This is a genomic window from Aeromonas sp. A04 (genome assembly GCF_047780465.1).
Classification (GTDB): Bacteria; Pseudomonadota; Gammaproteobacteria; order Enterobacterales; family Aeromonadaceae; genus Aeromonas; species Aeromonas bestiarum.
The window spans coordinates 55,265-282,305 of sequence record NZ_JBLNHP010000004.1 but is presented as its reverse complement, the minus strand read 5'-3'; the positions used below and the strand labels follow the sequence as shown (position 1 = coordinate 282,305).

General features: G+C 60.2%; 209 protein-coding genes, 18 tRNA genes, 3 pseudogenes and 1 riboswitch (1 of these 231 only partly in view). Of the genes and pseudogenes, 106 read left to right on the top strand and 124 right to left on the bottom strand.

The window, feature by feature from the left end:
• The first annotated feature begins 73 nt into the window (after positions 1-73).
• From ACM3N8_RS14905 to ACM3N8_RS14885, 5 genes and pseudogenes are all read left to right on the top strand, one after another.
• Positions 74-628, top strand: coding sequence for a fimbrial protein (locus tag ACM3N8_RS14905; protein ID WP_416016264.1), 555 nt, complete (start codon positions 74-76; stop codon positions 626-628).
• 97 nt (positions 629-725) lie between these two features.
• The gene (locus ACM3N8_RS14900; protein WP_416016263.1) at positions 726-1,256 is read left to right on the top strand and encodes a fimbrial protein; all 531 of its coding nucleotides are present in this window, start codon (positions 726-728) and stop codon (positions 1,254-1,256) included.
• A gap of 26 nt (positions 1,257-1,282) precedes the next feature.
• Positions 1,283-2,242, top strand: coding sequence for a reverse transcriptase domain-containing protein (locus ACM3N8_RS14895; RefSeq protein ID WP_416016262.1), 960 nt, complete (start codon positions 1,283-1,285; stop codon positions 2,240-2,242).
• 1,956 nt (positions 2,243-4,198) lie between these two features.
• Positions 4,199-4,360 (top strand): annotated as a pseudogene (locus ACM3N8_RS14890) (linear amide C-N hydrolase); the annotation flags it as partial.
• Positions 4,361-4,917: 557 nt separating this feature from the next.
• Positions 4,918-5,987 (top strand): annotated as a pseudogene (locus ACM3N8_RS14885) (IS3 family transposase).
• 90 nt (positions 5,988-6,077) lie between these two features.
• Here ACM3N8_RS14885 and ACM3N8_RS14880 read toward each other — a convergent pair.
• Complete coding sequence (locus ACM3N8_RS14880; RefSeq protein WP_416016261.1) at positions 6,078-7,100, bottom strand: OmpA family protein; 1,023 nt, start codon at positions 7,098-7,100, stop codon at positions 6,078-6,080.
• 60 nt (positions 7,101-7,160) lie between these two features.
• Positions 7,161-7,877 carry an EAL domain-containing protein gene (locus tag ACM3N8_RS14875; protein ID WP_416016260.1) on the bottom strand — a complete coding sequence of 239 codons (717 nt, stop codon included), beginning with the start codon at positions 7,875-7,877 and terminating at the stop codon, positions 7,161-7,163.
• A gap of 732 nt (positions 7,878-8,609) precedes the next feature.
• Here ACM3N8_RS14875 and ACM3N8_RS14870 point away from each other — a divergent pair.
• The gene (locus ACM3N8_RS14870; RefSeq protein ID WP_416016259.1) at positions 8,610-10,064 is read left to right on the top strand and encodes a winged helix-turn-helix domain-containing protein; all 1,455 of its coding nucleotides are present in this window, start codon (positions 8,610-8,612) and stop codon (positions 10,062-10,064) included.
• Positions 10,065-10,309: 245 nt separating this feature from the next.
• On the opposite strand, the pseudogene ACM3N8_RS14865 reads toward ACM3N8_RS14870, so the two are convergent.
• Together ACM3N8_RS14865 and ACM3N8_RS14860 are read right to left on the bottom strand one after the other, a co-directional pair.
• A pseudogene (locus ACM3N8_RS14865) lies at positions 10,310-10,751 on the bottom strand (transposase); the annotation flags it as partial.
• A gap of 46 nt (positions 10,752-10,797) precedes the next feature.
• A complete protein-coding gene (locus ACM3N8_RS14860) occupies positions 10,798-11,910 on the bottom strand; it encodes a site-specific integrase (protein WP_416016258.1) in 1,113 nt (370 codons plus the stop codon).
• 88 nt (positions 11,911-11,998) lie between these two features.
• Here ACM3N8_RS14860 and dusA point away from each other — a divergent pair, with 88 nt between their 5' ends.
• Positions 11,999-13,051, top strand: a complete 1,053-nt coding sequence (dusA, locus tag ACM3N8_RS14855; RefSeq protein ID WP_416016257.1) for a tRNA dihydrouridine(20/20a) synthase DusA — start codon at positions 11,999-12,001, stop codon at positions 13,049-13,051.
• A gap of 2 nt (positions 13,052-13,053) precedes the next feature.
• Positions 13,054-13,203 carry a hypothetical protein gene (locus ACM3N8_RS14850; protein ID WP_290018589.1) on the top strand — a complete coding sequence of 50 codons (150 nt, stop codon included), beginning with the start codon at positions 13,054-13,056 and terminating at the stop codon, positions 13,201-13,203.
• Between the two features lie 82 nt (positions 13,204-13,285).
• Here the strand turns inward: ACM3N8_RS14850 and ACM3N8_RS14845 are convergent, their stop codons facing one another.
• The gene (locus tag ACM3N8_RS14845; RefSeq protein ID WP_005320448.1) at positions 13,286-13,711 is read right to left on the bottom strand and encodes a hypothetical protein; all 426 of its coding nucleotides are present in this window, start codon (positions 13,709-13,711) and stop codon (positions 13,286-13,288) included.
• A 101-nt stretch (positions 13,712-13,812) separates the two neighbouring features.
• On the bottom strand, positions 13,813-14,085 hold the full coding sequence (gene hupA / locus ACM3N8_RS14840; RefSeq protein ID WP_005305063.1) for a nucleoid-associated protein HU-alpha: 273 nt from the start codon (positions 14,083-14,085) through the stop codon (positions 13,813-13,815).
• A 341-nt stretch (positions 14,086-14,426) separates the two neighbouring features.
• Between hupA and rsd the strand changes: the two genes are divergently transcribed.
• Together rsd and ACM3N8_RS14830 are read left to right on the top strand one after the other, a co-directional pair.
• The gene (gene rsd / locus ACM3N8_RS14835) at positions 14,427-14,909 is read left to right on the top strand and encodes a sigma D regulator (protein ID WP_098982284.1); all 483 of its coding nucleotides are present in this window, start codon (positions 14,427-14,429) and stop codon (positions 14,907-14,909) included.
• A 101-nt stretch (positions 14,910-15,010) separates the two neighbouring features.
• Positions 15,011-15,391: a PilZ domain-containing protein gene (locus ACM3N8_RS14830; protein ID WP_043142420.1), complete on the top strand. Its 381-nt coding sequence runs from the start codon at positions 15,011-15,013 to the stop codon at positions 15,389-15,391.
• A gap of 111 nt (positions 15,392-15,502) precedes the next feature.
• Here ACM3N8_RS14830 and radA read toward each other — a convergent pair whose 3' ends face one another.
• Positions 15,503-16,867, bottom strand: a complete 1,365-nt coding sequence (gene radA / locus ACM3N8_RS14825; protein WP_043142423.1) for a DNA repair protein RadA — start codon at positions 16,865-16,867, stop codon at positions 15,503-15,505.
• A 100-nt stretch (positions 16,868-16,967) separates the two neighbouring features.
• Here radA and ACM3N8_RS14820 point away from each other — a divergent pair, with 100 nt between their 5' ends.
• On the top strand, positions 16,968-19,346 hold the full coding sequence (locus tag ACM3N8_RS14820) for a PilZ domain-containing protein (protein WP_416016256.1): 2,379 nt from the start codon (positions 16,968-16,970) through the stop codon (positions 19,344-19,346).
• 150 nt (positions 19,347-19,496) lie between these two features.
• Here the strand turns inward: ACM3N8_RS14820 and ACM3N8_RS14815 are convergent, their stop codons facing one another.
• Positions 19,497-20,402 (bottom strand): alpha/beta fold hydrolase, encoded by a 906-nt coding sequence (locus ACM3N8_RS14815; protein WP_043554503.1) that lies wholly within the window; start codon positions 20,400-20,402, stop codon positions 19,497-19,499.
• 37 nt (positions 20,403-20,439) lie between these two features.
• Entirely contained in the window at positions 20,440-21,456 is a 1,017-nt protein-coding gene (serB, locus tag ACM3N8_RS14810) for a phosphoserine phosphatase SerB (protein ID WP_416016255.1), read from the bottom strand.
• A gap of 120 nt (positions 21,457-21,576) precedes the next feature.
• Between serB and ACM3N8_RS14805 the strand changes: the two genes are divergently transcribed.
• Positions 21,577-22,194 (top strand): AhpA/YtjB family protein, encoded by a 618-nt coding sequence (locus ACM3N8_RS14805; protein WP_290065875.1) that lies wholly within the window; start codon positions 21,577-21,579, stop codon positions 22,192-22,194.
• Positions 22,195-22,287: 93 nt separating this feature from the next.
• Here the strand turns inward: ACM3N8_RS14805 and deoD are convergent, their stop codons facing one another.
• From deoD to ACM3N8_RS14770, 7 genes are all read right to left on the bottom strand, one after another.
• Positions 22,288-23,001, bottom strand: a complete 714-nt coding sequence (gene deoD / locus ACM3N8_RS14800) for a purine-nucleoside phosphorylase (RefSeq protein ID WP_043139789.1) — start codon at positions 22,999-23,001, stop codon at positions 22,288-22,290.
• Between the two features lie 154 nt (positions 23,002-23,155).
• Positions 23,156-24,364 carry a phosphopentomutase gene (locus ACM3N8_RS14795; RefSeq protein ID WP_241326615.1) on the bottom strand — a complete coding sequence of 403 codons (1,209 nt, stop codon included), beginning with the start codon at positions 24,362-24,364 and terminating at the stop codon, positions 23,156-23,158.
• Between the two features lie 14 nt (positions 24,365-24,378).
• On the bottom strand, positions 24,379-25,710 hold the full coding sequence (deoA, locus tag ACM3N8_RS14790) for a thymidine phosphorylase (protein ID WP_416016254.1): 1,332 nt from the start codon (positions 25,708-25,710) through the stop codon (positions 24,379-24,381).
• A 106-nt stretch (positions 25,711-25,816) separates the two neighbouring features.
• Positions 25,817-26,590 carry a deoxyribose-phosphate aldolase gene (deoC, locus tag ACM3N8_RS14785; protein ID WP_043139795.1) on the bottom strand — a complete coding sequence of 258 codons (774 nt, stop codon included), beginning with the start codon at positions 26,588-26,590 and terminating at the stop codon, positions 25,817-25,819.
• Positions 26,591-26,982: 392 nt separating this feature from the next.
• A complete protein-coding gene (locus tag ACM3N8_RS14780) occupies positions 26,983-27,153 on the bottom strand; it encodes a XapX domain-containing protein (RefSeq protein ID WP_005305103.1) in 171 nt (56 codons plus the stop codon).
• 123 nt (positions 27,154-27,276) lie between these two features.
• The gene (locus tag ACM3N8_RS14775) at positions 27,277-28,551 is read right to left on the bottom strand and encodes a NupC/NupG family nucleoside CNT transporter (protein WP_043139798.1); all 1,275 of its coding nucleotides are present in this window, start codon (positions 28,549-28,551) and stop codon (positions 27,277-27,279) included.
• 213 nt (positions 28,552-28,764) lie between these two features.
• Positions 28,765-29,553, bottom strand: coding sequence for a TatD family hydrolase (locus tag ACM3N8_RS14770; protein WP_043139800.1), 789 nt, complete (start codon positions 29,551-29,553; stop codon positions 28,765-28,767).
• A 40-nt stretch (positions 29,554-29,593) separates the two neighbouring features.
• Here ACM3N8_RS14770 and tppF point away from each other — a divergent pair, with 40 nt between their 5' ends.
• On the top strand, positions 29,594-30,211 hold the full coding sequence (gene tppF, locus ACM3N8_RS14765; RefSeq protein ID WP_241326626.1) for a type IVa pilus pseudopilin TppF: 618 nt from the start codon (positions 29,594-29,596) through the stop codon (positions 30,209-30,211).
• 318 nt (positions 30,212-30,529) lie between these two features.
• Here tppF and rlmD read toward each other — a convergent pair whose 3' ends face one another.
• From rlmD to ACM3N8_RS14750, 3 genes are all read right to left on the bottom strand, one after another.
• Positions 30,530-31,882, bottom strand: a complete 1,353-nt coding sequence (gene rlmD / locus ACM3N8_RS14760) for a 23S rRNA (uracil(1939)-C(5))-methyltransferase RlmD (RefSeq protein WP_043554495.1) — start codon at positions 31,880-31,882, stop codon at positions 30,530-30,532.
• A 189-nt stretch (positions 31,883-32,071) separates the two neighbouring features.
• Positions 32,072-33,514 (bottom strand): ammonium transporter, encoded by a 1,443-nt coding sequence (gene amt, locus ACM3N8_RS14755; protein ID WP_290018570.1) that lies wholly within the window; start codon positions 33,512-33,514, stop codon positions 32,072-32,074.
• A 530-nt stretch (positions 33,515-34,044) separates the two neighbouring features.
• Positions 34,045-34,130: transfer RNA gene (locus ACM3N8_RS14750), tRNA-Leu, on the bottom strand.
• 143 nt (positions 34,131-34,273) lie between these two features.
• Here ACM3N8_RS14750 and ACM3N8_RS14745 point away from each other — a divergent pair.
• The gene (locus tag ACM3N8_RS14745; RefSeq protein WP_416016253.1) at positions 34,274-34,795 is read left to right on the top strand and encodes an RDD family protein; all 522 of its coding nucleotides are present in this window, start codon (positions 34,274-34,276) and stop codon (positions 34,793-34,795) included.
• Positions 34,796-34,862: 67 nt separating this feature from the next.
• Here the strand turns inward: ACM3N8_RS14745 and lptG are convergent, their stop codons facing one another.
• Entirely contained in the window at positions 34,863-35,933 is a 1,071-nt protein-coding gene (gene lptG / locus ACM3N8_RS14740; protein ID WP_103473041.1) for an LPS export ABC transporter permease LptG, read from the bottom strand.
• Positions 35,934-36,074: 141 nt separating this feature from the next.
• Positions 36,075-37,187, bottom strand: a complete 1,113-nt coding sequence (lptF, locus tag ACM3N8_RS14735; RefSeq protein ID WP_043139858.1) for an LPS export ABC transporter permease LptF — start codon at positions 37,185-37,187, stop codon at positions 36,075-36,077.
• Between the two features lie 172 nt (positions 37,188-37,359).
• Here lptF and pepA point away from each other — a divergent pair, with 172 nt between their 5' ends.
• The 6 genes from pepA to pbpG all read left to right on the top strand — a co-directional run bounded on the left by pepA (position 37,360) and on the right by pbpG (position 45,536).
• Positions 37,360-38,868, top strand: coding sequence for a leucyl aminopeptidase (gene pepA, locus ACM3N8_RS14730; RefSeq protein WP_042866538.1), 1,509 nt, complete (start codon positions 37,360-37,362; stop codon positions 38,866-38,868).
• 163 nt (positions 38,869-39,031) lie between these two features.
• On the top strand, positions 39,032-39,487 hold the full coding sequence (locus ACM3N8_RS14725) for a DNA polymerase III subunit chi (RefSeq protein WP_043139863.1): 456 nt from the start codon (positions 39,032-39,034) through the stop codon (positions 39,485-39,487).
• Between the two features lie 65 nt (positions 39,488-39,552).
• Positions 39,553-42,405, top strand: a complete 2,853-nt coding sequence (locus ACM3N8_RS14720; protein ID WP_416016252.1) for a valine--tRNA ligase — start codon at positions 39,553-39,555, stop codon at positions 42,403-42,405.
• Positions 42,406-42,591: 186 nt separating this feature from the next.
• Positions 42,592-43,884 (top strand): hemolysin family protein, encoded by a 1,293-nt coding sequence (locus ACM3N8_RS14715; protein WP_043139868.1) that lies wholly within the window; start codon positions 42,592-42,594, stop codon positions 43,882-43,884.
• 20 nt (positions 43,885-43,904) lie between these two features.
• A complete protein-coding gene (locus ACM3N8_RS14710) occupies positions 43,905-44,570 on the top strand; it encodes a DedA family protein (RefSeq protein WP_043139871.1) in 666 nt (221 codons plus the stop codon).
• 138 nt (positions 44,571-44,708) lie between these two features.
• Positions 44,709-45,536 (top strand): D-alanyl-D-alanine endopeptidase, encoded by an 828-nt coding sequence (gene pbpG / locus ACM3N8_RS14705; protein WP_098982142.1) that lies wholly within the window; start codon positions 44,709-44,711, stop codon positions 45,534-45,536.
• Between the two features lie 320 nt (positions 45,537-45,856).
• Here the strand turns inward: pbpG and ACM3N8_RS14700 are convergent.
• The 14 genes from ACM3N8_RS14700 to pncC form a co-directional block, all read right to left on the bottom strand.
• Positions 45,857-45,933, bottom strand: a tRNA-Arg gene (locus tag ACM3N8_RS14700).
• Between the two features lie 25 nt (positions 45,934-45,958).
• Positions 45,959-46,035, bottom strand: a tRNA-Arg gene (locus ACM3N8_RS14695).
• 25 nt (positions 46,036-46,060) lie between these two features.
• Positions 46,061-46,137: transfer RNA gene (locus ACM3N8_RS14690), tRNA-Arg, on the bottom strand.
• Positions 46,138-46,163: 26 nt separating this feature from the next.
• Positions 46,164-46,240 (bottom strand) — tRNA-Arg (locus tag ACM3N8_RS14685).
• A gap of 26 nt (positions 46,241-46,266) precedes the next feature.
• Positions 46,267-46,343: transfer RNA gene (locus tag ACM3N8_RS14680), tRNA-Arg, on the bottom strand.
• 26 nt (positions 46,344-46,369) lie between these two features.
• Positions 46,370-46,446: transfer RNA gene (locus ACM3N8_RS14675), tRNA-Arg, on the bottom strand.
• Between the two features lie 100 nt (positions 46,447-46,546).
• Positions 46,547-46,623 (bottom strand) — tRNA-Arg (locus tag ACM3N8_RS14670).
• A gap of 3 nt (positions 46,624-46,626) precedes the next feature.
• Positions 46,627-46,719, bottom strand: a tRNA-Ser gene (locus ACM3N8_RS14665).
• A gap of 212 nt (positions 46,720-46,931) precedes the next feature.
• Positions 46,932-47,120, bottom strand: a complete 189-nt coding sequence (csrA, locus tag ACM3N8_RS14660) for a carbon storage regulator CsrA (protein WP_005315760.1) — start codon at positions 47,118-47,120, stop codon at positions 46,932-46,934.
• Positions 47,121-47,213: 93 nt separating this feature from the next.
• Positions 47,214-48,461 carry an aspartate kinase gene (locus ACM3N8_RS14655; RefSeq protein WP_378081223.1) on the bottom strand — a complete coding sequence of 416 codons (1,248 nt, stop codon included), beginning with the start codon at positions 48,459-48,461 and terminating at the stop codon, positions 47,214-47,216.
• A gap of 16 nt (positions 48,462-48,477) precedes the next feature.
• A complete protein-coding gene (alaS, locus tag ACM3N8_RS14650) occupies positions 48,478-51,102 on the bottom strand; it encodes an alanine--tRNA ligase (protein WP_098982140.1) in 2,625 nt (874 codons plus the stop codon).
• 528 nt (positions 51,103-51,630) lie between these two features.
• The gene (locus tag ACM3N8_RS14645) at positions 51,631-52,152 is read right to left on the bottom strand and encodes a regulatory protein RecX (RefSeq protein ID WP_274453407.1); all 522 of its coding nucleotides are present in this window, start codon (positions 52,150-52,152) and stop codon (positions 51,631-51,633) included.
• A 35-nt stretch (positions 52,153-52,187) separates the two neighbouring features.
• Positions 52,188-53,249: a recombinase RecA gene (gene recA, locus ACM3N8_RS14640; protein WP_043139881.1), complete on the bottom strand. Its 1,062-nt coding sequence runs from the start codon at positions 53,247-53,249 to the stop codon at positions 52,188-52,190.
• Positions 53,250-53,329: 80 nt separating this feature from the next.
• A complete protein-coding gene (gene pncC / locus ACM3N8_RS14635) occupies positions 53,330-53,821 on the bottom strand; it encodes a nicotinamide-nucleotide amidase (RefSeq protein WP_416016251.1) in 492 nt (163 codons plus the stop codon).
• Positions 53,822-54,113: 292 nt separating this feature from the next.
• On the opposite strand from pncC, the gene mutS reads away from it, so the two are divergent.
• Positions 54,114-56,684 carry a DNA mismatch repair protein MutS gene (gene mutS, locus ACM3N8_RS14630; RefSeq protein ID WP_416016250.1) on the top strand — a complete coding sequence of 857 codons (2,571 nt, stop codon included), beginning with the start codon at positions 54,114-54,116 and terminating at the stop codon, positions 56,682-56,684.
• Between the two features lie 84 nt (positions 56,685-56,768).
• On the opposite strand, the gene ACM3N8_RS14625 is transcribed toward mutS, so the two are convergent.
• Positions 56,769-58,367: a BCCT family transporter gene (locus ACM3N8_RS14625; protein WP_103473051.1), complete on the bottom strand. Its 1,599-nt coding sequence runs from the start codon at positions 58,365-58,367 to the stop codon at positions 56,769-56,771.
• A gap of 9 nt (positions 58,368-58,376) precedes the next feature.
• Positions 58,377-58,904 carry a hypothetical protein gene (locus tag ACM3N8_RS14620; RefSeq protein WP_043141064.1) on the bottom strand — a complete coding sequence of 176 codons (528 nt, stop codon included), beginning with the start codon at positions 58,902-58,904 and terminating at the stop codon, positions 58,377-58,379.
• Between the two features lie 164 nt (positions 58,905-59,068).
• On the opposite strand from ACM3N8_RS14620, the gene ACM3N8_RS14615 reads away from it, so the two are divergent.
• On the top strand, positions 59,069-59,548 hold the full coding sequence (locus tag ACM3N8_RS14615) for a MarR family winged helix-turn-helix transcriptional regulator (RefSeq protein WP_042866558.1): 480 nt from the start codon (positions 59,069-59,071) through the stop codon (positions 59,546-59,548).
• A 78-nt stretch (positions 59,549-59,626) separates the two neighbouring features.
• On the opposite strand, the gene ACM3N8_RS14610 is transcribed toward ACM3N8_RS14615, so the two are convergent.
• A complete protein-coding gene (locus ACM3N8_RS14610; RefSeq protein WP_241325525.1) occupies positions 59,627-60,208 on the bottom strand; it encodes a YjaG family protein in 582 nt (193 codons plus the stop codon).
• A 163-nt stretch (positions 60,209-60,371) separates the two neighbouring features.
• On the opposite strand from ACM3N8_RS14610, the gene ACM3N8_RS14605 reads away from it, so the two are divergent.
• Positions 60,372-61,316 (top strand): D-2-hydroxyacid dehydrogenase, encoded by a 945-nt coding sequence (locus ACM3N8_RS14605; protein WP_241325526.1) that lies wholly within the window; start codon positions 60,372-60,374, stop codon positions 61,314-61,316.
• A 72-nt stretch (positions 61,317-61,388) separates the two neighbouring features.
• Here ACM3N8_RS14605 and mepM read toward each other — a convergent pair whose 3' ends face one another.
• On the bottom strand, positions 61,389-62,726 hold the full coding sequence (mepM, locus tag ACM3N8_RS14600) for a murein DD-endopeptidase MepM (protein WP_098982128.1): 1,338 nt from the start codon (positions 62,724-62,726) through the stop codon (positions 61,389-61,391).
• Between the two features lie 260 nt (positions 62,727-62,986).
• Here mepM and ACM3N8_RS14595 point away from each other — a divergent pair, with 260 nt between their 5' ends.
• Positions 62,987-64,285, top strand: a complete 1,299-nt coding sequence (locus ACM3N8_RS14595; RefSeq protein ID WP_290018560.1) for a LapD/MoxY N-terminal periplasmic domain-containing protein — start codon at positions 62,987-62,989, stop codon at positions 64,283-64,285.
• Entirely contained in the window at positions 64,282-65,223 is a 942-nt protein-coding gene (locus ACM3N8_RS14590) for a TAXI family TRAP transporter solute-binding subunit (protein ID WP_416016249.1), read from the top strand. The genes ACM3N8_RS14595 and ACM3N8_RS14590 overlap by 4 nt, the downstream gene beginning before the upstream one ends.
• On the opposite strand, the gene ACM3N8_RS14585 is transcribed toward ACM3N8_RS14590, so the two are convergent.
• On the bottom strand, positions 65,218-65,892 hold the full coding sequence (locus ACM3N8_RS14585) for a transglutaminase-like cysteine peptidase (protein WP_378081218.1): 675 nt from the start codon (positions 65,890-65,892) through the stop codon (positions 65,218-65,220). The two genes, ACM3N8_RS14590 and ACM3N8_RS14585, sit on opposite strands and share 6 nt — an antisense overlap.
• A 76-nt stretch (positions 65,893-65,968) precedes the next feature.
• On the bottom strand, positions 65,969-66,874 hold the full coding sequence (gene znuA, locus ACM3N8_RS14580) for a zinc ABC transporter substrate-binding protein ZnuA (RefSeq protein ID WP_290018555.1): 906 nt from the start codon (positions 66,872-66,874) through the stop codon (positions 65,969-65,971).
• Between the two features lie 94 nt (positions 66,875-66,968).
• Here znuA and znuC point away from each other — a divergent pair, with 94 nt between their 5' ends.
• Together znuC and znuB are read left to right on the top strand one after the other, a co-directional pair.
• Positions 66,969-67,733 (top strand): zinc ABC transporter ATP-binding protein ZnuC, encoded by a 765-nt coding sequence (znuC, locus tag ACM3N8_RS14575; RefSeq protein WP_042868263.1) that lies wholly within the window; start codon positions 66,969-66,971, stop codon positions 67,731-67,733.
• 20 nt (positions 67,734-67,753) lie between these two features.
• A complete protein-coding gene (znuB, locus tag ACM3N8_RS14570) occupies positions 67,754-68,533 on the top strand; it encodes a zinc ABC transporter permease subunit ZnuB (RefSeq protein WP_098982118.1) in 780 nt (259 codons plus the stop codon).
• Positions 68,534-68,545: 12 nt separating this feature from the next.
• Here znuB and ACM3N8_RS14565 read toward each other — a convergent pair whose 3' ends face one another.
• Entirely contained in the window at positions 68,546-69,436 is an 891-nt protein-coding gene (locus ACM3N8_RS14565; protein WP_043140387.1) for a LysR substrate-binding domain-containing protein, read from the bottom strand.
• 91 nt (positions 69,437-69,527) lie between these two features.
• Here ACM3N8_RS14565 and ACM3N8_RS14560 point away from each other — a divergent pair, with 91 nt between their 5' ends.
• On the top strand, positions 69,528-70,385 hold the full coding sequence (locus ACM3N8_RS14560) for a DMT family transporter (protein WP_043140389.1): 858 nt from the start codon (positions 69,528-69,530) through the stop codon (positions 70,383-70,385).
• 14 nt (positions 70,386-70,399) lie between these two features.
• Here ACM3N8_RS14560 and ACM3N8_RS14555 read toward each other — a convergent pair whose 3' ends face one another.
• Positions 70,400-70,987, bottom strand: coding sequence for a uracil-DNA glycosylase family protein (locus tag ACM3N8_RS14555; RefSeq protein WP_043140392.1), 588 nt, complete (start codon positions 70,985-70,987; stop codon positions 70,400-70,402).
• A gap of 102 nt (positions 70,988-71,089) precedes the next feature.
• On the opposite strand from ACM3N8_RS14555, the gene rarD reads away from it, so the two are divergent.
• Positions 71,090-71,992 carry an EamA family transporter RarD gene (gene rarD, locus ACM3N8_RS14550; protein WP_043554465.1) on the top strand — a complete coding sequence of 301 codons (903 nt, stop codon included), beginning with the start codon at positions 71,090-71,092 and terminating at the stop codon, positions 71,990-71,992.
• Here rarD and ACM3N8_RS14545 read toward each other — a convergent pair.
• Entirely contained in the window at positions 71,974-72,705 is a 732-nt protein-coding gene (locus tag ACM3N8_RS14545) for a substrate-binding periplasmic protein (protein ID WP_290018554.1), read from the bottom strand. The two genes, rarD and ACM3N8_RS14545, sit on opposite strands and share 19 nt — an antisense overlap.
• A gap of 44 nt (positions 72,706-72,749) precedes the next feature.
• Between ACM3N8_RS14545 and ACM3N8_RS14540 the strand changes: the two genes are divergently transcribed.
• Entirely contained in the window at positions 72,750-73,160 is a 411-nt protein-coding gene (locus tag ACM3N8_RS14540) for a GIY-YIG nuclease family protein (RefSeq protein WP_043554462.1), read from the top strand.
• Here ACM3N8_RS14540 and pspG read toward each other — a convergent pair.
• The 4 genes from pspG to ACM3N8_RS14520 form a co-directional block, all read right to left on the bottom strand.
• Complete coding sequence (pspG, locus tag ACM3N8_RS14535) at positions 73,157-73,375, bottom strand: envelope stress response protein PspG (RefSeq protein WP_043140399.1); 219 nt, start codon at positions 73,373-73,375, stop codon at positions 73,157-73,159. The genes ACM3N8_RS14540 and pspG overlap by 4 nt on opposite strands.
• A 46-nt stretch (positions 73,376-73,421) precedes the next feature.
• On the bottom strand, positions 73,422-73,628 hold the full coding sequence (locus ACM3N8_RS14530) for a PspC domain-containing protein (protein WP_290018551.1): 207 nt from the start codon (positions 73,626-73,628) through the stop codon (positions 73,422-73,424).
• Positions 73,629-73,630: 2 nt separating this feature from the next.
• Entirely contained in the window at positions 73,631-74,293 is a 663-nt protein-coding gene (gene pspA, locus ACM3N8_RS14525; RefSeq protein WP_290018550.1) for a phage shock protein PspA, read from the bottom strand.
• A gap of 210 nt (positions 74,294-74,503) precedes the next feature.
• Positions 74,504-75,232 carry a 1-acylglycerol-3-phosphate O-acyltransferase gene (locus ACM3N8_RS14520; RefSeq protein ID WP_043554460.1) on the bottom strand — a complete coding sequence of 243 codons (729 nt, stop codon included), beginning with the start codon at positions 75,230-75,232 and terminating at the stop codon, positions 74,504-74,506.
• A 175-nt stretch (positions 75,233-75,407) separates the two neighbouring features.
• Here ACM3N8_RS14520 and ACM3N8_RS14515 point away from each other — a divergent pair, with 175 nt between their 5' ends.
• The 10 genes from ACM3N8_RS14515 to ACM3N8_RS14470 all read left to right on the top strand — a co-directional run bounded on the left by ACM3N8_RS14515 (position 75,408) and on the right by ACM3N8_RS14470 (position 82,911).
• The gene (locus ACM3N8_RS14515) at positions 75,408-75,785 is read left to right on the top strand and encodes a hypothetical protein (protein ID WP_290018548.1); all 378 of its coding nucleotides are present in this window, start codon (positions 75,408-75,410) and stop codon (positions 75,783-75,785) included.
• Between the two features lie 50 nt (positions 75,786-75,835).
• Positions 75,836-77,878 (top strand): protein-disulfide reductase DsbD family protein, encoded by a 2,043-nt coding sequence (locus tag ACM3N8_RS14510; protein ID WP_290018547.1) that lies wholly within the window; start codon positions 75,836-75,838, stop codon positions 77,876-77,878.
• Positions 77,875-78,618, top strand: a complete 744-nt coding sequence (locus ACM3N8_RS14505) for a DsbA family protein (RefSeq protein ID WP_290018546.1) — start codon at positions 77,875-77,877, stop codon at positions 78,616-78,618. The genes ACM3N8_RS14510 and ACM3N8_RS14505 overlap by 4 nt, the downstream gene beginning before the upstream one ends.
• Before the next feature lie 3 nt (positions 78,619-78,621).
• Complete coding sequence (locus tag ACM3N8_RS14500; protein ID WP_290018545.1) at positions 78,622-79,146, top strand: protein disulfide oxidoreductase; 525 nt, start codon at positions 78,622-78,624, stop codon at positions 79,144-79,146.
• A 249-nt stretch (positions 79,147-79,395) separates the two neighbouring features.
• Positions 79,396-79,680, top strand: a complete 285-nt coding sequence (locus tag ACM3N8_RS14495; protein ID WP_096119877.1) for a J domain-containing protein — start codon at positions 79,396-79,398, stop codon at positions 79,678-79,680.
• Positions 79,681-79,686: 6 nt separating this feature from the next.
• Positions 79,687-80,217 (top strand): cold adaptation protein AtcA, encoded by a 531-nt coding sequence (gene atcA, locus ACM3N8_RS14490; RefSeq protein ID WP_103472164.1) that lies wholly within the window; start codon positions 79,687-79,689, stop codon positions 80,215-80,217.
• A 13-nt stretch (positions 80,218-80,230) separates the two neighbouring features.
• Complete coding sequence (gene atcB / locus ACM3N8_RS14485) at positions 80,231-80,992, top strand: cold adaptation protein AtcB (protein ID WP_290018544.1); 762 nt, start codon at positions 80,231-80,233, stop codon at positions 80,990-80,992.
• Positions 80,993-81,003: 11 nt separating this feature from the next.
• Complete coding sequence (atcC, locus tag ACM3N8_RS14480; RefSeq protein WP_290018543.1) at positions 81,004-81,909, top strand: cold adaptation protein AtcC; 906 nt, start codon at positions 81,004-81,006, stop codon at positions 81,907-81,909.
• Positions 81,910-82,102: 193 nt separating this feature from the next.
• On the top strand, positions 82,103-82,354 hold the full coding sequence (locus ACM3N8_RS14475; RefSeq protein WP_277604567.1) for a hypothetical protein: 252 nt from the start codon (positions 82,103-82,105) through the stop codon (positions 82,352-82,354).
• A gap of 182 nt (positions 82,355-82,536) precedes the next feature.
• Positions 82,537-82,911: a hypothetical protein gene (locus ACM3N8_RS14470; protein ID WP_290018542.1), complete on the top strand. Its 375-nt coding sequence runs from the start codon at positions 82,537-82,539 to the stop codon at positions 82,909-82,911.
• Between the two features lie 342 nt (positions 82,912-83,253).
• Here ACM3N8_RS14470 and ACM3N8_RS14465 read toward each other — a convergent pair whose 3' ends face one another.
• A complete protein-coding gene (locus ACM3N8_RS14465; protein ID WP_416016248.1) occupies positions 83,254-84,498 on the bottom strand; it encodes an MFS transporter in 1,245 nt (414 codons plus the stop codon).
• A gap of 87 nt (positions 84,499-84,585) precedes the next feature.
• Here ACM3N8_RS14465 and ACM3N8_RS14460 point away from each other — a divergent pair, with 87 nt between their 5' ends.
• Positions 84,586-85,494 (top strand): LysR family transcriptional regulator, encoded by a 909-nt coding sequence (locus tag ACM3N8_RS14460; RefSeq protein ID WP_290018538.1) that lies wholly within the window; start codon positions 84,586-84,588, stop codon positions 85,492-85,494.
• A 105-nt stretch (positions 85,495-85,599) separates the two neighbouring features.
• Here the strand turns inward: ACM3N8_RS14460 and ACM3N8_RS14455 are convergent, their stop codons facing one another.
• From ACM3N8_RS14455 to nudF, 12 genes are all read right to left on the bottom strand, one after another.
• Positions 85,600-86,604 carry an alpha/beta hydrolase family protein gene (locus ACM3N8_RS14455; RefSeq protein ID WP_290018537.1) on the bottom strand — a complete coding sequence of 335 codons (1,005 nt, stop codon included), beginning with the start codon at positions 86,602-86,604 and terminating at the stop codon, positions 85,600-85,602.
• A gap of 123 nt (positions 86,605-86,727) precedes the next feature.
• The gene (parC, locus tag ACM3N8_RS14450) at positions 86,728-89,022 is read right to left on the bottom strand and encodes a DNA topoisomerase IV subunit A (protein WP_290018536.1); all 2,295 of its coding nucleotides are present in this window, start codon (positions 89,020-89,022) and stop codon (positions 86,728-86,730) included.
• Positions 89,023-89,170: 148 nt separating this feature from the next.
• Positions 89,171-91,066: a DNA topoisomerase IV subunit B gene (parE, locus tag ACM3N8_RS14445; protein ID WP_043554448.1), complete on the bottom strand. Its 1,896-nt coding sequence runs from the start codon at positions 91,064-91,066 to the stop codon at positions 89,171-89,173.
• Between the two features lie 116 nt (positions 91,067-91,182).
• On the bottom strand, positions 91,183-93,198 hold the full coding sequence (locus ACM3N8_RS14440; protein WP_274453384.1) for an FUSC family protein: 2,016 nt from the start codon (positions 93,196-93,198) through the stop codon (positions 91,183-91,185).
• Between the two features lies 1 nt (position 93,199).
• Entirely contained in the window at positions 93,200-94,066 is an 867-nt protein-coding gene (locus ACM3N8_RS14435) for an HlyD family secretion protein (protein WP_290018533.1), read from the bottom strand.
• Complete coding sequence (locus tag ACM3N8_RS14430; RefSeq protein WP_043137108.1) at positions 94,059-94,301, bottom strand: DUF1656 domain-containing protein; 243 nt, start codon at positions 94,299-94,301, stop codon at positions 94,059-94,061. The genes ACM3N8_RS14435 and ACM3N8_RS14430 overlap by 8 nt, the downstream gene beginning before the upstream one ends.
• A 199-nt stretch (positions 94,302-94,500) precedes the next feature.
• The gene (locus ACM3N8_RS14425) at positions 94,501-94,905 is read right to left on the bottom strand and encodes a GFA family protein (protein WP_043137111.1); all 405 of its coding nucleotides are present in this window, start codon (positions 94,903-94,905) and stop codon (positions 94,501-94,503) included.
• A 37-nt stretch (positions 94,906-94,942) separates the two neighbouring features.
• A complete protein-coding gene (locus ACM3N8_RS14420) occupies positions 94,943-95,566 on the bottom strand; it encodes an NUDIX hydrolase (RefSeq protein WP_290018531.1) in 624 nt (207 codons plus the stop codon).
• 2 nt (positions 95,567-95,568) lie between these two features.
• Entirely contained in the window at positions 95,569-96,156 is a 588-nt protein-coding gene (locus ACM3N8_RS14415) for a YqiA/YcfP family alpha/beta fold hydrolase (protein WP_290018529.1), read from the bottom strand.
• A 13-nt stretch (positions 96,157-96,169) separates the two neighbouring features.
• Positions 96,170-96,988 carry a 3',5'-cyclic-AMP phosphodiesterase gene (gene cpdA / locus ACM3N8_RS14410; RefSeq protein ID WP_241325549.1) on the bottom strand — a complete coding sequence of 273 codons (819 nt, stop codon included), beginning with the start codon at positions 96,986-96,988 and terminating at the stop codon, positions 96,170-96,172.
• Between the two features lie 26 nt (positions 96,989-97,014).
• Positions 97,015-97,461, bottom strand: coding sequence for a DUF1249 domain-containing protein (locus ACM3N8_RS14405; protein ID WP_043137119.1), 447 nt, complete (start codon positions 97,459-97,461; stop codon positions 97,015-97,017).
• A gap of 1 nt (position 97,462) precedes the next feature.
• Positions 97,463-98,104 (bottom strand): ADP-ribose diphosphatase, encoded by a 642-nt coding sequence (nudF, locus tag ACM3N8_RS14400; protein ID WP_241325550.1) that lies wholly within the window; start codon positions 98,102-98,104, stop codon positions 97,463-97,465.
• Positions 98,105-98,410: 306 nt separating this feature from the next.
• Here nudF and tolC point away from each other — a divergent pair, with 306 nt between their 5' ends.
• A complete protein-coding gene (gene tolC / locus ACM3N8_RS14395; protein WP_098982054.1) occupies positions 98,411-99,736 on the top strand; it encodes an outer membrane channel protein TolC in 1,326 nt (441 codons plus the stop codon).
• 174 nt (positions 99,737-99,910) lie between these two features.
• Here the strand turns inward: tolC and hldE are convergent, their stop codons facing one another.
• Complete coding sequence (hldE, locus tag ACM3N8_RS14390; protein ID WP_103472152.1) at positions 99,911-101,338, bottom strand: bifunctional D-glycero-beta-D-manno-heptose-7-phosphate kinase/D-glycero-beta-D-manno-heptose 1-phosphate adenylyltransferase HldE; 1,428 nt, start codon at positions 101,336-101,338, stop codon at positions 99,911-99,913.
• 308 nt (positions 101,339-101,646) lie between these two features.
• Here hldE and lpxL point away from each other — a divergent pair, with 308 nt between their 5' ends.
• Positions 101,647-102,570, top strand: a complete 924-nt coding sequence (gene lpxL, locus ACM3N8_RS14385; protein ID WP_290018527.1) for an LpxL/LpxP family Kdo(2)-lipid IV(A) lauroyl/palmitoleoyl acyltransferase — start codon at positions 101,647-101,649, stop codon at positions 102,568-102,570.
• 155 nt (positions 102,571-102,725) lie between these two features.
• Positions 102,726-103,193 carry an energy transducer TonB gene (locus tag ACM3N8_RS14380; protein WP_043137134.1) on the top strand — a complete coding sequence of 156 codons (468 nt, stop codon included), beginning with the start codon at positions 102,726-102,728 and terminating at the stop codon, positions 103,191-103,193.
• A gap of 107 nt (positions 103,194-103,300) precedes the next feature.
• Here ACM3N8_RS14380 and ACM3N8_RS14375 read toward each other — a convergent pair whose 3' ends face one another.
• Positions 103,301-104,266: an inorganic triphosphatase gene (locus tag ACM3N8_RS14375; RefSeq protein WP_274453379.1), complete on the bottom strand. Its 966-nt coding sequence runs from the start codon at positions 104,264-104,266 to the stop codon at positions 103,301-103,303.
• A gap of 169 nt (positions 104,267-104,435) precedes the next feature.
• Between ACM3N8_RS14375 and ACM3N8_RS14370 the strand changes: the two genes are divergently transcribed.
• From ACM3N8_RS14370 to ybaK, 3 genes are all read left to right on the top strand, one after another.
• On the top strand, positions 104,436-105,116 hold the full coding sequence (locus tag ACM3N8_RS14370) for a TIGR00153 family protein (protein ID WP_042653142.1): 681 nt from the start codon (positions 104,436-104,438) through the stop codon (positions 105,114-105,116).
• Between the two features lie 25 nt (positions 105,117-105,141).
• Positions 105,142-106,407 carry an inorganic phosphate transporter gene (locus tag ACM3N8_RS14365; RefSeq protein ID WP_042868184.1) on the top strand — a complete coding sequence of 422 codons (1,266 nt, stop codon included), beginning with the start codon at positions 105,142-105,144 and terminating at the stop codon, positions 106,405-106,407.
• Between the two features lie 220 nt (positions 106,408-106,627).
• A complete protein-coding gene (gene ybaK, locus ACM3N8_RS14360) occupies positions 106,628-107,098 on the top strand; it encodes a Cys-tRNA(Pro) deacylase (protein WP_042868183.1) in 471 nt (156 codons plus the stop codon).
• 51 nt (positions 107,099-107,149) lie between these two features.
• Here the strand turns inward: ybaK and ACM3N8_RS14355 are convergent, their stop codons facing one another.
• The 3 genes from ACM3N8_RS14355 to ACM3N8_RS14345 all read right to left on the bottom strand — a co-directional run bounded on the left by ACM3N8_RS14355 (position 107,150) and on the right by ACM3N8_RS14345 (position 108,879).
• On the bottom strand, positions 107,150-107,878 hold the full coding sequence (locus tag ACM3N8_RS14355; RefSeq protein WP_416016247.1) for a GNAT family N-acetyltransferase: 729 nt from the start codon (positions 107,876-107,878) through the stop codon (positions 107,150-107,152).
• Positions 107,868-108,305 (bottom strand): rhodanese-like domain-containing protein, encoded by a 438-nt coding sequence (locus tag ACM3N8_RS14350; protein ID WP_043554430.1) that lies wholly within the window; start codon positions 108,303-108,305, stop codon positions 107,868-107,870. Before ACM3N8_RS14350 ends, ACM3N8_RS14355 begins: the two co-directional genes overlap by 11 nt.
• Before the next feature lie 91 nt (positions 108,306-108,396).
• Positions 108,397-108,879, bottom strand: coding sequence for an OsmC family protein (locus ACM3N8_RS14345; RefSeq protein ID WP_416016246.1), 483 nt, complete (start codon positions 108,877-108,879; stop codon positions 108,397-108,399).
• Positions 108,880-109,007: 128 nt separating this feature from the next.
• Here ACM3N8_RS14345 and ACM3N8_RS14340 point away from each other — a divergent pair, with 128 nt between their 5' ends.
• The 3 genes from ACM3N8_RS14340 (at position 109,008) to ACM3N8_RS14330 (ending at position 112,501) form a co-directional block, all read left to right on the top strand.
• Positions 109,008-110,435 (top strand): PLP-dependent aminotransferase family protein, encoded by a 1,428-nt coding sequence (locus tag ACM3N8_RS14340; protein WP_416016245.1) that lies wholly within the window; start codon positions 109,008-109,010, stop codon positions 110,433-110,435.
• A 100-nt stretch (positions 110,436-110,535) separates the two neighbouring features.
• On the top strand, positions 110,536-111,420 hold the full coding sequence (locus ACM3N8_RS14335) for a hypothetical protein (RefSeq protein WP_416016244.1): 885 nt from the start codon (positions 110,536-110,538) through the stop codon (positions 111,418-111,420).
• Between the two features lie 220 nt (positions 111,421-111,640).
• Positions 111,641-112,501, top strand: a complete 861-nt coding sequence (locus ACM3N8_RS14330) for a hypothetical protein (RefSeq protein ID WP_348686949.1) — start codon at positions 111,641-111,643, stop codon at positions 112,499-112,501.
• A gap of 6 nt (positions 112,502-112,507) precedes the next feature.
• On the opposite strand, the gene ACM3N8_RS14325 is transcribed toward ACM3N8_RS14330, so the two are convergent.
• On the bottom strand, positions 112,508-113,383 hold the full coding sequence (locus tag ACM3N8_RS14325; RefSeq protein ID WP_043137158.1) for a LysR family transcriptional regulator: 876 nt from the start codon (positions 113,381-113,383) through the stop codon (positions 112,508-112,510).
• Between the two features lie 126 nt (positions 113,384-113,509).
• On the opposite strand from ACM3N8_RS14325, the gene ACM3N8_RS14320 reads away from it, so the two are divergent.
• The 4 genes from ACM3N8_RS14320 to ACM3N8_RS14305 all read left to right on the top strand — a co-directional run bounded on the left by ACM3N8_RS14320 (position 113,510) and on the right by ACM3N8_RS14305 (position 116,571).
• Positions 113,510-113,911, top strand: coding sequence for a CidA/LrgA family protein (locus ACM3N8_RS14320; RefSeq protein WP_017412989.1), 402 nt, complete (start codon positions 113,510-113,512; stop codon positions 113,909-113,911).
• Entirely contained in the window at positions 113,904-114,593 is a 690-nt protein-coding gene (locus tag ACM3N8_RS14315; RefSeq protein ID WP_103472145.1) for an LrgB family protein, read from the top strand. The genes ACM3N8_RS14320 and ACM3N8_RS14315 overlap by 8 nt, the downstream gene beginning before the upstream one ends.
• 100 nt (positions 114,594-114,693) lie before the next feature.
• Complete coding sequence (locus ACM3N8_RS14310; RefSeq protein ID WP_416016243.1) at positions 114,694-115,632, top strand: hypothetical protein; 939 nt, start codon at positions 114,694-114,696, stop codon at positions 115,630-115,632.
• 54 nt (positions 115,633-115,686) lie between these two features.
• A complete protein-coding gene (locus ACM3N8_RS14305; protein ID WP_103472144.1) occupies positions 115,687-116,571 on the top strand; it encodes a hypothetical protein in 885 nt (294 codons plus the stop codon).
• Between the two features lie 130 nt (positions 116,572-116,701).
• Here ACM3N8_RS14305 and ACM3N8_RS14300 read toward each other — a convergent pair whose 3' ends face one another.
• Positions 116,702-117,940: a multifunctional CCA addition/repair protein gene (locus ACM3N8_RS14300; protein ID WP_416016242.1), complete on the bottom strand. Its 1,239-nt coding sequence runs from the start codon at positions 117,938-117,940 to the stop codon at positions 116,702-116,704.
• A gap of 273 nt (positions 117,941-118,213) precedes the next feature.
• Between ACM3N8_RS14300 and ACM3N8_RS14295 the strand changes: the two genes are divergently transcribed.
• From ACM3N8_RS14295 to mltC, 5 genes are all read left to right on the top strand, one after another.
• The gene (locus tag ACM3N8_RS14295; protein ID WP_416016241.1) at positions 118,214-119,857 is read left to right on the top strand and encodes an ExeA family protein; all 1,644 of its coding nucleotides are present in this window, start codon (positions 118,214-118,216) and stop codon (positions 119,855-119,857) included.
• Positions 119,857-120,537, top strand: coding sequence for a GspB family T2SS assembly factor variant ExeB (gene exeB / locus ACM3N8_RS14290; RefSeq protein ID WP_098982031.1), 681 nt, complete (start codon positions 119,857-119,859; stop codon positions 120,535-120,537). Before ACM3N8_RS14295 ends, exeB begins: the two co-directional genes overlap by 1 nt.
• Positions 120,538-120,638: 101 nt before the next feature.
• Positions 120,639-121,700, top strand: a complete 1,062-nt coding sequence (gene mutY / locus ACM3N8_RS14285; RefSeq protein WP_098982029.1) for an A/G-specific adenine glycosylase — start codon at positions 120,639-120,641, stop codon at positions 121,698-121,700.
• 8 nt (positions 121,701-121,708) lie between these two features.
• Positions 121,709-121,981, top strand: a complete 273-nt coding sequence (locus ACM3N8_RS14280) for an oxidative damage protection protein (protein ID WP_005313967.1) — start codon at positions 121,709-121,711, stop codon at positions 121,979-121,981.
• A gap of 168 nt (positions 121,982-122,149) precedes the next feature.
• On the top strand, positions 122,150-123,250 hold the full coding sequence (mltC, locus tag ACM3N8_RS14275; protein WP_043137185.1) for a membrane-bound lytic murein transglycosylase MltC: 1,101 nt from the start codon (positions 122,150-122,152) through the stop codon (positions 123,248-123,250).
• 69 nt (positions 123,251-123,319) lie between these two features.
• On the opposite strand, the gene ACM3N8_RS14270 is transcribed toward mltC, so the two are convergent.
• A complete protein-coding gene (locus tag ACM3N8_RS14270; RefSeq protein ID WP_043137188.1) occupies positions 123,320-123,700 on the bottom strand; it encodes a YgiW/YdeI family stress tolerance OB fold protein in 381 nt (126 codons plus the stop codon).
• A gap of 238 nt (positions 123,701-123,938) precedes the next feature.
• On the opposite strand from ACM3N8_RS14270, the gene ACM3N8_RS14265 reads away from it, so the two are divergent.
• On the top strand, positions 123,939-124,946 hold the full coding sequence (locus ACM3N8_RS14265; protein ID WP_043137347.1) for an SGNH/GDSL hydrolase family protein: 1,008 nt from the start codon (positions 123,939-123,941) through the stop codon (positions 124,944-124,946).
• A 56-nt stretch (positions 124,947-125,002) separates the two neighbouring features.
• Here the strand turns inward: ACM3N8_RS14265 and ACM3N8_RS14260 are convergent, their stop codons facing one another.
• Positions 125,003-125,737: a substrate-binding periplasmic protein gene (locus tag ACM3N8_RS14260; RefSeq protein WP_043137191.1), complete on the bottom strand. Its 735-nt coding sequence runs from the start codon at positions 125,735-125,737 to the stop codon at positions 125,003-125,005.
• 232 nt (positions 125,738-125,969) lie between these two features.
• Here ACM3N8_RS14260 and ompA point away from each other — a divergent pair, with 232 nt between their 5' ends.
• Positions 125,970-127,028 (top strand): porin OmpA, encoded by a 1,059-nt coding sequence (ompA, locus tag ACM3N8_RS14255; protein ID WP_098985030.1) that lies wholly within the window; start codon positions 125,970-125,972, stop codon positions 127,026-127,028.
• Between the two features lie 84 nt (positions 127,029-127,112).
• Here ompA and ACM3N8_RS14250 read toward each other — a convergent pair whose 3' ends face one another.
• From ACM3N8_RS14250 to ACM3N8_RS14240, 3 genes are read right to left on the bottom strand one after another with little or no spacing between them, the layout of a single operon-like run.
• Positions 127,113-127,682, bottom strand: a complete 570-nt coding sequence (locus ACM3N8_RS14250) for a membrane integrity-associated transporter subunit PqiC (RefSeq protein WP_098985029.1) — start codon at positions 127,680-127,682, stop codon at positions 127,113-127,115.
• Positions 127,682-129,328 carry an intermembrane transport protein PqiB gene (pqiB, locus tag ACM3N8_RS14245; RefSeq protein ID WP_016352115.1) on the bottom strand — a complete coding sequence of 549 codons (1,647 nt, stop codon included), beginning with the start codon at positions 129,326-129,328 and terminating at the stop codon, positions 127,682-127,684. Before pqiB ends, ACM3N8_RS14250 begins: the two co-directional genes overlap by 1 nt.
• Positions 129,321-130,598, bottom strand: a complete 1,278-nt coding sequence (locus ACM3N8_RS14240; protein ID WP_043137196.1) for a paraquat-inducible protein A — start codon at positions 130,596-130,598, stop codon at positions 129,321-129,323. The genes pqiB and ACM3N8_RS14240 overlap by 8 nt, the downstream gene beginning before the upstream one ends.
• Positions 130,599-130,774: 176 nt before the next feature.
• On the opposite strand from ACM3N8_RS14240, the gene hfq reads away from it, so the two are divergent.
• On the top strand, positions 130,775-131,137 hold the full coding sequence (hfq, locus tag ACM3N8_RS14235; protein WP_011707507.1) for an RNA chaperone Hfq: 363 nt from the start codon (positions 130,775-130,777) through the stop codon (positions 131,135-131,137).
• Positions 131,138-131,276: 139 nt separating this feature from the next.
• Here hfq and ACM3N8_RS14230 read toward each other — a convergent pair whose 3' ends face one another.
• The 4 genes from ACM3N8_RS14230 to dapA all read right to left on the bottom strand — a co-directional run bounded on the left by ACM3N8_RS14230 (position 131,277) and on the right by dapA (position 135,648).
• A complete protein-coding gene (locus ACM3N8_RS14230; RefSeq protein ID WP_290018504.1) occupies positions 131,277-131,867 on the bottom strand; it encodes an HAD family hydrolase in 591 nt (196 codons plus the stop codon).
• 65 nt (positions 131,868-131,932) lie between these two features.
• Positions 131,933-133,036 carry an EAL and HDOD domain-containing protein gene (locus ACM3N8_RS14225; RefSeq protein ID WP_043137203.1) on the bottom strand — a complete coding sequence of 368 codons (1,104 nt, stop codon included), beginning with the start codon at positions 133,034-133,036 and terminating at the stop codon, positions 131,933-131,935.
• A gap of 4 nt (positions 133,037-133,040) precedes the next feature.
• The gene (locus ACM3N8_RS14220; RefSeq protein WP_098982022.1) at positions 133,041-134,681 is read right to left on the bottom strand and encodes a sensor domain-containing diguanylate cyclase; all 1,641 of its coding nucleotides are present in this window, start codon (positions 134,679-134,681) and stop codon (positions 133,041-133,043) included.
• Between the two features lie 94 nt (positions 134,682-134,775).
• Positions 134,776-135,648, bottom strand: a complete 873-nt coding sequence (gene dapA / locus ACM3N8_RS14215) for a 4-hydroxy-tetrahydrodipicolinate synthase (protein ID WP_290018503.1) — start codon at positions 135,646-135,648, stop codon at positions 134,776-134,778.
• A 278-nt stretch (positions 135,649-135,926) separates the two neighbouring features.
• Between dapA and rsmC the strand changes: the two genes are divergently transcribed.
• The 9 genes from rsmC (at position 135,927) to ACM3N8_RS14170 (ending at position 140,936) form a co-directional block, all read left to right on the top strand.
• The gene (gene rsmC / locus ACM3N8_RS14210; RefSeq protein WP_290018502.1) at positions 135,927-136,955 is read left to right on the top strand and encodes a 16S rRNA (guanine(1207)-N(2))-methyltransferase RsmC; all 1,029 of its coding nucleotides are present in this window, start codon (positions 135,927-135,929) and stop codon (positions 136,953-136,955) included.
• 107 nt (positions 136,956-137,062) lie between these two features.
• A complete protein-coding gene (gene glgC / locus ACM3N8_RS14205) occupies positions 137,063-138,322 on the top strand; it encodes a glucose-1-phosphate adenylyltransferase (RefSeq protein ID WP_274454401.1) in 1,260 nt (419 codons plus the stop codon).
• Positions 138,312-139,772 carry a glycogen synthase GlgA gene (gene glgA / locus ACM3N8_RS14200; RefSeq protein WP_043137217.1) on the top strand — a complete coding sequence of 487 codons (1,461 nt, stop codon included), beginning with the start codon at positions 138,312-138,314 and terminating at the stop codon, positions 139,770-139,772. Before glgC ends, glgA begins: the two co-directional genes overlap by 11 nt.
• A gap of 116 nt (positions 139,773-139,888) precedes the next feature.
• Positions 139,889-139,974 (top strand) — tRNA-Leu (locus tag ACM3N8_RS14195).
• A 44-nt stretch (positions 139,975-140,018) separates the two neighbouring features.
• A tRNA-Leu gene (locus tag ACM3N8_RS14190) sits at positions 140,019-140,104 on the top strand.
• A 56-nt stretch (positions 140,105-140,160) separates the two neighbouring features.
• Positions 140,161-140,246: transfer RNA gene (locus ACM3N8_RS14185), tRNA-Leu, on the top strand.
• Positions 140,247-140,317: 71 nt separating this feature from the next.
• A tRNA-Leu gene (locus tag ACM3N8_RS14180) sits at positions 140,318-140,403 on the top strand.
• Positions 140,404-140,474: 71 nt separating this feature from the next.
• Positions 140,475-140,560 (top strand) — tRNA-Leu (locus ACM3N8_RS14175).
• Between the two features lie 109 nt (positions 140,561-140,669).
• On the top strand, positions 140,670-140,936 hold the full coding sequence (locus ACM3N8_RS14170) for a late competence development ComFB family protein (protein ID WP_290018501.1): 267 nt from the start codon (positions 140,670-140,672) through the stop codon (positions 140,934-140,936).
• Positions 140,937-140,939: 3 nt separating this feature from the next.
• On the opposite strand, the gene ACM3N8_RS14165 is transcribed toward ACM3N8_RS14170, so the two are convergent.
• Entirely contained in the window at positions 140,940-141,146 is a 207-nt protein-coding gene (locus tag ACM3N8_RS14165) for a hypothetical protein (RefSeq protein ID WP_021141290.1), read from the bottom strand.
• Positions 141,147-141,448: 302 nt separating this feature from the next.
• Between ACM3N8_RS14165 and nhaC the strand changes: the two genes are divergently transcribed.
• The 7 genes from nhaC (at position 141,449) to ACM3N8_RS14130 (ending at position 149,684) form a co-directional block, all read left to right on the top strand.
• Entirely contained in the window at positions 141,449-142,858 is a 1,410-nt protein-coding gene (gene nhaC / locus ACM3N8_RS14160; protein ID WP_274452787.1) for a Na+/H+ antiporter NhaC, read from the top strand.
• 105 nt (positions 142,859-142,963) lie between these two features.
• The gene (locus ACM3N8_RS14155) at positions 142,964-143,887 is read left to right on the top strand and encodes a LysR family transcriptional regulator (RefSeq protein ID WP_290018499.1); all 924 of its coding nucleotides are present in this window, start codon (positions 142,964-142,966) and stop codon (positions 143,885-143,887) included.
• 200 nt (positions 143,888-144,087) lie between these two features.
• The gene (locus tag ACM3N8_RS14150) at positions 144,088-145,233 is read left to right on the top strand and encodes an ABC transporter substrate-binding protein (RefSeq protein WP_274452789.1); all 1,146 of its coding nucleotides are present in this window, start codon (positions 144,088-144,090) and stop codon (positions 145,231-145,233) included.
• Between the two features lie 190 nt (positions 145,234-145,423).
• A complete protein-coding gene (locus ACM3N8_RS14145; RefSeq protein WP_290018497.1) occupies positions 145,424-146,437 on the top strand; it encodes an ABC transporter ATP-binding protein in 1,014 nt (337 codons plus the stop codon).
• Positions 146,434-147,402, top strand: coding sequence for an ABC transporter permease (locus tag ACM3N8_RS14140; protein WP_290018496.1), 969 nt, complete (start codon positions 146,434-146,436; stop codon positions 147,400-147,402). Before ACM3N8_RS14145 ends, ACM3N8_RS14140 begins: the two co-directional genes overlap by 4 nt.
• The gene (locus ACM3N8_RS14135; RefSeq protein WP_290018494.1) at positions 147,392-148,225 is read left to right on the top strand and encodes an ABC transporter permease; all 834 of its coding nucleotides are present in this window, start codon (positions 147,392-147,394) and stop codon (positions 148,223-148,225) included. The genes ACM3N8_RS14140 and ACM3N8_RS14135 overlap by 11 nt, the downstream gene beginning before the upstream one ends.
• A gap of 28 nt (positions 148,226-148,253) precedes the next feature.
• Positions 148,254-149,684 (top strand): gamma-aminobutyraldehyde dehydrogenase, encoded by a 1,431-nt coding sequence (locus ACM3N8_RS14130; RefSeq protein ID WP_416016240.1) that lies wholly within the window; start codon positions 148,254-148,256, stop codon positions 149,682-149,684.
• A 113-nt stretch (positions 149,685-149,797) separates the two neighbouring features.
• Here the strand turns inward: ACM3N8_RS14130 and cyoE are convergent, their stop codons facing one another.
• The 4 genes from cyoE to ACM3N8_RS14110 are packed head-to-tail and all read right to left on the bottom strand — an operon-like array spanning position 149,798 to position 152,904.
• Entirely contained in the window at positions 149,798-150,703 is a 906-nt protein-coding gene (gene cyoE, locus ACM3N8_RS14125; RefSeq protein WP_290018490.1) for a heme o synthase, read from the bottom strand.
• On the bottom strand, positions 150,700-151,719 hold the full coding sequence (locus tag ACM3N8_RS14120) for a COX15/CtaA family protein (RefSeq protein ID WP_290018488.1): 1,020 nt from the start codon (positions 151,717-151,719) through the stop codon (positions 150,700-150,702). The genes cyoE and ACM3N8_RS14120 overlap by 4 nt, the downstream gene beginning before the upstream one ends.
• Positions 151,716-152,195 (bottom strand): hypothetical protein, encoded by a 480-nt coding sequence (locus ACM3N8_RS14115; protein ID WP_290018487.1) that lies wholly within the window; start codon positions 152,193-152,195, stop codon positions 151,716-151,718. The genes ACM3N8_RS14120 and ACM3N8_RS14115 overlap by 4 nt, the downstream gene beginning before the upstream one ends.
• Positions 152,188-152,904, bottom strand: coding sequence for an SURF1 family protein (locus ACM3N8_RS14110; RefSeq protein WP_290018486.1), 717 nt, complete (start codon positions 152,902-152,904; stop codon positions 152,188-152,190). Before ACM3N8_RS14110 ends, ACM3N8_RS14115 begins: the two co-directional genes overlap by 8 nt.
• Before the next feature lie 27 nt (positions 152,905-152,931).
• Between ACM3N8_RS14110 and ACM3N8_RS14105 the strand changes: the two genes are divergently transcribed.
• Positions 152,932-153,141 carry a DUF2909 family protein gene (locus tag ACM3N8_RS14105; protein WP_290018484.1) on the top strand — a complete coding sequence of 70 codons (210 nt, stop codon included), beginning with the start codon at positions 152,932-152,934 and terminating at the stop codon, positions 153,139-153,141.
• 7 nt (positions 153,142-153,148) lie between these two features.
• On the opposite strand, the gene ACM3N8_RS14100 is transcribed toward ACM3N8_RS14105, so the two are convergent.
• The 4 genes from ACM3N8_RS14100 to coxB are packed head-to-tail and all read right to left on the bottom strand — an operon-like array spanning position 153,149 to position 157,305.
• Positions 153,149-154,030 carry a cytochrome c oxidase subunit 3 gene (locus ACM3N8_RS14100; protein WP_043554395.1) on the bottom strand — a complete coding sequence of 294 codons (882 nt, stop codon included), beginning with the start codon at positions 154,028-154,030 and terminating at the stop codon, positions 153,149-153,151.
• Positions 154,031-154,032: 2 nt separating this feature from the next.
• Positions 154,033-154,587 (bottom strand): cytochrome c oxidase assembly protein, encoded by a 555-nt coding sequence (locus ACM3N8_RS14095; RefSeq protein ID WP_274452847.1) that lies wholly within the window; start codon positions 154,585-154,587, stop codon positions 154,033-154,035.
• A 9-nt stretch (positions 154,588-154,596) separates the two neighbouring features.
• Positions 154,597-156,183, bottom strand: coding sequence for a cytochrome c oxidase subunit I (ctaD, locus tag ACM3N8_RS14090; RefSeq protein WP_290018483.1), 1,587 nt, complete (start codon positions 156,181-156,183; stop codon positions 154,597-154,599).
• 9 nt (positions 156,184-156,192) lie between these two features.
• On the bottom strand, positions 156,193-157,305 hold the full coding sequence (gene coxB / locus ACM3N8_RS14085; protein ID WP_290018481.1) for a cytochrome c oxidase subunit II: 1,113 nt from the start codon (positions 157,303-157,305) through the stop codon (positions 156,193-156,195).
• Between the two features lie 408 nt (positions 157,306-157,713).
• Between coxB and ACM3N8_RS14080 the strand changes: the two genes are divergently transcribed.
• Entirely contained in the window at positions 157,714-158,313 is a 600-nt protein-coding gene (locus ACM3N8_RS14080) for a Yip1 family protein (RefSeq protein WP_290018480.1), read from the top strand.
• Between the two features lie 202 nt (positions 158,314-158,515).
• Here the strand turns inward: ACM3N8_RS14080 and ACM3N8_RS14075 are convergent, their stop codons facing one another.
• The 5 genes from ACM3N8_RS14075 to treR all read right to left on the bottom strand — a co-directional run bounded on the left by ACM3N8_RS14075 (position 158,516) and on the right by treR (position 164,115).
• Positions 158,516-158,848: a hypothetical protein gene (locus ACM3N8_RS14075; RefSeq protein ID WP_241325577.1), complete on the bottom strand. Its 333-nt coding sequence runs from the start codon at positions 158,846-158,848 to the stop codon at positions 158,516-158,518.
• Positions 158,849-159,190: 342 nt separating this feature from the next.
• Positions 159,191-159,814, bottom strand: coding sequence for a sugar O-acetyltransferase (locus ACM3N8_RS14070; RefSeq protein WP_416016239.1), 624 nt, complete (start codon positions 159,812-159,814; stop codon positions 159,191-159,193).
• A gap of 3 nt (positions 159,815-159,817) precedes the next feature.
• Positions 159,818-161,479, bottom strand: a complete 1,662-nt coding sequence (gene treC, locus ACM3N8_RS14065) for an alpha,alpha-phosphotrehalase (protein ID WP_416016238.1) — start codon at positions 161,477-161,479, stop codon at positions 159,818-159,820.
• A 66-nt stretch (positions 161,480-161,545) separates the two neighbouring features.
• Positions 161,546-162,976, bottom strand: coding sequence for a PTS trehalose transporter subunit IIBC (gene treB / locus ACM3N8_RS14060; RefSeq protein ID WP_416016237.1), 1,431 nt, complete (start codon positions 162,974-162,976; stop codon positions 161,546-161,548).
• A 191-nt stretch (positions 162,977-163,167) separates the two neighbouring features.
• Positions 163,168-164,115 carry a trehalose operon repressor TreR gene (gene treR / locus ACM3N8_RS14055; RefSeq protein WP_416016236.1) on the bottom strand — a complete coding sequence of 316 codons (948 nt, stop codon included), beginning with the start codon at positions 164,113-164,115 and terminating at the stop codon, positions 163,168-163,170.
• A 282-nt stretch (positions 164,116-164,397) separates the two neighbouring features.
• On the opposite strand from treR, the gene ACM3N8_RS14050 reads away from it, so the two are divergent.
• The 3 genes from ACM3N8_RS14050 to ansB all read left to right on the top strand — a co-directional run bounded on the left by ACM3N8_RS14050 (position 164,398) and on the right by ansB (position 166,833).
• Complete coding sequence (locus ACM3N8_RS14050; RefSeq protein ID WP_378081177.1) at positions 164,398-165,348, top strand: AEC family transporter; 951 nt, start codon at positions 164,398-164,400, stop codon at positions 165,346-165,348.
• 100 nt (positions 165,349-165,448) lie between these two features.
• Positions 165,449-165,643 carry a heavy-metal-associated domain-containing protein gene (locus ACM3N8_RS14045; RefSeq protein ID WP_043137256.1) on the top strand — a complete coding sequence of 65 codons (195 nt, stop codon included), beginning with the start codon at positions 165,449-165,451 and terminating at the stop codon, positions 165,641-165,643.
• 131 nt (positions 165,644-165,774) lie between these two features.
• Positions 165,775-166,833, top strand: coding sequence for an L-asparaginase 2 (ansB, locus tag ACM3N8_RS14040; protein WP_290018475.1), 1,059 nt, complete (start codon positions 165,775-165,777; stop codon positions 166,831-166,833).
• A gap of 95 nt (positions 166,834-166,928) precedes the next feature.
• On the opposite strand, the gene ACM3N8_RS14035 is transcribed toward ansB, so the two are convergent.
• Complete coding sequence (locus tag ACM3N8_RS14035; RefSeq protein WP_253852836.1) at positions 166,929-167,915, bottom strand: sodium:calcium antiporter; 987 nt, start codon at positions 167,913-167,915, stop codon at positions 166,929-166,931.
• Positions 167,916-168,004: 89 nt separating this feature from the next.
• A riboswitch (yybP-ykoY riboswitch) is annotated at positions 168,005-168,111 on the bottom strand.
• A 204-nt stretch (positions 168,112-168,315) separates the two neighbouring features.
• Here ACM3N8_RS14035 and ACM3N8_RS14030 point away from each other — a divergent pair.
• Positions 168,316-168,903, top strand: coding sequence for a superinfection exclusion B family protein (locus ACM3N8_RS14030; protein WP_042868087.1), 588 nt, complete (start codon positions 168,316-168,318; stop codon positions 168,901-168,903).
• Between the two features lie 263 nt (positions 168,904-169,166).
• On the opposite strand, the gene ACM3N8_RS14025 is transcribed toward ACM3N8_RS14030, so the two are convergent.
• The 4 genes from ACM3N8_RS14025 to ACM3N8_RS14010 all read right to left on the bottom strand — a co-directional run bounded on the left by ACM3N8_RS14025 (position 169,167) and on the right by ACM3N8_RS14010 (position 172,853).
• On the bottom strand, positions 169,167-169,625 hold the full coding sequence (locus tag ACM3N8_RS14025) for a methylglyoxal synthase (protein WP_043554384.1): 459 nt from the start codon (positions 169,623-169,625) through the stop codon (positions 169,167-169,169).
• A gap of 88 nt (positions 169,626-169,713) precedes the next feature.
• Entirely contained in the window at positions 169,714-171,819 is a 2,106-nt protein-coding gene (locus tag ACM3N8_RS14020; protein ID WP_290018474.1) for a DUF885 domain-containing protein, read from the bottom strand.
• A gap of 202 nt (positions 171,820-172,021) precedes the next feature.
• Positions 172,022-172,501 carry a bacterioferritin gene (gene bfr, locus ACM3N8_RS14015; protein WP_005314068.1) on the bottom strand — a complete coding sequence of 160 codons (480 nt, stop codon included), beginning with the start codon at positions 172,499-172,501 and terminating at the stop codon, positions 172,022-172,024.
• Positions 172,502-172,646: 145 nt separating this feature from the next.
• Positions 172,647-172,853, bottom strand: a complete 207-nt coding sequence (locus ACM3N8_RS14010) for a bacterioferritin-associated ferredoxin (RefSeq protein WP_172955265.1) — start codon at positions 172,851-172,853, stop codon at positions 172,647-172,649.
• Positions 172,854-172,990: 137 nt separating this feature from the next.
• Between ACM3N8_RS14010 and ACM3N8_RS14005 the strand changes: the two genes are divergently transcribed.
• Both ACM3N8_RS14005 and ACM3N8_RS14000 read left to right on the top strand, forming a co-directional pair.
• The gene (locus tag ACM3N8_RS14005; RefSeq protein ID WP_290018473.1) at positions 172,991-173,305 is read left to right on the top strand and encodes an HlyU family transcriptional regulator; all 315 of its coding nucleotides are present in this window, start codon (positions 172,991-172,993) and stop codon (positions 173,303-173,305) included.
• Complete coding sequence (locus tag ACM3N8_RS14000) at positions 173,302-175,365, top strand: tRNA(Met) cytidine acetyltransferase TmcA (protein WP_290018472.1); 2,064 nt, start codon at positions 173,302-173,304, stop codon at positions 175,363-175,365. Before ACM3N8_RS14005 ends, ACM3N8_RS14000 begins: the two co-directional genes overlap by 4 nt.
• Here the strand turns inward: ACM3N8_RS14000 and ACM3N8_RS13995 are convergent.
• Complete coding sequence (locus ACM3N8_RS13995; RefSeq protein ID WP_290018471.1) at positions 175,352-176,071, bottom strand: SDR family NAD(P)-dependent oxidoreductase; 720 nt, start codon at positions 176,069-176,071, stop codon at positions 175,352-175,354. The two genes, ACM3N8_RS14000 and ACM3N8_RS13995, sit on opposite strands and share 14 nt — an antisense overlap.
• Before the next feature lie 208 nt (positions 176,072-176,279).
• Between ACM3N8_RS13995 and ACM3N8_RS13990 the strand changes: the two genes are divergently transcribed.
• Positions 176,280-177,293 carry a chemotaxis protein gene (locus ACM3N8_RS13990; protein ID WP_043554378.1) on the top strand — a complete coding sequence of 338 codons (1,014 nt, stop codon included), beginning with the start codon at positions 176,280-176,282 and terminating at the stop codon, positions 177,291-177,293.
• Positions 177,294-177,627: 334 nt separating this feature from the next.
• Entirely contained in the window at positions 177,628-178,320 is a 693-nt protein-coding gene (locus ACM3N8_RS13985) for a B3/4 domain-containing protein (protein ID WP_416016235.1), read from the top strand.
• Positions 178,321-178,417: 97 nt separating this feature from the next.
• On the opposite strand, the gene ACM3N8_RS13980 is transcribed toward ACM3N8_RS13985, so the two are convergent.
• Entirely contained in the window at positions 178,418-179,590 is a 1,173-nt protein-coding gene (locus tag ACM3N8_RS13980; RefSeq protein WP_416016234.1) for a hypothetical protein, read from the bottom strand.
• A gap of 331 nt (positions 179,591-179,921) precedes the next feature.
• Positions 179,922-180,437 (bottom strand): ClbS/DfsB family four-helix bundle protein, encoded by a 516-nt coding sequence (locus ACM3N8_RS13975; protein WP_290018468.1) that lies wholly within the window; start codon positions 180,435-180,437, stop codon positions 179,922-179,924.
• Positions 180,438-180,567: 130 nt separating this feature from the next.
• Here ACM3N8_RS13975 and ACM3N8_RS13970 point away from each other — a divergent pair, with 130 nt between their 5' ends.
• Positions 180,568-180,900 carry a hypothetical protein gene (locus ACM3N8_RS13970; protein WP_290018466.1) on the top strand — a complete coding sequence of 111 codons (333 nt, stop codon included), beginning with the start codon at positions 180,568-180,570 and terminating at the stop codon, positions 180,898-180,900.
• A 122-nt stretch (positions 180,901-181,022) separates the two neighbouring features.
• Here ACM3N8_RS13970 and ACM3N8_RS13965 read toward each other — a convergent pair whose 3' ends face one another.
• The 6 genes from ACM3N8_RS13965 to plsY all read right to left on the bottom strand — a co-directional run bounded on the left by ACM3N8_RS13965 (position 181,023) and on the right by plsY (position 183,740).
• Entirely contained in the window at positions 181,023-182,366 is a 1,344-nt protein-coding gene (locus ACM3N8_RS13965) for a potassium channel family protein (RefSeq protein WP_290018464.1), read from the bottom strand.
• Positions 182,367-182,656: 290 nt separating this feature from the next.
• Positions 182,657-182,732: transfer RNA gene (locus ACM3N8_RS13960), tRNA-Asn, on the bottom strand.
• Between the two features lie 8 nt (positions 182,733-182,740).
• Positions 182,741-182,816 (bottom strand) — tRNA-Phe (locus ACM3N8_RS13955).
• A 10-nt stretch (positions 182,817-182,826) separates the two neighbouring features.
• Positions 182,827-182,902 (bottom strand) — tRNA-Thr (locus ACM3N8_RS13950).
• 52 nt (positions 182,903-182,954) lie between these two features.
• Positions 182,955-183,030: transfer RNA gene (locus ACM3N8_RS13945), tRNA-Phe, on the bottom strand.
• A 47-nt stretch (positions 183,031-183,077) separates the two neighbouring features.
• Positions 183,078-183,740 carry a glycerol-3-phosphate 1-O-acyltransferase PlsY gene (plsY, locus tag ACM3N8_RS13940; protein ID WP_157774602.1) on the bottom strand — a complete coding sequence of 221 codons (663 nt, stop codon included), beginning with the start codon at positions 183,738-183,740 and terminating at the stop codon, positions 183,078-183,080.
• 169 nt (positions 183,741-183,909) lie between these two features.
• Between plsY and folB the strand changes: the two genes are divergently transcribed.
• The 3 genes from folB to ACM3N8_RS13925 all read left to right on the top strand — a co-directional run bounded on the left by folB (position 183,910) and on the right by ACM3N8_RS13925 (position 185,402).
• Positions 183,910-184,281, top strand: coding sequence for a dihydroneopterin aldolase (gene folB / locus ACM3N8_RS13935; RefSeq protein WP_274452866.1), 372 nt, complete (start codon positions 183,910-183,912; stop codon positions 184,279-184,281).
• Positions 184,281-184,790: a 2-amino-4-hydroxy-6-hydroxymethyldihydropteridine diphosphokinase gene (folK, locus tag ACM3N8_RS13930; RefSeq protein ID WP_043137291.1), complete on the top strand. Its 510-nt coding sequence runs from the start codon at positions 184,281-184,283 to the stop codon at positions 184,788-184,790. The genes folB and folK overlap by 1 nt, the downstream gene beginning before the upstream one ends.
• 123 nt (positions 184,791-184,913) lie before the next feature.
• Positions 184,914-185,402, top strand: a complete 489-nt coding sequence (locus ACM3N8_RS13925) for a YbaK/EbsC family protein (protein WP_290018463.1) — start codon at positions 184,914-184,916, stop codon at positions 185,400-185,402.
• 21 nt (positions 185,403-185,423) lie between these two features.
• Here the strand turns inward: ACM3N8_RS13925 and mdtD are convergent, their stop codons facing one another.
• The 4 genes from mdtD to ACM3N8_RS13905 all read right to left on the bottom strand — a co-directional run bounded on the left by mdtD (position 185,424) and on the right by ACM3N8_RS13905 (position 190,202).
• Complete coding sequence (mdtD, locus tag ACM3N8_RS13920) at positions 185,424-186,812, bottom strand: multidrug transporter subunit MdtD (RefSeq protein ID WP_043137293.1); 1,389 nt, start codon at positions 186,810-186,812, stop codon at positions 185,424-185,426.
• Between the two features lie 61 nt (positions 186,813-186,873).
• Positions 186,874-188,001 carry a CobW family GTP-binding protein gene (locus ACM3N8_RS13915; protein ID WP_274452871.1) on the bottom strand — a complete coding sequence of 376 codons (1,128 nt, stop codon included), beginning with the start codon at positions 187,999-188,001 and terminating at the stop codon, positions 186,874-186,876.
• Between the two features lie 71 nt (positions 188,002-188,072).
• Positions 188,073-189,467 carry a D-arabinono-1,4-lactone oxidase gene (locus ACM3N8_RS13910; RefSeq protein WP_290018460.1) on the bottom strand — a complete coding sequence of 465 codons (1,395 nt, stop codon included), beginning with the start codon at positions 189,465-189,467 and terminating at the stop codon, positions 188,073-188,075.
• A 117-nt stretch (positions 189,468-189,584) separates the two neighbouring features.
• Positions 189,585-190,202: a LysE family transporter gene (locus ACM3N8_RS13905; protein ID WP_290018459.1), complete on the bottom strand. Its 618-nt coding sequence runs from the start codon at positions 190,200-190,202 to the stop codon at positions 189,585-189,587.
• Positions 190,203-190,278: 76 nt separating this feature from the next.
• Between ACM3N8_RS13905 and ACM3N8_RS13900 the strand changes: the two genes are divergently transcribed.
• The gene (locus ACM3N8_RS13900) at positions 190,279-191,190 is read left to right on the top strand and encodes a LysR family transcriptional regulator (RefSeq protein WP_290018456.1); all 912 of its coding nucleotides are present in this window, start codon (positions 190,279-190,281) and stop codon (positions 191,188-191,190) included.
• A 71-nt stretch (positions 191,191-191,261) separates the two neighbouring features.
• Here ACM3N8_RS13900 and ACM3N8_RS13895 read toward each other — a convergent pair whose 3' ends face one another.
• Positions 191,262-192,185, bottom strand: a complete 924-nt coding sequence (locus ACM3N8_RS13895) for a LysR family transcriptional regulator (protein ID WP_290018455.1) — start codon at positions 192,183-192,185, stop codon at positions 191,262-191,264.
• Positions 192,186-192,361: 176 nt separating this feature from the next.
• On the opposite strand from ACM3N8_RS13895, the gene ACM3N8_RS13890 reads away from it, so the two are divergent.
• Positions 192,362-193,111, top strand: coding sequence for a 3-oxoacyl-ACP reductase family protein (locus ACM3N8_RS13890; RefSeq protein WP_290018454.1), 750 nt, complete (start codon positions 192,362-192,364; stop codon positions 193,109-193,111).
• An 84-nt stretch (positions 193,112-193,195) separates the two neighbouring features.
• On the opposite strand, the gene acnB is transcribed toward ACM3N8_RS13890, so the two are convergent.
• Together acnB and ACM3N8_RS13880 are read right to left on the bottom strand one after the other, a co-directional pair.
• Entirely contained in the window at positions 193,196-195,793 is a 2,598-nt protein-coding gene (gene acnB / locus ACM3N8_RS13885; RefSeq protein WP_290018453.1) for a bifunctional aconitate hydratase 2/2-methylisocitrate dehydratase, read from the bottom strand.
• Between the two features lie 228 nt (positions 195,794-196,021).
• Positions 196,022-198,280: a patatin-like phospholipase family protein gene (locus ACM3N8_RS13880; RefSeq protein WP_241279581.1), complete on the bottom strand. Its 2,259-nt coding sequence runs from the start codon at positions 198,278-198,280 to the stop codon at positions 196,022-196,024.
• Between the two features lie 250 nt (positions 198,281-198,530).
• Between ACM3N8_RS13880 and ACM3N8_RS13875 the strand changes: the two genes are divergently transcribed.
• The 3 genes from ACM3N8_RS13875 to ACM3N8_RS13865 all read left to right on the top strand — a co-directional run bounded on the left by ACM3N8_RS13875 (position 198,531) and on the right by ACM3N8_RS13865 (position 202,569).
• Positions 198,531-200,441 (top strand): methyl-accepting chemotaxis protein, encoded by a 1,911-nt coding sequence (locus tag ACM3N8_RS13875; protein ID WP_416016233.1) that lies wholly within the window; start codon positions 198,531-198,533, stop codon positions 200,439-200,441.
• A 154-nt stretch (positions 200,442-200,595) separates the two neighbouring features.
• Entirely contained in the window at positions 200,596-202,242 is a 1,647-nt protein-coding gene (locus tag ACM3N8_RS13870) for a methyl-accepting chemotaxis protein (RefSeq protein WP_274452880.1), read from the top strand.
• A 144-nt stretch (positions 202,243-202,386) separates the two neighbouring features.
• Positions 202,387-202,569: a hypothetical protein gene (locus ACM3N8_RS13865; protein ID WP_043137314.1), complete on the top strand. Its 183-nt coding sequence runs from the start codon at positions 202,387-202,389 to the stop codon at positions 202,567-202,569.
• On the opposite strand, the gene ACM3N8_RS13860 is transcribed toward ACM3N8_RS13865, so the two are convergent.
• The 6 genes from ACM3N8_RS13860 to ampD all read right to left on the bottom strand — a co-directional run bounded on the left by ACM3N8_RS13860 (position 202,566) and on the right by ampD (position 211,553).
• On the bottom strand, positions 202,566-203,522 hold the full coding sequence (locus ACM3N8_RS13860; protein WP_378081165.1) for a sensor domain-containing diguanylate cyclase: 957 nt from the start codon (positions 203,520-203,522) through the stop codon (positions 202,566-202,568). The genes ACM3N8_RS13865 and ACM3N8_RS13860 overlap by 4 nt on opposite strands.
• A gap of 122 nt (positions 203,523-203,644) precedes the next feature.
• Positions 203,645-205,072, bottom strand: a complete 1,428-nt coding sequence (gene lpdA / locus ACM3N8_RS13855; protein WP_043554353.1) for a dihydrolipoyl dehydrogenase — start codon at positions 205,070-205,072, stop codon at positions 203,645-203,647.
• Between the two features lie 160 nt (positions 205,073-205,232).
• Entirely contained in the window at positions 205,233-207,125 is a 1,893-nt protein-coding gene (gene aceF, locus ACM3N8_RS13850; RefSeq protein WP_290065780.1) for a pyruvate dehydrogenase complex dihydrolipoyllysine-residue acetyltransferase, read from the bottom strand.
• A gap of 85 nt (positions 207,126-207,210) precedes the next feature.
• Positions 207,211-209,871, bottom strand: coding sequence for a pyruvate dehydrogenase (acetyl-transferring), homodimeric type (gene aceE / locus ACM3N8_RS13845; protein WP_042868032.1), 2,661 nt, complete (start codon positions 209,869-209,871; stop codon positions 207,211-207,213).
• Between the two features lie 68 nt (positions 209,872-209,939).
• Positions 209,940-210,704, bottom strand: a complete 765-nt coding sequence (gene pdhR, locus ACM3N8_RS13840) for a pyruvate dehydrogenase complex transcriptional repressor PdhR (protein WP_042039018.1) — start codon at positions 210,702-210,704, stop codon at positions 209,940-209,942.
• Between the two features lie 276 nt (positions 210,705-210,980).
• Complete coding sequence (ampD, locus tag ACM3N8_RS13835) at positions 210,981-211,553, bottom strand: 1,6-anhydro-N-acetylmuramyl-L-alanine amidase AmpD (protein ID WP_290018447.1); 573 nt, start codon at positions 211,551-211,553, stop codon at positions 210,981-210,983.
• Positions 211,554-211,692: 139 nt separating this feature from the next.
• On the opposite strand from ampD, the gene ACM3N8_RS13830 reads away from it, so the two are divergent.
• From ACM3N8_RS13830 to yacG, 9 genes are all read left to right on the top strand, one after another.
• Positions 211,693-212,163: a TIGR02281 family clan AA aspartic protease gene (locus tag ACM3N8_RS13830; protein ID WP_290018446.1), complete on the top strand. Its 471-nt coding sequence runs from the start codon at positions 211,693-211,695 to the stop codon at positions 212,161-212,163.
• Between the two features lie 5 nt (positions 212,164-212,168).
• A complete protein-coding gene (nadC, locus tag ACM3N8_RS13825) occupies positions 212,169-213,026 on the top strand; it encodes a carboxylating nicotinate-nucleotide diphosphorylase (protein ID WP_241325616.1) in 858 nt (285 codons plus the stop codon).
• Positions 213,027-213,347: 321 nt separating this feature from the next.
• Entirely contained in the window at positions 213,348-213,764 is a 417-nt protein-coding gene (gene tapA / locus ACM3N8_RS13820) for a type IVa pilus major pilin TapA (RefSeq protein ID WP_098985023.1), read from the top strand.
• Positions 213,765-213,770: 6 nt separating this feature from the next.
• The gene (gene tapB / locus ACM3N8_RS13815) at positions 213,771-215,477 is read left to right on the top strand and encodes a PilB family type IVa pilus assembly ATPase TapB (RefSeq protein WP_103472093.1); all 1,707 of its coding nucleotides are present in this window, start codon (positions 213,771-213,773) and stop codon (positions 215,475-215,477) included.
• A 132-nt stretch (positions 215,478-215,609) separates the two neighbouring features.
• On the top strand, positions 215,610-216,851 hold the full coding sequence (locus ACM3N8_RS13810) for a type II secretion system F family protein (protein WP_103472092.1): 1,242 nt from the start codon (positions 215,610-215,612) through the stop codon (positions 216,849-216,851).
• Between the two features lie 94 nt (positions 216,852-216,945).
• Complete coding sequence (gene tapD / locus ACM3N8_RS13805) at positions 216,946-217,746, top strand: type IVa prepilin peptidase/methyltransferase TapD (RefSeq protein WP_290018623.1); 801 nt, start codon at positions 216,946-216,948, stop codon at positions 217,744-217,746.
• 18 nt (positions 217,747-217,764) lie between these two features.
• Positions 217,765-218,379, top strand: a complete 615-nt coding sequence (coaE, locus tag ACM3N8_RS13800) for a dephospho-CoA kinase (RefSeq protein WP_290018445.1) — start codon at positions 217,765-217,767, stop codon at positions 218,377-218,379.
• Between the two features lie 37 nt (positions 218,380-218,416).
• Entirely contained in the window at positions 218,417-219,139 is a 723-nt protein-coding gene (gene zapD, locus ACM3N8_RS13795) for a cell division protein ZapD (protein ID WP_241325618.1), read from the top strand.
• A gap of 9 nt (positions 219,140-219,148) precedes the next feature.
• On the top strand, positions 219,149-219,343 hold the full coding sequence (gene yacG / locus ACM3N8_RS13790) for a DNA gyrase inhibitor YacG (RefSeq protein ID WP_043139929.1): 195 nt from the start codon (positions 219,149-219,151) through the stop codon (positions 219,341-219,343).
• Between the two features lie 89 nt (positions 219,344-219,432).
• Here yacG and mutT read toward each other — a convergent pair whose 3' ends face one another.
• The 6 genes from mutT to ftsZ all read right to left on the bottom strand — a co-directional run.
• On the bottom strand, positions 219,433-219,840 hold the full coding sequence (gene mutT, locus ACM3N8_RS13785) for an 8-oxo-dGTP diphosphatase MutT (protein WP_098981871.1): 408 nt from the start codon (positions 219,838-219,840) through the stop codon (positions 219,433-219,435).
• An 8-nt stretch (positions 219,841-219,848) separates the two neighbouring features.
• Positions 219,849-221,033: a tetratricopeptide repeat protein gene (locus tag ACM3N8_RS13780; protein WP_416016232.1), complete on the bottom strand. Its 1,185-nt coding sequence runs from the start codon at positions 221,031-221,033 to the stop codon at positions 219,849-219,851.
• Positions 221,034-221,106: 73 nt separating this feature from the next.
• Entirely contained in the window at positions 221,107-223,827 is a 2,721-nt protein-coding gene (gene secA / locus ACM3N8_RS13775; protein ID WP_043139934.1) for a preprotein translocase subunit SecA, read from the bottom strand.
• Positions 223,828-223,886: 59 nt separating this feature from the next.
• Complete coding sequence (locus ACM3N8_RS13770; protein WP_042868002.1) at positions 223,887-224,792, bottom strand: M23 family metallopeptidase; 906 nt, start codon at positions 224,790-224,792, stop codon at positions 223,887-223,889.
• A gap of 140 nt (positions 224,793-224,932) precedes the next feature.
• Positions 224,933-225,856, bottom strand: coding sequence for a UDP-3-O-acyl-N-acetylglucosamine deacetylase (gene lpxC / locus ACM3N8_RS13765; RefSeq protein ID WP_043139938.1), 924 nt, complete (start codon positions 225,854-225,856; stop codon positions 224,933-224,935).
• A 101-nt stretch (positions 225,857-225,957) separates the two neighbouring features.
• Positions 225,958-227,041: the 3' portion of a cell division protein FtsZ gene (gene ftsZ / locus ACM3N8_RS13760; protein WP_005305686.1), read on the bottom strand. The gene runs 68 nt beyond the window's last position; 1,084 of the gene's 1,152 nt are visible here — the last part of the coding sequence; its start codon lies off the right edge, out of view — the gene reads right to left on this strand; the stop codon is at positions 225,958-225,960.

Below are 227,041 nucleotides of genomic sequence, written 5' to 3'. Positions count from 1 at the left end.
TTAACTGGCCAACATTGAGTCGGCCATCTTCAGGGATGGCAGTTAAGAGCAAGCTCTCCCCAGGAGTAACAAGATGAAAAAACAGTATGATCCGGGCATCAAACGCTCACCCTTGTGGCATCGTCCTCTGTTGTTGGCCATGTTGCTTGCCGGTCATGGGGCCAACGCTGCAGATACAGTGACGCTCAACATCAGTGGCACCTTACGCAAACCTACTTGTCAAATTGTGCCAGAGGACCAGAGCATTGATATCAATTTTCAAAGCATTATCTTGAAGGATCTGGCCCAAGGCACCCCCACACCAGCCAAGCAGTTTATGGTGCGCCTGCAAAACTGTGATCTTCAGGCAAACGAGGCCAAAGTCACCATCAATGGCACAGGGGCCGCAGGCAACAGCAAGCAGTTGGCGCTGGATCCCGCCAGCACGGCAGGCGGCATCGCGATTGGTTTCAAGCAAGGGAAGGCGATGACCGCAGATTTGCCACTCAATGCCCAGTCAAATGGGCAAGCATTGAATGCGGGGAACAGCAGCCTCTACTTTGGTACCTATGTTCAGATGTTGCCGGGAGCCACCCTTAAAGAAGGGGAGTTTCGCGCGACGGCGACCCTGAATATTGAATACCTCTAATCCCCAGAGAGAACCGGCGATCTCGGTCGTTGATAATATCCAGTGCATCGACATATAAGGTCGGTGAGCGAGAGGAATAACCACCATGAAGGGTGTGATGAAACAAACAGGGGCAAGGTTCGGTCCATTACCATCTCGCACTCTGCTGACGGGGCTGTTATTGGCCTTGCCTGCCCTGTTCCCGGCCGCGGCTGACCCCTTGAACTTTACCGTCACCGCCACTGTGGTGGAGCCGACCTGCTCTGTGGTACCAGAGAGTGTCAACCAGACTATTGTCATGCCGGATATCGACGGGTCCGAACTTGACAGGGTGGGGCAGACCAGCCCCACCCTGTTCAGCATCAAGCTGGAGAAGTGCAGTGGCGTTACCCGCGCCAAGCTCATGTTCAGCAGCAATACCGCCGATGGACTGGGGAAATTCTATCCCAATGGGGAACGACGCGGCTTTTTGCTGACATTTACCGCTAAAGGCGGCGAGCGTATCGAGCTGGATAATGAAGTGGTCATGCCGTTGCAACAGGGCAACAATACCCTGCAATTCGGCGTGCAGGCGACCCGTGATGACAGTCAGGCACTGGTGCCCGGCGATTTTACCGCCCAGGCCACGGCCACCATCGCCTATTTGTAACCACAGCAAGCACGTGAAGGCCAGGTATGCACACCAATCAGGGCTTGCCACGCATAACGGCAGAAGAGGCCTGGCAACAAGCCTGGCACTGGCTGTGCCAGCGCCGCCGCCACCATCCGGCTAATGCCGATATCTGGCATCTGCGCTTTCACTGGCCACGGCTCGGCCCGTTGTTGTGGCAGCAGTTGCAGGCCGGGACTTACCGACTGCAGCCGATGCAGCGGCTCGGCCAGTACGCGGTTTGGTCGGCACCAGATGCCCTGGTGCTCAAGTGGGTTGCATTGATGGCGGGGCCGCAATTGCCCTGGCACCCACGCTGCGAACATGGCGCCGGTATGGGTGTGGCCGCCTCCCGCCGCCGGCTGGCTGACGCGATTGGCGAGGGGGAGCTTCAGTTTGTCATGCGCACCGACATTCGCGGGTACTACCAGCATATCGGGCGTACCGATGTCGAGCGCGAGGTGATAGCTCACTTAAACTGCCCGCTGCTGCGGGATCTGATAGGCCAGTATCTGAGCTATAGCGTGGAGGCGGGCGGCGAGTTTTATACGCCGGTTCGCGGCATTCCTCGTGGCTGTGCCCTGAGCCCGCTGATTGGCGCCAGCCTGCTCTATCGGCTCGATGTCGCTCTGGGTGAAGGGCGGTGCGACTATTACGCCCGCTATATGGATGATTTTATGATTCTTGCGAGGCAGCGCTGGCCGCTGCGTCGCGCCATCGCTCATTTGCGCGCCATCCTAGCGGCAATGGGCTTCGAGCTCCACCCGGATAAGACACGCATCGGCCGCCTGGCTCGCGGCGTCGACTGGCTGGGTGGCTGGTTTAACCAACAGGGGCGGGTGGGGATTGCGCCCCGCGCCCTGCAACAATACCGAACCCGATCGCTGCGGCTTTATGAGCAGACATGGCGTGACACCCAAAATATAGCGGCGTGTGATAGCCGTGTGCGGTTATATCGGGAGAGGTGGGGAAGGTGTTTTAGATGAATAACTGCAGACCTGGGATCGAACCCGCAATTGCTGGTACTGACGGGGGGGGCCAGCGTCACCGGCTAGCCTCATGGTCGCCGAACAGCCTTGGGGGGCGATGGCGACTGGCGGTTCCGAATACTGCCGGGGTCGCAAAGGGCATCAGAACCGCTGTGGCTCTCGCGGCGATCGCTGCGACGCCACCCGCGCTGTCTTCCATAGCTGTAGACCATGACGCGATGTATCTGCTGGTAGGGGTGTCGCCAGACCCCTCTAATTCAGAGTTCCGCCTACTGACATACCGCGCTTCGAGACTGACCGACGAACAGAAGGCCTGGCTTGAGTCGACTTCGCAACCCCTCTTCGTGTGGCAAAAGTACGCTACCAAACCTGGGGGCGCGGCCCAACTAGTGTATTATACGGACCCCTTCTGGGACGGGGGTAATGTTACGGGGTGGAATGAGGGCGTCTCCGGGTTGCCACGCCCTGACGTTGGGGCGATGCTGACCAAACGGTCTGAATACGAATATGAGGAGCCTGGGCGTTACGGAGTGGAGTCTTGCGTTGGGACGGCGGCCGGCGACATGTCGGGGGTGCAGTCCCTGAGGGTGATGCCGGGGACGACGTGTTTCGCGACTCCGCCTGGCACGGTGACCTGCAGCCTGCGTGTCACGGACGTTATTGACCTTGGGTCCCTGGCTCCCGGGGAGACAGGGGGGGGAAATGGCATGATCACGGCTTCGTGCTCACTTGGTCAGGCCGTGTCCCTGAGTCTCGGTCCCGTCTATCTGACCAACGATGACTCCAGCCTACACGGGCTGCTAGGGGACCAATACTGTGGGAACCTGCAGCCGACCGCGTCCATTGAGGTTCCTGCGGGCTCCTCGTCCTCTATCTGTCTCCACGTGGAAGGTTCCTTTGGCACGCCCGGGGCGAAGCGTATTCCTGGGGTGGTGATAGCATCCTATAAGTGAGCCGCGGCCGACCGAGGGGGGCCATGGCCCTCGACGTGGACGGTCCTGGGATCACGGGCCCCTAATAGGGGCCGACCCCAGCCGACCCCGACACGCCGAAGAAACGTACACCACTCTTGCGGGGCCGCGAGGCTGGCTGGCTCCCGACAATAACATCCCGGTGGTTCTGGTAAAGCCGCCAGTGGTCAGCGCCCTCGCTGGCGGTGCTTTCCCCGGCTGTCTTTCAAACAGGATGACTCGGCTCGCGCCAACCGCGACGGACCAATATGCCGCTCCATACGTGGCGACGGCTAAGGTCCCGGGGTCTGTAAGAAGCCGTCATATTCCCTGGGACCTAACGAATAAACGTAGCCGTTATGCCCCACGCCACCAACCCCTCGCGCGGACCACGCACATCGGGACGCAGCCCTCCACGAAATACCCTGGGATCGGGTCAGCTTGCCCATTACAACATGTCGGCGGACGACTCCGGCGACTCCCCCACCCTGCAGGACGATGGAGCTGGCCGTCGACCTGCCCTGTGTGGGCGTCTTCCTTCCCCTGCTGGTACGAGCTTCTCATTCCGAGCCGGTCCGCGTACTGGCCTAACATTCGGAGGCGAAACATGCCATTTTGTCGACCACAATACCTGACCCTCTCGCCAAAGAGCTCCAGGTATGAGGGTCGGAACGTCCAGGGCCTTAGCTCAGTATGGGATGCCCTTCCCGAGCCCTCAGGGACCCAACGGTATGTTGGACAAGACGCAGAAGATATTGTCTGCGAACTTGGTAGCTGGGCGTTGTCACAGCTCAAGACTGTCTGCGAGACCAAAGTGGCACCGCGTGGGACCAGATCGCGGAACTCCGCGTTAATGCCGCTGGGGCTGATGACATTCACCGTTTCACTACGCGCTACATAACGTCAATGGTGATTCCATCGTCATTGAGTTTGCCAATGGACCTGCAGCATATCTACGATAGTCCACCGGGTGTCATGACCACCGGGGCTTGAATTTCCCTGGCATTTAACTAATCTCGACAACTGCAACTCCGATTACACGGCTGATAACCCCAAGCCTAGGCTTGGTGGTGTTGAGTTCACACAGCCTGACTCTGGAATAGCAACCACAGGACTGCCAGCGTCAAGTACTTCGGTGGGCCGCTTCGTGCGAGCTGTTTACTAATCCCAGTTTGCGGAGAAGGCCAAAACACCCGATGAAGCGGTCACAACCCTGGCGCACATTATGAACAATTTTGATCGCCACGAGGTATCACAATGGACAGTCGCTCTGCGGACCCGGCTCAGGACAAGATTGTCCCGGGTGTGGCTGCCATGCCATGTATGCGTCTGAATATACAACCTGGACTACCTTGTCTGACCTCAAACGACTGAGGTTGAACGTTCGCCTTTATAACAGCTTGAACTATGTGACCTTCGATCTGGGCGCTCTGCGGAACAATTCGAGCACGGCGGTGGTACCGCTGAGCCAGTTCGCTGACGGGTCATGGAATGGTACCCAAGCGCTCATGCCCGCTCGTTGTGTAAGCAACCTATGAGCCCTTCTCTGCCATCTATGGTGCCTATGCCTATGCCTATGTTCACACGCTGTCGGCATCGTCCTAGCGGTGGTAATCATAGCCGGCGCAGTGGGATCGGGATGGTATTACCCGGTAATTTCCCCGAAAAACTGGGGTGCTCATAAGTAGAATTTTCTCGTACCTTGAACGCTGGAGGTTCTATATGAAAACATCACGCTTTAGCGATACCCAAATCGTCGCCACCCTCAAACAAACAGAGGCAGGCTTACCCGTCCCAGAACTCTGCCGCGAGCATGGCATCAGCACGACCACCTTCTACAAGTGGCGCTCCAAATTTGGCTGGATGGATGCTTCCCTCATGGCCCGCCTCAAGGAATTGGAGGACGAAAACCGCCGTCTCAAGAAGATGTATGCCGAGGCGTGCCTCAAGGTAGAAAGCATCTCTGAGACCACGGCAAAAAAGTGTTGACATCATCTACTCGCCGGGAGATTCGACCAAGGCCGTGGCCCATTACGCCATATCTATCCGCCTGGCTTGTCAGGTATTCAAGGTCAGCGAGGGCTGCTATCGATATCAGCCCGAGCAGACCGATGACAATCAGAAGATTGCCGACTGGTTACTGCGCCTCACCGCCAGTCAGCGTAACTGGAAATTTGGGCTTTGCTTTCTTCACTTGCGCAACGTCAAAGGCTTTCGCTGGAACCACAAACGAGGGATTCGGTTCTCTGTCGGGTGCTTTAGCTAAATCTGCAGTTAAAGCTCAGGAAGCGGCTGGTGCAGGCCAAACCGGAGCAATTGGCAGTGCCCGACCCGCCCTATCTCTGCTGGTCGGTGGGTTTCACGCTTGACCAGCTCAGCGATGGTCGCTCGGTACGGTTATTTAATGTGTTCGATGACTTCAACCGCGAAGCGCTTTGTATCGAGGTGGATTTTTCCTTGCCTGCCTCACGGGCCAAACGGGCACTGGAGCAAACGATCGCATGGCGAGGCAAACCCGTAGTGACAATGGCCCGGAATAGATCAGTGAAGAGCTGGACTGAGAAGCAGGAGATCCGACTGGGGCGCATTCAACTGAGCAATCCACAGCAGAATGCATACCTCGAGCGGTTTAACCGCACGGTGCGCTATGACTGGCTGGTCTATTACCTGTTTGAGTCACTCAATGATGTACAGGTGTTTGCCACGAACTGGCTGTGGGTTTATAACCATGAGCGGCCGAACTGGCGCTGGGTGGTTACACGCCAGAACAGCGCTTGGCACAGGTTGCATAACCTCTACTTTTGAGCGCCCCTAAAAATGGGGGAATACCATAGAATTGACCTGCTTTATAAAATTTATGGAGGTGGATCCTTTCCACTTGATTATCTAGTCACAGTTTTTACTGCAACCAATCTTACTTCCACGCGGCGGTCTGGTGCCAGACAGTTAATCTGCTCTTGCTTGCTGCTACTACCTTTACAGCGAGTAGCTGTAATAGAGTTTGCACTACCTCGTCCCTCAATTGTGACTTTGCTGGCAGGCACTCCTTTATAGATCAAGTAGTAAGCGATGGATTGTGCCCGTTGTTCTGACAGTTTCTGGTTTACATTTGCAGCTCCGATCCGGTCTGTATAGCCAACAATCAATGCATGGCCATCTTTCGGGTTTTCAGAAAGCAGCTTTTGATAAAGCTCATCCAGGGCAACTTTACCTTCGGTTTGGAGCGTTGCTTTTCCAAATGCAAACAGGACATCTGAAACTAATTCAAAAGTCATGTCTTGGGTGACTGGTTCCCCAGCAGCAGGATTGTCGATTACAGGAGGAGGAGTTACCGGTGTAGTAGCTCCCTGGAAAGGATGGTAAACAACTTCAATAGTCATTGTATTCTGGTTAGGCTTTAGTCTGATTTCTGAGCTAGGATTATTCAAGTCAGCAACGTTCTGGATATAACGCCAACGGCTTTGAATATCCAATGAGTCATTGATAGGATAAGTAAGACCAGCACCAAAAAGAGATGATACTTTGGTATCTTTAGTTTTTAAGCCATCCGTGTGTGCCCAATAGCCACCAACTTCACCAAAGAGTGACAGATCGCCGTATACAGGGACTCGACCGATAACAGAAAGTGTGCCTCCTTGATTTTCAAAACTGTTTCCATCAGTCTTACCGCGGCCAGAGTAATTATATCCCAACTCCGCCCCCAAAAACTCATTAATGTTGTAACCAACAAATGCAGATGCTGTCGCTGCATCTTCAGTACCATCCTTAACTCCATCCACTTTATTTAGGCCATGAAAGTGGGTAAAGCCAGCACCTGCACCAATATATAAATCGTTGCTGGCATTCGCTTGACTAGCTGTCGCCAAAATGATAGAGGTTACAATTACATTCATATTGGAATTCATAATTTACCTCATATTTTTATTGTACTAAATGTTGTGGCTGCTTAAGCAACCGCTATCGAACTACATGTGAATGTCCTCCCAATAAAATCCTTGACCAAAATTTGCACCACTTGACTTGCTGACATTGAATTGATGAAATGTTTCAATTCCTTCTATAATCGTTCCCCCGGCAAAAACTGAGCAAAGATCAATTACTCTGTTAAATTCTTCAATCCCTTTTGAAGATAAGGTCCACAATATTGACTTATCCAGCTTTATTCCATCCCAATCAATTTTAGTAAGAAGGTGCTGCGCATGTTGGCTAAAAAGGCCATCGAAATCATCTAGCCATATCTGATATTCATGTCTCTTAAGTAGCTTCAATTTTTTTTCTAAAGATTGAATTTCTTCAAAGTTAAAATTGGCTGCTTGTATATCTCGATAGTCAATTTCAAAGGCAAGTTTCTTTTCACTATACATTACAAGCCATTCGACTAGTTCATTACTAAGGCACGCTAATCTTATATTAATGAAAATTCGACCCTTTACTAAGCTTCTATTTAATTGCAGTATTTGTTGCTTGAGCAGATAAAGGAGTCGCTCGTCAGAAATATTACGAAAGAACTGCTCCATATCATTATTAGGCTGACCTTGAATACGAGATAATATTTCATAGTCAGAGATTGCATCATCCTTAAAGCTAAAAATTGGCTGCAGCCTAAATGACAACGTAATACCATCGCCAAGATAGACCGAGTTTTTGTAAGAATGATGGTGGGTGTTATAGACCTCAGACATAGTAAATACCTTACATAAAGAATTATGGTTATGCGTATTCTTCAGGCTATTAGAGAACTTTGCCCCTGCAGATCCCTATCGAGTCTCATTATTCGCATAACCACGTGGTGATTACCATTATTCACAAAGGACATAATCACCAATGCAAGATGAAAAACGTTAATTAATTTACCTTGTTGCTTGTGCAAAAATAAAGAAATATAAAATTTATCACTTTTTATTTTAATATATTTTTTCATTTCTTTTTGGGGGTTTTAGATTTGGGGTAAGATCGAGGTATACCGTATAAGTACACATAGCTTCATTCAATCTCCCTTATAGTCTTTTAACTGCACTGACCACTGTGGTTAACCTTTGGCTTTATGAAGCTCTCAGTTTGATAATTAATTTTAATAATCATTTAAGTTCTGCAGAATGTTAAATGTGATAGTGAAGGATAGGGGAAGCCAGAGCCCCCTATGTAACAATTCAAGATTATACGAGTTGCATTAAAATACATATTTCTCGAGAGCTTAACTGATATATAGCTGATGTGGTGGTTATGTATAAGCTTATTATCTGCTTATAGTTTCCATTATATATTGTTACATATATTGCATTGACATGCTGAACCTTAATGACTTAGGTGTAATCTATTTCGCTGTAGTAAATTGGGTTTGATTGAGGCCACACACTGAGGCAAAGTTAGCACAAGACGTTGATTTTTAAGTCTTTACGACTAATGAGTTTAGCGTGTTTGATTATAGAGGGTTAATGCCACAATCAAATAATGTTATAATCAAAATATCTTGGCAGATATGCTGCCAGTTATGTTTGCGGAGGAGTGTTTTAGTGGCTTGCTATATGATTAATGGGAAGGTTCGTTTTGATACATCTCTGTATAGTATCATTAGAGATGATGGGGTTGAAATAAGACTAAGTAAAATGGAAGTTGAAGTCTTCTCTATTCTTTGCGAACATGCCAAACAAACTGTTACAAGGCAGTTTCTTTTTGAGCATGCATGGCCAAATGACACTGGTAGCGATGGTCATTTGAATCGCGTTGTACTTTTATTGCGTAGAAAATTTGACTCTCTCGGATTATTTGACGTAATAAAAACAGTACCTAAAGTTGGTTACATAGTTGGTGATGCTGATAGCTGTACTAATGTATTTAATGAGGTTATAGAGTTAACCAATGGATCTAATGATGTTCTTGTTGAAGATGTTAAAGCTACAGATAGTTATAAATCAGATGTAACTATTGATTCAGAAAGTGAATCTAATTTCTTAGTAAATCGAGGCAATAGGCCCCCAAGAGAAATAGAAAAAAACAATAGCTTTATAAACTTACGAAATATTATATTGGTAGGGGGAGGAATCATTTTATTGTCTCTCGCGTTATATTTTAAGATGAGCAGTTTTGGGGCCGGAGGCTCTTCATTGGTCGGAGAGATAGAAAATGAGCCAACGAGATTTCGAGTTTATAAATTTTACTCAAATGATTTCATTTCATTGTATTCGACAATGAAGTTAAATTCTGATGTTCAAGATAAAATAGGGAGGTGGGTTAGTACCAACTTGCATAACGGGGGCGGTCACTACTATATAAACATCTCCAAGAAAGCTATTTCTGTACTTCATATGAGTAATGAGAATCGTTCTTTAGATAGGAGAATTTATCTGAGGGGGCGCCGAGGTCTTGTTGAAGAGTTGGGGTGCATTCTGAATATTAGCAACAACGAAGTTAATGTTGATAATATTGCATCCGTGCGTGTGGGGGAAAATTCAACCACAAGACAATTCATATCATCGGTTAGCCCATCATGTCCTATTGATCATAAGCGGACAGTCGAGATTAATACATCAACAACAGTTTCAAATGAAACTCACGAGGGTACTAATAAGGATCGAAATCGTTTTTTTTATATGTCCATGATTGGCTCTTCATATGATAGTGAGCAATTGTTTTCAGTCTCAACTTCTGGGTATGTTGAGTACTATGTGGATGGTGGCGTCACATATGAAAAGTGGAATGTAAAGGCAAAAAATGTTAATGCTTTGAGTCAAAAGCTCAACGGTGAGCCTGCAATCATTAAATTCATTGATGACATTGCCAACCGAGAAACACCATTCATCACAAGACGCATAACAGATGGTATCTATATATCTGATATTTTTGGCGGAGTGATAATGTCAAGCACATAATATCGTTGTGCATAGTAATTTCTCATTGATTTTAGTTATAAATATATAGCGTGACATTGAAATGTTTCTTGCGTATTTTCATTATCGTTTTTTGTTGCTATATATTATCAATATCTAGTGCACTCCTATGACTGTTAGTAACGACCATCTGGCTGTTACGGGTTAAGCCAACACCATTATTATGGTGTTGGCTTTTTTATTTTTTATTAAGTCGTTTCGATGTTTTTTTGGTGGAGTTGGTGACCATCAATGACGGTGGCATCGAACAGCGTGCCTTGCTTCATCATAATACCAGTATCAGAGAGACACAGGTTTACAGAGTCGAAGAGTTGACGTGCCAGCTGGTGCAGCTCCAACAAATGACGGAAGTCCATGATGACGGTGCGGTCAGGGATGGCCTGGTCCGGGGAAAGCTTGGCAAACAGACTCATAGAGGCAATCTCGTAGAGTGCGTCTTCCATGGTACCGCCGCTGAGGTTATACCACTTCTGAATGCACTGAATGCACTGAATGCGAAGCATGCTGTAGAGGGGATAGGGACGACGCACGTTGCCCCCTTTAGGGTAGACAGATTCAATGACACCGAGCATTCTGGCCCATGGGGGACAAAGTGCCCACGCGGGTCAAGAATATCTCTTTTCATGTTTTGCGGCGTTTACCATTGAACTCACTATCAGCGAAGGTGAGCTACTAACTCATGCTGCACCTCATAAATCACCCAAGACAGATCCATTCAGCTCACACTCGGTGCTTCTCCACACCTTCCCTTGGCCTGTTGTAGCCGTTCAAACTTGGCGTGTACCCGGTTGGGGTAGAGGTCGGTGTAGATCTGCCAGAGGATGTTGATGTTTCTATGGCCGGTGACCTGGGCGACCTCGTCGATGACAAAGCCAGCTTCAAACAGACGGCAGGCTCCTTCGCGGCGTAGGTCGTGCCAGCGTAAGTCTTCAATACCAAGCTCTGTTCTGACTCGCTGAAAACCGGCGGTGACGCTCTTGCCGTTGTAGGGGAAGATGCGATCGTCGGTTCTGGGTTGACGCTTGAGGATCTCCCAAGCCTCACCCAGAAGAGGAACCAGCATATGGTTCCCTATCTTTTTTCTAGGGTCTTTGCGGTCTTCAACCAGTACGGCCCGGTTCTTCTCATCCACGCCAGACCACTTGATCTTGCACACTTCGCTTATCCGCATGCAACTCAGGATGGCGAAGTTGAGAAGGTCTGTGTAGGGGATCTTGGCCATGCCGTGACTCTGCCGTTTTTCCAGTCCTTGGATGATCCGTTCAAGTTCATTGCTTACCGGACGGCGTGTGCGCTTCTGGGCTTTTCCCACCAGTTTCAGGTTGTTGAGAGTCTTACGGGCTTCTTGAATGAGCTTGCTGTCGACAGGGATATTGAAGACTGGGTTGGCGGCAGCAAAGACTGAACCAAGGTAGCTGATGTCGTGGGCAATAGTGGCAGGAGACGCCCCCGCATCTCTTCTGGCTTGGCAGTGATCGACCAGGTCCTTGATGCTGAGCTCGTCGGCATTGAGCTTGGCAATATCGCAATCGGCAACCAGGTCGAGGCAATAAGCTTTGGTTCTGCCTATGGTAGGGCTGATAGCTGGATGGGCACGGTAGAGCGAAATGAGTTCACGGATGGTGGGGACGGGTTGTACCTGTCCCGGCAAACCATCGCGCTCGATCATTGCAACTATCTGCATTCCCCAGCTCTTGGCGTCGGACTGTCTGCCAAAGGTTCGGGATTCTCGGTATACTACCTCTTCGCCTTTATGTTCCCTGACGGTACAGCGATAGCGTAACTCGCCTTTGCTGGTCTTACGTTTTTCTATTGTGTAGCCGGCCATATATACCTCGTGGAGTACACCTGCCCCATGAAATGGTGGGGCAGATATGGGGCAGGATCAATCAACAAATGTCTGGAAACACCCGCAAATGACTCAGAAAAAAATCAGTGAAAACCCCGTGAAATCAGGCTCTGAGGCAATATCTGGCAAGCCTGCCCACCACCAGACATTTTCGATTGCCCCCATGCTGGACTGGACCGATCGGCATTGCCGTTATTTCCACCGTCTGATGACCCGCCAGACCTTGCTCTATACCGAGATGGTAACCACGGGCGCCATCATCCATGGCAAAGGGGATTATCTGGGCTACAGCGAGCAGGAGCATCCAATCTCGCTGCAACTGGGCGGCAGCAACCCGGCGGATCTGGCCCACTGCGCCAGACTGGCACAGGCGCGCGGCTATGACGAGATCAACCTCAACGTGGGTTGCCCGTCGGATCGGGTCCAGAATGGCCGCTTCGGTGCCTGCCTGATGGGCGAACCCGCGCTGGTGGCCGACTGCGTCGAGGCGATGCGCGATGTGGTGGACATCCCGGTCACAGTCAAGACCCGGATCGGTATCGATGATCAAGACTCCTACGAATTCTTGCAGGCCTTCATCGAGCAGGTGCGCGACGCCGGTTGCGATACCTTCATCGTCCACGCCCGCAAGGCGTGGCTGAGTGGCCTGAGCCCCAAGGAAAACCGCGAGATACCGCCGCTCGACTATCCGCGGGTCTATCGGGTCAAGCAGGATTATCCCGAACTGACCATAGCCCTCAACGGCGGCGTCACCTCCATCGAGCAGACCCTGGAGCACCTGCAACACCTGGATGGCGTTATGATGGGGCGCGAAGCCTATCAGAATCCCTATCTCCTGGCGCAAGTGGACAATCAGCTGTTCGGCCTGGCGGGCGAGGTTCCCAGCCGTCACGAGGTGGTGCGGATGATGCTGCCCTACATGGAGCAGGAGCTGGCCAAGGGCAACTACCTATCCCACATGACCCGCCACATGCTGGGCCTGTTCCAGAACATGCAGGGTGCCCGCGCCTGGCGTCGCCACCTGAGCGAGAACGCCTGCAAGCCGGGCGCCGGCATTCAGGTCGTGCTGGATGCCATGGCCAAGGTGCCGGAATTCGCCAGCGCCGAGTCGGTGGAGTAATCATGTATCGCTTCACTGGTTCATGGCTGCACAAGGCGCTGGTCCGGCTCTGCGCCGGCCTGCTCGCCATCCTCAGCCTCAAGCTCAGCGCCTTCTACTTTCTCGGGTTGCTGATCGTGCTGGGCCTGCACAGGGAGCAGTTGCTGGGCTGATCCTCATCGCCTTCAGCACCAATGAAAAAGCCGGTAACACCAGGTGTTGCCGGCTTTTCTATGCGTGGCCAGCACGCTGACGCTATTCCCCCTTGTCCACAAACTGCAGTTCGGGTGCAAATGACGTCAGCACATCGGCACAGTAGTCCCAGGTCGAGATGCGATAATGCTGCAGATCCTCGTCCAGATGAAGCCCCTCCGATTCCTGATGGAACCAGCTGGCAAAACGGGACGGGGTGATGAGCTGGATCTGCTCCTCGATGGCATGGCTCTCCTTGCCTTCCGACAGATCGCAATCTTCCATGACCCGCACGGCGAAGATATGACGAAAGTAGACCCGGCACAGGATCTGGGGTGGCAGATCTATGCTGCGCGCCCGACCCAGCATGACGGTCAGGGAGTCACTCCAGATATCCTGATGAAGTTCGGCCACAACCAGGCCTGGGGGGAGTTGGCGGGACGGAGCCCAAGGTACGGCAACCTGCCGAATGGCATTTTTCTGTTCCATCATCCACCTCACTACGGCGCACGCCATATCTTGAGTGTATCTGAAACAAATTCCGCTGACGATGGCAATAAAAAACCCGGCTGGCGCCGGGTTTTACACGATTACTTGACGGCGTCTTTGAGCGCCTTGCCTGCCACAAAGGACGGCACATTCGCGGCTGCAATCTGGATTTCTTTACCAGTTTGCGGGTTACGGCCGGTACGGCCCGCGCGATGGTTCACCTTGAAGGTACCAAAACCCACCAACTGCACAGCATCGCCTTCTTTCAGGCTCTGGGTAATACCATTGATGATCTCTTCCAGAGCAACTTTGGCCTGAGCTTTGCTCAGATCGGCTTTGGCGGCAATTGCATCGACAAGTTGAGCTTTGTTCATAACATTTCCTTTATGATCGGGCATTTAGCACCGGGCCACTCTATTCAAAAAAAAACACTCAGGCAAAGGCTTTATCAGCCAGATTGGCTTGAATGCTGGGGTTTTCATCAAGATCTGCGGAAATAGTCACATATCTCGCCCCTTCGTTATCGCGATGGATTGGAAGAGGAGAGCAAATGATGGGGTCTTGTAGCCAAAACACCATCTGATGTAACAATATCCCCATGCACCTATTGACGGTCAACAGGATTTTCCCTAGTTATAGGGAGTGTCGTCAGTCAATAAGAAAGGCCGGAGGCCTGTAGCGATAGCACTCCATGCCTATGCCCCACGGAGGGATTATGTTAACTGAACTGGAACAAACCAAGCGCGCATTGGCAGGAAAACACCGGGCTATCGATGACTGGCTGGATGCCAGGCAGGCTCTGCTGGTCGAATACATGCGGCTCGCCGGGCTGACGCCCGCCCGCACCAAGCAACGTTCACTCCCCGGCCATGTCGAGCTGCAGCGTTTCTGTGAACAGCTGGTCGATTACGTCAGCGCCGGTCACTTCGAGATCTACAACCATGTGGTCACCGCCTTCGAAAAAGCCAGCGGCGACAAACTCGAGCTCGCCAAGCGCATCTACCCCAATATTCGGGCATGCACCGAATTCGCACTGGAATTCAACGACAAGTACAGCAACGCAGATGAGGCTCAGTTGCTGCTGCTGGATGAAGACCTGAATCAACTCGGCCCCGTGCTGGAGGATCGCTTCAAACAGGAGGATCGGCTGGTCAAGGCGTTGCAAGTGGTAGAGTCACTCAGCACCCAACAGGTTTGATATCCAATTTCGGAGCCAGTTCAAGATCCTGATGCGCAAGGTGCATTACACTCTATGTCATGACCTTTAGCACCAAACCCTATTGCTGACAGGAGATGAGAATGTCCGAGCGTCGCCGTTTTTCACGGATCCTCTACTTGACCATGGCCGACCTCGTCCAGGGCGATAAGAAATGGCGGACCCAGCTGGTGGATATCTCCCTGCAGGGCGCGCTCTTGATCCGGCCCGATGACTGGGAAAGCCACGACAACAAAGAGTATTCACTCAGCTTCGTGCTGAGCGGCAGCGACATCGAGATCAAGATGCAGGTCGAGCTGACCCATGAGGCCAGCAAGAAGCTGGGATTCTACTGCCACCATATCGACATCGACAGCGCGACCCACCTCAAGCGGATGGTAGAGCTCAACGTCGGGGATGAAGAGCTGCTCCACCGTGAACTGGAGCAACTGCTGAACGAGCATCTGGAACACCCCCACCCCTGAGGAGCCCTCCAGAGGCCATAAAAAGGAGCGCCGATGGCGCTCTTTTTTATGGCCGAGATTTATTGCCTAGACCAGCTAAATCCATGTTTTGGAACACAGCTGCGTCAATGACTACAAGGCTTCCAGCGCGTCGGCCAGTTTTTTCACCGGCACCACTTCCATTCCCTCTATGGGGTGCTTGGGCGCATTGGCGTGAGGCACTATGGCGCGGCGGAAACCGTGCTTGGCCGCCTCCTGCAACCGCTCCTGACCGGACGGCACGGGCCGGATTTCGCCGGAGAGGCCCACTTCGCCAAACACCACCAGATCCTTGGGCAGGGCCTGATCTCTGAAGCTGGAAACCATGGCCAGCAACAGGGCCAGATCCGCACTGGTCTCTTCAACCTTGACGCCCCCCACCACGTTGATGAAGACATCCTGATCCGCCATCTGCAGCCCGCCGTGACGATGCAATACCGCCAGCAGCATGGCTAGGCGGTTGTGGTCCATCCCCACGGCCACCCGCCGCGGGTTGGAGAGCTGGGAGTAGTCCACCAGCGCCTGCAGCTCCACCAGCAGCGGCCGGGTACCCTCCCAGATCACCATGACGATGGAACCGGGAGCCTGCTCCTCACCCCGACTGAGGAAGATGGCAGAGGGGTTGCTCACCTCTCGCATGCCTTGCCCCGTCATGGCGAACACGCCGAGTTCGTTGACGGCACCGAAGCGGTTCTTGTGGGAGCGCAGGGTACGAAAACGCGAATCGTTGGCGCCATCCAGCAATACCGAACAGTCGACACAGTGCTCCAGCACCTTGGGACCCGCCAGGGTGCCATCCTTGGTCACATGGCCCACCATGAAGATGGCGACATGATTCTGCTTGGCGTAACGGGTCAACAGGGCTGCGGCCTCCCGCACCTGGGAGACGGAACCGGGAGATGACTGCACATCCGCCACGTGCATCACCTGGATGGAGTCGATGACCATGATCTGCGGCTGCTCCTGCTGCGCTATGATGCAGATCTGCTCGACACTGGTCTCCGACAGCATGCGCAGCTTGTCGGTAGGCAGCCCCAGCCGGCCGGCACGCATCGCCACCTGCTGCAGCGACTCCTCCCCCGTGACATAGAGGGTCTTCATCCGCTCGGCCAGACCACACATGGTCTGCAGCAGCAGGGTAGACTTGCCCGCCCCCGGATTGCCGCCAATCAGAATGGCCGAACCCGGCACAACACCGCCGCCGAGCACCCGATCCAGCTCCTTGAAGCCGGAGGAAAAGCGCGGGATCTCTGTGGTGGCGATCTCCGCCAGCGTCTGGACCTGGCTGCCGATGGCGCCGGCGTAGCCGGTGTAGCGGGCATTTTTGCCCGGCGTCACCGAGCCAAGACGCACCTCGGTGATGGTGTTCCACTCCTTGCATTCGCCGCACTGGCCTTGCCAGCGTGTGAAGTCGGCACCACATTCGGTACAAACATAGGCAGTTTTATTTTTGGCCATGGATAACTCGGGGACAGGATGAATTCCTGCTTGATATACTTGTTTGCGACCGACAGATCAAACCCAGAATCGGAAAAGTGACTTTCCGTGGCAGGAACACATGGATTCAGAACAACAACAGCACCTGATTGAACAGCTCATTCCTCTGCTCAGAGAAAAAGATTTTGATGACATCTTCAATCGCCTGACGCAGGACGAGAACAGCAACAGCCGTTTCCTGATCAAGATGGAGATAAAGCGCAAATGCACCCCCTGCCGGCGGGTCATCGACATGCGCGACGAGCTGGGCGAGGAGTGCCTGGTCCATGAGTTTGAAGGGGTCACCCACTTCATGCCGGCCGAGGCCATAGGCCTGTTCCAGTCCCAGTGCTATCTCTACCGGGATGCCTACACCCTGGGTGTCAACGAGGCGCTGCAATATTGGCAGAAACACCACCAGAGCAAGGGTAACGGTCCCCTGCTGCCCCCTGCCAGTCCGTTTCGCCAATACGATGTTAATCCCATCCCCTTCGCCAGCTACTACGGCCGGCGTCAGGAGCGGATGCACTTCAGCTCTCCCGTGCTCATCAAGTTTGCCGACGGCGACAAGCTGTTTGCCAAAAGCTCGGATCTTTCCCTCGGCGGGATCCGGGTCTCGGTGCCCTATCTGCCCAACTATCAGACCGGAGCCCAGGTCGAAGTCTTCTTCACCGGGCTGGAGCGGGACCACCCCAACCCCATATTGCACCACTCGGTCAGCTATCAAATCCTGGGCGAAGAGAGCAAGGAGGGGAAGTACTGGCTGCGGCTGATCAAAACCGGCGAGCACACCGGCTTTGACCGCTTCCTGAGCGATTTCATCGAGAGCAACAAGAGCCGCTATCGGGTCAGCGTCGACTACCTGCTCTCCGCCGCCATCATCAAGGGGTACGAGCAGTTCTACCTGCCACGCATGACCGGCATGCCGCTGTTTTTCGGCTCGGGAGACAGCCCCAGCCTGGAGATAGCCCTGCGTACCGAGAACAATCAGCACATCCTCGAATACTGGCGCGATGCCAAGAACCGCGACATGCTCGCCAGCCTGTTCTCGGCGGCCCGCATGCAATCCCTGCTGCCGGCCCCGGGCTCCCTGCGGGAGACCCTGATCTACTGCTTCACCCATTCGGTGCGCAGCCACCTCTACTTTTTCTCCGCCACCCGGGAGGAGTTGCAACAGAGCGGCCTTATGTCCCTCTTCTTCCAGGTCGGTGCCCGCCGCCCCAGCTGGCGCGTGTACAAGTTCAGCCTGGAGCGCTGCGATCTGTACGAGGCCGATCTCGCCAGCCAGCAGAGCCAGGACAGCCCCCAGTTGCAGGACATGCTGCTGCAGGAGCGGCTCAGGCAGATAAACTACGTCGGCCTACTGCAAGATATCGGCCTCGACAGCCAACGGGAAGAGTTTCACTACGACGCCAGCGTGCAGCACAACGCCAACGAGCTGCAGCGCTTCGGCCATGATCTCGGGGCCGCGCCCTTCGAGATAGAAACGCTGCATTATGTGCAGCTGCGCAAAGAGGCGCGCTACATCCACAAGACGGCCGTCGCCATCAAGCACAACGGGCGGGCCTGGCTTGGCTGGACCCGCGACATCTCGGCCCACGGCATGCAAATAGAGCTGGAAGAGGCGTTCGAGGGGGAGAAGGATGACATAGTCACCCTGGCCCTGCCCCGCCTGCAGGAGCTCTCCAAGAGCATGGATCTGCAACGCCTCCCCTACCGGCTGGTCAGCATCAACCTGACCCGGACAGTGCTGCATCTGTGTATCGAGGGGGATCCTGAGCGCCACACCGGCCGCCAGTTCTTCAGCCTGCTGATCGAGAGCAACCAGAACAAGCTCAAGGCGGCGCAGGAGCAGCGTCGTTATCGCGGCATGGCCAGGGCGCTGCGCAACATCTACACCCACCATATCTTCAGCACTCCCGTCTACATCAACAAGCTGAAGGGCGCGCCCAAGCCAGCCTCGGTCGGTCATGCCCCGCAGGATCGCAGCCTGTCACGCCTGTTGCGGGCCTGTGCCGAGCAGGGGGATCAGGACAACCTCTATCCCCTGTTCCAGGGGGATCTGCTCAAGCAGCTGATTATGAACCCGCTGCGCGCCATCGAACGGGAAGACAAGCCGCAGGAAGAGGAGGTCTACATCGCCAGTCTGCACACGCCGGCCGGCCTGCCCGTCTTCTCCAGCCGGCTGGCCAGCAGTTTTCAGGACATGGCGGAAAAGCGCAGCTTCATCGAGCTGGCACTGCGTCAGGGGGAGTTCTATTCGATACTGGTCGGCATCTCTCGCACCGGCCGACCCGATACCAACTTCATCGCCAACGAACTGGATTACATCGCCAAGTTCGCCATCCACAAGGCCAAGAAGCTGGAAGAGGAGCTGTGGAGCGTGGTGGGAGTAGGCGAGCTGACTGATACCAGTCAGGCCACCCTGTTCCGGCTCGGCATCACCCCGCCCATCAATTGAGCGGCGCCGCATGCCAGCAAGCCTGCTCAAGCGCGGATATCGGCCTGGCAAACCAGCAAGAAAATAATGGCGGGCCACGGGCCCGCCATTATTTTTATCCCTATATCAGCACATCAGGATAACGGCCAGCGCCCGCCAGCCTTGTCTCCATCACGCCGCCTGCGGGTCGAGCAGCCACGCGAGGATCTGCGGGAAGTGATCCTCCTGTGCCTGTGGCGCCGTCAGCATGTTGATGTGATCGTAATCGAGCCGGTTGCCGTTATCCTTGCCAAGCCGGGTGTGGCGCGTGGCAGACCCCATCTCGGCGCTGAAGCGGCGCACGTCGGTCGGGTGCCCCAATACCTTGTCAGCCTTGGCTGAAATCATCCAGAGCGGCGGCCAGTTGACCCTGGCCGCCGCTTCGTCATAGGCAAAGCCGTCGTACGGATCTTGCCAGGGGCCGCACTTGACCCAGGGAATCGTCTCCTGCAAGTAGCGCAGCGGCTCGTCATCCGCCCCCATCTTCAGGCTGCGGGCCGCCAGAAAACCGCTGCGCCGTGCCAGCCAGGGCGCCAGCCGATTCCAGATGAGATCCACCTTCAACCAGCGCTCCGGGTTCTGCACCGAGACGCCACGCTTGGTACCAAAGAACACCAGGCTGGCGATCTGCCCGGCCAATTCCGGAAAACGCACCAAGGTCGAGGCCATGATGACACCGCCCCAGGAGTGAGCCATCCAGTGCAGCTTGAAGCCGGCATGGCGCGCCGCAATCCAGCGGTGCAAGGCCGGCAGATCCTCGGTGATCAGCTCATGCTGGCCATGCTCGGCTTGCACTGCGATGGCCGGGGTGCTCAGACCCCGGCCGCGCAGGTCGGCCACATAGACTTGATAGCCATGGCGCGCCAGGAAACAGGCAAGTCCCTTGCCCGATTCGGTATAGAAGATGCGGCCATTCTCGATGGCGCCGTGCACCATCAGGATCGGCTCTGCATGCACGGCGACCCGTGGCTGGATGTGGCGCACATGCAGCTGGTGCTCACCACAGGGAATAAACAGGGATTGCTGTAACAGTTCCATTGCTATGCAAGGTCCTCCATGACGTGGGGTGGGTAACTCAGGATCCGTGACGATCCCACCGACGATCGCGACAGGCAAGGGCGCCGAGCAGGCAGATCACCCCTTCCAGATCATGATGGTTGAGGGTGGCGGCCGCCTGGGCCCGCACCAGCGGCTTGGCGTGGATGGCGATGCCAAGAGCGGCCACCGCCATCATCTTGAGATCATTGGCACCATCGCCGATGGCCACTGTCTGGCCAGCGGCGATACCAAAGTCACTCGCCAGCTGTTGCAGCACCTCGGCCTTGACGGCGGCATCGACGATGCGTCCTCTCACCTTGCCGGTCAGCCGCCCCCCCTCGACCGCCAGCTCGTTGGCGAAGATGGCATCCAGCCCCAGCGCCTGCTGCAGTTCGCCGGCGAAACGGGTGAAGCCCCCCGAGGCGATCGCCACCTTCCAGCCCGCCTGCTTGAGGGTATCGACCATCAATTGCAGGCCCGGCATCCAGGGCATCTGGGCCGCCACCTCGTCGAGAATGGTGACAGGTGCCCCCGCCAGCAGGGCGACCCGATTGCGCAGGCTGTCGGAAAACTCCAGCTTGCCCTGCATGGCCGCGGCCGTCACGGCGGCCACCTGCTCGCCCACTCCCGCCAGACGGGCGATCTCGTCGATGCACTCGATCTGGATGGCGGTGGAGTCCATGTCCATCACCAGCAAGCCGGGCTCGCTCAGGGTCGGCAGCGCGGGCAGATGACAGATGTCGATGTCCCACTCCTCGGCCTTGAGCCACTGCACCAGCTCGGGGGAGAACCTGTCCGTTCCCAACAACAGCAAGGGCACCCCGGCCGGGCTGCTCGGCGGATAGAGCTGGGCCTGCATATCCTGCGCGGCCAGCGACTCGGCCAGGCGCGCCAGATGGCGGGCAGCAAGGGGCTTGCCAAACAGTACCAGCCAGGCGCTATCCAGCGGTTTGGCAACGGGCAGCAGCGCCTGCGGCGTCAATTGCCACCAGGGGGCACTGGGCAGGCACTCTGGCCACTCGGACAAGGCAGCGGGTAATTGGGACAACAGCATAGAGATAGAGCCTTCCTTGGTGATCATGGGGTTAACAAAGCTGGCCCAGAGTAGCGTATTGCTTTTTGTACAGGCAAGCGCCAAGATCCCGCCACCGCTCGTCGTCAGGAGGTTCAACGCTTGCGTCATCTTCCCATCAAACGTGTTCTCAGTCTGGGTGCCGGTATCTTGCTCGGCCTCTGGGTGCTCGGTGTGCTCATCCATATGCAGGGCGAGAGCCAGGCCTCTCTGCACAGCGAGGCACGCAACCGTGCCCAGGCGCTGGTCGCCTATGCAGCCCGCGACATGAAGCGCTGGATCAAGGAGGACAAGAACAGCGAGCTGGAACGGCTGGCCCAGGATCTGGCCGCCGAGCCCGAGATCCTCGATGCCACCCTCTATGATGCCCGTGGCATCCCCCTCGCCCAATCGGACGCCGCCGTGCCGCTGGACAGCCTGCTGCCCATCGGCGACAACAACAAATCGCTGCCGGAGCAGGGCAAGGGCCGCATCCAGTTTGTGCAGGAGATCCTGGATGGGGAGCAAACCATTGGCTACCTGCGCATCACACTGGAAGAGCAGCAACTGCTGGCGGACAAGGACACCCGGCTCAAGGTGATACAGGAGAAACAGCGGCTGATGCTGCTGGTGGCGCTGCTGGCCGGCCTGCTCATCTCCTACGGTGTGCGCCGCAACTACATGCGGGTGCGCAAGCACAAGAAGAAGAGCCCACCCTCATCGGGTGCACCGAGCGTCTGATCCCATAGGCTTCAAGGCCCGGCGCTGCGGCCACGAACCATAAAAAAACGGCGACCCTGGGGTCGCCGTTTTGCATGGAGTCTAGGCTGCGGATCAGTCGCCCAGCAGCACTGAATCCAGTGCGATTTCGATCATGTCGTTGAAGGTCAGCTGACGCTCTTCGGAGGTGGTCTGCTCACCGGTACGGATATGGTCGGAGACGGTGCAGATGGTCAGTGCCTTGGCACCGTACTCTGCGGCCACGCCGTAGATACCGGCGGCTTCCATCTCGACACCCAAGATGCCGTACTTTTCCATGACGTCGAACATGGAAGGGTCCGGGGTGTAGAACAGGTCGGCGGAGAAGATGTTGCCGACGCGCACGGCAACGCCCTTGTTCTTGGCGGCTTGCACGGCATTGGCAACCAGGCCGAAGTCGGCGATGGCGGCGAAGTCGTGATCCTTGAAGCGCAGACGGTTGACCTTGGAATCGGTGCAGGCACCCATGCCGATCACCACGTCGCGCAGTTTCACGTCTTCACGCACGGCGCCACAGGAGCCCACGCGGATCAGGGTCTTCACACCGTAGTCAGTGATCAGCTCTTTGGCATAGATGGAGCAGGACGGGATGCCCATGCCGTGACCCATGACGGAGATGCGACGGCCCTTGTAGGTACCGGTGAAGCCGAGCATGCTGCGCACGTCGCACACCTGCTCGACGTTCTCCAGGAAGGTTTCGGCGATGTACTTGGCGCGCAGGGGGTCGCCCGGCATCAGCACTGTATCAGCAAAGGCGCCATCTTTCGCATTGATATGAGGAGTTGCCATTCTCTTGATTCCTTCACACTAGGTTGAGTTTTATTGTCTTTATTGGTTGCCCGCCACCGAGGTGACGGGCGGGTAAATTACAGGAGGCGAGTGCCGCACTGCAACCTGGGCAGGCCCTGCAGAATCGACCGCAGGGCGCCACCCGAAATCGGCCTTACAGGAAGCTGGTACCGTATTGCAGCTTGGGCAGACCGTGGTACGCCGCTATGCTCTGGCCTATGTCGGCAAAGGTCTCGCGACGACCGACGGAACCGGCCTTGACCGGTTTGCCGAAGAAGAGCACAGGGATGTATTCACGGGTGTGATCGGTACCGTTCCAGGTCGGATCGCAGCCGTGGTCGGCGGTCAGCACCACTACGTCGCCATCTTGCAGTATCTCGAACAGCTCCGGCAGACGGGAGTCGAAATACTCCAGTGCATCGGCGTAGCCTTTCACGTCACGACGGTGACCGTAGGAGGAGTCGAAGTCCACGAAGTTGGTGAAGACGATGGTGTTGTCACCGGCTGCTTTCACCTCTTCCAGAGTGCGATCCCACAGCTCGGTCAGACCCGTGCCCTTCACCTGCTTGGTGATGCCCTGGTTGGCATAGATGTCGGCGATCTTGCCGATGGAGACCACCTGGCCACCCGCGTCCTTCATGTAGTCCAGCACGGTCGGCGCCGGCGGCAGCACAGAGTAGTCGTGACGGTTGCCGGTACGCTTGAAGTTGCCCTTGCCGCTGCCCACGAACGGACGCGCGATAACCCGGCCTATGTTGTAGGGCTCCAGCAGCTCGCGCACTATGTGGCACAGCTCATAGAGCTTCTCGAGGCCGTAGGTCTCTTCGTGACAGGCGATCTGGAACACGGAGTCGGCAGAGGTGTAGAGGATCGGCTTGCCGGTACGCATGTGCTCTTCGCCCAGATCATCCAGCACCTGGGTGCCGGAGGCGTGGCAGTTGCCGAGGTAACCAGACAGACCGGCCTTCTCGACGATGGCGTCCAGCAGCTCTTGCGGGAAGCTGTTGTGGTGATCGGTGAAGTAACCCCACTCGAACAGCACGGGCACGCCTGCGATCTCCCAGTGGCCGGACGGGGTGTCCTTGCCGGAGGAGAGCTCCTGGGCGAAACCGTAGGCACCGACCACCTCGATATCCTTCTTCAAGCCTGCCGGGAAGTAACCGGAAGCCAGCTCACCGGCATGGCCCAGACCCAGTTTGTTCAGGTTTGGCAGATTGAGGGCGCCACGGCCTTCAATCTCACCGGCGGCACAGGCCTTGGCGATATGGCCAAGGGTGTTGGCGCCCACATCTCCGAACTTGTCGGCATCGGCGGCGGCGCCAATACCGAAAGAGTCCATCATCAGAATAAAGGTACGTTTCATGGGACTTCCCCTTGTTACAAATCAGCCAGACCGATGCGACGGTAGACCTCAGGCAGGGCCTGGGGTTGAGTGTCACCGATCTTGACAGCCGCCTGCACCATGCTGGCAGCCTGAGCAAATTGCTCTTCGGTTTGAGCGTGGATCAGGGCAATCGGCTTGTCAGCATCGACGCTCTGGCCCAGGCGGATAAAGTCGGTCAGACCGACGGCGTAATCGAGTTTGTCACCGGCGGCGCGACGCCCCCCCCCCCTGGCGACCACGGCCAGACCCAGCTCCCGGGTATCCATGGCCGTCACGAAGCCGGCATTGGCCGCATACACAGGACGCACAATAGCAGCCTTGGGCAGGTGACTATCATAACGTTCCATGAAGTCGGACGGACCGCCGAGGCCGGTCACCATGCGACCGAAGATCTCGGCCGCCTTGCCGTTGTCGAGCACGGCCTGCAGCTTGCGGCGGGCATCGGCATCGTCGCTGGCCAGATGGGCGGAGATCAGCATCTCGGCGCACAGGCTCATGGTGACTTCGTGGATGCGCGGGTTGCGGTACTCACCTATCAGGTAGCGCACGGCTTCGCGCACTTCCACCCCGTTGCCAGCGCTGGAGGCCAGCACCTGGTTCATGTCGGTCAGCAGGGCCGAGGTGCGACAACCGGCACCGTTGGCCACGGCGACTATGCTCTTGGCCAGCTCCTCAGATGCTTCAAACGTCGGCATAAAGGCACCCGAACCGACTTTCACATCCATCACCAGGGCTTCCAGCCCGGAGGCGAGTTTCTTGGAGAGGATGGAGCCGGTGATCATGGCGATGGATTCGACGGTGGCCGTGATGTCGCGCACCGCATAGATGCGCTTGTCGGCCGGGGCGAGATCACCGGTCTGGCCGATAATGGCGACACCCGCCTCTTTCACCACTTTCAGGAAAAGATCGTTGTCGACCGAGGTCTGGTAGCCGGGGATGGCATCCAGCTTGTCCAGGGTGCCGCCGGTGTGACCCAGGCCACGACCGGAGATCATGGGCACGAAGCCACCGCAGGCGGCGACCATGGGGCCCAGCATCAGGGAGACTACGTCACCCACGCCACCGGTGGAGTGCTTGTCGACGATGGGGCCACCCAGATTGAGGTGATCCCAGTTCAATACCATGCCGGAGTCGCGCATGGCGCAGGTCAGGGCAACCCGCTCATCCATGGTCATGTCTTTGAAGTAGACAGCCATCGCCAGTGCCGCAATCTGGCCCTCGCCTATGGTGTTGTTGGTAATGCCCTGAACGAAGAATTGAATCTCTTGGGTACTGAGCGCTTCACCGTTGCGCTTCTTTCGAATAATTTCTTGAGGCAAAAACATCTTTCATTCCCTCCACCATTGCTGGCGTCACATAAGCCGTTATCCCTGCCCGCGCGCCGTCTGGCGGGGGCATAACAGGGCGAGCCACGCTCGCCCTCTCATCAACTTAGTAACCGCTGGTGTTGGCAGGCTTGTCGCCATGCCCCAGCGTGGCCAGCAGGCTGGCCAACAGGCTGGATGCACCAAAGCGGAAGGTGCGGGCGGATACCCAGTCCTTGCCCAGGATATCTTCTGCCATGGCCAGGTATTGACCGGCCACGGCGGCATCTTTCACGCCACCGGCCGGCTTGAAGCCGACTTTCGGGTTCTTGGCCTTGATCACTTCCATCATGATGCGGGCCGCTTCCGGGGTCGCATTGACCGGCACCTTGCCGGTGGAGGTCTTGATGAAGTCGGCACCGGCGTCGATGGAGATCTCGGAGGCACGACGGATCAGCGCCTCTTCTTTCAGTTCACCTGTCTCGATGATCACTTTCAGCAGCGCTTGCGTGCCGCAGGCTTCCTTACAAGCTTTGACCAGATCGAAGCCAACCTGTTCATTGCCAGCCATGAAGGCGCGGTACGGGAACACCACGTCCACTTCATCGGCACCGTAAGCCACGGCGGCACGGGTCTCGGCCACGGCGATCTCGATGTCGTCGTTGCCATGGGGGAAGTTGGTCACGGTGGCGATGCGCACGTCGGCGGCGCCGATCTCACGCAGTGTCTTGCGCGCTATGGGGATGAAGCGGGGATAGATGCAGACGGCAGCGGTCAGACCGGCCGGAGACTTGGCCTTGCGGCACAGGTCGATGACCTTCTGATCGGTGTCATCATCGTTCAGAGTGGTCAGGTCCATCAGGTTCAGGGCGCGTTGGGCGGCCAGTTTCAGATCAGTCATTCTGTTCTCCAAAGTCTCGATTTAATCCTGCTTCCAGGGGCGAGCGCCTGCTTGTCGCAACGCAACCAGCAAGACACGACTCCCAAGGATACGGGAATGGAATTACAGCGCGCATGCACAGGCAATACGGCTGTAAATAAGGCAAGAGCCCTGTCACTTTCTTACAAAAGTGCGGACTTGGTTCCATGAAGACTTGAGAAAGGCCGACAACTGCTGACCCGACTTCCCAATCAATTCCATTTGACCGCCAACACCCGATTTGATCGGGCATTAGTCAATGCCAGCACCCTGCTGGCAATGCCTATTTCAGCCGAGATACCCCGTGTTTGCAAGCCGGATTTGCCAATTTCAGAGGTACCTCACATCTGGCAAATCCGGTACTGAAAAGTGCGTTAAGAGAAGAAGCGTGTGAGTATCCAGGAGTACGCCAGCCCCCCCAGATAGACCCCGACTATCCCCATTACCCCGGACAGTACGGGTGGGGCCGGGATCGGCAATTTGAGGAAAGAAAACAACAAGCCAACGATAAAGCCGGCCGCCATCGCCAGTAGCACTTCATTCATATAACCTCCGATTTGACTCATTTTATTATTAGTTTAGAAAGGAAAACGGTTGTCACCGCTCCAAACGCGAACGCCACAGCTTTTCGCTGTGGCGTTCGTCTTTACCTGAGTATCAGGCAAATATTACATGGCTGTCAGTGCCAGGAAGAAGCCTGCGATGGTGGCAGACATCAGGTTGGACAGAGAGCCGGCCAGTACGGCCTTCAAACCAAATTTGGCAATGGTGCCGCGACGGTTTGGTGCCATGGAGCCCAGACCACCCAGCAGGATGGCAACGGAGGACAGGTTGGCAAAGCCGCACAGGGCGAAGGAGATGATGGCCTTGGTGTGCTCGGACATGGCCACTCCGTTGATCAGCACTTCATCCTTCAGATAAGGGGCAAAGTTCAGGTAAGCCACGAACTCGTTCACCACCAGCTTCTGGCCGATGAAGGAACCGGCCACCACGGCCTCGCTCCAGGGTACACCGATCAGGAAGGCCAGCGGGGAGAACAACCAGCCCAGCAGCAGTTCCAGGGAGAGCTGCGGATAACCGAACCAGCCACCCACACCGGCGAAGATGCCGTTGATCATGGCGATCAGGCCGATGAAGGCCAGCAGCATGGCACCCACGTTCAGGGCCAGTTGCAGACCGGCGGAGGCACCGGCGGCGGCGGCATCGATCACGTTGGCAGGCTTGTCTTCCAGATCGCCATCGGCATTGTTTTCGTCATAATTGGGGGTCTCGGTTTCCGGTACCAGCAACTTGGCGAACAGCAGACCACCCGGGGCAGCCATGAAGGAGGCGGCGATCAGGTATTCCATCTTGACGCCCATGGAGGCATAACCGGCCAGAACGGAACCGGCGACGGAAGCCAGACCACCACACATGACGGCGAACAGCTCGGAGTCAGTCATCTTGGAGATGAAGGGACGCACCACCAGCGGGGCTTCGGTCTGACCGACGAAGATGTTGGCCGTGGCAGAGAGGGATTCGGTACGGGACGTGCCCAGTACTTTTTGCAGGCCACCACCCAGCAGCTTGATTACCCACTGCATGATGCCCAGATAATAGAGAACCGCGATCAGGGAGGAGAAGAAGATGATGACGGGCAGCACGCGGAAGGCAAAGATAAAGCCGCCGCCGCCGAACACTTCAAACATCTTGTTGCTGACCAGACCACCGAACAGGAATTCGATACCGTTTTGACCATAACCGATGACGCTGGAAACGGCATCGGATACACCCACCAGAATATCTCGGCCAACCGGGACGTACAGCACGAATGCACCCAGTCCAGCTTGAATTGCAAAGGCACCGGCTACGGTGCGAATTTTTATTGCTTTGCGATTACTGGAGAACAGCACCGCGATAAGGATGAGTGTTGCCATCCCTACCAGACCCATAATCAAATTCATTATTAACACTTCCTCTTTAGTAGCACCTTCCAGCTTGTTAACAACTTGTATCTCAAAGCCATCAATCAAGGGTGCGCATTATACTAATTACGGTGCGACAAAGTAGAATGCTGGTCACATTTTATAAGCATGAAATGCGCTAGAGGTCGTCAAATTAGACCGCAAACGATTTTTACTCGCCCCGTTTTTTATCATGATGCTATCAAGAGTTAATCAGGTGTTAATTTCAGAGTGTCCGAGCGGGAAAGTGTGAAAAGTGGATTCATGTAACACCGCGACAACATGACTCAAGGGCTGTTGCCGCAATTCGGCCAAGAGTTGCGCAATCTTCGGCAAGTTGGCGGGGGTATTCGGAATGCCCTGCTGACCCTGCAACGGCATGTCGGGCGCATCGGTTTCCAGCAGCAGAGCCTCCAGCGGCATGTCGCGGATCGCCTCCCGGGTCTTGTTGGCCCGCTCGTAGCTGATGACGCCGCCGATCCCCAGTCTGAATCCAAGCTGCCAGAACACCTCGGCCTGATGCAGAGAGCCGCTGAAGGCGTGGATCACGCCGCCAGAGGCCGGCTTGAAGCGGCGCAAAATTTTGGCAACCGTGTCGTTGGCCCGCACCGAATGGACTATCAGTGGCAGCTCATGCTCCATGGCCAGCCTGATCTGCGCCTCGAACCAGGCCAGCTGCCCCTCCTGCGGCACCTGGCTGCGCAGATCCAGCCCGCACTCCCCGACCGCCACCAGACCAGGGGGCCGGGCAGCCAACAACGCCTGCAATCGCGTCAGTGCACCCTGGGTCTGGGTGCCCACATACCAGGGGTGAATGCCCAGCCCGTAGGTGATCCCCGGGTACTGCTCCGCCAGCGCCATCACGCGAGCCCAGTTTTCCTCTCCCACGGCGGGGATGATATACTCGCCCACCCCCAACTGCCGGCACTCGGCCAGCAACGCCGCCCGGTCTGGATCGAAGACGGGAAAATCGAGATGGCAATGGGTGTCGATCAGTTGCATGTCGCTTTCACCTGTTTGTCGTACTTGATGGGTCTACTCAATAATGAAACGCTCGAACCATGGCTTTACCCTGATAGAACTGGTGATGGTCATCATAGTGCTTGGGGTCCTGGCCGTAACGGCAATGCCCCGCTTTATCAATATCAAGGATGATGCCCTCAAGAGCACGGTTGCCGCCACCGCCGGCAGCTTCGCCAGCGCGGTGCAGCTTGCCCATGCAGGCTGGGCGGTCAAGGCGCAGGGCCAGGCACTCTACAATCTGGGCAGCATGGGTCAACGCAACCTCGACATCAACCGTTATGGCTGGCCCGCCGGTACGGACGAGGATCAGGGCCGCAAGGGGATCAATGAGCCTTACGTTCCGGGTCAGGGAGACTACATCTCGGTCAGCAACCAGTCAGACTGCCGCCTGCTGTTTCAGGGGCTGCTGGACAGCAGCGATATTGTCGCCTCGGTCGATCAGGATCCCGAGATCCAGGTCAAAGCCGACTATCTGTCCAGCGAGCAACCCGGCAACCATATAGATGAAGATGGCGAGCCTCACAGGAACTGCCGCTATACCCTGCGCGACTCCATCGCCCGCTTCCCGGCTTACCCGGATGGATTGAGCTTTGACTACAACAGCGTTACCGGGGCCGTGACGCGCAATTTTGATTGAGTGACGAGGCGTCGCCCTCCGACGCCGGCTCCTCCTGCTCATCTTCGTCATAACGTACCGGCGCGCAGCAGCGCCGGTTCTCCGGGGTGAGTCCCCACTCCTGACACCAGCCATCGTAGCGAGCCAACCAGCGTAGCAAGATACCTTTCATGGTCTGCACCTCATACTGTCACCCCTTCTATTTCCCGCCCCTCTGCCCAAATCCAAGTCCGATACCATGGCTCGGCACCTGAATGACAGACATAAAAAACGACTCCATTTGGAGTCGTTTTTAACAGAGCCATCTGGCTAATTCAATCGCTGTGGCTCGAGTGCCTGTCAGCCCTTGGCAGGCAGGCTCAGGCGGGCGACCGCTTCCACATGCATGGAATGCGGGAACATGTCCACCGGCTGCACTTCATCCAGCACGAAGCCCTGCTTGACCAGCCAGGCGAGATCGCGGGCCAGGGTCTGCGGGTTGCAGGAGACATAGACCAGACGGCGCGGCGCCATGGCGACCAGGGTCTGCAATACCGCCTTGTCACAACCCTTGCGGGGCGGATCCAGCACCACCACGTCGGCGGTCACGCCCTGGGCGTGCAGCTCGGGCATCAGCTGCTCGGCCTTGCCCACGTGGAATTCGGTGTGCTCTATGCCGTTGAGGGCCGCGTTGCGACGGGCGTCGCTGATGGCGCTCTCCACCGATTCTATCCCCACCACCTTGGCGGCCTTGCCAGCCAGGAACAGGGAGATGGTACCGATACCGCAATAGATGTCGAACACAGTCTCGTTGCCGGTCAGCTCGGCATATTCAAGGGCGCTGGAGTAGAGCACATCGGTCTGGGTCGGGTTGTTCTGGAAGAAGGAGAGCGGCGAGATCTCGAACTCGAGTTCATGGATCTTGTCGCGGATCACCCCTTCACCCAGCAGCACCCGGTTGCTCGCACCAAGAATGCGGTTGGTGCGCTCATCGTTGATGTTCTGCACCAGGGTGGTGATGGGCAGATCGCTCAAGCTCGCCAGCAGCTCGGCTTCGAACGGCAGTGTTTCACCCAGGGTCACCAGCACCACCATCAGCTCGCCGCTCTTGAAGCCCTTTCGGGTCATCAGGTTGCGCACGCAGCCGGTGTGATTCACTTCGTCATAGGCGGCGATGTCATGCTCGCGCATCCAGCCACGTACCCGGGCGTTGAGCTCCACATGCAGCGAGTCCTGCACGGCGCAATCGTCCGCTGTGATGAGATCGTGGGAGTGCTTGCGATAAAAACCAATCTCGGCGCCGGCCTCACAACCACGCACCGCATATTGCGCCTTGTTGCGATAGGCGAACGGGCTCTCCATGCCGAGGATGGGGTTGACTGTGGTGTCACCCAGCCCGACCTGTTCCAGTGCGCTCTGCACCAGTGCCTGCTTGAGCTTGAGCTGGGCCGGGTAGGCCAGCGGGCGCACCTGGCAGCCACCGCACTCTGTGTTGGGGCAGAAATCGGCGACCCGATCGGCAGACGGCTGGAGCAGCTCGGTCAGCTTGCCATGCAGATAGTTCGGCTTGACCTCGGTCAGCTCAACCAGCGCCTGCTCACCGGGCAGCAGACCCTCGACAAACAGGGGGCGATCGAACAGGCGTCCCTTGCCATCCCCTTTGTCGGTCAGTTCCAGGATCTCGATCTGGTGTTGATGTCCCACTAACGGCATGAGCGGCTCCAAAGGCGTAGAAAATGATGGGGAAAATGGGGCAAGCCCATTCAAGGGTGGCAGAGTTTAGCGGAGATCCTGTCAAATTGCAGGCATAAAAGCTGGGGCAAGACGCACTTCACTTTTGCAGACATAAAAAAGCCGCCAGCATAACCGGCGGCGATCCTGTCAGCAAGTGACCCAGCGCGGTTACAGGCTATAGGCTTTCTCACCGTGGGTGGTGACATCCAGCCCTTCCCGCTCCGCATCTTCCTTCACTCGCAGGCCGATCAGCAGATCCACCAGCTTGTAGGCTACGACCGAGACGGCCCCGGACCAGAGGATGGTGACCCCGACCCCGATGGCCTGGATCTTGACCTGGGCCAGGATGGAGTAGCCTTCCGCAACCTGGTTGGTGACATAGTCCCACACCCCGGTGCCGCCCAGCTCCGGGCTGGCAAAGACGCCGGTCAGCAGGGCACCGAGAATGCCGCACACACCGTGCACGCCAAACACATCCAGGCTGTCATCGGCTCCCAGCAGGCGCTTGAGGCCGTGAACCCCCCACAAACCGGCCACGCCACTGATGAGACCCATCACCAGGCCACCGCCAACTCCGACGAAACCGGCCGCCGGGGTGATCACCACCAGACCGGAGACGGCGCCGGAGGCCGCACCCAGCAGGGAGGGACGCCCCTTCATCACCCACTCGGCCAAAGTCCAGGAGAGCGCCGCCGCCGCCGGTGCCACCCAGGTGTTGATGAAGGCCAGTGCGGCTATGCCGTTGGCTTCCAGCGCGGAGCCGGCATTGAAACCGAACCAGCCGAACCAGAGCAGGGAGGCCCCTATCATTGTCATGGTGAGACTGTGCGGTGTCATGGGATCACGTCCGTAACCCAGACGCTTGCCTACCAGATAGGCCCCCACCAGACCCGCCACGGCGGCGTTGATATGCACCACTGTGCCGCCCGCAAAATCCAGTGCACCATGCTGGAACAGATAACCGGCCGTCGCCGTCGCGGTCGCCGCCGCCTCGGCCGTGGTATAGGCATCCGGGCCTGCCCAGTACCACACCATGTGGGCCAGCGGTATGTAGGCGAAGGTGAACCAGATCACCGAGAACAGCAGCACGGCGGCGAACTTGATGCGCTCGGCGAAGGCACCCACTATCAGGCCGCAGGTGATGGCCGCAAAGGCCCCCTGGAACACCACGTAGATGAACTCGCTGATGCCGACGCCCTTGCTGAAGGTCGCCGCAATGGAGTCAGGCGTGACCCCCTTGAGCAGCGCCTTGCTGAAGGAGCCGTAGACACTGTTGCCCTCGGTGAAGGCCAGCGAATAACCGTAGAGGATCCACAACACGCAGATGAGCGAGAACAGGGTGAACACCTGCATCAACACGCTCAGCATGTTCTTGCTGCGCACCAGGCCGCCATAGAACAGGGCCAGTCCCGGAATGGACATCAGGATCACCAGTGCCGCCGACAGCAACATCCAGCTGTTGTCCCCCTTGTTGATGGTCACAGCGGCTGCGACTGGCGCCGCGGCCTGCACGACCTCGGCCGATGCGGCCACCACCTCTTCAGCCCAACTGGGGGCGGCCAGCAAGGCGGCAAGCGCCAACAGGCCAGTCATCACGAGTCTCTTGAGCATACAGCCATCTCCTTCCCTGTCGTCCCGGCACCTGTCCGGGTCCATTTCCTGATATGAACATCGAATCCGACAATCCACACAAACTCACACTCAGCACACACTTGCCACTGCCCTGGTCATGCTTCCTTCATCGGGCAGCGTCATGGCGACATGATTGCTTTAAAGCATAAAGCAGGCCAACTCACTAAGTTGATTATAATCAACACCTTAATATCAAGTAGGTTGACCAATGCACCAGATTGGATCACAAGCTGCGCCAACCTGAGCAAGCGCGCACTTCTGCTGTGCAGCGCAACCAGCACGCACCGAAATAGAGCAGATCATAAGCCGGAACAGATTGCAGAGCGGTGACGGACACACAGCCGAATGCGGCAGAAACAAGCCACCCAGCATACGAACGATGAGAGTGCTCATGGACAAAGGGATAAAGGGATAAAGGGATAAAGGGATAAAGAAGGGAACACCAAGCGGAAAGGAGGCAGAAAAACAAAAGGCCATCATTGCTGATGGCCTTTTGTCACTGAATCTGATGGTGCCCGGGGTCGGACTCGAACCGACACGATTATTCATCGGCGGATTTTGAATCCGCTGCGTCTACCGATTTCGCCACCCGGGCAACTGCGAGGGATTATACGAATGGCGCGATGCCATGCAAGGTGTTTTTCGCGTGCGCACACTCGTTTGCTCATTTATTCAACGCCTTGCCGATGCGGGGTCAGTTACATAGAATGCCCGCATCATATTAATGGAATAAGAACGATGGCCAAGCGTAAACCAGTCCAACCCACATCCACCTCTCCCACCGCCCCCCACTACCCTTCGGCGGGCCTGTTGCGCCGACTCGGCGCCCTGCTCTATGACTATCTGGTAGTCATCTCCTTGCTGATCATCGCCGGCTTCATCGGTATGGGGGTGGCACACTTGCTGCTGGCAACCGGCGCCGCCACTCTTCCCGAAGGCAAAGATGCCTCCTGGCTGCTGACCAGCCCGATTTACAGTGCCTGGCTCGCCTTCGTCATCTGTGGTTTTTACACCTGGTTCTGGACCCGTGCCGGTCAGACCATAGGCATGCGCGCCTGGCGCCTGCGCATCCAGAATGCGGATGGCAGCAACATCCGCATCACTCAGGCCCTGATCCGGCTGGCGACGGCGGCCTTCGGCCTCGGCAACCTGATGTGCCTGTTCAACCGCAAGGCACCGCGCGCCTTTCAGGACATCTGGTCCGAATGTGAAGTCGTGGTGCTCGGCAAACAGGAAAATCTGGAGATGCTGAACAAGTAATTGCAGGTCAATGCAGCAACGAAAAAGGGCACCAACAGGTGCCCTTTTTGCATTACCGCACAGCGTATTACTGCTTGCGACTGAGGATATAGAAGGAGATACCGCCAAACAGCAGGCTGGGGGCGATGGCGGCAAGGATAGGCGGCACAGCGTACACCAGGCTGATGGGGCCGAACACCCGATCGCTCACGTAGACGGCAAAGCCGGTCATGATCCCCATCAGCATCCGCGCGCCCATGCTCACCGAACGCAGCGGGCCGAAGATGAAGGAGGAGGCCAGCAGTATCATGGCCACCACCGACAGCGGCGACAGCAGCTTGCGCCACATCTCCAGCTTGTACCGCCCGGCATCCTGCTTGTTGGCATCCAGATAGCCGATGTAGTCGAGCAGCCCGGCCACCGGCAGGTTTTCAGGATCGATACTCACCACTCCCAGCTGCTTGGGGGTGAGCTCAGAGGTCCACTCCATCTGGGCCTGCGTCTCGCTCTGGATCTGCTTGGGATCGTCGAAGCGGGTGACCAGGATCTGCTTGAGCAGCCAGTGGTGCTGTTCAAACACCCCCTCCTGCGCCTGCAGGATATCGATCAACTTGCGCTCCGGGGTGAAGCGATAGAGGGTGATGCCGGTCAGGGCGCCATCGTTGCGCACCCCGTTGATATTGACGAAGTTGTTGCCATCGCGCGCCCAGACTCCGTAAGCCGAGACCGTCAGCCGCCCTTCCGACAGGGCCCCCGCCTTGACGTCATCCGCCATCCGCTTGGCGATGGGCGCCACATACTCACCCATCAGGCCCACCAGTATCATCAAGGGGATGGCCGTCTTGAGTGCCGCCATGACGATGCTGATCTTGGAGCGACCCGCCGCCTGCATCACCACCAGCTCCGAGCTGGTCGCCAGCTGGCCCAGCCCTATGAGCCCGCCCAGCAGGGCAGCCAGCGGGAAGAACTGAACCGCCTCCTTGGGCATGGAGAGCAGGACGTAATAGAGCGCATTGATCATGTCGTAGTTGCCTTCCCCCACGGATCTGAGCTGCTCAACATACTTGATGAGCGCAGCCAGCCCGACCAGGGTCAGTTCGCACAACAGGACCGACATGAAAATAACCCGGCCGATATATCTATCGAGAATGCCAAACATCAGCAGAAACTCCCCGGTTGCAGCATCATGCTGATTTTTTCCTCAAATACAGACGTATAGAGAGGAAGCGACATCAAAATGATCCGGTCGCCATGTCTATCGAGAATGCCAAACATCAGTAGAGACTCCCAGATGGCAACATCATGCCGATTTTCTCTTGAAATAGAGGGTCTTGATCCCGTTCCACCAGCTGGTGCCCTGCAGGTTGAGCGGCAGACCGATCAACAGCAGATAGGCCAGCGGCACCAAGAACATCCCAGGCCAGTGGGGCAGGCGTCCGCTGTCGATGGCCGAGCGCGCCGCGCTGAGCAACAGGAAGTAGGAAAGATAGAGCAAGATGGCCGGCAGCAGCTTGGCGTAACGTCCCTGGCGGGGGTTGACCCTGGCCAGCGGCACCACCAGGAAGGTGAGCACCAGGATGGAGAGCGGCAACGACAGGCGCCACTGCAACTCGGCCATCATGCCGTTGTCCTGCGTTCCCAGCAGCTCCAGAGTCGGCTTGGCGGCCGCCTTGCGGCTGGAGCGCTCCATCTCCTGCTGGCGGATCACCAGGCTGTACTCGTCAAATTCGGAGATCTGGAACTGCTTACTGCTGAAGTGACCCTCGTAACGGGAGCCATCCTTCAGAGTCAGCCACTGCAGGCCGTTCTCATCGACCGTCACCACCCCTTCGGTCGCCACTACCACGGAAGGCGGCTTGCCCTCCTGGGAACGCTGCAGCACGAAGATCTTCTGCAGCCGGGAGCCCTTGTCATTCAGCTCCTGGATGTAGGCAACGAGGCGCCCCTTGTCGAGCTCCATGAAACGGCCGGCCTGCAGGAAGGAGATACCCGGATCGGCCTTGAACTCGTCGATCACCTGATACTCGCGCTCCTTGGCCTGCGGGGCGATCCAGCCGGTATTGAAGGCGGCGACGGCCGCGGTCAGCAAGGCCAGCACCATGGCGCTGCGCATCACGAAGCGGTGGCTGAAGCCCACCGCATGCATCACAGTCATCTCACTTTCGGCATACAGGCGACCGTGAGCAAACAAAATGGCTAAAAACAGGCTGATAGGCAGCATCAACAAGGCCATATTGGGCAGGTTGAGCAGCAACAGGGTGGAGACCAGGCGCGTTGGCACCTCGCCATCGGCGGCATCACCGATGATCTGGATAAATTGTTGGCTGACAAAGATAAGCAGCAGCACGAACAACACTGCCAGCTGGGTTTTCAGGGTTTCCCTGAACAAATATCGGAAAACGATCACAGTCATTCCCAAGTAAACTTGTGTTTTTAGTCGAATGCCTGAAAAATAGGGCCGTATATTGGATTTTTACCAGTTTGAACTGCGGAGCCTATGGCTGTTCGCTCCGCCTCTGATACCCCAACAAGCACCGCATTATTCAATAAAAGGTGCCTTTTGTCTTTAGGATGTAGGAGATTCCATGGAGTTCAGTGTAAAGAGTGGCAGTCCTGAGAAGCAACGCAGTGCCTGCGTCGTGGTCGGCGTATTCGAGCCGCGTCGCCTCTCTCCGGTTGCCGAACAACTGGACAAGATCAGCGATGGCTATATCAGTTCGCTGCTGCGCCGTGGCGACCTGGAAGGGAAACCAGGCCAGATGCTGTTGCTGCATCAAGTACCGGGCGTGCTCAGCGAGCGCGTACTGCTGGTCGGTTGCGGCAAGGAGCGGGAACTCGACGAACGCCAGTACAAGCAGATCATCAACAAGACCATCACCACCCTCAACGAGACGGGTTCCATGGAAGCGGTCTGCTTCCTGACCGAACTGCACGTCAAGGGTCGGGATACCTATTGGAAGGTGCGCCAGGCGGTGGAAACCACCAAGGCAGGCCTCTACAGCTTCGATCAGTTCAAGACCAACAAGGCAGAGCCGCGCCGTCCGCTGCGCAAGCTGGTGTTCAACGTGCCGACGCGTCGGGAACTGACCATTGGTGAGAAAGCCATCTCCCACGGTCTGGCCGTGGCGAAAGGGGTGCGGGTCTGTCGCGACGTGGCCAACATGCCGCCCAACGTCTGCAACCCGGCCTATCTGGCCTCCCAGGCTCGTCGTCTGGCCGATGCCTTCGACAACATCACCACCAAGGTGATCGGTGAGCAGGAGATGGCCGAGCTCGGCATGAACTCCTATCTGGCGGTGGCCCGCGGCTCCGAGAATGAAGCCATGATGGCCATCATCGAATACAAGGGCAACGCCGATGCCAAGCCCATAGTGCTGGTCGGCAAGGGTCTGACCTTCGATTCCGGCGGCATCTCCATCAAGCCGGCCGAAGGCATGGACGAGATGAAGTACGACATGGGTGGCGCCGCCTCCGTGCTCGGCACCATGCACGCCCTGGCCCAGTTGCAGCTGCCCATCAACGTCATAGGCGTGCTGGCCGGTTGCGAGAACATGCCGGGTGGCAACGCCTATCGCCCGGGTGACATCCTCACCTCCATGTCCGGCCAGACCATAGAAGTGCTGAACACGGATGCAGAAGGCCGCCTGGTGCTGTGCGATGCCCTCACCTACGTGGATCGTTACGATCCCGAGACCGTCATCGACGTGGCGACCCTGACCGGTGCCTGCATCATAGCGCTGGGCCACCACACCACGGGTCTGCTGGCCAACCACAATCCGCTGGCCCACGAGCTGCTCAACGCCTCCGAACAGGCCGGCGATCGCGCCTGGCGCCTGCCGCTGTTCGATGAGTATCAGGAACAGCTGGAGAGCCCGTTTGCCGATATGGCCAACATAGGCGGTCGTCCGGCCGGCACCATTACCGCTGCCGCCTTCCTGTCGCGCTTCACCAAGAAGTACAACTGGGCCCACCTGGATATCGCCGGGACCGCCTGGAAGAGTGGCAAGGATAAAGGCTCCACCGGTCGTCCGGTGCCCCTGCTGACCCAGTTCCTGCTCAACCGGGCCGGCGTGGATATCGAAGAGAAGGAGTAACTCCCCTGCCCCTTCCGGTGAATGCATCGGAAGCGCGGGAGTTGCCCAGTACCACAAGGAAGAGGCCCGCCTCTTCCTTGTTTCATTGAGTGCTGGCAGGAAAACACCCCTGCCAACCCTCACTGGCGGTCAATAGTCCGTCACCGCAAACGGGATCAACCTGATGAGCCAAGTGACCTTTTACCTGATGAGCGAGCCGGATGACGCGCAGGCCACCGCCGTCGAGCGGCTCGCCTGCCAGCTCGTAGCCGATGGCTGGAGTGCGGGCCATCTCTACCTGCTGTGCGATGACGAGGCCCAGGCCATGCGCCTGGACGAGCTGTTGTGGCAATTGCCACCTGAGCGTTTCGTGCCGCACCAGCTGCAGGGCGAGAGCGGTCAGGCGCCGGTGGAGATAGGCCATCAGCCGCCGAAGCGGCGCTATGCCCGCCTCATCAATCTGGCCAGACAGACACCTTTGTTTGCAGGACACTTCGCTCAAGTGGTAGATTTTGTCCCCACTGACGAAACGCAAAAGCAGCAAGCCCGCGAGCGCTACAAGCACTATCGCCAGGCAGGCCATGCCCTCGAGATGAGGGATCAGCCCGTCCTTGCCGCACCGGATCCGGCGCAGCCCTGACTGCACCACCCTCGATCCACGACGAATCAACACCAGACTCCATCCATCCAGAATACGGCGAGACCATGGAAAAGACTTTTAATCACAACGCCATCGAACAGGCGCTCTATCAGCACTGGGAAGCCCAGGGTTACTTCAAGCCCCACGGCGACACCAGCAAAGACTCCTTCTGCATCATGATCCCGCCGCCGAACGTCACCGGCAGCCTGCACATGGGTCACGCCTTCCAGCAAACCCTGATGGATACCCTGATCCGCTACAACCGCATGCAGGGCAAGAACACCCTGTGGCAGGCGGGCACAGACCACGCCGGTATCGCCACCCAGATGGTGGTGGAGCGCAAGATCGCCGCCGAAGAGGGCAAGACCCGTCACGACTACGGCCGTGATGCCTTCATCGACAAGATCTGGCAGTGGAAGGAAGAGTCCGGCGGCACCATCACCCGTCAGATGCGTCGTCTGGGCGACTCGGTGGACTGGGAGCGCGAGCGCTTCACCATGGATGAGGGTCTCTCGAGCGCCGTGCAGGAAGTGTTCGTCCGTCTCTACGAAGATGGCCTGATGTACCGCGGCAAGCGTCTGGTGAACTGGGATCCCAAGCTCAACACCGCCATCTCCGATCTGGAAGTGGAAAACCGCGAGATCAAGGGCCACATGTGGCACCTTCGCTACCCGCTGGCCAACGGAGCCAAGACCGCTGAAGGTCAGGATCACCTGATCGTCGCCACCACTCGTCCGGAAACCATGCTGGGCGATACCGCCGTGGCAGTGAACCCGGAAGATCCCCGTTACAAGGCGCTGATCGGCCAGCATATCATGCTGCCGCTGGTGAACCGTCTGATCCCCATAGTCGCCGACGAGCACGCCGACATGGAGAAGGGCACCGGTTGCGTGAAGATTACCCCGGCCCACGACTTCAACGATAACGAAGTGGGCAAGCGCCACAACCTGCCGATGATCAACATCTTCACCCTGGACGCCCACGTGCGCGCCGAGGCCGAAGTGGTCGACACCAACGGCAACCCCAGCACAGCCTACGACGCCGCCCTGCCGAGCGAGTTCGCCGGTATGGAGCGCTTCGCCGCCCGCAAGGCCATCGTGGCCAAGCTGGACGAGCTGGGCCTCTTGGCCGAAATCAAGGATCACGTGCTGCAGCAGCCCTACGGCGATCGCGGTGGCGTGCCCATCGAGCCCATGCTGACCGACCAGTGGTACGTGCGCGTGGCGCCCATGGCCAAGACCGCCATCGAGGCAGTGGAAGATGGCCGCATCCAGTTCGTGCCCAAGCAGTACGAGAACATGTACTTCTCCTGGATGCGCGACATTCAGGACTGGTGCGTCTCCCGTCAGCTGTGGTGGGGTCACCGCATCCCGGCCTGGTATGACGATGCCGGCAATGTCTACGTGGGTCGTGACGAGGCGGAAGTGCGTGCCAAGCACAGCATACCGTCCGTGACCGTGCTGCGTCAGGACGAAGACGTGCTCGACACCTGGTTCAGCTCCGCCCTGTGGACCTTCTCCACCCTGGGCTGGCCGAACAACACAGAGGCGCTCAAGACCTTCCACCCGACCGACGTGCTGATGAGCGGCTTCGACATCATCTTCTTCTGGATCGCCCGGATGATCATGATGACCATGCACTTCATCAAGGACGAAAACGGCCAGCCGCAAGTCCCGTTCAAGACCGTCTACATCACGGGTCTCATCCGTGACGAAGAAGGCCAGAAGATGTCCAAGTCCAAGGGCAACGTGCTGGATCCGCTCGACATGATCGACGGCATCTCGCTGGAAGACCTGATGGAGAAGCGCACCGGCAACATGATGCAGCCGCAGATGGCCGAGAAGATCGGCAAGCGTACCGCCAAGCAGTTCCCGGAAGGGATCGAGGCCCACGGCACCGACGCCCTGCGCTTCACCCTGGCGGCGCTGGCCTCTACAGGTCGTGACATCAACTGGGACATGAAGCGCCTGGATGGCTACAACAACTTCTGCAACAAGCTGTGGAACGCCTCCCGCTACGTACTGATGAACACCGAAGATCAGGATTGTGGCTTTGGCGGTGGTGAGATGGCGTTCAGTCTGGCGGATCGCTGGATCCAGTCCCAGCTGCAAGTTGCCATCCGCGACTTCCGCACCGCGCTCGATACCTACCGCTTCGACATCGCGGCCGGCGTGCTGTACGAGTTTATCTGGAACCAGTTCTGCGACTGGTATCTGGAGCTGACCAAGCCGGTGCTGGGCAAGGGTTCCGAAGCCGAGCAGCGTGCCACCCGTCACACGCTCGTCAGCGTCCTTGAAACCCTGCTGCGTCTGGCGCACCCCATCATCCCCTTCATCACCGAAACCATCTGGAAATCGGTGGCGCCGCTGACCGGTGTGCACGCCGACACCATCATGCTGCAAGCCTTCCCTGAGTTCGATGCCGCCAAGGTAGACGAATCCGCCATGGCGGATCAGGAGTGGGTGAAGGAGTTCATCGTCAGCATTCGCAACATCCGCGCCGAGATGAACGTGGCGCCGAGCGTGGGCCTGAACGTACTGCTGAAATGCGATGCCAAGGACGCCCGCCGCGCCGGTGACAACGAGGCCTTCCTCAAGTCGCTGGCCCGTCTGGAATCCATCCGCGTGCTGGCGGACGGCGAAGTGGCTCCCCTGTCGGTGAAGAAGCTGATCGGTGCCACCGAGCTGATGATCCCGATGGCCGGTCTCATCGACAAGGATGCCGAACTGGCCCGTCTGGCCAAAGAAGTAGCCAAGCTGGTCGGCGAGTGTGGCCGCATCGAAGGCAAGCTCGGCAACGAAGCCTTCGTGGCCAAGGCGCCGGAAGCCGTCATCGCCAAGGAGCGCGAGAAGCTGGAAGAGTATCGCGCCCAGCTGGTGACCCTCGAGACCCAGCAGGCCGAAATCGCCGCCCTGTAAGGCAGTTTCACGCCTGAAAAAGCCCCCTCCAGCAGGGGGCTTTTTGTTGCCATAAATCCCTTCTCACGGCCTTTCTGCGCCCCTCTGTACAAAATTAGCGAGCCAAATCACCTGCTTTCACAAGCGCATCGCCCCCAAATTCATTACACTGCCAGCGATCTTTTCTACTCGGAGTGCTGTTGCAGTATGGAAATATTGATCCTGTTTGGATTGATTTTGCTTAATGGCGTCTTTGCCATGTCGGAAATCGCCATCGTTACCGCACGCAAGGCTCGCCTCAGCAAGATGGCGAGCGAAGGCAGCCGCTCAGCCGCCATTGCCCTCAAACTGAGCGAAGATCCGACCCATTTCCTCTCCGCCGTCCAGATCGGCATCACCAGTATCGGTCTGCTCAACGGTATCTACGGCGAATCCCTGCTGGCCCAACCGCTGGCCCTCTGGCTGCAGGAGTGGGGCATGGCCGCCAAGAGCAGCAGCCTGCTCGCCACCGTGCTGGTCATAGTCGTGGTCACCTACCTCTCCATCGTCGTCGGCGAACTGGTGCCCAAGCGCCTCGGCCAGCTCAGCGCCGAGCGCATCGCCTGTCTGGTGGCCCGCCCCATGCTGTGGCTGGCGGCCATCACCCGCCCCTTCGTCTGGTTGTTGTCAGCCTCCACCAAGGCCAGCCTGCGCATTCTGCGCGTCAGGCAGGATGGCGGGGCCAACGTGACTCAGGAGGAGATCCACGCCATGCTGGTGGAGGGCTCCGAAGCCGGGATCATCGAAGACCACGAACACACTATGTTACGGAATGTGTTCCGGCTCGACGAGCGCAGCCTCTCCTCGCTGATGGTACCACGCAGCGACATCCGCTATCTGGATCTCGCCCTGCCGCTGGAGGTGAACCTGCAACGGCTGGTGGAGTATCGCCACAGCTTCTTCCCGGTTTGCGATGGCAGCCTCTCGGATCTGGTGGGCATACTCAACGTCAACAAGGTGCTGCACGCCTACATCAAGGGGGAGCCCATCGATCTGGCGGCCCTGACCCAGGATGGCAGCCTGTTGCCGGAGACCCTCAATGGCCTGGAGCTGCTCAATCACTTCCGCGCCCACTCCGAGCACATGGTGCTGGTAGTGGACGAATACGGCGAGCTGCAGGGACTGGTCACCCAGCAGGATCTGCTGGAGACGCTGGCGGGTGACTTCCAGCAGGATAACAGCGATGACAACTGGGCCTTCCAGCGCACCGACGGCAGCTGGCTGCTCGACGGCCTCATTCCCCTGCCGGAGTTGAAGGACTGCCTGGGACTGGTTCGGCTACCGGAAGAAGAAAAACATCACTATCACACCCTCGGAGGGCTTATCATGCTGCTCCTTGGCCGTGTTCCTCAGACCGGAGATCTGGTGACTCTGGAGCAGTGGCAACTGGAAATTGTCGACATGGATGGTCTGCGCATCGACAAGGTGCTTGCCATGCCCTTGATCGATCAACCCAGCTAATTTAAGCGGAGCTTGTGAGTATGGAGCAGTTTTACCAACTGGCTCACGCCTTTATGCATCAGGATCTGGCGATGCTGTCGGATCCCAAGATGGCCTTCATGGTCTGCGGCGTGTTGCTAACTTTTCTTGTGCTGGAGAACGGGTTCATCCCCACCGCCTTCCTGCCCGGCGATAGCCTGCTCATCCTGACGGGTGTGCTCATCTATCAGGACGTGCTCCCCCTTGGCATAGTGCCACTGCTGATCCTGGCCACCTTCGTCGGTACCTGGTTCGGCTATATGCAGGGGCGCTTCCTGGGTCATACCCGCATGTACCATCGCCTGATGTCCCACATGGACGACAAGCACAAGGAGAAGGTGTTCTACCTGCTCAACAAGTACGGCATCCTGACCCTGATCACCGCCCGCTACATCGCCTTCGTGCGCACCGTCTATCCCTACATAGTCGGGGCGACCGAGATCCCGCAGGGGCGCTTCCTCATCGTCAATCTGGTCAGCTCCATCATGTGGGTCACCCCGCTGGTGAGCCTGGGTTACTACCTGAGCCACACCAAGCTGGCGGCCCAGTACGAATCACAGTTCCTCAGCATCATTCTCTACCTGCCGCTGGTGCTGCTGGTCGGTGGTGTTGTCGCCCTCATCTGGCGCTGGCTGAGCAAACGCAAAGCCGTCACCCCACGGGATTGAGACAAATGGAAAGGGCCATCGCAGGATGGCCCTTTTTTTATCGAAATAATGGCGAATTACTCTCTGGTGCTCTTGTAAAGCAGGGGTAAAAATGAGTGAATCTAGCGCCTTTTTTTCGACGTGAACGGAGTCGGTAGTATGCGGTGTCGGGTTAGCGCAATGGCGCTGGTATATGCATTGGTTGGACTGCTGGGCTTGCCAGCAGCATTGGCTGCCCCCAACCCGGCCAAACTGCAGTTGCAATCGAGCAGCGCCCTGGTGATGGACGTCAATACGGGCAAGACCCTGTATCAGAAGAATGCCACCCGGGTCCGACCGATCGCCTCGATCACCAAGCTGATGACGGCACTGGTGGTGCTGGATGCTCGCCAGGATCTAAAGCAGACCCTGACCATAGATCAGAATGACAGGGATGCCATCAAGCACACCTATTCCCGGGTGCGCATGGGCACGAAAGTTACACGCCGCGATGCGCTGCACCTGGCACTGATGTCCTCCGAGAACCGGATGGCCTCGGCCCTGGCGCGCCACTATCCCGGTGGACGCCCCGCCTTCGTGCGCGCCATGAACAACAAGGCCAAGCAACTTGGCATGCGCAACAGCCGTTTCTACGACTCCACCGGCCTGTCGACGCGCAACGTCTCCACCGCCCAGGATCTGGCCAGGCTCATCTCTGCCGCCTATCGCCAGCCGCTGATCCGTGAGTTCACCCAGGACACCAACAAGGAGATGCGTTTCAGCACCCCCGCCTACAGCCTGATGTTCAACAACACCAACCCGCTGGTGAAGAACCCGGACTGGGATGTGCGCCTCTCCAAGACGGGTTTCACCGACGAGGCGGGCCGTTGCCTGCTGATGCGCGCCAAGCCGGACAGCCGCGAGCTGGCCATAGTGCTGCTCAACTCGGTGGGCAAGCGCACCCCGATCGGCGATGCCAACCGCATTCGCAAGTGGCTGAAAAGCTGAGTTTCCAACCCGGAATTGAAAAAGGATGCTGCGGCATCCTTTTTTATTGCCCGCAGATCCGCACCTCGTCTCCACCCGCCTCACTATGTGCCGTCAGCGCCCCTCAGGACGCAGCAGGGAGCCGGAACCTACCGGGATTGCTGCCGGGCAAAGGAACGCCGCATGGTGCGATAGAGCAAGGAATTCAGAGGGATAGCGGGAGAAGAACAGAGGAACAAGGGAGGCAATACCTGACGGAGCCCTGCGGCAGCGTATTGACCTTCACCCGCCGGATCCGGCCCATAAAAAAACAGCCCCGACCTGAGTCGAGGCTGTCTATATGGTGCGCCCGGGAGGATTCGAACCTCCGACCACCTGGTTCGTAGCCAGGTACTCTATCCAGCTGAGCTACGGGCGCTCATCAACTTTTGGTACTGCTAAAATGGTGCGCCCGGGAGGATTCGAACCTCCGACCACCTGGTTCGTAGCCAGGTACTCTATCCAGCTGAGCTACGGGCGCTCATCAACTTTTGGTACTGCTAAAATGGTGCGCCCGGGAGGATTCGAACCTCCGACCACCTGGTTCGTAGCCAGGTACTCTATCCAGCTGAGCTACGGGCGCTCACAAACTTTTGGTACTGCTCAAAATGGTGCGCCCGGGAGGATTCGAACCTCCGACCACCTGGTTCGTAGCCAGGTACTCTATCCAGCTGAGCTACGGGCGCTCACAAACTTTTGGTACTGCTCAAAATGGTGCGCCCGGGAGGATTCGAACCTCCGACCACCTGGTTCGTAGCCAGGTACTCTATCCAGCTGAGCTACGGGCGCTCATAAACTTGTATTGTTGCTTTAAATGGTGCGCCCGGGAGGATTCGAACCTCCGACCACCTGGTTCGTAGCCAGGTACTCTATCCAGCTGAGCTACGGGCGCCCTGATTTAAAACGATAAAAAAAGCTTACTTATCAGTAAGCCTTTTCCAAAGTGTCGACTTGCTGATGGTCAACACATGACTCTTGCTTGAGTCGTAATATGGTGCGCCCGGGAGGATTCGAACCTCCGACCACCTGGTTCGTAGCCAGGTACTCTATCCAGCTGAGCTACGGGCGCAAATGGCGGAGAAGGGGGGATTCGAACCCCCGATGCGGGTATAAGCCGCATACTCCCTTAGCAGGGGAGCGCCTTCAGCCTCTCGGCCACCTCTCCGTTTGCGGGGCTGATAATACTTCACAGGGATTTTTAGTCAAACACTTTTTTGGAGAAAAAAGCGTGTTCGCTCAGCATTTGGTCAAAGCGTGGAATATTCAAACAATATCAGTACTTATCCCGCAGTTTAGTGCCTTGCAGGGCGATTTCCGGGGCACGGAAAAACAAAAGGCGACACAGAGGTGTCGCCTTCAAGCAGCTATCGATGCGGCTTAGAAATTCGGTTGGCCCGGAACTTTCTCGGCCTGTATCCGCATGTAGATCTCTTCGCGGTGCACGGAGACCTCTTTCGGTGCGTTCACACCGATACGAACCTGATTGCCTTTAACGCCCAGTACGGTGACAGTCACTTCGTCACCAATCATCAGGGTTTCCCCTACACGACGAGTCAAAATAAGCATTCGCTTGCTCCTGTATCCTGTTTTGTATTTATATCGATATGCGACATTATCTTACAAAGATACCGATATGGTAAATGGTTGAAACTAAATCAATCAGGGATTGTTCCCCAAGGGCTGCTCATGAGGCTCATTATCCAGCCCGAAAGCGGCGTGCAACGCGCGCACCGCCAGCTCCAGGTACTTCTCGTCAATCACCACGGATATTTTGATTTCAGAGGTGGAAATCAACTGCATGTTGATCCCCTCCTCGCCCAATACCTTGAACATGGTGCGGGCGACGCCAGGATGATTCCACATGCCGACGCCGACGATGGACACCTTGGCTATCTCGCCGTTGCCCTGCACGCAGGCGGCCCCCAGCTCGCTGGCAGTCTCCTCCAGCAGGGCACGCGCCCGGCGATAGTCATCGCGATTCACCGTGAAGGTGAAATCGGCGGTGCCATCGCCCAGGGTGTTCTGCACTATCATGTCGACATCAATGTTGGCATCGCTGATCGGATTCAGGATCTGCGCCGCCACCGTGGGCCGGTCCGGCACACCCAGAATAGTCAGGCTCGCCTCGTTGCGATTGAACGCAATCCCGGATACCAGGGGAGCTTCCATCCTCTCACCTCCATATGTGATTAAGGTTCCCTCTCCATCGACAAAGCTCGACAGCACCCTTAGTGGCACGCGGTACTTGCCCGCGAACTCCACCGAACGGATCTGCAACACCTTGGCCCCCAGGCTCGCCATCTCCAGCATCTCCTCGAAGGTGATGGTGGAGAGACGACGGGCCTTGGGCTCGATGCGCGGATCCGTGGTATAGACCCCATCCACATCGGTAAAGATCTGGCATTCATCGGCCTTGATGGCAGCCGCCACCGCCACTGCCGTGGTATCCGACCCACCGCGCCCCAGCGTTGTGATGGCGTTGTGCGCATCACGGCCCTGGAAGCCGGCGATCACCACCACCTTGCCCGCGCCCAGTTCAGCCTGAACCTGCTCGGTGTCTATGTGGCTGATGCGCGCCTTGCCATAGGCGGAGTCGGTATGAATGCGTACCTGATCGCCGGTCATCGAGACTGCGGGACAACCGCGTTTGTTCAACGCGATCGCCAGCAGCGCTATGGTGACCTGCTCACCGGTGGAAACCAGCACATCCATCTCGCGCCGGTTGGCATCCGGATCCAGCTGCTGGGCCATGCTCAGCAACCGGTTGGTTTCGCCCGACATGGCGGAGACAACCACCACCACATCGTGTCCCTGGGCGCGGGTCAGTTGAACCCGCTCAGCCACCGCCTCGATCCGCTCCAGCGTGCCGACCGAGGTGCCGCCGTACTTCTGTACATAGAGTGCCACAGATCACCTCGCCCGATTACAGGCGCTCTTCCAGCCAGGAGTGAACAGATTGCAGCGCCGCAGGCACGGCTTCCGGCTGGGTACCACCCGCCTGCGCCATGTCGGGACGACCACCGCCCTTGCCGCCCACCTGCTGGGCCACCAGATTGACCAGCTCACCGGCTTTGACCTTGCCGGTCAAATCGCTGGTCACGCCGGCGATCAGGTTGACCTTGTCATCGCTGCTGGTTGCCAGCAGCACGACACCGGACTTCATCTGGTTCTTCAGCTCGTCCAGCATGCCGCGCAGTGACTTGGGATCGGCCCCTTCCAGCGCCGCGATCAGCACCTTCCGGCCATTGATCTCGATCACCTGACTCAGCAGGTCGCTGCCGGCCTGAGCCGCCAGTTTGGCCTTGAGCTGCTCCAGCTCGCGCTCCATCATCTTGGACTTGTCCAGCATCTGGCGCACTTTGTCGGCGATGGAGAACTGATCCCCCTTCACCAGAGCCGCAGCCTCTTCGATCTGCTCACCCAGCTGGTGCATGAAATCGATGGCACCCTTGCCGGTCACGGCTTCGATACGACGCACACCGGCGGCAATGCCGCTCTCGGCGATGATCTTGAAGAAGCCGATGTCACCGGTGCGCTTGGCGTGAGTACCGCCGCACAGCTCGGTGGAGTAGTCGCCCATGCGCACCACCCGCACGTCGTCTTCGTATTTTTCGCCAAACAGCGCCATGGCACCGGCCGACTTGGCCGTTTCCAGATCCATCACCTGGGTGTTGACGTCATGGTTGGCACGGATCTGGGCGTTGACCAGCTCTTCGACCCGGCGAATGGTCGCCATGGTCAGGCCTTCAAAGTGGGAGAAGTCAAAGCGCATGCGCTCGGCGCCCACCAGAGACCCTTTCTGGGTCACGTGATCACCCAGCGCCTGACGCAGGGCGGCGTGCAGCAGGTGAGTCACAGAGTGGTTCAGAGCCACGGCCTGACGGCGCTCGCCATCGACCACGGCTTCGACCTCGGCGCCCTTCTCCAGGGTGCCCAGCTCCAGATATCCCTTGTGAATGATGGCCTTGCCCGCTTTCTGGGTATCGGTCACGGCAAAGATGCCGTCATCCACCTTGAGGATGCCGCTGTCACCCACCTGACCGCCGGACTCGGCGTAGAAGGGGGTTTCGGCCAGCACGACCACGGCTTCTTCACCTGAGATGAGGCCGTTCACTTCGACGCCATCCTTGTAGATGCCGACGACGGTCGTCTTCTGACTCAGCTGCTTGTACCCGGTGAACGGGGTCTCGAAGTCGAGCTTGAGCACCTCGTTGTAGTTCACACCGAAGCTGGAGGCCTCTTTCGCGCGGGCGCGCTGCTTCTCCATCTCGGCGTTGAAGCCCTCTTCGTCGATACCGATCTCGCGCTCGCGTACCACATCGGCGGTGAGATCTGCCGGGAAGCCATAGGTGTCATACAGCTTGAACACCACCTCGCCCGGGATGATCTTGGCATCGCCCAGGTTGGTCAGCACGTCTTCCAGCAGCAGCAGGCCGCGATCCAGAGTGCGGACGAACTGCTCCTCCTCGATGCGCAGCACGCGCTCGACCAGCGGCAGCTGGGCGATCAGCTCGGCTGCCACGTCTTTCATCTGCACGGCCAGTTCGGCGGCCAGCTTGTAGAAGAAGACGTCGGTGGCACCCAGCTTGCGACCGTGACGCACGGCGCGGCGGATGATGCGACGCAGCACATAGCCACGCCCTTCGTTGGATGGCATGACGCCGTCCGCCACCAGGAAGGCGCAGGAACGAATGTGATCGGCGATGACCCGCAGGGACTGGTTGTTCAGATCCGTGGTGCCGACTATCTCGGCAGCTTTCTTGATCAGTGCCTGGAAGATGTCGATTTCATAGTTGGAGTGCACACCCTGCATGATGGCGGAGATACGCTCCAGCCCCATGCCGGTATCCACGGACGGACGGGGCAGCGGTTCCATGGTGCCGTCGACCTGACGGTTGAACTGCATGAAGACCACGTTCCAGATCTCGATGAAACGGTCGCCATCCTCTTCCGGTGAACCGGGAGGGCCGCCCCAGAGGTGATCGCCGTGGTCATAGAAGATCTCGGTGCAGGGGCCGCACGGACCTGTATCACCCATCTGCCAGAAGTTATCGGAAGCAAACGGAGCGCCTTTGTTGTCGCCGATGCGCACTATGCGCTCGACCGGCACACCCATTTCCTTTGCCCAGATGTCGAAGGCTTCATCATCCGTTTCATACACGGTTACCAGCAGGCGCTCTTTGGGCAGCTTGAGGGTCCCGGTCAGGAATTCCCAGGCAAAACGGATGGCGTCCTGCTTGAAGTAGTCACCGAAGCTGAAGTTGCCCAGCATCTCGAAGAAGGTGTGGTGACGTGCGGTATAGCCGACGTTTTCCAGGTCATTGTGCTTGCCGCCAGCCCGCACGCAACGCTGGGCCGTGGTGGCGCGGTTGTAGGCACGCTTGTCGGCGCCAAGGAATACATCCTTGAACTGGTTCATGCCTGCGTTGGTGAACAACAGGGTCGGGTCGTTATGCGGCACCAGCGAGCTGGAGGAGACAACCTGGTGCCCCTGGGAGCGGAAATACTCGAGGAACGCTGAGCGTAACTCTGACGTGGACATATACATGGAAAATCCTGCTTGATTCGAATACGGACTTTTAACCGCATTAATGTAAGTTTTCTGCGGGGTAAAGTAAAACGTACCAGCCCGTGACGGGTGAAAAAGCGCGCATAACGCCGTGTTGGCAGACAAGGGAGGCAAACCTGCCGTTTTTAGCGGGGAAATGCGGTCAGCAGCGGGAGAATTTTCAGGCTTAAATCCGGGGGACTATCACCCGGTGGCATGTCGGCGATTTGGCCAGCCATGGCTAAATCGCAAGCGAATGACGCTAGGCGGCACGGCCGATGGCATTCATGGCCCTTGCGGGCCAGATCGCTGGCAAGGAGCCAGTGCAATGCAAACCCAGTAAAAGAAAAAGCGCTCACCTGGGGGCGTTCAGGAGAAGCGCTGGGCGGCGAAGGCCATGGGGCGGCAATCCTCTCCACCGCCAGAGTGGTGAAGCCAGGCGCGATGACCATGACAAAGAGCCGCTCAGACCCCCTCTTCAAGCCGTTTCCCTGGCGACCCATTCAACCGTCAGTGGCAAACGCCACGCTAGGCACTCTGCTCCATCATGGCTGCGATGGCATAACGGGCTTGATCCTGGTTGAATCCGCGACCCAGCAGATACTTGATCCACTTCATCCGCAGTTTGAAATCCCCCAGATCACTGACCCTGGCCCGTCGTTGCAGCAACGCAAATGCCAGCTCAAACCAGTCCAGCTCGGGCTGTTCGAAGGCGGCTTCTATCTGTGCATCACTCAGTCCCTTGCGGCGCAGATCGAAGCGGATCTTGATGGGCCCCTGCCCCTTGGTCGCACCGGCTCGTACCGCCATGGCGCCATAACGCTCGTCATCGACCCAGTTGTAGCCGCGACAGTAGTCGAGCACCGCCTCGATCACTTCATCATTGAAACCCTGCTTGCGCAGCCGGTTGGCCAGCTCGGACTCGGCACTCTCCCGGCGCGCCAGGCTGCGCATGGCAAAGGCGCGGGCCGCGGCAAACATCTCTTCGAATGAGGGTTCTTCTGGGGGGACTGGGGTATCGGCGGGTTCTGACATGGATTCATCGACCATAAATGACAAGGCCGGGGGTTAGCCCGGCCTTTCTGTTACTCGAGTTCTTCGCCTTCAGGCTCAAACTCGTCGGCCTCGATAGCGGCAGGCTTGTCGTCCACCGGGGCGGCGCCCGAGAGCAGCAGCTCACGCAGTCTGGCTTCGACCTCGGCCGCCATCGCCTTGTTCTCGGAGAAGAGCTTCATCACGTTGGCCTTGCCCTGACCGATCTTCTCGCCGTTGTAGCTGTACCAGGCACCGGCCTTGTCGATCAGCTTGTGCTTGACGCCCAGATCCACCAGCTCACCCTCCTTGGAGATACCGACACCGTAGAAGATCTGGAATTCAGCCTGCTTGAAGGGAGGGGCAACCTTGTTCTTGACCACCTTGACGCGGGTCTCGTTACCGACCACTTCGTCACCTTCCTTGATGGCGCCGATGCGACGGATATCCAGACGCACGGAGGCGTAGAACTTGAGCGCATTACCACCGGTAGTGGTTTCCGGGCTGCCAAACATGACGCCGATCTTCATCCGGATCTGGTTGATGAAGATGCAGAGACAGTTGGCGTTCTTGATGTTGGCGGTCAGCTTGCGCAGTGCCTGGGACATCAGACGAGCCTGCAGGCCGACGTGGGAATCCCCCATCTCGCCTTCGATTTCCGCTTTCGGGGTCAGGGCGGCCACCGAGTCGACTATGATGACGTCAACCGCGTTGGAGCGTACCAGCATGTCGCAGATTTCCAGCGCCTGCTCACCCGTATCCGGCTGGGAGATCAGCAGGTCGTCAACGTTGACGCCCAGCTTGGCCGCATAGATGGGGTCGAGGGCGTGTTCCGCATCGATGAAGGCACAGACCTTGCCTTTCTTCTGGGCTTCCGCAATCACCTGCAAGGTGAGGGTGGTTTTACCGGAAGATTCCGGGCCGTAGATCTCGACGATACGACCACACGGCAGGCCGCCGATGCCCAGCGCCACGTCCAGAGAGAGGGAACCGGTAGAGATGGCTTCGATATCCATGGTCTTGCTGTCGCCCAGACGCATGATGGAACCTTTGCCGAACTGCTTTTCAATCTGACCCAGCGCAGCCGCCAGTGCCTTCTGTTTGTTCTGATCCATGCCAATCTCCGCTGGAAATCGTGAGTAAGAAGTGAAGTTGGGCTAAGTATACTGTCTATTCATACAGTATCAAGCCCAATTTATCTGAGCAGAGCCAACAGACCGGCCAGGGCCTGCCTGACCGCCTGCTGGCGTACCTGTCGCCGGTCCCCGTCGAACCGGGCCAGCAGGGAGTGATGACGACCACTGCGATCCGCCCAGGCGAACCAGACGGTGCCGACCGGTTTGTCCTCTGTGGCGCCGCTGGGGCCCGCGATGCCGCTGATGGCCACGCTGATGGCGGCCGACGAGTTCGCCAGCGCGCCACGGGCCATCTCCAGCACCACGGCCTCGCTCACGGCGCCCTGTTCCCGCAAGCTCTGGTCGCTCACCCCCAGCATCTGCTGCTTGGCCTCATTGGTGTAGGTGACAAAGCCGCGATCGAACCAGCCGGAGCTGCCGGCTATGTCGGTGATGGCCGTGGCCACCCCGCCACCGGTACAGGATTCGGCGGTAGCCGCCAGCCAGCCACGCTGGCTCAGGGCCAGGCCCAGCTCGGTGGCGATCTGCTCTATTTCGGCATCCAGTTTCATCCCGACTCCTTCTGATCCGCTCAAGAGGCACATTATGCGATCCCGATCCTGTCGCCCGCAACCGCGGCAGGGCAGAACCCGACCGCCCCCGTCGCGGCACTGCTGTGCAACTCTGTGGCCCAGTGGTGCAAGCACCGCCTACCAGGGCTTGCCGACTGGACCCGGGCCATGCCGACAGCGCCATGGAAGCCATGCCTCCACTGCGGCGGCGCTTATGTGTAGAATGGCCTCCATTCGTTCAGAGCTCATCACCGCAGACCCAGGCCCGCAGAGGCCCCTTCTGGAATAGAACATGACAGCACAATACCAAGCCAGCGGCGCCAATCTGAGCGCCCACACGCCCATGATGCAGCAGTACCTTGGCCTCAAGGCCGAGAACCCGGAGATACTGCTGTTCTACCGGATGGGCGACTTCTACGAGCTGTTCTACGACGATGCCCGCAAGGCCTCCCAGCTGCTCGATATCTCCCTGACCAAGCGCGGCCAGTCGGCGGGCAACCCCATTCCGATGGCGGGGGTGCCCTATCACGCCATCGAGGGCTACCTGGCCAAGCTGATACAGCTCGGTGAATCCGCCGCCATCTGCGAGCAGGTAGGGGATCCCGCCACCAGCAAGGGGCCGGTGGAGCGCAAGGTCATTCGCATCATCACCCCGGGTACCGTCTCCGACGAGGCGCTGCTCTCGGAGCGACAGGACAACCTGATCGCCGCCGTCTATCACGATGGCCGCCGTTTCGGCTACGGCACCATGGACATAGGCTCGGGCCGCTTCTTCATCAACCAGTTCGACAAGGAAGAGACGCTGCTGGCGGAGCTGCAACGCACCAACCCGGCCGAGCTGCTCTATCCCGAATCCTTCGCGTTTTTGCAGCACGTCGAGGGTCGCCGCGGCCTGCGTCGTCGCCCCGAGTGGGAGTTCGAGATCGCTACAGCCCGCACCCTCTTGTGCCAGCAGTTCGGTACTCAGGATCTGGTGGGCTTTGGGGTCGACCAGAGCGAGACAGCCCTGTGCGCCGCCGGTTGCCTGATGCAGTACGTCAAGGACACCCAGCGTACCGCCCTGCCCCACATCCGCAGCGTGCGCCTCGAACAGCCCGATCACGCCGTCATCATGGATGCCGCCACCCGCCGCAACCTGGAGCTCACCCAGAATCTGGCTGGCGGCCATGAGAATACCCTGAGCGATGTGCTGGATCGCACCGCCACCCCCATGGGCAGCCGGCTGCTCAAGCGCTGGATCCACCAGCCGATCCGGGATCGGGTGATCCTCAAGGGTCGCCAGAGCACCATCAAGGAGTTGATCGAGCAGAACCTCTACGACGAGCTGGGCAACCTGCTGCGTCAGGTAGGCGACGTGGAACGCGTCTTGGCTCGCCTCGCCTTGCGTTCCGCCCGCCCGCGCGACCTCACCCGGCTGCGGCAGGCATTCGCCCAGTTGCCGGAGTTGCAGCGCCTGCTGGTGGATAACCAGCACGAGGCGGTGCAGCAACTGGCCGAGCGCGCCAGCACCTTCCCCGAATTGCTGAGCCTGCTGGAGCGCGCCGTGATGGAGGTGCCGCCTGTGCTGATCCGCGATGGGGGCGTCATCCGTGACGGCTTCAACCAGGAGCTGGACGAGTTGCGGGACTTGGCAAACGGTGCCACCGCCAGCCTGGCCCGCATCGAGGAGCGCGAGAAGGCGCTGACCGGCATCAACACCCTCAAGGTGGGCTACAACAGGGTGCACGGCTTCTATATCGAGGTGAGCCGCGCCAACAGCCATCTGGTACCGGCCCACTACATACGCCGCCAGACCCTCAAGAACAACGAACGCTACATCATAGACGAGCTGAAAAAGTACGAGGACAAGGTGCTCACCGCCCAGGCACAGGCGCTGGCGCTGGAGAAACGGCTCTACGAAGAGCTGCTCGACACCCTGCTGCCCCACCTCGGCGATCTGCAGGAGTCGGCGTCCGCGCTGGCGGAGCTGGACGTGCTGGCCAACCTGGCGGAGCGGGCCGAGACCCTGGACTACCGTTGCCCCACCCTGATAGATGAGGATCAGATCATCATCGAGGCGGGCCGCCACCCCGTGGTGGAGCAGGTGATGAGCGATCCCTTTATCGCCAACCCCATCCGGCTTGAGCGGAAGCGCCGGATGCTGATCATCACGGGTCCCAACATGGGCGGTAAATCCACCTATATGCGCCAGACCGCACTAATCGTGCTGCTGGCCCATATCGGAGCCTTCGTGCCCGCCGACAGCGCCCGCATCGGCCCCATAGACCGCATCTTCACCCGCATCGGGGCGTCGGACGATCTCGCCTCCGGCCGCTCAACCTTTATGGTGGAAATGACAGAGACCGCCAATATCCTCAACAACGCCACCGCCCGCAGTCTGGTGCTGATGGACGAGATTGGCCGCGGCACCAGCACCTACGACGGCCTCTCTCTGGCCTGGGCCTGCGCCGAACAGCTGGCGAGCAAGATTGGCGCCTACACCCTGTTCGCCACCCACTACTTCGAGCTGACCCGGCTGCCGGAGCTGATCGAGGGGCTGGCCAACGTCCATCTGGACGCGGTCGAGCACGGCGACACCATCGCCTTCATGCACGCGGTGCAGGAGGGGGCGGCCAGCCGCTCCTACGGCCTGCAGGTCGCGGCGCTGGCGGGGGTGCCAAAATCGGTGATCCATCAGGCCCGCCACAAGCTGGCGGAGCTCGAAAGCGCCACGCCTCCGGCCGCAGGTGAAACACGCCCGACGCCGGTAACGCTGGCGCCCCAGCCCCATCCTGTGGTGGATGAGCTGGAGGCGGTGCGCCCGGACGAGCTCACCCCCCGTCAGGCGCTGGATCTGCTCTATCGCCTCAAACAGATGCTGTGATCGGCCGCCGAACACAGGAAATAACAATGAAAAAGGGGAACCTCGTGGTTCCCCTTTCGTTTTGCACTATTTGCCACTGCGTGGTCAGGCCGGGCCTATGCGATCCAGCAGGCTCAGGTTGACCGAGCCGGGATGACGCTTGAGCTTCTGCCGGTACTCGAACTGGTGCTGGCTCTCCTGCTTGAGTCCCAGCATCAGCGAGTAGCACATGGCCAGCATGATCAGCGAGAAGGGCAGCGCGGCTATGATGCTGGCCGCCTGCAGGGCCGCCAGTCCGCCGGACACCAGCAAAATGGCCGCCACCAGCCCCTGCCCCAGACCCCAGATGGCGCGGTGCAGCACCGGAGGATCCTGATCGCCGATGGAGAGCAGAGTCGTGATGACGAGCGTGCCCGAGTCGCTGGAGGTGATGAAGTAGGTGCAGATCAGCAGGGTCAGCACCCCCTTGGCAATCCAGCCGAAGGTGTCCCAGTGCAACAGTTCCACCGTCTGGTAGAGCGCCAGGGTCACATCTTTATTGACCGCTGCCACCACACCGCCGCCGCCGAACAGCTCCAGATTCATGGCCGTGCCGCCGAACACGGTCAGCCAGAACATGCCGAGCAGGGAAGGCACCAGCAGCACGCCGAGCACGAACTCACGTATGGTGCGCCCCTTGGAGATGCGGGCGATGAACATGCCGACAAACGGCGCCCAGGCGATCCACCAGCCCCAGTAAAACGCCGTCCAGCTCGACTGCCAGGCCGAGGTGCCGTTGGCCTCGGTGTTGGTCCAGAAGCTGAGTTTGACGATGTTTTGCAGGTAGTCGCCTATGTTCTGCACATAGGCGTTGAGGATATAGGTGGTCGGCCCCAGCACCAGGAAGAGGCCGAGCACGAACACGCTCAGCCAGATGTTGAGCTCGGAAAGCAGCTTGACCCCGCGGCCTACGCCTGAGACCGCCGACAGGGTCGCGATCAGGCTGATGCCGCCGATGAGCCAGAGCTGATTGGACTGAGACACCGCCATGCCGAACATCTGGTTGAGGCCGGTATTCATCTGGGAGACGCCGAGACCGAGGGAGGTCGCCACCCCGAACACGGTACCGAACACCGCCAGCACGTCGGCGGCATGGCCCCAGAAGCCGTAGATGCGCTCACCGAGAATGGGATAGAGCACGGAGCGAATGGCCAGCGGCAACTTGCGGCGATAACTGAAGAAAGCCAGCGACAGGCCGACGATCACATAGATGGCCCAGGGGTGCAGGCCCCAGTGGAAGAAGGTGAGGCGCATGGCGATCTGGGCCGCCTCCGGGGTCATGCCTTCGGTGATGAAGGGATTGCCCTGCAGGTGGTTCATGGGCTCGGCTATGCTCCAGAACACCAGCCCTATGCCCATGCCGGCGCTGAACAGCATGGAGAACCAGGCAAAGTAGCCGAACTCCGGTACCTGGTCGTCGTCACCCAGCCGTATGCTGCCGAAACGGCTGAACATCAGATAGACGGCGAAGAACAGGAACAGGGCGACCACCAGAATGTAGTACCACTTGAACCCGGCAATGATCTGATCCTTGGCGCCGACGAACCAGGCGGCGGCCGTTTCGGGCACGAATACGCCGAACAGCAGGAACAGGGTGATGACGGTGAGCGCCGTCATGGCCATGGTCGGGTTGAGGCCTTTCAATAGCCCTTTGGTTGCTCTCATCGGGCCTCCTTAGTCGTTGTTGAAAAAGTCTTCGCCCACATGCTCACCGGCACCGCCGATGGCGCGATAAACCATGCGACCCGCGGCCAGTTCACGATGGTCCACCAGGGTGACAGAAGGCTGGCCATTCACGGCGTGGCGCTTGCCGAGGAAGATGGCCATGGGCACACCCAGATTGGAGATGCCGCTGGTGATCCAGAGCCGGTTGAAGTCATAGGAACCGCCGATGAACTCCAGCTGGGCCAGGCCGGTATCCAGACCGGTCAGGTAGAAGTTCATGGCGCTCTCGTCGGGAAAGAGGTGGACCAGCACATAGGCATAACGTAATTCGTTCACCAACTCCTTTAGGTTGAAAGCACCAGTCTCGCTGCAGGAGAGGGGAAGCTCACCATCATAGTGGTGCACCTTGAGGGTGTTGGGGTCTTCGTCATAGGCGGGCTGATAACGCACGAAAGCCGAGGTGTCAGGCAGTTCGTAACGCACTCTGACCACCCGTAGCTCGGCAACCAGAGACTTGATGTCCAGATCGTTATTCATCATCTCGCTCCTCAAATATCGGGTTAAAATCCGGAAAACGGCGGACAACCTAACACAAAAATCATTAGAGCAGAAATCATTAGACCAAAAACCATATTGACCTGATGAGGAATTAGGCGGAGAATTTTGCGCCTCTCAACAGCCCCCCCAATGACTCAGATCCCATGGAAAAACATGATGAAGTGCTGGTCGCACTGCGCCAGATTATTCGTGCCATCGATATGCACTCCAAGCGCTTGATCAAGGAAGCCGGGCTGACATCGCCGCAGCTCTTGCTGCTCAAGGGGATCAACGAGCTGGGGCAGATCTCCATGCGTCAGCTGGCGGATCACACCAACATGAGCCAAGCTACCGCGACCACCATCATGGACCGTCTCGAGAGCCGCCAGCTGGTGCAGCGCATTCGCAGTGAAACCGACAAGCGCAAGGTCCACGCGACACTCACTGACGCAGGCCGTGCCCTGCTGGCCCAGGCGCCGACCCCGCTGCAAGAGAGCTTCATCCAGCGTTTTCAGGCGCTGGAAATCTGGGAGCAAGGGCTGTTGCTCTCCTCCCTGCAGCGTATCTCGGCCATGATGAATGCCGATGGCATAGATGCCGCCCCCGTGCTGAGCGTCAGACCGCTCACCGAAGAACGGGCATGAGAAGGGAGCGGGCATAAAAAAAGCTCCCGCCGGGAGCTTTTTTCTATGGGGACTTTTTCGACAGATCCCGTGGCGATGTCACTCGTCCAGGCTGATGCCTATGTTGGAAACACCGTCCTGGGCCGCAAATACCCTGATCGCCAGGATGCGGTCGCTGTCACGCTCGTGGGCCACCCGTTTGAGCAGCTCGACCTGAAACTCCAGCTCGGCCTCGATGTACTCGTGCTCGTAGAGTTCCTCTTCGGTCATGTCGCGCTCTTCCAGCATCTCGATGAAACCGGCCACGGTTCCCACTGAGGCATGGCTGGCGTCTTCGGCTTCTTCGCCGACTCGGCAGATCACCGAGTTGTAGGCACAACCCAGCGCCACGCAGGCGTCCAGCGCCGGATAGGCACCGTAGGATTCAAACTTGCCTGGCTCCGGGATGTAAACTTCAAACGCCTCCAGGATGGCCCCCAGATTGACGCGGGATCCCTTTACCGTCAGGTAGTTCCACATCTGATCCAGCGCGTTGCGAAACGCCTTGGCATCGCCGAAGCCGGATGCCTGGGCAAACAGCGCATAGTTGGGGTACATGCGCTCCGCCAGCGCCAGGGTGTAGACGGTCTGTTGCCAAGGCTGTAGCTCGGCCAGTCGCTTATAAAACTTGTCACCAAACACTGGAGTCGGATCCTTTGCAAAATGTGGGGCAGATTGTAGCCCACGAGGGGCCGCGCGAAAACGAATAAAGCGGCCCGGTCGACTATCTTGCCCGATCAACTCGGGTAAGATAAACACAGAGCGGCCTCTCTCCCGCGCCGCAAATCTGATAAGGAACAAGAGTATGAGTCAACGTACCCTTCTTTTGCTCAGCCAGGACAACGCGCACTACGAGCGCCTGCTCAAGGCGGCCCATCTCCCCCATTTGCGCATTCTGAGAGCCGACAACCAGAGCGAGGCCGAGAAACTGATCGGAGAGGCTCACATACTGATGGCCGAGCCGGCGCGGGCCAAGCCGCTGCTGGCCAGGGCCAACAAGCTGAGCTGGTTCCAGTCCACCTATGCCGGCGTCGACGTACTGCTGGATGCCAGCTGCCGCCGCGATTATCAACTCACCAATGTGCGCGGCATCTTCGGCCCGCTGATGAGCGAGTATGTATTCGGCCACCTGCTCAGCCTGATGCGCCAGCTGCCGCTCTACCGGGAGCAGCAGAAGCAGCGGCTGTGGCAGAGCCACCCGTATCAGGGGCTAAAGGGACGCACCCTGCTGATCCTGGGGACCGGCAGCATAGGCCAGCACCTGGCCCACACCGGCAAGCATTTTGGCATGAAGGTGCTCGGCGTCAGCCGCAGCGGCCGTGAGCGGGCCGGTTTCGATCAGGTGTATCAGCTGCCGGCGCTGAACAAGATGCTGGCCCAGGCCGACGTCATCGTCAGCGTCCTGCCCGCCACCCGCGAGACCCATCATCTGTTTACCGCCTCCCGTTTCGAACATTGCAAGCCGGGCGCCATCCTGTTCAACGTCGGTCGCGGCAATGCCATCAACGAAGGCGATCTGCTGACCGCCCTGCGTACCGGCAAGCTGGGCATGGCGGTGCTGGACGTGTTCGAGCAGGAACCTCTGCCCGCCGACAGTCCGCTCTGGGGCCAGCCCAACCTCATCATCACCCCGCACAACAGCGCCTACAGCTTCCCCGATGATGTGGCCCAGATCTTCGTGCGCAACTACATCCGCTTCATCGACGGTCAGCCGCTGGACGGCAAGATAGACTTCGACAAGGGTTACTGATCCGCCCATGGCGCCAACGAAAAGGCCCCGCCAATGCGGCGGGGCCTTTTTCTATTCGGCTGGAAACCGGCCTCAGCCTGCCTCCATCTCCTTGCGATAGCTCTTCACCTTGGCGAGGAACTGGCGCTTGGCCTTGCCGGAGAGCGGCTCCGCCATCGGCAGCTTGACCTTCATGGCATCGACCGGGCGGTTGTTGATCCGCACCTCGTAGTGCAGGTGAGCACCGGTGGAACGGCCCGTGTTGCCGGAGAGCGCAATCTTGTCGCCCATCTTCACCTTCTGGCCGGTTTTCACCAGCAACTTGCTCAGGTGCAGATAACGGGTCATCAGGGTACGACCGTGCTTGATCACCACATAGGTACCGGCCAGCGGGTGACTGGTGGCCTTGAGCACAACACCGTCACCGGTAGCCAATACAGGCGTGCCCACCGGCAGGGCAAAGTCGGTGCCCTCGTGAGGGCGAACCTGACCTGTGATCGGGTGGCGACGATTCGGGTTGAAGCTGGAGCTGACCCGATAACGGCTGTGAGTCGGATAGCGGCGGAAGCCGCGCTCCAGACTGTTGCCCTGGCCGTCATAGTAGTTGCCATCTTCCGACAACCAGGCCGAGACGCCCTTCCCCTGATTGAACACCTCGACCCCCAGCAACTGGGTGTTGCCCGTGCTCTTGCCCTCGACCGTCTCCTGACGGACCAGCACCTTGAACTTGTCGCCCTTTTTCAGATCCTTGGCGAAATTCAACCGCCACTGGAACAGATTGGCAATCTTCTGGATGTGGTTGGCCGGGATCCCCGCATTGCGGGCACTGACATAGAAGCTGCCGTTGATGACGCCGTCATAACTCTTCTGCTGCCACTGCACCTCTTCATTGAGCATGCTGGCGCTGTAGGTGTCATCCGTGCGCTCCAGGATCAGGGTCTGCTTGATGTTCAGACGAATCTTCATCTGTTGCAGTATGTTGTCCTGATCGATCAGCAACTCTATGGTCTGACCGGGTTTGAGGCGGGCCAGATTGTTTTTGCCATCCGCATCCAGCACCTTGTAGAGGGTGGTGGTCGAGAGCCCCAGGTTGTTGAAGATGGTGGTCAGGTTTTCACCGTTGCGCACCCTGTAGTCCTGCCACTGGGGAGTGGCATCGGTCGGGATGTCATCTTCCGGGGTCGCGGCTTCCACCAGCTCATGATCCGGGATGTCGTTAAAATCCGTATTGTCTTCGTTGGTTGCCGTGCCGTTGGTGGCAATGGGCAACTCCAGACGCAATGGCCGCTCCAGGATGTCACCTGGTGCCGGCAATATGGCTACCGCTGACAGCGTCATGGCCGTGAGCAGTAACATGGCGTAAAAATGCTTGCGGGGAACCGGGGGTTCCCAATTGGCAGCCTGTGCTACCAAGGGACGGAGACGTTTCATCCGCTATCCTGTCATTAGATCCAAGGGTGTTAGTGGTCAGTCTGTTTGCTATAGAACCGTATAAAACTGATTGTTTGACCTAAATACTCACAATTAGTTCATAGCAATCTGCATGAACCTCACATTTTATGCATAACATTCCGCTATGGGCAGAAATGATCGTCTTTTTTAACCATTTTTTTCCTATTTTTAAGAACCGGGTCCGATTGTGTTTGACCCAAGGTTTCATGATGTTGCGATAACTTTTCCATGGAGTGGATATGTCGTTAGCAAAACTGTTAAACCGAATCATCCTGATCCTGTTCGTTATCGGTGCCGCCCTGTTGTTCATGCTGGAGGTCACCACGGTACGTCAGTCCATCCTCGACCAGATGTCGGCCAACCTGGAAACAGCCATCACGGCCCTCGGCCTGGTGCTGCAAGGCACCCTGCTCAACGATGACAAGGTGCTGGCCGAAACCATAGTCAACGCCATGTTCGACGGCGGTTTCGTCAGCTCGGTCACCCTGCTGGACCCCGACGGTCAACTGCTGTTCCAGAAGGTCTTTCACACAGCGCAGCAGAATGTGCCGAGCTGGCTCCCTTTCGTTATCGACATGCCGCCGGTCAAAATTGAGCAGGAGTTGACCGATGGCTGGCGCATGCTGGGCACCCTCACGCTCGAGGGACACAAAGGCTACGCCTATCAGCACCTGTGGAATGCCATCAGCCGCACCGGCATGGCCCTGCTCGCCGGCCTGCTGGTGTTCACCCTGGTGATCTCCTGGGTATGCGGCCGCCTGCTGCGCCCCCTCGAACTCATCAACCAGCAACTGGTCAGGATCCGCAAACGCCAGTTCAGCGGCAATCTGGATTCTCCCTGGCTGCAGGATCTCAAGGAGCTGGTCATCTCGGTCAACCAGCTGGTCTCGGAGCGCAAGCGGGATCTGCTGCAACAGCGGCTCAAGATCACCCAGCTCGGCAAGCAGCAGGCGGCGACAGCCCCTCAGCCCCTGCTGGGCTTGACCAAGGGGGGAGACGGCCTGCAACAACAGCATTTCTTCTCCACCCAGGGCAGCATCCACCTCTACAGCCGCCTCATCCCCACCCTACCTCCCTCGCAGGAGAGCTCGCCGGACGAGATCCAGCACCTGCTCGACCTTTGGCTGCACCATCCGGTGGAGGGACTGCAACTGCCCCTCAGCCTGCTCAATCATGCTGACTGGGCGCAATTCGCCTCACTGCTGGCCAAGGGCAGAGGCAAGACCCTCGACTGGCGCTGGGATCTGGCAAACTTCCCGCCCCTCGGGGCAGAACGGCTCGCCACCTTGCAGGAACAGGGCGTTGAGATGGCGTTCAGCGCCATTCCCATGACCAACGACACCTTCAATCAGCTCGACCCCATCAATCCCGTCTTCATCAGCTGCCAGCCAACCCAGGCTCCTCTTTACTGGAATCTGGTGGCCCAATGCCTGCACAGTGCGGGCTACACCCTGCTGGCAGAAGCCAGCGAGATCCAGGATATCGACACCCTGCGCAGCTGGGGCATAGACGGTTACGCCAGCAAGGAGATCTCATGAACAGACTCGGGTTGTTGCTCGCCCTGCTGTGGCCGCTGCCGTTGCTGGCCAGTCCCATGATCATCGCCACCGGCGGTGAGCAGGGGATCTATCATCAGGTCGCCAAAGAGTTCTGCCGGCTGGCCAACAAGAGTGACCCCGAGCTGCAATGCAAGCTGCAGGCCACCTCAGGTTCCATCGAGAATCTGCGCCAGTTGCAGGCAGGGCAGATACCCTATGCCCTGGTGCAATCGGACTGGCTCTATCAGGCCAGCCGAGGCCTGGGGCCTTATGCCAGCCAGCCGCAGCCAGAGCTCAGAGCCATCTTCGCCACCCACGCCGAACCTTTCACCATAGTGGTGCGGGCGGATGGTGACATCACCACGCTGGCGCAGCTCAAGCTGGCGCCCATCGACATGGGGCTGAAGAGCTCGGGCACTCGCCAGACGGCCCTGGCCCTGTTCAACCTGTTGGGAGCAAAGGAGCAGGAACTCGATCTGAAGAGCGCAGGCAATCTGGCGGAGGCACTCTGCAGCAAACAGATAGATGCCTACGGTCTGGTGATGGGACACCCGAACCGGATCGTGCTCGATACCACCAAGCGCTGCGCCATCCGCTTTCTGCCCATCGAGGGAGATATTCGGGATCAGCTGCTCAAGGGGGTCAAGTACTACCAGCGCAGCCAGGTGCCTGCCCGCATCTATCCCGGCAACCTGAAGGCGACCCCCACCTTTGCCATCGCGGCCACCCTGGTGACCAATGCCGCCACGCCGGAGGCGGACGTCTACCGGCTGATCCGGGCCATGTTGACCCAGCAGACCAGCTTCAACGAGCAGACCTATGGTTACGCCAACCTGTTTCACAAGGCGCGCAACAAAACAGGCCCGGTGCTGAGCATCGAACAGCATCCGGGCGCGGCAAAATATTTCGCGGAGTTGAAAGCGGCGGGAAAGCTATAGCTGGCGACGGGGGGAGCGCAGTTGCTCGCTGGAGAAACGGGTCTTCATCGATGTCCACTGCGCCAACCGATCGGCACTGCCCGCCAGCGTGCCTTCACGGCGCGACTTCATGATCCAGATGCTCTTGGCATCGAAGCTGTAAACGGGAATGAGATCGGTTCGCTGGCTGCCGGGCAGGATCCGGCTGTTGATGTTGTCGAGCACCAGCGGATCGGATTTGGGCGTTGGAAAATAAAGCGTCACCATATGAAACTGGTTGTATTTCACCGCCTTGACGTAAGCCAGCCGCAGCTTTTTCTCATCCACCCCCAGCTCCATCAGGGTGTAGTACTTGGAGATGCTGTAATCCTCGCAATCCCCGCCCCGGGCACCGATAAACTCCAGCGGATTGGCCCAATAGTCCTCATCCCCCCACAGTCTGGGATCATCGCTGTAGGTCAGGTTGTTGAAGTAGGTGTTCACCAGCGTGATCTTCTGCTGATCCGTGGTGCCCGCCCGGGGCGTAAGCAGGCGGGAAAACGCCTCGGCCCGCTGGATCGCCCTGCCGCCATAGACCTCCTGCAACTTGGCCCTCAACTCGGGACTGGCGATGTATTCGGAGAGGCGGGAGGCCTGCACGCTGGCACAGAGCAGTGCCAGCGTGCAGGCGGGAATGAGCAGCCATTTCATACTTAACCCTCCATGTCAGATGCTGGAGGTCAGTATAGTTGGCGCAGGCAACCCCATGGGATGAGCCAGGGGTGGCTCAGCGGCACTGGGCGAAGGCGTCGGCCAGCTGTTGCATGAACTGGGGATAGCCATCCGGTCCGAGCGGCACCTGTTCACCCACCTCGTCCAGCAGCAATACCTTGGCGCCTGTGTTGCGGGCCACCGACTCAATCACAGCAGGGGAGAATTGCGGCTCGGCATAGATGCAGCTCGCCTGTTTCTCCTGCAGCGCCTTGCGGATCTCCACCAGCGTCTTGGCGCCGGGACGGCGTTCCGGGCTCACGGTAAAGTGCCCCTTGGAGCTCATGCCGTAGTGACGTTCCCAGTAGCCATAAGCCTCGTGGAACACGAAGTAGCCCTTCTGGTTCACCGCCTTCATCTGGTCGGCGATAAGCTTGTCCTTGGCATCCACCTTGGCCTTGAAGGCCAGCAGGTTGGCGCGATAACGTTCGGCATTGGCGGGATCCTGGGCACTCAGCGTCTCGCTCAGCGCATTGGCGATGACCAGTGCCTGGGTCGGCCCCAGCCAGATGTGCGGATCCACCCCTTCGTGATGATGCCCCTCGTGTCCATCGTGATCATGACCCTCATCGGCATGCTCTTCGTGCCCTTCCTGCTTGGCATAGTCGAACAGCGGCATCCCCTCAACCCGGGTAAGCGTCAGCACATGGGGATGCTTGGCCAGCGGCTTGGCCATGAAGCCTTCCAGCTCGGGACCAACCCATACCACCAGGTCGGCATCCTGGATACTGCGAATATCGGAGGGGCGCAGGGAGAAGTCGTGGGGAGAGGCACCGGTCGGCAGCAACACCTTGGGTTCACTCACGCCATCGGTGATCGCGGCCGCGATAAAGCCGAGGGGCTTGATGGTGGTCAGCACCTCGAGGGCACGGACAGGCAGACTCACTGCCAGCAGGGCAGTGATCAGTGTAAGAATTCGCATAGAGATCTCGTCAGGAAGTGAGTGTGTGATAATATAACAAACCAACGCTGTTGTTATATTATAACTCTCACAGGCTGTAAACCCCGGAGCTGTCATGACCCAACTGGTGGAGCTGAAAGAGGTCTGTCTTTCGTTCGACGGACGACTCGTGCTCGACAAGGTCTCCTTTACCCTGAATAAAGGCAAAATCACTACCCTGGTCGGCCCCAACGGGGCGGGCAAGAGCACCCTGAGCAAGCTGGTGCTGGGCCTGCTCACCCCGGATACCGGCGAGATCCTGCGCCGTCGCGATCTGCGGGTCGGCTATGTGCCGCAACGCCTCTATCTGGATCCCACCCTGCCGCTGACTGTGCGCCGTTTCCTGCAGCTCGGCAAGAATGGCCGTCTCTCCATCGAGGAGGCGCTCAACCGGGTTGGCGCCCAGGGGCTGCTGGACAACCGGATGCAGAAGCTCTCCGGCGGCGAGATGCAGCGCGTGCTGCTGGCCCGCGCCCTGCTGGTCAAGCCCGAGCTGCTGGTGCTCGACGAGCCTGTGCAGGGGGTGGACATCAACGGTCAGATCGAGCTCTATGCCCTCATCAGCAAGCTGGCGGCCGAGTTCAACTGCGCCGTGCTGATGGTCTCCCACGACCTGCACCTGGTGATGGCCAGCACCCATGAGGTGATCTGCCTCAATCGTCACGTCTGCTGTCACGGCGAGCCGGAAAGCGTGGCACGCCACCCCGAATTTGCCCGCCTGTTCGGGCGCCCCGAGCAGGAGGTGCTGGCGGTCTATACCCACCATCATCACTGCGACGGCGAACACCATCATCACGATGAGCAGGCCCCCGTCATCCGCCTGCCGTCTCGCAATCAATAAGCGCAGCTAAGGACATTCAAGTGGACAGCTTTCTGTTATATGCCCTCGCGGCCGGCCTCGGCATAGCCCTGCTGGCCGGGCCCCTCGGCAGCTTCGTGGTGTGGCGCAAGATGGCCTATTTTGGCGACACCCTCTCCCACGCCTGCCTGTTCGGCATAGCACTCGGCATACTGCTGCAGGTGGATCTCACCCTGGCGGTGGTGGTCTGCTGCCTCGCCATGGCCATGCTGCTGGTGATCATGAGCCGCAACCAGCAGGTGGCGACCGATACCCTGCTCGGCATCCTGGCCCACAGCGCCCTGTCGCTCGGCCTGGTCACCTTGAGTTTTATGGATAACGTGCGGGTGGATCTGATGGCCTACCTGTTCGGTGACCTGCTCTCGGTCCAACCGGTGGATCTGCTCTGGATCTACGGCGGCGGCGCTCTGGTGCTGCTCACCCTGTGGCGCCTGTGGGATCCCCTGCTCTCCATGACCATCTCGGAAGAGCTGGCACGGGTGGAAGGGATCCGGGTCGATGTGCTGCGCTGCGTGCTGATGCTGCTGATCGGGCTGGTGATCGCCGTGGCCATGAAGTTTGTCGGCGCGCTGATCATCACCTCCTTGCTGATCATTCCGGCCGCCACCGCACGCCGCTTCAGCCAGACGCCGGAGCAGATGGCCGGCTTTGCCGCGCTGATCGGCTGTCTGGCGGTATTGGGCGGGCTCAGCCTCTCCTGGTATCAAGACACGCCGGCTGGCCCTTCCGTGGTGGTCTGTGCCACCAGCCTGTTTATCCTGAGCCAGTTCAAGAAAGCCTGATAGCCCAAGCGGTTATAGTGCCATGCTCTGGCGCGTCTCCATCATCAGCCATTGACGCAACCGGCTGATGGCGGGCTCATGGGCCCGGGAGCGCTTGCAGGTAAAGTAGAAGGCATCCCCCGTCTCCAGCTGGTGTACCGGCAAGGCCACCAGCTGGGGATCATCCGGCCGCAGCATGTAGTCGTTCACAAACGCCACCCCCTGATCCCAGGCCGCCGCCTCCATCGCCAGCAGCACATGACTGAAGTGGTGCATCCGCGCCTCGTCCGGAATGACCAGGCCGCCCGCCTTGGCCCAGCGCTGCCAATCCTCCCCCCGCGCCTTGTAGATGGACTGCACCGACAAGAGCGGCAGTTGCCAGATGGCCTGTGGCCACTCCCCCTCCAGCTGTTGCAGCAGCCGCCTACTGCAGACCGGGAACAGCCGCTCCCGGTAGATGAGATCGTGGCAATAACCTCGGCCGTGGGGCGAGACTGTGATGAAACAGTCAGCCACCCGATCGGAGAGCTCGGGATCTTCCGCCACCATCTCCAGGCTCAAATCCAGCTCGGGATAGAGCTGACGCAACCCCGCCAAACGCGGGATCAGCCACTTCACCGCGAACGAGCTGTAGACCGCGAGCCGCAGCCGCATCTCGCCACCGCCGCGCAGCTGCTCGCTGCTCTGGGCGATCTGGCCGAGCCCGGCCGCTATGCCTTCGAAGTAAACCTCCCCCTGGGCGGTCAGTGACAACAGCCGCCCCTGGCGCAGCAGCAAACGCTCACCCAGAAAATCTTCCAGCAGGCGGATCTGGTGGCTGACCGCACTCTGGCTGACGTTCAGCTCGAGGGCCGCACGGGAAAAGCTGAGCAGGCGGGCGACCGCTTCGAAATATTGAACGGCGCGCAGGGGAGGCAGCTTCATTATCCAAAATTCTCATAGATGGTGATTTTTTATCATTTTACTGGATAACTGACCCCGCGCTACCCTGCCCTCATCTGATATGGGAGGTGATATGAATGCAGTCGGGATCGGAATCCTCTATCTGGTGCTGGGCAACATGGTGGCGGTCTTTTCCGATGCGCTGGTCAAGGTGCTGGAGCCAAGCCAGCCGGTGTTCCAGTTTGTCTTCTTCCGTCAGCTCTCCGCCGCCCTCTTGCTGATGCCCTGGTTGCTCTGGTCCTGGCGTCGCAACCCGCCGGTGGCGCTCAAGTGGCATCTGCTGCGGGCCCACATCTGGGCGGTAGGCGTCTGCCTGATGGTCATTGCCCTCACCCGCTTGCCGCTCGCCACCGCCAACGCCCTCTTCTATGCTGCCCCGCTGATGATGGTGCCGCTGGCGGTATGGATGGCGGGGGAAGCCATCTCCCGCCAGAAGGTGCTGACCGCGCTCATCGGTTTTATCGGGGTACTGATCGTGCTGCGGCCGACCGAGGTGAACTGGGCCGCGCTGGCGGCGCTCGGGGTGGCGCTCTCCATGGCGCTCAACAACTTGCTGATCAAGCGGATCCCGCTCAAGCAGCCCATAGCACAGACCCTGTTCTTCACCAACGTGCTGAGCATGCCCTTCATACTGGCGCTGGCCTGGTGGGAAGGGGGAGACTGGCAGTGGCAGATGTGGTGGCCCGCCTTCGGTTCATCGGCGCTGATCATGGTCTATGCCGGGCTGTGCGTGGTGGCCTATCGCAAGGCGGAGGCGAGCAAGATCGCCTCGGCGGAATACACGGGGCTCTTGATGGCGGTCGCCATCGGGGTCTGGCTGTTTGACGAGCAGCCGGGTCTGCCGCTGCTGCTGGGCTGCCTGTGCATCATAATCCCGCTGCTTGCCATGGCCCGCAGCAAACCCAAACCACTGACGGAACCTGCGGTCTGACGCAGAGGCCAGTATTAGGGTCGCACCAGCAAGGGGGCTACCCTCTGCTGCAGATGGGGGAGCACATCCTGCTCGAACCAGGGATTCTTCTTGAGCCAGAAGGTGTTGCGCGGGGACGGGTGCGGCAACGGCAGCCAGGCGGGACCATAGTCGGCCCAGCTGCGCACCGTCTCGGTGAGCGAGCCTTTGCTGGCCTTGCCCAGATAGTACTGTTGGGAATACTGGCCGATGAGCAGGGTCAGCTCGATATTGGGCAGCAGCATCAACACCTTGTCGTGCCAGGTGGGCGCACATTCGGGTCTGGGTGGCAGATCCCCCGACTTGCCCTTGCCGGGGTAGCAGAGCCCCATCGGCATGATGGCGATGCGGGACTCGTCGTAGAAGGTCGTTTTATCCACGCCGAGCCAGTGACGCAGCCGATCGCCGGAGGGGTCATCCCAGGGGATGCCGCTGGCATGAACGCGGGTACCGGGCGCCTGGCCGATGATCAGCAAGCGGGCGCTTTCGGCGCCACGGATCACCGGGCGTGGCCCAAGTGGCAAATGAGCCTCGCATAACCGGCAGGCCCGGATCTGTTCAAACAGCGTATCGAGTCGGTTCATGGGCCCGATAGTAACAGAATTTCCCCCTCCATCCTGCTTGTGAAAGCGTCAGCGGGTACTTATCATGCGACCACAAATGTTTAATTTAATAAACGGAGAGAGATGAAGAACTGGATGGGCACCGGCAGCGCGGCCCTCTCATTCGTGCTGTGGGGCATGCTGCCCCTCTATTACCAGTTCATGCCGGAGGTCAACATGTGGGAGCTGCTCTCCCATCGCGTCCTCTGGTCGGCGGTACTGCTGGGCACCCTCTTCGCCCTGCTCGGCTACCGGGTGCCCTGGGCGCGCCTGCGCAGTGAACCCCGCCAACTCGGCCTCATACTGCTGGCGGGCCCCGTCATGTCCATCAGCTGGTGCATGTTCACCTGGTGTCTGACCACGGGGCAGGTGCTGGCCACCAGCCTCGCCTTCTTCATGACGCCGCTGTTCAATATCGTGTTCGCCGTGCTCTTCCTCAAGGAGCGGCTCACCCCGCAAAAGCATCTGGCGGTCGCCCTGGCGCTGGCGGGGCTGGCCTACATGCTGTTCTCCTACGGCCAGCTGCCCTGGTTCTCCCTCATCATGGGAGCCAACTTCGCCTTCTACGGCCTGCTCAAGAAGAAGGTGCACTACGACGCCGGCGTCAGCCTCTATCTCGAGGCCCTGGTCCAGCTGCCGGTCGCTTTGCTGATCATCGGCGCTCTGGCCCTGAGCGGCATGAGCCAGTTCATGGCCGGTGACTGGGCCGATCGGTTGCTGCTAATGGGCAGCGCCCCCGCCACCCTGCTGCCGGTGGGCCTGTTCTGCTACGCCGTGGCGCGCACCCGCATGAGCACAGTGGGGTTGCTGCAATATATAGAACCCAGCCTCGCCTTCCTGCTCGCCCTCTTCTGGTTTGGCGAGACGGCGGATCCGGTGAAGTCGGTGGGATTTGCCTTCGTCTGGGCGGGTCTGCTGGTGAGCCTGCTGCCGCTGCACAAACTCAGGCGCGGGGCCGGCAACCCTGCTCAGGGTCTGCCACGATAGGATTCCAGGATGGCGTGCCACGCGGGATCCTGGTCCATCTGCTCGGCGATGTCGTTCAGCCGGGCATGCAGCTCACTGCGGGATCTCGGCAGCAAGAGGTGGCGGGTATAGCTGGATTGGGGAAAGGGCGAGACGAACAGCTTGCCCTCATAGGCATCATGAATGAAGAAGGAGAGCGCCGAGCCCGGCACTAGCGTCACATCGATGCGGCCCCGCATCAACAGGCTGAAATTGGTTTTGACCTTCTTGGCATCGTGGCGCACCAGCTCGCCCCGGGCCACAGCATCATCGATCCCCTGATAGCGATAGCCCTCTATGCCACCGAAGATCAGCCCCTTGAGGGAATCCGGGCCGCGATAGGTGACGGGTCTGGCCGCACTGGAGATGAGCTCGTTGGTGTCACGCATGATGGGAAAGGTCCACAGATAGCGCTCGCGCTGGGGATCCCCCACCCAGGCAGGATTGACCCAGGCCACCAGACCGTCGAAGCCAGGATCCGACATCTCCAGCGCCAATCTGGCCCGATTGACCAGCCAGAGCTCAAGCCTGGGTTCTCCGCCGAGCCTTTCATTGAGATACTTGACCAGATCCCGGCTCAGCCCCGTCTTCTCCCCTGTCATGAAAGGGGGATGCTGATGGTAATCATAAACACGGATCGTCTCCCCCAGAACCGGGACCGACAACAGGCACCACAACCAGAACCAGACTCGCATCGCACCTCCTTGGACTGCTTTTGAGTTTGGCACAGACAGATCGAATGAGAAAAGCAGCGATGGACACAGAACCGACCAGCTCACCCCCAACCAGCCAGTGGTCCCTCTATCTGGTACGCACCGCGACCGGCCTGCTCTATACGGGGATCAGCACGGATCCGATAAGGCGGTTGCGCCAGCATCAGAGCGGCAAGGGATCCCGCGCCCTGCGCGGCAAGGGACCGCTCACGCTGGTCTGGCAGCAGATGGTGGGTGACAAGGGGGCGGCGCTGCGACTCGAATACCGCCTCAAGCAGCAGAGCAAGGCCTTCAAGGAGCGCCTGGTGCGGGAGCCGGATGGCTGGGCCGACTGGAGCCAGCCCTGGCTGGCGGCTGTCGAGCAGGCGATGAAGAGACCACAAAAAAGGCCACTGCGAGCAGTGGCCAAGGCAGGATCCGATAGCAGGGAGGCTTAACGGTAGGTATTGGATTGCTTGCGCCGGTTGCTGATGAGCCAGCACACCACCAGCAGCACCAGCAACCAGGGCGCCAGCTTGATGATCAGAGCGAACATGCCGGCCAGGGCCCCAAACAGCACGAAGAGGCCGCTCACCAGCAGCATGGCCAGCACGGTAAACCCCGCCAGCGCCATGGCCACCAACACCAGCATCAAGACGATAAATTCCAGCATGTTCTGCTCCTCACAGGCTTCTCTTGCCGGCTGAATGACCCTGGGGTCAGTCCAGCCAGCGCTTCAATTCACGACGGGGCGGCATGATCAGCACCGCCAGCAGATAGGCGGCCAGGGTCAGTGGCGGCATCAGGATCAGGGCGATCAGCGCCACTATCCGTACCGTCACCCTGGAGAGCCCCAGCACGTTGGCGATGCCGGCGCAGACCCCGGTCAACTTGCGATGGGCAAGGTCCTTCGGCCAGGGCGTCATCTTTATGCCTCCACCTTCTGACCCTTCAGCCGGGCCAGTTCGCGCTCAATCTCGTCGTTCAGCTCCAGCTCGCGGAACTGGGCCTCCAGCGAGGGATTCTGCCCCAGAGTCGCCGCCTCCAGCTGGGCTTCCAGCTGATCGACCCGACCCTGAAAACCGTCGAAACGGGCCATCAGCTCGTGCATGCGCTGGTTGTCGACCTGGGCGCGGGCACGGATGCGGCTGTGGGCGGTCTGCTCGCGCAGGGTCAGCAGCTTCTGCTTCTCGCGCGCTTCGGTCAGCTTGGCGGCCAGCCGCTCGCTGTCGGCGGTGAGCTGGGCCAGCACCTCGGCCACCCGGGCCTTGTCCTGCTCCAACTGGTCGCATTTTTTGGCCTCGGCCAGCTTCTCGGTGAGGGCGGCACGGGCCAGATCCTCACGCCCCTTCTGGATGGCGAGCTCGGCCTTGGCCGACCACTCCAGGATCTGGTGTTGCAGCGCCTGCTGGTGACGTTCCAGCTGTTTCTGCTCGGCGATGACGCGGGCGGCCTGGGTTCTCATCTCGACCTGGACCTGCTCCATCTCCTCGATCATCAGGCGCAGCATCTTCTCCGGCTCTTCGCTCTTGTCGAGCAGGCTGTGCAGGTTGGCATTGATCACGTCGGTCAGGCGGCTAAATACGCTCATGGTCTGGTTCCTTGTTCATGGGGATGGCTATCTCTTCCCATAGCATTACAAGAGCCATGCCAAGATAATTTATTGTTGTTTTACAGATAGATGGGGATTAGCGGCAGATATTCAAGGCGAATAAAATGGTGAAAAACACCAATAAAGTAGCGATTTTCACCAATTAAAAAGGGAGCCAGCGGCTCCCTCTATGTCATCTTTCGTTCAGACTCAGGCGGCCTGATGGCGACCCAGCTTGCTGTCCAGCTCGACCAGCTTGGCTTCCATCCGGGCACGGCAGTTGTCAGACAGCTCGCGAATGCCGGCGGCGCCGTGCTCCTTGCTGCAGACAGGTGCCATGACTTCCAGCAACACCTCGCCATTATCCCAGCGGTTCAGATCGATCTGGCCGAAGTAGCTGGAGCAGACGATGGGCACCACGGGTACCTCGGCCTGCACGGCGGTGTGGAAGGCACCGGCCTTGAACGGCAGCAGGCCGCGCCCCTTGGAGCGGGTCCCTTCCGGGAACATCCAGATGGAGGTGCCGTGATGCTTGATGCGATCCACCACCTGGCCTATGGTGCCGATGGCACGGGAGCGGTTGGAGCGGTCGATCAGCACGTTGCCTGAGAGCCAGAAGAGGAGGCCGAAGAAGGGCAGCCACAGCAGGCTCTTCTTGCCCACCGCCACCACGCCGGGCATGACGGCACCTGTCACAGTGAAGATGTCGAAATTGCTCTGGTGGTTGCAGACGTATACCGCCGGGCCGACCGACTTGACCTCGTCCGGTATGATGACCTTGACCTTGAGGCCGAGCAGCGGGCAGATCGCATGGTACATGCGGGCGAAGACAAAGACGTTGTTGGGATGACGCGGACGCACCAGACAGAGCAACAGACCAAACACGAACCAGAAAACGAGCAGCAGGGTAAGCAGCAGCACACGGGCAAGTTTGAGCATCGAACACCTCGGATTTTAACTCGGCGCAGTATACTGGTCCCCCTTTTAGCGAACAAGCGTTCGCCAAACAGAACCGACCACCCCGATGTTGCATATGGTCGCATCGAATCCTGCTGACTTGCTCCTGTCATTATTGATCGATAGGATATGCACCATTCAACAGGGTAGGGCGAGCATGATTTTGCGACAACGCGTGGCGACAAGACTCCTGCTGCTGGTCTGCATTCTGGTGCTCAACTGCGCGGCCCAGCCGCTGGCCCGGCTGGCTCAGCTCGATCAGGCCCTCAGTTGCCAGGTACAGCTCCTCCCCTCTTCCAGCGCCGATGCCGAGGATGCACAGCCAGCGACGCCTCAGCCGAGCAGTTGCCAGCTCAATGGCAAGTGGCTCAGTGCCGCCAGCCTGCTCTGCGTCGAACAGATCTTCTTTGCCATCGCCTTCGTGATTGCCTTGCTGGCGCCACTGTCGCGCCGCTCACCCGCCTTGCCTCCCCCTCGCAACATATCTCCGCCTGAACGGCGGCTTCACCTCACTTTATGTGTCTGGCGAGAATGAGTTAGTCGCGGTTTACACCACCCTGACTTCCATTTTCAAGAGACAAAAACATGTCAAACATGATCAAGACTGCCCTGTTGATGGGCGGCCTGCTGTGGCAATCCATGGGATTGGCCAGCGATACCGGCTGGCTTGTCAGCCCCCAGAACGATCACGCAAAAGTGCGGCTGCAAGCCGACGCCAGCGATCCCGTCCAAACTCGCGTGCTGCTCAGCCTGGCGCTCGAGTCCGGCTGGAAGACCTATTGGCAGAACCCGGGGGAAGGCGGCATAGCCCCTGAAATATTCTGGGATGCCCCTCAAGCCACCCAGCAGTGGCATTGGCCCGTGCCGGAGCGATTTGACGTCAGTGGCATCTCGACCCAGGGCTATCAGAAGACCGTCAGCCTCCCCATCACGCTTGCCCACAGCAGCAGCGAGGCGCTGACGGGCACGCTGCGCCTTTCAACCTGCAGCAACGTCTGCATACTGACCGACTACCCCTTTACCCTGGCGCTGGATGGCACTGCGCCGGAAGGGTTCGACTTTGCCTACGCCCAGGCAATGAGCAAGCTGCCACAAGCCATGCCTGGCACCGTCACCCTCAAGGCTGGCTACCGGCAAAACCAGTTGCAGCTGACCGCCGACAACCCGCAGGGCTGGCAGGATCCGCAGGTTTTCCTCCAGCGGCTGGAGGGCGCCGAATTTGGCAAACCCGAGCTGGAGGTGCAAGGCAACACCCTGGTCGCCCGCATTCCGGTCAGCGATGGCTGGCAGGGCGATGCGCCCGACATACGTCGCCAGCAACTCGGGTTTGTACTGGCCAACGGTGAACAGGCCTGGCAGAGCGAGTTCCAGATAGGTGAGCCGCTGACCCTGCCGAGTCAAGGCCACTCGCTGCTCTGGCTGCTGGGCGCTGCCCTGCTGGGTGGCCTTATCCTCAACCTGATGCCCTGCGTGCTGCCGGTGCTGGCACTCAAGCTGGGGTCGGTACTGCAGCTGGAAACCCGTGAGCGCCGCCCGGTTCGTTTGCAATTCCTGGCGGCCAGCGCCGGCATCCTGGTCTCCTTCTGGGCGCTGGCACTGATGAGCACGCTGCTGCGTGCAACCCAGGGGGCCGTCGGCTGGGGCATCCAGTTCCAGAGCGTCTGGTTTATCGGCTTCATGGTGGTGGTGACGGCGCTGTTCTGCGCCAACCTGCTGGGGCTGTTCGAGCTAAGGCTGCCGAGCAACCTCAATACCCGCCTCGCCACCACGGGCGGCAACAGCCTGGGCGGTCACTTCCTGCAGGGGTGTTTTGCCACCCTGCTGGCCACCCCCTGCTCGGCCCCCTTCCTCGGCACAGCGGTCGCCTTTGCGCTCGGGGCCCCGCTCGGTCAGCTCTGGCTCATCTTCACCGCGCTTGGCCTCGGCATGAGCCTGCCCTGGCTGCTGATAGCCGCCTTCCCCCGTCTCGCGCTCTGGCTGCCGAAACCGGGCCGCTGGATGGGGCGCCTGCGCATCCTGCTCGGCCTGATGATGCTGGGCTCCAGCCTCTGGCTGCTCAGCCTGCTCGGCAACCATGTCGGCCAATTCTGGATGCTGATCCTGATGGCGCTGATGCTGGCCGCCCTGCTGTTGGCCGTGGTGTGGCGCCATGGCATGCGGGGCGTGACCCTGGGGCTGGCTCTCACCTGTCTACTGGGCGGGGCCCTGCTGCTGGGCGGCGCCTTCACCATGGAGGGCAAGCCCCAGCGGGACGGCGTCAACTGGCAGCCGCTCTCGGAGCAAGCCATTCAGGACGCGCTGGCGCAGAACAAGCGGGTCTTTGTCGATGTCACCGCCGACTGGTGCATTACCTGCAAAGCCAACAAATTCAATGTACTGCTGCGAGATGACGTACAAAAAGCGCTGAGCGCCCCCGATGTGGTGGCCCTGCGCGGGGACTGGAGCCGCCCCTCTGCCAGCATCGCCGACTTCTTGCGTCAGCGCGGCAGCGTGGCCATTCCCTTCAACCAGATCTACGGGCCCGGCCTGCAGGGTGGCGAGATCCTCTCGCCCCTGCTGGACCGCCCGACCCTGCTTGCCACCCTGGCGCAAGCAGGCATTGCCACTTCTCAAGGAGACACTAAATGAAACCGACCCTGCGCACCCTGACCCTGCTGGCCTCCCTCTCTGCCGCCCTGCTGGCCCCGGCCCTGCACGCAGCTCCCTTCACCCCGGAGCAGGAGGCCCGCATCAAGGAGCTGATCCGCGAAACCCTGGTGGCCAACCCCAAGATCCTCGACGAGGCGGCCGAATCCTGGGAGAAGCAGAACGCGGCAGATCAGGCCAGCCAGCTTGGCGACTTCATCAAGGGCAATCAGGATGTACTGTTCAACAGTCCCACCAGCCCGCGCCTGGGTGCCAAGAACCCCAAGCTGACCCTGGTGTCCTTCACCGACTACAACTGCCCCTACTGCAAGCAGTTCGACCCTCATCTGGCCAGGTTGCTGAAGGCCTATCCAAATGATGTCGGGCTGGTGATCAAGCTGCTGCCGTTCAAGGGACAGAGCTCCGCCAAGGCGGCCCAGTACAGCCTGACCCTGTGGCAGCAGGATCCCGCCCGCTTCCTCACCCTGCACGACAAGCTGATGAGCAAGCAGGGCATGCTGACCGAGGCGGACATCAACAAGGCGCTGGCGGCCACCGACAACCTGGCCCTCAAGCCTGCGGCCAAGGCCACCGAGGAGCTGCGCAACAGCCTGCGCATCGGCACCTTGCTCGGCGTGCAGGGCACACCGGCCACCTTGATCGGCAACCAGCTGGTCTCCGGTACCGTGCCCTATGAAGAGCTGGAGCAAATCGTCAAGGCCGAACTGGCCAAGCAGGGATAAACCATGACAGAGACTATCACCACCCAGCCCCGCTGGCGGCGCTGGGGCAAGGAGGCGCTCTGGCTGCTGCTGTTTGGCGTGGTCATCTCGACGGCGCTGGACCTCTGGCGCAGCCCGGCGCTGCCAGAAGACGGCCCGCTGCCCAGGCTCACCCTGCAAGATGGCACCACCGCCGACCTGCAGGCCATGAGCCGGGACAGCCCGCTGCTGGTCTACTACTGGGCCAGCTGGTGTGCCGTCTGCCGCTTCACCACACCGACGGTGGAGCAGCTCTGGCAGGACGGTGAAAACGTGCTGACGGTGGCACTGCGCTCCGGCAACGCCCAGCAGTTGAGCAAGGGGATGGGCAAGAAGGGGCTGACCTTCCCGACCCATAACGATGAGCGAGGGGATCTCGCCGCCCGTTGGCAGGTGAGCGTCACCCCCAGCTTCCTCATCGTCAAGGACGGCAAGGTGGTGAGTACCACCACAGGCTGGAGTTCGAGTCTGGGGCTGAAACTGCGTCTGGCCTGGGCCCACCTCCAATAACCGACAACGCCCGGCCTGCCGGGCGTTTTTTCAACCGCCATCACACATGCCCCGCCCTCTTGTTGCCAAAATGGCAGCGATTGGAGCTTTTTCGCTATTGGCAACTTGCTTGCCATATCGCCTCCTATTCATGGCGGAGCTGGCCTGTTTCCGTTAAAATGACGGGTTTTTGCCGTGCCTGGTTTCTCAAGCTCCACCATCAGGCGCCCGCAGTGTGAATTCCAAGATGCCAGTGATGCAGGATCTGCCATGAACAACTACTTTCGGGTGCTGGGCGTCAAGTCCAACGCCAACGAAAATGACATCAAAAAAGCCTATCGCCGGCTGTCTAACCAGTACCACCCCGATAAGCTGTTAGGGGCGAGCGAAGAAGAGCGAGAGCTGGCAGCCATCAAGCTGCACCAGGTAAAGCAGGCCTATGAAGTGCTGTCAGACCCGAAACAGCGGGCCGCTTTCATCAAGGATTTCAACAACGTCATCGTGACCGATCCCGCTTCTGCCATGCAGGAGATGTGGGACCAATTCTACCCCTGAGGCGCTATGCAGAAAAAATGGGACCAGGCGCGGATCAAAGCGCTGATGAGTGATGCCAGCGAGAACATCGAATCCTACCGGGATCAGGACCAGCCCAAGGCACTTGAGCAGTTCACCGGCAAGATGAAGACACTGCTGCTGGCCGACATGAGCATGCTGGAGTTCATGCCCGAGTACCTGCCGCTGGCCCTCTATGGCCGGGTGCAGTTCCCGGCCAAGGCCAAACCCGAGTGGATCAAGTGGCTCGGCAGCGGCGTACAACCCTCATGGGACGAGTTCAAGGTGTCGGTGGCGTTCAACAATGCCGACCTGCCGCTGGTGAAAGCGGTGCGGGCCCAGAGCGAAGATCAGCTGATCGAAGCCTGCGCCGTGCTGTTCCAGCTCGACAACCCGCTGCCGCGCGGTGGCCGCCGTGCCGATGACGACTACGAGCTGCGTGACGACGAAGATGAAGACGGGGAAAACGCTGACGCCGACTACAACGGTGATGGTGACGACGACGGCGATCAAGACATGTACGACGAAGTACGTTTCTAACTTGAGGCAAAGCATGCACAGTCTGATAGAAATTACCGCCATCGAGATCAAAGAGCTGGCCGTGATCGAGCCGAAACAGGCCAGCGAAAAGTTCGAGCTGATCGCCAAGACAATGTCCGACGACCAGTTGGCCGAAGTCATTGAACAGATTGATATCGTCACCCTGACCCAGATCAACGGCCAGCACGACATGTCGTTCCCGTCCATCATCTCCGAGCTGATGACCCCGGAGCGGATCCGCGACATCGTCTGCCAGCAGCCCCTCTACTGGGAAGAGGCGATCAAGAACAACGCCGAAGAGCTGCAGCAGCACACCTTCGACTTCCTCAACTACCTGATCCGCACCCAGGACAGCGACGCCAAGCAGGCGGAGATCCTGGAGTGCATCGCCGAGGATCCGGCCGGTCTCTTCTACCTCGCCATCCCCTTCATCGAGTTCTATCGCGGTGAGCGCTTCGAGGATGACGAGGGCTTCCACGACACGCTGCACGCCGAAGAGGAAGACCTGGAAGAGGCGCTCTCCTACAGCGACCGCCAGCAGAGTGAAAATGCCCACGACTACCCGCTGGATGACCCGCGCAGCCTCTTGATGCTGATCCGCGAGCTGACCCCGGACGTGGAGAAAGCCATCAAGGCACTGCTGCGCAATGAGCACTCCTCCTGGGAGGGGATCATCAGCAAGTTCGCCAGCGAGCTGGTGATGCAGGCCAAAGAGAAGAACGACGCCTCCGACGAGTACGCCGAAGTCGACGACATGTTCAGCTTCCTGGATTGAGGAGCCCCGTCATGCAACTAGCCATACGCGATGTCAATCAGGGCCCCTTTCTTACCCAGGTGCTGCGCTTTGGCCGCGAGAGCGAACACTTGAGCGATCAACAGCTTGGCCAGATCAAGGGCAAGGCGGTGCTGATGAGCCTGAAGTTCGCCGACAAGTACTACAACAAGTACAAGATGCACCTGCTGGAGCAGGCCGCCCACGACGTGATCGGCGTGGTCAGCCTGGGGCTGCTGGAGCTGTCGCAACGGGATACGGCCAAGGCACTTGCCCTGCTGCAGGCGCCAGAGGGGCCCATCAAGCCGTTCCAGAAGGGCTGGTCCATGCTGATCTCGGTCAGCGCCAAGCAGCCCGGTGGCAACAGCCTCTATGGCGACGTGGATGCGCGGCTCTTGGACAAGATCTCCAGCCCGCCGGACGTGGAAGAGTGGCAAGGCTGGCAGGAGTACGAGAAGGCGCTGGTGGAGCACAACAAGGCCCGCCTGATGAGCCTGATCGATCAGCACTTCTTCGCCTGCGAGAACGACCACCCCACCATGGAAGACAAGCTGGCCGAGGCCCTGCTCTATCGCATCCTCTGCGGCAATGGCAGCGGCGCGGCCCCCTTGAAGGTGAAGCAGGATCTCAAACGCCGTCTGGCACGAGACATAGTGCTGCAGGAAGCCTGGTACGACACCGACTATCTGGCTGCCCAGCTGGAACTGCTGCTGGCGGAGCTGCCAAGCGAGCTGATCGCCGGTCTGCGTCAGGAACTCAGCAAGGGGTTTGTCGCCAACCTGCTGCATACCCTGGGCTTTGTACGCCAGTACCAGCTGCTGCAACAAGAGAGCGCCTCGCCGGAGAAGCTCGACAACGTCGAGATGCGCGCCGGTCTCAAGCACCCCCTGCTCGGCTGGCCGCTCTACCACGACTTCTAGGGGGCGTTTTCGCCGTCCGCTCAGTCGCACCACAACGCCCGGCCCGCCGGGCGTTGTGGTATCTGGCCGGCGGACATCCTGGCCGGACTACCTCGTTAGCCTAATTGGCCCCGTTTTTGACAGGGATATAATGCATCCTTCCTACAGGCAGCAGGGGCCAGGCGTGAGCAGAAAACCCGACCGCATCACAGCGATGCAGCAGATCATCGATGCCGTGAAGCAAGAATTCCCGCTCTATCAACCGGACACCTTCAAATGCGGGCCGGACAACACCTGTATCGGCTGCCCCAAGAAGCTGATGGAGCTGGTGGATACGGATCTCAGCTACTGGCAATATCAGATCAACCGCGGCATCCCGCCCACCTTCGATGAGCTCTACCGTTTTGGCAAGATGTGCAAGAACATCCGCCGGGCGCTGGTGAAAAATGGCCGGATCCCCGCCTGATATTTTATAAACATCGGCATGATTTCGATTTTACGGATTGCTTCATCTATCAGGACCAGGACTCCCCTATTGCGTGATGCGCCATCGACAATTTGCGATAAAACACGCTGGTCGCAGATTCCGGGTTACAGGTCGCTGCAGCGGCCAAACTGTTGCCACATCTCAGTTCAGGAGGAAACCCCATGACTCAGGAAAGGATCCAGACCCGCTACCCCCTCGGCGGCCCCTTCGCCAGCCAGAGCGAGCTCGAGCAAGCCATCACCCAGGCCATAACGGCCCACAAACAAGACTTCTTCCCCCTGCTGGAGCGGCTGGTCGATGAGGGCAATCCCGCGGTCAACCTCAGCCAGGAACATCCGCCCCGGGTGCTGCGCATCGAGCTCGCTCAAGACGGCGCCCATGGCCTGGCCCACCTCAGCTACGAATCCAACTTCTTCGAGTGCTGCCTGATCGTCAACGAATATGAGCAGCACCAGACCAGCCTGCCCTTTAGCCTCGAAGGAGATGCGCTTGTCTTCGACCTTGAGCTGCCCATCAAGTGGAATTTCAATAACTGAGGGGTCAGCAGTGTGATGCCGCTTGGTTGCTACACCCGACCAGCTAGCTCCCCTCACCCTGGCCCTCTCCCAAGGGGAGAGAGGACATATCTGCCAGCCCGGTCCCTTGCAGCCTTCACGCATCACCAAGCCCCCCCTAATGCCACCGTCATCCGATATAGCTGCGAGCAGCGCCCCCTTCTCCCACTCTTTGTCATAAACAAGGGGAGAAGGGTTGGGGATGAGGGAGGGCAAAAAAGGCACCACCAATAACATTGCAGTAGCCGGTTTTCGCGATCATCTGCTCACGCCTCGCCAATCAAACCTGCGACCCTGCCACCTCGTCATTAATAAAACATGACGCTAATCGCTCACCACACATAAACGTTTAAGCAGCTGATATAGAAAAATGGGTTGAACAAGCGTCAGCGCCATGGTCAACCAAGCCACGGTAGCCATATTGCCCAGGTGACCATCGACATCAGTTAGCATCATCGAAGAGACTACGGCGGCTGAACCGCTGAATATGTGTTGGAAGACATTCTGCAATGACATGAACCCTGCTCGTTCCCCGGGCTCTGCGACCTGACTATTAACAGCAGCAGCCGTGATCGTCCGCGTCGACGTCACTACCATGAACAAGGTAAAAATGGTCATGGTCGGCAACAAGGGGGAACCCAAGAAACCATCCCAAACAATGGCGATAATCAATCCCCCCACCCACATAGTGATGCGCATTGCGCCAAAACGGTCAATCAAATAGCCACCCAACTGCATCGTGAGCAAGCTGAAAACGCCGCCCATGACATAGTACTGACTCATATCGCCGCGAGGCACACCGAGATTGAACTGAAAATAGGTTGCCATGTTCGGGACAATGAGGAAGGTACTAAAAATTGCCAACCCGATTGCCATAAAAGCATTCCACACTACAGGTCGTTTCAACATTTCAATGGATGAAAAAACCTTCCGGTCTTGCCCCAAGTGGGAGGTCATATTCGGCAGCCTCATAGATACCGCCACACTGACGCACAATCCCAATCCACCAACGACATAAAAAGGTGCACTCCACCCTTTCAACATGGCCAGCTCCAGTCCCAACGGGACACCGGCAATGGCTGATAACGAGAAGGCCCCCATCACTATCGCCATCGCTCGACCACGTTGTGGTACTGGCGTGGCATCCACGACTATCGTCATCGCTATCGACGTTGCCGGACCGGCAAATATGCCTGCCAGCAAACGGGTAAAGAACAAACTTTCCATATTCCATGCTAAAGCGCACGCCCAGGTGGATAGCGTGACGCCCAGCAATGAGATCAATGCAATGTGTTTTCTATCAAATCGGTCTATATATCTGGCACATAATAGAGATGATAATGCGGCGACCAGTGCATATCCTCCCCCCAAATATCCTATATAGGTTGGACTGATATCGAGCGCACGAGATAAATCAGGCCCAAGCGGCATAATCATCATGAAGTCCAGTGTACTCACCAATTGGATAAAGGCCGCCAGCCAGACGCTACCAGCATCCATCACAGCACTATTAAAATGAGGTTTCTTACCTACCCTTTTTTGATCTGACATCATAGCATTCATGCTCAATTTTTAGAGGCAGACAGCATACCCACTACCATCATTTATTTTTATCCTTTAGAATGGCACAGACTGTTATCATATTAGGGATAATCGATGCGCACAGGCTTGGACTTTACTTCATCAAGGATATTTATTGCCGTGGTTGAACAAGGCAGTTTTGTCGGTGCATCTAAAACCCTTCAAATCCCCACGTCAAATGTGAGCCGCAGTATCTCTCAATTGGAAGAAGCCTTGAACCTTCAACTGATTGAACGCACTACCCGCCATATGAAGCTCACACAGGCGGGGCAACTGCTCTATACCAGGGTGAAACCATTGCTGGAGTCACTGGAGCAAACCGAGGCTGAATTGACATCACAACAGATTCAGCTGAAAGGGCCACTGCGCCTATGCATTCCCAATGAAGCCGGCCCCAGGCTGCTCGGTACGGCCATTGCTGACTTTGCCTGTCAACATCCAGAAATAAAGATCAGCTGTATTACCAATCTGTCCGGACTTGAATCCTTAAGAGAGGATCTGGACATGGCAATCATCATTCACAGAGGCAAGCTGGATGACAGCGATTATATTGCCAGCCATCTGACCACCATTCCCTGTACCGTTGTTGGCTCCCCTTCTCTTATTCAGCGGTGTGGGCTTCCCAACCACACGGCGCAGCTAAAAGATCTACCCTGCATCACTACGGTGAGCGCCCTGAAGGGCATGCCTTGGCAGTTCACTCGTCCCAGCGCTGAATTTGCCACCATCCAAGTCAATGAACACTACCGGGTCAATAGTGGTGAACTGGCGCTAAAAGCCGCGATCGCCGGTGTCGGGTTTGCCATTCTAGCCAAGGTATCTTGCCAAGCGTTTATTGATGATGGCAGCTTAGTCGAAATTGAACTTGAGTTACCTGCCGCCCCATTGCAGTTGTTTGCTGTTTATGCAAACCGTCAATATCTACCGGCTAAAACACGCGTATTTATTGATTTTATAAGGAAAAACATTATGAATTATCAGTAACTAAATCCGATAAAGCCTCAACAGATTGCGTTGACTTCTCAAGATACCAAAATCAGGCTGCTATCGTTTTCGAACGCTGATTACGCTTTGCCATCAGACACGTTGTCATTTCAATTTAAGCCACACTCGGCTGAGAAATTCAGAAATCTTACCGTTAATTACCGCATGTATATGCTCTCTGTTTATTCCTCGCGCATCATTACAAATAGCCGGAGCCATTTTATTTAATTGAGCAGAGCACGGTGAGAGAAAAACAAAATGACCGGCATTGTGTATTACCTGAAATTCATTTTCAGCAGCCAACACTTTGGTCAGCTCTATCGAGTTTTCCTCCCAAGAAAGCTCTTCATCCTGATCACCAGTAAAAATAAGGGTAGGTTCAATCACTCTTTTTAGTGAGTGGGGAGAAAATGCTATGCTCACCGGAGCCATGAAAATCCATGCTTTTATTCTCGAGTCTGGGAGGACAACTAAACCAGGCTGATCATTTATGATTTTCCCTTTGGTCGAGCATATGGCTTTCATTTCATATTTACGACAATAATTTTCATAGCGTCCCGAATCAATCTCCCCTCCTCTTAAAAGCAATCCTGTTGCACCACCGGCAGAGAAGCCAATAAACGCTATTTTATCTGCATCAACATATGCAGCTAGTTCTGTATTATTAGTTACTGCTGTAATGGCGGCAGAAATTTGTAATGGGCGGCCATACCATGCACTAATGGCCCCCGCCCCAGTCTGATCCTTGTAGTTGTCACCAGGGTGAGTGAGGGTAACAACAATATTTCCCTGCCGAACCAGAGTTGTGGCAAGGTCATGATGACTCCACAAACTACCGGCGTTGCCATGTGAGATCACTATGACTGGATAGCGGCCTGGTACTATATCCAGCGCCTTTCTTGCCGCTATTTGATAAGGGCCTATCGTAGTTGGTGTGTTTTCTGCAGCCACACCGGGATAGAAATATACGGCATCCATCGGCTTTCCGCCTACAGGATCTGTCACTATGAGACGCTTAAACCCTGTATATTCAGCCGATACGACGAAGGATGACAAGGCACTGCACGTACATATTGCACAAAGTAAAAAATAACGGAAAAAAAACCTCATCAGATATCCTTTCTGATCCAATCGACATTGGGACGACACGCTACCACTATCGCCATGAGGAGTCATTTTTAACAAAAAAAATGGGAGCGAATAATTCGCTCCCATCTTGTATAGATCCGTTGACTACCCTTCCTGACTTTCCTCCGCGACCGGCTCTGCACCAGCTGCGGGTTCAATCTCGATGCGATCGACCCGCTGCAAACCACGGGGCAGCTTGGCGCCACGGCGGCCGCGCTCGCCACGGTAGTAGTCAAGGTCAGATGGCTTGAGAGTCAGCTTGCGCTTGCCGGCAAACAGGGTGACATATTGCCCCTGCGGAATAATGGCGGCCATCACCATAAACTCTTCCCGCGCCTTGACCCGCGCCGACGGAATGCTGATGAGCTTGTTGCCCTTGCCCTTGCCGAGCACCGGCAGGGTATTGAGCGGGAACAACAGCATGCGCCCCTCGTTGGAGATGGCCATGCAGAGATCGGTTTCTGGCGAGCCAATCTTCTGGGGAGCCATCACCAGGCCACCTTCCGGCACCGTCAGCAGCGCCTTGCCGTTCTTGTTCTTGCCGATGAGATCGTCATAGGTGCAGACGAAGCCGTAACCGGCGTCGGAGCAGATGAGATAGGGTTCCCCTTCGTTGCCCATCACCAGATGGCGTACCTCTTCGCCTGCGCCCAGCGCAAAGCGGCCGGTGAGCGGCTCGCCCTGACTGCGGGCCGATGGCAGCGTGTGAGCCTCCAGCGCATAGGTGCGTCCCAGGGTGGAGAGGAACACCGCCTGCTGGTTGCTGCGGCCGCAGGCGTGGGCCAGATAGCCATCCCCCGCCTTGTAGGAGAGGCCGGCCACGTCTACGTCGTGGCCTTTGGCGGCCCGCACCCAGCCTGCACCCGAGAGGATGACGGTGACCGGCTCGCTCGGGGTCAGCTCTTTCTCGGTCAAGGCTACCGCGCTGGCGCGCTCCACCAGCGGGGTGCGGCGATCGTCGCCGTACTTCTCGGCATCCGCCAACAGCTCTTTCTTGAGCAATGTGTTGAGGCGGCGCTCCGAGCCCAGCAGCAGTTCGAGCTTGTCGCGCTCTATGGCCAGTTCATCCTGCTCGGCGCGCAGCTTGAACTCTTCCAGCTTGGCCAGGTGGCGCAGTTTGAGCTCGAGGATAGCCTCGGCCTGGGTCTCGCTGATGTTGAAGCGCTCCACCATCACCTTGCCCGGCTCATCCTCGGTGCGGATGATCTCGATCACCTCGTCGATGTTGAGGTAGGCCACCAGCAAGCCTTCGAGGATGTGCAGGCGAGCCAGCACCTTGTCGAGGCGATACTGCAGGCGACGGCGCACCGTCTCGCGGCGGAAGGTGATCCACTCGGAGAGGATCATCTTGAGGGTCTTCACCTGCGGCCGGTTGTCCAGCCCCAGTATGTTGAGGTTGACGCGATAGTTCTTCTCCAGATCCGTGGTGGCGAACAGGTGGGCCATCAGCGCCTCCATGTCCACCCGGTTGGAGCGGGGGATGATCACCAGACGGGTCGGGTTCTCGTGGTCCGATTCATCGCGCAGATCGGTGACCATGGGCAGCTTCTTGGCCACCATCTGGGCGGCGATCTGCTCCATGATCTTGGCGCCTGAGGCCTGATGGGGCAGCGCCGTGATGACGATGTCGCCATCCTCCTCGTTCCAGACCGCCCGCTGCTTGATGGAGCCCTTGCCGGTCTCGTAGATTTTGCGGATATCATCGCGCGGCGTGATGATCTCGGCACTGGTCGGGTAGTCCGGCCCCTGAATGTGCGCCATCAGCGCATCCAGCCCCGCATTGGGGTTGTCAAGCAGCTCGGCACAGGCGTAGGCCACTTCCCGCGCGTTGTGGGGCGGAATGTCGGTCGCCATGCCCACGGCTATGCCTGTGATGCCGTTGAGCAGTATGTGGGGCAGGCGGGCGGGCAGCACTACCGGCTCTTTCATGGTGCCGTCGAAGTTCGGTGTCCACTCCACTGTGCCCTGGCCGAGCTCTGAAAGCAGCAGCTCGGAGAAGCGCGACAGCCGTGCCTCGGTGTAACGCATGGCGGCGAAGGATTTGGGATCGTCCGGCGCCCCCCAGTTGCCCTGACCATCCACCAGCGGGTAGCGATAGGAGAAGGGCTGGGCCATCAGCACCATGGCTTCATAACAGGCGCTGTCGCCGTGGGGATGGTACTTACCCAGCACGTCACCCACGGTACGGGCGGATTTCTTGTGCTTGGAGAGCGCGGACAGACCCAGCTCGCTCATGGCGTAGATGATGCGCCGCTGCACGGGTTTGAGGCCATCGCCGATATGCGGCAGGGCCCGATCCATGATGACGTACATGGAGTAGTTCAAGTAAGCCTGTTCGGTAAAGGCGCGCATCGGCTGGCGCTCTACCCCGTCCAGACTGAGCTCGATAGCATCACTCATGTGATTATCTCTTTCGGTTCGGGAGCTGGTTGGCGCTCTACTTCATCCAACAGACTGAGCTCGATAGCATCACTCATATGTTTTTCTCTTGCTATGGCGCCCCCTCAGAGGGTACGCCTGAAATGCGGGTCGGCAGGTGACCGACGGCTTAGATGATGGCGAGGTTGCCCTTCTCTTCCAGCCACTCGCGGCGATCCGGGGCACGCTTCTTGGCCAGCAACATGTCCATCAGTTGCAGGGTCTCGTCCCCCTCCTCCATCTCGCCCATGGTGAGCTGCACCAGGCGGCGGGTATTGGGATCCATGGTGGTTTCCCGCAGCTGTTTCGGGTTCATCTCGCCCAGACCCTTGAATCGGGTCACCATCACCTTGCCTTTCTTCTTCTCGGCCTCGACCCGCTGCAGCACGCCGTTCTTCTCGTCCTCGTCTAGGGCGTAGAACACCTCCTTGCCGATGTCGATCCGGTAGAGCGGCGGCATGGCCACATAGACGTGGCCATGATTGACCAGGGTGCGGAAGTGCCTCACGAACAGTGCGCACAGCAGGGTGGCTATGTGCAGACCGTCCGAGTCCGCATCCGCCAGTATGCACACCTTGCCGTAGCGCAGGCCGGAGAGGTCTTCCGAGTCAGGATCCAGGCCGATGGCCACAGAGATGTCGTGCACTTCTTGCGAGGCGAGCACCTGACCGGCCTCCACCTCCCAGGTGTTCAGTATCTTGCCGCGCAGGGGCATGATGGCCTGGAATTCACGATCCCGCGCCTGCTTGGCGCTGCCGCCTGCCGAGTCACCTTCCACCAGGAAGAGTTCCCCCTGCATGGGGTCGGCGCAGTTGCAGTCGGTCAGCTTGCCGGGCAGGGCCGGGCCCTGAGTGATCTTCTTGCGCACCACAGTCTTGGCGGCACGCAACCGGCGCTGGGCGCTGGAGATGCAGATCTCGGCGATCTGCTCCGCCAGCTCGGTGTTGCTGTTGAGGAACAGGCTGAAGGCATCCTTCACCACCCCCGACACGAAGGCAGAGCTCTGGCGCGACGACAGCCGCTCCTTGGTCTGACCGGCAAACTGGGGATCCTGCATCTTGATGGAGAGGATGTAGGCGCAGCGATCCCAGATGTCTTCCGGGGTCAGCTTGACCCCGCGCGGCAGCAGGTTGCGGAACTCGCAGAACTCGCGCATGGCGTCGAGCAGACCCTGGCGCAGGCCGTTGACGTGAGTACCGCCCTGCGGCGTCGGGATCAGGTTCACATAGGATTCGGCGAGGCACTCGCCCCCTTCCGGCAACCAGCACAGCGCCCAGTCCACCGCGGACTGCTCTGTGCTGAAGGCGCCGACGAAGGGCTGCTCCGGCAGGCAGGTGAACTGCTTGACCGCATCGACCAGATAATCCTTGAGGCCATCTTCGTAGCACCACTCCAGCTTGATGCCGGTGTTCTTGTCGAGGAACTTGATGGTGAGGCCGGGGCAGAGCACGGCCTTGGCCTTGAGCAGGTGCTCCAGCTTGGTGACCGAGAAGCGGGGCGAGTCGAAATAGCTCGCCTGCGGCCAGAAGCGTACCCGGGTGCCCGTGTTGCGGCGCCCGCAGGTGCCGGTGATGGTCAGCTCCTGCACCTTGTCGCCGCGCTCGAAGGCGATGTCATAGACCTGGCCGTCGCGGCGCACCGTCACCTCGACCCGATCGGAGAGGGCGTTCACTACCGAGATGCCCACCCCGTGCAGACCGCCGGAGAACTGATAGTTCTTGTTGGAGAACTTGCCCCCCGCGTGCAGCTTGCAGAGGATCAGCTCCACACCGGATACCCCCTCCTCCGGGTGAATGTCGACCGGCATGCCGCGGCCGTCATCGATCACCTCGAGGGACTGGTCTTCAAACAGGGTCACCTCCAGGGTACGGGCATGGCCCGCCAGCGCCTCATCGACGCTGTTGTCGATGACCTCCTGGCCGAGGTGATTGGGCCGGGTGGTGTCTGTGTACATGCCGGGGCGACGACGCACCGGTTCGAGGCCATTGAGGACCTCAATGGCATCCGCATTGTATTGAGTGGACATGGAGGGCCTTGCGAATTGACGTTTGGGGAGAATCTTACTCGTTGGGAGGGCCTTGGACAAACCCGACTGCGGGAAAGGGTGATCCAGACAGGGGCCGGCCAGGCCCAAGTCCGGACTCAGGTCGCGGCTGACGCCACCGGCAGCGCCTGCTGCAGCTGGGAGAGAGAGCTGTGCAGCCGCCACACCATGCCAGCCAGATCCAGCGCCGCCGGATCCCGATGACGAGCCAGCCCCTGGCTGATGCGTTGCAGCTCGGCCAGCGTCCGTTCGAGGGAGTCATGCTGCACCCCCCGCTCGGTGAGGATCCCTCGCAGGCAGCGAATGCAGGCGTCTCGCACCAGATAGAGCGGCTGATCATCGCCACGCCACTGGCGCAATTGCCAGACGATGTGGCTGCAGTTGAGCAGCACCACACCCCAGCGCAGCACCCAGAGCCTGGCCGTCTGATCCTGGCTCTGGCTGAGCTGGCTGATGCCGTGATAGATGCGCGATTCGAACTGGCTCTCGCTCTGCTGTGGCCTGGGTGCCAGCTGGTCCATGAAGTCGTGGCGCAGGATACGCATGATGCGGCGACTCTTGCGCCGATCCGAGCTCGGCCGCAGGATCTGGAACGCCAGCCCGGCCGCCATCACCCCCAGCACCTGGCTGATGCTGGTATTGATGAACAACGAGTAGTCGTAGCTCGGCGGGTTGGTGATGGAGAGAAAGGAACCGAGCAGCACTATGAGCTGACCCCACAGCACCGCCATCCTGGGCTTTTGCTGCTTGAACATCTGCATGGTGACCAGCACGGGAAACAGCAGGGCGCAGAACTGCCAGAAGTCGTCGATGCGGATCATCAGGCCGAACTTGACCGCGAAACAGACCAGGCTCAGCAGCAAAATAGCCTGCAGCATGGTGTTGACCCCCTTGGCCGGCGCCGGCGTCGCCGAGTAGAGCACGCAGCAGATAGAGAGCATGGTCAGCGCCGTGCCCCCCAGATCCCACTGGCTGTGGATCCAGAAGGCGCAACCCAGCAGCACGCAGAGGAAGGTGCGGCCACCGTTGTAGGCCGCCTCATAGCTGTCGATGTGGCTGGTGAGCGAGGTGTGGCGCGGCGGGGCCGGCCACTCCCGATCGTCATACTGTTCCAGCCGGCTCAGCCAGCGCTGGCACTCCAGATAGCTCCAGCAGAAGTGACGCAGCCGCAGCCAGAAGGTGCGGTGACGATAATCGCCCCCTGCAGTCGGCGCGAACGGAGCCAGCAGGCGGGCGATGCGATACTTGTCGCACGCCGGCTTGCCCAGCTCGGCCAGCAGGCTGGCCAGCAGCGCCTGAATGCCAGCCGGTTGCTCCGGCCAGTTGTGCAGCATGCGGCGCTGGCTGGAGATGAGGCTGATGATCCGCAGCTGGCGGTGCAGCAGGAAGTTGAGCAGCTTGTTGTGGCGGCGCAGCCGGTGGTGGCTCCAGACCGCCTGAATGCGCAGCACGTTCATGGTGAGGATCTGGCCTATCAACCCCTCGTGGGCACTGCGCACATCCGGGTTGGCCTCCCCCAGCCAGAGCAGCTGGGCATGTTCCAGCAGGCGGCTCTGGCTCTTGCGCAGCGATTGCAGCAGGGTCTCGCTGTCGGAGGTGCTGGGCAGGATCATCATCATCAGGCCACCGCAGAGGATGCCGATGATCACCTCGCTCACCCGGGCCTGGGCTATGTCGAAGATATGGTGCGGATCGACCACGTTGACGCAGGAGAAGGCGATGATGGCGGCCGTGTAACCCGCCAGGGCAAAGGCGTAGGAGACGTTGTTCTGATAGTGGTTGGAGATGTAGGTACAGAGCCCGAGCCAGAGGGCGATGAGAAAGCTGAACAACCAGGGGTCGCTGATGCCAAGGCCGGTGATCACCACGGCCGCCATGGCGCCAATCAGACTGCCGACCACCCGCCCCAGACTCTTGCTGATGACCCCGCCGACGGTGGGAAAACTCACCACGGCGGCCGAGGTCATGGCCCAGTAAGGGGCATCCAGCTGCAAGACAAACGCCAGCCAGAGCGACAGGCACATGGCCAGGCTGTTGCGCAGGGCATAACGCCACTGGCCACCGCTGGCCTTGCCCCAGGGGGTCCGGCGCCAGAGCGACCCGATTGCACTCACCTCATTCCCCTATGGTGATGGTGCAGGTGGTGCCCGCGATCAGGGCCAGCTCGGGCGGCACATCCAGCAGGCGGATCCGCACCGGCACCCGCTGGGCCAGCCGCACCCAGGGCACGTTCGGTTTGACGTCGAGCAGCAGGCTGCTGCCACCGTCCACGCTCTGATCGTGAATCGCGCGCCCTATGCTTTCCACCTCGCCGCGCAGGGTCTGATCCCCGCTGTATAGCACCACCTCGGCCGGCTTGCCCGGCGCTATGCGCCTGAGCTTGGTCTCTTCGAAATAACCCTGCACATAGAAGGAGTGGATATCCACCAGTGCCACCAGCGGCACCCCGGCGCTGGCATAGTTGCCGACCCGGGTCTGCAGGTTGGTGATGTAACCGTCGCTCGCGGCATGCACCTGGGTCTTGGCGAGGGCCCACTTGGCCTGCTCCAGATTGGCCTGGGCCACCTGATAGGCCGCCTTCATCGCCTGGGCATTGAGCCGTGCCTCGTCCCCGGCCTCCGCCGAGATGACGTTATTCGACAAGCCACGGCGACGCGTCGCCTCGTGCTCGGCCTTGTCGAGATCCGATTTGGCCTTGGCGAGCGCCGCGCTGGCGTTGTCGAGGGCGATCCGGTAGGGCTCGGGATCCAGGGTGAAGATCAGCTCTCCCGTCTTCACCAGCTGGTTGTCCTTGACCGCTATCTTGATGATCTTGCCCGATACCTCGGGGGTGATGCTGACCAGCTCGGCCCGCACCTTGCCATCCCGGGTCCAGGGGCCCTGCATGTAGTAGTTCCACAGCCACCAGCCCGCCGCCAGCGCCAGGACGCACACCAGCAGGGTGGAGAAGTATTTGAGGGTCGCGAGGGGTGATTTAGCCATGTAACAGGATCCAGAAAGCGCCACTAACGGCGAGGATAAACAGGGAGAGATCCATCAGCAGGGGATGCCAGACATCCCCGCCATAGAGCCAGTCACGCAGCAGATGATGCACAGGCAACCAGCCAAGCAGACCGAACAGCACGGCCTTGAACAGGGGTGGAAAGTAGAGAGAAGCGCCCAGTATCAGATCCGGCAGCGCTGAAGGGGTCGTCACAAGCGTGCTCCCTGTTGGCAGAGAAGGGCAGAAAAGTCGGCCAGGGTCTGCACCAGAGCAGACCCGCCAAGGTTAACACAGCCATTTCCAGTGCTACAGGAGCAGATGGCTCCCTTGCGGTCAGACCACTCGGCCGGGTGGTTGACCCAGTCGCGCAGCGGCACTTCACCGGCTCGAACGGGTTGATCCTTCAGAGGCAGGCGAGGTTGTCATCCTGTTCTCAACGGGTTGGGCGATCCGCAGGGTGATGCACCCCGTCTCGCGTCGGCACCTCCCCCAGTTCGAACGGATTCACCCCCTCGAGACAGGCGAGGTTGTAGCCATACTCGGCCGGGTTGGAGCGGCGCTGGTGATGGGTGTAGATGCCGCAGACGCTGCAGAAGTAATGTTTCGCGGTGCGGGTGTTGAACTGGTAGCAGCGCAGCACCGCCTCTCCCTGCAGGATGCGGATGCCCGAGAGCGGCACCGAGGCGACGATGGCGCCACGCCGCCGGCAGAGGGAGCAGTCGCAGCGGCGCGGATCCACCACCCCATCCGGCAGGCTGAGTTCCAGCACCACGGCCCCGCAGTGGCAGCTGGCCTTGTGTTTCTCTTCAATGGGGGTGTTGCCGATGCGTTTTATCATGCAGCCTCCTTGCCGCCGGGCGCCGGGCCCTGTCGTCTCAATCGAACAGCGTCTCGCGCCGCCCCTGCTGCAGATGAGCATGCAGGGTACGCAGCTGGGATGCCAACACCCTGTGCAGGGAGAGCGGCGGCAGGGCATCGAGGGCGAAGTAGGCCGCGCCCCGGGTTTCGTCGGTCTCGGTGAGCAGCTGGCCCCCCGTCACCTCGCACAGGAAGAAGGCCTTGTGGGCGTGGGGCAACTGGGGCGGATGGGGGTGCTTGAGCTTGTCGAACAACGCCAGCAACTGCACGGCCTGGCAGGCGAGCCCCGTCTCCTCGGCCACCTCGCGCACCACGGCACCGGCCGGTGAATCACCTATGTCACACCAGCCGCCCGGCAGGGTCCAGCAGCCGTCGCTGCGCTCCTGCACCAGCAGGATATGGCCCACATCGTTCTGAATGAAGGCCCGCACATCCAGCTTGGGGGTGGGATAACCGCTATCGAGGGCAATCCAGTCGGCTATGGCTTCCGGTGCCAGCTCGCTCTGGCTGGCGATGAGCGCCACTGTCGCCGCTCGCAGTGCCTCGAAACGGCCGATATCGAAGGGATCCCTGGAATAGGTGAGGCCAGCCTGCGCCGTGGCCAGCACCTGTTCCAGAAAGGCGGCCAACGGCGGCTGCATGGCTAGAGCCCGAGGAAACGAATGATCTGGGCCGGGTAGCGCTCGAACCCGGTGAAGGCGTGATTGCCACCGCACTCCAGCGAGAGGCGGGCAAAGCGATATTCGGTCAGCGCCTTGCGATAGTCGAGCACCTCATCCTCCTGCTGTTGCAGGATCCAGAGCCGTTCGGGGGCGGTTACCGGCACCGCAAGCGCCTTCAGCTCGTCCATGTGGGCCGGCAGCAGCTCGTAGCGCTCATCGGTATAGGGATTGGTCTGGGGGCCCAGATAGTCGCTGAGCAGCTCGTGAGGACGCACCGCCGGGTTGATCAGGGCCGCGCGGCAGCCATATAACTCACTGACTCGCGTTGCCATAAAGCCGCCGAGTGAGCTGCCCACGGCGCCAAGCTTGAGGCGGTCACAGTGACGGGCTGTGGCCTCTTCAATGGTCTGCGCTATGGCCGCCCAGGCCGCCGCCGGCGTATTGGGCTGGGCCGGGATGATCACCTCTATGTCGGGCCTGTGTTTTGCCACCCAGGCAGCCATCTGCTGCGCCTTGGCCGAGCCGGGTGATGAATTGAAACCGTGCAGATAAAGCAAAACGGAGGTCATGGAAACGGCCTCCTCAATAACCGGTGGCATCGGGGTCGGGCACAAACTGCCCCACCGGCAGACGCCACACCTGGCTCGCGACCCGGCCATCCGGATGCAGGGTGAGATAGCGCCAGCCCGGACCTGACTCGTCCAGCGCGAAACCATCGCTGAGCGGCTTGAACTGGATGCAGGTGGAGGGACTGGCAATCAGCCGCACACCGCGGTGCACCTCGTCAAACTCCTGATGGACATGGCCAAACAAGATGGTTTTCTGCTGGGGATGACGGGCCAGCACGGCGAACAGGTCGTCGGCATTCTTGAGATTGTGCTGATCCAGCCAGGCGCAACCCACAGGCACGGCCTGATGGTGCAGGGCTATGAGGGCATGGCGCTCGGGGTGCTGGCGCAGTGCACTGTCCAGCGCCGCCAGCTGGTGATCGCCGAGCACGCCGTGAGGTTTGCCGCGTACCTGGGTATCCAGCAGTATCACCTGCCAGTGCTCGCCCACCAGCTGCTTGGCCTCGCTGATACCGGCCGCATGCAGGTATTCGGTCATCAGGGGAGCGTCGTCATGGTTGCCGGGCAGCCAGTAGATGGGACGTGCCAGCGGGGCCATCATGCTGGCAAAGCGCTGGTAGGATTCCGGACTGTGATCCTGCGACAGATCGCCGGTCGCCAGGATCAGATCAAACGGATGATCGTTGGCCTGCACCCGCTCCAGCACGGCAGCCAGGCTCTCCGCGGTGCGCACGGCCAATAGCCGCCCCTCGGCACTCGCGAAGAGGTGGGTGTCGGTAATTTGTAACAGGCGCACACTGCCGTCCTGCGCCTGGGGTAGCTCTGTTTCCAAAATCACGCTTCTTTTTATAAGTTCAACTAGAGGATGTTTATCAGGCTGGTACCATGTCTGAGACAAAATTTTAGCCAATCGGCCAGGAACAGATTTACCTGCTCCTTTTCATCCCGCTGGTGCATTTTTTTATTGGGATAATCATAACGTGGTTGCAACCTCGAAATCTGTTGCGCCGCACACACTTCCGCCATCCGCACATCATGATACAAACGAATCTCGATGCGAGCCTGCAAGTAGCTCGGCAATTCCGGATTGTGCTGGGCCAGGATCACCTGGCTGGTGAAGCGGCTCTCCTCGCTGACGGTGAGCTGGAATTGCAGGCCGTTGCCCACCTGATAACGGCGTTCGGCCCCGACTGTGCCGCCCGGCGGCAACAGTTTCATCAAGGCCATATAATTCACCTCGCAGGTACGCTGCAAGGACATCAAATCAGGCACATAACGCCTGGCCTGGGTGTGAACGAGCGCCACCTTAGCGCCCCGCCAGCCAGCGAGCCCGCAGCTCGCCGTGATTGAGGGCCAGCCACTGCAGCGCTATGACGGAGGCCGCGTTGTCGATGCGTCCCTCTTTGAGCCAGGCATAGGCTTGCTCGCGGCTCACCACGTGCACCCGGATATCCTCGCCCTCCTCCGCCAGACCGTGGATCCCCTCGGCCTTGCTGGCATCCACCTCGCCCACATAGACCTCGATCCGCTCCGTGCTGCCACCCGGGCTCACCAGATAGCTGATGGCATGCTCGCAGCGACCCACCTCTATCCCGGCCTCTTCCACCGCCTCGCGGCGCACCACGGCTTCGGCGGTTTCCCCTTCATCTATGATGCCGGCCACCAGCTCCAGCAGCCAGGGGGTGGGACTGGTCTCGATGGCGCCGATGCGGAACTGCTCCACCAGCACTATCTGGTCGCGCACAGGATCATAGGGCAGCAGGGCGCCGGCATGGCCGCGCTCGAACAGCTCGCGCACTATGGGTTCATTCCAGCCTCCCGCAAATAACCTGTGCTGCAGGCGATAGACGTTCACTTTGAAGAAGCCGTTATATCCCGATGATTTCTCGATAATTTTTACATCATCGGCAGAATAGTGACGGGTTTGGGGCAAGGCTTGCTGCGACATACGAGACTCCCGCCAGCTTGACTTGGCTCGGTTTGACCATAAAATCCGAGAACATGAATGAACATTCATTCACTCGTTCCCGACGGAGATGAGGGATGGATTTTAGCAGCCACAGGGCATTTGGCTAGGCACGAGGGGGAGAAAACTCCCCCTCGTGCTTGACGTTCCTGTCGCTGGAAAAGAGACAGTTATCATAAAATTTTGCTTATAGTAGAGTGATTAAGCTGAAATCAAGCTTGCTCAGTGACAATACCCCTCCTTCATCCAGCGACAGCTTTGGGTTAATACATAAGGTTAAAACGATCTATGAAAAGAACACTCTTGTCAGCCATGGTGTTGCTGGGCGTCAGCGCCGGCGCCCATGCCGAAAACCTGCTCGATATTTACCAACAGGCTCAGATCAAGGACACCCAACTGCTGGAATCCAAGGCCAAGCGTGATCAGGCTTTCGAGAAGATCAATGAATCCCGCGCAGCCCTCTTGCCCCAAATCAATCTGGGTGCCGGTCTGAACTACCTGCAGAACAAGGGTGACACCCAGACCAACAGCAACGCCACCGGCTCCCTCTCGCTGGATCAGTCCATCTACCGCCGCAGCAACTGGGTCAACCTGGATCTGACCGAGAAGAGCGCCACCCAGTCTGACGTGGCCTACAACCTCGAAGTCCAGAACCTGATGCTGCGTACCTCCCAGGCCTATTTCGACGTGCTCAAGGCGATGGACACCCTGGAGTTCGTCCGCGCCAACAAGGCCGCGGTGGAACGCCAGCTGGAACAGACCCAGCAGCGCTTCGAAGTGGGCCTGACCGCCATCACGGACGTGCATGAGGCCGAGGCCGAGCGCGACCAGGCGCTGGCGGACGAGATCAATGCCGAAAACACCCTGGACAACAGCTACGAGAGCCTGCGTGAACTGACCGGCATAGACCACCGTCAGCTGGACGTGCTCAACACAGAGCGCTTCACCCCGCAGAAGACACCGTTCAACTCCGACAAGTGGCTGGAGCTGGCGCTGGACAAGAACCTGCAACTGCACAGCGCCCGCATCGGCAAGGACATCGCCAAGGAGCAGATCGATCTGGCCAAGACGGGTCACGAGCCGACCGTGGATCTGGGCGCCGGTCTCTCCACCAGCTACAACGACTACAAGGACGAGATCCGCAACCCCGAGAGCAACAGCAACCAGGGCAACATAGGTCTGAACTTCAAGCTGCCGCTCTACACGGGTGGTGCGACCACCTCCCAGGTCAAGCAGTCACAGTTCAACTACGTGGCCGCCAGCGAGCAGCTGGAGCGCAGCTTCCGCTCGGTGCAGAGCACGGTTCGCTCCTCCTACAACAACGTGAACGCCAGCATCGGCTCGGTACGCGCCTACGGCCAGTCCGTCATCTCCGCCGACAGCGCCCTCAAGGCGACCGAGGCCGGTTATGAGGTCGGCACCCGCACCATAGTCGACGTGCTGGACTCGACCCGCAAGCTGTACCAGGCCAAGCAGAAGCTCTCCGAAGCCCGCTACAACTACATCCTCAGCATCCTCTCCCTCAAGCAGGCCGCCGGCACCCTTGAGCAGAAGGATCTGGAAGAGGTGAACCAGGGGCTGATGCCTGCCGCCAAGGTCACCAAGAAGTCCTGAGCCCCGCAGCTCATGTCATGAAAAAGGCGACCTCAGGGTCGCCTTTTTGTTATCTGCACTTGCTGTTGCCCGCAGCGGCCGGTTGCTTTGCCGCAGGCTGGTGCCGCTAGGTGCCACTTCCGCGCTCTGGCGCGCGCCAGACATAAAAAAACCCGGCCTGAGCCGGGTTTTGACTCATCCGCGTTCGCGGATGGTCTTGATGATGTCGCTGGTGGAGCAACCATCCTCGAAGTTGAGCACGCGCACCTCGCCACCGTTGGCGGTCACCTCGTCGTAACCGGCGATATCCTTCGGCTTGTAGTCACCGCCCTTGACCAGCAGGTCGGGCAGCACTTCGGCGATCAGCCGCTGGGGCGTATCTTCGGCGAAGGGCACCACCCAGTCCACGGCGCCCAGCGCGGCCAGCACGGCCATACGACGGTCGGTCGAATTGACCGGGCGACCCGGCCCCTTCAGGCGACGGACCGAGTCATCGGTATTGACCGCCACTATCAGGCGATCCCCCAGCTTGCCGGCATTGGCGAGGTAGGAGACGTGGCCGGCGTGCAGTATGTCGAAGCAGCCGTTGGTCATCACCACCTTCTCGCCACGCAGGCGGGCAGCCTGCACAGCAACCTTGAGCTGAGCCTCGGACATGACGCCAAAGCCGGTCTCCTGCTCGGTGTAGAGGGCATTGGCCAGCTCGACCGGGCTGACGGTGGAGGTACCCAGCTTGCCGACGACGATACCGGCGGCGGTGTTGGCCAGGGCACAGGCCTCGTCCAGGCTCATGCCGGCGGCCAGCGAGGTGGCCAGGGTGGAGATGACGGTATCACCGGCACCTGTCACGTCGTAGACCTCGTGGGCCTGGGCCGGCAGGTGCAGCTCTGGCTGACCTTCGCGGATCAGGGTCATGCCGTTCTCGGAACGGGTGACCAGCAGGGCCTCCAGCTCGAAACGCTTGACCAGCTCCAGTCCCTTGGCGACCAGATCCTCTTCACCCTTCACCTTGCCCACCACGGCCTCGAACTCGGACATGTTGGGGGTCAGCAGGGTAGCGCCGCGATACTTCTCGAACTCGGTCCCCTTGGGGTCGACCAGTACGGGAATGCCGGCGGCGCGGGCACGCTGGATCATGCCGGGTACGTCGTTGAGGGCACCCTTGCCGTAGTCGGAGAGGATCATCACGTCGCTGTTCGGCAGCGCCTGCTCCACCTTGTTCATCAGCAGAGTGGCATCGACATCGTGGAACGCTTCCTCGAAGTCCAGACGCAGCAACTGCTGGTTGCGGGACAACACCCGCAGCTTGGTGATGGTCGGATAGTCGGCCAGACGAACGAAATCACAGGCGACCTTGACGCCAGCCATCTGGCCAGCCAGCGCATCGGCGGCCTCGTCCTGACCGGTCAGGCCCAGCAGTACGGCGTGGGCGCCCAGGGCAGCAGAGTTGAGTGCCACGTTGGCGGCACCACCCGGGCGCTCCTCAATGTGCTCAACCTTGACCACGGGCACCGGGGCCTCGGGCGAGATCCGGCCGGTGGGGCCATGCCAATAGCGGTCCAACATGACATCGCCAACGACCAGAACGCGGGCTTTTTCAAACTCGGGCAGGGTGATCTTCATCTGTATCGACTCTCAAAACCTGAAAAATTCAGTCCCGGATTTTATCACACTCTTTTCTACGGTGTAGAAAAAGCAAACCTGTGGTTTCCATTTAAGGAAACTCATAGTTACAGTCCGCGCCACTCGGATCAGAGGCAAGCAGCCCCTCTGACCAGCACATAGCCATTCGCCCCCGACCCCGCTTTTCGGCTAGAATCCCCCGATTGCGAGTAAAACTATCCGCTCAGGATACCCACGTGCCTTTATCGCCTCCCCTTATTCGACCGGGCTTGCCCCGGTGCATGGCGATTGCGAACAAGAGACTTTTCATGGCCCACGATAATGCTCCCCGCCTCGACCCCCATCTGTTCCACCCCCGCTACTGGGGCAGCTGGTTCGGCCTCAGTTTGCTCTGGCTGCTGGTGCTGCTGCCCTGGCGCAGCCAGATGTGGCTGGGCCGCCAGCTCGGCAGCCTGGCCCGCAAGCTGCTGAAATCCCGAGTCAAGATTGCCCGCCGCAATCTGGAACTGGCGATGCCCGAGCTGACCAAGGATGAGCGGGAGACGCTGCTCAAGGCCAACTTCGAGAGCGTCGGCTGCGCCATCTTCGAGGTGGGCATGGCCTGGTTCTGGCCGGATTGGCGGATGCGCAACCTGATGAAGGTGGAAGGGGAAGAACACGTCATCGCCGCCATGGAGAAGAGGCAGGGCATGCTGCTGCTCTCCTGCCACTTCCTGACGCTGGAGCTGAACGCCCGCTGCTTCGGCCTGGTGCGCCCCGGGGTCGGCGTCTACCGCCCCAACACCAATCCGGTGCTGGAGTATGCCCAGTACCACGGTCGCTGCGCCTCCAACAAGTATCTGGTGGACCGCATGGACGTGAAGGGGATGATCAAGGCGCTGCGCAACGGCGACGCCCTCTGGTACGCGCCGGATCACGACTACGGCAGCCACGCCAGCGTGTTCGTGCCCTACTTCGCGGTCGAACAGGCCGCCACCATCACGGGTACAGCCACCCTGGCGCGGGTGAAAAATACCGTCACCCTGCCCTGCTACAACATCCGCACCAGCGAGGGTTACACCCTGCATATCGGGGCACCGCTAGAAGGCTACCCGAGCGGTGACGACCTGGCCGACGCCACCCGCGCCAACAGGGAGATAGAAGCGGCGGTTCGCAAGGCCCCCGAGCAGTACATGTGGCTGCACCGTCGTTTCAAGACCCGGCCCAATCCGGATGACGCTGGCTACTACTGAGTCAAAAAGGGATGAAAAAACCGCCGCGAGGCGGTTTTTTATGGCCTGCAGCCCGGAAAGGGTTTTCATTCGTGGCTGGATATTTTATTAATGGCAGTGCCGAGCGGCGGGCCGGGCCCCGCCAGGAACAATAAAACGAACGAAGGGAAGCGAACATGAAAGCCACTCTTTTAGTGGGCGCCCTGTGCGCATTGACAGGTTGCAGTCACCAGACCCAGAGCGTGCACCTCACCTCTCTCCCCCTGAGCAAGATCACGGATGTGAATGCCCAGTGGAGCCCTCTCAGCAGGAACGAATCCCGCTACCCCAAGGAGGCCATACTGGCCGAGAAGATGGGGTGTACCTCGCTCGAGTACGTGATCAATGAAGCGGGCCGGGCCGAGCAGATCCGCGTGCTGGCACGCAGTGACGACACATTCAGCGAGGCCGCCATGGAGACGCTGCAGCAGTGGCAATGGCAGGCAACCGCTGCCAATCCCGGCCATCTTCCCGTCAAGTCCCAGACCCGGTTCGAATTCTGTATCGAGCATAACGGCCAGCCCTGTGACACCAGCGGGCTGGCGCAGCTCTGCCAGGGGGAGGACATGGTTCGCAGCACGGGGCAGGTCTACACCCAGGTCTGAGCACAGCCCCGCCTGGCTAGGCATCCCACATGAAAAAGGTGAGCCCAGGCTCACCTTTTTCGTTATCACAGTTGTTTATCGCCGCCGCGCCCTGCAAGGCACGGATGTCATGTCCCAGCGTGCAGCCAGGCGGCGATGGCCAGTTGCAGCCGCACATAGTCGGCGCGATGGAACAGTGTCGACAGGGTCGCTTGCCACCCGGCGTCGGCCGGAGCCTGGGCCAACAAGGCCAGATGAGTCGACAAATCGGTCAGCACAGCCAGCCACACTGGCGCCCGCGTAGCGGCAGCATCGACGATGAGCGCAACCCCTTGCCGGATCTCTTGCAGCGCCAGGCGTCGCTGTTCGGGGTCCGCCTGCTCCAGCCAGTACTGCTCGTGATGTTGCCAATGTTGCAGACCCGCGGTGATGCGCATGGCGGCGTCGGTCCCATTGATCGCCGGCAAGGATTGCAGCGCCAGCGGCTTGCCGAGCCCCGCCAGCCGATAGCCGCGCTGCGCCTTGGATTGCGCCCCCAGCCTGACCCCGCCGAGCCCGGCCAGCTGCTCCGCCAACCCGAACAGGGCGCGGGCGTCGCCGGACTTGAGTTCCAGCTCCAGCTCATCGATGCAGGTCTTGCCCAGCGAACCGACGATCTCACCCTGATCCCAGGCCAGCTCGATCTCGGCCCCCTCGAAGGCGACCAGCCAGTGGCGGCGCAGGAAGTCGGTCCTGAACTGGGCCACCAGCCTAGCCTGGATGTCGTCGCGCACCACCAGACTCGGCCAAAGCTCGGCTGGAAAAGCCGCAAGCAGGGGCACATCGCCATGTACGGGGGCATTATATTCGGGCCTGGCATGCAATCCCCCCACCACCTGGCCCCGACATTTAATCGTCTGCTCGGCAAAATCATCGCTGCGACGAATCCGCAATCCCATTTCCAGCCGACGTAAATCCAGAGTCGGCGTATCAAAATAGACATTGCCGAGCTCGACCTGGGAGCTTGATATAATTTCAAGTGAATTCAGAAGCTTGGATAGTGGCTGTTGAATATCTTGTGAGACAAAAAACTTTATCTCGATCTCAGTTTGCATAGTCATTCCGGGCTGGCAGGCAACTTTGGGGGGCATGATGTGGAGCGCGAGGATATAATGCCTGCGATACATCAGGATTAATTCACGGTTTTATTGATGGCGCAGTTCGGTTACCATGCGCCCCTCATAAAATCGTATCGAGTGTTTTTTCACCGACACAGGTTTGGCCATGCCAGTAAATACTATTTTGGGGCTTTTTGCCAAGTCCCCCATCAAGCCGCTGCAGAAGCATATCGTCAAGGTTCACGTGTGCTGCGAGCAGCTCATTCCCTTCTTTGACGCCGTTGCCGAAGACCGTTGGGAAGATGCCGAGAAGATCCGGCAGCAGATAGCCCAGCTGGAAAAAGAGGCGGACATCCTCAAGCGTGAAATTCGTCTGAAACTGCCTCGCGGCCTGTTCCTGCCGGTCGCCCGTACCGACCTGCTGGAGCTGCTAACCCAGCAAGACAAGATTGCCAACCGTGCCAAGGATATCTCCGGCCGCATGCTTGGTCGTCGAATGGAATTCCCTGCCGAGATGCGTGCCGATTTCATGGCCTATCTCAAACGTTGTATCGATGCGACCGCCCAAGCCGAAAAAGCCATCGGAGAACTCGATGAGCTGCTCGAAACCGGCTTCAAAGGACGTGAAGTTGAAATGGTTGCCGAGATGATCCATCAGCTGGATCTTATCGAGGACGATACTGACACCATGCAGATCGGGCTGCGCCAACAGCTGCAAGCCGTTGAGCAGAAATACAATCCGATCGACGTTATGTTCCTCTACAAGATCCTCGAATGGGTAGGTGACCTGGCAGATCAGGCCGAGCGCGTTGGCGCCCGTCTGGAACTGATGCTGGCTCGTTCGTAATCGACTGACTGGGTAAACACTATTAATGGACATTATCGCGAATTACGGCACTACTCTGGTGCTCGTGGCGGCCTTGTTCGGCTTTTTGATGGCCTGGGGGATAGGCGCGAATGACGTGGCCAACGCCATGGGCACATCGGTCGGCACCAAATCCCTGACCATACGTCAGGCGATCATCATCGCCATGATCTTCGAATTTGCCGGTGCCTATCTGGCCGGCGGCGAAGTGACAGCCACCATACGCAACGGCATCATAGATACCAACGCCTTTGCCGACACCCCGGATCTGCTGGTGCTCGGCATGATCGCCTCCCTGCTGGCGGCTGGCGCCTGGTTGATCCTGGCCTCCTACTTCGGCTGGCCCGTCTCCACCACCCACTCCATCATAGGTGCCATCGTCGGCTTCGCCGTGGTGAGCATAGGCCCGGAAGCTGTGCAGTGGAGCAAGTTCGGCGGCATAGTCGGCTCCTGGATCATCACCCCGGCCATCTCGGGCATCATCGCCTACTTCATGTTCATCAGCGTGCAGAAGCTCATCTTCAACACAGATGATCCCCTGGCCAATGCCAAGCGTTACGTGCCTTTCTACATGTTCCTGACCGCCCTGGTGATCTGCCTGGTGACCATCAAGAAGGGGCTGACCCACGTCGGTCTGCACCTGAGCGACGGCGAAGGGATCCTGCTCTCCATCGTCATCTCCATCGCGGTGGCATTTGCCGGCTGGCTCTATATTCGCGGCCAGCAATACAACCCGCAGGATGACAGCAAGATGCACTTCGCCAACGTGGAGAAGGTTTTCGGCATCCTGATGGTGATCACCGCCTGTGCCATGGCCTTTGCCCACGGCTCCAACGACGTGGCCAACGCCATAGGCCCGCTCTCCGCCGTGGTCTCCATCGTCGACAGCGCCGGCCAGATCGCCGGTCAGTCCACCATCGCTTGGTGGATCCTGCCGCTCGGCGGCATAGGCATAGTCATCGGCCTCGCCACCATGGGCGAGAAGGTGATGGCCACCGTCGGTACCGGCATCACCCATCTGACCCCGAGCCGTGGCTTCGCCGCCCAGCTGGCCACCGCCGCGACCGTGGTGATCGCCTCCGGCACGGGTCTGCCCATCTCCACCACCCAAACCCTGGTGGGTGCTGTGATGGGTGTCGGTCTGGCCCGTGGCATAGCCGCCCTGAACCTGGGCGTGCTGCGCAACATAGTGGTCTCCTGGATCATCACCCTGCCCGCCGGTGCCATCCTGGCCATCGCCATCTTCTACGTGCTGCAAGCCTGTTTCTCCTGATACGCGCAGCAGCAAAAAGCCCGGGTCACTGACCCGGGCTTTTTTATATCTGGCGCATGGGAAGCAAGGGTTCGGCGGCGATCAACACGGTCCTGCCCCTGTCTCTATTCACAATGTCGGGCATGCCACCTCCTACCGCTGCGACCGGCTTGCATCCCCTGCCTTGCAGGCGCAGACTGTTTGGCCTTGTTTTTATGCGATTCGATTCAAGGCAACCATCATGACTCCTGCCATCAACCTGCTGAAAAAGCTCAAGATCCCCCACAAACTCTACCCCTATGAGTGCGAAGCTCACGACGACTTCGGCAAACATGCCGCGACCCAGCTCGGCCTGCCAGAGGCCCAGGTGTTCAAGACCCTGGTCGCCCATCACGACAAGCAGGCGGTGGTCGCCATAGTGCCCTCGTCGGGCATGTGCAGCCTCAAGCAGCTGGCCAAGGCCACAGGCTTGAAGAAGGTGGAGATGATGAAACCGGCCGAGGCCGAGAAGCTGACCGGCTACAAGGTTGGCGGCATCAGCCCGCTGGCCCAGAAGAAACTGCTGCCCACAGTGCTCGACGACTCGGCCATGGCGTTTGACGAGATACTGGTGAGCGGCGGCAAGCGCGGCCTCTCGGTCGGGGTGGCGCCACAGGACATGCTGACCCTGCTGAAGTGGATCGCCGCCCCCATCGGCGAGCACCATGAGTAACGCCTGAAACGACAGAGGCCCCGCTGGCGGGGCCTCTGTTATGTTGCCGGGTCAGTCGTTATTGGCTCGACAAGCGGCGGTCAGCTCGGATAGCCGCAACCGCTGCCTGCCGGCCTCATCGAAGTTCTCCTCCGCCAGCCAGCGCGCAAAACAGGCCTGCAACGCCGGCCACTCGCCGTCGATCACCGAGAACCAGGCGGTATCCCGTGCCCGCCCCTTGTCCACCCGGCTCTGGCGAAAGGTTCCCTCGTAGCTGAAACCGAGCCGCAGCGCCGCCTGCCAGGAGGGTCGGTTGAAGGCATTGCACTTCCATTCGTAACGCCGGTAGCCGAGGGCAAAAGCGTTGGCCATCATCAGCGCCATGGCCGCCGTCGCCAGCCGCGAGCGCTGCAGAGCCGGCGAGAAGTGCAGCCAGCCCACCTCTATGCTGCCCGCCAGGGGATCGATGCGCAGGTAGCTGGCCAGCCCCAGCGGCTGTTCACCACGCTCATCGAAGATGGTATAGAACTGGGGATCTGTCTTGGCGGCACACTCTCGCAGCCAGGCCAGCATATCCGCTTCCTCTGCGTAGGGACCCGTGGTCAGATAGGTCCACATGGCCCCGCTGTCGGCGCTGAAGGCCTGCCACAGGCCGGGGCCGTGACGCTCGGGATCCAGCGGTTCCAGCCGGCAGCCCCAGCCGCTGAGAGGGCGGCGGGGCGGAAACTCGGCGCCCCGCCAATCGGGCAGCGGCGCACCGACCGGCTGGCCGAACTCGTTCAGATGGATATCAGCAGCCACAGGCGATCCCTCCCGTTTGCAGCACGCCCGCCTCGTTGCCGGTGGCGACGGCAAAGCCGTCCTGGCGCCACCAGTGCAGGCCGCCGATCAGCTCCTTGACCTGAAACCCCAGCGCCGCCAGCTTGTAGGCGCCGCGGGTCGAGCCGTTGCAGCCGATGCCGTCGCAATAGCAGACATAGACCTTGTCCCGTGCCAATGCGGCCGTGGTCGCCGGGTTCATGGTGGCGTGGGGGAAGCTGATGGCACCGGGAATGTGTCCCTCGGCATAGTGGCCGGCGGAGCGGGTGTCGATGACGACGATGCGCGCCTCGCCCGCCAGCAGATCCGCAGCCAGATCGGCCGGGTCGGTGCGATAGGCCAGCTGGGCCTCGAAGAAGGCGCTGGCCTCTGCTGCACTGGCCAGCCCGCTGCTCAATACCTGACTCATGATAAACCTCCTTGTGACCAGACCCGAGTCCGGGTGGTGACGACTGTGTTGACCGGACTGACCAAGCCGGTACCCAATACATGGCTCATTGCTAAGCCTCCCGTGACCACTGCACTATCTTGGTGATCACTGTGGTCCTGACCGAGTTGGCGATGAAACACTCCTCATGAGCCTGATGGTGCAGTTGCTCCAGCTCGGCCAGAGTGGGCTGCCGCTCGCCGGCAAACTGCACCAGCGGCTGCAATGTGACCCGGGTGATGGACTGGCGACCCCTGTCGTCCGCCTCCATGAGGCCCACCGCCTCGTCCCGGTAGCTCTCCACCCGATAACCCGCCCTGGCCACCAGCCAGAGGAAGGTGAGCATGTGGCAACTGGAGAGGGTCGCGACGAAGGCCTCCTCCGGATCGACGTGCTCGGCCACCGACCAGGGCAAGGGCACCACGTGCGGGGAGGAGGAGGCGGGCACCCTGACGCCGCCATCAAACTCCCACCAGTGGGCCCGACTGTAGCGCTGATCGACGAAGGGCTCGCCGGCCCCGCACTGCCAGCTGATGGTGGCGCTGTATTCCGACATGCAGACTCCTTTCATTGCCAATATCTGTTGTTCCCGAACCTTGAGCCTCAATGTAGCGACATAATGGCCTTGCCACGCCGACCAATTTTGCCAATATGGACAGACCAATTGTCTGCCTGGAAATAACCATGCCCGCCCTGCCAACCCTGTTCGCCACTCAGCAACCCAGCGAGCTGCCGCTGCACGAGCAACTGGTGCGCATGTTGCGAGGCGCCATTCTGGCCGGCCATCTGCCCCAGCACAGCCGGCTGCCCGCCAGCCGCATGCTGGCCAGCGATCTCGGCATCTCCCGCAGCACGGTAGAGCTGGCCTATGGCAGGCTGGAGGCGGAGGGCTATCTGGTGCGCAAGGTGGGGGCCGGCAGCTTCGTGGCGCTGGCGGCCGTGTGCCCGGCGCCACGTCCGCCCCAGTCGGCGGCCGGACTCTCCCGCCGTGGCCGGGAGATGGCGGCGGGGGGCGCCTGTCACGACACGCCGCACGTCGGCGCCTCCTTTGCCTCCAGCCAGCCGGATCCCCGCCTCTTCCCCCACGGGCTCTGGGGCCGGCTGATGCAGCAACAGTGGCGCCAGCAGGGGGAACGCTGGATGAACTACGGCGACCCGCAGGGGTTGCCCGAGCTGCGCAGCGCCATCAGCAGCTATCTGGTGCAGTCCCGCGGCGTGGTGTGCGAGCCGGAGCAGATCCTGATCCTCACCAGCTCCCAGCAGGGGATACTGCTGGCGACCCAGCTGCTCATCGATGCCGGCGACACAGTCTGGGTGGAAGATCCCGGCTATCCTGGGGCCCGCACCGCCATGGAGAGCGCCGGTGCCAGGGTCCACCCCGTGCCTGTGGACGGGGAAGGGCTCAATCCACTGGGGCAACATCCGGCACCGCGCCTCATCTACACCACGCCGGCCCACCAGTATCCCCTGGGCGTGCCCATGAGCCTGCCTCGCCGGATGGCACTGCTGAGCGAGGCCGAGCGTCACGGTGCCTGGATCCTGGAGGACGATTACGACGGTGAGTATCAGTACGATCAGCGGCCGCTCCCCGCCCTTCAGGGGCTGGATGGCCAGGGGCGGGTCATCTATGTGGGCACCTTCAGCAAGGTTCTGTTCGGCTCTCTTCGACTCGCCTATCTGGTGCTGCCGAGACCGCTGATGGATGCCTTCTGCCGGGCCAGGGCAGCCTTCGATGGCCACAGCAACCAGCTGCAGCAGGCGGTCACCGCAGATTTCATCCGCGCCGGTCACTTCGCCACCCACCTGCGCCAGAGCCGGCTCATCTACCAGAGCCGGCGCGACCTGCTGCTGAGTGAGCTCGCCAGTCACTGCCCCGCCCTCACCCCGGTTCACAGCGGCGCCGGCTTGCAGTGCGCCGTGCTGCTGCCCGCCGGCGGCGAAGCGCGCTGGACCAAGAGTGCCAATGACATGGGTATTGGCCTGCGCCCGCTCGGCCAGTTCCATCTAGGCGAGCCGGGTCTGGAGGGCTGGCTGCTCGGCTTTGGCGCCCTCGACAACCAGACCCTTCGCCGGCTCTGTCGCCAGCTGGGCAGCCTGATGGCGTCGTCCTGACGGGCTCATTCTGGTAGCGAGGCAAGCCACCCCGGGGGCAGGGCGCAGCCCCGGGCGCCGGACTATAATGGATGAACCAAAGTCGTAGAGCCTAGCCGAGATGTATAGACTCCTGTTGCTGATCCTCTGCCTTTTCCTCTCCTCCCCCCCGATGGCGGCCACCCGCTTTACCCTGCTCAGCCCCGAAAACGGGCAGGATGCGCGGATGCGCTACTACCGGGAGGTGATGCAACTGGCGCTGGAGAAGACCCGCCCCGACTATGGCGACTATGAGCTGCTCGACTCGCTGCCGATGAATAAGGCACGAATGCGGATCGAGGTGCAGGAACCCGGGGCCAACGCTCTCTTCATCATCGACAGCTGGCCCCTGCAGTCCCCCGGCGATCAAGTCACTGCCATCCCCTTCCCCATCGATCTCGGCATTCTCGGTTATCGGGTCTGCTTCGTCGGCGCTTCCCGGGCGGATGAACTGGCCAGGGTCGGCACACTGGCCCAGTTGCAAGGTTTCAACCAGGGCACGGGCAGCGGCTGGCAGGATGCCGATATCTTGCGCCACAACGGCTTTCAGGTGCAGGAGGTGGAAAAGTACGAGTCGCTGTTTCGCATGGTGGCTCGTGGCCGCGTAGCCCTCTTCTGCCGCGGTGCCAACGAGATACTCCCCGAGTGGAAAACCCATCAAGCCGGACTGCCCGGGCTGGTGGTCGATCGCCATGTCGCGCTCTTCTATCCGCTGATCCATGTGATCTACAGCCACGCCCAATACAGCAAGGAGCGGCAACGCATCGAGCGCGGCCTGCAACTGGCCTGGCAGGATGGTTCGCTGAAACGGCTCTGGCGCCACCACTTTCAAGCCTCCCTGGTGTTTGCCAATCTGGGGCCGCGCCAGATTTTCAGGCTGACCAACCCCTTGTTGCCCAAGGAGGGGTTCGACTATCGGCCCTATCTTTATGACCCGGTACGCGATGACTTTGGCATTGACCCCTGATGGGGCTCATAGACCGCCGGCATGGCCAGGCGTGGCGCCGAGCCGGGGCGTCACTCACCCCACCGGCGGGCAGCCCGTGATGCACGCCCTGTTTGCCTGGTGTGGACGCCAGCTGCGACCCGCCAATGACCAGATGGCACAGCCCGTGCGTGCGGCAGGCAACCTGCCTCTCCCCCTTGTCGCCCCCATGAAGATCGGCAGACGGGCGACTCTGCTGGTCATGACGCTGCTGTATCTCCTGTCGATGGGGGCCCAGGCGGCCACCCGCTTCACCTACATCAGTCCGGAGAGCGAGCGGGATCCGCGCATGACCTATGACAGGGAGCTGCTGCGTCTCGCCCTCGACAAGACCCGCGACACCTTCGGCGACTATCAGCTGGTGCCCGCCCCGGCCATGACCAAGGCCCGGGTGCGGCTCAGCCTGCAGCTCAACAGTTTCACCAACCTGTTTGCCATGGACAGCTACAGCAGCACGCGTGATGGCAAAGGGCTGGCGTATGTCCGCTTCCCCATTCATCTCGGCATCGTCAGTTATCGCATCTGCTTCGTCAGCCCCCAACGGCAGGCAGCTATGGCGGAGGTGCATGATCTGGCGGGACTGCGCCGTTTCACGTTTGGCCAGGGCAAGGGCTGGCTGGATGTGGAGATACTGCGCCACGCCGGTCTCAAGGTGGTGGAGGTGGATGGCTACGAGATGCTGTTCAAGATGGTGGCGCGCGGCCGGTTCGATCTCTTGTGCCGCGGGGCGAGCGAACTGCGCAGCGAGCTGCTGACCCACAAGGACATAGGGGGCCTGAAGATGGATCCCTACCTGCTGCTCTACTACCCGCTGCCCAGGGTCTTCTATACCAATGTGGCAAACGGCGAGGCCCTGAAACGGGTGGAGACGGGGCTGCGGCAGGCCTGGCAGGACGGTTCGCTGCAAGCCTTGTGGCGCCACAGCTTCGGCCCCGCCATCGCCTTTGCCGGGCTCAAGCAGCGGCGCATGCTGCGACTGGAGAACCCCTTCCTCGAGGGCATCAACTTCGACTACCGCCCCTACTTCTACAACCCCATGACGGATCGCTTCGGCGAGCCCTGATGAGGCTCAGCCCTGTTCGCGGCAGAGCGCCAGCCAGGCCTCTGCGGTGCGGGAGAGATAGCGTTCGCTCGGCCAGATCACCCCGAGTCGCCAGCTGAGCTCGGGCAGGAGCGGCCGCAACACCAGCCCGTCCGGGGTCAGCCGGCGGCAGATGGGCTCGGGCAGAAAGGCGACCCCCATGCCGCTGCGCACCATGGCGGTGAGAAAGTCCCACTGGCTGCTGCGGGCCGCCACCTGGGGCACGAAGCCCGCCTGCTGGCACGCCTGCTCCAGCCGCTCGCTCAGGGTGAAGGCCTGGGTGTAGAGCAGGAAGGGCTCATCGCGCAGATCCTCCAGCCGGATCTCGCGGCACGCGCGCCAGCGCGGCAAGTCAGGCAACACCACCTGGATGGGATACTGATCCAGCTCCAGCGCGCTCAGGGCGCCCCCCTCTTTGGTCGGCAGCATGGTGATGGCGAGATCCAGCTCCCCTTCCAATACCGCCTGCTCGATGCGCCGGCCGCCGTACTCGACGATGGAGAGCTCCACCCTGGGATAGCGGCTGCGATAGGTGCGGATGAGATCCGCATAGACGTGGCCCACCATGGGCGGGATGCCGAGGGCCAACCGGCCAAATTGCAGGCTCTGCAGATCGGCGAGTTCCGCCTCCAGCTGCTGCATCTCGGCCAATATGGTCTGGGCCCGGTTGAACAGCACCTGGCCGCTGTCGGTCAGGGTGAAGCGGCGCCCCTCCCGGTTGAGCAGCGGCTGACCCAGCTCCTCCTCCATGTTGCGGATCATCTTGCTGATGGTGGGCTGGGTGACGAACAGCTTCTCGGAGGCGCGGGTGAAGCTCTGCTCCCGCACCAGTTCGACAAAGTAACGCAGGGCTCGGATATCCATGGTGCTCTCTCACGGGCGGCAAGCCTTAATCATGCCTCTTTGGCATGAATTTGATAATTTAAATTCATTTTTTGCAGGTTTTGCTTGTCTCTATACTGTGAGCCAGTTCACAGAAAGACACCCATCATGAAAGCCCTCTGCATTCGCTGGTTCCAGACGCCCTTCCAAATCGCCCTGCTGGCCGCCATCTGGCTGCTGGCCGATGCGGCGGTACGCACCTTCCATCTGCCGCTGCCCGCCAACCTCACCGGCATGCTGGCGCTGCTGGTCCTGATCCTGCTCGGCGTGGTCAAGACCCAGTGGTTCAGCGCCGGCGCCCGCTGGCTGCTGGCCGAGATGCTGCTGTTCTTCGTGCCGGCCGTGGTGGCCGTGGTCAACTATCAGGATCTGCTGTTGCAGGAGGGATGGCGCATCATGCTGGTCTTGCTGATCAGCACCACCCTGGTGCTGGGCACCACGGCGCTGGTGGTGGACAGAGTCTATCGCCTCGAGCTGAAGCTGGCCCGCCGGAGTCGCCGTCATGTCTGATACCCTGCTTGGCCTGCTCTGCTTCGCCCTGACCCTGCTGTTCTACTACGCCAGCAAGTGGCTCTATGGCCGCAAGCGCATACTGCCCCTGATGCCGCTGCTGCTGGCACCCACCCTGCTGGTGGCCGTGGTGCTGCTGTTCCACATCCCCTATCAGGACTACATGGCCCAGTCCCACTGGCTGCTCTGGCTGCTGGGTCCGGCCACCGTCGCCTTCGCCGTGCCCGTCTATGAGAACCGCCAGCTGATCCACCGTCACTGGCTCTCCCTCTCGGTCGGGGTCGTCGCCTCCGTCATCATGGCGGTGGGCAGCACAGTGCTGCTGGCGCGCTGGCTGCACCTCTCCGACATGTTGCAGCGCAGCCTGGCGATGCGCTCCATCACCACACCGTTCGCGGTGGAGGCGACCCGCGCCATCGGCGGCCAGACAGATCTCACCGCCCTGTTTGTGGTGCTGACCGGGGTGATCGGCATGGCGGTGGGGGAGAGCGTGCTCACCCTGCTCGCCATCCGCAGCCGCCTCGGCAAGGGGGCCGGTTTCGGCGCCTCTGCCCATGGCGCCGGCACCGCCAAGGCGTACCAAATGGGGAACGAGGAGGGCGTCGTCTCCAGCATGGTGATGATGATCGCCGGCATGGTGACTGTGCTGCTCGCCCCCTTGCTCGGCCAGATGTTCTGGTAATCCGGCCTGCCGCCAGGCGAGGTCAATTTCCCCCTGCCATGGACGGCAAGCCTCCCCCGCCAGCCGCTACACTGAACTCAATGTGATGGCGGTGAGCGGTATGATGAACCACAGAGTGATCCCCCTCGGGTTGCTGATATGCAGCCTGCTCTTCTCCCCCCTCTTGCAGGCCGTGGACATAGTGACCCACGTCAGCCCGGAAAGTGATCGGGATCTGCGCACCCTCTACGGCCAGCAACTGCTGCAACTGGCGCTGGAGAAGACCCGCGACAGCTTCGGCGATTACGAGCTGCGCCCGGCCCCGCCCATGAGCCGGACACGGCTGCGCCAGGTGCTGCAATACAACCTCTACCCCAACCTGCTCGCCATCGACAGCTTCCCGCCCCCTGGAGACCCTCATGATCTGGACTATGTCCGTTTCCCGGTGGATCTCGGCATCCTGGGGTATCGCATCTGTTTCGTCAGCCCGGCGCGGCAGCAGGCGGTGGCACAGGTGCGCACCCTGGCCGATCTGCAGCAGTTCAGCCATGGCCAGGGCCGTGGCTGGCAGGATGTCGACATCTTGCGTCATGCCGGTTTCAAGGTGCAGGAGGTGGAAGGGTACGAACGGCTGTTCAAGCTGGTAGCAAGAGGCAGGCTGGATCTGTTCTGCCGGGGAGCCAACGAGCTGTTTACCGAGCTGGAAACCCACCGGGATCTGGCCCGGCTCACGGTCGATCAGCACCTGGCCCTCTACTACCCCTTCATCCACCTCTTCTACAGCCACAAGGATAACCAGCACGCCCTGCGCCGCATCCGCGCCGGCCTGCAACTGGCCTGGCAGGACGGATCGCTGCAGGCGCTCTGGCTCAAGACCTTCAAACCGGCACTGGATTTTGCCAGACTGGACCAGCGCCTGCTGTTCAGGCTGGACAACCCCTTGCTCCGGCAGATGGATTTTGACTATCGCCCCTATCTCTACGACCCCCTCAGCCACAGCTTCGGGCCCGGCGAAGCCGCGAGCCATGAGCAGCAGGGCGAGGCGAGCCCGACCCACTAGCAAGGGCGCAACCACTACACTCATGGGAGTCTCTTTCTCCGACAGGAGGTCACGATGCGCTGGATCCCGCTGCTTGCCCTGTTTCTCGCCCTGCCCGTGCCGGCCGCGGCCCCGACTGTGTTCACCTACATGAGCCCGGAGAGCGAACAGGATCCCAGGGTCACCTATGACCGTGAGCTGCTGCGGCTGGTGCTGGAGAAGACCCGCGCCAGCCATGGCGACTATCGCCTGCAAGCCGCCCCGCCCATGACATTGGCCAGGATGTGGATCAGCCTGCGCTTCGATCACTATCCCAACCTGTTTGCCATGGACAGCTACCACTCGGACCGTGACATGACGGGGGTCGACTATGTGCGTTTTCCCATCCATCTCGGCATCGTCAGCTACCGCATCTGCTTCGTCAGCCCCCAGCAGAAGGAGGCCGTCGCCAGGGTCACCAGCCTGGAGCAGCTGAAAAAGTTCGACCTGGGCCAGGGCAAGGGCTGGCTCGATGTGAAGATCCTGCAGCAAGCCGGGTTCAGGGTGCAGGAGATAGAGGGTTACGAGCAGTTGTTCAAGATGGTGGCGCGTGGCCGTTTCGATCTCTTCTGCCGCGGGATCAACGAGTTGCCTCAGGAGAAGCTGAACCACAAGGGGATAAAAGGGCTGGTCATGGATGAGAACATAGCCCTCTACTACCCCCTGCCCCGCGTCTTCTTCACCCACAATGCCAATCGGCAGGCGATCCAGCGGGTACAGGCCGGGCTCAAGGCCGCCTGGCGAGACGGCTCGCTGCAGGCGCACTGGCTCAAGACCTTCAAGCCCTCACTCACCTTCGCCCACCTCAACACCCGCCGCCTGTTCCGGCTGGAGAACCCCTTCATCAAGGACATTGACTTCGACTATCAGGCCTATTTCTACGACCCCGTCCACGGCCGTTTCGGCCCGGGCGAACCCTGAACGGACCTTGCCCGGGCAGCGACATCCTCGGCCGATAGCCCCAGCCCGCGCCTATTGAAGCACGCCTCAGCAAAAAGCCCGGGTCAGTGACCCGGGCTTTTTCATGGCGGACAGCTGGCAGAAGCCGCGCCTACTCCTCGATAAAGGTCCACTCGTCCCGCACCCGGCTGATGGCATCGAGCCGGCGCTTGGCAAGCTGCTCGCGAATGGCCTCGCCCTTGAAACCGGCGGCCACTATCTCTTTCACGGGCACGGCCTGGGCCGCGCCGAGCGCCTGGGCCACATAGTCGGGCTCGGCATAGACCCGCTCCTCGAAACCGGTACGGCCGTGGAAGTCGGCGCGGCAGGCGTCCAGCAGCTGGGCGAAACGCTCGGGTCTGCGCCAGGCATCCGCCTTGTCGAACACCTTGAGCAGAGTCGCGGGCTTGAGTTCGAAGGCAATGTGGATATGGGTGTGCAGATCGCTCACCAGCAGCGCCAGATCGCGGCAGTCGTTCGGCACCCGAAAACGCTCGCAAAAGTCGCGGATCAGCGGCAATCCCTTCTGGCCGTGACCGTGGTGGCTCGGCCAAAAGGCGGGCGGAGTCAGTCCCTTGCCAAAGTCGTGGCACAGGGCGGCGAAGCGCACCGCCAGCTCGGGGGAGAGGCGACACGCCTGCCCCAGCACCATGAGAGTGTGGATGCCGGTGTCTATCTCAGGGTGCCACTTGGCGGGGGCCGGCACACCGAACAGGGCGTCCAGCTCCGGGAACAGCGCCTTGAGGGCGCCACATTCGCGCAGCACCTCGAAGAAGATCTGGGGAGTCTCTCCCAGCAGCACCTTCTCCAGCTCCTTCCAGACCCGCTCCGGGGTCAAGTGGGCCAGCTCGCTGGCGTCGGTCATCTCGCGCATCAGCGCCAGCGTCTCAGGGGCCACCACGAAGCCCTGGGCGTGGAAACGGGCGGCGAAGCGGGCAACCCGCAGGATGCGCAGCGGATCCTCGGCAAAGGCCGGGGAGACGTGACGCAGCACCCGTCGCTCCAGGTCCTGGATGCCGCCGTAGGGATCGTGCAGCCGACCCTCTTCATCCTCGGCGATGGCATTGACGGTGAGATCCCGGCGCAGCAGATCCTGCTCCAGCGTCACCTCGGGGGAGGCGTGGCAGACAAACCCTGTGTAACCGCGGCCCTGCTTGCGTTCGGTGCGGGCCAGTGCGTACTCCTGCTGGGTCTTGGGATGGAGAAACACGGGGAAGTCGCGGCCCACCTGGGTGAACCCCAGCGCCAGCATCTGCTCCACGGTCGCCCCCACCACCAGGTGATCCCGATCCCCTTGCGGCAATCCCAGCAGGCGATCCCGCACCGCGCCCCCAACCAGATAAGTCTGCAATCTCTGTCTCCCTTGATAAACCTGCCTCGATTATACCGGTTTTGCCTGGCGGGCACGATGGCGCCGCCACGCCCCCGCGATCAGGCAGCCATGATCGCCCTGCCGGTTTGGCCCGACAGCCACACGGACCTATCCCCGCCACAACCAGGCCACATTCGATAAAAACAGCGGTTTTGGCCGCCAGATGCGCCAGCCCCCCTTATGGCACCCGGGTCTTTGACATCCCGGTGGGGAGGCTTTAACCTGCCGCCCATAACAATGGAATGGATCCTTATGTACACACAGTTCTTCGGTCTGTCGGAGCCCCCGTTCTCCATCTCGCCCAACCCCAAATACCTCTATATGAGTGAACGTCACGGGGAGGCCCTCGCCCACCTCAACTACGGGTTGCAGGATGGGGGAGGCTTCGTGTTGCTGACCGGGGAAGTGGGAACCGGTAAAACCACCGTCTCCCGCTGCCTGTTGCAGCAGTTGCCGGCCGAGACCGAGATCGCCTACATCCTCAATCCATCCCTGACCGAGCGTGACCTGCTGGCGGCCATCTGCGACGAGTTCCAGCTGCCGTACGACAAGGACGCCGGTCTCAAGCTGCTGTTCGATCTCATTCGCGACCACCTGCTGGCCAACCTGGCGGCATGCAAGCGCAGCGTGGTGCTGGTGGATGAGGCCCAGCATCTGCTGCCCGGTGTGCTGGAGCAACTGCGCCTGCTCACCAACCTGGAAACCGACGAGAAGAAGCTGCTGCAAGTGGTGCTCATCGGTCAGCCCGAGCTGCAACAGATGCTGCGCCAGCCCCTGCTGCGCCAGCTGGCCCAGCGCATCACGGCCCGTTATCACCTGCTGCCGCTTTCGCATCAGGACGTGGATGCCTATGTGCGCTTCCGGCTGCAGGTCGCGGGCTGCGTCCAGCCCATCTTTACCCCCAAGGCGCTCCAGACCCTGCACCGCCTCTCCGGCGGCATTCCCCGCCTCATCAACCTCATCTGCGATCGCGCCCTGATCGCCGCCTTCGCCCGTGGCAGCCACAAGATAGTGCACGGCGACATCAGCCTGGCGGCCTATGAGGTGAGCGGCATTCGCGACGAGGGCACCTGGCAGTCCGGCCTCATGGTCGCCCTGGCAGGGGCCTTGCTGGTCGCCACCGGCTGGTGGGGCTGGCAGTTCTTCGGCTTCTTCCCCGAACGCCCCGTGATCAAGGTGGAGGTGCCGGTCAAGGTGGACGACACCCCGGAGCAGCAGGAGCAACTGACCCGCGCCATCAATCAGGCGTTGGAGCCGGATAGCGCCATGCAGAATCTCTACAAGGTGTGGGGCTACCAGACAGAGCTGGAGGAGGCGACCTGCGACAACGCACCGCGTGCCGGCTTGCGCTGCCAGGAGGGCGACGCTTCGCTGGCGGAGCTGCAGGCCCTGCAGCACCCGGCCCTCATCAGCCTGACCGACGAGACGGGCGGCATCTATTACGCGACCCTGGTGAATCTCGGGCCGGACAAGGCCAACCTGCTCATCGGCAACCAGAGCTGGCAGGTGGACAGGCAGTGGCTGTCCGACTTCTGGGGCGGCAGCTACACCCTGCTGTGGCGCATGCCCAAGGGCGGTGTCGCCCTGATCGGCAACAATGCCGGGGCGACCCAGGTGCAGTGGCTGGACAACGCCCTCAGCCGTGCCCTGCAACAGCCGGATCGCAAGGTGCGTCGCTTCGACGCCGAGCTCAAGAACAAGTTGCAGCAGTTCCAGCGCGAGCAGGGGCTGAACCCGGACGGCATCGCCGGCAGCAATACCCTGTTGCGCCTCAACGTGATGGCCGGTGAGCCCATGCCGAAGCTGGAAGATGAGTCCCAGCGCGCCAGTACCCCGGCCACGCCGGATACCATGAACGATGAGCCCATGGTCACATTGTCGGAGGAGGCTTCCTGATGTCTACCCTGCTCAAGGCACTGCGCCGGGCCGAACAGCCCCAGTTCACCCCGCATATTCCGGCGATGGGGCTGCCCGTCACCCAGGAAGAGGAGCAGAACCGGCGCTGGATCTGGTGGCTGCTGGCCCCGCTTGCCCTGCTGATGGGGGCCGGCGCCAACTATGGCTGGCACCTGCTCAACAACCGCCCCATCGAGAAGACGGTGGAGGTGAAAGAGGTGGTCACGCCGCCGTTCGTGCGGGTCGAACCCAGACCCATGATCACCCGCCCGCTGCCCCCGCCGCTGCCGGAACCCGTGGTGCGCCCCAGAGTCACCCCCAATGACAGTGCCCCTGCCACCAACAGCAGCCAGGGGCTGGCCGAGCGCATCATGAATGCACTCAACAGCACGCCGCTGATGGAGGAGACGGCGCCCCAGGCCCAGAGCGAGTCTCAGGCCATGCCGATCAGCGCTCTGCCGCTGGAGCTGAAGCAGCGGGTGCCGCCCCTGGCCTACGGCTCCCACGTCTTCTCGTCCAACCCGGCCAAGCGGGCCGTGATGCTGAACGGCCGTGAGTTTCGTGAGGGCAGCGAGGTCGCCCCCGGCGTTACCCTGATCGCCATCGCCCAGGATTACATCATCCTGCAGGTGGCGGGCCAGAACGTCAGTCTCAAGGCGCTGCAGGACTGGCGCGGCTGATCCCGTCACGACCACAACGCCGGCTCAGCCCCGCTGAGCCGGCGTCCATTTCAAGAGGGAGCCTGAGAGCTCCCCTTTTTAATCAATAACATGAGAGCCATGTGAGCAATTCAGACAACACCACCTTCGCCACCAGGATCCTGGACTGGTACCAGATCCACGGCCGCAAGACCCTGCCCTGGCAGCAGGACAAGACGCCCTATCGGGTCTGGGTCTCCGAGATCATGCTGCAGCAGACTCAGGTCGCCACCGTGATCCCGTATTATCAACGCTTCATGACCCGCTTCCCCGACGTGCAGGCCCTGGCACAGGCCCCCATAGATGAGGTGCTGCACCACTGGACCGGGCTCGGCTATTACGCCCGCGCCCGCAACCTGCACAAGGCGGCCCAGCAGATCTGCGAACTGCACGGCGGCCTGTTCCCGGAGCGGCTGGAAGAGGTGATGGCCCTGCCTGGCATAGGCCGCTCCACCGCGGGCGCCGTGCTCTCCCTCTCCCTTGGCCAGCCCCACGCCATTCTGGACGGCAACGTGAAGCGGGTGCTCACCCGCTGGCTGGCACTGCCGGGCTGGCCCGGCCAGAAACAGGTGGAGAACGATCTGTGGGAGCTCGCCATCCGCCTCACGCCCAAGCTCGGCGTGGCCCACTACAACCAGGCCATGATGGACATGGGAGCCACCGTCTGCACCCGCAGCAAACCCGCCTGCGAGCGCTGCCCGGTGCAGGCCGATTGCCAGGGGCTGTCGCAGGGCAAGCCCACCGCCTACCCCAACAGCAAGCCCAAGAAGAGCATTCCGGCCCGCGCCGGCATCATGCTGCTCATTCGTCACGGCGACCAGCTGTTGCTGGAGAAGCGGCCGCCACAGGGGATCTGGGGCGGGCTCTACTGCTTCCCGCAGGTGGAGTCGCTGACGGAGGTCGAGGGGCTGATGCAGCGACTCGGACTGAGCGGCCATGATTATCGGGAACTGAGCGGATTTCGGCATACATTCAGCCACTTCCATCTCGATATTCAGCCTTTCCTGATTGAAATCGATGCGCCACCGGCCCCCCAGCTCATGGAAGCGGATAACCGACTCTGGTATAACTTACGCCATCCTGCAGAGGTGGGTCTGGCGGCCGCCACGGCCCGCCTGCTCGCCTACCCGGACTTACAACCATAGAGGTCAACATGAGCCGTACTGTATTTTGCCAACGCCTGAAAAAAGAGGGCCCGGGCCTGGATTTCCAACTCTATCCCGGTGAACTCGGCAAGCGGATTTTTGACAACATCAGCAAGGAAGCCTGGACCGAATGGCAGAAGAAGCAGGTGATGCTGATCAACGAGAAGAAGCTGAACATGATGAACCTGGAGCATCGTCAGCTGCTGGAAAAAGAGATGGTGAGCTACCTGTTTGAAGCGGGTGAAGTGGCCATAGACGGTTATACCCCTCCCAGCCAATGAGCCGATGAGTTGTACTTGTGAGCCAGCGACGGCGATCCAGCTCCCGGTTCACAGCCAGTGACCGGCCTATGAACCAATGAGTTGTACCTGTGAGCCAGTGACGGCTATACCTCTCTCTGTTCACAGCCATGCATGACGGGCGGCCCCGCCGCCCAGTTTGAGGATCCTATGGGCCGAATTTTTTGGCTGCTTTGCACCCTGCTGTTTCTCTCTGCCTGCTCATCCTCCCCCAAGCCCAGCGGGAGTGAGGATGACGATCTGGTCAACGGCAAGGACATTCGCGGTTTCGAACACATGATCAGCGCGCTCTCCCATAACGTGAACGAGATATGGGGGCGTGAGGCGCTGTTCGCGGGCAAATTTGACTACGTCAAATACACGGATCAGTACAAGAGCCGGGCTCACATCGACTTCTCCAGCGGCCACATCATGGTGGAAACCGTCTCCGGGCTTGACCCTCGTGCCCACCTGCGCCGCGCCATCATAGAGACCCTGCTGACCCCGGACGACCCGGCGGAAGTGGATCTGTACTCCGACCGTGAAATTCTGCCCGGTGGCGAGCCCTTCCTCTATGGTCAGGTGCTGGACAACCTGGGCCAGCCGATCCGCTTCGACTGGCGTGCCGAGCGTTACGCCGATTACCTGCTCAGCACGGCGATGAAGAAGCGCACCCTGGGGATCCGCACCATCTTCTTCGTCGACATCCCCATGGTGGCCAACCACGAAGACAGGCGGGGTTACAAGTATGCCGGCATCATACGGGAAGCCTCCCGCAAGTACGGTGTCGCCGAAAGCCTCATCTACGCGGTGATCAAGACAGAGAGCAGCTTCAACCCCTATGCGGTCAGCCACGCCAACGCCTATGGCCTGATGCAGGTGATCCCGGCCACCGCCGGACGGGACGTCTACGTGCGGGTCAAGGGCAGGAACGGCCAGCCGACCCGGGAGGATCTGTTCAATCCGGCCTACAACATAGACGTGGGCACCGCCTACCTGCACCTGTTGCAGACCGTCTATCTGGTGGACATCCAGGATCCGCTCTCCCGCCGCTATGCCGTCATCTCGGCCTACAACGGCGGTGCCGGCGGCGTGCTGAACACCTTCTCCAGCGACCGCAAGGCGGCGCCCGGCATGATCAACCAGCTCTCCCCCGAGGCTGTGTACCAGATCCTGACCGAGCAGCACCCCAAGGCGGAAGCCAGACGCTATCTCTACAAGGTCAACCAGGCCGAGAAGGGATTCAAGCGCACGCTGGCCCGCACCGGCTAAGCAGACCAACAGCAAAAGGGCGCCTCCATGGAGGCGCCCTTGTTACGTCCGGCGTGCGGCTATCCTGCCTTACTTGGCGACAAACCCGCCCTTGCTCTGCGGAGCGGCGCCCACCTTCTCCAGGCTCTCCACCTCCACCTCTGTCTTGTTCCAGCTGTGGTCCACTTCGCCACGGATGCGGATCAGATCGTCCGGGCCCACCTCGGTGCCGCGCCACACATCCTGATCCACTTCGACTTCCACCTCGCCACTGGCGTCACGGAACATGTAGTTCTCGCCGCCCAGGTGCTTGACCAGCTTCCCTTCCAGGGTGGCCCAGCTGTCATCGGCCAGATCCTTCAACTGCGCGACGGACACCTTGTTCTGCTCCTGCGGGCCTGTATAGGCCGCCATGGCGAAAGAAGAGATGGACATCAGGGTCAACAGACCGATTACGCTTGCCTTGTTCATTTCATGCTCCTGTCATTGGGTACGGGAGCAGTGTGCAAGCCGGGGCGTGAAACAAACGTGAAGCCTCCCCATCTGGGTGAAGGGGATGTGACCGTAATCGATTTAATCAGCACCGCCTGCTGCGAAATTTAATTCGGCTGGATACCCTGCAAAATGGCAAAACAGCTTCCCAGCACCTTTGCCTATCGAGGAAAAGCCTGCAGGCACCACCTGCTTTCAAAGCAACGAGAACAACAAGATGAAAAAATGGTTTGTGTGTTTATTGGGATTGGTCGCGCTGACAGTTCAGGCAGCCGACAGCCGTCCCGCCTTCTCCCGGATCGTGATGTTTGGCGACAGCCTCTCCGATACCGGCAAGATGTACAGCAAGATGCGCGGTTACCTCCCCTCCAGCCCCCCCTACTATGAGGGCCGCTTCTCCAACGGGCCCGTCTGGCTGGAGCAGTTGACCAAGCAGTTCCCGGGCCTGACCATAGCCAACGAGGCGGAAGGCGGTGCCACCGCCGTGGCTTACAACAAGATCTCCTGGAATCCCAAGTATCAGGTCATCAACAACCTGGACTACGAGGTCACCCAGTTCCTGCAAAAAGACAGCTTCAAGCCGGACGATCTGGTGATCCTCTGGGTCGGCGCCAACGACTATCTGGCCTATGGCTGGAACACAGAGCAGGATGCCAAACGGGTGCGCGACGCCATCAGCGATGCGGCCAACCGCATGGTATTGAACGGCGCCAAGCAGATACTGCTGTTCAACCTGCCGGATCTGGGCCAGAACCCCTCGGCCCGCAGCCAGAAGGTGGTCGAGGCGGCCAGCCATGTCTCCGCCTACCACAACCAGCTGCTGCTGAACCTGGCACGCCAGCTGGCTCCCACCGGCATGGTGAAGCTGTTCGAGATCGACAAGCAGTTTGCCGAGATGCTGCGTGATCCGCAGAACTTCGGCCTGAGCGACACGGAGAACGCCTGCTATGGTGGCAGCTATGTATGGAAGCCGTTTGCCTCCCGCAGCGCCAGCACCGACAGCCAGCTCTCCGCCTTCAACCCGCAGGAGCGCCTCGCCATCGCCGGCAACCCGCTGCTGGCACAGGCCGTCGCCAGCCCCATGGCCCGCCGCAGCGCCAGCACCCTCAACTGTGAGGGCAAGATGTTCTGGGATCAGGTCCACCCCACCACTGTCGTGCACGCCGCCCTGAGCGAGCGCGCCGCCACCTTCATCGAGAGCCAGTACGAGTTCCTCGCCCACTGATGACAAGGGGCCGACACTCGGTCGGCCCCTCTTTTGCCTCGTCACGACACCATCAATCAGCGATAGCGCTTCACTATGCCGTCATAGATGCCGTTCTGCCGGATGGTGGCCAGCGCCTCCTGCAGCCGCTTGATCACCTCAGGCGCCGTCTTCAGGCTCGCCGCCACGTAGAGCTCTCCCCCGGTAAAGTCTTCGATGTCGTGCACTATCTTGAGGGTGTCTGGCCCATAGCCCGCCTGCCGCACATAGTAGTTCGCCGCCTCCTGCGACACGGGCCAGAGATCGATGCGCCCCATCAACAATTTGAGCATGTTGGCCTCGTTGCTGTTGTTGCGCTGCAGGTTGGAGAAGTTGAGACCGATCAGATACTGCTCCAGCGCATCGTTGCGCACTGTGCCGATGGACCAGGCCCGCGCCTGTGACAGCTGGCTGAACGGCTTGATATCGTCGCGTTTGGCCAGGGCAAACACATGAAAGTTGATGCGGGCTATCACCCCGATCCACTGGAACTGCGCCTCGCGCTCGGGGAAGCGGCTGATGCTGTAGATGAGCACGTTGGGGCGGCTGCGGGCCAGCGAGATGGCCCTCGCCCAAGGATAGATGTCGAGGTCGTACTCGAATCCCGCCTCCTCCAACATGGCCTCCACCACTTCGGTGCCCAGCCCCTTGATCTCGGCCTCTTCCAGATAGTTGTAGGGGGCATAGTCTTCTGTCACCACCTGCAGCGAGTCAGCAGCCCAGACCGGCGCCAGCCACAGCGACCAGCACAGCCATATCCATTTGTTTTTCATGCCCACCCCGGTGCGATCCTGCCTCGGTTAACTATTGCCGCCCCGTCCCAGAGATCAAATCACACAGCTCAACTGCGGCAATAATAATCACAATATGTTTTATATCAGTTGCTTGAGAACCCATGGAAAGCGACTACCTTTAATCTGTTGTGGCTGTGCTATAAGCCCCGACCCATAAGGAGAGGCGACATAGAAAAACCTCCCCCCCAATATGAAATTGCAGAGGCTCAACATGAATAAAACACTGATTACCTTACTGGTTTCAGGCTTGCTTGCGGCCAACGCCCAGGCTGCCGGACAAGACAACACCTGGTATGGCGGCGCCAAGCTGGGTTGGTCCAACTTCTATGGTGTCGATCACAACCAGAGCATCAAGGACAACTTCACCATCGGCGAAGAGGACAAGAACGACGTCGGCGCCGGCGCTTTCCTCGGCTACCAGATCAACCAGAACCTCGGCGTCGAGCTCGGTTATGACTGGCTCGGCAAATACAAGTACACAGCAACCGACCTGCTGACGCCCACCGACATCAGCCAGGACGAGATCAAGGCCCAGCTGGCCCAGCTCACCATGAAGATAGGTCTGCCGGTGAGCGACAGCCTGGATCTCTACACTCGCCTCGGTGGTGCCTACGCCTGGACCGACAGCAAGCAGTTCGACAATGACAACGGGGCCGCCTTCGTCGGCGCACTGGGGGCCGAATACGCCTTCAACCGCGACTGGGCCGCCCGCCTCGAATACCAGTACACAACCCCGCTCGGTGACAAGGCGCTCGACAAGACGGGGGCCGAGCTCGACAACGGCCTGCTGGCGGTCGCCGTGGTCTACCGCTTCGGTCAGGTTGCTCCCGTGGTCGCGGCCCCGGTTCCGGCCCCCGCGCCTGAGCCCGTGGTGGTCGAGAAGCAGTTCACACTGAGCTCGGACGTGCTGTTTGACTTCAACAAGGCGACCCTCAAAGCGGAAGGCGGACAGGCGCTGGATAACCTATACGGCCAGATTGAGCAAGCCAGACCCAAGGATGGCGTCGCCACAGTGATCGGCTATACCGACCGCATCGGCTCGGATGCCTACAACCAGAAGCTCTCCGAGCAGCGTGCCCACACAGTCGCCGATTACCTGGTCGGCAAGGGCCTGCCGGCAGGCAAGGTCAATGTGGAAGGGCGTGGCAAGGGTTCCCCTGTCACCGGCGACAGCTGCACCAGCAAATCCAAGCGTGAGCTGATCGTCTGCCTGGCCCCGGATCGCCGGGTCGAGGTCAAGGTGGAAGGGGTATCCGACGTTCAGCAGTAAGTTCCACCTCCTTGGCACCGGGTCTGTGGTGCCGGGATAAAAAAACGGGAGGCCTCTGGCCTCCCGTTTTCATTCTCGGCGGTTTCAGGCGCCCTTGCGCACCTCTGCCGCAATCTGGTCGAGCAGCTGTTGCCAGCCCTGTCCCAGTTCGCTGACCAGGGAGCCGTAGCCATCCTCCGGCAACACCCGCACCTGCTGGAAGGGAACGTCGCGCAGGACTGTGCCCTCTTCCGTCAGCAGTCGCCAGCGGCCACTCAGCACGGCGCGCCCGTCGTGGCGCCCCTGGAAGCGCTCGACCGAGATGGTCAGCACTGGCCCCTTGCGAGCACCGTCCTGACGCACCACCCAACCGGGCAGCCGGCTGGAGAGACCGTTCAGGGTCAGCTGATCGAGCTGGGCATCGAGCGACCCCGCCCAGCGATGGTACTCGGCGAAGTGCAACTCCCTGCCCTCCAGCTGATAGACCAGGCTCATCCTGTCCAGCTGGCCGGACAGGGAGACAGGTTTGAGCACCAGCTGGTGCTGCGGTTGTGCCGTCATAGTGGTCGGCTGCTGCGCCTCGGCATCGAGGGAGTAGTAGTGCAGCGCCGTCGGCGCCGAACTGCAACCCGCCAGCAGGCCCAGCAAGGCCAGCGTCATCATCTGTTTTTTCATCATTGGCCTCGCTTGGGCTCGGGATCACGGGGACGGGCGCGATCGAAGATCAACGAACTCGGCTGCTCGTTGAGCGAATGCACCAGTGGCTGCAACTCACGCATCAGCTGATTGAGCGACTGTACCGACTGACGCAGATCCTGATTGGTCTGGGAGTTGGCATCGTACTCTTGCAGCGTGCTCTGCAACTGCTTCAGGCTGTCGTTCAGGGACGCCGGCAACTGCTGGGTCGCACTCTGGCCGGTAAACTTGTCCAGATTGGCGCTCACCGCGCTGACGTTCTTGAGGGTCTGGTCCAGGGTGACCAGGGTGTGATTCACCTGGTTCAGCGTCTTGGCCGTGTCCATGTCGACGAACTTGTCGAGGATCTGGTTCACCTTGCGCTCGATCTGGTCCAGCCCGGCCTGCACGGTCGGGAATACCTGATAACCGGCCAGCTTGATGGCCTGATACTTGGGGGCATCCGGATAGAAGTTCAGATCCACCACCTTGCCCCCGGTCAACAGGCTGGAGGTCTTGAGCGTCGCCCGCAACCCCTCCTTGAACTGCTTGCCGAACAGGGCGCGCCACTGCTCCTTCTCCGCGTTGGCGTAGCGGTGGGAGAGGCGCTGCACCTCGATGCGCGCCAGTACCGGGATCTGCCGGTTCTGGAATATCTGCACCCCTTTCTCGTCGATGAGATAGGGCGCCGAGATGACGGTGCCGACCCGGATGCCGCGATACTCCACCGCCGCACCGGGGTGCAGACCACCGACGCTGTCTTCAAACAGGAACACGTAGTCGATGAACTGATCCAGGCTACCGGCCAGCACGCTGGCCTGATCCTGGAACAGGGTGAAATCGTCCATCTGCTTGGCCGGCTCACCCGGTGCCCAGCCAGGGGGCAGACCCATGGTGATGCCGCCGTCGAGCAGGCTCTCCAGCGAGTCCATCTTCACCTTCATCCCCTCGCTGCTCATGGAGACCTCGAAACCCGGGGTCATCCAGAAGCGGGAGTTGCCGCTCACCAGCACGTCATAAGGGGCGTTGATGAAGATCTGGTACTGCATCTCGCTCTTCTCGGGCAGGAACTTGGCCTCCTCCACCTGGCCTATGGTGAAGCCCTGGTAGTTGATGGGCGAGCCCACCCCGAGCGCCCGGGTATCCCGGCTGCTCAGGGAAAGCCGCAGCCCCTTGGCGTCCTGGGAGGCCAGCGGCGGCTTGTCCAGCATGGCGTATTCGTCCAGCGGCCTGCCCTTCTTGCCGGGGGCCAGCTCGATGTAGGCGCCGGAGAGCAGGGTGCCGAGGCCCGAGACCCCTTCCCGGCCAACCCTGGGCTTGACCACCCAGAACTGGCTGTCTTTCTTGAGCATGCCGGCGGCGGCATTGGTCAGGCGAGCCTTCAGCACCGCATGGCTGTAGTCCTCGCTGAGCTCCACCGCCTCGATGCGGCCCACTTCCACCTCGCGGGAGCGGATCACCGTCTTGCCCGCCACTATGCCTTCAGCGGTGGCGACAGTCAGGGTGAAGCTGGGACCTTGCGAATACCAGTGCTGGAACAACATCCAGATGCCGATGAACAGCGCCAGCAGTGGCACCATCCAGATTGCGGCGGCCGAGCTCAGAAAATCAGAGCCGGGTTTCCACCTTTTCTTACGCTCACTCACGTTCGCGTTCTCCTTGTTGTAAATCCCAGATCAGGCGGGAATCGAAACTCATGGCTGCCACCATGGTAATCAGCACCACACCCGCAAATGCGACGGCCGCGGGGCCGGGGTAGATGGTCATCAGGTTGTCGAGCCGGATCAGGCCCGCCAGGATGGCCACCACGAATACGTCGATCATCGACCAGCGTCCCACGAATTCAGTCATGCGATAGAGCTTGAGCTTGCCAAGGGGCGAGGCGCCGTGGCCGCGCTGTACCATATAGCAAAGCCACAGCAGCGCCAGGATTTTCACCAGCGGCACCACCACGCTGGCGATGAAGATCACCGCGGCTATGGGGTAGGAACCCATGGCCCACAGCAAGACCACGCCGCCCAGGATGGTGGAAGGGCTGTCGTCCCCCAGGAAGACTGTGTCCATGATGGGATAGAGGTTGGCGGGCACATAGAGGATCACCGAGGTGAAGAGCAGGGCCCAGGTCCGGTTCAGGCCGCCCGGCTTGCGGCTGTGCAGCTTGCCGCCGCAGCGCGGGCAGCTGTGCTCGCCCGCCTCGCTCAGGGCGCCGCAGATGTGACAGCCCACCAGCCCGGACGCCATGGCAGCGGCTTCGCCATCCGCATCCAGCTCGCGGGCTTCGGTCGGGCCGAACAGCCGTTGCCACAGCCACATCCGGTCCAGCGACGAGATCATCTTGATCAGCAGCACCGTATAGCCGACGAAGGCCCAGAACGACAGGCCCATCTTGATGTCGGCCATCCCCATCAGCTTGACCAGCGAGATGAGCACCCCGATCAGGAACACATCCACCATCAGCCAGGGCTTGATCCGGCACAGCAGGCGACCGAGGGAGCGCAGGGCATTGCTGTGCAAGTCCTTGTCGACCCGCCACAGCACCAGCATGATGGAGCCGATGTAGACCAGCGGCAGGCCGATCAGGGTCAGGCTCAGCACGGCGCCCAGAAACAGATAGCCCTGATCCACCAGCGTGGTGATGCACTGCAGAAACGTCATCTCCTGCCCCACCCCCTTGGCCGAGAACGACATGAAGGTAAAGGCGTTGGAGAGCACGAACATGATGAGGGCCGCAAAGCCGTAAGCGATGGGCCTGCGCTCCTGCTCCGGCAAATGACGGCTCAGGGTATGGCCGCAACGCGGACAGCTGCTCGTCTCCCCGACGGCCAGCGCGGTGGCCGGCACCAGCAGGTCACACTCTTCGCACGCGGTCGCGTCATGGGTATAGGTGGGTAGGTGTTGGTGTGAAACCGGATGCAAGATGAAACCCCAGCATGAGGCCCGCCACGGGGCCAGAGCCGCCAATTATTACAGCAGCGGCCCCTGCCGACCAGCACTGTCGTTGCACCATCCGGGATGGGAGCGAGAATGACTTTGACAAGCCAGTGACCATTTAGCACAATCAAACGCCACTTTTTTCCGCGGGACAATAATTTATGACAACTGAATCCCCAAGCTACTCCACGATCGAGCAAGCCTTCTCCCTCGGGAACGGGCAAGATTCTGCCCTCAACTGGTTGCGCAAGAATCGCAGTCAGGTCGCCATCTTCCTGGTGAGCGGCATCAAGCTGGAGGGGACCATCAGCGGTTTCGACCAGTACAGCGTGCTGTTGACCGATGCCCATGGCAACCAGCAGTTGGTCTACAAGGCCAAGATCTCCACCATCGCCATGCACTCCGGCCGTCCCCAGGTCAGCATACAGCGTGCCCGCAAGCCGCGCGTCTCCATGGCGCCGCGTCCCCATGGCGCCCCCGGTCGTTACGATGACAACCAGGGCGGCGGTAGCAGCGAGCAGTAATGCGCTTGCCTGAATCACCCCCACGCCATTGCTGCGTCAAAGGGTGACCGAGTCCATTCTCATTTATCATGTCTGTCCCGTATGAGAATGGACTCCACTCTTCCTCCGAGTGGATCCACCTGTTTCACCGCCCTTCACTTCAATACTGCAAGTCGACCGGTCTGCCATCCCTGACCATGCAGGTCTGCATGCCCGCAGCCTGACCGGCCTGTACGCCAATTCCCGTATCCTCGAACACCAGACAGGTCGCCGGCTCGACCCCCAGCCGACGTGCAACCAGCAGAAACGTATCTGGATGGGGCTTGTGCAGATCCACATCGTCGGCGGTCACCACCACGGGGAAGTAACGATCCAGCCCGGTATTGCGCAGCACGGCCTCGGCATTGATACGGGGCGAGCCTGTGCCTATCCCCATGGGAATGAGGCCGTGATGGCGCTGAACCAGTTCCAGCATGGCCGGGAAGACGGTGACCCTGTGCAGGTTGGCCACGTAGTGATCCGTCTTGCAGCGGGTCACCACCAGCGGATCCAGGGCGATCTGCTGCTGCTCGGCGACCAGCAGGGCGATTTTGCGACTCGGCATGCCGCCGAGTTCATAGAACCAGTCGGCATCGAAGTGAAAGCCAAACTCCCGGGCCGTGTGCGCCCAGGCGGCAAGGTGCAGTGGCATTGAGTCCACCAGGGTGCCATCGAGGTCAAATACCAGGCCTTGAAATCCGGAGAGGGTCATGGTGCGGGATCTGTGTCTGAAAATGGGTCCCCATTCTAACCAGAGCCGCGTCCCGTCGCCATGACCTAGGTGGCGAGAAACGCTTGCCCCCACATTTGAGCCTGAAAATAGATGGGGGTCAGCTTGGCGGGATCCAGCTGATAGTTAGGCGCCAGCTGGGCAAGCAGCGGCCAGTTCCCCTGCTCATAGGTCTTCACCAGCTGGAACAGATGAAAGAGCGGCCCCTCACTGGACTCGAGCGCCCGCTTCACATCCTTGGGCAGATGGGCCTTGAGCTGCTCGGAGAGCAGCGACCCATCCAGCACCAGCCCCACCAGAAACGCCCAGCTGGCGGCGGCCTTGCCGAGTGCGGTCACGGCGATCAGCTCGCAGAAACGGCCACGGGCGATGGCCATGCGGGTACAGGCCTCCGGCATGTGCTGACTGACCCGCGCCAGCCCGTAGATGAGCACGAACTTGCGGATCTCCTGTTCCCCCAGATAGGAGAGCGCCCGCGTGACCGAGACGATGGGGCTGGCGTGATCGAAGCCGGGGGCGTTGACATAGGTCATCAGCTGGCCCGGCAGCCAGGCGTCCTGCTCCAGCAGGCTGGCGACCCTGGCAAAGGAGAACTCCTCATGGCAGATGATTTGCAGTATCTCCTGCACCAGCTTCATGTCCGGCTGGGCGGCGCGCTGATTCACCAGCTCGGGACGCGCGAGGAAACCGCCGGCAAAGAAGTCCACCCCCGCCTCCTTGAGCGGCAGAAAATCGCCCCAGGTCTCGATGTCGAGCGCCATCCGCTTGTGCTCGGTCGGCTGACTGATCCCCTCCTCCCCCATCCAGAACACCAGCAGCCGGGAGGCGTTGAACCAGCGGGGCTCGCGCTGGGCTCCGTGCACGGCCAGACGGCGTCGATAATCGCGCCACTGGGCCAGTACGGGAAACGAGGCGGGCAACCGCTCGGCCGAGGCCTCGACCAGTGGGATAGTGTCCTGATCGAACAGCAGGGGACGTTGCTCATCGAGTTGTTCATGGCTGAAGGGCAGCAAGTATTGGCGCCCCTGGGCCAGCAGACGGCATTGCGTCGCGAGAAGAGTCCATTCGGCGGGGTCGGCAAGCTGATAGTCCATGCCATAGGCAACGAGGGCGAGACGACGATTGAAGATGGGATAGCGACGTAACAACATGGGCTCACCGATAGGCTAGCGTACACGCCCTCCCCTGCGACTTGGCATGATAGAGCGCCTGATCGGCCTGTTCGGTCAAGCTCTGCCATGTTCCATCCAGCGAGGGAACCAGATAGCTAAAGCCTATGCTAACCGTAATGAAATCAGCAACTCGGGAAGCCGGATGTGGGATCTTTAATTCACTGAGCCCCTCGTGAATCCGCTCCGCCAACCGCTCGGCCTCTTCGGGTTGCGGGCCGCACAGCAGGATCACGAACTCCTCCCCGCCGTAGCGGGCCACCAGGTTGGTGCGCCGCCGCTCCGCCTCCTGCAGCAAGCTGGCCACCTGTTGCAGACACAGATCCCCCTTGGCATGGCCGAAGTGATCGTTGTAGGACTTGAACTCGTCCACGTCGATCATCAGCACCGCCAGCAGGCCCTGGTGGCGACGGGCCCACTCCCACTCCCGCTGCATGGTGAGATCCCAGTGGCGACGGTTGGCGATGCCGGTCAGGGGATCCTCCAGCGACAGCAGCGACAGCCGCTTGTTGGCCTCCTCTAGCGCCCGGTTGGTCTCCGCCAATTGCATGGTGCGCTCGCTGACCCTCAGCTCCAGCTCCCGGTTGAAGCGCTCCAGCGCGGCCTGGGTGCGCTGACGGATCAACAGCTGGGAGAGCATGGCCGCATACTGTTTGAAGATCTCGCTCTGGTACGCCTTGAGCGGCCGCCGCCACAGCAGGTTGTCGGCGGCGATCCAGCCGATGGGCGTGGCACCGTCCCACAGCGAGACCATGGCATTCCAGCCGCGCCCCACCTCCTGCTTCTCGTAGTAGAGCGGCGCATCTTCCAGCACCAGCACATAGTCCTTGCGGCGCAGGGCCTCCTGCACCGTGGGGTGCTCCGGAATGGGACTGATGAAGTGGTGCTCGTCGATGAGTTCACCCGCCTCGTTGGTACCCCAGGTGCCGTGCATTGTCTTGAACTCGGCGTCGACCAGGAAGATGGCGATGCGGTCGAACTGCAGATCCTGACGGGCCAGCGCCACCGCATCGTGCAGCAGCTGATGCTCGCTGTCGCAGCGGGAGAGTTTGACCCCCACCTGATGCAGCGCCTGCAACATGCTGAGGAAAGAGTCTTGCAGCGCCTGGCTGCGGATGAGATCGGCCTGGGTGTGCCTGCGCTGATCCCGCTCCTGATCGATCTGGCTGGCGAGCAACCGGCTCTCCAGCTCGGCGGCCAGGTAGTGCATCAGCAACTGGATGCTCTGCTGCTGGCGTCGGGAGAGGCGATCGAGGCGACGGCGAGTCTCCAGATAGACCACGGCCTTGAGTCCCTTCTGGCGTTTGAGCGGGAAGCAGGCACGCAGGCGTGGAATTTCGGGTTCGACCGTCTCCCAGACATCGGTCGTCGGGGCTATCTGCTCCACCACCAGCTGGCCCTTGTCGAAGGCATGTTCGATGAAGATGACGGGGAGTTTGAGGGGGGCGGCAATGTCCGCATTCAGGCAGATCAGCCCCTGATCGAGCTGAAAGCTGTAAAGTTGGGACTCGGGAGCCCGCAACCAGAGGTAAATTTGTTCGGCTTCTGTCTTTTCCCTGACCGCTGCCAGCGTCACTTCACAGAGATGTTCAAAACTGGTGAAGTGCTCTGGATCCCATTCCTGCATGCCTGCCATCCTTGGTTGTATCCAAGCGAGTATATCGGCAAACCTTGCACATTAATTGACTAGGCAGTCAAAAGCGCGATCCAGAGCCCAATTTTTATAACAGATTCAATGCCTGCATCGCGCTGCGGATGCGCTCGCGGGTCGCCTCGGACAGCGGCATCACCGGCAGGCGACACTCTTCGCTGCAAAAGCCCAGCAGGGAGACCGCATACTTGGCGCCCGCCGGGCTCGGCTCGGCGAACATGGCCTGATGCAGCGGAATGAGCGTGTCCTGCAACTCACGGGCGGCCTGCCACTCACCGGCCAGCGTCAGGTTCTGCACCTCGGCCACCAGCTTGGGGGCCACGTTGGCCGTCACCGAGATGCAGCCCTGGCCGCCACCTATGTTGTAGGCCACCGCGGTGGCATCTTCGCCGGAGAGCCAGGCGAACGGCTTCTTGATCAGCTGGCGCTCGATCCAGGGGCGGGCCAGGTCGCCGGTGGCATCCTTCACGCCGGCGATGCGTGGCAGTTCGGCCAGGCGGGCCAGGGTCGCCGGTTGCACGTCCACGATGGCGCGCGGCGGAATGTTGTAGACGATGATGGGCTTGGTCGTCGCATCGTGCACCGCCTTGAAGTGGTGGTAGAGCCCCTCCTGATTGGGACGGTTGTAGTAACCGGCCACATGCAGGGTCGCATCGGCCCCCGCCTGCTCGGCGTGGCGGGTGTATTCGATCGCTTCGACCGGGTTGTTGGAGCCGGCGCCGGCAATCACGGGAATGCGCCCCGCCACCTGCTTGACCACCAGTTCCACCACCCGGCAATGCTCGTCGTGGGTCAGGGTCGGGCTCTCACCCGTGGTACCGACCGGCACTATGCCGTGGGTCCCCTGCGCTATGTGCCACTCCACCAGACGGGCCAGTGCGGCCTCATCCAGCTGGCCCTGTCGAAATGGGGTGATCAGGGCAACTATCGAACCTTGAAACATGGGATTTCCTTCTCCGTTGACTCGCATATGGCAATAAAAAACCCCGGTACGGGCTGCGCAACCGGGGTTTGAATCTTCTCAGGGATGAGAGGTTACGCGCGAACGTCGGCAGGCCCGAATGTCAGGCTTTTCTTGTGCTTTCGTTTCAACCCGTTGAACCGCATTTCATCATCTCTGGTCAAAAAATGGTGTCTGGGCATATTTCGGGAACACGGCATAAATGTCAAGGCGAAAGGGGCTATGTATAATGGCCGCCCAAAATTGTGTGGAGAGACCCGATGAGCAGCCCTGTCAGTGCCGTCAGCCAGATGCTGGAACGAAACCAAGCCCTCTTTGTCGGCAAGCGGCTACTTGTCTGCGGGACGCTGGAGGATGACTATCCCCGCCAGCTGGCCGAGCTGGCCCTATCCCTGACTGTATTCACCACGGATTATTGCTACTACCGCAGTCAGCAGGCCGCACTGGGGGACGCCATCCAGTTCGATCACCAGCTCGGCGGCGCCCCCCGTTTCGATGCTTTGCTGCTGCTGATGCCCAAGGCCAAGGCCGAGGCGCAATACCTGCTGGCCATGATGACCCCCCTGCTGGAGGCTGGCGCCGATCTGTTTCTGGCCGGTGAGAATCGCGGCGGCATCAACGGCGCCGACAAGCTGCTGGCCCCTTACGGCGACAAGCCCATCAAGCGCGACTCGGCGCGCCGCTGCTCCCTCTATCACGGTGAGCTGAGCAAACCGGTAGCGCCATTCGAACTGGACGCCTGGTTCAGCCGGTATGAATGCAAGGCGGGTGAGACGGAACTGACCGTGCTGGCGCTGCCGGGGGTATTCAGTGCCGACGAGCTGGATCTGGGCAGCCAGATGTTGCTGGCCAGCCTGCCGCCGATGCGGGGCAAGCTGCTCGATTTTGGTTGCGGCGCAGGTGTCATAGGGTCAATGCTGGCCAAACGTAATCCGGATCTGGCGGTCAGCATGGTGGATATCAGCGCGCTGGCGCTGGAGTCGAGCCGCCGCACCCTGGCCGTCAATGGCTTGCAGGGGAAAGTTCATGCCTCTGACGTTTACTCCGACATTGCTGAAAAGTTTCAACATATCGTCTCGAACCCTCCCTTCCACGCCGGGCTCAAGACCTTCTATGCGGCCACCGAAACCTTCCTCGCCAAGGCACCGGAATACCTGTCGGCGAATGGCGGTTTGACCATAGTCGCCAACGCCTTCCTGCGATATCAGCCTATACTGGATACGCACTTCAAACGGACCGAAGTGGTCAACAGCGACAGCAAATTCAAGGTGTATCTGAGCAAAGTGTAAATAAGTGTAACCGGTGTAATAAAACAAGTAGAGGGCCCCATCCGGGATCTGATAAGGTAATTGTCAATCGTTTAACCACCCCTTTAGGGGTGTTTTTTTGCAGTGAGCTGAAAACCTTTTCATATCATAAATTCAGGGAGAGAAATACGATGGCAGGCATACTCACCATGATACTGGCAGGCGGCGAAGGAACCCGTCTCCAGCCGCTTACCACCACTCGCAGCAAGCCCTCTGTCCCGTTCGGCGGCAGCTATCGACTGATCGACTTCGTCCTCAACAACTTCGTCAACGCAGACTTCCTGCGCATCTACGTATTGACCCAATTCAAGTCCCAGTCCCTCTATCTGCACATGAAGAAGGGCTGGAACATAGTCGGCATCACGGACCGCTTCATCGACCCCATTCCTGCCCAGATGCGGATGGGCAAACGCTGGTATGACGGCACGGCCGATGCCATCTACCAGAACCTGCGTTTCATCGAGATCTCCGACCCCGAGCACGTCTGCATCTTCGGCTCCGACCACATCTACAAGATGGATGTGAGCCAGATGGTGACCTTCCACAAACAGAAGGCCGCCGCCCTGACCGTCGCCGCCCTGCGCATGCCCATCGAGGAGGCGAGCGCCTTCGGGGTGATCGAGGTGGATCAGGAAGGGCGCATGATAGGCTTCGAAGAAAAACCCAAACATCCTAAGCACATCCCGGGGGATCCCACCCAGGCACTGGTCTCGATGGGAAACTACATCTTCGAAACCGAAGCGCTCTACCGCGAGCTCAAGCGCGATGCCGCCGAGGAGAACTCCAGCCACGATTTTGGCAAGGACATCATCCCCAGCCTGTTCCCGCGCGCCCCCGTCTATGTCTACGACTACAGTACCAACGTGATCCCGGGCGAGAAGCCCAATGTCTACTGGCGCGACGTGGGCACCCTCGACTCCTACTGGCAGGCGCACATGGATCTGGTGGCGGACGACGCCCCCTTCTCCCTCTACAACCGCAAGTGGCCGCTGCACACTCACTATCCGCCCCTGCCGCCCGCCACCTTCGTCGATACCGATGACTGCAAGGTCAAGATTGCCAACTCCCTGATCTCCGGCGGTTGCTTCATTCAGGGCAGCCAGATCCAGCGCTCCATCCTGGGTTTTCGCTGCAACATAGGCCCCTGCAGCCACATCAGCGAGTCGGTGTTGCTCGGGGATGTGAAGATTGGCGAAGGCTGTTCCATTCGACGCGCCATCATTGACAAGAACGTTGAAATTGCACCCGGCACCGTGATCGGTGAAAATCTGGACCATGACAGAGAGAGATTTACCGTATCCGAAGGCGGTATCGTCGTGGTACCTAAGGGAGCAAGAGTTGGCTATTAACCCACTGAAAATCCTGTTTGTTGCCTCGGAAGTTGAGGGGCTTGTGAAGACCGGGGGCCTGGCGGACGTGGCCAGAGCCCTGCCGCTGTATCTGGCCCAGAAGGGCCATGACGTCAGGATCATCCTGCCCTTCTACAAGACGATCAAACGCCGTGATGAGGCCAGACTGATCGCCTCGCGCTGGTTGCCAACCCATCCGGGACTGCCGGATATCGGCTATCGCATCTATCAGATGGAGCTGGAAGGGGTCTGTGTCTACCTGCTCGACTGCCCGCAATATTTCGATCGACCCCAGCTCTACGCCGAGAACAACCAGGCCTATGGCGACAATGGTGAACGCTTCGCCTTCTTCTCGGCCGCGGCCCTGCATGCTTGCGAACAGCTCAACTTTGCCCCCGACATAGTGCACTGCAACGACTGGCATACCGGTCTGCTGCCACTGCTGCTCAAGTCCCGTCATGCCCATAACCCCTTCTTCCAGCACACCCGCAGCGTGATCAGTATTCACAACGCGGCCTTCCAGGGAGTGTTCGGTCGGGAGCAGTTCTGGGCCATGCCCGAGATTGCCGAGTATGAACAGCGCATCAGCTACGACTACGGTCACATCAACCTGCTCAAGTGCGGGGTACTCTATGCCGACAAGATCAACGCGGTCAGTCCCAACTACGCTAGCGAGCTGCTGACTCACCTGGGCGCCCACGGCATGGCCAGCATCTTCCAGCAGCGGGCAGCCGACCTGCGCGGCATTCTCAATGGCTGCGACTATCAGGACTGGGACCCGGCCTTCGACGACTTCCTGCCCGCCACCTATGACGTCGACAACCTCGCCGGCAAGCGGATCTGCAAACAGACGCTGCAACAGGAAACCGGCCTGCCGGTGGCGGATCTGCCCATCTACGGCATGGTGTGCCGGCTGACCGAGCAGAAAGGGGTGCACCTGTTGCTGCCGGTGCTGGACAAGTTCCTGCATCACAAGGTGCAGGTGGTGATAGTGGGCTCGGGGGATCCCTCCCTCGCCGCCCAGTTGCAGGCCATGGCCCAGCAGTACCCGGACAAGTTTGCCTTCATCAACACCTATGACGACCGGCTGGCCCACCTGGTGGAAGCGGGCGCCGACTTCTTCCTGATGCCCTCCCTGTTCGAACCCTGCGGTCTCAACCAGATGTACAGCCTGGCCTACGGCACCTTGCCGCTGGTGCGGGCCGTCGGTGGCCTCAAGGATACCGTAGTGGACTGGGATGCCGATCCTGAGCACGCCACCGGCTTCTGCTTCAACGATCCGACCGCCAACATACTGCTCGATGCCATGCGCCGCAGCCTGCTCTATTACCTGCAGGATCCCGAACGGTTTGCCAGAGTGCAGCGCAACGCCATGAACACCCGCTTCAACTGGCCGGACTCGGTCACCCAGTATGAGCAGATGTATCGGGACGCCCTGGCGCGTCAATGACGCTAATTGCTGAAGTTTTGTGCCCTTAGCACTGCTTTGAACGTCAACAGCGAAAAAAGTCCCCTTTGGCTGTTGACGCTCTTCCAAAACTCTATAGAATCCCCCACCGCAGTGATGCGAAGGTGGCGGAATTGGTAGACGCGCTAGCTTCAGGTGTTAGTGTCCCACGGATGTGAGGGTTCGAGTCCCTCTCTTCGCACCATGCTTCTCCAGACAGGATGTAAATCAAAACTGCTAACACAATGTGCGAAGGTGGCGGAATTGGTAGACGCGCTAGCTTCAGGTGTTAGTGTCCCACGGATGTGAGGGTTCGAGTCCCTCTCTTCGCACCATACTGCAACATGCTTTTATCAGACAGCATGTCAATCCAGACTGATAACCCGAATGTGCGAAGGTGGCGGAATTGGTAGACGCGCTAGCTTCAGGTGTTAGTGCCCCCCGGGTGTGAGGGTTCGAGTCCCTCTCTTCGCACCATGATTCTGACATGTAAAAACAGAGCAATGCGCTCCAACCGCATTTAAAAACCAGCTGGAGAAAATCAGTGTGCGAAGGTGGCGGAATTGGTAGACGCGCTAGCTTCAGGTGTTAGTGCCCCCCGGGTGTGAGGGTTCGAGTCCCTCTCTTCGCACCATGATTCTGACATGTAAAAACAGAGCAATGCGCTCCAACCGCATTTAAAAACCAGCTGGAGAAAATCAGTGTGCGAAGGTGGCGGAATTGGTAGACGCGCTAGCTTCAGGTGTTAGTGTCCCACGGATGTGAGGGTTCGAGTCCCTCTCTTCGCACCATTCATTACATAAAAAGCCCATCACGCAAGTGATGGGCTTTTTGTTTTTACTCCTTGTTATGACTATGCTTTTGACGACTTACCGCCCATCGTCATGCCAAGGAACGCATATGATACTGGATACCGACATTCACAACTTCTACGAGCATCTGGTGCTCAAGGAGATTGAGAGACAGGGTCTGAACCTGACGCTGAACACCAACCAGATAGCCGATCTCTGCTGCCTGACCCTCAACCAGCTGCCCTCCCACTACATACGTCACGACGTCGACATGATCTACTTCCTGACCGATGCCAAGCGTACCGAGATGGAGAAAAACGTCATTGAGTCGCTCAAGCTGGCACAGGAGAAGGTTCAGAGCGCCCCCATCCCCTGATCCTCACCAGGGCTGCTGCCAGATCAGAGCCGCTATGCCGGTCATCCCGGCCACCGGCAGCAGGATAAGGGCAGGCCTCAGCCTGGGTTCCAGCATGACCCAGGCGGCCAGCACAAAGCCAAGACTCCAGATGCCGTACTCTTTCTCCTGGCCCCAACCCAGCACGGCCAGCAGCCCGACCAACAACATGACTCTCACAATCCAGATCATGGTGATGCCTCCTCCCGCATTACTTGATAACGATTATCATTTGTATTTTAGGAGTATGCAATCGGACTTTTCTATCAGAGTCGAATGTCCCATAGGGGCAAACAGAGCACTCAAAAACGGGTTATGAGATCAACTAATTTGTAAGTTTTTCAATCAAAACTGCATTTTTGCTAAATCTGTTGGGATTTGCCCCCCCTGGTTTGTGGTAGATTGCGGCCTCTTTTTGGGTTGGCCCCTCGGGATACGTGTATCCACAGGACGAGAGGGACTGACCTTGGCGAGCAAGAGTTTAGGAAGTATCTATGCAAAACCAACAAAACCACATCCGACTACCGGGCATGTCGCAGGTGTTTACCTGCCTGGCCATTTTCCTGGCCCTGGCCTTCTCGTTTACCAGCGTGCTCGACCTGCCAATCCAGTTGGCGCTGTTCATCGCCTGGTTCGTCATCATGGGGCTTGGCATCAAGCTCGGCCATGATTACAAGTCCCTGGAGCAGGCCGCCGTCGATGGCGTCTCCAAGGGGATGGGGGCCATCCTGATACTGGTCTCCGTCGGTGCCCTGGTCGGCACCTGGATCGCCGGCGGCATAGTGCCCAGCATCATCTACTTCGGTCTCAAGGTGATACACCCCTCCATCTTCCTGCTGGCGACCCTGATCATCTGCTCCCTCACCTCCCTGGCCACCGGTACCTCCTGGGGCTCTGCCGCCACCGCCGGCATCGCCATGATGGGCATTGGCCACAGCCTGGGAGTCCCCGCCCCCCTGGTGGCCGGCGCCGTGCTCTCCGGTGTCTATTTCGGTGACAAGCTCTCCCCGCTCTCCGACTCCGTGGTGCTGGCATCGACCATGTCCAACGTCGATGTGGTGGAACACATCAAGGGGATGCTGCCCATCAGCCTAGTCTCCTATGTCATCACGGCCGTGCTGTTCACCCTGGTCGGCATGCAGTACTCCGGCAATGTCAGCCTGGAGCAGGTCAATCTGGTGATGGAGGCGCTCGACAAGCAGTTCAACATCACGCCGCTGGCCATAGTCCCCGTGGTGCTGGTGCTGGGCCTGCTGGCCAACCGCAAACCCGCCTTCCCGGTGATCAGCTTCGGCGCCCTGCTGGGCCTGATCTGGGCCATCGCATTTCAGGACATGGATCCGGTCAAGGCGATGCACTCAGCCTACAGCCCCTTCCCCATCATCTCCGGCATCGACTTCATCGACAACATCCTGGGTCGTGGTGGCATGGAGTCCATGCTGGGCTCGGTGGCCGTGATCATCTTCGGTCTGGGCTTTGGCGGCCTGCTGGAGAAGGTCGGTATTCTGGACGTGATTGCCGGCGCCTTCGAGAAGCGCATCAACAGCGTCGGCAGCCTGACCAGCCACACCATAGGCACAGCCTTCCTGGCCAACGTGTTCGGCTCGGCCATGTATGTGTCGCTGATCCTGACCCCCAAGATCATGGCCAAGAACTACGACCGGCTGGGACTGGCACGCAAGAACCTCTCCCGCAACGCCGAGTTCGGCGGCACCCTCACCTGCGGCATGGTGCCCTGGAGCGACAACGGTATCTTCATGGCCGGGGTGCTCGGGGTCGCCACCCTCGACTACCTGCCCTACATGTGGCTCAGCTTCACCTGCATCATAGTGACCATCACCCTCGCCTACCTGGGCAAGGCGGTGAACCGGGTTCCGCTGGTGGCCGCTGCCAGCTCCCGCTAATCGTTGCGAGATCAATGACAAAGGCGCCATCACGGCGCCTTTTGTTTGAGCGGGATTCGAGGTTAAGCTGGCAGCCACCCCAGTCGCGAGTGGCAGGATGCCCAGATGAATTTTACCTTTCGCCAGATCCGCTATTTCGTCGCCGTGGCCGACAGCTTCTCGGTCAGCCGCGCAGCCGCCGAGCTGCACATCTCCCAGTCGGCGGTCACCAGCGCCATTCGCGAGCTGGAAACCGAACTGGGCGCAGCCCTGTTCGAGCGCAATCCGCGCGGGGTCAGCCTCACCACCCAAGGCCACCAGTTTCTGCTGCACGCCCGCCGCATCCTCGGCGCCATGACGGAGGCAGGCCAGTCCCTCAAGGCGGTGGCCCAGCAGGATCAGGGGCAGCTCACCATAGGCGTGACTACCTTGGTGGCCGGTTACTACCTGTCGGAAGCGCTCGGCCGCTTTCGCCGCGCCTTTCCGGCGGTGCGGATCGAGGTGAAGGAGGATGAACAGCCCTATCTCGAGCACCAGATAGTCAACGGCGAGGTGGACGTGGGGATCCTGATGACCAACCGCACCATCCGCCAAGAGGCGTTCGATACCGAGCTGCTGACCCGCTCGCCGCTGCGGGTCTGGCTCGCCGCCAACCACCCCCTCTGCACCGAATCGACCCTCTCCCTCAAGGCACTCGGCGAAGAGCCCATGATCTCGCTGACCGCCGATCAGCTGGACCAGATCATCGGCGGCGGCCTGCGCCGCTACGGCATAGCCCCGCGCATCGTGCTGCGTACCGCCTCGGTGGAGGCGGTACGCAGCCTGGTCGCCAGCCAGCTCGGGGTTGCCCTGTTGCCAGACTTTGCCTATCGCCCCTGGTCACTAGAGCAGGAGCGGGTCGAGGCCCGCACCATCAAGGAACCCATTCCCGCCATCGACATAGGGCTGGTGTGGCGGCGCGGCTCGCGGCTGGATTGGACTGCCCGCGAATTCATCGACATAGTGCGGGATCAGAGCCGCTTGCGGGCCCGTCAGCAGGTTTCTCGCTAACCGTTCCCGGAGACCTGACGACCGTATTTGCCACAGAAATTCAGATTCATCTGCACTCGATATCGATTTAGCAGATACCTCTGGCGTTAAAAATTGAAATTCTCATTACCACCGTCTTCTCCTACGCTCATGACTGGTTAACAGGATGTTAATTGCCATTGCGGTATCGCCATGGTTTCCGATCATGCAAGGAGAGCAAGATGAAACTGACCCCCCTGACCCTGGCCCTGATCCCCGCCCTGCTGGCAGGCCAGACCCAGGCCGCCCCGACCGAACTCGGCAAAGGTGAAGGCCAACTCAATATCGTGGCCTGGGCCGGCTACATAGAGCGTGGCGAGACCGACAAGAACTACGACTGGGTGACCGGCTTCGAGAAGGAGACTGGCTGCAAGGTCAGCGTCAAGACGGCGGCGACCTCGGACGAAATGGTGGCGCTGATGAACGAGGGAGGCTTTGATCTGGTGACCGCCTCCGGTGACGCCAGCCTGCGCCTCATCGCGGGTGGCAAGGTACAGCCGCTCAACCTGGCGCTGATCCCGAGCTACAGCAAGATAGATCCCCGCCTGCAGAGTGCGCCCTGGCACACTGTGGAGGGAAAACACTACGGCGTGCCCTACCAGTGGGGTGGCAACATACTGATGTACAACACCAAGGTGTTCCCCAAGGCCCCTGACTCCTGGAGCCTGGTGTTCGAAGAGCAAACCCTGCCGGACGGCAAGTCCAACAAGGGACGGGTACAGGCCTTCGACGGCCCCATTCACATCGCAGATGCAGCCCTCTATCTGATGACCCACCAGCCGGCGCTCGGCATCAAAGACCCTTACGAGCTGAACGAGGATCAGTACAAGGCCTCCCTAGAGCTGCTGCGCAAGCAGCGCCAGCTGGTGGGCCGCTACTGGCACGATGCCTTCGTCCAGATCGATGACTTCAAGAACGAGGGAGTGGTGGCCTCCGACTCCTGGCCATTCCAGGCCAACACCCTGATCGCCGACAAGCAGCCCATCGCCACCACTGTGCCCAAGGAAGGGGTCACCGGCTGGGCCGACACCAGCATGGTACACAGCGAGGCCAAGAACCTGACCTGCGCCTACCAGTGGCTGGAGCACTCCCTCAACAACAAGCTGCAGGGGGATCTCGCCTCCTGGTTCGGCTCAGTGCCCGTGGTGCCCGCCGCCTGTGAGGGCAACGCCCTGCTGGGGAAAGAGGGCTGCAAGACCAACGGCATAGACAACTTCGATCGGGTGCACTTCTGGCGTACCCCCGTCTCCCAGTGCAAGAGCCAGGGGACTTGCGTGCCCTACTATCGCTGGGTCTCCGACTATATCGCCATCCTGGGTGGTCGCTGATGCAGATTGATCAGCACGACATCCATCGGTTCCCCTGCGCCAGTAACAGGAGACCCGCGTGTCCTCTGCACTATCGCTGGGTCTCAGACTATATCGCCATTCTGGGTGGTCGCTGAGCTTGAGCTGACTATGCGCAACCCAGCGGGCCGGACAGGAGTCCGGCCCATCCCTGCACAGACAAGGACGCTCCATGAACGCCGTACAATTTGACCGCGTCAGCCGCCACTATGGCGAGGTGAAGGCGGTCGACGACATCTCCTTCCAGATCCCTTCCGGCGAGTTTTTTACCCTGCTTGGCCCGAGCGGTTCCGGCAAGACCACCTGCCTGCGGATGATCGCCGGCTTCGAATACCCGAGCGAGGGGGAGATCCGCCTGTTCGGTGAGCCCTGCTCCCGGGTGCCGCCCTACGATCGCAACCTCAACACCGTATTCCAGGACTATGCCCTGTTCCCCAACATGGATGTGCGCGACAACATCGGCTACGGCCTGATGCTCAAGGGGGTGGCCAAGGCGGAGCGTTACCGCAAGGTGGACGAGATGCTGGAGCTGGTACGCCTGCCCGGCGTCGGCAGCCGCAAACCGGGCCAGCTCTCCGGCGGCCAGCGCCAGCGTATCGCCATCGCCCGTGCGCTGATCAACCAGCCGCGCATCCTGCTGCTGGACGAGCCGCTGGGGGCGCTCGATCTCAAGCTGCGCGAGCAGATGCAGCTCGAGCTGAAAGCATTGCAGCGCCAGCTCGGCATCACCTTCATCTTCGTCACCCACGATCAGCAGGAGGCGCTCTCCATGAGCGACCGCATCTGCATCTTCAATCAGGGCAAGATCGAGCAGATAGCCGCACCGGATACCATCTACGACGCGCCGGCGACACCGTTTGTGGCCCGTTTCGTTGGCACCGTCAATCTGTTCGAGGGGGAGCAGGCCAGACGACTGTGCGGTGACGAGCGCCAGATGATGGTGCGCCCTGAGCGGATCCGGCTCAGTGAGGCCGGCAGCCCCGGCTGGTCGGGCGAGATCCGCGAGGTGGAATACCTGGGTCCCTTCGTACGCTACCGGGTCGATCTGGGTGAGCGGCTCGAGCTTATCGTCAACCACCCCAACGAGGGGCAGGCCCGTCTGGCCCATGGCAGCCGGGTCAGCCTCAGCTGGCCGGAACAGGCCATTCATCGCCTGAATGGCTCCGAGTCCGGGGCTCAGCCATGAGCCTCCCCCACAGTGCGAGCCTTGCCATGAGCCACATCACAGAACCTGTACGCTTACGGCCATTGCGGCGCCTCTCCACCCTGCTCTACGGTCGACCCGGCCTGCTGCTGGGGATACTGCTCGGCCCACCGCTGATCTGGCTCGGTGTCATCTACGTGGGCTCCCTGCTGATGCTGCTCTCCAACGCCTTCTTCGGACTGGATGAGTTCAGCGGCCAGGTGCGCCACGAGCTGGGACTGCAAAATTTCGTCGCCCTGCTGCGGGCGGAGAACCTCGACGTCATAGGCCGCACCGTCGGCATGTCGCTGCTGGTGACCCTGGCCTGCGCGCTGCTCGGCTTCCCCATCGCCTACTACATGGCGCGTTACACCAGCGGCAAGACCCGGGCCCTGTTCTACGTGGGCATCATGCTGCCGCTCTGGTCCAGCTATCTGGTACGGGTCTACGCCTGGAAGCTGATCCTGGCCAAGGAGGGGGTCATCAGCTGGCTGGCGGACAGCCTTGGACTGGACTGGCTGCTGGATGGCATCCTCTCCCTGCCGGTGATAGGCGGCCCCTCGCTGTCGTTCTCGCGGCTCGGCACCTTCATCGTCTTCGTCTACGTCTGGCTGCCCTTCATGATACTGCCCATTCAGGCGGCGGTGGAGCGGATCCCGCGCTCCCTGCTGGAGGCGAGCAGCGATCTCGGCGCCACCCCGGCACAGACCTTTCGCACCCTGATCCTGCCGCTGGCACTGCCCGGCGTGGTGGCGGGTTCCATCTTCACCTTCTCCCTGACGCTTGGGGACTACATCATCCCCGGCATCATAGGCAACTCGACCATGTACATAGGCCAGGTGGTCTACATGCAGCAAGGCACGGCGGGCAACCTGCCCTTCGCCGCCGCCTTCTCGCTGGTGCCGATCCTCATCATCGCCATCTACCTCACCATAGCGAAACGTTTAGGAGCCTTCGATGCGCTCTAATCCCTCTATCAATCAGGACCATGGCCAGCGCCCATCCGGTCTGCTCAAGTACGCCGCCATCGGCGGGCTGCTGTTCCTGCACATCCCGATCCTGTTCATCTTCCTCTACGCCTTCACCAGCGAGAGCAAGAGTTACCAGTTTCCGCCCCCCGGCCTGACCCTGAAGTGGTTCGAGGTGACCCTGAACAGACCCGATGTGTGGCGCGCAATCCAGCTGTCGCTGGAGGTGGCGGGGCTGGCTACCCTGGCGGCCATGGTGCTCGGCACCCTGGCGGCAGGCGCCATTGCCCGCAGTCGCTTCTTCGGCCAAGAGGTGGTGTCGCTGCTGCTGGTGCTGCCCATCGCCCTGCCCGGCATAGTCACCGGCATAGCGCTGCGATCCGCCTACGGTCTGCTGGAGATCCCGTTCAGCTTCTGGACCATAGTCATAGGCCACGCCACCTTCTGCGTGGTGGTTGTCTACAACAATGCGCTGGCCCGTTTTCGCCGCACCAATCAGTCGCTGATCGAGGCCTCCATGGATCTTGGCGCCGACGGCTTCCAGACCCTGCGCTACGTGATCCTGCCCAATCTCGCCACGGCGCTGCTGGCGGGGGGCATGCTGGCGTTTGCGCTGAGCTTTGATGAGGTAATCGTCACCACCTTCACCGCGGGCCAGCAGACCACGCTGCCCATCTGGATGTATCAGGAGCTGATCCGCCCCCGCGATCGCCCCGTCACCAACGTGGTGGCCCTCATCATAGTGGCCTTCACCACTATCCCCATTCTGCTTGCCTACTACCTCACCCGCGACGGCCAGGATGTCACTGGCAGTGGCAAGTAACAACTCAACGCCCGTGCAAGGATGCAACATGAAGCTATCAACCCAACTCTTGATCGACGGCCAGTTTGTCACCGGAGACGGCCCAGCCGAGCCCATCCTCAACCCGGCCACCGGCGAGTTGCTCGCCTCCGTGCCCGAAGCCTCGTTCGAGCAGGTGAACCGCGCGGTGAACGGCGCCCAGCGCGCCTTCACCCAGTGGAGCCGCACCACCCCGGCCCAGCGCAGCAATCTGTTGTTGCGCCTCGCCGATGCCATAGAGCGCCATGCCGAGGAGTTCGCAGCGCTCGAATCCCTCAACTGCGGCAAGCCCTATCTGGCGGTGCTGAACGACGAATTGCCGGCTGTGGTGGACTGCTTCCGCTTCTTCGCCGGGGCGGCCCGCTGCCTGCAGGGGCCGCTGGCGGGGGAGTACATAGAGGGACACACCAGCATGATCCGCCGTGATCCCATAGGTGTGGTGGGCAGCATAGCACCCTGGAACTACCCGCTGATGATGGCGGCCTGGAAGATGGCGCCTGTGCTCGCCACCGGCAATACGGTAGTGCTCAAGCCCTCAGAGCAGACTCCGCTCACCGCCCTGCGCCTGGCCGAGCTCGCCAGCGAGCTCTTCCCCCGCGGCGTCATCAACATCGTCTGCGGCCGGGGCGAGAGCGTGGGGGCGCCGCTGGTGGAGCACCCGCTGGTGCGCATGGTGTCCCTGACCGGCGATATCGCCACCGGCCAGAAGATTTTGCAGAGCGCCGCCCGTACTATGAAGCGCACCCACCTTGAGCTGGGGGGCAAGGCGCCTGTCATCATCTTCGACGACGCGGATCTGGAAGCCGTGGTGGCAGGTATTCGTACCTTCGGCTTCTATAATGCAGGCCAGGACTGCACCGCCGCCTGCCGCATCTACGCCCAGGGAAAAATCTACGACAAGTTCGTCGCAGCCATGACGGATGCAGTGGCGTCCATCAAGGTGGGCAGCCAGCGCGAGGAGGGAGTGGAGATGGGGCCGCTCATCTCGGACCGGCAACGCAACCGGGTTGCCAGCTTCGTAGAACGGGCCCAGAGCAGCGGCCACGTGGAGGTGACGGCGGGAGGCAAGATCCGCCCAGGCAACGGCTTCTTCTTCGAGCCGACCCTGATCGTCGGCGCCCGCCAGGAGGATGAGATAGTGCGGCGTGAGGTGTTCGGCCCGGTGGTGTCGGTAACTCGCTTCAACGATGCAGAGCAGGTGGTGCAGTGGGCCAACGACTCGGACTATGGCCTCGCCAGCTCGGTCTGGACCCGGGATCTCGGCCTTGCCAGCAAGGTGGCCAGCCACCTGCAATATGGTTGCACCTGGATCAACACCCACTTCATGCTCACCTCGGAGATGCCCCACGGCGGCATGAAGATGTCCGGCTACGGCAAGGCTCTCTCTCTCTACGCGCTGGAGGATTACACAGTGCCGCGCCACATCATGGTCAAGCTCTGAAAACGACAAGGCTGGCCCTGGGCCAGCCTTGTCACTTGAGCCGTATCCCTCGCACTGCGCCCCTGAATTGTCCCCATCCCAAGCCCCTGAAACTCAAAGGCAGATGGCTTTCCCTAGGACAGCCGCCACAGCCAATGGTGATCCAGGATCAGCAGACCAAACAGCAGCATCAGGTGGTAGATGGAGAAACGGAAAGTCCGCATCGCCTGACCGGGCCGCTCCGAGTACTTCAGCAACCAGCCATGCCAGCAGAACAATAGGTTCAACATCAGGCTGCCTATCAGGTAGAGCAGGCCCGACATGCCGATCAGATAGGGTAGCAGGCAGATCAGGGTCAGCATCAGCAGATAGAGCAGGATCGCCGTCTTGGTGAAGGCAATGCCATGGGTGACCGGCAGCATGGGGATCTTGGCGCCGGCATACTCATCTCGCCTGTGGATTGCCAGCGCCCAGAAGTGAGGCGGCGTCCAGGCGAAGATGATCATCACCAGCAGCCAGGGTTCGGCCGAGAGCTGTCCCGTGATGCTGGTCCAGCCAAGCAGCGGCGGCATGGCTCCCGCCAGCCCGCCGATGACTATGTTCTGTGGTGTAGCCCGCTTCAACAACAGGGTGTAGACGACCGCATAGCCAAACAGGCTGGCCAGGGTCAGCCAAGCGGTCAGAGGATTCACGCCCCAATAGAGCAAGGCAAAGCCCAGCAGGGCCAGCCAGAACGCAAACGCCATCGCAGGTTTGGTGCCGATCCGCCCAGTGGCGACCGGTCGCCAGCGCGTTCTGCGCATCTGTGCATCAATGCCACGGTCCAGGATATGATTCATGGCCGCCGCCGCCGCGGCTAACAACCCTATCCCCACCAACCCGGAGACCATGTTGTCCAGCGAGGCCACCGTCGGCTCGGCCAGCAACATGCCGACCCAGGCGGTCAGCAGGAGCAGTGCCACCACCTTGGGTTTGGTCAGCTGGTAATAGTCCCGCAGCAACCGGATGTCTATGATGCGGGCCAATGACTTGCTGTTCATGTCTGACTCCTGATCGCCCCGGGCGACAGCAAGGGGGAAAGATAGGGGCGAGAGAGCCGCCCACGGGCCAGCACACAACACACCAGCAGGTGTGCCGCCACCAGGTTGTGCGCGAGAGCATTGGCCAGTGGCAGGGCCAGATGGACGTTCGCCAGCCCCAGGGCTATCTGCACGAGCAACAAGGCCAGCAACAATACCCCCAGGGGGCGCAAGAGGTGCCCCTGGCGGATCAGCCCGAGCGCGAAGGCTCCGACCAGCAAGACAGTGCCCAGGGCTCCGAGGCGGTGAGCTATGTGGATCGTCTGACGCGCCTCCTTGCCCAGCACACCAAACTCATAGCTGCCATGACCCAGGGGCAGATGAAAAGCCTCTCCCCACACCAGCTGGTTTTGCCAGCCATCCTGGCAGACCGGCAGTTCGACGCAGGCCATGGCGGCATAGTTGGCCGAAGTCCAGCCACCCAAGGCAATCTGCACCAGCAGCACGGCGCACGCCAGATTGCCCAGCCAGGGCAAACCCTGACCACAGATGACAGGGCTTGCCCTGGCGGGGTCGGTCGTCACGTCGACCCGATACAACCACAGCAGGGTCAGGATGGCGAATCCACCCAGCAGATGAGCCATCACGACCAGAGGATGCAGGGCCAGCGTCACAGTCCACATACCCAGCATGGCCTGACCCAGCACCAGGATGAGCAGCGCGCTGGCGATGCGGCGTAGGCGTTGTTTGCAACGCCAGCTCAGCATGAACAGGCTCCCGATGATGCAACCCAATGCACCTGCGAAATAGCGATGCACCATCTCACTGCGCGCCTTGTGGGGCTCCAGCGGGCTCTCCGGGTAAAGCAGGGCGGCTCGATCGATATGCGCAGATTGAGGGACAGCCAGCGAGCCGTAACAACCCGGCCAGTCGGGACACGCGAGTCCGGCATCGGTCAGCCGGGTATAGGCGCCGAGCAGTATGACCAGCGTCGCTAGGGCGATGGCGATCGACGCCAGCATCTTCTGACTCTTCATTCAGGGCCTCGCTGATATTTGAGCAACTGCTGCACATCCGACAGCACTGCCTTGCCAAACAGCGGCCACTGCGCCGTGTTGGCAGGCACCTCGTAACGCAGTATGGCCAACCCCTGTGAGTCCACCAGCATGATGTCCCCCGTTTTGATCTCTGCGCCTGCCTCGGGCGCTGGCTCATCAACCAGTTGCACCAGCGCCAGCTTGTCCAGGTTGCGGCCCAATGCGCTCCGGATCCGCTGCATCAGCACCGGCACCTGCCGACATACAGCCTCACACTGCCTGGCTTCCAGATAAACCAGCCGCCATTTGGTCTGGCTCGACGGGAGTGGTTGCAGCAGGTAGACGTCTTTGCTCAGCCATTGTCCCTTGTTGCGAGTGCCGGGTTCATACCAGCCCTGTCGCAACGTCAGTGCGGCCAGCACCACAGGCAACAGGATCACCAACGCAAATGCGACAGGCACCTTCCACTTATCCATCGGACCTCCTGCTCAGCACCCAGCCGCCACACAGCGTTACCAGCGCCAGTCCCAACCACTGCACCGCATAGGCCCTGTGCTTCTCTGGCAGCATCACATGCTGTTGATAGTGGTAGATAAAAGGAGACGTCTGCTGGTAAAAAACGGCATCGACGAGGGACAAGCCACTGATCCGGTTCAGGCTATCCACCCTGATGGCTTGCAGCCGGTTCGGATAGGGACCCGCTTCTATGTTCTGTCCCAGCAAGACGCCGCCGGGCTTGATCCGCAGCAGGCCGTTAAGCTCGAACCTTGCCGGAATGACGGGGAGTGGCAGCTGCTGGCGCTGCGCAGGGGCAGGAAGCCAGCCCAGATTCACCAGCAACGGGGGGGAGTGGCTGTCGGCGCGTACCGGGATGATCACATCATATCCAGCCTCATGCGCGACCAGCTGATTGTCCAGCAGCCAGATATAGGGGGCCACCCACTCCACCTTTCCCCGCAAGGGTGCACCGTCCAGACGCTCAGCCTGCCGCCAGTCGATCTCGGTCAGCGTCAATGGCACCGCCTGCTGCAGGGTGGCCACATGGGCCAGCCACTCCTCCTTTTCAGCCGCGCGCTGCCATTGCCAGAGCGCCAGCTTGCACAAACCGGCAGACACACCCAGAGTGAATATCAGCAGGATCCAGCGCCTGTGATGGAATGGTCGCTGCTTATGCCACGTCGCCATGTCGCGCATCTTTTGGAGGGCCCTAACATGTTGATCAAGATAGTGCTGGTGCTCATGTTGCTGCTCATCATAGGGCAGCTGTTCCATGCTCTCTGGCTGATGTTGAGCACGGGTCAGCCCGCTCGGAAGATGTCGGTTCCACTGGGTCGCCGCGTCCTGTTCTCTCTGCTGGTGGTCGCCATCTTGCTGCTCTCGCTGGCAATGGGCTGGATTGAGCCCAATCCACACCCCTACTAGACGAATATCAGAGCAGATACACAAAGACAAAGAGGCATAGCCAGACAACGTCAACGAAATGCCAGTACCAGGCAGCGGCCTGAAAGGCGAAGTGCCGCTCGGCGGTAAAATGATCCTTCAGCACGATGCGCAGCCAGATGATCAGTAGGAATACAGTCCCCAGGGTGACATGCAAGCCATGGAAGCCGGTCAATATAAAGAAGGTATTGCCATATATTCCGGAGTCCAGCCGCAAACCCAGCTCTCGGTATGCATGCATGTATTCGTAGCCTTGCAGCCACAAGAAGGTCAGGCCAAGCAACACTGTGCTCAGCAGCATCCATTTGAGCCGTTCTCTTTTACCCTGCTCCAACCCTGTATGAGCAAACAGCAGCGTCACGGAGGAGCTCAGCAACACCAGAGTGTTGACGAGCGGGATCCCATGCCAGGGCATGGCCTGGGTTTGGGTGCCTCCCGGGGTCTTGAGCATGGGCCAGTGCGCGGAAAAGTCCGGCCACAACAGCTGCGCCGTCATTGCCTTGTTTCCTGCACCATCCAGCCATGGCATGGCGAGTTGTCTGGCATAAAACAGCACACCAAAAAATGCCAGGAAGAACATCACCTCGGAAAAAATGAACCAGACCATACCTTGCCTGAAGGAGCGATCCATCTGGGGGCTGTACAACCCAGTCATGGACTCATGGATAATGTGACGGAACCAGCCAAACAACATGAACACCAGCAATATGACGCCCGCCATCATCAGATAGCGGCCAATGCCCGATTGCTTGTGTGCTATTTCATTCACCAGATGGCCCGCACCGAAGGCCAGGAGAAACAGTGCCAGGGCGCCGATAATGGGCCAATGACTCTGCTCAGGGACGTAATAATGCGAGTTCACCTTGGCCATGATTATTTCCTCTGCGCCAACGCATCGGCTGGCTTGGACTGCGTAATGTCATAGAGCGAATAAGAGAGCGTGATGGTGTTGATGTCGGAGGGCAGGGCGGGATCGACATAGAACTTGAGTGGCATCAGCTTGCTTTCCCCTGCCCGCAATTCCTGACGATGGAAGCAGAAACATTCCACCTTCTTTAAATAGGCGGCGGCGGGTCCGGGGGAGACTGATGGGACAGCCTGGCCAATCATGGTGCGATCCGTCGGATTGAATACCCGGTAATTGACCAGTTTCATTTCGCCAGGCCGTATCGATAGCCGCTCTGTCTCCTGAGTAAACTGCCATGGCATCTGGGTGTCCGCATGAGCAAGAAACTCCATCTGTATGGTACGTTTGCTGTCGATCACGGCGCGATCCGCGCTGGCCGGCTGCTCGGCGGTCTTGCCGTTGAGGCCGGTGATCCGGCAAAGAACGTCATACAGCGGCACCAACGCAAATGCAAAACCAAACATGACGGCGATGACCAGGACCAGCTTTTTCAGCAGAGGCCCATGATTGATTTGTGTCATATGCCCCTCCTACTTGATATCTGGCGGTGACTGGAAACTGTGATAAGGGGGCGGAGAGGGCAAGGTCCATTCCAGCCCTTCCGCACCTTCCCACACCTGTGCCGTAGCCTTATTGCCGCCACGGATGCATTTGATGACACCCCAGACGAACAACAGCTGTGACAACCCGAAAGCAAAACCACCAACGCTGATCAGCGCATTAAAGTCTGCAAATTGCAGTGCATAGTCGGGTATCCGGCGAGGCATGCCCGCCAGGCCGACGAAATGCATCGGAAAGAACAGCACATTGACCGAAATAAGTGAGCACCAGAAATGCCATTGTCCCAGTCGCTCGTCATACATATGGCCGGTCCATTTTGGCAGCCAGTAATAGGCCGCAGCGAGAATGGAAAATACCGCCCCGGTAACCAACACATAATGAAAATGGGCCACGACAAAATAGGTATCGTGATATTGGAAATCGGCCGGAATAATGGCCAGCATCAACCCCGAGAAACCGCCTATGGTAAACAGGGTAATAAAGGCGATAGCAAACAGCATGGGGGTCTCGAACGTCAAAGAACCTCGCCACATGGTCGCCACCCAGTTAAATACCTTCACACCGGTCGGCACCGCGATCAACATGGTGGCGTACATGAAGAAGAGCTCGGCGACCACGGGCAGCCCCGTCGTAAACATGTGATGAGCCCAGACCAGAAAAGACAATATCGCTATGCTGCTGGTGGCATAAACCATGGAGCGATAGCCAAAGAGTTTCTTGCGAGAGAAGGTGGGAATGATGCTGGATACTATGCCAAAGGCGGGCAGTATCATGATGTACACCTCAGGGTGACCAAAGAACCAGAATATATGCTGGAACATCACAGGATCGCCCCCTCCTGCGGCATCAAAGAAGCTGGTACCAAAATACTTGTCCGTCAATACCATGGTGACAGCCGCTGCCAATACCGGCATCACAGCAATCAACAGAAAGGCCGTTATCAACCAGGTCCATACAAATAGCGGCATCTTCATCCAGGTCATGCCTGGTGCCCGCAAATTGAAGATGGTGACGATGACATTGATGGCTCCCATGATGGATGAGATGCCCATGATATGGATTGCGAAGACAAACAACGCCGTACTGTTGCCGCTGTATTTGGTCGACAAGGGGGCATAGAAGGTCCAACCCGAACTTGGGCCACCACCATCCATGAACAGACTCGACAGCAGGATCAAGAAGGCAAACGGCAGGATCCAGAAACTCCAGTTGTTCATCCTGGGCAGGGCCATGTCAGGGGCCCCAATCATCATGGGGATCAACCAGTTGGCCAGGCCGGTGAACGCCGGCATCACGGCGCCAAAGACCATGACCAGACCATGCACTGTGGTCATCTGGTTGAAGAACAGGGGCTCGACCAGCTGTAACCCGGGCTGAAACAGTTCGGCCCGGATCACCATGGCCATGGTGCCACCGGTAAAGAACATGGTCAGGGCGAAGAGCAGATAGAGGGTGCCAATATCTTTATGGTTAGTGGTATATAACCAGCGCCTCAGTCCTGCTGCCGGTCCATGGGAGTGGCCTGCGTGCAGGGTCTCGATGATGCCATCGCTCATGCCGACTCCTTATTTGTCATTTTTCAGAATGGACTGCACATCCGCAGCCTGAATGACATCGCCCGTGTTGTTGCCCCAGGCATTGCGCTCATAAGTCACCACGGCGGCAAGTTCCTGAACCGTGAGCTGCTTGCCGAATGCCTGCATGGCGGTCCCGCTCTTGCCATGCAGGACCAGGTTCAGGTGCTGGGCACGATTTTCCGCCAAGGTAGTGATCTTGCTGCCCTTCAACGCGGGGAAGATCCCGGGTAATCCGGTTCCTCCTGGCTGATGGCAGGCCGAGCAATGACCCAAAAAGATTTTCTCTCCCAACGCCATGGCCTGCGGCAGGGTCATGATCGTACTGGCCTGCTCCTGCTGCTGAGCCTTGGCAGCGGCCTGGGCTTCCGCCGTTCTGGCAATCCAGCCCTCAAACTCCTCGGCGGTTTTGGCGACCACCACTATGGGCATGAAGCCATGATCCTTGCCGCATAGCTCGGCACACTGCCCCCGATAGGTGCCGGGTCTGTCTATCCTGGTCCAGGACTCATTGATGTAGCCGGGATTGGCATCTTTCTTTACCGCGAAGGCGGGCACCCACCAGGAGTGAATGACATCATCCGATGTCATCAAGAAGCGAATTTTCTTGCCCACAGGCAGCACCAGCGGCTGATCGACCTCCAGTAAATAGGTGTCACTCTTGGGCTGATCGCCGGAAATCTGCTTCTTGCTGGTCGCCAGCAAGGAGTAAAACGCCACCGGATGCTCTAGGTATTTGTAGTGCCATTTCCATTGAGATCCCGTGATGAGCACTGTCAGATCGGCTTTGGAAGTATCTTCCATCTTCAATAGCGTCGATGTGGCCGGCGTGGCCATCGCCACCAGGATCAGCACAGGAATGGCAGTCCACAACAATTCAATCCGGGTGCTCTCATGAAACTGGGCGGCCTGGGCGCCACGTGATTTTCGATGATGGATAATGGACCAGAGCATGGCGCCAAAGACGAGCAGACCGATCAGGCAGCAGATATAGAAGATGGTCATATGCAGGTCATAGACCTGCTGGCTGATGGCCGTCGCCCCCCGCGTCATGTTGAATGTTATCTCGCTGGCAAAAACGCTCTTGCCAGCAAGGCACTCCATCCACACGCCATGCCTGATCGCATTTTTTCCCACTTTGCACTCCCTGTGCACGCTGGAAAGGACCGCAAGCCTCGCCAAGTAAAGCATCTAACCATATGAAAATAATGAATTTATTAAAATCACTCTCACAAACAAGTATTAGTCCATATTTTGAAAAAGCCACCATGATGTCGATGATCCTGGACTCATCAGAGCAGTTTGTATCAATTCATGGCTCACCGGATGGCAATAAACATCAACAGCAGGGATTGGAGGTGGGAACCTTGACGTAGGGGGGCTGGGACAGCTTTATTTAAAACTGTCAGTGGCGGCTGCATATGAATGGCTCACCCGGTGATGCCAACCTGATACAGAGGAGAAAAACGGGATACGACGCTCCACAAACTCAAGTAGAGAAGGAATAACGCTATGATATTAAATCACTTATGGGGATTGTATGCCCATCCTCACACCGAATGGCATACCATAGACGAAGGTCACGACAGCTTCAGAAACAGTCTGACCCATATTCTTGTCGTGGCCCTTATCCCCTCGGTCTGCGCCTACTACTCCGCCGTTCACATCGGCTGGAGTATCGGTGTGGGTGATCCCATTACCCTGACCGCAGAGAGTGCATTCATGCTATCGGTAGCCATGTATATCGCGCTCATCGCTGGCGTGTTTTCACTGGCCTATCTGGCACACTGGATGGGACACACCTTTGGCTCAGATCCCAGCTATACGACGGCGCTCGAACTGGCAGCCTATACCTCTACCCCCCTGTTTATGGTTGGCTTCTCGGCCTTTTTCCCGCACCTCTGGTTTGTCATGATCATTGGCCTGATAGGGCTGAGCTATTCCATCTACCTGCTCTACGTCGGCGTGCCAATACTGATGCACATCCCCAAGGAGCAAGGGTTCATCTATGCCAGCTCTGTGGTAACGGTCGGATTGGTGCTGCTGGTCTGCGTGCTGGCAACCACGGCCATTCTGTGGGGTTCAGGTTTTGGCCCCGTCTTTACGCAATAGCACCCTGGCCACAGCAGCATCCGCTCTATGGTCAGCCATCACCAGAAATGACAAGGGCGCCTTTATGGCGCCTTTGTTATTGGGCTGAATTGCATCACTCGCTCGGCATTGACTGCGACAAAAGTACGAGCAACCTCAAACAACCCTGACATTGCCTCACTCCAATGACCTTGCTGATCAGCCACCGAGTGGATAACGACAATTAGCGCTGTTTACCGCTGCCGATACCAAACGGGATGCGGTAGTCACTGCTCTGCTCACCCAGGCTGACGGTCAGGTTGCCCTGAGCACGGCTTGGAATGCGAACCTGCTGGGTACCCGCCAGATTGGCGTGGACTGAGGCCACGACATCGCCAGACTCGTCACGCACTTCCAGCATGGGGTTGGCCTTGCCATCCACGGCGGCGGTCGCATGCCAGTTTACAAACAGCACGCCCGGCGCGGCATTGAAGTCAGCGGGGACGGAAGCCTGGGCGAAACCGGCGGTCATCAGGCCTGCAACGGCCAGCATCTTGATTACGTTTTTCATGTTCATTCACTCTCTTGGTTTTTATGTCATTGCCAAGGCCGTTTCGGCCTGAATCAATGCATCCGTGCAAGAGGTTATTCAAATAGTATGTTGTTCTTTCACCGACATCCGACACCCCGTTTGATGGTGTCACAGCCTGGAACGACCTGTTATTTGGCCGCTTGGCGTTCCTGCCTAAGCGTTGAGTGAATATTAAACACCTCTACCGACCTTTGTTAGCGAGATAAACTGGCCTAGATGTTCAAAAAATCTGAAGTGGATGTACATCCCGAGTTCAGCGAACAACGGCCAAAGAAAAGGGCAGGAGAGCCTGCCCTTGGTGTTGGAAAGTACGCGCTGACGGAAGCGCTAGCAGCCCGCCAGCTCCTCTGCAGTCATGGGCCGCAGCACCTTGCAGGGGTTGCCGACGGCAACCACGTTGGCCGGGATATCCCTAGTGACCACAGAGCCCGCACCTATGACGCTGTTGTCCCCTATGGTGACGCCCGGGCAGATGACGACGCTGCCACCGATCCAGACGTTGTGACCGATGCGCACCGGCTTGCCGAACTCGACTCCGGCCACCCGCGGCACCACCGCCACCGGGTGGGCGGCGGTGTAGATCTGCACCCCGGGCGCCAGCAGCACGTTGTCACCGATATGCACCTCGCAAACATCGAGGATGGTGCAGTTGACGTTGGCGTAGAAGTTCTCCCCCACGAAGATATTGGCACCATAGTCGCAGAAGAAGGGCGGGTTGATGGCACAGGAAGCGCCGCGGCTGCCGAGCAGTTCCCGCAGCAGGGCGTCCCGCGCCGGTTTCTCCTGCCAACTGGTGTTGAAGCTGTGATAGAGGAAACGACAGCGCTCGCGCGCCGCCTTGAGCTCGGGATCGCCCGCATCATAGGGCTGACCCGCCACCATCTTCTGCCACTCGGGGCCAGGTATGGCTTGCCGAGCCTCTGTTGCCGCCATGGGCGTTGCCTGTGTCATCGTCTATTCCACCAGCCAGATAAGGGATTCATAAGGGCGCAGCATACAGGACTGCGGCCGGGCCGGGCTATCCGGGTAGTTGCCAAGCAGCAGACGCCCCTCGCCAGCCAGCCTCTGCGCAGGCAGCACGAACTCCGTCGGCTCGCCGTAGAAGTTGCTCACCACCAGCAGGGTCTGGCCGTTGGCACTGCGGGTATAGGCCCAGATCCGCTGATGACCCGCCAGCAGCTCCTGATAATCCCCCTGTGTGAAGATGGAGTGTGCCTTGCGAAGCGCGATGAGATCCCGGTAGTGCCAGAACACCGAGTTCTGGTCGGCCAGCGCGGCTTCGGCGTTGATCTCGGGGTAATTGACAGCGGGGGTGAGCCAGGGCTCACCTTTCGTAAAACCGGCGTTGGGGGCCGTGCTCCACTGCATGGGGGTACGGGAGTTGTCGCGGGACTTGGCGCCGAGAATGGCGAGGATCTCGGCCTCCGCCATGCCTTCGGCCTGCTTGATGGCGAAGATGTTGCGGCTCTCCACATCCTGATAGTCGCCGATGCACTGATAGCCGGGATTGGTCATGCCGATCTCCTCCCCCTGATAGATGTAGGGGGTGCCCTGCAACCCGTGCAACGTGCTGGCCAGCATCTTGGCGGCCACCACCCTATGCTCGCCCTCGTCACCGAAGCGGGAGACGATGCGCGGCTGATCGTGGTTGCACCAGAACAGCGCCGACCAGCCCTTGCCGTGCATGCCGCTCTGCCAGTGGTTGAAGATGCGCTTCAATTCGAGGAAATCGAACGGCGCTTTCGTCCACTTGTCGCCGTTGGGGTAATCCACCTTCAGATGGTGGAAGTTGAACACCATGGAGAGCTCAGAGCCATCGAGGGCGCCGTAGCGCTGGCAATGTTCCAGACTGGTCGATGACATCTCTCCCACCGTCATGGCCCCCACGGGGGCAAAGACATCGCGACTAACGTCTTGCAGGTATTCGTGGATGCGCGGCCCGTCTGTGTAGAAGCGGCGGCCATCGCCAATCTCGTCGTTCGGGAACGCCTGATCCTTGGAGATGAGGTTGATGACGTCGAGGCGGAAACCGTCCACCCCCTTCTGCGCCCAGAAGTGAATGATGTTTTTGACCTCGGCACGCACCGCCGGGTTTTCCCAGTTGAGATCCGCCTGCTCGCGGGCAAACAGGTGCAGATAGTACTGGCCGGTAGCCTGATCCAGCTCCCAGGCGCTGCCACCAAACTTGGACTGCCAGTTGTTGGGCACGCCGCCGTCCACCGGATCCTGCCAGATGTAGTAGTCGCGGTAGGGGCTGTTCTTATCCCCCAGCGCTGACTTGAACCAGGCGTGCTCGGTGGAGGTGTGGTTCACTACGATATCCATCACGATGCGGATGTCGCGCGCGTGGGCGGCAGCCAGCAGCGCCTCGAAGTCGGCCATGGTGCCGTAGGCCGGGTCGATGGCCAGGTAGTCTGCGATATCGTAGCCGTTGTCCACCTGCGGGGAGACGTAAACCGGAGTCAGCCAGAGGGCATCGACCCCCAGGGTCTTGAGATAGTCGAGGCGGGCCATGATCCCCTTGAGATCGCCGGTGCCACGGGCAGCGGAATCCTGAAAGCTCTTGGGATAGATCTGGTAAATCACGGCGCTCTGCCACCAGGGTGTTTGACTCATGGGTCTTTCTCTTGTCTCGAATATGAAATGGAGAGGGCGACCCGCGGGTCGCCCTGATGCGTTGAGTCAGGCGCGGGCCTGGGCCAGCTTGCCAGCCGCTTGCTGGCGCTTGTAGACCAGCAGAGTCAGCACCACGGGCACTACTATGGCCACCAGCATGGCGACTGAGTAAACGGCCCAATACTGGGGCTGGATGGAGAGGATGCCCGGCAAGCCACCCACCCCTATGCCGTTGGCCATCACACCGGCGAAGCCACAGATGAGCGCCGCCAGGCTGGAACCCACCATGGCGCACAGCATGGGGAACTTGTATTTGAGGTTGATGCCGTACATGGCCGGTTCGGTCACGCCCAGGTAGGCGGAGATGGCGGCAGGCACGGAAATCTCCCGCTCGTTCTCCTTGCGGCTAATCAGAATGATGCCGACGACCGCAGAAGCCTGGGCGATGTTGGAGAGTGCGATCAGCGGCCAGATCGGGGTACCGCCCATGCTCTGCATCAACTGCAGATCCACAGCGTTGGTGGTGTGGTGGATACCCGTGATGACCAGGGGCGCATAGAAGAAGCCGAACAGGGCAGCGCCTATGGGAGCGAAGGAACCTGTCATGGCCGCCTTGGCGGCGAAGCCGACGCCTTCACCAATCCAGCGACCGAACGGGCCGATAAAGGCGTGGGCCACTATCACCGCCAACAGCAGCGAGACGAAGGGCACAATCACCAGATAGAGATAGGCCGGAATGATGCGCTTGAGGTTGGTCTCCACCCAGGCGAGGAATACCCCCGCCAGCAGGGCCGGAATGACCTGGGCCTGATAACCCACCTTCTGGATGACGAACAGGCCGAAGTCCCACACCTCTGGGGTCTGCTGACCAATGCCATAGGCGTTCATCAGTTGCGGCGACACCAGCGTGATGCCCAGTACTATGCCGAGGATCTCGGAGCCGCCCATCTTCTTCACCGCAGACCAGCAGACGCCAACCGGCAGGAAGTGGAAGATGGCCTCGCCCAGCAGCCAGAGGAAGGCGTGGACCTGAGCCCAGAACTGGCTGATCTCGGTGAGGGTATGAGTGCCATCGTCGAACATCTTGATGTCGCCAATGACGTTGCGAAAGCCCAGGATCAGGCCGCCGGTGATGATGGCGGGCAACAGGGGCACGAAGATCTCCGCCAGGTGGGAGATGCCGCGCTCCAGCGGATTCATGTTCTGACGGGCAGCCAGCTTGGCGGCATCCTTGCTGCCACCGCTGACACCTATCTCCTCGGTGAGCGCCTTGTACCACTGCTCCACCTCGTTGCCGATGACCACCTGGAACTGGCCGCCCTGAGTGAAGCTCCCCTTCACCGCAGGTATGGTTTCGATGGCCTTGCTGTCGGCTTTGGCCGGATCGTTCAGGACGAAGCGCAATCGAGTCAGGCAGTGACTGACGGTGGCAATGTTCTCCTTGCCGCCGATCTTGTCGATCAGGGTGGCAAGCTGCTGTGCGTTGATCTTGGACATGAGTCTTCCCTCTGTGACTCCATTGATATTGGTCTGCATCGCCCTTTTGAACCAGTCTGCTGGTCTGAGCGTTTTTGGTATCGTTCCCATTTAGCATGCAGCCAATTTGAACGGATCGAAATGGGAACGTTCCCATTTCGTGGTCAACATCACAAAAAGCGCGTTTTTTGTGCAAGGCTAAGTGATGGGGCTCACAGTGTGTGGCTGGGGGCTATGGTCGCCAGCGGGCGGTGATCCTGCTCGATCTGGCCGAGCAGCTGGCGGGCCGCCTGCTCCCCCGCGCCCTTGTAGCCAAGATCCAGGCTGAGGGCGTTGGGAAAGAGGAAACTGAGCATGGGGTTGTTGCCAAGGCCTGTTACCAGCACCTCGCTACGCCCTTGTTCCTGAAGGTATTTTGCAGCACCTATGGCGAGGGTGTCACTGGCGCAGACCAGCGCCTGGGTGGCGGGGGTGAGCAGCTCGGCTGCCAGCCGGTAGCCGCTCTGCAGGCTGAGATCGCCGAGGGCACTGCGCGCCGTCAATCCCTGTTCGGCGCAGTAGCCGAGATAGGCATCAAGCCGGCGCTGACCCGTGGTGAGATCCGAGGTATCCACCCCCAGATAGGCAATGTCGCCGACTCCGCGGGTCGTCAGCTCAGCCAGCATGGTGCGTACAGCCCCGGCATCGTCGAAGCAGACCGAAGAGAAGCCGGGATAGTCCCGGGCCACCAGCACCAGCTTCTCTTTCAGCGGCACCATGGCGTCGTAGTCCAGATCGTTGAAGGCAAACAGGATGATGCCATCCACCCCGCGCCGCTCCAGCACAGCCAGATGCTCCTGCACCTTGGCGGGGGAGAACTTGCTCTCCATCAGCACGGCGTCATAGCCACGCTGATAGAGGGTCTCCAGCATGCCCCGCACCGCCTGATTCTCCGAGCTGGAGTCGAGCCGGGAGACTATGATCCCCACCACCTGCTGGCTCTGGCTGCGCATGGCCCGCGCCGACTTGCTCGGCACGAAGCCGTGTTCGGCGATGACCTGCTCCACCCGCTCGCGGGTCGCCTGTTTCACCTTGGGATCCTGATTGAGCACCCGGGAGACGGTCGACTTGCCGACGCCCGAGAGGCGGGCGATATCGAGGATGGTCAGTTTCTTGTCCATGAATTGGCTCACAGGAGGCTCGGCGGTGGAATTGCCCACATTGTTGTGATTAAGCCCTGTGAATACAAGCCCATGGCGTTAGAATGCCTTTTTTGCCCCGGCGAACGTCGTGCCGCTCGCCATCGCACAGGACGCGCATCATGGGTCTGTTGGTCAGTCTGCTTCTATCCCTCTCCGTCACGGGCCCCGTCTATCGCACAGGACATCCATTATGAGTCTGCTGGCCAGTCTGATCTTCTTCCTCTCCATCACCGGCCCCGTCTATCGCACAGGACATCTATCATGAGTCTGCTGGCCAGTCTGCACTTCTCCCTCTCCATCACGGGCCCCATCTGCGTGGTGCTGCTGCTCGGCATCTGGCTCAAGCAGCTGGGCCTGCTGCCCGACAGCTTCGTCGAATCCGCCTCCCGCCTGGTGTTTCAGGTCACACTGCCGGCCCTCTTGTTCCTCAGCATGGTGCGCACCGATTTTTCCACCATGCCGAGCCCCTGGCTCATCCTCTACGGCTTGCTCGGCACCCTCGCCGGCTTTCTGATCCTTGAGGTACTGGCGGCCCGCTTCATCCCGGAGCGGCATCAGCGCGGCATCTTCGTGCAGGGCAGCTTTCGCGGCAACATGGGGATCATGGGGCTGGCCTACGTGCAAAACGCCTATGGCGCCGAGGGAATAGGCGCCGCCGCCCTGCTGGTGGGCTCGGTGACCGTGCTCTACAACATACTCGCCGTGATCACCCTGACCCGCAGTCTGGGAGGCAGCAAGGGGATCAAGCCGATCCTCAAGGGGATCGCCAAAAACCCGCTGATCATCGCCATCCTTTCCGCCCTGCCGTTCGGCCTGCTCGGTATCGAGCTGCCCCAGCTGGTGATCACCACGGGCAACTATTTCGCCAACATGACCCTGCCGCTGGCCCTGCTCTGCACCGGCGCCAGTCTCAACCTCAAGGCCCTGCGCGGAGGCGCCATGCTGACCGGCTGGGCCACCGCCAACCGGCTGTTCTTTATCCCTGTGCTGCTGGTAACGGGGGCCTGGGCGCTCGGCTTCAGCCCGCAGGCCCTCGGCATACTGTTTCTCATCAGCTCCACCCCCACGGCCGCCGCCAGCTATGTGATGACCCGTGCCATGGGCGGCGACAGCGTGCTGGCCGCGAACATCATAGCCACCACCACACTGGGCTCATTGATCAGTACCAGCCTGGGCGCCGCCCTGATGAACTACCTCGGGTTGATGGGATAGCCAGCAGAAAACGTGCTGCCCCTCACCCCCTCATCACCCCCTTGACCTTGCCGCGGGCGGCAGCTTTAGGCTGACAACACATCAACAGAGGAGATATCCCATGACCATCGAACTCACTGTGTCCGGCATGTCCTGTGGTGGCTGCGCCGCCAGCCTGCAAAAAGCCCTGCTGGCCCAGAGTGCAGTAACCCAGGCCCAGGTGGATTTTGCCAGCAGCAAGGCCGTCATCGAGAGCGAACTGAGCAAGGCGGAGCTGATCGCCCTGATTGAAGCCAAGGGCTTCTCGGCAAGTTAAATTATCTCTATAGAGGTATAAAACAGGTTAAGGTTCTGTATCCAGCTGTTTTTTGGTGAGAGTCATCACAGACCCCCTCAACAGAAAGCGCAAACTTGCTGCAATTTTTATCACTCAGAAGGATTTGCAGCATGACTCTCCCTATCCGCAAGACACTGCTCGCCGCCGTCGTTGGCCTGACCCTCTCCCCCCTGGCCATGGCCCTGCCGCAGGTTCATATCCTGGCGACCGGTGGCACCATAGCCGGTGCGGGACAGTCCGCCACCCAATCCAACTATGAAGCGGGCAAGGTGGCTATCGAGACCCTGATCGCCGCCGTGCCCGAGATGAAGAACGTGGCCGACGTGCAGGGGGAGCAGGTGGTCAAGATCGGCTCCCAGGACATGAACGACGAGGTGTGGCTCAAGCTGGCCAAGCGGGTCAACGAGCTGCTGGCCAAGGATGACGTGGACGGCATCGTCATCACCCACGGCACCGACACCATGGAAGAGACCGCCTACTTCCTCAACCTCACCGTCAAGAGCGACAAACCTGTGGTGCTGGTCGGCGCCATGCGCCCCTCCACCGCCATGAGTGCCGATGGCCCGCTGAATCTCTACAACGCCGTGGTTACCGCCTCCGACCCCGGCTCCAAGGGCCGTGGCGTCATGGTCGCCATGAACGACACCGTGCTGGATGCCCGCGACGTCACCAAGACCAACACCACAGGGGTGCAGACCTTCGCCGCCCCCAACTTCGGCCCGCTGGGTTACATCCACAACGGCAAGATCGACTACCAGCGCAGCCCGGCCCGCCTGCATACCAGCAAGACTCCATTCGACGTGAGCAAGCTCGACAAGCTGCCGCAAGTGGGCATCGTCTACAACTATGCCAACGCCACCGATCTGCCGGCCAAGGCCATGGTGGATGCCAAGTTTGACGGCATCGTCAGCGCCGGGGTGGGCAACGGCAACCTCTACCACACCCTGTTCGACACCCTGGCCAAGGCGAGCAAGGATGGCATCCGCGTGGTGCGCTCCGCCCGCGTGCCGACCGGCGCCACCACCCTGGATGCCGAGATCGACGACGCCAAGTACGGCTTCGTGGCCGCCGGCACCCTGAACCCGCAGAAGGCGCGCATCCTGCTGATGCTCTCCCTGACCCAGAGCAAGGATCCGGCCCAGATCCAGCGCTGGTTCCAGCAGTTCTGATCCCGGGGCTCAGCCCGTTAACGTAAACCCATGAAAAAAGGGCAGGATCGGATCCTGCCCTTGCTCATGGCGTCATCTTCACATAGCGCGCGCCGTCAGCTCACCATCAGCCAGCCGCAGAAACCCAGGTACACCAGTCCCACGCAGGCCAGCCTGCCCGCCGTCATCCGCCCACGGCTGAAGCCCCACCACAGCAGTACCACCGCCAGCAGGGTCACCAGCGAGGAGACCATCATGGTGCTGTCGAGCAACCAGGGGGTGAACAGCAGGCAGAATGCCTTGGGTATGGTGCCCTGGATCATCATGGCACCGGAGATGTTGGCCAGCGCCAGCCGGTTCTTGCCCTGACGCACCCAGATCAGCACGTTCATCAGCTCCGGCATCTCGGTCGCCACCGGGCTCAGCAGCAGGGCCGCCAGCACGGGAGAGAGGCCGAACAGCTCGCCCATGCTCTCCAGCTGATGAACGAACAGCTGCGCCGCCAGCGCGACCACCACCAATGCCACCAGAGTCTGCAGCAGCACCTTGCCGAGCGCCGGGATCTCGGCCTTGGGATCCAGCTTGAGGGGCTCTGGCAACTCGACCTCGTGGCTGTCGGTCTGTTTCAGCTCGCGCCGCACATAGACCAGATAAACCAGCACGAACAGCGGGGCCAGCCAGATTTTGCCGGTGAAGGCCACCATGCCGAGGGCCACCGCCACCAGGAAGATACCGACAAACCAGGCCTGATCCCGGCCTATCTCGCGCTGCACCTCGCCATCTATGACCCTGTGCTCACGGCTCATGCACAGCAGCAGGGTCACGCCGACGGCGGCATAGCCTATGGTGGATAGCACCAGGGGGCCACCGAGGGCGGCGCCTATCCCTATCTGTTGCTGGGCGGGGGCATCCCCCATCAGCAGTGCGGTCAGGGTAACTATGCATTCGGGCAAGGCAGTGCCGAGGGCCGCCAGCAGGGAGCCGGTGGCACTCTGGGAGAACTTGAAGTGATGGCCGGTCCATTCGATACCGTTGACGAAATATTCGCAGGCCAGGTAGATGGTGACGGCAGAGAGCAGAAATAACAGCAGGGTGATCAACATAATAGGCAACCGCCAGGCGAGCAGAACAACCGATGGACCCGATACGGCTCGCCCGGCTGGCTTGCGTATCGAGGCCAAAGGTCTTGCAGAGCGATAGATGCTATCGCCGCTCATGCCATGGATCTGAAAATCCAAGAATGTTGACATGAGCCCTGCCCGGATCACGGGCGGGTTGCTACTCCCCAATGACAGTGCGGGCTTTTTACCAAGTTGACCGCCGCCTCACAAGGCAAATTAATGATCATCCACTCAGTAAGTTGTAAGGGAATGTAACGATCTCCTCGGTCAGCACCCCCGATTTTTCCGTCCGGATCCCCACTCTTTCCCCCGGCATCCGCGCCTTGGCACAACGATTGCTATGAGTTGTCTACTGTCCACAATAGTTTGGGAAGGATGAACGATGAAACGGTGGATCCAACATTTCTATCAACTGAACCGCCTCAACTGGCTCATGGTCTGGTTGCTACTCTGCTGCAGCATCATATTGCTGTTTCCGGCCGGCCTGATGAAGGGTGCCGTCAGCCAGTGGGCCACGACCCACGCCGCCTGGCTCGGGGTCGGCATGCTGATCGCCATCTCCTACTTCTGCAGCCAGGGCTTCCTGATCGCCTGGGAGTGGGCCTGTGACGAATGGCAATCCCGCCGCCAGCAGGATCAGCTGGCCCAGATGATCGCCTTCCTCGATTTCAACGAGAAGGCGGTGCTGCGCGAGTTCGTGCTGCAACGCAAAAGCGTCATAAACTTGCCGATCACCGAGCCTGCCGTCAAAAACCTGATGGATGCCGGCGTACTCACCTACGCCTACGGCAAACCGGTGCGGGAGAAAGAGGACGAGAACCAGATCCGGGCGCTGATGATAGCGCTGCCCGCGCGGCCGCTGCTCACCTACAAGGTGCTGGGCCTCTCCCGTGGCAAGATGAGCGACGAGCAGGTGGAGCAGATCATGAGCGCCAGACCCAAGTTCGCCCAGAAGGGCTTCCAGCGCTAACTTGCTGCCATCCTTCAAATAAAAGAGCCGGACTGTGTCCGGCTCTTTGCTATCTGGCTGTTTTTATCCGGTTCTGTCCTTGAGACAACCGGTACAGATTGGCGGATCTGCCCTTATTCGGTTCTGGCCTTCAAATAACCGGCGCAGATTGGTGGAGCTGCCCTTAGCCGGTTCTGGCTTTCAAATAACCGGCGCAGATTGGCGGATCTGCTCTTATTCGGTTCTGGCTTTCAAGTAACCGGCGCAGATTGGCGGATCTGCCCTTATTCGGTTCTAGCCTTCAAATAGCCGGCATAATCCGGGATCTGCACGCTGAACGCCTGCTGCATGTGAGGGCTGTCCATGATGAAGTCCGCGGTGGCCTCGTTGGTGGCAACCGGTATGTTCCACACGGCCGCCAGGCGCAGCAGCGCCTTCACGTCCGGATCGTGGGGCACCGCATTGAGGGGATCCCAGAAGAAGATCAGCACGTCTATCTTGCCCTCGGCAATCAGGGCACCGAGCTGCTGGTCGCCCCCCATGGGGCCGGAGAAGAGGCAGGTGATGGGCAGTTGCGCCTTCTTGCCGAGCATGGTGCCTGTGGTGCCGGTCGCGTAGAGATGGTGGAGCTTGAGCTCCTCCTTGCGGCGCATCACCCAGTTCAGCAGAGGGGTCTTCATGTTGTCGTGAGCCACCAGCGCCACCCGCTTGTGGGGCGCCATCTCACGTGCAATCAGTTCCATGGAATTCATCCGTAGCATTGTGATGGGAAGAGAGCCGTATCCTAATCGAAAGCGGCGCCCGCTGCCTTGCCGGGCGCCGTAACTGTGATCACTTCGACTGTTCAATCCACTGCTGGTTCTTCTGCTCCAGCACCGAGATGGGCAACATGCCGTATTCCAGCACATGGTGGTGGAACGCCTTGAGGTCAAAGCGGCCGCCAAGGGCCTGCTCGGCGGATTCGCGCATCCGGATCAGCGCCAGCTGGCCCGCCTTGTAGGAGGTTGCCTGACCGGTATAGGCCATGTAGCGCGGCACCTCGGAGCTGATGTCCCCCGCCCCCAGTGCCGAGTTCTCCTTCATGTAGCCGACGGCCCTGTCGTGGCTCCAGCCGTACCAGTGAATGCCGGTATCCACCACCAGCCGCATGGCCCTGAGCATCTCCTCGTTGAGGCGGCCAAAGTACTGCAGCTGGTTGTTGAAGGCGGACGAGCCCTCGACCTTCACATCCCCCACGGCGGGATCATAGAGGCCGCGCCCCTGATAGAGCCCCATGTCGTGATCCGCCAGGTATTCGGTGTAGAGCGCCCAGCCCTCCGCATAGGCGGTATAGGAAGCGTTCGCCACGTACTGCGGGAAGTCGGGATCCTTGGCCGCCAGCTCCTGGGCTATGGTGATCTGGAAGTGGTGGCCCGGCGCCGCCTCGTGGGCCAGCAGGGTGCTGATGTTCCAGCTCTGCAGGCCATAGGGGTAGTAGGTGTTGAGGACGAACTGCCCCTTGCGACCGGTCTGCGGGTTGCCATCCTGATACCAGGCGACCCCGCCATACGGCGCCTCGTCATAGGAGACGGGCACCACCTCGTAATCCAGTTTGGGAATGGTGCGCTCGGCATCGAAGAAGTCCGGCAACACCAGCGCCGCCTTGCTCTTGAAGCCGTTGTACTCCCGCAACGCCCGCTCATGCTCGGCCAGCGCCTGCTGCTGCGGCTCGCTCAGGGCCGCGCCGGCCGCATTGCCCGGGTTGAGATTGGCGGACCAGACAGCCAGCGGATTCTGGTAGAAGAAGGCCGGCTCGTTCAGATAGCGGAAGAAGTCATAGATCTGGCCGCTCTGCTTGCTCTGTGCCACCTCATCGCTGTCGCACTTGCCGACGGTATGGCACACCTTGACCATGGCACCGAAGATCCGCTCCACCTCGCTCAGCCCCAGCTCATGCACCTGCTCCGGCGTCATATTGGTGGTGGTGTGCTTCTTCAGCAGCCAGCGATACCAGTCGCGGCCATTGGTCATGCCGCAGAAGCCGTCGTCACACTCGCCACTGCCAAGGCGCACCGCATAGGCGCCGCCATGCTGGTAATCCAGATAGTCCCGCAATGCCAGATAGCGGCCGTTGATGCTGTCCAGCACCCCCTTGTACTCGGTGCGCAGCGCCTCGTCGGCCTCTCCCGGCAACTGCTGCCAGCCGAGGTAGGCACCGGCGATCGCCTCCCCATCCAGCTTGCTGTTGAGCTGGGCCAGCAGCCGGTCCACCAGCTCGTCCGGCAAGGTGTTGCCCTGGGCGCTGCCCAGCTCGAACTGGTGCTTCACCTCGGCCAGGTAGCCGTCATAGGCCTTGAGCCAGACAAGGTGCTCCTGATACCAGGCCAGCGGGGCCGTCGTTGCCCTGGCCTGAGTGGCCAGCGCCGGGGCCTTGGCCGGGCGGTCGAGATCCCGCCGCCAGGCGGCATCCCCAGGCGCGACCCGCTCGGCCGAGCTCTGCTCGAAGTAATCGAAGCCGTTGCTGACGATGCGGGCGGCCTTGCCACTGGCGGGAGCCATCCCCACGTCATCGGCCAGATCCACCACCCGGTTGCGGAAGTGGTGGATCGGGATCTGGGACTGGGGCAGCTCGTAGCCCGCCAGATTGATCTGCAGATCCCAGCGGATCATGTCGTAGAACAACCGGTCCCGCTCGCTCAGCACGCTCGGGTCCAGCGCATCCAGCCGGCTGAGCAGCGCACTGTCGAGCGCCTTGCGTTTGGCGATGCTGGCGGCATCGATGGCAAAACCGTAGGGATCGAGCGCCTGACTCTCGCGCAGGGCCTCGTCCATGGTTTGCATCAGGGAGGCTTTGGTCGCGGCGGGATCCGCCGGCGCGTTGGAGCTGTTGTCGTTGCAGGCAGCGAGGGAGAGTGCGATGGCGCAGGCAAGCGCCAGCTTGTTGGGCAAGAAGTGCATGGTGTAGTCCTTTAACCGTTGTTATTGTTTGTCCCCAATAAGGGGTTCCAATAGTGCATCTCTCCCGCGTACTTTTTTGCGACCTGATTAACAAAAATAAGCTTGTTTTTCATACAGATGACAGCGATGAAAAGCTATGCAGCCAGACATTAAAAAACCCGCATGAGCGGGTTTTTTAATCGTTTTTTCATGCCATAACTATTCAGGATGAGCCGTGATGCAACTGGGACTGCTGGTAGTTCTCCAACCCGATGCGATCGATGAGATCGAGCTGGGTCTCCAGCCAGTCCACGTGCTCCTCTTCATCTTCCAGAATGTCCTGGAACAGGTCGCGGCTGATGTAGTCCTGCACCGACTCTGCGTAGGCGATGGCCACTTTCAGGTCCGGGATGGCATCCATCTCCAGCGACAGATCGCAACGCAGCATCTCCTCCACCGTTTCACCGATGCGCAGCTTGCCCAGATCCTGCAAGTTGGGCAGCCCCTCCAGAAACAGCACCCGTTTGACCAGTTCGTCGGCGTGTTTCATCTCATCGATGGACTCGTGATACTCCTTGTGCCCGAGCGCCTTGAGGCCCCAGTCATCGTAGATGCGGGCGTGCAGGAAGTATTGGTTGATGGCAATCAGCTCATTGGCCAGCACCTTGTTGAGGTGGGCAATGATCTTGGGATCTCCTTTCATCGACAGTGCTCCTTGGTTCGTGCCTGAGGCCTCGATCGTTAGAGCTTAGTCCAGAAAAGTGACAACAAGAGGTCTGGCGAGCCAGCTCGCCTGAGAGGAAGGGTGACCCTGTTGGCGGGTCGAGTCAGAAGAAGATCGGTCCGGGTCAGGCCACCTCGTAGTAGAGCGGGGCCTGTTCCAGCTCGACCTTGTCGAGTTCGGCGGCGATGATCTCCATGGTCATGCGCACACACTTGCCACACTGGGCCCCCACCTCCAGCGACTGCTTGAGCTGACGAAACTCGGTCTTGCCTGCCTGTACCGCCTTGCGGATCTGGGTATCTGTGATGCCGCGGCACAAACAGACGTACATAGTGTTTACCTCGTGCTGGAATGCCATGAAATCTAAATGAGAATGGTTCGTAGTGCAAATAACAATTAGTAATAAGATCCCCTGCTTGCCAGCCATCAACCCCTTGGTGACAATGTCCCGTCACAGAGGAAAACATCATGCTCAAGAAACTGTTCACAGCCCTGTTCGCAAGCAAGCCAGCCCCTGTCGTTGAGGTGACTCCCACCGAGTACGCCGGTTATCTCATCTACCCCGAGCCCATGGCGGAAGGGGGCCAGTACCGGCTGGCGGGCCGCATCACCAAAGAGATGGATGGCGCGCTGCAAACCCATATCTTCATTCGCTCCGATCTGTTCGCCAATCCGGCCGATGCGGAGCGTTTCATGGTGCAGAAGGCGCACACCTTCATCGACCAGATGGGGGATCGCATGTTTGAACCCCGCGTCAAAGCGGGCAACAGTTCAGCCTCATGAGCCCTGCCGAGGTGAAAGCCCTGCGCCAGGCCCTGGCCCGGGCAGGTGAACGGCGCCTAGTCTGGCTGGAAGGGAACGAGGCCGATTGCATCGCCCGTGCCGAAGCGCTGCTGGGCGGCGTCATCTATTGGCTAGGAGAAGGTCCGGCCTGCCATGGGCCAATTCCTGCCGCCAAGGCACTGCAACGGCTCGGTCAGGAGTGCGACACCCTTGTCTTCAACGCTTTCAGCGGCTTTCATCCCGACGCCTTCGGCGCGCTGGCGGGCACACTGCGGGCAGGCGGCCTGCTGCTGCTGCTGACGCCCCCCAGAGCGCAATGGCCCGAGTATCCGGATCCCGACAGGATGCGGCTGGTCGCCCAGCCAGAAGAGGCTGATCGGGCCGGCCACGGTTTCATCGCCCGACTGGTGCACCTGCTGGCGGGGGATCCTGCGCTCTCCCTGCTCCCGCCCACCAGCACAGAGCCCTGGCAGCCTATCGGTGAGCAGCGGCGGCTGAGCCATGATCAGGCCGGCGCCCTGCCCGCCATTCACAAGGTGTTGCACGGCCATCGTCGCCGCCCCCTGGTGCTGAGCGCCGATCGGGGACGCGGCAAGAGCAGCCTGCTGGGCCTGGCCGCCGCCGAGCTGCTGCACCAGCAACCCGACCTCAAGATAGTGGTGACGGCTCCCTCCCAGGCCACGGTTGCCACCCTGTTTGCCCACGCGGCACAGTCGCTGGGTACAGAGGTGGAACGGCTGGCTGGCCTCGAGTTCTGCTCACCGGCCCGGCTGGTGCAGGAAGCCCTGCAACCCGATCTGTTGCTGGTGGACGAAGCCGCCGCCATCCCCACGCCGCTGCTGGAGGCCATGCTGGCCCGCCACAGCCGTATCGTCTTCGCCACCACGGAGCACGGCTACGAGGGCACGGGGCGCGGTTTTCACCTGCGTTTCAAGCGAGTGCTGGACCGTCAGACGCCGGATTGGCAGGAGATCCACCTGGCCGAGCCGATCCGCTGGAGCCCTGGCGATCCGCTGGAGCCGCTGGTATTCCGGCTGCTTGGCCTCAATGCCGAGGTGGATCCGCCCCTGCCACCGACCAGCCCGGGCTGGCGGCTGATCGGGCAGGATGCGCTGGTGAACGACGAGGGACTGCTCAGTCAGCTGTTCGGCCTGCTGGTGCTGGCGCACTACCAGACCACGCCGAGCGATCTCAGGTCTTTGCTGGAGAGCCCGGATCTCGACATCCACCTGCTGGAGCAGGAGCAGAGCCTGCTCGGGGTGGCGCTGGTGGCACGGGAGGGCAACATAGCTCCCGAGCTGGCCGAGCAGATCTGGGCGGGCCGACGGCGCCCGCGCGGCCATCTGCTGCCCCAGTCCCTGCTGGCCCACGCCGGTTTCAAGACGGCAGGGGCGCGCAGCTACGCCCGGGTGATGCGCATCGCCATCCACCCGGCGCTGCATCGCCATGGGCTCGGCTCGCGACTGCTCGGCCAGCTGGAGGACTACTACCGGGAGGAAGGGCTCGACTATCTGGGCTCGGCCTTCTCGGCCAGCGCCGATCTGCTGCCCTTCTGGCGCAGGGCCGGGCTGCGGGTGCTGCGCATCGGCCTGCAACGGGATGCCGCCAGCGGCAGCCATGCCGCCCTGCTGCTCAAGGCGCTGAAACCCGAGTGGGAGGCCGAGCTGGAGCTGTGGCACCAGCGCTTCGCGTATCAGCTGCCAACCCTGCTGGCAGGCGAGTTGAAAGGGCTGGAACCCGAACTGGTGTGGCAAGCTCTGGAGGGGAGCCCTGCCCTGCCGATGCAGGATGAGTTTGAGCGCGATGAGCTGGTGTGCTTCGCTCACCACCACAAGCCGTTCGAGCTGTGCCAAGCCAGCCTGCAGCGCTGGCTGGCCGGCAATCTGCCACGACTGGGCGCCCTGACCCCCGCCGAGCGTCAGCTGCTGATCGCCACCATCTGGCAATATGCGGACTGGGGGCATCTGGCCAATCGGCTGCAACTGGCGGGCAAGCCGGCCATCATCAAGGCGCTGCGCACCCTGCTGGCTCGCCTGCTGGATACCCCTACCACTCGATAGGCTCGCCTCGCCAGTCGAGATAGCCGAGTTCGCCGTCGGGCATCAGCCGCGCCATCAGACTCACCAGCTGACAGGCTACCTGCTCTGGCGTCTGCAAGCTGCCGGCCGGCAGATTGGCATGAAACGGGCGCGAGAGAGGGGTATCTACTGTACCCGGATGAAACGCCAGCAGCTTGACGCCCGGGGCTCGCCGGGCAAGCTCGATGGCGGCGCACTTGAGCAGCATGTTGAGGGCCGCCTTGGAGGCGCGATAGCCATACCAGCCCCCCGCCCGATTGTCACCTATGCTGCCGACCCGTGCGCTGAGCACCGCCAGGGTGCAGGGCGTGGCGCCAAGCAGCGGGAGCAGCTGTTTGATCCAGCGTAGCGGCAGCAAGGCATTGATCTGGTAGAGGCGGGTCATGGCTTCGACATCGAGTGCTTCCAGCCGCTTTTCCGGCTTGATCTCCCCCTGATGCAGGATGCCATTGCAGATCACCAGCCGCTGCGGTCTCGGGGCCAGAGCGGCGATACGGGCCACCACGTCAGCCATCTGCTGATCGCTGTAATCACAAGCCAGCCAATGCAGGCGGGGATCCTCACCCCCGACTGGGGCCGGCTGCCTGCTGACCGCCATGACGGAACCGGCCCCTGTCGCCAGCCAGTGGGCAACCAGCGCCTGACCTATAGCGCCCCCGGCTCCTATCACCACCATGCCCTCGTTCATGCTCGGCTCCTGTTTGCGGTGAGTGTGATGCCCTTCTCCATCACCTCTTTCTTTCCCTGTTAAGCTGTTACGCGCCTTCCTGTCTGCCGGATCAAGCAGTTATGAGGGCCATCTTGTGTGGATCTCCCCGGTGTGGGCGGATCCATTCCTATACTGAGGGAAAACCGCAGCCGGTGCTGCCAGCGCAACCAGAAGCACGAGAGTCGCCATGATGTCCAAAGACGGGGAAGAGCGTAAATCCATCCTGACCGAGAGCGGTACCAACGAGCTCGAGATCATCGAATTTCACCTCAAGAAGCAGCTACCCGATGGCAGGGAAAAGATCGCCTATTACGGCATCAACGTCGCCAAGGTACGCGAGGTGATCCGGGTACCTGACACCACAGACTACCCCAACGCCCAGCGCCACATGGTGGGTGTATTCTCCCTGCGCGAGCGGCTGATCCCGCTGGTGGATCTCGCGGGTTGGCTTGGCATCAAGACCAACCCGGACCCCAACAACAAGGTGGTCATAGTCACCGACTTCAACAAGATGGCGAACGGCTTCCTCATCGACAGTGTCAGCAGGATCCACCGGGTCTCCTGGGAGGATGTGGAGTCCCCCAGCCAGTTTCTGGAGGCGGGCGAGAATGATTGCGTGGTGGCCGTGGTCAGGCGCGATGGCAACCTCATCATGATCCTCGACTTCGAGAAGATCATCGCCGACATCAACCCAGAGCTGAGCATGGAGAAGTACGATGTGACCCAGGATCGCAAGGTCCTCATAGACGATCGCATGATGGCACTGCGCCAGGCCAAGACGGTGCTGGTGGTCGACGACTCCGCCTTCATCCGCAAGATGATAGAGACCACGCTGCGCACCGCGGGCTACAACGTGGTGACCGCCAAGGATGGGGGCGACGGGCTGGAGATGTTGATGGAGTTCGACCGCCTGTCGCAGGAGGAGAAGATCCCGGTGGCCGAGTTCGTCAGCGGCATCATCACAGACGTCGAGATGCCCCGCATGGACGGCATGCACCTGCTCAAACGGCTGCGCGATACCCCTGCCTTCAAGACCACCCCCATCGTCATGTTCTCGTCGCTGATGAGTGACGACAACCGCCAGAAGGCGCTGCAGCTGGGGGCCAACGACACCATCACCAAACCCGAGCTGGGACGCATGGTCGGCATGATGGACAACTTCCTGCTCGGCATCCCCATCCCCAAACCGGGCAATCTGTAATGTCGTCAGCCTGACACTCAAGCAAACGGGCGCCTCGGCGCCCTTGTTGTTGATGTTTTTCAGCAGCATCAGAGATAGCGCTCCTGAGCCGTTCATCCCATTTCGCGAGAGATCAACGAAAAGGCAGAGCTTCTTTCTGGATCGAGCTCCCATGCCAATCCTTCACTGACAGGCGGCTTGTCATTCCAAATCCTTATTGGTCTTAAGATTTTGTAAGTTTTCTTATTGCCATCGCCCAAGCAAGATGGCTCTCAAATTGAGTTTGGTGTGGCTGATGCCATGCGCTATCGATACATCAAATGTCGTCTCTATCAATGAATCTCCTGGAGTCGCTATGCCGTTGTTCAAGCCGTTAATCACCCCTGAAGTAACTGATATGGCTCCCGGATTCCGGGCCTTGAGCATCACTGTCCAGGCGGCAGCCATTGCAGACCCCACAGTGGGAATGCGGGCCCTGGAACAAGCCTCCCTTGCCATGGCCAGAGAAGATGCACCCTGGGCCGATGCACACCTCTCCGCCTGGGCGGACCTCTTTAGAAAGTTTGGCGCCAAACCACAGCGCACTCCCTGCTCCGCCGAAGCCCTGCGAAAACGGGTTGCCCGTGATGGCAGCCTGCCGAGTATCGATCCTGTCGTTGACCTCTATAACGCCATCAGCATTGAGTACGCCATACCGGTAGGGGGCGAAAACCTGACCTCCTATGAAGGGACGCCGAGGTTGGTGGTTGCCGATGGCAGCGAGCTATTCGACACAATGAAGGGCGGCGAAGTGGCTCATGAATCTCCAGAACCTGGTGAAGTGGTATGGCGGGATGACAAGGGGGTGACATGTCGACGCTGGAACTGGAGACAGGGAGTCAGGACCAGGCTCAATGTGGAATCGAGCATGATGTGGTTCATTCTGGAGAGCTTGCCCGAAATGCCCCTGGAAGCTTTGCAAGCAGCCGGAAACAAGCTGATTGCAGGCATACAGCAGATGATGCCCGGCGCCGTGATAGAACAAACCGTCATTGGCCATGTCGAGTGACCACAACGCCGGACTGGCCGTCTCTATGCTGTCCGCGTGATCGCAACGAGCAATGCAAAGAGGCTCCGAAGAGCCTCTTTTGTTATCAGAACCCGACTCAGCCCAGCAGCAGGTAGAGCTGATGGGCCGCCACCCCGGCGCACAGGCCACCTATGGTGTGGGCCACTATGGCGCGGGAGGTGAGATGGCGATAGCCGAGCGCATCCAGCATGGCGGTATGGGTGCTGAGAAAACCGCTCCAGCACATACCCATGGCGGTGAATACCGCGACCTCGTTGCCGGTGATCCAGCCCTTGCCGATGAAGGGCGGCACCAGCGACATGGCCGCCCCGACCGCCCCCAGCGAGGTCACGGGGAAGGCCACCAGCTCGGCATGGGTGAAGCCGAACAGCAGCTCGAACAACCAGCCCACCTTGGCCGCCAGCACGGGCAGCAGCGCCACCCCCTGGAAGGCCTCCCCACTGTAACCCTGCTCGCCAGGGCCGAAGGTCAGCAGCATCACGAAGGTACTGATGATGAGCACCCCCGGGATCACCGCCATCCCCAGCTCCACCCCGGACTTGCCACCATCGAGCAGGGCATTGAGCACCCGCAGCCAGGTGGGGGCCGCTTCCTGACTCAGACCCGGCTTGGCGCCCACGCTCACGACCTCGTCATCAATCAGGGTTTTCCCCACCAGCGGGCGGATCATGCGCTGCATCAGCCGGGTCGAGACCACTGAGCCGATGAGGGCGCCGAGCAGGCCGATCAGGGCCGCACTGGCGGTCGATTCGCCGCTCGGCAGTTGCAGGGTGGCCATGAAGGTCACCACTATCAGCCCCATGCCGAAGGCGGTGCCGAAGTTGGTGAGCGAGACCAGCTGCCAGGGGGTGAAGCCCTTGCGAAAACGGCTGTCCTTGGCGAGGCTGATCACCGCCGGATTGTCGGAGAAGAAGGTCATCAGGGCCGCCAGGGCGGTGCGGCCGGGCAGGCGGAAGATTGGCTTCATCAAGGGTGCCAGCAGCACCTCCAGCAGGCGGATCACCCCGAACTCGCTGAGCAGCTGGCTCAGCGCCCCCGACAGCACGGTAATCCCCATGATGAAGAGCACTGTATTGAGCAGCAGCTGATGGGCGGTGTTGAACAGGGTGTTGACCAGGGCGGAGAGCCCCATCTGGCTGCCGAGGTAGCCGAACAGGCTGCCCAGAATGGCCAGCACCAGTACCGGCTCCAGCCAGCTGCGAAGGGAGGTGATACCCTGGTGAGAATCTTTAACTACTTGATTTTCCATACCAATCCTGAAGTCTGTCGCTGTGTGGTGAGTATTGTTGTTATGGCACCCATAAAGCAGGAGCCCTTGTCTCGCGACAAGGGCTCCTTGAATGGCTCCTCCTGCTGGGCTCGAACCCGTGGCATACGGATTGACGGGCCGCCGTTCTGCCGGCTGAAGCTGGGAGGAAAAATGGGTTGCCGGACGATCCTGTCCAGTCTGCCTGTCTCGCGCCAGCGCACTGCCTGCCCGGCGAGAGGACGGGGCGGCAGTATAACAACTGGGGCTTGTCAGTGAAACAATGCGGGTCGGCCTGACCCCAAGGCCAGACGCACCATCGGCGTGGCGGGAGCTACGGCTTCACACCCGCTCCCTTCAACCACTTGCGCAGCCGGCCGTTGGCATTGTGGTAGGGAGAGGCCGTGTTGAACTGGATCATCCGCCCCAGAGTCCACTGCTCATACCAGGGGTGACCATACAGCTCATCGTCGCTGCGCTCCGCGATTAGCTCGACGATGCGGTCCCTGGCCGCCATCAGCCGGGCCAACAGTACCGGATAAGCCAGCCCCTCATGATCCCGATAGAACGTTTGGGCCAGCCTGCCCAGCTCGTTCCACTTAAAGCCAGTCTCGGGAAAATCCACCGGCAGGCCCGCCGCGTCCCGCTCGATCCACTTGATCACCAGCTCATTCCAGCCGATGAGATAGGCCACCAGATTGGCCACGCTCATGCGGGTGCCCTTGCTGTGCCCCTCCATACCCAACTCCTGCACCCGGCTCTCGGGTACCGCCTGCAAGGCCTTGAACAACTTGCCAAAATGCGTGTCGATGGCGAGCAGCAGCTCGGCCTTGTTGCTGGGGATCCCCATCACTGTCCTCCTTCATGCCTGTCATCCTGCCGCCCGCTCGGGATTGCCGCCAGCGGCGCCGAGCGCTAAGCTCGCGACATCTGCGGCCGGTGTCCAAACGCCGCCGCTCCCATCACAAGCAAGCACGGCGATGAATCAGCTCATTACCTATATCAAGGCCATCCATCGGCAACCTGGGCCGGCGACCATCACTCACCAGCAGAGCGAACACTATAGCGAGCATGACGAGAGTGGCACCCTGATCCAGCACCAGCAAACCCGCTATTGGTTCGCCAATGGGGTCGTCATCTGTCATCAGAGAGAGCAGGACCAGGTCTCCTCGCCGCAGCTGTGCGCCGAATGCTGGATAAGCTATCGGGTCGACACCAGCCCCATCCCCATCACACCGCCACGCAAGCTGTTCCACAACCCCTGTCAGGAGGCGTTCTGGCTGAAGATGCAGGGCATCACGCCGGCAAGATGACAAGAGACTGACCTGGGGGCGAGCCCGATACGGGCGATTGCGGCGGCTTGCTCGGCAAGATCCAGCCCTCTAGGGAGCACCGCCTGTCGGAGCTTGGCAGCACCGACAGGTCGGCAGCGTCATCAATACTGCTTGGTTTTCGACGCAAAACCCGCGAGGAACAGGCCGGTCAGAAACATGCCGCTGAAGGCTTCGATGGCCGACAGCAGTTGCAGCGGGGAAGAGGTCTGGGAGATATCCCCGTAGCCGAGCGTCACGAAGGTCACGATGCTGAAGTAGAGCGAGCGCCCCAGATGGTGATAGGTGACCGAGGCGGGCGCCAGAAAATAGGTCAGGGTCGCCAGCAGTATGACCCCCATCGACATCAGCAGGCTTCTTATGGGCCGCTCGCCAAAGCCCCAGGTGATGAAGCTGACAAACTTGGAGCCGCACTTCAAATAACAGAGCAGGGAGAGCCACCCCTTTCTCAGCGGGCCGCTGCGCAGCCAGCGCTCCTTGAACAGCTCCCTCGGGCTGGCCAGGGACTTCATCTCATGCAGCTTCTCCTGGTAATAGCACTCACCGGCATCGACGGTATCCCCCACGCTGGAGAAGAGGCGCTTGGCGTTGCGGTAGAGCTTGCTGGCCTCGCTGTGATCGACCCGGCCGTTCTCGTTATAGGCCACCTGCACCTTGTCCAGATTGGTGTGCTCCATGGTGGCGTCGAAGTTCTTGGCACGCACGTTGAAGTTTTTCAGCACGGCCCGGGAGGAGTGAAAACGGATCTCCTCGCACTCTATGGTGAAGTCCTGAAATACCCCGTCCTCCAGCGCCAGCTCCCGCTTCTTGGCCCAGGCCCTGTGATCCCACAGCAGGGAATCGAACAGATCGAGCCCGATCACGCCGCCATTGACCCGCACCCCCTTGGCCGAGCAGTGCCACAGATAGACCTTGGAGTTGTTGACGGCACCATCCAGCGAGAGCTCGTCGAGGCAGGTGAAATCGAGCAATCTGCCGGAGATGATGGGGCTCTTCAGCTCGACGCCGCCGATGTTGAGCAGGCGATGCTTGCCCAGCACCTGCGCCTCCCCCTTGTTGTTCTCGGAGACAGAGAGCAGACTCTGCACCCGCTTCACCTCATCTTTGCCATGCTTGCCCGCCAGCCACATGCTGTAGGGTTCAAAACGCGTCTCCGAGCGGATGAGGCCGCTCTTGCGCAGGGACTCCAGCGCGCTCGAGGCGGTTTCATACAGCCTTGTCTTGTCGTCGCTCATGTAAACGCAGAGGCTGAGCACGGATCGCGAGCTGATGAAACGAGCTATGCCGATCTGGAAGATGACGCTTTTCTCTATTTTCTGCTCCGTCATCCAGTCGCCGAAATAGGGCAGCGAGGCCACCAGCAGATCCCAAATCAGGGGATAGTCATTCTCCCGGCGCCACTCGTTGAACTGCTCGGGAGAAAGCTGCCAAAGCTCGGTTGCATTCATACATTACCTCGATCACAAAGATGTCCCGCCCTCGCCAGATAGAGAGTCATGGTGCACAAAGCCCTGGCGGATACGGCGGGTCAGACGCAGGAAAAGCGGCGCGGCAAAACACCCGTCACGTCACCATACTAGGCGAGAAACATAAGGCAAGTCACTGACAGGGAAGGAATAAGGGGGATGGATGCGACAGCTTGCCCCTCAGGCGCACACTTATTGCGCAACGCTTGGGTGGCAATGGCCGTGGCAAACAGGCAAAGAAAAAGCCCAGCATTGCTGCTGGGCTTTTGTGTTGGCTCCTCCTGCTGGACTTGAACCAGCGACATACGGATTAACAGTCCGCCGTTCTACCGACTGAACTAAGGAGGAATTGTACTTGGTGCCCAGAGACGGAATCGAACCGCCGACACGGGGATTTTCAATCCCCTGCTCTACCGACTGAGCTATCTGGGCAATATATAAATGGTGCCGGCTACCGGAATCGAACTGGTGACCTACTGATTACAAGTCAGTTGCTCTACCTACTGAGCTAAGCCGGCACACTTTAAACCTTTGTGCATGAACACATTTTTATTTCATGGCACCAAATTTTGGTGCCCAGAGACGGAATCGAACCGCCGACACGGGGATTTTCAATCCCCTGCTCTACCGACTGAGCTATCTGGGCGTGGGCGCTATTAAACGGATTTTAAGGCAGGTGGTCAACGGGAAATTTCACTTTTTGTCTCGTTCGTCTCTTTTTTGCGCAACATCATCCATTTCCCCTACTTCTTCCTGGCCGGGCTGCGCCGGGCGGCCCCAGACTCTGGGCTCCTCCCCTTTCAACAGGCGGGCAATGTTCTCATGATGGCGGATCAGAATGAGGCAGGAGAGCAGCGAGACCGGCAGCGTGTATTCGGGTTTGAGCAGGTAGGTAAAGAGCGGTGTCAGCAGCACGGTAATGATGGAGGCCAGCGACGAGTAGCCGCTCACCAGCAGCACGACCAGCCAGGTGCCGATGACGGCCCCGCCCATGGTGAAGCCGATGGGCATCATGGTGCCGAGTGCCGTCGCCACCCCCTTGCCGCCCCGGAAGTGGAAGAAGATGGGGTACATGTGGCCGAGACAGGCTGCCACCCCGATGAAGCCGAGGTAGACGGGTTTGATTTGCAGATACCAGGCGAGATAGACGGGGGCCGTGCCCTTGAGCACGTCGAGCAGCAACACCACAACGGCAGCCACACGGCCACCGAGGCGCAACACATTGGTCGCACCCGGGTTGTGGGAGCCATGATCGCGAGGATCCGGCAGACCCGTGATGCGGGAAACCAGCACGGCACTGGACAGCGAGCCGCCCAGGTAGGCCAGAATAATCATCAAAATCGTCAGGGCCGTCATCTTGGTCGTTTTTACCACGATATGAATGGGGTATGATGCGGGCCACATTCTCTGGCTTGGCGTTGCCCAAAAGCGTGTCGTCCAAACCGACCGCGCGGCAAACTGGTTGCCAGGCCTGCATCCCTGCGCTGTTATCACAGCCCATCAAGAGTAAAGAAGAAGTACTGTCATGGACAAGGTGTTTATTCGCGGACTCGAGGTTTTGACCACTATTGGTGTCTATGAGTGGGAGAAAGGCATTCGCCAGAAGCTCTGTTTCGACCTCGAAATGGGCTTTGACAACCGTCCCGCCGCAGCAACCGACGATATCAATCTGGCACTGGATTACGCCACCCTCTCGCGCAAGATTTGTGATCACGCCGCCAGCAAGGTGGTGGAGCTGGTCGAAACCATGGCCGAGCAGGTCGCCATGCTGGTGCTGGCCGACGAGCGGGTGCAATGGGTCAAGGTCACCCTGACCAAACCGGGCGCCGTGCCCAATGCCGCCGGCGTCGGGGTCGAGATACTGCGCCACCGCACTCCGGCCACGAGCGCCAACTGATGACCCGTATCTATATCAGCCTGGGCTCGAACATAGAGCGGGAGCACCATATCCGCGCCGGCCTCGATGCCCTGCAGGCGGAGTTTGGCGAGCTGGCTGTCTCCCGGGTATTCGAGAGCGAGGCGGTGGGCTTCAATGGCCGCCCCTTCTACAACCTGGTGGTCGGTGCCGACACAGACCTGCCGCTGGCAACCCTGTGCCAACGGCTGCGTGCCATGGAGTTCGCCCACGGCCGCGAGCCGGATGCCAAGAAGTTCGCTCCGCGCACCCTGGATCTGGATCTGCTGCTCTATGGCGATCTGGTTTGCGAAACGCCGGTCGCCCTGCCCCGCGGCGAGATCCTTACCAACGCCTTCGTGCTCTGGCCGCTGGCCGAACTGGCACCTAGCCTGCGCCACCCGCTCGATGGTCGCACGCTGGGCCAGCTGTGGCAGGGTTACGACAAGGCCTCCCAGCGACTCTCCCCCATCCCCTTTCACTGGGAAGCGTGCGAGCTGCAACATCACTGAATCAACAAGGGCACCCGAGGGTGCCCTTGTTGCATCTTGCAAGGCGGCTTATCCGCCATCAGAAAGTGTGATTGGGCCCGGCCCGCCATGACAGGCAGGATAAGGCTCGCCACAGGAGACCCCATGCCGCTCGACACCATTCACGACTTCAACTGCCAGCTGCTGGCCGGGCTGCCCCATCAGCGCTACCAGCATGAACCCATTCTGGATTACGCCACCGACGAAAGAGTCAGGGCCCGCCTGGGCTGGCAGGCCGAATTCAGCAAGACACTCTTCCTCAAGTTCAAGGATGGCCGCTTCGCCCTGCTGCTGACCCACAGGGACGGGCGGCTCGACAACAAGGCGGTCAAGGCCGCACTCGGTGCCAAGCCCTCCATCTGCACCGCCGAGGAGATGCAGGCCGAGATCGGCTGCCTGCCGGGCGCCGTCTGCCCCTTCCTGTCCCGCGCAGATATCCCGCTGCTGGTAGACCCTCAACTGATGGAGCATCACGCCTTCACCTGGACGCCGGGCCACCCGGAGCAGACCTTTCTGCTGGAGACGGTCCATCTGGCCCGGGTGCTGGAGCAACTGCCCTGTCAGGTCAGCTACCTGCCTGCGCCATCGGCCTGACTGCCGACGGCACAACCCCGCTCACCCCTTGTCCCGCGCCAGCTGGGCGAAGATCAGCGCCGCCAGCATGGACATGAGACCGATGCAGAGATAGGTGAGGTGGAAACCTCCCAGCCACTGGCCATCCGCCGCCGATGAACCGGCCGAGAAGAGCCCCAGCAGGCTGGCGGCGATGGCGACCCCCAGGCTCATGGAGAGCTGCATCACCACCGACAGCAGGCCGTTGCCGCTGCTGGCATGCTCGGCGCTCAAGTCTTGCAGCGTGAGCGTGTTCATGGCGGAGAACTGCAGCGAGTTGATGGCGCCAAACACCATCAGCCAGCCCAGCAGCACCCCGTAGGGCAACTGGTTGTCGATGAAGTAGAAGCTGGCGATCATGGCCCCCAGCGCCAGGGTATTGCCGATCAGGATCCGCCGATAACCCACCTTCGGAATGAGCTTGTTCACCAGCGTCTTGGTCAGCATGGCGCCGAGCACTGTGGGGATCATGGTCATACCCGCCTTGCTCGGCGAAAAGCCGAGCCCCAGCTGGAGGAACAGCGGGGTGAGGAAGGGCATGGCACCGCTGCCTAGGCGGGCAAACAGGTTGCCCCAGACTCCGATGGCGAAGGTGCTGGTCTTGAACAGCGCCAGACTGAACAGCGGCTCCTCGGCATTGGCGGCATAGAGCCAATAACTCGCCATGGCGGCCAGCCCGAACAGCAGGGCAAACAGTGCCCAGCCGGTGGAGATGCTGTGCTCACCCAGCCCCTGCAAGCCCACTGACACCAGCACCATGCCGGCGCTGAACATCACGAAACCCTGCCAGTCGAACTTGGCCGTGCCCTGCCGCAGGTCGGGCATGAAGTGCCAGCTGGCGATAAAGCCGAGTATGCCCACCGGCAGATTGATGAGAAACACCCAGTGCCAGCTCGCCACCTCCACCAGCCAGCCGCCCAGTGCCGGGCCGATCAAGGGCCCCACCAGGCCGGGGATGGTGACGAACGACATCACCCGCAACAGCTCGTGCTTGCTGTAGACCCTCAGCACGGCGAGGCGCCCCACCGGCATCAGCAGGGCGCCGCCTATGCCTTGCAGCACACGGGCAGCCACCAGCATGGAGAGGGAGTTGGAGGCGGCGCAGGCCAGCGATCCCAGGGTGAACAGCAGTATGGCGGCCAGATAGATGCGGCGGGTGCCGAATCTGTCCGCCAGCCAGCCGGAGGCGGGAATGAGCAGTGCCACCGTCAGCATGTAGGCGATGATCACCGACTGCATCTGCAGCGGGCTCTCGCCCAGGGTCTCGGCCATGCTGGGCAGGGCGGTGTTGAGTATGGTGCCATCCAGGGTCTGCATGAAGAAGCCGACCGCCGTCAGCGGCGGCAGCCACTTGCGCTGGGCAGGCGTAACCATGTGTGTGCTATCGGGCATGAGCAGCCACCTCCTCTTCAGATAAAAAAAGACCCGCACGAAAGCGGGTCATATCAGGATATCAGGCATCCGGCTGGCCGAGCATGGCTCTGAGCTGCTCTTCCAGACTGGGCTCGGGGGCCTTGAGCGTATCCAGGAACAGCCGCTCTATCCCCGCCTTGTCCTGACTTTTCACGATAAACACCAGCCGGGACTGGGCCTTGCCCTCCGGCCAATCTCCCAATGCCTGCAACGGATAGAGCTGGCCGTGTACGCCGTGGATCACCACGGGCTGGCTCTCCCCCTCCAGTTGCAAGATCCCCTTGAGCCGCAGCAGTGCATCGCCGTATTGGACCTGCACCGCATCGATGGCGGCCAGCAGGCGAGACGGCTTGAGCGGCTCGCCGATACGCAGGGAGAAACTTTCGATGTTGCCGTGCTCGAAATGAGCCGGCGTGGTCGTGCCCACCTTGGCGGCGAACGGCTTCATCTTGGGCTGCATCGGCGAGGCCAGCCCCTGTTTGGGGGATTCGGTGCGTAGCCAGGCCAACAGCTGGCGTACGTCGCGCCCGGCTGCCTCGTTGTAGGCGCCGAGCTTATCCAGCACCGCAGGCGACAGCTCGCCGTTGCTGACCCGCTCGATGGGGGCCGCCGGATTGAGGGCCGCCAGCTGGGCCTCGACCCGCTCCAGCTGCTCGCCATCCACCAGATCCCCCTTGCTCACCACCAGCAGATCCGCCAGCGCCACCTGTTTCACCGCTTCATACTGAGCCGCCAGCTGCTGCTCGATATGGCCGGCATCCACTACTGTGACTGTGCCGTCGAAGCGGTAACGCTGGGCGATAAAGCCCTCTTCGCGCAGGGTAAACAGCACGGGGGCCGGATCGGCCAGACCTGTGGTTTCGATAATCAACCGCTTGAAGGGTTTGATCTTGCGCTGAATGGCCTTCATAAACAGCCCTTGTAACGCCTCCACCAGGGAGCCCTGCACCGAGCAGCAGATGCAGCCGGAATCGAGCAGCACCACCTGCTCGTCTACCTGCTGCACCAGATGGTGATCCAGCCCCACAGAGCCGAACTCGTTGATCAGCACGGCGCACTCGCCGAGCTCCGGCTGCTTGACCCAGTGGTTGAGCAGTGTGGTCTTGCCGCTGCCGAGGAAGCCGGTCAGCAGGGTCACGGGAATTCGGGTGTCTTGCATGTCTGTCATATGGATGACTCCCCTCTGGTCGGCAGGGTGATGGGTACGCGGGTATCTTGCATATGGGTCATGTTCAATCCTTACCGGTTGGCGAACAGATCGCTGAGCCAGCGGTTCTCGAAGCGGCCATGGGGATCGAGCTCGCCCTTGAGGGCCAGGAAGTCATTCCAGCGCGGCAGCAGGGCCGGGAAGTCGTAGAGATCCATCGCCAGGTGCTTGCCGAAATGGGGAATGCCGCCGAGCGGCACCAGCAGTTGCTGCAGCTCCCGCATCTGCTCCATGGAGCCGTTGACGAAGGTGCCGTCCGCCGCCAGATAGACCAGAAAACCGACCCAGCAGACCGACTGATCATAGGCGGCGCTGAGCCAGGCCTCGGAAGGGCCGGTGCAGCGCAGGATGAAGGGGTAGTGCAGCACGCCCGGGTTGGCCTGCTGCCAGGCCTGCAGGATCGCCAGCGCCTCGTTCATGCGATGCAGCGGCACCGCCACCTCGCAGTTGATCTGGGGTGCGGGTATCCCCTTGCAGAGGATCTGGTAGACATTGCCTACCAGATCGGAGGCATCCTTGAAACGGCGTACCGTCTCGAAGTGCTCCCCGGCCAGCGCCTCATCCTTGGTGTCTTTCGCCATCTTCTGCAGGGTGGCATCTATGGTGGCGTTCATGCGGGCATCTATGTCCCCCTCCAGCAGCAGCGGCTCGCTGCCGGCGGCGCGGTAGCGGGCCACCTCCTCCTCGGAGGCGGGATCCACCAGCCAGATGTGGCTCTCGCCGGTCCAGGCGAACCACCAGCTCTTCACGAAGCCGTGCTCGCGGTTGAGCCGCTCGTTGTGTTCCAGCAGGAAGGTGTAGTCGGTGGTGAACTTGGTGCAGCGCATGATGCGGTTGGGCACTGTGCGCAGGGTGACGTCGAGCAGTATGCCGAGCATGCCCATGCCCATCACGAAGGCGCCGAAGCGCGGATCGGCGCGATCCACCCGGATGATGTCGCCATTGGCCAGCATCACAGTCATGGCTTCCACCGCATCGCACAGAGCGGACTGGTGCAGCCCCTGGCCGTGGGTGCCTGTGCTGAGCGCCCCGCCCAGGGTCTGGATGCCGATGACGCCGGGGGATGCCGGCAGCATCCGCTCCATGGCGATGAGATCGGCGTAGACGGTATCGAGCGGCGTGCCCGCCTGATAGGTGACGGTATCCGCGGTCTGCGCCAGCTGACCGCGCAGGTGGTACAGGTCCACCAGCAGCGCCTGACTGCCCTCGGCATAGACGCTGTGGATGGGTTCGAAGGAGAGGCCTGAGCCGATCAGCCGCAGCTTGCGCTCGGGGTGTTCACGCAGCAGCGCCTGCAGCTCGTCGCTATGGGTCGGGCGCCACACCTGATCCAGGGCGCCGAGGGGGTTGGTCCTGGACCAGTTGAACAGCACCTCCCGATTGTTGATCGCCTTGATGCTGTGAAATGCCTGGAACTTGACCGTCATACCGCGCCTCATCTGACTTCAAAATGAGCGGCAATTCTACCGAAAAGCGGACCACAAGGCATGAAAAACAAGCCCCTACAGTCGGGGGTGGATAAGGGGGATGACTCCCCCGCTCCCTCAGCGCGATTGCTGGGTCAATGCCAGCAGCATGCCGAATCCCACCAGCAGACCGCCAAACACCCGGTCGATCCAGTGGCGCACCGCCAGGAGGCGGGCCCGTACCGACGGGGTGGAGAAGAAGAGCGCCACAGCACTGAACCAGAGGGCGTGGGCCAGCACTATGAAGGCGCCATAGCCTAGCTGGACCGCCAGCGGCGTCTGCGGCTGCACCACCTGCATGAACAGGCTGACGATGAAGATGGTGGTCTTGGGGTTGAGCACATTGGTCAGAAACCCGGTGCGCAGTGCCCCCAGGCTGGAGAGGGTTGGCTGGCTGACCGCCTCCTCAAGGGCCACAGGCCTGGCGCGCAGCATCTTGATGCCGAGGAAGATGAGGTAGGCGGCCCCCGCCAGCTTGATGAGGTTGAACAGCCAGAGCGACTGCTGGATCAACAGGCCGACCCCCAGCAGGGTGTAGGTCACATGGACGCAGACCCCGGCCGCTATGCCGAGCGCCGTCAGCACGCCGGTGCGACGGGAGAGCAGCAGGCTGTTGCGCGACACCATGGCAAAATCGGGCCCCGGGCTGATGACGGCAAAGAAGGTAATGGCCACTACGGCTAACAGTTCGGTCATGAAAAGAGTCCTGATGCTGAGAGATATCGGCTATTTTATTTGGCATCCGCACCAATAACGAACGATAACTTCTGACATGAATGGTGATAATAACTCACAGAAAGACCTCTCCCTCCCCTCCCTGACGGCCCTGCGCTGTTTCGAGGTGGCTGCCCGCACCGAAAACTTCAGCCGCGCCGCCGATGAGCTGCATCTCACCCATGGCGCCATCAGCCGGGCGGTGCGCCTGCTGGAGGAGGATCTGGGGATCCCGCTGTTCGAACGCCGCCAGCGCCGGGTCTTTCTGACCGAGGCGGGCAGCAGGCTCCATGAGGCCGTCAGGGAAGGACTGGGCAGGATCCGGCAGACGGCGCAGGCGCTGCGCCAGCAGAGCAAGCCCCAGTCGCTGGTCATCTCCTGCGAGCCCACCCTGCTGATGCGCTGGCTGATCCCGCGCTGGCCCGCCTTCCAGGCCCTGCACCCCGAGCTGGACGTCCATTTGATGGCGGGCGGTGGCGCCCTCAGCTTTGGCAACGGCATAGATCTCGCCATTCGGCGCAACGACTTCCACTGGCCTGATGACCTTTACAGCCAGCTGCTGTTCGAGGAACGGACCGGGCCCGTCTGTCAGCCGGGCAAGGTGGCTCAGTTTTACGAGCAACAAGGAGAGCTGCCGGCTCTGCGCGCCTCGGCCCCCCGCCTGCACACCAGGACCCGTCCCGCCGCCTGGCAAAGCTGGCAGGTGCAGGCCGGACAGGGTGCGAGCGACGAGGCGCCGACCCAGACCTTCGAGCACTTCTACTTCAGCCTGCAGGCCGCCGTGGCGGGCCTTGGCGTCGCCATAGGCCCCTACCGGCTGGTGTGCGACGATGTCGCCGCCGGCCTGCTGGTCGCCCCGCTCGGATTCATCCCGGATGGCACCGGCTATCACCTGCTCGCCCCCGCGCCACCGATTCCCGGCAGCCCCCATGAGAAGCTGGCGAACTGGCTGCAATCCCTGAGCAAATAGGTCACGACACCTCGCGGGCCCAACTTGCTTCCCTGACTCGCGTGTGGCCGCCGGACAGTGACGACACGGATTCAGCGGGCCCGGAAACCACTGCCACTCTTTTGCGCCGCCAGCAACAAGGCATCGACCACGACGCGCAGCTTGGGCTGCATGTGCTGGCTCCTGGCCCAGATGACATTGATCGGCATCTCGCCACCGGACTGGTCATGAAGCACACTGACCAGTGCTCCCGAGTCCAGCTGCTCGTTGGCCAGCCAGGTCGGCACCTGAACCAGGCCAAGGCCAGCCAGTGCCGCCGCAAGTACGGCCTCACCATCTCCCATCTCGTAGCGTACCGGGATGTCGTAAGCCTCCGTCCGGCCCGCCCCATTCCTGAGCAGCCAGCTATGGCGATGCCCAGATCGCCAATCGATGATGCAGTCGTGCCGTGACAACTCATCCGGGGTCAGGGGAACCCCGCGTCGGGCCAGATAGGAAGGGGCCCCGCAGATGACCAGCTTCTGCTCTCCCAGACGACGCGCAACGAGATCGGCCTGATCCTCCAGCGCACCTATGCGCACCACCAGATCGATGTTGGCATGAACGAGATCAACCTTGCGCTCGTTGAAGGTCACCGACAGATCCAGCTGCGGATGGCTGCCAGCCAGCTCCAGCAGGATCGGCAGCACATGCCGGCGGCCGAACGCAGCGGGAAGATCGATTCGAACGCGACCCGACGGGCTCTGTTGTCCCGATGCAAAGCTCTGCTCCGTCTCCTCCAGCACCCGGATCGCCTGGAGACAACTGGCCAGATACGCCTCCCCCTCCCGGGTCAAACTCACCCGGCGGGTTGTTCTGTGCAACAGCTTGACCCCCAGTCGTGCCTCCAGCCGCACTATGCTCTTGCTCAACGCCGAACCGGTCAGCCCCAGCGCCAATGCCGCCACGGTAAAGCTGCCTGACTGCGCCACGGCGACAAAGTGCCTGACACTCAGGAAAGGGTCTTGTACTGCCATGGATTCAGTCCCTGAAGGAAATAGAGATTGGAATAATAGCCACTTAATCAATCTCAAGGAATCAATCACACTGTTTACAGGCTCATTCAACGCCGCATCTTGCAGGTGATGGATTGGATGCCCTTGAGCTCCCAACTCGCTCAGACACGACTTCATGACCAGACAGGAGAGATCGGATGTTGACCCTTACCCCCCTCAGTGGACAAGTTGCCTTCGTACAAGGTGGTTCGCGCGGCATTGGTGCCGCCATTGTAAAACGCCTCGCCCGTGACGGTGCCGCCGTGGCCTTCACTTATGTCTCTTCGGCCAGAAAGGCAGAAGAGATAGTCGCGACCATCACGGCGGCAGGCGGCAAGGCGCTGGCCATCCGTGCCGACAGTGCGGATGCCGCCTCTTTGCAGCACGCCATCCACCAGACAGTCACCACCTTTGGTCGACTGGACATCCTGGTCAACAACGCCGGGGTGCTGGTATGGGGCAACATTGAAGAGCTGACCCTAGACGATCTCGATCGCACCCTGGCCGTCAACATCCGCAGCGTGTTCGTGGCCTGCCAGGAGGCGGCCCATCATATGGGCAAAGGGGGGCGTATCATCAACATCGGCAGCACCAACGCAGACCGTATCCCCATGGCGGGTGGGTCCGTCTACGCCATGAGCAAATCGGCCCTGGTCGGTTTGACCAAAGGCATGGCACGGGATTTGGGCCCGAGGGGCATCACGGTGAACAATGTGCAGCCTGGCCCGGTCGATACCGACATGAACCCGGCTGACGGGGAATCTGCAGAACAGCTCAAGGGGATGATGGCGCTGGCCCGTTACGGCAAGGATGAGGAGATCGCCAGCTTCGTCGCCTACCTGGCCGGGCCCGAAGCGGGCTATATCACAGGCGCCAGCCTGACCATAGACGGTGGTTTCTCCGCCTGACTCTCGGCACAACGTCACAAACAAAAGCCCCGGCATGAGCCGGGGCTTTTCAGTGGACTGTCTGCGCCATACCGGCGCCAATCCTTATACCGCTTGCTGCAGGATCACCGCATCGGCCTTCTTGGTGTAGGAGGCGATCTCGTTGAAGTTGAGGTAGCGATAGGTGTCGGCTGCAGTGGTATCCAGCGTCTTGGCGTACTGCAGGTACTCGGCCACGGTCGGGATCTTGCCGATGATGGCAGCCACAGCAGCCAGCTCGGCAGAGGCCAGATAGACGTTGGCACCCTTGCCCAGACGGTTCGGGAAGTTGCGGGTGGAGGTGGAGACCACCGAGGCCCCTTCCGCCACGCGCGCCTGGTTGCCCATGCACAGGGAACAACCCGGGATCTCGATGCGGGCACCGACCCGGCCGAAGATGCCGTAGTAGCCCTCTTCGGTCAGCTGATCCTTGTCCATCTTGGTGGGCGGGGCTATCCACATGCGGGTCGGCAGCTCGCCCTGGAACTTCTCGAGCAGCTTGCCAGCGGCGCGGAAGTGGCCGATGTTGGTCATGCAGGAACCGAGGAACACCTCGTCGATCTTGTCACCCGCCACAGTGCTGAGCAGGCGGGCATCGTCCGGATCGTTCGGCGCGCACAGGATGGGCTCCTTGATGGTGGCCAGATCGATCTCGATGATTTCGGCGTACTCGGCATCCTTGTCCGCTTCCATCAGCACAGGGTTGGCCAGCCACTCTTCCATCCCCTTGATGCGACGGGTGATGGTGCGCGGGTCGCCGTAGCCTTCGGACAGCATCCATTTGAGCATGACGATGTTGGACTTGAGGTACTCGATGATCGGCGCCTGATCCAGTTTGATGGTACAACCGGCGGCGGAGCGCTCGGCGCTGGCATCGGCCAGCTCGAATGCCTGCTCCACCTTCAGGGTCGGCAGACCTTCGATCTCGAGGATACGGCCGGAGAAGATGTTCTTCTTGCCCGCTTTCTCGACGGTCAGCAGCCCTTTCTGGATGGCGGCGTAGGGGATGGCATGAACCAGATCACGCAATGTGATGCCGGGTTGCAGTTCGCCCTTGAAGCGCACCAGCACAGACTCCGGCATGTCCAGCGGCATGACGCCGGTGGCGGCGGCAAAAGCCACCAGACCGGAACCCGCCGGGAAGGAGATGCCGATGGGGAAACGGGTGTGGGAGTCACCACCGGTACCCACGGTATCCGGCAGCAACATGCGGTTCAGCCAGGAGTGGATGACGCCGTCACCCGGACGCAGGGAGACGCCACCGCGGTTCATGATGAAGTCCGGCAAGGTGTGGTGAGTCTGCACGTCTATGGGCTTGGGATAGGCGGCGGTGTGGCAGAAGGACTGCATGGTCAGATCGGCGGAGAAGCCGAGGCAGGCCAGGTCTTTCAGCTCATCGCGGGTCATGGGGCCCGTGGTGTCCTGGGAGCCGACCGTGGTCATCTTGGGCTCGCAGTAGGTGCCGGGACGAATGCCCTTCACGCCGCACGCCTTGCCGACCATCTTCTGGGCCAGGGTGTAACCCTTGCCGGTATCGGCCACGGGCACAGGACGGCGGAACACGGTGGAGAACGGCAGACCCATGACTTCCCGCGCCTTGTCGGTCAGGCCACGGCCTATGATCAGCGGAATACGGCCACCGGCACGCACCTCGTCGATCAGCACCTCTGTCTTGAGTTCAAACTGGGCCAGCACCTGCTCGGTGCCGTGCTTGCAGATCTTGCCGGCATAGGGGTAGATGTCGATCACATCGCCCATCGCAAGCGCAGAGACGTCCACCTCGATGGGCAGGGCGCCGGCATCTTCCATGGTGTTGAAGAAGATGGGGGCAATCTTGCCGCCGAGGCAGACACCGCCGGCGCGCTTGTTCGGCACGAACGGAATGTCGTCGCCCATGAACCAGAGCACAGAGTTGGTGGCGGATTTGCGGGAGGAGCCGGTACCGACCACGTCGCCCACATAGGCCAGCGGGAAGCCTTTCTCTTTCAGGGCGTCTATGGTCTTGATGGGACCTATGGTGCCGTCATTGTCCGGAGTGATGCCGGGACGGGCATTTTTCAGCATGGCCAGGGCATGGAGCGGAATGTCGGGACGGGACCAGGCATCCGGCGCCGGTGACAGGTCATCCGTGTTGGTTTCGCCGGTCACCTTGAACACGGTAACCGTGATCTTCTCGGCCAGCTCGGGACGGGAGAGGAACCACTCGGCATCGGCCCAGGATTGCATCACCCGCTTGGCGTGAGCATTGCCCGCCTTGGCTTTCTCTTCCACGTCGTGGAAGGAGTCAAACATCAGTAGGGTGTGGGAGAGACCCTTGGCGGCAAGAGGGGCCAGGGTGTCGTGGTCCAGCAGATCGATCAGCGGCTGAATGTTGTAACCACCCTGCATGGTGCCCAGCAGCTCAACGGCTTGCGCGGCAGTCAGGATGGGAGAGTGGGCTTCGCCCTTGGCGATGGCGGTGAGGAAACCGGCTTTGACATAGGCCGCTTCATCAACACCAGGGGGAATACGGGAGGACAACAGCTCTTTCAGAAAGTCTTGTTCGCCAGCGGGCGGGTTCTTGAGAAGCTCAACCAGGGCGGCGACCTGCTCTGCATCCAGAGGTTTGGCGACCACGCCCTCGGCGGCACGTTCTGCGACGTGTTTACGGTATGTTTCAAGCACGACTAATTCCTCTTTGGTCTTTTTTTGGGGTTCGCCCACGCTCGCGGCGATCGTCCTTGCGGGACACCCGTAGGGTGCCCCCCACTATATAAGTTTTAACGACTAATTAAAATCCAAACCCTGTACACATATTCATCAAAACAACATAACCATTTAAACTTGCTCAGGTTTTGTCAGCATATAAAAGACGCGCCAGAAATAAGTTAACAAAAAGGCATCATTTGACCGTTATTCGAATGTGGTGCCCAATTGCAGATAGAACATGTTGTTGCCCCCCTCCGCCATGCCGTAACCGAGGAAGATGGGGCCGAGGAAGCTCTCCACCCCCACATAGACGGAGCCGGCGGTGAAGGAGCTCTCCATGTTGATGTCCTCCCCCTTGTCCCATACCCCGCCCTGCTCCAGGGAGCCCCCCAGGTAGAGCGGGGCCCGCAGCGCGCCAAAGTCGTTGTCCGCCACCCGGTAGATGTAGCGCAGGCCGCCAAACAGGCTGTAGCGACCGCTGAGCTGGTAGTGCTGGAAGCCGGACAGCCGGAACAAGCCACCCAGATCCTGCACGAACAGCGGGTACTCTTCCTGCGAGGTGGAGCCGCCCCCTTCCAGCATCAGGTTCAGGCTGTGCCTGTCCCAGGACCAGGGCTTGATCATCGTCAGGTGGTAGTTGACCCCCTCGGCGTTCTCCGTCGGATCGCCGGTCGGCTCTATCTTGACGTGGGAGTAGCCGCTCTTGACGTCCCAGTAGACCCCCTGATAGGGGAAGTAGCGACTATCCAGGGTGTCGTGCTCGAAGCGGACATAAGGGCCCCAGGAGGAGGCATCCACCTTGGCATCCGCCACGTTGCGAATGTCGATGGCGCCCACTTTTCCCTCCAGCCCCAGCGAGAGGCGGCTCCAGGGCTGGCGATTCCAGCCCACCGCCAAGTCGGCGCTGGTGAAGCTGTATTCGGAATCGATATAGCTCACCCCATCTTCCGTCCTCGTCGCCTCGGGAGTGAAGATGCGGCGCTGGGTCTTGTCATAGGCCAGACTCGCCTCGCCGTAGAAGGTCTGGGAAGGCTCCAGCGGGGTGTAGAAGTCGGTCTTGAGGTGCTTGGCAGTGCCGAGCGACGCCTCGGTCAGCCACTCGGCCCCCCAGTCATTGACGTTGGTGAGGGTGTAGGACATGCCGACGTTGTAGTTGGAGCTGCTCTCGAAATCGTCGGAGAAGCCGAACTGGAAGTTGAGGTAGCCCGGTCCCCAGTTCTTCTCGCTGGCATCCACCACCAGCACGTTCTCGCCTTCACGCTCCTCCACCTCATAGGTGATGCGATCGAACGACTCCAGCGCGTAGAGACGGCGAATGCCCGCCTCCAGGCTCTCGTTGGTCTGCACCTTGTCCGGTCGCACCTTCAGCATGGCGCGCACCGTCTCGTCGGAGAGGCGTGACTTGTTGAGGATCTCCACCTTGTCGATGTAGTAGGCGGGCTGACCGCTGCGCTCGGCGCGCCGGCTCAGCTTCTGATTGCGATAGGCGGTGTAGGCGGAAGGCGAGAGGGAGAGCCCGTCGAGCTGGGCGGAGGCGCGATTGGCCACCGCTTCCCCCCGCTTGATCCCTTCCGGCATCAGGGCAAAATCGGCTATGCCCATGCCGCCGAATTCAGGGGTGAGCAGTATGTCTTTCGGCCCCAGCAGCGCCTTCTGCTTGTCGGTACCGACCTGGGTCATGTAGGTGGTGAGCTGATCTATCATGGCGAGGCCGGACTTGAGGGATTCCCTGGTACGCAGCTTGGCGCTGATATCCACCGCGATCACCACGTCGGCCCCCATCGCCTTGGCCACGTCCACCGGCATGTTGTTGACTGTGCCGCCGTCGGCCAGGATATGCCCCTCCCACTCCACCGGCTTGAGGGCGCCGGGAATGGACATGGAGGCCTGCATCGCCTTGGCGAGGCTGCCGCTCTCCAGCACGAAGGGGGTCACAGTCTCCATGTCGGTCGCCACGGCGCGATAGGGAATGGGCAGGTCGTCGAAGCTCTTCTGCGCCGGCAGGTTGGAAGTGGCGTGGCGCAACAGGCTGGCCATGGATTGCCCCTGGAAGAAACCATCCGGGAACTGGACCGAGTCACCGTTGATGCCAATATCGGTGCGCAGCTGGTACTTCTCGCTCTGCTGCTTCTTGCGCAGGGAGAGCTCGTCACGACCGACCTTGTCCTGATAGCCCTTGTTCCAGTCGATGGCGAGCGTGGTGCGCTCCACCTCCTCGGCGCTGAGCCCCATGGCGTACATGCCCGCCACGTAGGAGCCCATGCTGGTGCCCACTATGATGTCGACCGGAATGCGCTTCTCCTCCAACACCTTGAGGATGCCGATATGGGCCGCCCCCTTGGCGCCGCCGCCACTCAGTACCAGAGCAATCCTGGGCCGATCGGACTGGGCCGCTGCCATGAACGGCAGGCAAGCCAGCAAAACCAGAAGCAGGTGGGTCCATCCCCGACGAAAGATGCGCATATGATTTTCCATTGAATCCAGTGCGAGCCAAGTGAGCAATGAAGCCTACTATAAGGTGCGAAAAAGGAACCGCAACCGCCACGACAGCGATATGGCGCACTCGCCGAGCCGCCAATGGGGCTGAACAATCCGGCACTGCCCTGTGAGCGCAAACGCAATCTGCCAATAAAACCGGCAAGCCTCTCAAGGGCACCCCGGCGCTGCCGCTAATATGGGCTCAATCCCGTGTCCACACTCCTGAGCCACTCCTATGCTTGCAAGCCTGACACTCAAACAGAAAATTCTGGCCACAGTCACCCTGGCCGTGGTGCTCTCCTGCCTGCTGGTGGGCTATTTCAGCCAGCGCTCGGCCCAGCAGCTGATCGAAACCCGCATGTTCGAGCAGGAGCTGCCCAACCTGACCCAGCGCATCGGCAAGGAGATCGAGAAGGATCTCACCTCGGTCGCGAGCGCCGCCAGGCAGCTGGCCAATGATCGCTTCGTGCTGGACTGGGTCGCCCGCGGCATGCCCAAGGAGCAGGAGTCCATCCTCATCGATCAGCTCAAGGACATGACGACCCAGTACGGGCTGGTCACCGCCTCCTTCGCCGACCGGCAGAGTGCCGCCTACTACAACCAGGACGGCTTCCTGCGCAACCTGACCCCGGAGCAGGACGCCTGGTTCTACGGCTATACCAAGAGCCCGCAAGACCTGATGCTCAGCATCTTTCGCGAGACCAACGGCGAGGTGAAGCTGTTCGTCAACTTCCAGCAGCTCAACGGCCGTGGGCTGGCGGGGCTCGCCAAGTCCCTCGACAGCATGGTCAGCATGCTCGCCAACTTCCGCATCGGCGACAGCGGCTTCGTATTCATGACGGATGGCAGCGGCAAGGTGAAGCTGCACCCGGATGCCGCCCGCATAGACCGGGACAACCTGGCCCAGCTGGCCAGCGGCAGCAGCACCAATCTGCTGAGCAAGCAGGCGTTCGCCGCCACCCACGCCGAGGTCGATGGCCAGGCCGTGGTGCTGGCCACCAGCTACATCCCCCTGCTCGACTGGTATCTGGTGGCCCAGGTGCCGGAAGCCGAGATCTATGCCGAGCTGGACAAAGCGCGGCTGCACATACTGCTGGTCAGTCTGGCCATCGCCGCCGGCATGGGGCTGCTCGGCATGCTGCTGGCCGGCTCGGTCAGCCGCCCGCTCAACGAACTGGCCCGCCTGTTCCGTGAACTGGGCAGTGGCGACGGGGATCTGACCCAGCGTCTCAAGGTGGAAGGTCGCGATGAACTGACCCAGGTCGCCACCGGCTTCAACAACTTCGTCGCCAAGATCCACGCCTCCATCGAGCAGGTCGCCAGCAACTCCCGCCAGCTGGCCGCCACCGCCAACGAGGTGGCCAGCAAGGCGCAGCTGACCCAGCACAACTGTACCGCCCAGCGCGACCGCACAGTGCAGGTGGCGACCGCCATCCACGAGATGGGGGCCACAGTCGGCGAGATAGCCGGCAACGCCTCGCTGGCGGCCGACGTGGCCAGGCAGGCCAACGATCAGGCCGATGCCGGCGCCCTGGTGGTAGCCCAGGCCCGCCACGGCATAGTCGGGCTCTCCGGCGAAATAGAGCAGGTGGCGGGCGTTATCGAGTCGCTGGCCAGCCAGACCGACTCCATCGGCAGCATACTCGACACCATTCGCAGCATCTCGGAACAGACCAACCTGCTGGCACTGAACGCCGCCATCGAGGCCGCCCGCGCCGGTGAACAGGGCCGTGGCTTCGCCGTGGTGGCCGACGAGGTACGCAACCTGGCGAGCCGATCCGCCGCCTCCACCGCCGAGATCCAGGGCATGATCAACCGCTTGCAGGAGCAGAGCGCCCGCGCCGTCAGCGCCATGGCCCAGGGCCGCAGCCAGAGTCTGGACGTGGTGGCTCAGGCTGACGAGGCCAATGCCGCCCTCGGCCATATCACGGCCCACATCACCCAGATCAGCGACATGAACATCCAGGTCGCCACCGCCACCGAGGAGCAATCCAGCGTGGTGGGCGAGATCAACCGCAACGTGGAGGACATCAACCAGCTCACCATGGAGACGGCCGACATAGCCCACCAGATGACCGAGTCCAGCCGCAGCCTGCAACAGCTCTCCGGCGAGCTCGACAAACTGGTCGGCAACTTCCGGCTCTGACCCATCGGCAGCCATCAACAAGGGAGCGCCATGGCGCTCCCTTTCGCTATCCGCTCTGCCGTTCTGCCCTTTGCCAGGGAGTCGGCCAATTCATATCTATACTGGCAACAAACCACCTGGACCACATCATGGCCAGCCATGAAGGAGCACTCCCTTGCTAGAAGGTAAACTGACGCTCAAATTGCAGCTGATCCTGGCTGTCACAGTACCCTGCCTCGCCCTCTTGCTCGTGGGGGGTGCCAGCCTGCGAAGCATGGGCTCCATCCAGCAGCAATCCACCGAGCTCTACCAGAACACGGCCACCCCCATGCGCGCCATGGCTGAGGTGGTGTCGCGCATTCCCCGCATGCGAGTCGGCATCGACATGATGCTGTTGCAGGATACCTCCCTCAAGGATGCGAAAGGGGTGATCACCCGGGTCAAGGAGAGCCGGGAGGAGGACATACCCGAGATGCGCCAGGCCATGCAGCAGGCGGTCACCGCCCAGACGGATCCGGCGGCCAGGGCCAATGCACAGCAACTGCTGAGCCAGTTCGAGGGCATGGCGAGCAACGAGCTGGCTCCCATGCTGCAGGCGCTGGAGCAGGGGGACATGGAAGCGGCAAGAGGCATCTATCGGGATCGCTACACAGTCACCTATGGCACCATGCGCAAGGATGCCAACGCCCTGCTCGACGGCCTGATCCAGCAGGCCCAGCAGCGCCACCAGCTGGGTGAGCAGAGCTATGCCAGCGGGCGGATGCAGATGATCACCATCATCAGTGGCGCCATCCTCATCTCGCTGCTGGTCTCGGTACTCATTCTGATGAACCTCAAGCGCCGGGTCGGTTTCCTGCAGCAATACATAGGCTATGCCGCCGAGCATCTGGCACTGGACTCCCGTGCCCAGCTGAGCGGCAACGACGAACTGGCGGAGATCACAGTGAGTTTCAATCACTTCGTCGGCAAGATCCACAGCGCCATCGAGCAGGTTGCCCGCAACTCCCACCAGCTGGCAGCCACCGCCGACGAGGTCGCCAACAAGGCCCAGCTGACCCAGCAAAACTGCACCGCCCAGCGCGATCGCACCGTGCAGGTGGCCACCGCCATCCACGAGATGGGGGCAACGGTGAGCGAGATTGCCGGCAATGCCTCGCAGGCGGCCGAAGTGGCCAGGCAGGCCAACGATCAGGCCGAAACGGGCGCCGGCGTGGTGGCTCAGGCCCGCCACGGCATAGTCGGCCTCTCCGACGAGATCGCGCAGGTAGCCGGGGTGATAGAGTCGCTGGCCACCCAGACCGACTCCATCGGCAGCATTCTGGAGACCATCCGCAGCATCTCGGAGCAGACCAACCTGCTGGCGCTCAACGCCGCCATCGAGGCGGCCCGCGCCGGTGAACAGGGCCGCGGCTTCGCCGTGGTGGCCGACGAGGTGCGCAACCTCGCCAACCGCTCCGCTGCCTCCACCGCCGAGATCCAGGGCATGATCCATCGGCTGCAGGAACAGAGCGCCCGTGCGGTCAGCGCCATGACCCAGGGCCGCAGCCAGAGTCTGGCGGTGGTGACCCAGGCCGATGAGGCCAACGGAGCACTCGGCCAGATCACCGCCTACATCACCCAGATCAACGACATGAATATCCAGGTCGCCACCGCCACCGAAGAGCAGTCCAGCGTGGTGGGCGAGCTCAATCGCAACGTGGAGGACATAAACCAGCTCACCATGGAGACGGCCGACATAGCCCACCAGCTGACCGACGCCAGTCGCGGCCTGCAACAGCTCTCCGGCGAGCTCGACAAGCTGGTCGGCCATTTCCGTCTGTAACCCTTTCCAGCCCTTTATCCCCCAACTCAGGGAGCGCAGCCGCGCTCCCTGTCATATCAGCGGCAAGCCGTGACGCATACTCGCAAACTCGCCTCCGCCCCTGCCTGGAAATGCCCCATAATCAGGGATATAACAGGAGGCATTATGGGCAAGCTGGTTGTGACTATGTTGCTGGGGAGTCTGCTCTGCGCCTGCAGCAGCGGGCCTGTGCGAGTGCACGGGGCCGATGTCAGCGTGGACGATACCCGGATCCGGGTCAGTGATGGCGATCGCGGAGGGTATGGCACCTTCTGTCCGCCGGGACAAGCCAAGAAAGGGCGCTGCTAGCGCCCTTTTTTACAATCGTACATCTGCTTGTCCGCCTGTTGCAGCAGCAGATCCAGCGCCGGTGGCGAAAGCGCATCATAGTGCCCCACCCCGGTCGAGCAGGTCAGTCGATAGGGTTTTCCGCTCTCCCGGTTGAACCCGGCCAGGGCCTCATCGAGCCGTGCCAGCACCCGTGGCACCTCTGCCGGCCCCGTGCCCGGCAGCAATACCGCAAACTCATCCCCACCCAATCGGGCAAAGATGTCCGCATCCCGAAAGACGCCACACATCAGACACGCCATCTGTTGCAGGGCATCGTCACCGACGTCGTGCCCCAGCCGGTCGTTGATCTCCTTGAACCGGTTGAGATCGAGAAACAACAAGGTTGCCGCTCGCCCCTGACGATGAGCGAGCTGCAGGCACTTGTGTGCCAGCAGCATGAAACCGCGCCGGTTGGTGATACCGGTCAGCTCATCCATGGTAGCCAGCTGGATCGCCGCCAGTTCGCGCTCCACCATGCCGGCCAGATCCGTCAGCAAGTCCCGCTGCCGTTCATCCAGCAGGCGTGGCTTGCGATCTATGATGCACAGGGTTCCCAGCTTGTACCCCTCCGCAATCTGCAGCGGGCTGCCCGCATAGAAACGTATGTGGGGATCCCCGGATACCAGCGGGTTGTCGGCAAAGCGCAGATCCCGGGCCGCATCCTCCACCACGAAGAGGCCATCGCCAAGAATGGCATGACCGCAGAAGGAGATGTCCCGCGGCGTCTCCAGCACGGGCAAACCGCAGCAGGATTTGAACCACTGCCGATCCTTATCCACCAGCGACACCAGAGAAATGGGCACATCGAACATGTTGCGGGCCATGCGGGTGATCCGGTCGAATCTTTCTTCGGCAGAGGTATCCAGAATGGTGATGCGGCGCAGCGCATCGAGGCGCAGGTGCTCGTTGTCAGGGGTGGCCGGTGTTTGCATGGCGGACTCCAGCAAGTGATATGGAAGTCATTAGCATAGCAACCAGCTCCGAACAAATCTCAGCTATATACAAAAAGCCGCTCGAGTGAGCGGCTTTTTCAATGTTGGCTGCGAGAAGAGGATTATTTCTTCTTCTTGGCCTTGGCGTTCGGCAGGTCGGTGATGGAGCCTTCGAACACTTCGGCAGCCAGACCCACGGACTCGTGCAGAGTCGGGTGAGCGTGTATGGTCAGCGCGATATCTTCGGCGTCGGCACCCATTTCGATGGCCAGACCGATTTCACCCAGCAGTTCACCACCGTTGGTACCCACGATGGCACCACCGATGACGCGGCCGCTCTCCTTGTCGAAGATCAGCTTGGTCATGCCGTCGGAGCAATCGGAGGCGATGGCACGGCCGGAAGCCGCCCACGGGAAGGTGGCGACTTCGAAGTTCAGCCCTTGTTGCTTGGCTTCCTTCTCGGTCAGGCCAACCCAGGCCATCTCCGGCTCGGTGTAGGCGATGGACGGGATCACTTTCGGGTCGAAGTAGTGCTTCTTGCCGGCGATCACTTCGGCCGCGACGTGGCCTTCGTGGACACCCTTGTGGGCCAGCATGGGCTGACCGACTATGTCACCGATGGCGTGGATGTGGGCCACGTTGGTACGCAGCTGCTTGTCCACCTCAATGAAACCGCGCTCGGTCACGGCAACGCCGGCCTTCTCGGCATCCATCAGCTTGCCATTCGGCACACGACCTACCGCCACCAGCACGTTGTCGTAACGTACCGGCTCGGCCGGGGCGTGCTTGCCTTCGTAGGAGACGTACAGGCCGTCTGCACGGGCTTCAACTGCGGTGACCTTGGTCTCCAGCATGATGTTGAATTTCTTGGCAACGCGCTTGGTGTAGATCTTGACTATGTCTTTGTCGGCAGCCGGTACCAGCTGGTCGGCAAATTCCACCACGTCGATCTCGGAACCCAGGGAGGAGTACACTGTACCCATCTCCAGACCTATGATGCCACCACCGATCACCAGCAGCTTGCCCGGTACGGAAGTCAGTTCCAGCGCATCGGTTGAATCCCATACGCGCGGGTCATCATGGGGGATGAAGGGCAGTTTCACCGGACGGGAGCCGGCCGCTATGATGGCGTTGTCGAAGGTCACGGTCGTCTTGCCGTCTTCCCCGGTCACTTCGAGCGTGTTCGGGCCGGTAAATTTACCAAAGCCGTTAACAACCTGAACCTTGCGCATCTTGGCCATGCCGGCCAGACCGCCGGTCAGCTGGTTGATGACCTTCTCTTTCCACAGGCGCACCTTGTCGATGTCGGTCTGCGGGGCACCGAAGATGATGCCGTGTTCGGACAGCGCCTTGGCTTCTTCAATGACTTTGGCGACGTGCAGCAGTGCCTTGGACGGGATACAACCCACGTTCAGGCAGACGCCACCCAGGGTGGAGTAACGCTCGACGATAATGGTATCCAGACCCAGATCGGCGGCACGGAAAGCAGCGGAATAACCGGCAGGGCCAGCACCCAGTACTACGACCTGAGTTTTGATTTCTTTACTCATCATGACCTCTTTGTCGTTCTTATATATCCCCGGACGGCGCAGTCTTATGCCAACTCAATGCCAAACAAGGCGGCTGCAACCGTGAAAAAACGGGGCAAGTTTACAATCCTGTTAATGAAATGAGAAGTAAAAAGGGCAGGCTCTGGGCCCGCCCTCTCACTTACAGGACCAGTCGACGAATGTCGGACAGCACGCCACTCATGGTGGTGATGAAGCGGGCTCCATCGGCACCATCGATGACGCGGTGGTCATAGCTCAGGGCCAGCGGCAGCATCAGGCGCGGCACGAACTCCTTGCCATTCCACTTCGGCTTCATCTCGGACTTGGATACGCCCAGGATGGCCACTTCCGGCGCGTTGACGATCGGGGTAAAGCTGGTACCGCCGATGCCACCCAGGCTGGAGATGGTGAAGCAACCGCCCTGCATGTCGGCAGCGGTCAGCTTGCCGGCACGGGCCTTCTTGGAGATCTCGGCCAGATCGCGAGACAGCTCGTAGATGCCCTTCTTGTTGACGTCACGCACCACAGGCACCACCAGGCCCCCCGGGGTGTCTACCGCCACACCGATGTGGATGTACTTCTTCATGATCAGCTTGCTGCCGTCTTCGGACAGGGCGCTGCAGAAGCGTGGGTGTGCTTCCAGGGCCTTGGCGGCGGCTTTCAGGATGAACACCAGCGGGGTGATCTTCACATCCAGCTTCTGCTTCTCGGCCAGCAGGTTCTGCTCTTTGCGGAACGCTTCCAGATCCGTGGTATCGGCTTCGTCGAACTGGGTAACGTGCGGGATCATGGCCCAGTTGCGATGCAGGGCAGGACCGGAGATCTTCTGGATCCGGGTCAGTTCCAGCTCTTCGACCGGGCCGAACTTGCTGAAGTCAACCTTGGGCCACGGCAGGACACTCATGCCGTTGCCAGTACCTTGACCTGCAGCCGGGGCGGACTCGGCACGCTTGACCGCATCCTTCACATAGGCCTGCACGTCTTCTTTGACGATGCGACCCTTGCGACCTGAGGCTTTCACCTTGGCCAGGTTGATACCGAACTCACGGGCCAGGCGACGTACGGCCGGGGCGGCGTGTACGTAGGCGTCGTTGGCAACGAAGTCGGAGGAGGCAGCAGCCTGGGCAACCGGAGCCGGAGCCGCGGCAACAGGTGCAGCAGCGACCGGGGCGGCGGCCTGAGCAACCGGAGCGGCAGCGGCCGGAGCGGCGCCAGCCACTTCGAATACCATGATCAGGGAACCGGTGGAGACCTTGTCACCCGCCTTCACCTTGATCTCTTTGACGATGCCGGCGAACGGTGCAGGCACTTCCATGGAGGCCTTGTCGCCTTCCACCGCGATCAGGGACTGGTCGGCGTCGACCTTGTCACCCACGGCGACCATGATTTCGGTCACTTCGACCTCGTCACCGCCGATGTCGGGTACATTGACCTCTTTGGCGGCGGCGGCAGCGATAGGTGCAGCAGCCACGGGAGCGGCAGCCTGAACCGGCGCGGCAACGGCGGCAGGAGCGGCACCGGCCACTTCAAATACCATCACCAGGGAACCGGTCGCAACCTTGGCGCCGGTGGCAACCTTGATCTCGACCACGCGGCCCGCGAACGGCGCCGGTACTTCCATGGAGGCCTTGTCACCTTCCACGGCAATGATGGACTGGTCGGCTTCAACCATGTCGCCCACGGCAACCATGATCTCGGTCACGTCCACTTCGTCGTCACCTATGTCAGGGACATGGACGTCTTTGCGAGCGGCGGCCACAGGGGCGGCGGGAGCAGCGGCAACCGGGGCGGCAGCTTGAACCGGCGCCGGCGCGGCAGCGCCTTCCGCTTCGAAGATCATGATCTGGGAACCGGTGGCAACCTTGTCGCCCACCTTGATCAGGATCTCTTTGACGATACCGGCAGCCGGAGCCGGGACTTCCATGGAGGCTTTGTCACCTTCCACGGCGATCAGGGACTGGTCGAGCTCGACCTTGTCACCCACGGCCACCATGATCTCGGTGACTTCAACTTCATCGGCGCCGATATCCGGAACCATAATCTGTTTGGACATAGTGCTTTATCCTCTTACGCGTCTGTCGCGTTAACCTTTGCAAGGCAGTGCCGGGCAATGTGTCCCGGCACTGCACTCGATCCTCTTACGCGTACAGCGGGTTGACCTTGTCGGCATCGATGCCGTACTTGGTGATGGCATCGGCCACAACCTGCTTGTCGATCTCGCCGCGCTTGGCCAGTTCGGTCAGGGCAGCAACCACCACGTAGAATTCGTTCACTTCGAAGTGACGACGCAGGTTGGCACGGCTGTCGGAACGGCCGTAACCGTCGGTACCCAGCACGCGGTAGTTCTCGGTCGGTACGAAGGCACGCACCTGATCGGCGAAGGACTTCATGTAGTCGGTCGCGGCTATGGTGGCATCGGAACCCAGTACGGTGGCGATGTAAGGCACGCGAGCCTCAGCAGTCGGGTGCAGCATGTTCCAGCGATCCACGTCCTGACCGTCACGGGCCAGTTCGTTGAAGGAGGTGACGCTGAACACGTCGGAACCCACGCCGTATTCGCTGGCCAGGATCTGGGCGGCGGTGCGCACATGACCCAGAATGGAACCACAACCCAGCAGCTGTACCTTGGCCTTGTTGCCGGCCACGGTTTCCAGCTTGTAGATACCCTTGCGGATACCTTCCTCGGCGCCTTGCGGCATGGCCGGCATGGCGTAGTTCTCGTTCAGGGTAGTGATGTAGTAGAAGACGTTCTCCGGCTTCTCACCGTACATGCGACGCAGACCGTCCTGCACGATCACCGCCACTTCATAGGCGTAGGACGGGTCATAGGAGACGCAGTTCGGGATGGTGTTCGCCAGGATATGGCTGTGACCATCTTCGTGCTGCAGACCTTCGCCGTTGAGGGTGGTACGACCCGAGGTCGCGCCCAGCAGGAAGCCACGGGCTTGCTGGTCACCGGCTGCCCACGCCATGTCGCCGACTCGCTGGAAGCCGAACATGGAGTAGTAGATGTAGAACGGGATCATCGGGCAGTCGTTGGTGCTGTAAGAGGTCGCAGCAGCCAGCCAGGAGGACATGGCGCCCAGCTCGTTGATACCGTCTTGCAGAACCTGACCCTGCTTGTCTTCCTTGTAGTAGGAGACGATGTCGCGGTCTTGCGGGGTGTACTGCTGGCCGTGCGGGCTGTAGATGCCGATCTGGCGGAACAGGCCTTCCATACCGAAGGTACGGGCTTCGTCAGCCAGGATCGGTACTATGCGCTTGCCGATGGACTTGTCTTTCAGCAGCACATTCAGGGAACGCACGAACGCCATTGTGGTGGAGATCTCGCGAGCCTGCTCGCCCAGCAGGGGACCAAAGGTCTCCAGCGCCGGAATTTCCAGCTGAGTGGTGGTCTCACGCAGACGGGTCGGTACATAGCCTTTGAGTGCGGCACGACGGGCGTGCAGGTACTTGTGCTCTTCGGTACCCTCTTCGATCTTCAGGTACGGCAGCGCTTCCAGCTGCTCGTCGGTGACCGGCAGGTTGAAACGATCGCGCAGGTGACGCACAGAGCCCAGATCCATCTTCTTGACCTGGTGAGCGATGTTCTTGCCTTCGGCCGCTTCGCCCATGCCGTAACCCTTGATGGTCTTGGCCAGGATGACAGTCGGCTTGCCCTTGGTCGCTGCGGCTTTGGAGAAGGCGGCGAACAGTTTACGGGGGTCGTGACCACCGCGGTTCAGGGCGAAGATCTCCTCGTCGGTCATGTCTTTGACCAGCGCGGCGGTTTCCGGGTAACGGTTGAAGAAGTGCTCACGCACGTAGCCGCCATCGCGGGACTTCATGGTCTGATAGTCGCCGTCCACGGTTTCGTTCATCAGCTGGATCAGCTTGCCGGAAGTGTCTTTCTTCAGCAGCTCATCCCACTTGCGACCCCAGATAACCTTGGTGACATCCCAGCCGGCGCCTGCAAACAGACCTTCCAGCTCGTTGATGACCTTGCCGTTACCCACGACCGGACCGTCCAGACGCTGCAGGTTGCAGTTGACCACGAACACCAGGTTGTCGAGCTTTTCACGCACGGCAACGGTCAGGGCGCCCTTGGCTTCCGGCTCGTCCATCTCGCCGTCACCCAGGAAGGCGTAAACGGTCTGCTCGGAGCAATCCTTGATGCCACGGTCGGTCAGGTACTTCAGGAAGCGAGCCTGATAGATGGCGGCGATGGGGCCCAGACCCATGGAGACGGTCGGGAACTGCCAGAAGTCCGGCATCAGTTTCGGGTGCGGATAGGAAGGGATACCCTTGCCGTCCACTTCCTGACGGAAGTTGTCCAGCTGATCTGCGGTCAGACGACCTTCAGCGAACGCACGGGCATAAATGCCCGGAGAGATGTGACCCTGGAAGTAGACCAGATCACCACCGTCCTTCTCGCTGCGAGCGCGGAAGAAGTGGTTGTAGCAGACTTCGTAGATGGTCGCGGAAGAAGCGAAGGAAGACATGTGACCGCCGAGGTCCAGGTCTTTCTTGGAGGCGCGCAGCACTATCATCATGGCGTTCCAGCGGATGATGGCGCGGATGCGACGTTCCATCTCCAGATCGCCCGGGTAAGCCGGTTCGTCACTGGACGGGATGGTGTTGATGTAGTCGCGATTCGCCTTGGCAGCCACGTCCACGCCGCTTACGCGGGCTTTTTCGGCAAGCTGTTCAAGAATGAACTGAGCGCGTTGTGGACCCTCTTCACGCAGCAGGGATTCCAGAGAGGCAAGCCACTCCAGCGTTTCTATCGGGTCCACATCGTTCTTCAGGATATCAGACATGGCTGGTTCCTATTGTTATTGCACGGCGGTTAAGATGCGCAAGAATTCGACAATAAAGCCTTGTGGGATTAGTTTTCCTGCTGACGGATCCGACGCATGGATCGCTGGATCCGGCTGTCTTCCCTCTGCATATCCAACAAGGTGTCCTCGATAAAGGCCAGGTGCTCATGACAAGCAGCCCTGGCCCGCTCCGGAGCCCCCGACAGGATAGCCTCGATCAGATGCGCACGATGACGACGGATCTTGGCTACCACTCCCGGACGGCGATTCAAAATTTCGTTATTGCGTAAAATGTTCTGCTCGAGCATGGGGCCCATGGCCCGCAACAGGTGCAGCAGCACCACGTTGTGGGACGCCTCGGCCACCGCCAGATAGAACTGGGTCACGGCGGCGGATTCGGTGACCAGCGAACCTTGCTGGCCGGCTTCCTCGATGGCGGACTGCGCCTGACGAATACGCTCGGCATCGGCTTCCGTCCCCCGCAACGCAGCATAGTAGGCACAGATGCCTTCCAGCGCGTGACGAAACTCCAGCAGGTCATACTGGGCTTCGGGGTGGGTGCTGAGCAGCTCGAACAGGGGATCTGCGATCCCCTTGCTCAAGGCATTTTGTACGTAAGTGCCACCGCCCTGACGGCGATACAAGAGTCCTCTGGCTTCCAGGCGCTGGATGGCTTCGCGCAGGGAGGGGCGCGATACCTGAAACTGGATGGCGAGTTCCCGCTCGGGCGGCAACTTCTGGCCCGGCTGCAAACTGCCTTCCAGAATCATGCTTTCCAGCTCGGCGACGATGGCGTCGGCCAGCTTGGGTTGAGTTATCTTGAGATAGGGCATGAGGCTACTTTGTTAAATTGGTATTACCAATTTCATGAATGGGGCGAAAATTAGCAGAGGAGTTGGGAAAAGTCCACCCAAAAGATGATCTGAATCAAGGTTCAGCCTTGCCACTAAAGGGGTAAAGAGAGGGATTTATGATTTAGCTCATAGAAATTGGTCTGACCAATATTTTTGAGCTGGCTCACAGGCAACATTTGATCAACAGCAGGAAAAAATGGCCTGCCATAAAGGCAAGCCATTGATTTTAAAAACACTAACTTATCTTTAGAATATTTACTTAAAGTTGAGCGCTTTTCGATATCGCTGCCATTCGAAACTGCCACCCGGATCCGTCTTGCGCCCTGGCGCTATATCACAATGGCCGACAATTCGTTGTGCCGTAATGGCAGGGTAATGACTGGAGATGGTTCGACTGAGCCCCACCAGCACCTCATATTGCGCATCGCTGTAGGGCAGCTCATCGGTTCCCTCCAGCTCGATGCCGATGGAAAAATCGTTGCAGGCCTCCCTCCCCTCCCAGCTCGATATACCGGCATGCCAGGCACGTGCGCCAAACGGCACGTATTGCACCAGCTCGCCGTCCCGCCGGATCAGGCAGTGGGCCGAGACCCGCAACTGATGAATGCCGGCGAAATAAGGGTGCGCCTCGGGGTCCAGCCGTCCCATGAAGAGATCGTCGATCCAGGGCCCGCCAAACTCCCCCGGCGGCAGGCTGATGCCGTGTACCACCAGCAGGGAGATATCGTCCAAACTGGCTCGCTCGTTGTGGTGCGGTGACGGCACCTTGCGGGCCTGCTCACACCAACCGTCTGAATCAATGGAAAAAACTGTTTTAGGTTGGGTCATCATCTACTCGATCTGCAATGGAATGACGCATGAGATAAAGCCGGATGGGCAACCAAGCGATCCACCTCTCAGGCTCGTCGCAATCCACCCAGGCAACTGTGATAGGCTGGACCATCTTCTGCTCAACTCTGGAAAGGATATGCACCCGATGGCACGCCGCTTCTGGTTGCTGGCCTGGCTCTCTCTGATGGGGCTGCTGACCCTCTATTTTCACGCCCGCTCGCAACCCACAGTCACCGCCAGCGGCGAACTGCTGCTCAAGGCCGATGCCAGCGGCCACTATCGACTGGAGGGTGCCATCAACGGCCAATCGGTGCAACTGCTGCTGGACACGGGGGCAACCCGGGTCACAGTGCCACGTCAGGTGGCCGAGCGCATCGGGCTGAGCCCCAACGGCAACAGCCTGGTCAACACGGCAGCAGGCACTATCCAGGTGCAGACCGGCCAGATTGAAACGCTGGTGATGGGTCCGCTGACCTTGTACGATTTGCCCATCTATATCAATCCGGCGGCCGATGGGGACGAGATCCTGGTGGGCATGAATGCCCTGGGCCGGCTGGAATTGCGCCAGAAAGACAGACAGTTGCTTCTCAGACCCTTGCAGGAATAACAGGCATGTTACAACAGGACATCCGCCGCGCCGTGCGCGCCGCACTACTCGAAGACTTAGGTCAAGCCCTCACCACGCTGGACCAACCGGATGCCAGCGCCGATATCACGGCCCAGCTGATCCCGGCGGATCGCCTGGCCAGCGCCCGGGTCATCACCCGCGAGGCTGGCGTATTCTGTGGCCAGCCCTGGGTGGATGAGGTGTTCGTCCAGCTCGGTGGCGAGGTAAAAGTGGAGTGGTTGGTACAGGATGGCGAACTGCTCTCCCCCAATCAGGAGCTGTTCCGCCTGCATGGCCCGGCCCGCGTGCTGCTGACCGGCGAGCGCAACGCACTGAACTTCGTACAGACGCTCTCCGGCGTCGCCACCCTCACCGCCCGCTACGTGGCCGAACTGACGGGCACCGACTGCCGCCTGCTCGATACCCGCAAGACCCTGCCGGGGCTGCGCAGCGCCCAGAAATATGCCGTGACCTGCGGCGGTGGCAAGAACCACAGAATCGGCCTGTTCGATGCCTATCTCATCAAGGAGAACCATATCCTCGCCTGCGGCGGCATAAGCGAGGCCATCAGCGCAGCGCGCAGCCTCAATCCGGGCAAACCGGTCGAGGTGGAGGTGGAATCCCTGGCCGAGCTGGAACAGGCGCTGCTGGCCGGCGCCGACATAGTGATGCTGGACAACTTCGATATGCCCATGATGCACGACGCAGTGGCCCTCAATCAGGGCCGTGCCAAGCTGGAGGTATCCGGCAATGTCACCCTGGACACGCTGGCAGATTATGCCGCCACCGGCGTCGATTTCATCTCGGTCGGGGCGCTGACCAAGCATGTGCGGGCACTGGATCTCTCGATGCGCTTTGTCTAGTCGGGGAGGTGTCACAATCGCAGGATGACGCCGGTGACATATAACAAGATGAAGGACTTGCAAAAGGCGCCACGGGCGCCTTTTCTTTATGCAGGATCCCTCAGCAAAGGAGTGTGATGATGGACCCAGTCCCGCCAGTTAAAAAGAGTCGATAGAGACTCTTTGTCTATGATTTATATCAAGTTATCAGTAAATGACAGAAAAGTGGTTAACAAAGGCCACAACCTCTGTTGCCAAGCCGGACAGCTCGGATAAGATATTGACGTGTGGATAGTTTTCCACCGGCACTTCCCAGGAACCAAGGACAAAAGGATATTTGACATGAAGAAACAATCAGGCTTTACCCTTATCGAATTGATGATCGTGGTCGCGATCGTCGCCATCCTGGCGGCCATTGCACTGCCGGCGTATCAGACTTACACCCAAAAAGCGAAGTTTACTGAGGTTGTATCCGCGACAGGTGCTTTCAAAACCGCAATTGAAGTGTGCTACCAGACTGGTGGAGATATGTCTTTATGTGACCAAAATAGCGGTGGTGGAGTGCCATCCGCTGCAGGAGCAAGTGGATTTGTAACTAGTGTCACGGTAGGAGCGGGTGCAGCTAGTGCCGCCCGAATTACAGCAACAGGGGCTGCGCCGGTGGCCTTTACATATATCCTCGATGGCAGCGGTACTAATGGTCAGGTGACATGGGCAGTGGTCAGTAGTTCAACCTGTATTGCTGCTGGTGTTTGCTAATTTAGCATGACATCTAGCCCCAATAGCGGCCTGGCGTTAAGCCTGGCCGCTTCTTCCCTGCTCAGTGAGTCCGACTCACAGCGCTACCTGAGCCAAGCCAAGGCCCAGCGCAAGCCCTTTGTGACCTTTCTGATAGAGAACGAGATCCTCGACAGCAAGGCGCTGGCGGATTTCTGCGAGCTGGAGTATGGGGTACCTCTGCTGGATCTTGCCGCCTTCGACCTGGCCGAGATCCCGCAGAAATACCTCAATCAGAAGCTGATTGAGAAACACCATGTGCTGCCCATCTATACCCAGGGCCATACCCTCTATATCGCCATGTCGGATCCGACCAACGTCTCGGCGCTGGAGGATTTCGGCTTCAGCTTCGGGCTGCATACCGAGGCGCTGCTGGTCGAAGAGAACAAGCTGACGACCGCCATCGGCAAGCTGTTGGAGAGCGATCAGGATGCCCTCGGCATGGAGGACATCGACGAGTCCGAGATCTCTGAGCTGGAAGTCTCGGACGAAAACTCACGACTCGATGAGAGCGTCAACACCACCGACGACGACGCCCCCATCGTAAAATACATCAATAAAATCATGATGGATGCCATCAAACGTGGCGCATCCGATCTGCACTTCGAGCCCTATGAGACCAAATACCGCATCCGCTTTCGGATCGACGGCATATTGCACGAAATCGCGACGCCACCGGTCAATCTGGCCAACCGCTTCTCCGCCCGCCTCAAGGTCATGGCACGGCTCGACATCGCAGAGCGGCGGCTGCCGCAGGATGGCCGCATCAAGCTGAAACTGTCCCGCAACAAGTCCATGGACATGCGGGTCAACACCCTGCCCACCATGTGGGGAGAGAAGATAGTCATCCGCTTGCTGGACTCCTCGGCGGCGCGGCTCAACATAGAGCAACTCGGCTTCGACGACCGGCAGAAGGCCCAATATCTGCGTGCCCTCTCCAAGCCGCAGGGCATGATCTTGGTGACAGGCCCTACCGGCTCGGGTAAGACGGTCTCCCTCTACACCGGTCTCAATATTCTCAACACCACGGAGGTGAACATCTCCACCGCCGAAGATCCGGTGGAGATCAACCTGCCAGGCGTCAATCAGGTACAGGTCAACCCCAAGGCAGGGCTTACCTTCGCCAGTGCCCTGCGCTCCTTTCTTCGCCAGGATCCCGATGTGGTCATGGTGGGGGAGATCCGGGATCTGGAAACCGCCGAGATCGCCATCAAGGCCGCTCAGACAGGCCACTTGGTGCTCTCCACCCTGCACACCAACTCGGCCGCCGAAACCCTGACCCGCATGATGAACATGGGAGTGCCCGCCTTCAACATCGCCTCCTCGGTGACCCTGATCATGGCCCAGCGACTCGCCCGCAAGCTGTGCGATCATTGCAAGGCCGCCGAGGTGGTACCCGAAGCCGAACTGCTGGAGCTGGGATTCACCCAGCAGCAGCTGGCAGCTGGACTACGCCTGTTCAAACCCGTGGGGTGCAAGGATTGCTCGGGTGGCTACAAAGGGCGGGTCGGTATCTACGAAATCATGCTAATGTCTGAAAACATTGCAAAATTGATCATGCAAGGTGCCAACTCTCTGCAAATTGCGGCCATTGCTCAAAAAGAGGGGATGCGCACTCTGCGTATATCAGGCCTTGAGAAGGCTCGTCTGGGAGTGACCAGCCTGGCAGAAATCAATCGGGTGACCACCAACTGACAGTGCATATCGATCGAGCTGATTCATCCAGGTGTCGCCAAGCCGGCGCCCCTGAGGATTTCCATCAGGCCAAGGCAACCCGCATAGCAAGGTATTGAGCGGGATACCAGAGCCCAATTGCAGGACGCAGTGATGGCAACGCTAACGCAGAAACAGAATGCCCCCAAGAAAGTCTTCGCCTTCCGCTGGAGCGGAGTGAACCGCAAGGGTCAGAAGGTCTCCGGTGAATTGCAGGCCGACAGTATCAACACGGTCAAGGCGGAACTGCGCAAGCAGGGCGTCAACGTCACCAAGGTGAGCAAGAAGAGCCAGGGGTTATTCTCCAAGGGCGGCGCCAAGATCAAGCCGATGGATATTGCCATCGTCTCCCGCCAGATGACCACAATGCTTACCGCTGGCGTTCCTCTGGTGCAGAGCCTGCAGATCATAGCCCGCAGCCACGAAAAAGCCGCGATGCGTGAACTCATGGGGCAGATTGCCGCCGACGTGGAAACCGGCACCCCCATGTCCGAGGCGCTGCGCCGCCACCCCCGACACTTTGACGATCTCTACTGCGATCTGGTGGAAGCGGGGGAGCAATCCGGTGCGCTGGAGACCATCTATGACCGCATCGCCACCTATCGGGAAAAGTCGGAAGCGCTCAAGTCCAAGATCAAGAAGGCGATGTTCTATCCAGCCATGGTCATGCTGGTCGCCATCGTTGTCACCTCCATACTGTTGCTGTTCGTCATCCCGCAGTTTGAAGATATCTTCAAGAGCTTCGGCGCAGAACTGCCCATCTTCACCCAGTTTGTCATCGGTATCTCCCGCTTCATGCAGAATTGGTGGTACGTCGTCTTTGGCGGCACAGCGCTCGCCATTTTCCTCTATGTACGCGCATGGCGCGCCTCCCAAAAGGTCAAAGACAACACCGACAAATTCATTCTCACCATACCCGTGGTCGGCATGATACTGCACAAGGCGGCCATGGCCCGCTTTGCCCGAACCCTCTCCACTACCTTCTCTGCCGGTATCCCGCTGGTGGATGCGCTGATCTCGGCCGCCGGTGCCTCCGGCAACTATGTCTATCGCACCGCCGTCATGGCCATTCGCAACGAGGTGGTCGCCGGCATGCAGATCAACGTGGCCATGCGCACTGTGGATCTCTTCCCCGACATGGTGATCCAGATGGTGATGATCGGCGAGGAGTCCGGCGCCATCGATGATATGCTCTCCAAGGTCGCTACCATCTTCGAACAGGAGGTGGACGATCTGGTTGACGGCCTAACCAGCTTGCTCGAGCCTCTCATCATGGTGGTGCTGGGGGTGCTGGTTGGCGGCATGGTCGTGGCCATGTACTTGCCTATCTTCAAGCTAGGGTCAGTTATTCACTGACCCTTTACAAATTCGAGATCTAACGTTGCTGCTCACCGATATATTCCATAGCCTACCCTGGCTCTATTTCTCGCTGGTATTTCTCTTTTCCCTGATGATCGGCAGTTTTCTCAACGTGGTGATCCATCGCCTGCCCATCATGCTGGAACGGGAATGGCAAGCCGAATATCGCAGCTACTTCAACCCTGATGACGAGGGGGTCGACGAGCCACTCTACAACCTGATGGTGCCGCGATCCTGCTGCCCCCACTGCAATCACCCCATCACGGCACTGGAAAACATCCCCCTGCTAAGCTGGCTCTGGCTCAGGGGTCGCTGCCGAGGCTGCCAGGCTCCCATATCGGCCCGCTATCCGCTGGTCGAGCTGCTGACGGCGCTGCTCTCGGTAGCCGTTGCCATGACACTCACACCGGGCTGGGGCACGTTGGCGGCCCTGCTGCTGACCTGGGTACTGATGGCACTCACCTTCATCGATCTCGACAAGATGCTGCTGCCGGACCAGCTCACCCTGCCCCTGCTGTGGGGCGGGCTGCTGTTCAATTTGCTGGGCGGTTTTGTATCGCTTGGCGATGCGGTGATCGGCGCCATGGCCGGTTATCTGGTGCTATGGAGCCTCTATTGGGCCTTCAAGCTGCTCACCGGCAAGGAGGGCATGGGCTATGGCGACTTCAAGCTGCTGGCCGCGCTGGGGGCCTGGCTAGGCTGGCAGGCGCTGCCCATAGTGCTGTTGCTCTCCTCCCTGGTCGGCGCCTTCATGGGCATAGGCCTGATCCTGTTGCGCAATCACCATCAGAGCAAACCCATTCCCTTTGGCCCCTATCTCGCCATCGCGGGCTGGATTGCGCTGCTGTGGGGCGATAGCATCACCCGCTGGTATCTCACGACTTTCCTCTGAAAAAGGGTGTGCTGACCCATGTATGTAGTTGCAATCACAGGTGGCATCGGCAGCGGTAAAACCACCATAGCCAATCAATTTGCCGAGCTGGGCATAGACGTAGTGGATGCGGACGTCATCGCTCGCGAAGTCGTGGAACCCGGCGCCCCGGCCCTTGCCGCCATCGCGGCCCATTTTGGCCCGGATGTCATCGCCTCTGATGGCCAGCTCGATCGACGCGGCCTGCGGGAGCGGGTATTCAGCGACCCGGACGCCAAGGTCTGGCTCAATGCCCTGCTCCACCCCCTGATCCGCCAGGAGATGCTGCGCCGGTGCGCCGCCACCCGCTCCCCCTATTGTCTGCTGGTGGTGCCGCTGCTGGTGGAGAACAAGCTCACCGGCCTTGCCAACCGGGTGCTGGCGATCGACGTGGACGAAGCGACCCAGATTGAGCGAACCTGCCGTCGGGACGGCGTGAGCCGAGAGCAGGCGCAGGCCATTCTGGCTGCCCAGGCGAGTCGTGCGGAACGGCTCGCAGCAGCCGATGACGTGCTGGATAACAAAAATGGCGCACCCGAGACCATAAAGCCGCGTATTTTAGCGCTGCACGAGACATATATGGCATTTGCCTCTCAACAAGCCAGCCAAGTGTGAGTACACTAGGCCGGTTTATGGCTGGCCAGGATTAGGCATGATTTACGATTTCCCCCTCAATGAAAAAAGCCGGACCTATCTTCGTCTGGAGTCCCTGTTTTCCCAGATCCGCGACAATCTGGAGAGTGACCAGTCCTGGGCACACATCGCCTTCTTCAAGGGGCTGTTCGATCTGCAGGAGCTGCTGGAACGTGGCGATCTGCGTGCCGATCTCATCAAGGATCTGGAACGTCTAGGCCAGCGTCTGAGCCACTGGGCCAACCTGCCGGATGTCGACCTGGAGCAGATCAAGCAGATGCAGCAGGAGAGCACCCAGCTCTCGCGCAACCTGCTCAGTGCCCCGCGTCCCGGTGCCAGACTGAAAGAAGATCGGCTGCTCGGCTCCATCCGCCAGCGCTTCTCCATCCCTGGCGGTCTGTGCGCCTTCGATGTGCCGCAGCTGCACCACTGGCTCGGCACCCCGGCTGTCGCTCGCCATCAGCAGATGCAGCTGTGGCTCAGCGACATCAACCTGCTGATGAATGCCATCTCCCTGCTGCTGCGGCTGTGGCGCGAATCCGGCAACTTCAGCGATCAGGTCGCCACCAACGGTTTCTTCCAGGATACCGCCGAGAGTGCCGAGCTGATCCGGATCCGCCTGCCAGGCGCCCAGCAGTGCTATCCGACGCTGAGCGGCCACAAGAACCGTTTCGCCCTGCGCTTCCTGCCAACCACGGAGCAGCAGATTGGCGATGTCCCCTTCCAGCTCGCCTGCTGCTAAGGAGCAAGAATGGTCACCAAGATAAAATGCCCGACCTGTAAAACCGAGCTGGAGTGGGGCCCCCAGAGCCCGTTTCGGCCCTTCTGTTGCAAACGCTGCCAGCTAATCGATCTGGGAGAGTGGGCCAATGAGGAGAAACGCATCCCGGGCCCCATCAATCCGGAGCTGCTACCTTACCCGGAAGAGGGTGAGCAGTGGCAATGAGCCGCGCACAAAAAAGGGCCCGCAAGGCCCTTTTTTAATTTATATGCCATATCCACGCAAATGATTCAGCGACAGATATCAAATCCGCATCAGGCGGTCAGAGAGGCTTGCAGCCGCGCCACGATAGGACCGTTGGCATCCGGGAACCGGTATTCATGCAGCGACGCCAGCGGCACCCACAGACACTCCTGCCCCTCCTTGCCGAACGGCTCGCCGCTGAAACGGGTCACCTTCCAGATATCCAGCAACACCTGCTTCTCGGGGTAGTCGTGGTGCAGCTCCATGAAGGGGGCGCAATCCAGCACCCGGATGCCAATCTCTTCCCACAGCTCCCTGTCCAGCGCGGTGAGCAGGTCTTCCCCCGCCTCCACCTTGCCACCCGGGAACTCCCAGCGATCGCCCTGATGGCGGTCTGAAGAGCGCTTGGCGATGAAGATGTCGCCTCGTTCATTCTCGATGACGCCAACCGCCACCCAGAGCCGTTTTTTCTGTTCCATCATTGTCCTCAACGTAAACACGGCAACCTGGTCATCCAGGGGGCCAAGCGGCGGGCCTGGCGTTCCCCTTGTGCCGTAAAGATATCCTGCCCCACATGCTCATTCCCATCGGGAGCGGGACGCGGCCAAGGGAGTGCCCCTGGCGGGGTGAAGCAGCGATCATGAACCAGACAGCTTTGGGCCAGGTAGCCCCAAAGCGTATCGCGCAGAAACCATTGATCTATGTTCGGCGTTTCCATCGCCTCGGGTTGATAGGCGTTGAGCAAGGGGGTCAACGGCGGCAGAACGCCGGCGATTCCCCCCCACATGCCCGCCAATACCAGATCGGTATGGCTCCACCAGTCCCGCATGATATGAAACCAGCTCCCCGATGCAAGCCAGTCATCGACGGCAACGCGCTCTCGCACGCTCAGCACTGAATCCACATCCCGCACCAGGAAGCGACCGACCCGCGGATCGTTGGCCACCTGGAAGCGCCAGCACAGACGCTGACGCTGAGATTGACCGGACACTTGCACCAGCACCTCGGCCCCCAGCTCCCGCAGACAAGCCACCAGTGCCGACGGCACGCTTTCATCCACATAGAAGCGCACGCGCCACCCGGGATAGAGATAGGTGGCCGCCAGCACGTTGTCGACAGCCCCTCGAAGATAGCGAGGCGCCTTGCCCCACAGGGAGAAGGCGATGACATCCTGCTTGCCTTCGCGGCTTGCCAGCCAGGTTTCCGGCTCATCGTCGGGCAGCGACCAGCCCTCGGGCTGATATCGGGCCGCGCAATCTTTCAGGGTCAGCGCTCTGGTGCCTGCCACAGCCGCCTCGGCATGACGTCCCAGCTTGGCCAGCGAGGCGCAGAGCGCGTCCAGCGCATGAAAATCCGACGGCGCTCGCACCAGCAGGATCTGCAGCCTCTCGACCGCACGTTCATATTGTCCCGAGCGCGACAGACTGATGCAGAGATTGCGCAGCACCTCGTCATTCTCGGGTGCCATCTGGTGCGCCATCTCCAGCACTTGCGCGGCAGAAGCCGGGTCATTACACAGGAAGAGGTAATAGGCAAACTGCAGCTGCCATGCCACAGGTTTGACGGCGGCACCGTTCAGTCGCACCAGCAACTGCTGGATCGCCGCCTGTCGCTGGCCTCCGAGCCAGCACTCATGGGCACCGGCATCCCATCCTGTCGGCATCTTGTTCATCCACTCCCTCTCCTTTTGCCGCCCTTAAATGAATGCACCGCCCGGAGGCGGTGCATTCAGCGTCACTGACAGATCAGGTCAACTGACCGTGGCAGTGCTTGTATTTCTTGCCGGAGCCGCAGGGGCAGGGATCGTTGCGCCCGACCTTCTGCTCGTCTCGCACGAAGGTGGTGTGACCCTCTTCGGCAGCGGCCTCTTCATCGGCCAGCTGGCTCTCTGCGGCGGCATGGGTATAAGTGTGGGGAGCGGCTTCCGCCTGTTGACGCTGCTGTTCTTCCAGCGCCTCCACATCACGTCCCTGCACCTGTACCCGGCTCAGTATGCTGACCACGTCGCGCTTGAGGGTTTCCAGCATCTGGGTGAACAGATCGAAGGATTCGCGCTTGTACTCCTGCTTGGGGTTCTTCTGGGCGTAACCGCGCAGATGGATGCCCTGACGCAGGTGATCCATGGCCGCCAGATGCTCCTTCCACAGGCCATCCAGGGTTTGCAGCATCACGGCTTTCTCGAAATTGCGCAGCACATCGATACCGACCATCTCCTGCTTGTGGGCATAGAGCTTGGTGGCCTCTTCCAGAATGCGCTCGCGCAGCTTCTCTTCATACAACTTGTCATCTTCCGCCAGCCACTGCTGCAGCGGCAGATCCAGCGCGAAGTCGGCCTTCAGGCGCGCTTCCAGACCCGGTACATCCCACATCTCTTCCAGAGACTGGGGCGGAATGTACTCGTCGATCACGGCGCCGTAGACGTCGTCACGGATGACGTGAATGGTGTCGGAGATGTCGTTGGTGTCCAGCAGCTCGTTGCGCTGCTCATAGACCACCTTGCGCTGGTCATTGGCCACGTCATCAAACTCGAGCAGGCTCTTGCGGATGTCGAAGTTGCGACCCTCCACCTTGCGCTGGGCGTTTTCGATGGCCTTGGTCACCCAGGGGTGCTCGATGGCTTCGCCCTCTTCCATGCCCAGCTTCTTCATCATGCCGGTCACGCGATCGGAGGCGAAGATCCGCATCAGGGTATCTTCCATGGAGAGATAGAAGCGGGAGGAACCCGGGTCACCCTGACGACCGGAACGACCGCGCAACTGGTTGTCGATGCGACGGGATTCGTGGCGCTCGGTACCTATGATGTGCAAGCCACCGGCAGCCAGCACGGCATCGTGGCGGATCTGCCAGGCGGCCTTGATTTCGCTGATCTGCTCGTCACTCGGATTCTCCAGCTGGGCAATCTCCGCCTGCCAGTTGCCACCCAGCACTATGTCGGTACCACGACCGGCCATGTTGGTGGCAATGGTGACTGCGCCGAGTTGACCCGCCTGAGCGACTATCTCAGCTTCCATGGCGTGGAACTTGGCGTTCAGCACCTTGTGCGGGATCTCTTCCTTGGTCAGGATGCCGGAGAGCAGCTCCGAGTTCTCGATGGAGACGGTACCGACCAGTACCGGCTGGCCCTTGGCCACGCACTGACGGATATCTTCGATGATGGCGGCGTATTTCTCATTGGCGGTCAGATAGACCAGATCGCCCATGTCTTTGCGCACCATCGGCTTGTTGGTCGGGATAACGACTGTATCCAGGCCATAAATCTGCTGGAATTCAAAGGCTTCGGTATCCGCAGTACCCGTCATGCCCGCCAGTTTGTCATAGAGACGGAAGTAGTTCTGGAAGGTGATGGAGGCCAGAGTCTGGTTTTCGTTCTGGATCTTGACCCCTTCCTTCGCCTCGACGGCCTGGTGCAGACCATCGGACCAGCGACGGCCCGGCATGGTGCGGCCCGTGTGTTCGTCGACGATGACGATCTCGTCTTTTTGCACTATGTAGTCGACGTTGCGCTCAAACAGGGTGTGGGCGCGCAGACCGGCGTTGACGTGGTGCAGCAGGCTGATGTTGGTGGCGGAGAACAGGGAGTCCTCTTCTGCCAGCAGCCCCTCTCGCTTGAGCAGCTCTTCCACGAAGATCTGGCCGTTTTCGGTCAACAGGGCCTGACGGTTCTTCTCGTCGACCGTGTAGTGGCCTTCACCCGTGTACTCCTCTGTGTCTTCCTTGTCCTGCTTGATCAGCTCGGGGATCAGCTTGTTGACCTGGATATAGAGGGCTGAGCTGTCTTCGGCCGGACCGGAGATGATGAGCGGGGTACGGGCTTCATCGATGAGCACGGAATCCACCTCATCCACCAGCGCGTAGTTGAGCGGACGCTGCACGCGCTGTTCCGGCGAAAACGCCATGTTGTCGCGCAGGTAATCGAAACCGAATTCGTTGTTGGTACCGTAGGTGATGTCGGCGGCGTAGGCGTCACGCTTCTGGGACGCATCCATGCCGGGCACGTTGCAGTCGACCGTCATACCGAGGAAGGTGAACAGGGGGCGGTTCGCCTCGGCATCACGCTTGGCCAGATAGTCGTTCACCGTCACCACGTGCACACCGCGACCGCTCAGGGCATTCAGGTAGGCCGGCAGGGTCGCGGTGAGGGTCTTACCTTCACCAGTCTTCATCTCGGCGATGCGGTTGGAGTTCAGCACCATGCCACCGATCAGCTGCACGTCGAAGTGACGCATGCCAAACACCCGGCGGGAGGCTTCACGCACGGTGGCGAACGCTTCCGGCAGCAACTGCTCCAGCGTCTCACCCTGCTCCAGACGCTGACGATATTCAGCTGTCTTGGCCTGCAACTCCTGATCGGACAGGGCCTCGAACTGAGGCTCCATCGCATTGATCTGTTTTACAATTTTGCGCAAAGCCTTGAGCGTTCTGTCGTTCCGGCTGCCGATAATTTTGGTGAGCAGTGTGCTAATCATGGGTACCAACTATTTCTGGTTATATAAGTGTTCCGTCACTGGAACCTGGAGAAAAAAACCTAACCCCGTCTGGCGTTAAGAAAGCGTGCGGGGTTGACCTGACGACCGTCTTTCAACACTTCGTAATGCAAATGGACCCCGGTCGCGCGACCGGTGCGTCCCATCAAGGCAATCTTCTGGCCCTCATCGACCAGGGTGCCCACTTCGACCAGCAACTTGGAGTTGTGGGCATAGCGGGTCACCAAACCATTGCCATGGTTGATCTCCACCATGTTGCCAAATTCCGGATGACGGCCCGCCCAGCTGACGATGCCCGGGCCTGTGGCCAGGATGGGAGTGCCGGGCTTGCCACGGAAATCCACCCCTTTATGCATCTTGGCGCGACCGTTGAACGGATCGACCCGACCACCGAAGCCAGATGAGACCCAAACTCGCTCCTGCTTGACCGGCGAACCGGAAATAAAACCGGCATCGGTTATATGGTGATTCATGATGAAAGATTCAAGTACCGACAGCTGCTCTTCACGACTGCTGAGCTGCTGGCTGAGATGCTTCATGGAATCCTGCAGCTCGTTGAGGCTGACTTCCAGATCCGCATCATAGGAAGGGCCGCCCATGGGGGGCAACTCCTTGAAATTGAACTCCTCGGGATCGAGGTCTGCCTTCTCGGTCAGCCGCTCGCCGAGCGCATTGAGACGACCCAGCTGCCCCTGCATGGTGCCCACCTGGGCAGCCAGCATGGCAAGCTGTTCGCGGGCTTCATCGGCCCCTTGCGTGGATTTTTGCTGTTCGGCCATGGCCAGCGCGACTTCCAGCGCCTCCATTTTCTGGTGCCAGCTCTGCCAGAGCCAACCACCACCCAGGGCCAATACAGTGAAGAGGATACCGCCGACCCAGGCCAGACGTTGTTTGGGTAAGTGCAACTTGCGTCGCTGCTTGCCGTTGAGGATCAGGGTAATGCTCATAGAAATCAGTCTGCTCGGTCAGGTGAGGCCAGGAGCCAACACGGGGAATAAAACCGGGAGATAATCGGTATTAAAGGATGGAGTAAACAAATGACGGAACGTCGGTGCGGAGAGAGGACCGACGTTCCGTTGCACAGCTATCAGGCCAGAACCAGACCGTTATCGTAGTAAGCGATGGGCGCTTTGTCGCCCTCACCCTCGAAGGTCACCAGTTCCCAGGCCTCCTGCTTGGCCAGCAAGGCACGCAGCAGCTTGTTGTTCAGGGCATGACCCGTCTTGTAGGCACGGAATTCGCCAATGATGCTGCGGTTACACATGTACAGGTCACCAATCGCATCCAACATCTTGTGTTTGACGAATTCGTCTTCATAACGCAGACCATCTTCGTTCAGTACCCGATAGTCATCCAGCACCACGGCGTTTTCCAGGCTTCCGCCCAGCGCCAGATTCTGGGAACGCAGGTACTCGATGTCACGCATGAAACCGAAAGTACGGGCACGACTGATCTCTTTCACGAAAGAGGCACCGGAGAAATCCAGCACGCAACGCTGATTGCGTCCTTCAAATACCGGATGCTGAAAGTCGATCTCGAGATCCATTTTGAAGCCATTGCGATAGGGGTGGAATTCCGCCCACTTGTCGCCGTCTTCAACCCGGATGCTCTGCTTGATCCGCACAAACTGCTTGGCCGCATTTTGCTCACGGATACCGACTTCTTGCAGCAGGTAGATAAAGGGGTGCGCACTGCCGTCCATCACCGGGATCTCGGGCGCGTCAACCTCGACATAGAGGTTGTCGATCCCCATCCCGGCCAGCGCGGCAGAGAGGTGCTCAATTGTAGAGACACGGACACCGGCTTCGTTGACCAGAGCGGTACAAAGCACGGTATCACGCACCTGATCGGCATTGGCTGGCAGCGCTACCACAGGATCAAGATCGGTACGCAAGTAAACGATCCCTGTGTTAACAGGCGCCGGACGGAACGTCATTGTGACTTTCCGGCCCGAATGCAGGCCCACACCGGTGGCCTGGACACTCGTTTTCAAGGTTCTTTGTCTAATCATGGGCGTATCCGCTTAACAGCTCATATTCCGGACCAGATGGTCGTTGGCAGGCCATCTTAGCACATTCCTTAAGCAACAAACAAACTAGTGCCATTAGAGGCTTAGTCAGCTTGCTTGCGCAGGAACGCAGGAATATCGAGATAATCCGGTTCGCGACGAGCTTGCGGCTCGGCGTTGACCACCTTGGCCGGGGCCTCTTCCATCACGCGAGACTGCAGGGCTTCGCTGATCAGGGGCTGACGGGCCGGACGCTCTTGTACCATGTTGTTCTTCACCAGCGTGATGTCGGGCTTGCGCTCGGCACCGATACCGGTGGCAACCACGGTCACACGCAGTTCGTCATGCATTTCCGGGTCGATTACGGTACCCACCACCACGGTGGCGTTCTCGGAGGCGAAGGCCTTGACCGCGTTACCCACGGTTTCGAACTCTTCGATGGTCATGTCCATGCCGGCGGTGATGTTGACCAGGATGCCACGGGCACCGGCCAGATCCACGTCTTCCAGCAGCGGGCTGGAGATGGCCTTCTCGGCCGCTTCTTCGGCACGATCATCACCGGAGGCGGAACCTGTACCCATCATGGCGGTACCCATTTCACGCATCACGGTACGCACGTCCGCGAAGTCGACGTTGATCAAGCCCGGACGGGTGATCAGCTCGGCAATGCCCTGTACCGCACCCAGCAGCACATCGTTGGCCGCCTTGAAGGCGTCCAGCAGAGAGATGCCACGACCCAGCACCTTCAGCAACTTGTCGTTGGGGATGGTGATCAGGGAGTCGACGTTCTTGGACAGCTCTTCGATGCCGTGGGCGGCGAAGCCCATCCGCTTCTTCCCTTCGAAGGAGAACGGCTTGGTTACGACAGCAACTGTCAGTATGCCCATCTCGCGGGCCACTTCGGCCACGATAGGCGCAGCACCTGTACCCGTACCACCACCCATGCCGGCGGCGATGAACACCATGTCGGAACCGGTCAGCAGCTCACGCAGCGCTTCCCTGTCTTCCATGGCCGCATCACGACCCACTTCCGGATTGGCTCCGGCACCCAGACCCTTGGTGATGCCACCGCCGATCTGCAGGGTTGTGTTGGCGCTGGAGTTACGCAGAGCCTGGGCGTCGGTGTTGACGGTAATGAACTCGACACCTTCGATGTTTTGACGAACCATGTGCTCGACCGCGTTACCG

Coding starts and splice junctions, on each gene's coding strand:
- ACM3N8_RS14905 (WP_416016264.1), top strand. CDS start 74: ATGAAAAAACAGTATGATCCGGGCATCAAACGCTCACCCTTGTGGCAT.
- ACM3N8_RS14900 (WP_416016263.1), top strand. CDS start 726: ATGAAACAAACAGGGGCAAGGTTCGGTCCATTACCATCTCGCACTCTG.
- ACM3N8_RS14895 (WP_416016262.1), top strand. CDS start 1,283: ATGCACACCAATCAGGGCTTGCCACGCATAACGGCAGAAGAGGCCTGG.
- ACM3N8_RS14880 (WP_416016261.1), bottom strand. CDS start 7,100: ATGAATTCCAATATGAATGTAATTGTAACCTCTATCATTTTGGCGACA.
- ACM3N8_RS14875 (WP_416016260.1), bottom strand. CDS start 7,877: ATGTCTGAGGTCTATAACACCCACCATCATTCTTACAAAAACTCGGTC.
- ACM3N8_RS14860 (WP_416016258.1), bottom strand. CDS start 11,910: ATGGCCGGCTACACAATAGAAAAACGTAAGACCAGCAAAGGCGAGTTA.
- dusA (WP_416016257.1), top strand. CDS start 11,999: ATGACTCAGAAAAAAATCAGTGAAAACCCCGTGAAATCAGGCTCTGAG.
- ACM3N8_RS14850 (WP_290018589.1), top strand. CDS start 13,054: ATGTATCGCTTCACTGGTTCATGGCTGCACAAGGCGCTGGTCCGGCTC.
- ACM3N8_RS14845 (WP_005320448.1), bottom strand. CDS start 13,711: ATGGAACAGAAAAATGCCATTCGGCAGGTTGCCGTACCTTGGGCTCCG.
- hupA (WP_005305063.1), bottom strand. CDS start 14,085: ATGAACAAAGCTCAACTTGTCGATGCAATTGCCGCCAAAGCCGATCTG.
- rsd (WP_098982284.1), top strand. CDS start 14,427: ATGTTAACTGAACTGGAACAAACCAAGCGCGCATTGGCAGGAAAACAC.
- ACM3N8_RS14830 (WP_043142420.1), top strand. CDS start 15,011: ATGTCCGAGCGTCGCCGTTTTTCACGGATCCTCTACTTGACCATGGCC.
- radA (WP_043142423.1), bottom strand. CDS start 16,867: ATGGCCAAAAATAAAACTGCCTATGTTTGTACCGAATGTGGTGCCGAC.
- ACM3N8_RS14820 (WP_416016256.1), top strand. CDS start 16,968: ATGGATTCAGAACAACAACAGCACCTGATTGAACAGCTCATTCCTCTG.
- ACM3N8_RS14815 (WP_043554503.1), bottom strand. CDS start 20,402: ATGGAACTGTTACAGCAATCCCTGTTTATTCCCTGTGGTGAGCACCAG.
- serB (WP_416016255.1), bottom strand. CDS start 21,456: ATGCTGTTGTCCCAATTACCCGCTGCCTTGTCCGAGTGGCCAGAGTGC.
- deoD (WP_043139789.1), bottom strand. CDS start 23,001: ATGGCAACTCCTCATATCAATGCGAAAGATGGCGCCTTTGCTGATACA.
- ACM3N8_RS14795 (WP_241326615.1), bottom strand. CDS start 24,364: ATGAAACGTACCTTTATTCTGATGATGGACTCTTTCGGTATTGGCGCC.
- deoA (WP_416016254.1), bottom strand. CDS start 25,710: ATGTTTTTGCCTCAAGAAATTATTCGAAAGAAGCGCAACGGTGAAGCG.
- deoC (WP_043139795.1), bottom strand. CDS start 26,590: ATGACTGATCTGAAACTGGCCGCCCAACGCGCCCTGAACCTGATGGAC.
- ACM3N8_RS14780 (WP_005305103.1), bottom strand. CDS start 27,153: ATGAATGAAGTGCTACTGGCGATGGCGGCCGGCTTTATCGTTGGCTTG.
- ACM3N8_RS14775 (WP_043139798.1), bottom strand. CDS start 28,551: ATGAATTTGATTATGGGTCTGGTAGGGATGGCAACACTCATCCTTATC.
- ACM3N8_RS14770 (WP_043139800.1), bottom strand. CDS start 29,553: ATGCAACTGATCGACACCCATTGCCATCTCGATTTTCCCGTCTTCGAT.
- rlmD (WP_043554495.1), bottom strand. CDS start 31,882: ATGCCGTTAGTGGGACATCAACACCAGATCGAGATCCTGGAACTGACC.
- amt (WP_290018570.1), bottom strand. CDS start 33,514: ATGCTCAAGAGACTCGTGATGACTGGCCTGTTGGCGCTTGCCGCCTTG.
- ACM3N8_RS14745 (WP_416016253.1), top strand. CDS start 34,274: ATGGCCAAGCGTAAACCAGTCCAACCCACATCCACCTCTCCCACCGCC.
- lptG (WP_103473041.1), bottom strand. CDS start 35,933: ATGTTTGGCATTCTCGATAGATATATCGGCCGGGTTATTTTCATGTCG.
- lptF (WP_043139858.1), bottom strand. CDS start 37,187: ATGACTGTGATCGTTTTCCGATATTTGTTCAGGGAAACCCTGAAAACC.
- pepA (WP_042866538.1), top strand. CDS start 37,360: ATGGAGTTCAGTGTAAAGAGTGGCAGTCCTGAGAAGCAACGCAGTGCC.
- ACM3N8_RS14725 (WP_043139863.1), top strand. CDS start 39,032: ATGAGCCAAGTGACCTTTTACCTGATGAGCGAGCCGGATGACGCGCAG.
- ACM3N8_RS14720 (WP_416016252.1), top strand. CDS start 39,553: ATGGAAAAGACTTTTAATCACAACGCCATCGAACAGGCGCTCTATCAG.
- ACM3N8_RS14715 (WP_043139868.1), top strand. CDS start 42,592: ATGGAAATATTGATCCTGTTTGGATTGATTTTGCTTAATGGCGTCTTT.
- ACM3N8_RS14710 (WP_043139871.1), top strand. CDS start 43,905: ATGGAGCAGTTTTACCAACTGGCTCACGCCTTTATGCATCAGGATCTG.
- pbpG (WP_098982142.1), top strand. CDS start 44,709: ATGCGGTGTCGGGTTAGCGCAATGGCGCTGGTATATGCATTGGTTGGA.
- csrA (WP_005315760.1), bottom strand. CDS start 47,120: ATGCTTATTTTGACTCGTCGTGTAGGGGAAACCCTGATGATTGGTGAC.
- alaS (WP_098982140.1), bottom strand. CDS start 51,102: ATGTATATGTCCACGTCAGAGTTACGCTCAGCGTTCCTCGAGTATTTC.
- ACM3N8_RS14645 (WP_274453407.1), bottom strand. CDS start 52,152: ATGGTCGATGAATCCATGTCAGAACCCGCCGATACCCCAGTCCCCCCA.
- recA (WP_043139881.1), bottom strand. CDS start 53,249: ATGGATCAGAACAAACAGAAGGCACTGGCGGCTGCGCTGGGTCAGATT.
- pncC (WP_416016251.1), bottom strand. CDS start 53,821: ATGAAACTGGATGCCGAAATAGAGCAGATCGCCACCGAGCTGGGCCTG.
- mutS (WP_416016250.1), top strand. CDS start 54,114: ATGACAGCACAATACCAAGCCAGCGGCGCCAATCTGAGCGCCCACACG.
- ACM3N8_RS14625 (WP_103473051.1), bottom strand. CDS start 58,367: ATGAGAGCAACCAAAGGGCTATTGAAAGGCCTCAACCCGACCATGGCC.
- ACM3N8_RS14620 (WP_043141064.1), bottom strand. CDS start 58,904: ATGAATAACGATCTGGACATCAAGTCTCTGGTTGCCGAGCTACGGGTG.
- ACM3N8_RS14615 (WP_042866558.1), top strand. CDS start 59,069: ATGGAAAAACATGATGAAGTGCTGGTCGCACTGCGCCAGATTATTCGT.
- ACM3N8_RS14605 (WP_241325526.1), top strand. CDS start 60,372: ATGAGTCAACGTACCCTTCTTTTGCTCAGCCAGGACAACGCGCACTAC.
- mepM (WP_098982128.1), bottom strand. CDS start 62,726: ATGAAACGTCTCCGTCCCTTGGTAGCACAGGCTGCCAATTGGGAACCC.
- ACM3N8_RS14595 (WP_290018560.1), top strand. CDS start 62,987: ATGTCGTTAGCAAAACTGTTAAACCGAATCATCCTGATCCTGTTCGTT.
- ACM3N8_RS14590 (WP_416016249.1), top strand. CDS start 64,282: ATGAACAGACTCGGGTTGTTGCTCGCCCTGCTGTGGCCGCTGCCGTTG.
- ACM3N8_RS14585 (WP_378081218.1), bottom strand. CDS start 65,892: ATGAAATGGCTGCTCATTCCCGCCTGCACGCTGGCACTGCTCTGTGCC.
- znuA (WP_290018555.1), bottom strand. CDS start 66,874: ATGCGAATTCTTACACTGATCACTGCCCTGCTGGCAGTGAGTCTGCCT.
- znuC (WP_042868263.1), top strand. CDS start 66,969: ATGACCCAACTGGTGGAGCTGAAAGAGGTCTGTCTTTCGTTCGACGGA.
- ACM3N8_RS14565 (WP_043140387.1), bottom strand. CDS start 69,436: ATGAAGCTGCCTCCCCTGCGCGCCGTTCAATATTTCGAAGCGGTCGCC.
- ACM3N8_RS14560 (WP_043140389.1), top strand. CDS start 69,528: ATGAATGCAGTCGGGATCGGAATCCTCTATCTGGTGCTGGGCAACATG.
- ACM3N8_RS14555 (WP_043140392.1), bottom strand. CDS start 70,987: ATGAACCGACTCGATACGCTGTTTGAACAGATCCGGGCCTGCCGGTTA.
- rarD (WP_043554465.1), top strand. CDS start 71,090: ATGAAGAACTGGATGGGCACCGGCAGCGCGGCCCTCTCATTCGTGCTG.
- ACM3N8_RS14545 (WP_290018554.1), bottom strand. CDS start 72,705: ATGCGAGTCTGGTTCTGGTTGTGGTGCCTGTTGTCGGTCCCGGTTCTG.
- ACM3N8_RS14540 (WP_043554462.1), top strand. CDS start 72,750: ATGAGAAAAGCAGCGATGGACACAGAACCGACCAGCTCACCCCCAACC.
- pspG (WP_043140399.1), bottom strand. CDS start 73,375: ATGCTGGAATTTATCGTCTTGATGCTGGTGTTGGTGGCCATGGCGCTG.
- ACM3N8_RS14530 (WP_290018551.1), bottom strand. CDS start 73,628: ATGACGCCCTGGCCGAAGGACCTTGCCCATCGCAAGTTGACCGGGGTC.
- pspA (WP_290018550.1), bottom strand. CDS start 74,293: ATGAGCGTATTTAGCCGCCTGACCGACGTGATCAATGCCAACCTGCAC.
- ACM3N8_RS14520 (WP_043554460.1), bottom strand. CDS start 75,232: ATGCTCAAACTTGCCCGTGTGCTGCTGCTTACCCTGCTGCTCGTTTTC.
- ACM3N8_RS14515 (WP_290018548.1), top strand. CDS start 75,408: ATGATTTTGCGACAACGCGTGGCGACAAGACTCCTGCTGCTGGTCTGC.
- ACM3N8_RS14510 (WP_290018547.1), top strand. CDS start 75,836: ATGTCAAACATGATCAAGACTGCCCTGTTGATGGGCGGCCTGCTGTGG.
- ACM3N8_RS14505 (WP_290018546.1), top strand. CDS start 77,875: ATGAAACCGACCCTGCGCACCCTGACCCTGCTGGCCTCCCTCTCTGCC.
- ACM3N8_RS14500 (WP_290018545.1), top strand. CDS start 78,622: ATGACAGAGACTATCACCACCCAGCCCCGCTGGCGGCGCTGGGGCAAG.
- ACM3N8_RS14495 (WP_096119877.1), top strand. CDS start 79,396: ATGAACAACTACTTTCGGGTGCTGGGCGTCAAGTCCAACGCCAACGAA.
- atcA (WP_103472164.1), top strand. CDS start 79,687: ATGCAGAAAAAATGGGACCAGGCGCGGATCAAAGCGCTGATGAGTGAT.
- atcB (WP_290018544.1), top strand. CDS start 80,231: ATGCACAGTCTGATAGAAATTACCGCCATCGAGATCAAAGAGCTGGCC.
- atcC (WP_290018543.1), top strand. CDS start 81,004: ATGCAACTAGCCATACGCGATGTCAATCAGGGCCCCTTTCTTACCCAG.
- ACM3N8_RS14475 (WP_277604567.1), top strand. CDS start 82,103: ATGCAGCAGATCATCGATGCCGTGAAGCAAGAATTCCCGCTCTATCAA.
- ACM3N8_RS14470 (WP_290018542.1), top strand. CDS start 82,537: ATGACTCAGGAAAGGATCCAGACCCGCTACCCCCTCGGCGGCCCCTTC.
- ACM3N8_RS14460 (WP_290018538.1), top strand. CDS start 84,586: ATGCGCACAGGCTTGGACTTTACTTCATCAAGGATATTTATTGCCGTG.
- ACM3N8_RS14455 (WP_290018537.1), bottom strand. CDS start 86,604: ATGAGGTTTTTTTTCCGTTATTTTTTACTTTGTGCAATATGTACGTGC.
- parC (WP_290018536.1), bottom strand. CDS start 89,022: ATGAGTGATGCTATCGAGCTCAGTCTGGACGGGGTAGAGCGCCAGCCG.
- parE (WP_043554448.1), bottom strand. CDS start 91,066: ATGTCCACTCAATACAATGCGGATGCCATTGAGGTCCTCAATGGCCTC.
- ACM3N8_RS14435 (WP_290018533.1), bottom strand. CDS start 94,066: ATGGCTAAATCACCCCTCGCGACCCTCAAATACTTCTCCACCCTGCTG.
- ACM3N8_RS14425 (WP_043137111.1), bottom strand. CDS start 94,905: ATGATAAAACGCATCGGCAACACCCCCATTGAAGAGAAACACAAGGCC.
- ACM3N8_RS14420 (WP_290018531.1), bottom strand. CDS start 95,566: ATGCAGCCGCCGTTGGCCGCCTTTCTGGAACAGGTGCTGGCCACGGCG.
- ACM3N8_RS14415 (WP_290018529.1), bottom strand. CDS start 96,156: ATGACCTCCGTTTTGCTTTATCTGCACGGTTTCAATTCATCACCCGGC.
- nudF (WP_241325550.1), bottom strand. CDS start 98,104: ATGTCGCAGCAAGCCTTGCCCCAAACCCGTCACTATTCTGCCGATGAT.
- tolC (WP_098982054.1), top strand. CDS start 98,411: ATGAAAAGAACACTCTTGTCAGCCATGGTGTTGCTGGGCGTCAGCGCC.
- hldE (WP_103472152.1), bottom strand. CDS start 101,338: ATGAAGATCACCCTGCCCGAGTTTGAAAAAGCCCGCGTTCTGGTCGTT.
- lpxL (WP_290018527.1), top strand. CDS start 101,647: ATGGCCCACGATAATGCTCCCCGCCTCGACCCCCATCTGTTCCACCCC.
- ACM3N8_RS14380 (WP_043137134.1), top strand. CDS start 102,726: ATGAAAGCCACTCTTTTAGTGGGCGCCCTGTGCGCATTGACAGGTTGC.
- ACM3N8_RS14375 (WP_274453379.1), bottom strand. CDS start 104,266: ATGCAAACTGAGATCGAGATAAAGTTTTTTGTCTCACAAGATATTCAA.
- ACM3N8_RS14370 (WP_042653142.1), top strand. CDS start 104,436: ATGCCAGTAAATACTATTTTGGGGCTTTTTGCCAAGTCCCCCATCAAG.
- ACM3N8_RS14365 (WP_042868184.1), top strand. CDS start 105,142: ATGGACATTATCGCGAATTACGGCACTACTCTGGTGCTCGTGGCGGCC.
- ybaK (WP_042868183.1), top strand. CDS start 106,628: ATGACTCCTGCCATCAACCTGCTGAAAAAGCTCAAGATCCCCCACAAA.
- ACM3N8_RS14350 (WP_043554430.1), bottom strand. CDS start 108,305: ATGAGTCAGGTATTGAGCAGCGGGCTGGCCAGTGCAGCAGAGGCCAGC.
- ACM3N8_RS14345 (WP_416016246.1), bottom strand. CDS start 108,879: ATGTCGGAATACAGCGCCACCATCAGCTGGCAGTGCGGGGCCGGCGAG.
- ACM3N8_RS14340 (WP_416016245.1), top strand. CDS start 109,008: ATGCCCGCCCTGCCAACCCTGTTCGCCACTCAGCAACCCAGCGAGCTG.
- ACM3N8_RS14335 (WP_416016244.1), top strand. CDS start 110,536: ATGTATAGACTCCTGTTGCTGATCCTCTGCCTTTTCCTCTCCTCCCCC.
- ACM3N8_RS14330 (WP_348686949.1), top strand. CDS start 111,641: ATGACGCTGCTGTATCTCCTGTCGATGGGGGCCCAGGCGGCCACCCGC.
- ACM3N8_RS14325 (WP_043137158.1), bottom strand. CDS start 113,383: ATGGATATCCGAGCCCTGCGTTACTTTGTCGAACTGGTGCGGGAGCAG.
- ACM3N8_RS14320 (WP_017412989.1), top strand. CDS start 113,510: ATGAAAGCCCTCTGCATTCGCTGGTTCCAGACGCCCTTCCAAATCGCC.
- ACM3N8_RS14315 (WP_103472145.1), top strand. CDS start 113,904: ATGTCTGATACCCTGCTTGGCCTGCTCTGCTTCGCCCTGACCCTGCTG.
- ACM3N8_RS14310 (WP_416016243.1), top strand. CDS start 114,694: ATGATGAACCACAGAGTGATCCCCCTCGGGTTGCTGATATGCAGCCTG.
- ACM3N8_RS14305 (WP_103472144.1), top strand. CDS start 115,687: ATGCGCTGGATCCCGCTGCTTGCCCTGTTTCTCGCCCTGCCCGTGCCG.
- ACM3N8_RS14295 (WP_416016241.1), top strand. CDS start 118,214: ATGTACACACAGTTCTTCGGTCTGTCGGAGCCCCCGTTCTCCATCTCG.
- exeB (WP_098982031.1), top strand. CDS start 119,857: ATGTCTACCCTGCTCAAGGCACTGCGCCGGGCCGAACAGCCCCAGTTC.
- ACM3N8_RS14280 (WP_005313967.1), top strand. CDS start 121,709: ATGAGCCGTACTGTATTTTGCCAACGCCTGAAAAAAGAGGGCCCGGGC.
- mltC (WP_043137185.1), top strand. CDS start 122,150: ATGGGCCGAATTTTTTGGCTGCTTTGCACCCTGCTGTTTCTCTCTGCC.
- ACM3N8_RS14270 (WP_043137188.1), bottom strand. CDS start 123,700: ATGAACAAGGCAAGCGTAATCGGTCTGTTGACCCTGATGTCCATCTCT.
- ACM3N8_RS14265 (WP_043137347.1), top strand. CDS start 123,939: ATGAAAAAATGGTTTGTGTGTTTATTGGGATTGGTCGCGCTGACAGTT.
- ACM3N8_RS14260 (WP_043137191.1), bottom strand. CDS start 125,737: ATGAAAAACAAATGGATATGGCTGTGCTGGTCGCTGTGGCTGGCGCCG.
- ompA (WP_098985030.1), top strand. CDS start 125,970: ATGAATAAAACACTGATTACCTTACTGGTTTCAGGCTTGCTTGCGGCC.
- ACM3N8_RS14250 (WP_098985029.1), bottom strand. CDS start 127,682: ATGAAAAAACAGATGATGACGCTGGCCTTGCTGGGCCTGCTGGCGGGT.
- hfq (WP_011707507.1), top strand. CDS start 130,775: ATGACAACTGAATCCCCAAGCTACTCCACGATCGAGCAAGCCTTCTCC.
- ACM3N8_RS14230 (WP_290018504.1), bottom strand. CDS start 131,867: ATGACCCTCTCCGGATTTCAAGGCCTGGTATTTGACCTCGATGGCACC.
- ACM3N8_RS14225 (WP_043137203.1), bottom strand. CDS start 133,036: ATGTTGTTACGTCGCTATCCCATCTTCAATCGTCGTCTCGCCCTCGTT.
- ACM3N8_RS14220 (WP_098982022.1), bottom strand. CDS start 134,681: ATGCAGGAATGGGATCCAGAGCACTTCACCAGTTTTGAACATCTCTGT.
- dapA (WP_290018503.1), bottom strand. CDS start 135,648: ATGTTTCAAGGTTCGATAGTTGCCCTGATCACCCCATTTCGACAGGGC.
- rsmC (WP_290018502.1), top strand. CDS start 135,927: ATGAGCAGCCCTGTCAGTGCCGTCAGCCAGATGCTGGAACGAAACCAA.
- ACM3N8_RS14170 (WP_290018501.1), top strand. CDS start 140,670: ATGATACTGGATACCGACATTCACAACTTCTACGAGCATCTGGTGCTC.
- ACM3N8_RS14165 (WP_021141290.1), bottom strand. CDS start 141,146: ATGATCTGGATTGTGAGAGTCATGTTGTTGGTCGGGCTGCTGGCCGTG.
- nhaC (WP_274452787.1), top strand. CDS start 141,449: ATGCAAAACCAACAAAACCACATCCGACTACCGGGCATGTCGCAGGTG.
- ACM3N8_RS14155 (WP_290018499.1), top strand. CDS start 142,964: ATGAATTTTACCTTTCGCCAGATCCGCTATTTCGTCGCCGTGGCCGAC.
- ACM3N8_RS14150 (WP_274452789.1), top strand. CDS start 144,088: ATGAAACTGACCCCCCTGACCCTGGCCCTGATCCCCGCCCTGCTGGCA.
- ACM3N8_RS14145 (WP_290018497.1), top strand. CDS start 145,424: ATGAACGCCGTACAATTTGACCGCGTCAGCCGCCACTATGGCGAGGTG.
- ACM3N8_RS14140 (WP_290018496.1), top strand. CDS start 146,434: ATGAGCCTCCCCCACAGTGCGAGCCTTGCCATGAGCCACATCACAGAA.
- ACM3N8_RS14135 (WP_290018494.1), top strand. CDS start 147,392: ATGCGCTCTAATCCCTCTATCAATCAGGACCATGGCCAGCGCCCATCC.
- ACM3N8_RS14130 (WP_416016240.1), top strand. CDS start 148,254: ATGAAGCTATCAACCCAACTCTTGATCGACGGCCAGTTTGTCACCGGA.
- cyoE (WP_290018490.1), bottom strand. CDS start 150,703: ATGAACAGCAAGTCATTGGCCCGCATCATAGACATCCGGTTGCTGCGG.
- ACM3N8_RS14120 (WP_290018488.1), bottom strand. CDS start 151,719: ATGAAGAGTCAGAAGATGCTGGCGTCGATCGCCATCGCCCTAGCGACG.
- ACM3N8_RS14115 (WP_290018487.1), bottom strand. CDS start 152,195: ATGGATAAGTGGAAGGTGCCTGTCGCATTTGCGTTGGTGATCCTGTTG.
- ACM3N8_RS14110 (WP_290018486.1), bottom strand. CDS start 152,904: ATGGCGACGTGGCATAAGCAGCGACCATTCCATCACAGGCGCTGGATC.
- ACM3N8_RS14105 (WP_290018484.1), top strand. CDS start 152,932: ATGTTGATCAAGATAGTGCTGGTGCTCATGTTGCTGCTCATCATAGGG.
- ACM3N8_RS14100 (WP_043554395.1), bottom strand. CDS start 154,030: ATGGCCAAGGTGAACTCGCATTATTACGTCCCTGAGCAGAGTCATTGG.
- ACM3N8_RS14095 (WP_274452847.1), bottom strand. CDS start 154,587: ATGACACAAATCAATCATGGGCCTCTGCTGAAAAAGCTGGTCCTGGTC.
- ctaD (WP_290018483.1), bottom strand. CDS start 156,183: ATGAGCGATGGCATCATCGAGACCCTGCACGCAGGCCACTCCCATGGA.
- coxB (WP_290018481.1), bottom strand. CDS start 157,305: ATGGAGTGCCTTGCTGGCAAGAGCGTTTTTGCCAGCGAGATAACATTC.
- ACM3N8_RS14080 (WP_290018480.1), top strand. CDS start 157,714: ATGATATTAAATCACTTATGGGGATTGTATGCCCATCCTCACACCGAA.
- ACM3N8_RS14075 (WP_241325577.1), bottom strand. CDS start 158,848: ATGAACATGAAAAACGTAATCAAGATGCTGGCCGTTGCAGGCCTGATG.
- ACM3N8_RS14070 (WP_416016239.1), bottom strand. CDS start 159,814: ATGACACAGGCAACGCCCATGGCGGCAACAGAGGCTCGGCAAGCCATA.
- treC (WP_416016238.1), bottom strand. CDS start 161,479: ATGAGTCAAACACCCTGGTGGCAGAGCGCCGTGATTTACCAGATCTAT.
- treB (WP_416016237.1), bottom strand. CDS start 162,976: ATGTCCAAGATCAACGCACAGCAGCTTGCCACCCTGATCGACAAGATC.
- treR (WP_416016236.1), bottom strand. CDS start 164,115: ATGGACAAGAAACTGACCATCCTCGATATCGCCCGCCTCTCGGGCGTC.
- ACM3N8_RS14050 (WP_378081177.1), top strand. CDS start 164,398: ATGAGTCTGCTGGCCAGTCTGCACTTCTCCCTCTCCATCACGGGCCCC.
- ACM3N8_RS14045 (WP_043137256.1), top strand. CDS start 165,449: ATGACCATCGAACTCACTGTGTCCGGCATGTCCTGTGGTGGCTGCGCC.
- ansB (WP_290018475.1), top strand. CDS start 165,775: ATGACTCTCCCTATCCGCAAGACACTGCTCGCCGCCGTCGTTGGCCTG.
- ACM3N8_RS14035 (WP_253852836.1), bottom strand. CDS start 167,915: ATGTTGATCACCCTGCTGTTATTTCTGCTCTCTGCCGTCACCATCTAC.
- ACM3N8_RS14030 (WP_042868087.1), top strand. CDS start 168,316: ATGAAACGGTGGATCCAACATTTCTATCAACTGAACCGCCTCAACTGG.
- ACM3N8_RS14025 (WP_043554384.1), bottom strand. CDS start 169,625: ATGGAACTGATTGCACGTGAGATGGCGCCCCACAAGCGGGTGGCGCTG.
- ACM3N8_RS14020 (WP_290018474.1), bottom strand. CDS start 171,819: ATGCACTTCTTGCCCAACAAGCTGGCGCTTGCCTGCGCCATCGCACTC.
- bfr (WP_005314068.1), bottom strand. CDS start 172,501: ATGAAAGGAGATCCCAAGATCATTGCCCACCTCAACAAGGTGCTGGCC.
- ACM3N8_RS14010 (WP_172955265.1), bottom strand. CDS start 172,853: ATGTACGTCTGTTTGTGCCGCGGCATCACAGATACCCAGATCCGCAAG.
- ACM3N8_RS14005 (WP_290018473.1), top strand. CDS start 172,991: ATGCTCAAGAAACTGTTCACAGCCCTGTTCGCAAGCAAGCCAGCCCCT.
- ACM3N8_RS14000 (WP_290018472.1), top strand. CDS start 173,302: ATGAGCCCTGCCGAGGTGAAAGCCCTGCGCCAGGCCCTGGCCCGGGCA.
- ACM3N8_RS13995 (WP_290018471.1), bottom strand. CDS start 176,071: ATGAACGAGGGCATGGTGGTGATAGGAGCCGGGGGCGCTATAGGTCAG.
- ACM3N8_RS13990 (WP_043554378.1), top strand. CDS start 176,280: ATGATGTCCAAAGACGGGGAAGAGCGTAAATCCATCCTGACCGAGAGC.
- ACM3N8_RS13985 (WP_416016235.1), top strand. CDS start 177,628: ATGCCGTTGTTCAAGCCGTTAATCACCCCTGAAGTAACTGATATGGCT.
- ACM3N8_RS13980 (WP_416016234.1), bottom strand. CDS start 179,590: ATGGAAAATCAAGTAGTTAAAGATTCTCACCAGGGTATCACCTCCCTT.
- ACM3N8_RS13975 (WP_290018468.1), bottom strand. CDS start 180,437: ATGGGGATCCCCAGCAACAAGGCCGAGCTGCTGCTCGCCATCGACACG.
- ACM3N8_RS13970 (WP_290018466.1), top strand. CDS start 180,568: ATGAATCAGCTCATTACCTATATCAAGGCCATCCATCGGCAACCTGGG.
- ACM3N8_RS13965 (WP_290018464.1), bottom strand. CDS start 182,366: ATGAATGCAACCGAGCTTTGGCAGCTTTCTCCCGAGCAGTTCAACGAG.
- plsY (WP_157774602.1), bottom strand. CDS start 183,740: ATGACGGCCCTGACGATTTTGATGATTATTCTGGCCTACCTGGGCGGC.
- folB (WP_274452866.1), top strand. CDS start 183,910: ATGGACAAGGTGTTTATTCGCGGACTCGAGGTTTTGACCACTATTGGT.
- folK (WP_043137291.1), top strand. CDS start 184,281: ATGACCCGTATCTATATCAGCCTGGGCTCGAACATAGAGCGGGAGCAC.
- ACM3N8_RS13925 (WP_290018463.1), top strand. CDS start 184,914: ATGCCGCTCGACACCATTCACGACTTCAACTGCCAGCTGCTGGCCGGG.
- mdtD (WP_043137293.1), bottom strand. CDS start 186,812: ATGCCCGATAGCACACACATGGTTACGCCTGCCCAGCGCAAGTGGCTG.
- ACM3N8_RS13915 (WP_274452871.1), bottom strand. CDS start 188,001: ATGACAGACATGCAAGACACCCGAATTCCCGTGACCCTGCTGACCGGC.
- ACM3N8_RS13910 (WP_290018460.1), bottom strand. CDS start 189,467: ATGACGGTCAAGTTCCAGGCATTTCACAGCATCAAGGCGATCAACAAT.
- ACM3N8_RS13905 (WP_290018459.1), bottom strand. CDS start 190,202: ATGACCGAACTGTTAGCCGTAGTGGCCATTACCTTCTTTGCCGTCATC.
- ACM3N8_RS13900 (WP_290018456.1), top strand. CDS start 190,279: ATGAATGGTGATAATAACTCACAGAAAGACCTCTCCCTCCCCTCCCTG.
- ACM3N8_RS13895 (WP_290018455.1), bottom strand. CDS start 192,185: ATGGCAGTACAAGACCCTTTCCTGAGTGTCAGGCACTTTGTCGCCGTG.
- ACM3N8_RS13890 (WP_290018454.1), top strand. CDS start 192,362: ATGTTGACCCTTACCCCCCTCAGTGGACAAGTTGCCTTCGTACAAGGT.
- ACM3N8_RS13880 (WP_241279581.1), bottom strand. CDS start 198,280: ATGCGCATCTTTCGTCGGGGATGGACCCACCTGCTTCTGGTTTTGCTG.
- ACM3N8_RS13875 (WP_416016233.1), top strand. CDS start 198,531: ATGCTTGCAAGCCTGACACTCAAACAGAAAATTCTGGCCACAGTCACC.
- ACM3N8_RS13865 (WP_043137314.1), top strand. CDS start 202,387: ATGGGCAAGCTGGTTGTGACTATGTTGCTGGGGAGTCTGCTCTGCGCC.
- ACM3N8_RS13860 (WP_378081165.1), bottom strand. CDS start 203,522: ATGCAAACACCGGCCACCCCTGACAACGAGCACCTGCGCCTCGATGCG.
- lpdA (WP_043554353.1), bottom strand. CDS start 205,072: ATGAGTAAAGAAATCAAAACTCAGGTCGTAGTACTGGGTGCTGGCCCT.
- aceF (WP_290065780.1), bottom strand. CDS start 207,125: ATGTCCAAACAGATTATGGTTCCGGATATCGGCGCCGATGAAGTTGAA.
- aceE (WP_042868032.1), bottom strand. CDS start 209,871: ATGTCTGATATCCTGAAGAACGATGTGGACCCGATAGAAACGCTGGAG.
- pdhR (WP_042039018.1), bottom strand. CDS start 210,704: ATGCCCTATCTCAAGATAACTCAACCCAAGCTGGCCGACGCCATCGTC.
- ampD (WP_290018447.1), bottom strand. CDS start 211,553: ATGACCCAACCTAAAACAGTTTTTTCCATTGATTCAGACGGTTGGTGT.
- ACM3N8_RS13830 (WP_290018446.1), top strand. CDS start 211,693: ATGCACCCGATGGCACGCCGCTTCTGGTTGCTGGCCTGGCTCTCTCTG.
- nadC (WP_241325616.1), top strand. CDS start 212,169: ATGTTACAACAGGACATCCGCCGCGCCGTGCGCGCCGCACTACTCGAA.
- tapA (WP_098985023.1), top strand. CDS start 213,348: ATGAAGAAACAATCAGGCTTTACCCTTATCGAATTGATGATCGTGGTC.
- tapB (WP_103472093.1), top strand. CDS start 213,771: ATGACATCTAGCCCCAATAGCGGCCTGGCGTTAAGCCTGGCCGCTTCT.
- ACM3N8_RS13810 (WP_103472092.1), top strand. CDS start 215,610: ATGGCAACGCTAACGCAGAAACAGAATGCCCCCAAGAAAGTCTTCGCC.
- tapD (WP_290018623.1), top strand. CDS start 216,946: ATGATCGGCAGTTTTCTCAACGTGGTGATCCATCGCCTGCCCATCATG.
- coaE (WP_290018445.1), top strand. CDS start 217,765: ATGTATGTAGTTGCAATCACAGGTGGCATCGGCAGCGGTAAAACCACC.
- zapD (WP_241325618.1), top strand. CDS start 218,417: ATGATTTACGATTTCCCCCTCAATGAAAAAAGCCGGACCTATCTTCGT.
- yacG (WP_043139929.1), top strand. CDS start 219,149: ATGGTCACCAAGATAAAATGCCCGACCTGTAAAACCGAGCTGGAGTGG.
- mutT (WP_098981871.1), bottom strand. CDS start 219,840: ATGGAACAGAAAAAACGGCTCTGGGTGGCGGTTGGCGTCATCGAGAAT.
- ACM3N8_RS13780 (WP_416016232.1), bottom strand. CDS start 221,033: ATGAACAAGATGCCGACAGGATGGGATGCCGGTGCCCATGAGTGCTGG.
- secA (WP_043139934.1), bottom strand. CDS start 223,827: ATGATTAGCACACTGCTCACCAAAATTATCGGCAGCCGGAACGACAGA.
- ACM3N8_RS13770 (WP_042868002.1), bottom strand. CDS start 224,792: ATGAGCATTACCCTGATCCTCAACGGCAAGCAGCGACGCAAGTTGCAC.
- lpxC (WP_043139938.1), bottom strand. CDS start 225,856: ATGATTAGACAAAGAACCTTGAAAACGAGTGTCCAGGCCACCGGTGTG.